The following is a 230686-nucleotide window of genomic DNA, read 5'->3' as shown; positions in this document are numbered from 1 at the left end:
TCAGACCCTTTGGATCTTTTTTTGCGAGCATAGAAATGTGATAGTGTGTTAGGTCCGTGTGAATCTCTTTGACCTTTCCCAAGCTCTGATTATGCTATAATGAGGGGAGAAAGGTATCAAGGAGGGAACTATGAAGGAAGGTGTAATCATCAGGAGGATGATAAAGGCAGATATTGAGCACATCTCTCAAGCTTTTATCCACCAAGAGTGGCCGGGTAGAGAGGATATCTTGACTAGCTATTTTCAGGAGCAGGAGAATAGAGAGAGGGACGTATTAGTAGCTGAGTCGGATGGATTTGTGGCAGGCTATATCACTATATTGCCTGCTGCCAAGCACGGCCCTTTTGTGGGAGTTTATCCTGAACTATCTGATTTTAATGTTTTTGAACCATTTAGAAATCGAGGGATTGGGAATCAACTCTTAGAGGAGGCAGAAAAAAGAGTCCGGCTACTATCAGAGATTGTTACTTTAGGGGTTGGTTTACACTCGGGTTATGGCCCAGCTCAAAGACTGTATGTCAAACGGGGCTATATCCCAGATGGATCTGGAGTTTGGTTTAGGGATCAGCCCTTGGCCCCTTACAGTTCTTGTGAAAACAATGATGATTTAGTCCTCTATTTTTCAAAAAGGTTGAACAGGGAAATACAGTAAAACAAAAACGGATGAAAACTTCATCCGTTTCTTTTTAGCGTCGAGTTGTGGGTGCTGTGCTCGAACTTTTAATATTAAAGCGTTTCTTGAGATAGAAGCGAAGGACAAGTGCTAGAGCTCCTAAAATGATGGCAAAAACATCTGGAATAGTTGGGTTGAGAACCTGTGGGAGTAGGGAAGTAAAGGACAAGACAATGACCCAAAGGAACATGACTCCAACAAGAATCGGCATGGATTTCCAAAGAGAAGGACGCTCGCTACGATCTTTGGTGCCATCCATATACTGATAGAAGAAGTAGTACATAAGGTATAAGAGCAAAGCCCCTGTCAAACTTCCAAGGATCAAGGTGATCAAACCATAGCCAGTACGACGCGGTGCGACCAAGTTCATAAAGGCGCTAATCGCAGCAAAAACACCAAAGATAAAGAGGAAGGAATCCAAAATCATAAGAGAGGGAGCATCGTTTAATTTCGGATGCTCTTTTTCATAGCGTTCTTTCTCGCTGAAAGAATTCGCCCAAACAGTTGGAGCTCCAAAAAGAGTCCGTGCCGGAATCCCTTTTCCTTGGTTTTCATGGATAGCTGGAAGGATTTCTTGGATGAGGCTTTCTGCTTCTTCCTCTGATTTCCCGTTTTCAAGCAATTGGTGTTTGGCGATGCGGATAAATTCTTGGTTTTTCTTGCTGAGTTGATTCAAATCAAATTGAGACATAAATACTCCTTAGTGTTATTAGTAGGTGTTAGAACCATTTTTTATGGATGAGGTAGACGACGAGAGACCCGGTCAGGGCAAAGGCGATGAAAATGATGAGCCAGAAGGCGTTTGGTTCTCCATTGAGCGGTAATTCATTGTCTTTGAAGTTCATCCCATAGGCAGAGAAAATCATGGTTGGGATGGACATGACGATGGTCACCATGGCCAAGGTCTTCATGATGTTATTCTGGTTGTTGGAGATGATCGATGCGAAGGTATCGGTCATGGAGTGCAGGATATTTCCATAAATATCTGCCATCTCGATGGCCTGCTGGGTTTCGATCAAGGTATCTTCCAACAGATCCTCGTCTTCTAGGTATTTCTTGATGTTGCTAGTGGCACTGGTCAATTTCTTGATCACGCGCTCATTGGTTTTCAGAGAGGCCTTAAAGTAGACGATGGTTTTTTCCAACTCCATCAACTCAATCAGCTCTTCATTACGCGTTGATTTGTGCAATTGACTTTCAATCTGCTCGCTTTTGCGATCCAAGGTACGAAGCGCTGACAAGTAGAGTTCGGCGTTACGGTAGAGGATCTGAAAGATAAAGCGTGACCGCATAAAGGTATAGAAATTCCGCAAGCGTCGGTTGATAAAGATATCTAGAAGCGGCAATTTCTCCAAGCAAGTCGTGATAATAGCCTCTTCTGTTAGGATAATCCCTAGAGGAATCGTCACGTAGTAGGTCTGATTGTTCCGCTCTTCCTTGATGGGAACGTCGACGATGATCAAGGTATACTCATCTTCGATGGTCATACGGGACATTTCTTCCGCATCGAGTGGTGCCCGTAAGTCTGCAATATCGATATTAAAAGCAGAGGCGATTTCCATCGATTCACTTTGGGAAGGGTTCACAAGGTTGATCCAGCTACCGGGTTCCAGCGTCTCTATTTCTTTAAATTCAGTCGTTGTCGATAAAAAGACCTGTTTCATGGTGCCTCCCCTTGTTTTTTTACACCTTAACATTATATCAGAAAAAGGACAGTTTTGGATAAAAGAATACTAAAAAATTTGTTATAATGGAGGTTAACAAAAAGGTGATTAGAGTAAGAATATGCAAGATAAAATTGTCATTCATGGGGCACGCGCCCATAATTTAAAAAATATAGACGTGGAAATTCCACGGGACAAATTAGTCGTGGTGACGGGTTTGTCTGGTTCTGGAAAGTCCAGTCTGGCCTTTGATACTCTCTATGCAGAAGGTCAGCGCCGCTATGTGGAGAGCTTATCGGCCTATGCTCGGCAATTCTTGGGAAATATGGAAAAACCAGATGTCGACTCTATTGACGGCTTGAGTCCAGCCATTTCCATCGACCAAAAAACGACCAGTAAAAACCCACGTTCTACAGTGGGGACGGCAACAGAGATCAATGACTACCTGCGCCTGCTCTATGCGCGTGTAGGGACGCCTTATTGTATCAATGGACATGGGGCTATTACCGCTTCTTCGGTTGAGCAAATTGTCGATCAAGTCTTGGAATTACCAGAGCGCCAACGCCTGCAAATTCTAGCTCCCATTATCCGCAAGAAAAAAGGCCAGCACAAGAATATCATTGAAAAAGTCCAAAAAGACGGCTATGTTCGGGTTCGAGTTGACGGTGAGATCTATGATGTGACAGAGGTTCCAGAACTGTCTAAAAGCAAACAGCACACGATTGAAGTGGTGGTGGACCGAATCGTGATCAAAGAGGGCATCCGCTCGCGTCTCTTTGATTCGATTGAGGCAGCCCTTCGGATAGCGGACGGTTATGTGGTGATTGATACCATGGATGGAAAGGAACTGCTCTTTTCGGAGCATTATGCTTGTCCAGTCTGTGGCTTTACCGTTCCTGAATTAGAGCCCCGTCTCTTTTCTTTCAATGCGCCTTTTGGATCTTGTCCAGACTGTGATGGGCTGGGTATTAAGCTAGAGGTGGACTTGGATTTGGTGGTGCCAGATGATCGCTTAAGCCTTCGCGAAGGAGCTCTTGCTCCTTGGAATCCGATCTCTTCTAACTACTATCCTCAGATGTTGGAGCAGGCCATGATCCATTTTGGTATTGATATGGATCAGCCTTTCTCAGATCTCTCTCAAGAAGAAAAGGACTTGGTTCTCTATGGTTCAAATGGCAAGGAATTCCACTTTCACTATGAAAATGAGTTTGGTGGGGTTCGGGATATCGAGATTCCTTTTGAAGGGGTCGTAAACAACATTCACCGTCGTTTCCGTGAGACCAATAGTGATTTCACCCGCAACCAAATGCGCTCTTATATGAACGAATTGACCTGTGCGACCTGCCATGGCTACCGTCTCAATGACCAAGCTCTCTCTGTTCGTGTCGGAGGAGAAAAGGGGATGCATATCGGGGAAGTGTCAGATCTATCAATTGCGGACCACTTAAAAGCTGTGGATCAGTTGGTTTTAACGGACAATGAAGCTACGATTGCAAGACCGATCCTAAAAGAGATTAAAGATCGCTTGACCTTCTTAAATAATGTTGGCCTCAATTACTTGACCTTGTCGCGATCAGCTGGGACCTTATCAGGTGGGGAAAGTCAGCGCATTCGTTTGGCAACCCAGATCGGTTCCAACCTCTCTGGTGTCCTTTATATCTTGGATGAGCCGTCTATAGGCCTCCATCAAAGGGACAATGACCGCCTGATTGCCAGTCTTAAGAAGATGCGCGACTTGGGCAATACTTTGATCGTCGTCGAACATGATGAAGATACCATGAGAGAGGCCGACTACCTGATCGACGTCGGCCCAGGTGCCGGTGTCTTTGGTGGAGAGATCGTTGCGGCTGGAACCCCAAAACAGGTGGCGCGCAACAGTAAATCCATCACCGGTCAATATTTGTCTGGCAAGCGTAAGATTCCGGTTCCAACAGAACGCCGTTCGGGGAATGGCCGTTCTATTGAAATTACAGGGGCCAGTGAGAACAACTTACAAGACATCACAGCTCGTTTTCCTCTGGGCAAATTCATCGCAGTCACTGGAGTTTCCGGTTCTGGAAAATCGACCTTGATCAATGGCATCTTGAAAAAAGCCATCGCTCAAAAGCTCAACCGAAATTCGGAAAAACCAGGAAAATACAAGACGATTCAGGGGATTGAGCACATCGATCGCTTGATCGACATTGATCAAAGCCCGATTGGTCGGACTCCTCGTTCTAATCCAGCGACTTATACAGGCGTCTTCGATGACATTCGCGATCTCTTTGCTCAGACCAATGAAGCCAAAATTCGGGGCTATAAAAAAGGCCGCTTTAGTTTCAATGTCAAGGGCGGGCGTTGTGAAGCCTGCTCAGGAGATGGGATCATCAAGATTGAAATGCACTTCTTGCCAGATGTCTTCGTTCCTTGTGAAGTCTGCCATGGACGTCGTTACAATAGTGAGACTCTCGAAGTCCACTACAAGGAAAAAAATATCGCAGAAGTGCTGGATATGACGGTCAACAAGGCAGTTGAATTCTTCAAGCACATTCCAAAAATTGAACGCAAACTCAAGACCATCCAGGATGTGGGCTTGGGCTATGTAACGCTGGGGCAACCAGCGACCACCCTTTCAGGTGGGGAAGCGCAGCGGATGAAGTTGGCTTCTGAATTGCACAAGCGCTCTACAGGAAAATCCTTCTATATCTTGGATGAACCAACGACCGGACTCCATACCGAAGACATTTCTCGCTTGATCAAAGTCTTAGAGCGGTTTGTGGATGATGGCAATACGGTCCTTGTGATTGAGCACAATTTGGATGTCATTAAGACAGCAGACCATATCATCGATTTAGGACCCGAAGGCGGTGTCGGTGGCGGAACCATTATTGCGACCGGAACACCAGAAGAAGTAGCAGCAAATCCTGCTAGCTACACAGGACAATATTTGAAAGGAAAATTACAATGAATCAACGGATCAGCAACTTAAGAAACAAAATGAAAGCCCAAAACCTCAAAGCGGTATTGATTAACAATTTGAAAAATGTTTATTATTTAACCAATTTCTGGGGTTCAAACGGGACCGCTTTGGTGACAGAAGAACGCGTGGTACTCTTTACAGATTCGCGCTACACCATCCATGCCCATGCGACTTGTTTCCCCTTTGTAGAGATTGTGGAAACCCGCGATGAGTTGACTGCAGCTGCAGAGATCGTTAAGGACCTTGGAATCAAAGAACTTGGTTTTGAGGATGAAGTGACGGTGGCCTACCATGCCCGCATGGCTTCTGTTTTCAGTGGTATTAGCCTTCAATCCCTAGCGAACTTTGTCATGGAATTGCGCTTGATTAAAGATGAGACCGAGATTGCGGCGATTAAAAAAGCTTGTAGCATCTCTGACCAAGCCTTCCATGATATTTTAGACTATATCAAGGTAGGGAAAACGACAGAGTTGGAAGCAGCGACTTTCCTAGATTTTAGAATGCGGGAGTTAGGAGCTTCTGGTGTATCTTTTGATATTATCTCAGCAGCTGGTGAACGCTCTGCCATGCCTCATGCGACTCCAAGTGATCGGGTCATTTCAGCAGGAGATGCCTTGACCCTTGATTTTGGTTGCTTGTATAATCACTATGTTAGCGATATGACACGGACAATCTATGCAGGACATGTCAGCGACAAGGAAAGAGAGATTTACGAAACCGTTTTGAAAGCCAATCAAGCCTTGATTGATGCTGCTAAAGATGGACTTGGCTTCCGTGATTTTGATAAAATCCCACGTGATGTGATCGAGGCAGCCGGCTATGGTCAATACTTTACTCATGGAATCGGTCATGGAATTGGGCTAGATATCCACGAAGAACCATACTTCAGCCAAACGTCTAAAGAAGCGATTCAAGCAGGTATGGTCTTAACAGATGAGCCAGGTATTTATATCGAAGGTCTCTCTGGCGTGCGGATCGAAGATGACCTCTTGATTACAGAAACTGGCTGTGAAGTCTTGACTCTTGCTCCTAAAGAATTGATTGTCCTATAAAATAGACAGTATTTTCTTAACCCCTGTGTAACAAACAAAGATAAGAAATGAGGCCTATGAAAAAACGAATTTTAGTATTGGGAATTCTTCTAGTAGCCCTTCTATTTGTATTTGCTCCTTCTGCCCATGCTGGTGTCGGTAATACAGATAGTGGTGGCAGTAGCTTGATTGATTCAGGTGGTGGTAGCAGTTGGTCCGATAGTGGCAGTAGCTGGTCGGGTGGCGGAAGTAGTTGGTCTGGTGGCAGCAGTTGGTCTGGCGGATCCAGTAGCTACAGTTCTGATTCTGGAACAGACTCTGGTGGTGTAGTAGCAATTTTTGCTATCGTTGGATTGATTGGATTTATCTACAATATTGCAAAAGAAGCTAATGAAAGTGATGAATCATTTTCTTCAAATAGTGGTCCAAAACGGACAACCGAAGAGCGGGCTGGTCGACCAATTGAGAACAACTATGAAGCGATTCGCCGTATCCGTAAATTGGATCCAATGTTTGATGAAGACCGCTTCTTGTCGCAAGTCAAGCTGGTTTATCTTCAATTGCAGTCTGCCTGGACAGAAAAAGATTGGAATTCTGTGCGGAACTTAGAAAGTACCAGTCTTTATGAGCAACACTTGACGCAGTTGCAAGAGCATATTCGCGCCAAAACAACCAATGTTCTTGAGCGCGTGCGTGTGGAAGATTCGAAGATCAAAGACTTTATCGAAAATCCAGATGGTAATGACCGCATCGAAGTCATTCTGTCATCGACAATGAGAGATTACATCCGAAATGATGAAACGGGTCGTGTGATCGAAGGGGATCCAACCAAAGATCTCTTTACTGTTTACCGCATGGTCTTCCTCCGTGAACATGGAGCGCAGACAGAGATCATTAAGAATTCAGAAGTCGTTAGTGATCATTGTCCGAACTGTGGTGCGCCATTGACGATTGATTCAATCGACAAGTGTGAATATTGCCAAGCATCCTTGAAGCACAATCCAAAAGATTGGGTCTTGGATGTCTACGAAGTTGTGGATGAAATTGAATTCTACAGATAGGAGAATGTATGGGATTTATTAAAGCAGCCCTTTCAGCGGGCATTTCAAGTTTTCAAGATAGTAAATTTAAGGAAGCCATTACCTTGCCGGAAGCTGTTCCAGCAACAGCTTTGGCCATTAAGGGACAGCTCTTGACCAAAGATCCAGATGGGCGCTCTCGTCAGAGCAACCAAAATACGGGTCTATTGACAGATGGCTCTGTTGTCATTGTTCCCCAAGGCTATGTTGCTCTCTTGGTCAATAATGGAACGTTTCTAGGAGACCTTCTAGAAGCAGGGAGTCACGAATGGCAAGCCGGTGAAAATGCCTGGTTGTTTGAAAAGGGTGGTGTGAAAGGAACGTGGGATCAGTTCAAGAATCGTTTCTCATTTGGAGGCCAAGTGGTCACCCAACAAGAAATTATTTTTGTGCGGATGCAACCTTTTACAGGAAATAAATTTGGCACTCAAAATCCAGTTGAGTACTTTAGCGACCGTTACCAACAACTTCTTAGCATTCGTTTTTATGGTCTTTATGATGTTAAAGTGGCAGATCCTGTACTCTTTTACATCAGTGCAGTCAGTCGTCAAATCACTGCAGATAAGCCATTTACCTTGGAAGATGTGGCTCAGGGAACCTTGCGCCAAAATCTAGCACCAAAAATTGCAGTGGCCATTTCAAAATATACGGCTGAAAATAAGGCAGACATCTACAATATCAATGCGGACCAAGATGTCTTCAATGAAGTTGCAAAACGCGAAGTCAACAAAACGTGGACAGAATTATATGGTATCGAATTAACCAATGTCCTCATCGAAGATTTGAGCTACGATGCAGACAGTATGGCCAAGGTCAATAAACTGGACAGTGAATTGGCAGCGATGAAGTACAATACCATTGAAATCGAAGAGCGTCGTGCTCGCAATGAGGCCTTGGTCGCAGCTGCTAAAAATGAAGGTGGCAATGGCATGAACATGATTATGGGGATGAACTTGGGTCAAGCACTTGGCAATGACCTTCAAAAGCAAGCCTCTCCAGCTCAAGACAAGCCTCATACCTTCTACATTGAAGTAGATGGAAAATATGTCCATGTCACCAAAGATGCTGATGGCAATATTGTGCCTGTAGACCAATAAGGAATTGTGAAGCTGGTGGTGGAAATGTAGAGATTCTAAGGACTCGTTCCTACAATCTCTCTCCGCCTTCTAGCCTTCCTAAAAAGAGAAAATTGCTGTTTGAGAAAAATCAAATAGTGTGTTACAATAAAGAGTAATCTATTTTTAAAAAAGAGGTAATAAAACATGATCGAAGCAAGTAAATTGAAAGCTGGTATGACTTTTGAAACAGCTGACGGAAAATTGATCCGCGTTTTGGAAGCTAGCCACCACAAACCAGGTAAAGGAAACACTATCATGCGTATGAAATTGCGTGATGTCCGTACTGGTTCAACATTTGATACTAGCTACCGTCCAGAAGAAAAATTTGAACAAGCGATTATCGAAACTGTTCCAGCTCAATACTTGTACAAAATGGATGATACAGCCTACTTCATGAACACGGAAACATATGACCAATATGAAATTCCAGTTGTGAACGTAGAACAAGAATTGCTTTACATCCTTGAAAACTCAGAAGTAAAAATTCAATTCTACGGAAGCGAAGTCATCGGTGTAACAGTTCCTACAACTGTTGAATTAACTGTTGCAGAAACTCAACCATCTATCAAAGGTGCTACAGTGACTGGTTCTGGTAAACCTGCTACAATGGAAACTGGTTTGGTCGTAAACGTTCCTGATTTCATCGAAGCTGGACAAAAATTGGTCATTAACACTACTGAAGGAACTTACGTTTCTCGTGCATAAGAGACATCTCAGGGTGTCAAATAGAAAGGAACTTCTATGGCAACTGAACAATTTGGTGACATCGTTATTGCACCACGTGTATTAGAAAAAATTATTGCGATTGCGACAGCAAAAGTAGAGGGTGTCTATTCGCTTGAAAATAAGAGTGTTTCAGATAGCTTATCAAAACGCTCACTTGGACGTGGCGTCTACCTTCATACAGAAGAAGATGGTCAAGTTTCAGTAGACATCTATCTCTATTTGGAGTATGGAGTTGCTGTGCCATCTGTAGCAGTAGCGATTCAAAAAGCGGTCAAGTCTGCGGTTTATGATATGGCAGATGTAACCTTGGATGCTGTTAACATTCACGTTGTCGGTATCGCGACGGAAAAATCTCCAAAACCAGACTTGAAAGACTTGTTTAACGAGGACTTCCTCAATGACTGATGAAATTTTATTAGAATCACGTCGAGAGCTGCGTGAGCGTGCCTTCCAAGCCTTGATGGCCTTGGAATACGATGGAGACATTGTGGAAGCTTGTCGCTTTGCTTATTTACATGACAAGGACCTAGCAGAAGACAAAGAAGTCGATCTTCCTGCCTTTCTCATGAACCTCGTGACGGGTGTTTATCAGTCTAAAGATCAATTGGATCAACAAATCGGTCAACATTTGAAAACTGGTTGGACGGTAGAGCGCTTGACCTTGGTGGAGAAAAACATCCTTCGTCTTGGAATTTATGAAATAACAGAGTTTGATACACCACAGATCGTTGCAGTCAATGAAGCGGTGGAATTGGCCAAAGCCTTTTCAGATGAAACCTCTTCACGATTTGTCAATGGTGTTCTCAGTCAATTTGTAACAGAAGAATAATCAAAAAGAGCCGATGGCTCTTTTTTTGAATGAAAAATGAGAGTGGGACAGAAATCGGTCATTCGTTAGAATTCGATTTCGTCGTCCCAACTCCGCACAGTTGAGTAGGGCTGTAAAAGCTGATGAAATCAGCGTAGTAGAGCCCACTCAACCACTGCGTCTTGCTCGACAATCCAAAGACAATTGAGAGGCTAGGACTTTTGTCCCAGCCTCTGCTTTTAAATACTTTTTCCAGAGTGGAGACTAACGGGCAAGGAATAACCGGTAGTCGCTACTTTTTTTCCTTCGATCTTTTGGAGTAAAAGATCCACCATGAGGATAGCAATGTCTTCGAGGGGTTGTTGGATGGTTGTCAGTTCAGGTGTATAGGTCTCGATGAACTGGGTTCCATCATAACCAATCACTTTCAAATCCTGAGGAATCTGAATATCTAATTCTCTAGCGACTTTCATGATCAAGATCGCCGTCAAATCATCGGAGGCAAAAATGGCATCTGGTTTGTGGTGGGTTAAAATCTGTTTGATTTCCATTTCTTTGCGAATAGGGGAGAAATCACTGGAAACATTAATGATCATGGACTCGGCTAGAACCGATGCAAATCCCGCATGACGCAAGCCTGTTGGGGAGTTGGAGTTGTCATTCCCTGTGATCATGATAATATTTCGGGCTCCGGTTTTTACTAAAGTTTCTGCTGCAAGCACCCCGCCAGCGTAGTTGTCTGAAGAGACAACCGGAATTTCTGGGGAGAGGTTGCGGTCAAAAGCAATGATAGGAGCAGTTACCCGGTTGTAATCTTCAATGCCCAAATTATGACTTCCTGAAATGATGCCATCTACCTGGTTAGCCTCCAACATCTCAATATATTCGCGCTCTTTTTCGGAGTCGTGTTCACTATTGCAGATGATGGTTTTATAGCCGTGTTTGAAGAGTTGGTGCTCTAGTTTGTCGATTAATTCAGCATAGAAAACATTGCTGATGTTGGGAAAGATCAAGCCGACTAACTTGGCTGATTTTCCTTGGAGGCTACGAGCAACATTGTTAGGTTTATAGCCCAATTCTCGCATGGCTTCTTGGACTTTTTGGATCGTTTTTTCAGACAGGTATCCTTTTTTATTGATGACCCGTGAGACAGTAGTAGGGCTGACACCGGCGAGTTTGGCGACATCAGTTAGCTTTGCGACCATAATCAAGTTCGTAGTAAGTTCCAGTAGGGTTTCCAGACTTGATCAAGATTCCATTTTGATCCGCATGTGGGTAGACCCGACCAGAAAATACTTTTTCTCCTTTATTGATAAAGATTTCAAAAATTGAATTGTCAATGAAAATATTAGCGGTTGTGGCTTGGTTAGCGATTGGGCAGCTACGGCTCGTACCGAATTCTTGGGCATATTGCTCACCTGCCTGGCTACGATCGACTGTGACTAATCCTTTAGCCAGATCAAATGTGAGAACTAAGCCCTTTCCTTCTGCATCTGCAAAGAGGACGATTTCGTTTTGGCTATCTTTTTCAAACTGCAATTCCAATTCATAGCAGTTCTTGGTTTGTGCCTTGTTGGCAAATGCCTCACACTCAGCTCGCAAGTCCTTGATCGCTTCAACTGGGTATTGGTAGAGCTTGCCGTCTTTGATGGTTAATTCTTTGACCAGTGAGAGAGCTCCTTGGTAGTCATAGGAATCTGTTGGATAAGAAACATCAGGAAGACCTAGCCAGCTAACAGCATAGGCGCGTCCATCGGGTGCATTAAATCCTTGAGTCGCATAGGCTTCAAAACCATAGTCGAGATTATGCAATTCGGATACATCGACCATTTCGGCCTTTTCTGGGTCAAAGCTTGCCCCGATCTTGTACATATTTGGATAGATATTGTCATAATCGAGGACCGATTTATCTAAGCCTTGAGGACAGTAGAGGAGAACGGGTTGATCTCCAACAAAGACTAGGTTGGGACATTCCATCATATAAGCTGTCCGATCGTTTGCAAAATCCAAGTCACCGACTGCAACCCAGTTGGTATAGTCGTTATCTACAGCCTTATAGAGACGGATGAATCCTTTCTTCTCAAGGTCTTGACCACCGACGATAGTGTAGTATTGCCCCTTAAAGTTAAAAATCTGTGGGTCACGGAAGTGACCCGTAGAGTCAGCTGGTTGATCAATCAAAATTTTGTCAATTTTTTCAATCTTTCCGTCTTTGTCCATCAAAGCACCGACTTGGTAAGGATGACGAACCCATTCTGCATCACGAACATTTCCAGTGTAGAATAAGAATAGTTTGTCACCAAACTGCATGGCTGATCCAGAATAAGCTCCATGGCTATCCAGATCTGTGTCTGGAAGAAGCGTTACACCAGTTTCTTTGAAATGAACCAAGTCTTCACTTTCTGTTTGTACCCATGATTTTAACCCATGGGCTGCACCAAATGGGAAATTTTGGTAAAACAAGATCCATTTTCCATCAAAGTAGGAAAAACCGTTAGGATCATTTAAGAGACCAGCTTTTGGCTCAACATGATAGTGTGTATGCCAAGGAGATTTGGCCATATGATCTTGGATGGCTTGCTTTTCATCTTCTGTCCAGTCTTCGTAACGTCTGTAACGACGTTCAGTTGTCCATTCCATTTTATTCCTCCGAACTTTTTTCTTACTTCCATAGTACCGATTTCCTATTAAAAATGCAAGCGATAAATGAAAAAAATGGCAAAAAATGTCAAACGATTGACAGCTATTTTGCAGCCTGAAGAAAAGAGGAGAAGTTGAAAATTTATGAAAATATGAAAGAAAATGAAAATAAAAGTCTGATTTAAAGTGCTAAAAAGCGTAGTACAGGCCTGTTTTAAAATGAAAATAGTTTCATACTGTCAAAAGGTGTCAAAAAGTCCAAAAAAGTTTCAAAAAAATCCTGCAAAACGCTTGACATATTTTCAATACGTGGTACAATTAAAAACGTAGAAACGATTTAACCGTTTACATTACAAAAAATAAGGAGATTTTTGCAAAATGTCAAATACAGAAATTGCAAAGCAGGTCATCGATGCAATCGGTGGGGTTGAGAACGTTAGCAGTGTTGCTCACTGTGCGACTCGTCTTCGCGTGATGGTAAAAGATGAATCAAAAATCAACAAAGATGTTGTTGAGAACATTGAAAAAGTACAAGGTGCTTTCTTTAACTCAGGTCAATACCAAATCATCTTTGGTACTGGTACTGTAAACAAGATCTATGATGAAGTAGTAGCTCTTGGCTTACCAACATCATCAAAAGATGAAATGAAAGCAGAAGCCGCTAAACAAGGAAACTGGTTCCAACGCGCGATCCGTACCTTTGGAGACGTTTTTGTTCCAATTCTACCAGCAATTGTTGCGACTGGATTGTTTATGGGGATTCGTGGTGCCATTGCTCAAGACCAGGTTTTGGCTTTGTTTGGCACAACAGCAGATGCATTTAAATCTACTGATTTTTATACCTATTCAACAATTTTAACTGATACCGCGTTTGCCTTCTTCCCAGCCTTGATTTCATGGTCTGCATTCCGAGTATTCGGAGGAAATCCTGTTCTTGGGATTGTAATTGGTTTGATGATGGTTAGTCCGACACTTCCAAATGCGTGGGTTGTAGCGGAAGATCCTTCTAAAGCAGCAACATACTTTGGTATCTTCCATCATGTGGTTGGATTCCAGAACTCAGTTCTTCCCGCTTTCTTCGTTGGTCTAATTGGTGCGAAACTTGAAAAGTGGCTCCATAAGAAAATTCCAGATGTCTTAGATTTGTTATTGGTTCCATTATTCACATTGACAATCATGTCATTCCTCGCTTTGTTTATTATTGGTCCATTCTTCCACAGTATCGAAGAATATGTACTAAATGTAACTAAGTTTATTTTGAATTTACCATTTGGTCTTGCAGGTCTTCTTATTGGTGGCGTTCATCAGTTGATTGTCGTTACCGGCGTCCATCATATCTTTAATCTTCTTGAATCACAATTAATTACTGCAGATAAAAAAGATCCATTTAATGCAATTATTACAGCGGCTATGACTGCACAAGCTGGAGCTACTTTAGCAGTGGCAGTGAAATCTAAATCTCAAAAAGTGAAAGCTCTAGCATTTCCTGCAACTATCTCTGCCTTGTTAGGTATTACTGAGCCTGCAATCTTTGGTGTAAACTTGCGTTATGTGAAACCATTCGTTATTGCTTTGGGAGCAGGTGCAGTAGGTGGTTGGATTGCATCTATGTTAAATCTTGCTGGTACAGGATTTGGTATTACAATTATTCCAGGAACGCTTCTCTATCTAAACGGTCAATTATTGAAATATGTATTTATGGTTGTATTTACAACTGCCCTAAGTTTCGGTTTGACTTATATGTTTGGTTATGAAGATGAAGCTTCATCAGTTCCTGCAGAGGACAAAGAAGCAGAAGCTATTATTGAAGAAGAAACAACTGGAGTTATTCCAGCATCTCTTCAAGACGAAACCATCATCTCTCCTATCGTTGGTAGTGCTGTAGCACTTGCTGATGTGAATGATCCTGTCTTCTCAAGTGGAGCGATGGGACAAGGAATTGCCATCAAACCAACTGAAGGCGTTGTCTATGCACCAGCTGATGCTGAAGTAACCATTGCTTTTGCAACTGGTCACGCTTACGGTTTGAAGACCGCTAATGGTGCTGAAATCTTGATCCACGTTGGGATTGATACCGTATCAATGAACGGTGAAGGATTTGATCAAAAAGTAGCTCAAGGTGATAAAGTGAAAGCTGGTGATGTCCTTGGTACATTTGATGCAGCGAAAATTGCCGCAGCTGGTCTTGAAGACACAACTATGGTGATCGTCACTAACACAGCTGACTATGCTTCTGTCACACCTGTTGCAACTGGATCTGTTGCGAAGGGTGATGCGATCATCGAAGTCAAAGCTTAATCGAAACAATAAGTTTTCAAGGACTGGTCTATCATCTCCAGTCCTTGAATTTTATTTCTCAAAAAAAGTGTGTTTTTTCTTTAGAGAAGAGAAAAAGATTGACTACAAAATATGCTATAATAAATACAGGATATTTTTCATAATAAAAAAGGAGCCAACATGACAAAATTATATGGAAGTTTGGAAGCTGGCGGTACAAAATTTGTTTGTGCGGTTGGTGATGAAAACTATAATGTTGTGGAAAAAGTACAATTTCCAACAACCAAGCCAATTGAGACGATTGATAAGTGTATTGAATTTTTCTCAAAATTTGAGGATCTAGTTGGGCTTGCGATTGGTTCATTTGGACCAATTGATATCGATCCAAATTCAAACACTTATGGTTTCATCACAACGACTCCAAAACCAAATTGGGCCAATGTAGATATCGTTGGGGCCTTCCGTCGTGCCTTGAATGTACCTATCTATTTCACAACAGATGTGAATAGTTCTGCCTATGGAGAAGTGGTCGCACGCAACAATGCGGGTGGTCATATCGAAAACTTGGTTTACTATACAATCGGAACAGGAATCGGAGCTGGTGTCATCCAACGTGGTGAGTTTATCGGGGGAGCTGGGCACCCAGAAATGGGACACTACTATGTGGCCCAACACCCAATGGATGTGGAAAAAGAATTCAAGGGTGTTTGTCCTTTCCACAATGGCTGTTTGGAAGGTTTTGCGGCTGGTCCTAGTCTCGAAGCTCGTACGGGTATTCGTGGGGAAAACATTGAACTCAACAGCAATGTATGGGATATTCAAGCCTACTACATCGCACAAGCAGCAGTGAATGCGACAGTTACCTTCCGCCCAGACGTCATTGTCTTTGGAGGAGGAGTCATGGCTCAACAACATATGTTAGATCGTGTTCGCACGAAATTTACTGCCCTCTTGAACGGTTACCTCCCTGTACCTGATGTGAGAGATTATATTGTGACACCTGCAGTTGCCGGCAATGGTTCAGCGACCTTGGGGAACTTTGTCCTTGCAAAAGAAGTGAGCGAAAAGCTTAAAAAATAAGCAGCAATTGTCTCTTAGAGGTTAGAAACAAGAGCGAGGAGGCTGGGACAAAAGTCCTAGCCTCTCAATTATTTTTGGATTGTCGAGCAAGACGCAGTGGTTGAGTGGGCTCTACTACGCCGATTTCATCAGCTTTTACAGCCCTACTCAACTGTGCGGAGGTGGGACGATGAAATCCAATTCTAACGAATTACCGATTTCTGTCCCACTCTCTTCTTTCGTCTATCTATCAAGAAGTGAGGAAGGAATGAAAAAGAATATTGTAAAAGATGTCTTATTCTTGGGTCAAAAGTCAGAAGAAGCGACACCTGAGGATCGCACCTTGGCTTTGGATTTGCAGGACACCTTAAATGCTCATCTCCTTGAGTGTGTCGGTTTAGCAGCCAATATGATCGGGGTGAAAAAGCGAGCGATTATCATCCGAATGGGAAGTGAAAATTTGGTCCTGTTTAATCCGGTTCTCCTTGAAAAGAAAAAGCCTTACCAAACAGAGGAAGGATGCTTGTCCTTGGTGGGGAGTCGGCCGACCACTCGTTATGAGGAGATTTCAGTGGCCTATCGAGATATGAATTGGAAAGCAAAAACAATTCATTTGTCAGGCTTTTCGGCCCAGATCTGTCAGCATGAAATGGATCATCTAGAAGGCATTATTATCTAAAGATGAAGGATGGAGTCGATTCGGCTCCTTTTTTTAGTTCTTATGGAAACTTTTTTCTTGACAGGGATCTTTTTTGTGTTAAAATAGTTCTCATAGTAACTTTAAAGTTCTTAAGAGAACTATTTGGAGGAAATGATGGACAAACCTTTACTAGAATTTAAAAAAATCGGTCATCTCATTCACCTCATGGTAGAAAGAGAGGCCAAGAAGAGAGGGCTTGAATTTAGCGCAGGACCCCAAGGTCAGGTATTGGGCTTTTTATCTCATCGTGAAAAGGAGGGGAAAGTGACCTTGATTCGGGATGTTGAGCAGGAACTTCATATCTCAAAATCCGTGACGAGTAACCTGATCAAGCGCATGGAGAAAAATGGCTTTATTTATCTAGAGCCTAGTCCAACCGATAAACGGGCCAAGTATGTCTACCTAACAGACAGTGTAAAAGATAAATTGAATGACATGAAACAATTCTTTGAAGAAGTGGACCAGGATATGATGGCTGGTGTATCAGAAGAAGAATTGGCCATCTTTTTCAGGGTCATGCATCAATTTTATGAGAATATGAAAAAAAGGAGCGAGGAATGATCAATATATTTCGGCGGTTAACTGCCAAAGAATGGGGCATGATTGCCCTTAGTACGGTCTTTATCTGTCTGGCTGTTTGGATGGATTTAAAGACTCCTGAATACTTATCCGATATCACGACCCTCTTAGCCAAGGATGGGACCAAGGTTTCTGATATTATGGATCCGGGAAGCAAGATGTTGCTCTTCTCTTTTGGAAGCTTTTTGATGGCAGTTTTTGTGGGCTTTTTGGCTTCAAGAGTCGCTGCCAGCTTTACGACGCGACTTCGAGGAGAGATTTTCCATCAAGTGATGGATTACTCTGATGCCGAGATCAAGAAATTCTCCGTTCCCTCTCTCTTGACTCGTACAACCAATGATTTGACCCAGTTACAAATCATGATTGTCATGGGGATGCAAGTTGTGACGCGTGGTCCCATTATGGCGATTTGGGCTCTGACCAAGATTTGGGGGAAGAGCAGTGCCTGGACAACGTCTGTTGGGATTGCGGTCTTGATGGTCTTGATTCTTCTCTCTGTTCTGGTTCTTATTGCCTTTCCGCGCCAGCAAAAGGTTCAAGGTTTGACCGATGCTTTGAATGCGACGACACGGGAGAGTTTGACTGGGGTGCGAGTGGTTCGCGCCTACAATGCAGAAGCTTATCAAAATGAGAAATTCCAGGCTGAAAACAAGGGCTTAACCCGTCTAAATCTCTTTGTTTATCGTTTGATGTCTTTGATGAACCCTGTCATGACAGTGGTATCAAGTGGGTTGACCCTTGCTATCTACTGGATTGGGGCGCACTTGATCAATGATATCGCCATGCCAAAAGATCCTACAAAGCTTGCCGTGAGTTCTGCCTTAGCGGATCGGACCAAGGTCTTCTCCGATATGATTACTTTCTCTTCTTACGCCATGCAGGTTGTCGTTGGCTTTATGATGATGGTGGCCATCTTGATTATTCTTCCTCGTGCCTTGGTATCCGCAAAACGGATTAATCAGGTCTTGGCTCTAGAGCCGTCTGTTGATTTTCCATCTGAGTCCAAGACTGAGTCTGGAGAAAAAGGAAGTGTAGAATTTCAAGATGTTTCCTTCCGATATGGAAGGACTTCCCGTGCTATGATTGAGCATGTTACCTTTTCAGCTCAGAAGGGACAAACCGTTGCCTTCATTGGATCAACCGGCTCTGGTAAATCCACTTTGGTCAATTTAATTCCACGTTTTTACGATGCGACAGAAGGAAAGATCTTAGTGGATGGGGTGAATGTCAAGGATTATAGCCACCAAGAATTGAACAATAAAGTCGGCTACATTCCCCAAAAAGCAGTGCTCTTTAGCGGCACGATTCGCTCCAATATGGAATTTGGAGAAAGTAGTCAAGGAAAATTAGAGGATGAAGCCATCTGGAAAGCTCTTGAATTGGCCCAAGCCAAAGAGTTTGTTGCCACAAAAGAGAAGGGCTTGGATACAGAAGTAGCGCAAGGAGGAAGCAACTTCTCTGGAGGACAACGTCAACGTTTGGCCATTGCGCGTGCCCTTGCACGTAAGCCCGAGATCCTCATCTTTGATGATTCCTTCTCAGCCCTGGATTACAAAACGGATCGGATCCTGCGCCAAGCCCTGAAAGAAGAGCTGGCAGATACGACCAAATTGATCGTTGCCCAACGGATTTCGACCATTATGGATGCGGATTTGATTTTGGTCTTGGATCAAGGGAAGGTCGTCGGTCAAGGCACCCACAAAGAATTGCTTGCGACCAATGAAGTCTATCAAGAAATTGCCTATTCACAATTGTCTAAGGAGGAGTTGGAACATGCATAAAACAAAACAAGAATCGTCCCTTTGGAGACAACTTTCTCCCTATTTGAAGGGCTTCCACCTATTTTTCCAAGTTGCTATCCTCTTTTCGATCGTATCGAGTATTATCACGGTTATTGGACCGGATAAGTTAAAAGAAATCACGGATACCATCACAAAAGGGATGGGAGGAGCCATTGATATTGACAAAATCACTTCGATTGCCCTGACTTTAGCCATCCTTTATGGAGTTGGAGCACTGGTGTCCTACAGCAGTAGTTTCATTATCTCAACCATGATTCAGCGCTTCGCAGAACGCTTGCGCAATGCCATTGCTGAGAAGATCAATCGTGTACCCCTCCAATATTTTGATAGCCATGAACAAGGAGATACCTTGTCTCGTGTGACCAATGACGTGGATTTGATGACCCAATCCTTTAACCAAAGCTTGGTTCAAATGGTCTCTTCTGTTGTCTTATTGATTGGCTCCATCCTTATGATGTTTAAGACGGACTGGCACTTGGCGGTGACAGCGATTGTGTCCATCTTTGCAGGTTTTGCTCTTTCCGGCATTATTATGGTCAAGAGCCAACCTCTCTTTAAGCAACAACAAGATAATCTTGCTAAAGTTTCAGGCTATGTTGAAGAAATCTATAGTGGACATAATGTTGTTATTTCCTACAATGGCCGTCATCAAGCCAAAGATCATTTTGATGCCATCAATCAAGATTTGTATCAAAGCATGTGGAAATCCCAATTCTTCTCTGGGATTATGATGCCCTTGATGCAGTTTGTAGGGAATTTTGGTTATGTCATGGTCTGTATCGTAGGGGCTGCCCTCACCATTAATGGAGATATTACCATTGGGACCATTGTGGCCTTTATGACCTATGTCCGCATCTTTACCCAACCAATTGGTCAAATGGCCCAAGGAATTACCCAATTGCAATCAGCTAGTGCTGCTATGAGGCGTGTCTTTGAATTCTTAGACGAAGAAGAAATGGAAGACGAATCCCAAAAAATACGTCAATTGGAAACAACAAAAGGTCATGTCAAATTTGAGCATGTTCGTTTTGGCTATTCACCAGACAAGACTATTATCCATGACTTTACAGCTGAAGCCAAACCGGGGCAAAAAGTAGCCATTGTTGGTCCAACAGGTGCTGGTAAGACCACCATGGTCAATCTCTTGATGCGTTTTTACGACATTCAAGCTGGTAAAATTACCATCGATGGTGTGGATACTAAGGCCATGAGTCGCGAAGAAGTTCATGATGCTTTTTCGATGGTCTTACAAGATACCTGGCTCTTTGAAGGGACCATTCGGGAAAACTTAGTCTTTAATCAAACCGATATTTCAGATGAAGCAGTCGAAGCGGCAACCCGAGCGGTTGGGGTCCATCACTTTATTCGGACCTTGCCGAATGGCTATGATACTGTATTAGATGATTCAGTGACCTTGTCCGTTGGTCAAAAGCAACTTTTGACCATTGCGCGTGCCCTCTTGAAGGATGCTCCGCTCCTTATCTTGGATGAAGCAACCTCATCTGTCGATACCCGTACAGAAGAGTTGATTCAAAAAGCCATGGACAAACTCATGGAAGGCCGGACCTCCTTTGTCATTGCCCATCGCTTGTCCACTATCCGTAATGCGGATCTGATTCTCGTGATGAAAGATGGAAATATTATCGAGCAAGGCAACCACCAAGAACTCATGAGCCAAAATGGCTTCTATGCTGATCTCTATAATAGCCAATTCACAGAAGAAGTAGCATGAAATCAAGATACAAAGCCCGTAAAATGCACAGTGAAAATAGGAAATTCTAGCAGTGAGCGATGCTCACAAGAGAATTTATCTTTTTCACACAGCATTTAGGCCGTGTTCAATTCGTGTAACGGCAAGCACAATGGTGCCTTGCCGACACGACTCACTAACTCCTCAGGTGGATGGTATCGATCCACCTTCGTCCTGTCGCAATTCCAACAAGATACAAAGGGCGTAACATACAAAGTGAAAAAATGAGAGTGGGACAGAAATCGGTAATTCGTTAGAATTCGATTTCGTCGTCCCACCTCCGCACAGTTGAGTAGGGCTGTAAAAGCTGATGAAATCAGCGTAGTAGAGACCACTCAACCACTGCGTCTTGCTCGACAATCCAAAAACAATTAAGAGTCTAGGACTTTTGTCCCAGCCTCATTTTTTTATCGATAATAGTAATGGGAAAGACGATTCTTAGGTACAGAAAAATGACAAAGCGTCAAAAATAGATCGCTTCTAATGTGAAAAAGAAGAAAGAAAGGATAAAAAAAGAGCCTGGCTTGACAGGCTTTCTTAGGATCGCGTATACTAGTAGTATAAAATAAGATGAAAGACAGGAGTGCCGACATGAAGCCCAATCTTCAAGATTATCCGAAATTTTATCGTTGGCTAACCCTGCCTTTTACGAGAAAGCCACATCGTGTGCAGGTTCTTCAAAGGATGAATCGAATCTTGACGTTCGTGATGCCAGGCATCTACGGCCTGGTCTTTTGTTGGCTGTTTTTTAAGAAAACTTCAATGGGAGGCATCTGGCCTTTTATCTGGATCCCTGCTTCGGGTTTTGTCTTGTTTAGCCTCTTTCGTCATTGGGTCAATGTTCCGAGACCTTATGAGAAATGGGAGATTCAACCCTTATTAGAAAAGAATTCATCCGGACATTCCTTTCCTAGCCGACATGTTTTTTCGGCGACCATTATCTCGATGTGTGTCTGCCAGTTGTCGCTTCCGCTAGGAATGTGCTCGATGCTCCTATCTCTTCTATTAGCCCTTGTCCGAGTTCTTGGAGGGGTTCATTATCCCAAGGATGTCCTCGTCGCTTGGGGGCTGGGACTCGTCTGGGGAGGACTCTTTTTGCTGGCTTGAATGAACAAATTGCTGAAAATTGACCTTTGTCTAACAGCGTATCATAGTGTATACTGGAAAGTGGACTTAGAATAGGAGAGAAGATGAAGTACAGAAAAGCAGAAAAAGCAGATCTGGATCAGGTGGTTCGAGTAGCCAGTACAGCCTTTGAGGACTATCTATTTTTAAAAGTTATCAAGGATTTGGTTCGGGATCCCAAGCAATACCCATCCTTTGTTGAGGCAATGATGCGCATCCTGGTAAAGGTTTTTCTTAAGCACCATATTTGCCTTGTGGCAGAAAAAAATGATGAAATTTATGCAGTTGCCTTGTTGCAAAAGGAACCGATCCCTTTTCGGGCCTATCTCTTAAATGGGGGATTCGGTTTGCTCAAGTTTATTTCCTTGAAGAATATGTTGTCCTACTTTAAATTTATGGAGGACACGGATAAGGAATTGGAGCAAAATGTAGATTTTGATTGGTATTTGATGCTTCTTGCAGTCGCCCCTAAACACCAACGGCAGGGCTATGGCAGTCGCTTTATGATAGAAGGAATTGAGCCTTTCTTGGAAGAGATCCAAGGAAAAAAACTAGCCTTTTATACCAATACCAAAGGAAATGTCTATTTTTACACGAAAAATGGTTACAAGGAAGTCTATTCAAGTGAGATTTGCTTTAACCAAGTAGAGATGGGTAGTTGGTATTTCTTGAAAGAACTAAAAAAACACTAAGGATACAACCTTAGTGTCAGATTGATGACAAAGTCATTTTAGAAACTTTCCTTAGGTGACTACGGACGTCAGCGAACTTCGAAGAAGTTCCATGACTTAGTTTTGAGCCTAAGGTCTCAAAACTCCCGAGCTCTTGAAACTATTAAGTTTCAAGAGCTTTTCTCACGTCGGAAAGTTTCAGTTGATGATTGAATAATTCTAACGAATAAATTTTTTTATTTTTACAGAAGTTAATAGATTTGTATAAAATAGCAATTTGTATACGCCTTCACACTAAGGTGACAACCTTAGTGTTTTTTCATTGTAGCTGTGAATCTGCTTGAATGCCGAATTTTTCAAAGAAAGCAGTTCGTTCTTCTATGATAGCATCGGTCGGATGTTTGATATTCCGTAAGAGCTCAACAAGGTCCGGCGTGACTTCACGAAGCAGTTGCCCTAAGGACCAGATAGCCGTTGCAATATGAATCTGATTTTGTGAAGTTTCGATGATGTTCAGGAGCTTAGGGATGGCCGAACGGTCATTGGCATTGGCTAATGCAATGATGGCATTGCGCTGGAGGATGTTCTTGCCTCGCCAACTTCCAGCAACATGTCCGAATTTTTCCTTAAATTGTCCGTTGGACAGCTCGATAAAAGGAATCAACTCTGGATGAGCCAGATCAGGATCGATTTCTGTTGCTAAGGGATTATCTAGCCCTTTGTTATAAGGGCAGCAAATCTGACAGATGTCACATCCATAGATGACCGTTTTAATTTTCTTGCGAAATTCTAGGTCCATCATGCCCTTGTCTTGGGTTTGGAAGGACAAACAACGCTTGGCATTCATAGAGCCATCTCCGATTAAACAGGAGGTTGGGCATGCATCTAAACAACGTCGACAGTCTCCACAACCATAGTCGACTGGCTGATCCGGTTCGATTTCGAGGTTGGTAATCAATTCGCCCAGAAACATGTAAGAACCGTATTCTTTTGAAATGACCAAGCCATTTTTTCCGATAAAGCCAATACCAGCTCGTTGGGCGACAGCCGTATCAACCAGTGCTCCAGTATCGACCATGCCCTTGTATTCAAAATCTTGCGTCATTTCTTCAATCCCAGCAGCTAAGCGGTTGAGCTTGTCTTGAAGGACATAATGGTAGTCTAATCCCCAGCTGTTGGGCGTGAATTTTCCTCTTTTATAGGCTGTTTTTTGAGGTTGCTGCTTGAGTTTGTGGGGGTAGGCGACAGCGATTGAGATGATGGTCTTAGCGGAGGAGAGACTTAATTTGGGTTGGATGCGCTCTTCAATATTCTTATGCTCGAATCCAGAATTCCGTCCTTCCTCAACGGCCAAGCGGAGCGATTTTTCCAAATAAGCGAAGTCATCAGCGGTTGTAAAGCCAATTTTTGAAATCCCAATAGAATGCGCCAGTTGGATAATGTTTTCTTTTAGTGTCATCCCTTTCATTATACACAAAAATGAAGTTTCTGGCGAGAGAGGAAAATGATGGAAAGGGCTTTCAAAAACTTTCTTTTTTTTGTATAATAGAAACATGAAATGCGAGGAGGATATTATGGGACAACCATTATTTTTACATTCAGTCATGCAGGAAAAAATTTGGGGAGGAACTCGTCTGAAAGAAGAATTTGGTTACGAAATTCCGAGCGACCATGTCGGTGAATTTTGGGCGATTTCAGCCCATCCACATGGGGTTTCTAAAGTAGCCAATGGTCCATACGAAGGAATGGGATTGGATCAGCTCTATCAAGAGCATCGGGAATTATTCGGTAATCGTAAAGAACCTGTCTTTCCTTTATTAACAAAGATTTTGGATGCCAACGATTGGCTCAGTGTACAGGTGCACCCAGATGATACCTATGCAATGGAGCATGAAGGAGAACTTGGAAAAACTGAGTGTTGGTATGTGATTGCGGCTGATGAAGGATCTGAGATTATCTATGGGCACAATGCCAAGTCAAAAGAAGAACTCCGCCAGCAAATTGAGGACAAGAACTGGGATGCCTTGCTGACAAAAGTTCCTGTCAAGGCTGGAGATTTCTTCTATGTGCCAAGTGGGACCATGCACGCCATTGGATCTGGAATATTGATTCTTGAAACCCAACAGTCGAGTGACACCACCTACCGGGTTTATGATTTTGACCGTAAGGATGCTCAAGGAAACTTGCGTGAACTTCACTTGGAAAAATCAATTGATGTGTTAAACATCGGTGAGCCTGCCAATAGCCATCCAGATACAGTTGTAATCGATGATCTTCGAATGACCACCTTGGTTGCCAGTGATTTCTTCACCGTTTATAAGTGGGAACTGACTGGAAAAGCTGATTTTGAAAAGACCGCTGATTACAGCTTGTTGAGCGTCTTAGCCGGAGAAGGGAAATTGACGGTAGATGGAAAGGATTATCCTATTCAAAAAGGAAGCCACTTTATCTTACCGAGCGATGTTGAATCTTGGACTTTGGAAGGACAAGGTTTAGAATTAATCGTAAGTCATCCATAAAAAAGAAAGGGTTTGAGTTAAAAGTTGTGAAACAACTCAAGCCTTTTTTATCTGAAAACTTTTTTATGTTAAGCCTTGACTCTGACCTAAGGGTAGGGGTTATACTATCCTTGTAATACTCTTCGAAAATCAAATTCAAACCACGTCAGCGTCGCCTTGCCGTACATATGTTACTGACTTCGTCAGTTCTATCTACAACCTCAAAGCAGTGCTTTGAGCAACCTGCGGCTAGCTTCCTAGTTTGCTCTTTGATCTTCATTGAGTATAAGGAGGAAATCATGTACCATATCAAAGAAGCTGCAGAGCTGTCGGGTGTCTCTGTCAAGACCTTGCACCACTATGACAAGATAGGACTTCTCGTCCCTGTGAAATCTGAAAATGGCTATCGGACATACAGTCAAGAAGATTTAGAACGATTACAGGTGATTCTCTACTACAAGTATCTAGGATTTTCCTTAGACCAAATAGCAGAACTCTTAGCCGAAGAAAAATCTAACTTATTGCCCCATTTGACCAAACAGTTGGACTATTTGACTCAAGAAAGACAACGTCTGGATACCTTGATTTCTACCTTGCAAAAAACCATTCAAGAACAAAAAGGAGAAAGAAAAATGACCATTGAGGAAAAATTTACTGGATTTAGCTACCAAGATACTCAAAAATACCAGCAAGAGGCGGTAGATAAGTACGGTCAAGAAGTCATGGATCAAGCGCTTGAACGTCAAAAAGGGCGTGAAGATGAGGCTACGGAAGCCTTCAACCAAGTTTTTCAAACTTTGGCGCAAAATCTCAAAGATGGTCTATCCGTATCTGCAAATGAAAACCAAGATCAAGCCGCCAAACTTTTAGACGCGATTCGAACGTATGGATTTGACTGCTCTATAGAAGTTTTTGGCCATATCGGCAAAGGCTATGTTTATAATCCAGAATTCAAGGAAAACATCGACAAGTTTGGAGTTGGCACAGCCCAGTACACTTCGGATGTCATTGCCTTTTATGTCGAAAATCAAGCAAAATAAAAAAGTGTGAGTGGGACAGAAATCGGTCATTCGTTAGAATTCGATTTCGTCGTCCCACCTCCGCACAGTTGAGTAGGGCTGTAAAAGCTGATGAAATCAGCGTAGTAGAGCCCGCTCAACCACTGCGTCTTGCTCGACAATCCAAAAATAATTGAGAGGCTAGGATTTTTGTCCCAGCCTCGTTTTTTGCTTGGATCAATTTGAAAAGAAGCTGGCTGATCTAAGAGAGCTTGAATGAATGAACATAATGAAAGTTTTATGAAAATTTCACAATTTTAGTTGACAGTCTTGAAAAAAAGGAGTAGAATAACCCCTGTTTTATGAAAAAGAGGCAGGGAACTCCCGGCCTCATGATCTTTTTTCAAGGAGTTTTTTATGTTTTCAACATTGAAAAAATGGTTTATTGGCCGTCCGTTGAAATCTGGTGCAGAAGGTGAAGGCGGATTGCTTGGGAAAATGCAGGCCTTGGCTATGCTCTCTAGTGACGCGCTTTCTTCTATCGCCTACGGTCCAGAGCAAGTTATCCTGGTCTTGATGACCGTTTCAGCGGGAGCCATTTGGTGGTCCATTCCGATTGGGATTGTGGTCCTGGTTCTCCTAGCCAGTTTAACGATTTCTTATCGCCAGGTCATTCATGCCTACCCTCAAGGGGGAGGGGCCTACATGGTGACTACGGAGAACTTGTCTCCCAAAGCGGGTTTGATCGCTGGTGGTAGTCTCTTAGTCGACTACATGCTGACGGTAGCAGTATCTGTTTCTTCCGGTGCAGATGCCATCACGTCAGCGATTCCATCTCTTCATCCTTATAATCTTCACATTTCCATTTTGTTGGTCTTGATTTTGATGCTGATGAACCTTCGGGGGCTACGCGAATCAGCGACATCGTTGATGATTCCGGTCTATCTGTTCATTGTCAGTACCATTGCCTTGATCGGCTATGGTGTGATCCAAATCTTGACGGGTCACTTGGCCTATAACGCAACTGCTCATGTGGGTCAAACCATTTCAGGGGTTAGTGTCATTCTCTTATTGCGGGCCTTTACGAGTGGATCGGCTTCACTAACAGGGGTTGAAGCCATCTCCAATTCGGTTCCTTTCTTTAAGAAACCAAAAGCAAAGAATGCAGCCTCTACCTTGACCATCATGGCTTTGATTTTGGGGATCATGTTTGCAGGGATTACCTTCCTCAATTACTGGGTGGGTGTCGTTCCGACAAAAGGGGTAACAACTCTAGCCCAAATGGCCCAAGCCATCTTAGGGAATTCCCCAGTCGGACAAGCCTTCTTTTACGTCTTCCAATTATCAACAGCCTTGATCTTGGCAGTTGCGGCTAATACCGGTTTCTCAGCCTTTCCAATGTTGGCCTTTAACATGGCTAAAAATAAATACATGCCACACATGTATATGGAAAAAGGGGATCGTCTGGGCTATTCTAATGGGATTTTGACCTTGGCGATTGGTGCCATCGTTTTGCTCTTGATCTTTGATGGGCAAACAGAAAGCTTGATTCCGCTTTATACCATCGGGGTCTTCATTCCTTTTGCCCTTTCTCAAACAGGGATGGTGATCCACTGGAAACGCCAATATCAAAAAGGATTTCTTAAGTATTCGCTTGCCAATATCCTGGGGGCAGCCATCTGTTATGGGATTGTCTTGATCCTCTTATTATTCCGTTTGCGTGAGATCTGGCCCTTCTTCCCTATTATTGGTCTCTTGCTTTGGATGTTCTTGAGTATCCGTAATCACTATGATAAAGTTGCAGCCCAATTGCGCTTGGGAGGTAAGATTGAAAAGACAAGTTATGCGGGCAATACCGTGATTGTCCTTGTTGGGAATGTCACTCAGGTAAGTGTGGGAGCTATGAGTTATGCAAATAGCCTAGGAAACGATGTTATAGCTATGCATGTCTCAACGGAAGAAACCAAGGTTAAAGACGCTGAGGTAGCAGAAGAATTTAAGCGTTATTTCCCTCATATTCGCTTTGAAAATGTCATGACCAGTTACCGGGATATTATCCAGCCAACGGTTGAATTTGTCTCAAAAGTAGCTGAGGAGGCCAAGGAAAAAGGCAACACCGTTACAGTCTTAGTCCCTCAATTTATCCCTAAAAAACATTGGCAAAATATTCTCCACAACCAAATGAGTTTGAAATTGAAGTATGCACTTCGTTGGCATGAAGAAGTGGTTGTGGCAAGCTATTCTTACCATTTGTCTGAATAAACACCGTATATAGAAAAGATGTCTGCTTGAGCAGGCATCTTTTTGGATTTTCTTACACGAAAAAAACCACTCGAAAGTCTTGTAAGATACAGCCTTGATCTTGAAAAAATGTTTAAAAAATGCTAGAATAAAAAGAACATTTTAGATTTTGAAAAATTCAAAGTAAGGAAAAAAATGGCAAATTTATTAAAAACAATTATTGAAAATGATCGAGGCGAAATCAAACGCCTTGAAAAAATGGCTGACAAGGTCTTTTCTTATGAAGACCAAATGGCAGCTTTGACGGATGACGAATTAAAAGCGAAAACAGTTGAGTTTAAGCAACGCTACCAAGATGGTGAGTCTTTGGATGATCTCTTGTACGAGGCTTTTGCAGTTGTTCGTGAAGCTGCAAAACGGGTTCTTGGTTTGTTCCCATACAAGGTTCAGGTCATGGGGGGAATCGTCCTTCACCATGGTGACGTACCAGAGATGCGTACAGGGGAAGGAAAAACCCTGACAGCAACCATGCCGGTATACTTGAATGCCTTGTCTGGCAAAGGGGTGCACGTTGTCACCGTCAATGAATACTTGACAGAGCGGGATGCAACAGAGATGGGAGAACTATACTCATGGCTTGGCCTTTCAGTAGGGATCAACCTTGCAGCAAAATCTCCAGCTGAGAAAAAAGAAGCTTACCTCTGTGATATCACTTACTCAACCAATTCAGAGATTGGTTTTGACTACTTGCGTGACAACATGGTTGTGCGTGCAGAAAACATGGTTCAACGTCCATTGAACTATGCCTTGGTCGATGAGGTAGACTCCATCTTGATTGACGAAGCGCGTACTCCGTTGATCGTTTCTGGTCAGACAGCTTCTGATACGAGCCAGCTCTATCACATGGCGGATGCTTATGTGAAGACCTTGACAGAGGACGATTACATTATCGATGTCCCATCTAAAACCATCGGTTTGTCTGATTCAGGAATCGATAAAGCAGAAAGCTACTTTAATCTTGAAAACTTGTACGATATTGAAAACGTAGCTTTGACTCACTTTATCGACAACGCCCTTCGTGCCAACTACATCATGATTTTGGATATCGACTATGTGGTCAGCGAAGATCAAGAAATCTTGATCGTTGACCAATTTACTGGTCGGACCATGGAAGGTCGTCGTTATTCTGATGGTCTTCACCAAGCGATCGAAGCCAAAGAAGGTGTTCCAGTTCAAGAAGAAACCAAAACATCTGCATCGATTACTTACCAAAACCTCTTCCGTATGTACAAGAAGTTGTCAGGGATGACAGGGACAGGGAAAACTGAAGAAGAAGAATTCCGTGAAATTTATAACATTCGCGTGATTCCAATTCCAACCAACCGTCCGATTGCTCGTATTGACCATCCAGACCTTCTCTACCCAAGCTTGAAATCAAAATTCAAGGCTGTTGTGGAAGATGTCAAGTCTCGTCATGAAAAAGGTCAACCAGTCCTAGTAGGTACCGTTGCCGTTGAAACCAGTGATTACCTTTCTCAATTGTTGGTTCAAGCAGGTGTCCCTCACGAAGTTTTGAATGCGAAAAACCACTACAAAGAAGCGCAAATCATCATGAACGCTGGTCAACGTGGTGCTGTTACCATCGCGACCAACATGGCCGGACGTGGTACCGATATCAAGCTTGGTGAAGGTGTTCGCGAACTCGGTGGACTTTGTGTCATCGGGACAGAACGTCACGAAAGTCGTCGGATCGATAACCAGCTTCGTGGACGTTCAGGACGTCAAGGGGATCCAGGTGAATCTCAATTCTACTTGTCTCTTGAAGATGAATTGATGCGCCGTTTCGGTTCTGAACGGATCAAAGCAGTGCTTGATCGCTTCAAGTTGAGCGAAGAAGAATCGGTGATCCGTTCAAATATGTTCACACGTCAAGTAGAGGGTGCACAAAAACGGGTTGAAGGAAACAACTACGATACCCGTAAACAAGTCCTTCAATACGATGACGTGATGCGGGAACAACGGGAAATTATCTACGCTGAACGCTATGATGTTATCACAGCTAACCGTGACTTGGCACCTGAAATCAAGGCCATGATCAAACGGACCATCAAACGGATTGTTGAAGGGGCCAGCCACTCAAGCAAGGAAGAACGCGTTGAAGCGATTCTGAACTTTGCCAAATACAATTTGGTTCCGGAAGATACGATTTCTGCAAGCGATATTGAAGGAAAATCTGACAAGGAAGTTATCGATTACTTGTATGCACGTGCAGAAGAAATCTATGCTAGCCAAGTAGCGAAATTGCGTGACGAAGAGTCTGTGCAAGAATTCCAAAAAGTCTTGATCCTTCGTGTGGTGGACAGCAAGTGGACGGACCATATCGATGCTTTGGATCAATTGCGAAATGCGGTTGGACTCCGTGGGTATGCGCAAAATAACCCAGTGGTAGAATACCAATCAGAAAGTTTCCGTATGTTTAACGATATGATTGGATCGATTGAATTTGATGTGACTCGTCTCATGATGAAAGCCCAAATTCACGAACAAGAACGTCCACGTACGGAACACAGTATTTCAACAACTGCGACTCGCAACATTGCAGCGCAACAACAAGATATTCCAGCAGATATTGACTTGTCACAAGTGAAACGCAACGATTTGTGCCCTTGTGGTTCAGGTAAGAAATTCAAAAACTGTCACGGACGTAAATTTTAAGAGCTCCTCTGAAATAGAAAGAGGATGGGTCTAGCTAGCATAAGGAGGCCGTATGGTATTCATTACGAAGAGCAATAAGATTGATGAGCAAGAGATCACTTCGCTTTACCGCTTGGAAGGTCCAGCCTTGGAGCGTAAAGAAGCGCGTGATCGAGAATTGGAAGCTATTATCAAAGGAGAAGACCAACGGATCCTTCTTGTGATCGGGCCTTGCTCTTCTGATAATGAAGAAGCTGTGATGGACTATGCCCGTCGCTTGGCAGACTTACAAGAGCAAGTCAAAGATCAGATTTTCATTGTGATGCGGGTCTATACGGCTAAGCCTCGGACCAATGGGGATGGCTATAAAGGCTTGATGCACCAACCAGATACACATGCAGCACCAAGCTTTGTGGACGGTTTGAAAGCGGTCCGACATCTCCACTACCGTGTGATTACAGAAACTGGTTTGACAACTGCGGATGAGTTGCTTTATCCAGCAAGTCTTCCGTATGTTGAGGATTTGATTTCTTATCATGCCATTGGAGCGCGTTCAGTTGAAGACCAGGAGCACCGCTTTGTATCTAGTGGGATCTCTGCTCCGACAGGCATGAAGAATCCAACTTCTGGAAATCTTTCTGTCATGTTCAATGCGATTTATGCAGCCCAACATCCCCAAAACTTTTTGTTCAATGCCCAAGCAGTGGAAACATCAGGAAATCCTTTAGCCCATGCGATCCTTCGTGGAGGCTTGGATGCAAGTGGTAAGAATGTTCCAAACTACCATTATGAAGATTTGCTAGCGGCAGCAAAACGCTATAGCGAAATGGGCTTGCAACATCCCTTCATCCTGGTGGATACCAACCATGACAATTCTGGCAAACAATTCGAAGAGCAAGTACGCATCGTGAGAGAAACCATGATGAACCGTGCTTGGAACAAGGATTTGGCAACTTTAGTTCGTGGTTTCATGATTGAATCTTATCTAGAAGATGGCCGTCAAAATGAACCAGTGGTTTATGGTCAATCCATCACAGACCCTTGCCTGGGTTGGGAAAAAACACAGGCCTTGGTCAAAGAAATTGCAACGATGAATAAGTAAAAGGCAGGGGCGGAAGGAGTGATTCTTTAGCCCCTTCTCTTTTGTCAGTAAAACGATATTGAAACGATAAATAAGGATAAAACAAGATGATCAAAGGACATGGCATCGATATCGAATCGATCGCTGCGATTGAAAAAGCCTATCAGAAGAATACCCGATTCGCTGAAAAAGTCTTAACCGAGGCTGAGCGAGAGCGCTTTGAGGAATTGTCTGGAAAACGGAAGATGGAATATTTAACGGGCCGATGGTCCGCCAAAGAAGCCTTTTCGAAGGCAATGGGAACAGGGATTGGACCGGTTGGTTTTCAAGATTTAGAGATTTTAAATGATGCCCATGGAGCTCCCTATTTTTCCAAGTCTCCTTTTTCTGGGAAGGTATGGATTTCGATCAGTCATAAGGGAGATCTAGTGTCGACCAGTGTCATTTTGGAGGAAGAAAATGAAAGCAAGTAAACATAGACCAACGGTTGCAAGAGTCGATTTGGATGCCATTGCCTTTAATGTGCAACAAGTCAGTGAACATATTCCGAGTCAAGCCTTGAAATATGCAGTCGTCAAGGCCAACGCCTATGGTCATGGGGTTGTTGCGGTGACCAAAAAATTGGCACCTCAGGTAGATGGTTTTTGTGTTTCCAATATGGATGAAGCCCTTGAAATCCGTGAAGAAGGCTTGCAACACCCTCTTTTGATTTTGGGAGTTGTGCCAAGTGAAACAGTGAATCTAGCCAAAGAGCATGACATCCGCTTAACGGTGGCTAGTCTTGCTTGGTTGGACCAATTGCTTGGACAAGAAGCAGATCTTTCAGGATTGAAGGTCCATATCAAGGTGGATTCAGGAATGGGGCGGATTGGATTCCGAAGGATCGAAGAGATCAAAGAGGCTGAACGCCTCCTCTTAGCAGCTGGAGCTGAGATTGAAGGGATCTTTACTCATTTTGCGACAGCAGATGAGGCAGATGATCGAAAATTTCAAGCGCAATACCAGTTTTTCAAAGAAGTATTGGCTGCTCTTGAAACCCTTCCTCCTATTGTCCATGCGAGTAATTCTGCCACCTCTTTGTGGCATGCGGATACGATTTTCACAGCTGTGCGCTTGGGAGATGTCATGTATGGCTTGAATCCGAGCGGATCTGTGTTAGCCTTGCCTTATGAAATCAAGCCAGCCTTGAGTTTGGTGAGTGAGTTAGTTCATGTGAAACAATTAGAAGCTGGTCAAGATATTGGCTACGGAGCAACCTATACGACAGAAGAACCCCAATGGATCGGGACGATTCCTATCGGCTATGCGGATGGTTGGATCCGAGAGATGCAAAACTTTCATGTGCTGATTAAGGGGGACTATTGTCCCATTGTTGGTCGCGTTTCGATGGACCAGATTACTGTTCGCCTTCCAGAAGAATTGCCTCTGGGGACCAAGGTTACCCTAATTGGCCGAGATGGAGAAAAAGAAATTACGGCAACAGAGGTTGCAGATTACCGTGGGACCATTAATTATGAAGTGGTCTGTCTCTTGAGTGATCGGATTCCTCGTGACTATACAGGTGAAGAATAAGAAGAAGCAGGTGGGATTTTCCCGGATGGGCCTGCTTTTTTATAAAAGAAAGGAGGAGAAATGAATCTACACCAACCCTTATCCGTACTTCCTGGAGTCGGTCCAAAATCGGCGGAAAAATTTAAAAAGTTAGGAATTGAAACCTTAGAAGATCTGCTCTTGTATTTCCCCTTTCGCTATGAAGACTTCAAAACGCGCAATGTTTTAGAGTTGGAAGATGGTGAAAAAGCCGTCATCTCTGGGGTGGTAGCAACACCAGCCAATGTCCAATATTATGGCTACAAACGAAATCGCTTGCGTTTTTCGATCAAACAGGGAGACCAGGTCATTGCGGTTAATTTTTTCAACCAACCCTATCTAGCAGACAAAATTGAGGTTCAGCAGACAGTGGCGATTTTTGGAAAATGGGACAAGGCCAAAGGCAGTTTGACAGGGATGAAACTCCTGGCTCAAGTGGAAGATGATTTGCAGCCGGTCTATCGAGTGACGCAAGGAGTGAGCCAAAACAGCCTGGTGAAATTGATCAAAATAGCGTTCGACCAGGGCTTGGACCAGCTTTTAGAAGAGAATGTACCCCAAGTCTTGCGGGATCGTTATCAACTTATGTCTCGTTCCCAAGCAGTGCAAGCTATGCATTTTCCTAAGGATCTGGCAGAGTACAAGCAAGCCCTTCGCCGGGTAAAATTTGAAGAGCTCCTCTTTTTCCAGCTGCAACTCCAAGTGCTAAAAGAAGAAAATCACGATGCCAGCCAAGGGATTTCCTTGGCCTGGAATCCAGAAAAATTAGCAGAACGAAAAAAACAGCTTCCTTTTGAGCTAACGCAAGCTCAAGAAAACAGCCTGAATGAAATCTTGACAGATATGGCCTCTCCTTATCATATGAACCGCCTCTTACAAGGGGATGTGGGAAGCGGGAAGACAGTCGTGGCCGGTCTTGCTATGTATGCAGCCTTAAGCGCTGGGAAGCAAGCTGCCTTGATGGTTCCAACGGAGATTTTGGCAGAGCAACACAAGGAAAGCTTGCAAAATCTTTTTCTAGATTTGCCAATTGCCCTTCTAACAGGAGGATTAAAGGCGGCTGAGAAACGAGAAGTCTTAGAAGAGATCTCCTCAGGAAAAGTTCAACTGATTGTGGGGACGCATGCCTTGATTCAAGAGGGAGTTCACTACCAAGATCTTGGTTTGGTCATTATTGATGAACAACACCGTTTTGGGGTTTCCCAACGTCGTATTCTTCGAGAAAAAGGACAAAATCCAGACGTCCTGATGATGACGGCTACCCCTATTCCCCGGACCTTGGCTATTACAGCCTTTGGAGATATGGATGTGTCCATCATTGATCAGATGCCTGCGGGACGCAAGGAAATCATCACACGTTGGGTTAAGCATGAGCAGTTAGAAGTGGTCCTCGACTGGTTAGTCAAAGAACTTGGCAAGGGTTCTCAAGCCTACTTTATTTCTCCATTGATTGAGGAGTCAGAGGCGCTAGATTTGAAAAACGCCCTTGCCCTCAAAGAAGAGCTAGAAACCTTCTTTGGACAGCGAGCACGCGTTTCTCTTCTTCACGGGAAGATGAAAAGTGAAGAAAAAGATGCCATCATGCAGTCCTTTAAAGAGCACCAAGTCGATGTTTTGGTGTCTACGACCGTTATTGAAGTAGGAGTCAACGTGCCCAATGCGACCGTTATGGTCATTATGGATGCAGATCGGTTTGGTCTTAGCCAACTTCACCAGCTTCGAGGCCGGGTTGGGCGGGGAAATAAGCAATCCTATGCTATTCTAGTAGCCAATCCTAAGACAGATAGTGGCAAGCAGCGCATGAAAATCATGACAGAGACGACCAATGGCTTTGTGCTAGCGGAAGAAGATTTGAAAATGCGGGGTTCAGGTGAAATCTTTGGAACTCGTCAATCTGGGATTCCAGAATTTCAAGTGGCGGATTTGGTAGAAGATTATCCCATTCTGGAAGAAGCAAGGAAAGTTGCCAGCCAGATCGTAGCCACGCCAGATTGGCGCGAACACCCCGATTGGCATCTGCTCTCGCTTTACTTAGAAAAGAAAGAACATTTAGACTAGAGTATAAAAAGGGAGTAGAGTGGAAATTCTTTGGATTCCACTCTACTCCCTTTAAGATGGCATTTTACGCCCTTTGTATCTTGATGAAATGCGACAGGACGAAGGTGGATCGATACCATCCACCTGAGGAGTTAGTGAGTCGTGTCGGCAAGGCACCATAGTGCTTGTCGTTACACGAATTGAACACGCCCTAAATGCTGTGTGAAAAAGATAAATTCTCTTGTGAGCTTCGCTCCCGGCGACAATTTCCTATTTTCACTTGGCATTTTACGGGCTTTGTATCTTAGTTTACCCTTCGATATAGTCTTTGAGTTCTTGTCCTTTTAGGCCGGCATTGAGGGCGATGAGGAGTTTGATGCGTGCTTTGGGGGCATTTAATTCCTTGATGAAAAAGACACCTGCTTGATGGAGTTGGACGCCTCCTCCTTCATATGCGTAGACGGGTTCAGCGATTCCATTGAAGCAACGAGATACTAAAGCGATTGGAAGACCTGCATCCATGAATTCTTGGAGTTTATGTGCCGTTTCTTTAGGGATGTTTCCTGCTCCAAAGGCTTCGATAATGAGACCATCCAGCTTTGAAAGATCCAGCATGTCCAGCAGATCGGTTTTCATCCCTGCATAGGTAGCAATGATCGGAACGAACCCATCGATGGTATCGAGATCAAAGCGCACCCTTGGCTCGGCTGTTTTAAAGAAGAGGATTTCCTTTTTCATGACCAACCCCAGTGGGCCGTGGGTTGGTGTCTGAAAGGTGCTGACATTGGTGGTGTGGGTTTTGGTGACGTACTTAGCCGCATGAATTTCATCGTTCATGACGACTAAGACGCCTTTATCGCGTGCTTTTGGATCTGCAGCTACCCGAAGGGCTGTCAGAAAATTATAGACGCCATCGCTTCCAAGTTCGTTGGAGCTTCTCATAGCTCCTGTAATGACCACAGCGATCTCTGGTAACTCCATGGTATCCAAGAAATAAGCCGTTTCTTCCAGCGTATCTGTCCCGTGGGTGATAACGATGCCGTCGTAGTTGTGAGCTTCCTCTTTGATTTTTTGATATAGGGCTAACATGTGACAGGGGGTCATTTGAGGGCTGGGAAGGTTGAAGAAGTCCTCTGAGGTGACTGCAATTCCTTCAATTGGTGAAGTGATTTGGGTCATGGGATTGACTTCATTGGTAATCACTGCCCCAGAGTCATCTGCCGCCATCGAAATGGTCCCTCCGGTATGTAGTGCTAAAATTTTCTTAAACATGTGAAGCTCCTTGGAATATGTGATATAATTTATTTTATCATAAAAAGAAAGAAACAGTAGACATGGAAATAAAAGCAGTCTTTTTTGATATCGATGGAACATTGGTCAATGATAGTCGAGCGGTCCTAAAATCAACAGAAAAAGCCATTCAGTCTTTAAAGGAAGAAGGGATCTATGTCGGCCTTGCGACAGGGCGGGGACCGGCCTTTGTCAAACCGTTTATGGAACGCTATGGCTTTGATTTTGCAGTGACCTATAATGGTCAGTATATTTTGACCAAGGACCGCGTGCTGTTTACCAGTCCAATCGATAAAAAGAGCCTGCACCAACTAATTGACTATGCTCGGGAACACCGTAAGGAAATTGCTCTCGGTACCAAGGATGGGGTATTTGGTTCTCGGATCATGAGTTTTGGGATGAGTCCTATTTCAACCTGGTCTAGTCGCTTTGTGCCCCGTAAAATGGCCCGTACCGTCAGTCGAGGATTTAACAAAGTGGTCAGCAAGGTCGTCCCACAAGATCAGGACACCCTCTATGCACTAGCGCAAGAACCAATCTACCAAGTGTTGATCTTATCGAGTCCAGAAGAGACTGCAAAAATTGAAAAAGAGTTTCCGGATCTGAAATTCACACGTTCTAGTCCTTTTGCAGCAGATGTCCTCAACCCAGGGATTTCCAAGTTAGAAGGGATCCGCATCGTTGGTCAGGAATTTGGCTTTGACATCGATGAAGTGATGGCTTTTGGAGATTCTGATAATGACTTAGAGATGCTATCAGGTGTTGGCTTATCCATTGCGATGGGAAATGGAACGACCAGTGTCAAAGCGATTGCCAAGCATACCACGACCAGTAATGGCAAGGATGGCATTCAAAAGGCCCTGCAACACTTTGGTATTCTCTCAGAGAAAGAACTCTTTCTTTCTAAGGATGATCACTTCAATAAGGTCAAAACCTTCCATGGTGTGATGGATGGGGAAACCCAGGAGAAACCAGTTGTTTGGCAGCCTCAAGATGCCCTTTATCGAACCATGTTCAAGCAAGAGGAGTTGGTAGAATTTGTCCGAGCAGCTAGCAAAAGTGAGGAAGAATTTGACCGCTCGGTAGCAGCTCTTCACGAAGCCTTGGATAAGGCTGCAGATAAGGTTCGGAGTAAGCATCCAGCTGAGATCTCCATGGTAGGGCAGGTTGATGCCTTAATTGATACCCTATATCTGACTTATGGTAGCTTTGTACTAATGGGGGTCGATCCTGAAGAGGTCTTCGAGATTGTTCACCGGGCCAATATGGGCAAGATTTTCCCAGATGGAAAGGCGCACTTTGATCCAGTAACCCATAAAATTCTGAAACCAGATGATTGGGAAGAGAAATACGCCCCAGAACCAGCCATCAAAAAAGAACTCGATCGCCAGCTCAAGGCCTACGAAAAACATGCAAAACAAAAAGAAGCAAAAAAAGACAACTAAAAAAGTTTGGAACAAAGGTTCCAAACCTTTTTTAGAATGTAGACAAACTATTTTTTACTAAGATAAGTAAAGTGTTCCACAAAGAAGTCGAAATATGTTCTTATTTTTAAAATTTATAAAAAATATTGAAAAACTTTCCGCCGTGAGAAAAGTGCTAGAAACACTATTGTTTCTAGCACTCGGGAGTTTTGAGACCTTAGGCTCAAAACTTAGTCATGGAACTTCGAAGAAGGTCGCTGACGTCCGTACTCACCTAAGGAAAGTTTTCAATATAACTTTTTCTTTCTTACATGGTTTTATCCTTATCACGTACCACTAGTAAGTCTACTTTGGCGTGGCGAAGGATATATTCTGAGGAGGATCCGACCATTAACCGTTCGAAGGCATTGAGTCCGGTAGCCCCGACCATAATAAGGTCAACCCCTTCCTTACTTGGGATATCATTGGCTAAGAGGACTTTTGGATTTCCCATTTCTACAACAGTCACAACATTTTGAACGCCGACTTTTTCAGCACGTTCCTTGTAGCCTTTGAGCAATTCATTTGCTTCTTCTTGCAATTCTTCGTAGACCTCAGCATCAAAAGTTGAGACGCTTTGAAGGGCACGGGTATCGATGACGTGGGCAATCGTCAATTTAGAGCCGTTGCGAAGAGAAACGTTAACCCCTTTTTCAAAGGCTAATTCTGCTTCATGAGAACCGTCGACAGCGACCATAATGTTTTCGTATTTTTGAGACATAATCCTACCTCCTTATAGCTTGAAAACATGGATAGAATAGAAGGGAATCCTATTCTTTATACACTTATATTTTATCTCTTTTGAGCTAGAATGTAAAGGTAAAGTCTCGCTTTTCTCCTATATTTTTGCAGAATTTTTAAAGTCCTCGGTTTGTACTCTATTTGAACTAGTGGTATAATAGAGATAATTTCGTGAATCGAGGCAGAATATGAAGGAATATAATAAATCAAGCAAACTCGAACATGTCGCTTACGATATTCGTGGTCCAGTCTTGGAAGAAGCCATGCGCATGCGAGCAAATGGAGAAAAAATTCTACGTTTGAATACAGGGAATCCTGCTGAATTTGGCTTTACAGCTCCAGATGAAGTCATCCATGATTTGATCATGAATGCGCGTGATAGTGAAGGTTATTCAGACTCAAAAGGGATCTTTTCAGCCCGCAAGGCTATCATGCAGTACTGCCAGTTGAAAAAAATTCCAAATGTGGATATTGATGATATTTACCTTGGGAATGGAGTGAGTGAGCTGATCGTCATGTCCATGCAAGGACTACTTGACAATGGGGATGAGGTCTTGGTTCCCATGCCGGACTATCCTCTTTGGACAGCAGCCGTCAGCCTAGCTGGTGGGAATGCGGTTCACTATCTTTGTGATGAAGAAGCAAACTGGTATCCAGATATTGAGGATATCAAGTCGAAAATCACCTCAAACACTAAGGCTATCGTTGTCATCAACCCAAATAACCCAACAGGTGCCCTCTATCCAGATGAGATCCTACTTGAGATTGTAGAGATCGCTCGTCAAAATAACTTGATCATCTTTGCGGATGAAATTTACGATCGCTTGGTCATGGATGGGGAAAAACACACGGCTATTGCAAGTTTAGCGCCTGATCTCTTCTGTGTGAGTATGAATGGCTTGTCAAAATCTCACCGGATTGCCGGTTTCCGTGTTGGTTGGATGGTTCTATCCGGACCCAAGCACCATGTGAAGGGCTATATCGAAGGCTTGAACATGTTGTCCAATATGCGTCTTTGTTCAAATGTCTTGTCTCAACATGTTGTGCAAACCTCTCTTGGAGGCTACCAATCCGTGGATGAACTCTTGCTTCCAGGTGGTCGAATCTACGAACAACGGAACTTTATCTACAAAGCCATCAATGATATTCCAGGTCTCTCAGCCGTTAAGCCAAAGGCTGGTCTCTATATCTTCCCTAAGATTGATCGGGACATGTACCGCGTGGATGATGATGAGCAATTTGTTTTAGAGTTCTTGAAGCAAGAAAAAATTCTCTTGGTTCATGGCCGTGGCTTTAACTGGAAAGATCCAGATCACTTCCGGATCGTTTACCTTCCACGTGTCGATGAGTTAGCTCAAATTCAAGAAAAAATGACTCGTTTCTTGAAACAATACAAACGTTAATTAGATAAAAGATTGAAGAAGAAAGTCTTCAATCTTTTTTTATTCATTCTATAAAATCTATGTCATCGGAATTACATTTTTCTGAATTGCGCATAATTGTAGAAAAAATAAATAATTTTCAGATAATTTGATTGAAATTCCCACACTTATATGATATACTTGAGCTGACTATATGTGAGGTTTATTATGGCAAACTTATTAGAAAAGACACGTAAAATTACATCCATCTTGAAACGGACTGATGAACAGTTGCAGGTCGAGATGCCTTATAATGATATTGCCCAGCAATTAGCGGATATTATCCACTGTAATGCCTGTATCATTAATAGCAAGGGAACCCTTCTTGGTTATTTCATGCGTTACAAGACCAACAATGACCGGGTAGAAGCTTTCTTTCAAAATAAAAAATTACCAGAAGATTATGCCAAGGCAGCTAGTTTGGTCTACGATACAGAAGCGAATTTAGATGTGGACCATGATTTGAGTATCTTTCCGGTCGAAACCAAGTCTGAATTTCCTGATGGCTTGACCACCATTGCGCCTATTCATGTTTCTGGGATTCGGTTGGGTTCCTTGATCATTTGGCGCAATGATAAACAGTTTGCGGATGATGATTTGATCTTGGTTGAGATTGCGAGTACCGTGGTAGGGATTCAAATGTTGAACTACCAACGCGAGGAAGACGAGAAGAATATTCGTCGTCGGACAGCGGTGAATATGGCTGTCAATACCTTGTCTTACTCTGAATTGCGGGCTGTTTCTGCCATCCTTAGTGAATTGAAAGGAAATGAGGGACAGTTGACTGCTTCTATCATCGCGGATCGGATTGGCATTACCCGCTCTGTGATTGTCAATGCACTCCGGAAATTGGAGTCAGCTGGTATTATTGAAAGCCGTTCTCTTGGAATGAAGGGAACCTATCTCAAAGTGTTGATTCCAGATATCTTTGAGGAAATTAAGAAAAGAGATTACTAATGACTAAAGCCTTGATTTCAATTGACTACACTGTCGATTTTGTGGCAGATGATGGTAAACTTACGGCAGGTGCTCCTGCACAAGCTATTTCTGAGACTATTGCTCAGGTGACCCAATTGGCCTTTGACCAAGGAGCCTATGTCTTTTTTGCCATTGATGCGCATGATGTAGAAGATCCATTTCATCCTGAAAGCAAGCTCTTCCCACCTCATAATATCATTGGGACCAGCGGACGTGATTTGTACGGACCTTTGGCAGATTTTTATCGGGAGCACAAAGCGGATCCACGCGTCTTTTGGATGGATAAACGTCATTATTCTGCTTTTTCAGGAACGGACCTAGATATCCGCCTGCGTGAACGTCATGTAGATACCGTCATTTTGACAGGTGTCTTGACTGATATCTGTGTCCTTCATACAGCGGTTGATGCCTACAATCTCGGTTATCAGATCGAAGTCGTGGAACCTGCAGTGGCGTCGCTCACTCCTGAAAATCACCAGTTTGCCTTGAATCATTTCAAGCATGTCTTAGGGGCAAGCTTGGTAGACGGCGCACTAGCAGTATTAGATACTAAATAAGAAAAGATTGTAAAAGAGGTCATAGACATTTGTTTAGGCCTCTTTTTTGGGGCGTAGAAATTGTCTTCCTCTCTTGAAAATGGTATTCTAATGGAAGAAAATAAGGGGGAGTTATGAGTAAAAAAGCTGTCGTATTTTCAGCGGATCTATCTTATATGGAAAAGTTGGAAACCGCTATGAAGTCACTGTGTGCCCATCAGGATCAGTTGAAAATTTATGTCTTAAATGAGGATCTACCAACAGAGTGGTTTACTATCATGAATCAGCGCTTGCGCCAGCTGGATTCAGAAGTGATCAATTGTCGGATGTCTCCCGAGCAATTCCAATCCTTCTCGCTTCCAAGTGACCATATTCACTATGCGACCTATTTCCGTTACGCTATTCCAGAGTTTGTGGAGGAAGAACGGATCCTCTATCTGGATTGTGACATGATCTTTACACAGGATTTATCGCCATTATTTGAGGTCGATCTAAAAGGTTATGGACTGGGCGCGGTGGTAGATAAGCCAACGACGACAGATGGATTTAATGCTGGACTTTTGGTGATTGATAAGACTTGGTGGCAAGAGCACCAAGTAACAGAGGCTCTTTTTGACCTCACTCGTGAACACCATCAACAGGTCTATGGAGATCAGGGAATTTTGAATCTGTATTTCAAAGATGCGTGGTTTCCATTACCTTGGACCTATAATTTACAAGTGGGGTCTGATAAGGATCAATACCTCTATGGAGATCTAGACTGGTACGATGACTTTCAAGGGATTCCGGCGGTCATTCACTACACCTCTCATAATAAACCTTGGACCTCCAAACGCTTCAATCGTTTTCGTGAACAATGGTGGTTTTACTATGCCCTCTCTTGGGAGGAGATTTTACTTCGAAAACCGATTTTGAAGCAAAATTATCAAGACCTAGTGGGAGAATTTCCTTATCATGCTGCTATTTATACCCATACAGCAGATATCCACGAGTTGGAGACGTTGTTAAAAGAGTTGCCAGACGTAGTGATTCATGTCCTTGCCCATAGCCATTTTGGTTTTAATTTGGTGCAATTGGAACGCTACCCCAACCTCTTTCTTTATCCCTCTTTTGATCCCTTGACCAGTCGAAAGGTCCTAGAAAAATTGGATTTCTATTTGGATATCAATCCCTATGATGAGGTCGATCAAATCACGCAAACACTCAGTCAACAAGGCCTTCCGATTTTTTCTTTTGAAGGAACCAATCATGTAGAGAATGGAGAAAATCAAGTATTTGCGGATGATCAGGTGCAGGAGATGGTGGCAGCGATTCGCGATTATTTAAAGAGAAACGAGAAGAAGCATGGAAACAAATGAAGTAGTGAGTATCATCATTCCCATCTATAATGTAGAGGCTTATTTGAGACAATGTTTGGAAACGGTTATCCATCAGACCTACCCTCATTTGGAAATTATCCTGGTCAATGATGGTTCGCCAGACCAGTCAGAAGAGATCTGTAAAGAATTTTTTAGGAAGGATGCGCGCATCCGCTACGTTCGCCAAGAAAATGGGGGCTTATCTGCTGCTCGGAATACAGGGATTGAGCTAGCGACTGGTGGTTACATTACCTTTATTGATCCAGATGACTGGGTGACGGAAGACTATGTAGAAGTGCTCTATCGCCAACTTCAAAAGTATAATGCGGATGTTTCCGTAGCCAACTATAACCTCTATGATGACAGTAGTAGCAAATACTTGATCAAAGTAACGGACGATGATTATTCAGAGACCCTTTATGAGGGGCGAACAATTATGGACCACGATGCCATTCAGGAGACCAGAGATATGGCCTGGGCGTGTGCTATGATGAAGCTCTATAAGCGTAACTTATTTGAAGGACTTCGTTTTCCGGTCGGAAAAAATGTTGAAGATAACTTTCTCATGTACAAGCTCTTCTTAAAAGCCAATCGGGTGGTCCATACAGAGAAATGTATTTATTGGTATCGCGTGGGTCGTTCAGATACTCTGTCCCAAGTTTGGACAGAAAAGCGGGTACTCGATGAGATGGAAGCCAAGCAAGAAAAATTGGCTCTTCTTGGGATGTTGGGCTATGATTTGACCTGGCATCGTTATATCTATAAAACACGCTTGAAACGGGCCCTTGAAAAATTAGAGGAAGCAGGCTTGCAAGGGTCAGAAACCTATGAGCGCGTGGTGACCAACCTCCGTTTTATTGAAACGATGGACTAACCCCTTATTGATGAGAAAGGATCAGCATGTTCATTATTGCATCAGAGCAGACCAGAGAGCTGGATCGTTTGCAAAAATACTTGGACAAACTTGGCCAGCCCTACCGGGTATTTGTGACTAATCTGGAAACAGATTTGGACCAACAGACAGAGAGTCTTGCGACCTTTTTTACCCAAAAAGACCCAGCATCAAAAATTGGAAAACCTTTATTTTTCAATGATCTAGCAGTTCCAGAATTATGGGAATGTTGGACACTAGGGATCACGACCTATCTTTTTGATGGTGAGGAACGTCGTGCCAACGTGGTTTTGCGAGGGGATATCTTGTCACGAACGGTTGACAGAGTGGAATGGTTTGGTCAGGGAGAAGAGATCGTATCCATTGATGTCTACAACCGCTATGGCTGGAGAAGCAAACAGAGTCTCCTGACGGAAGCTGGCCAATCCTATTTAGACATTTATTTGAACCCTCAGCAAGAAGAAGTCTTGCTTCACTTTGTCTCACAAGGAACCTTTTTACTTCAAACTCCTAAGGGACGGGATCGCCTGTATGCCAGTAAGGAAGAGCTGCAAAGAGTTGTTCTAGAACAAGTCTTGCCGGAAGATGAAGCCGTTCTTTTGATGGACAAGGCATTGCTAGATGTTGTGAAAGAGATACCAAAGGAAAGACTCGCCTACTGTGCCAGTGATGCTCATGATCTAGACGAGATCAAAGAACAAGTCAGTCAGATTTTGTTGGTAGAAGATGGTCTGTTGAGTGAGAAAAAAGACGGAATCACAGCCTTGTCAGGGCTGGTAAATGTGGAGCAGGAAAGTTTTCAACCAGAAGCCCTGGTCATGACGGCTTCTCAAGAGGTCGCAGGCTTATCTATCCTGGTCCATCAATTCCCACAAGTGACCTTTCACATTGCTGCTTTGACGGCTATGGGTCCGAAATTGACAGACTTAGCGACTCGCTCCAATGTGCGCCTCTATCCAGGGATTTCGCTGGACAAATATGAGGACTTGTTATCCAGCTGCTCTATTTATCTGGATTGCAACCGAGGAGAAGAAGTATGGAGCAGTAGCCTTCATGCGCTTGAAAATGGGCAGGTCTTGTTTGGTTTGAAGACTACCGTGCACCATGAAGCCTATAAAAACTTGAGCACGATCACTGAGACAGTCGAAGAAATGGAACAGCAACTAGATACCTTGCTCCAGCAGCCAGAGACCTACAAAGAATTGGTAAGAGAGCAGGCACGAATCTTGAAATTGCCTGAAAAAGAAGCTTTGGAAGAGCTGTTTAAGCGATTAGAGGGAGGGACAGCATGACCATTTATACCTTTAATCTATTAGTGGGATTTGAACCCAATGGGGTCGATGTTGCCCAAGCCTCTCGGGCAAAGATGCTCCGGGGTCTGGGAGTGGCAGCGAAGTTTGTCTTTACCACTTGGCCCACTCCAGAAAAATTAGCCTATTACCTCTCTTTGGGGCACCGGGATGAGGAGTTGCTTTTTGCCCATTTAACTTTTACGGATCAACAGAATACGGTCCCTCAAAAGACGGTAGGGGCCTTGCAAATGGAGTTTCAACTGACTCGTCTGGATGTTGTTGAAAAAACGGAAAGAGCCATTCGCTACCAATTTGCGGATGGAAACGCCTTGACCTTTCATCTGGATCCCTATCATCCAAACTGTGTCCGCTATGTAGACTATCTTTTGGCTGGAAATAGAATCAAGCGAGAGTATTATGGAGCTTGTAAACTTGCTACCGAGTATTTTCAGTATGGTAGTGTTGTCAGACGGACCTATCACCATCAAGATGGGACTATCGCTTTTGAAGAATCGAGGTTAGGTGGAAGCTGGCTCTATAAGCTGGGGCCTGAGATTTTGACCAACCATACAGAAGTGATGAGACGTTTTTTGTCGCAGCTGTCGCTAAAAGAAGAAGATCTGATTTTGCTTGACCGGGCTTCGCGCATGGATTTTGCCCGTCCTTTGTTGGAGAAAGTGGTTCCTTCAAAGCTCGCCATGGTGTTTCATTCGGAGCATGAATTTGAAAATGGCCATCTCAACTATGAGTATTATTATGTGTTCAAGTATGCCAAACGCTTCGATTATTTCATCACGGCAACGGATCTTCAAAAAGAAGTCTTGGAGCAGACGCTTGCTAAACAAGGATGCCAAGGAATTCCAATCTATAGCATTCCGGTAGGGCATCTAGAAGAATTGACGGAGTCACTAGGAGACAGACCTCCCTTTAGTGTGATCACAGCTTCCCGTTTGGATCCAAGAAAACGCATTGATTTGGCCATTCGAGTAGTGGCCCAAGCTCATGAACAACTCCCAACCCTTCAGTTTGATATTTATGGAAAGGGTGGAGAAGCGGACAACTTGCGCCATCTGATTCAGGAGTTGGCAGCACAAGGTTATATTCACCTACGCGGTCATGCGGATCTAAAGCAGATCTATCCTTGCTACCAAGCCTACCTCACCACTTCTCAGTGGGAGACCTTTGGTTTGACCTTGATGGAGGCGGCTGGAGCAGGGTTAGCCTTGCTGGGCTTTGATGCCCGTTATGGTAACCCAACTTTTATAAAAGAGGGTGAAAATGGCTTTTTGGTAGCTTATAGCGAGACAGTGCCAGAAGAACAATTGGTGAAAGAGTTGGCGGACAAGCTGGTCCAGCTCTTTAAAAGCGACCTTGCTTCATTTCACCAGGCTTCTTATGACTTGGCCTCTTCCTACCTCGCTTCTAACGTCCAGGAAGTTTGGAAAGAGACTCTAATGGAGATGGGGCAATTCGGCGGAAAAGAAATATAAAATGAAGAATCTGTAGTGACAAAAAAGTCCTACAGATTTTTTCTAAGGCAAGCAAATTGGCCTAAATTATGGTAAAATAGAGGGTATTGAAAAATCATCATTTCACGAAAGGAAGCAAGATGAAAATTACGCAAGAAGAGGTAACCCACGTTGCCAATCTTTCAAAATTGAAATTCTCTCCAGAAGAGACAGCTGAGTTTGCGACAACCTTGTCGAAAATTGTCGACATGGTGGAATTGTTGGAAGAAGTGGACACAACAGGTGTTGCCCCAACAACGACCATGGCTGACCGCAAGACCGTATTGCGTCCGGATGTTGCTGAAAAAGGGACGGACCGTGACCGCTTGTTTAAAAATGTACCTGAAAAAGATAACTATTACATCAAGGTACCAGCTATCCTAGAAGATGGAGGAGATGCCTAATGTCATTCAACCATAAAACCATTGAAGAGTTGCACGACCTCCTTGTCTCTAAGGAAATTTCGGCAACGGAATTGACACAAGCGACGCTTGACGATATCAAGGCGCGTGAAGAAGCGATCAATGCCTTTGTAACGGTGGCCGAAGAAGCTGCCCTTGCACAAGCCAAGGCTATTGATGAAAAAGGAATCGATGAAGACAACCTCTTGTCAGGAATTCCACTCGCTGTCAAAGACAATATCTCAACAGATGGCATCTTGACGACTGCGGCCTCAAAAATGCTCTACAACTACGAGCCCATCTTTGATGCGACAGCTGTTGCCAATGCTAAAGCAAAAGATATGATTGTCATCGGGAAGACCAACATGGATGAATTCGCCATGGGTGGATCTGGTGAAACTTCATATTATGGACCAACCAAGAATGCATGGGACCAGAGCAAGGTGCCTGGTGGATCTTCTAGTGGTTCAGCAGCTGCTGTCGCTTCAGGGCAAGTCCGTTTGTCCCTTGGTTCAGATACCGGTGGTTCTATCCGTCAACCGGCTGCTTTTAATGGGATTGTTGGTCTCAAACCTACTTATGGAACAGTTTCACGTTTTGGTCTCATTGCCTTTGGTAGTTCACTTGACCAAATTGGACCTTTCGCTCCAACGGTTAAGGAAAATGCCCTCTTGCTTAATGTCATTGCTAGTGAAGATGCCAAGGATTCAACTTCTGCACCTGTTCGTGTAGCAGACTTTACTTCTAAGATTGGTCAAGACATCAAAGGTATGAAGATTGCCCTTCCGAAGGAATACCTCGGTGAAGGGATTGACCCAGAAGTCAAAGAAACCATCCTTAATGCGGCCAAACACTTTGAAAAATTGGGAGCAACTGTCGAAGAAGTCAGCCTTCCACACTCTAAATACGGGGTTGCCGTTTATTACATCATCGCTTCATCTGAAGCTTCTTCAAACTTGCAACGTTTCGACGGAATTCGCTATGGTTTCCGTGCGGAAGATGCTAAAAACTTGGATGATATCTACGTGAACACTCGTAGCCAAGGCTTTGGTGATGAGGTTAAACGTCGGATTATGCTGGGTACCTTTAGTTTGTCGTCTGGTTACTACGATGCATACTACAAGAAAGCTGGTCAAGTTCGTACCCTTATTATCCAAGACTTCGAAAAAGTCTTTGCGGATTACGACCTCATCCTTGGTCCAACAGCTCCAAGTGTAGCCTTTGATTTGGATTCGCTCAATCATGATCCGGTTGCCATGTACTTGGCTGACCTCTTGACCATTCCAGTCAACTTGGCAGGTCTTCCAGGGATTTCGATTCCTGCAGGTTTTGCGCAAGGTCTTCCAGTTGGTTTGCAGTTGATTGGTCCGAAGTATTCTGAAGAAACCATCTACCAAGCTGCAGCTGCCTTTGAAGCAACGACGGATTACCACAAGCAACAACCCCTTATTTTCGGAGGTGACAATTAATGAACTTTGAAACAGTCATCGGACTTGAAGTCCACGTTGAATTGAATACAAACTCAAAAATTTTCTCACCAACCTCTGCTCACTTTGGGAACGAGCAAAATGCCAATACCAATGTGATTGACTGGTCTTTCCCAGGGGTGCTTCCTGTCTTGAACAAGGGTGTTGTGGATGCTGGTATCAAGGCTGCTTTGGCGCTGAATATGGATATCCATCAGCACATGCACTTTGACCGGAAGAACTATTTCTACCCTGATAATCCAAAGGCCTACCAAATTTCGCAATTTGACGAGCCAATCGGTTACAACGGTTGGATTGAAGTGCAATTGGAAGACGGCTCAACTAAGAAAATTGGGATTGAACGGGCCCACTTGGAAGAAGATGCTGGTAAGAACACGCACGGAACAGACGGTTTCTCTTATGTAGACCTTAACCGTCAAGGGGTTCCATTGATCGAAATCGTATCTGAAGCAGATATGCGTTCTCCAGAAGAAGCCTACGCCTATTTGACAGCTCTCAAAGAAGTCATCCAATACACTGGCATTTCAGACGTCAAGATGGAAGAAGGATCGATGCGGGTGGATGCCAACATTTCCCTTCGCCCATACGGTCAAGAGGAATTTGGTACCAAGACGGAGTTGAAAAACTTGAACTCTTTCTCAAACGTGCGTAAAGGTCTTGAATACGAAGTGGAGCGCCAAGCGAAAATCTTGCGTTCAGGTGGTGTCATTCGTCAAGAAACGCGTCGTTACGATGAAGCCAACAAGAGTACCATTCTTATGCGTGTCAAAGAAGGAGCGGCGGATTACCGTTACTTCCCAGAACCAGATCTTCCCTTGTTTGAAATCTCAGATGAGTGGATCGAGGAAATGCGTACAGAGTTGCCAGAGTTTCCAAAAGACCGTCGTGCTCGCTATGTGGCAGAGCTTGGTTTGTCTGACTATGATGCCAACCAATTGACAGCGACGAAAGTTACTTCTGACTTCTTTGAAGCAGCTGTAGCCCTTGGTGGCGATGCCAAACAAGTGTCTAACTGGCTCCAAGGGGAAGTCGCACAATTCTTGAACGCAGAAGGCAAAACGCTGGAAGAAATCCAATTGACACCAGAAAACTTGGTTGAAATGATTGCCATTATCGAAGATGGAACCATTTCATCTAAGATTGCCAAGAAAGTCTTCATTCACTTGGCGAAAAACGGTGGCGGCGCGCGTGAATACGTCGAAAAAGCTGGATTGGTACAGATTTCAGATCCTGAAGTCTTGATACCAATCATCCACCAAGTCTTTGCAGACAATGAAGCAGCCGTAGCTGACTTCAAGTCAGGGAAACGGAATGCGGACAAGGCCTTTACAGGCTTCCTCATGAAAGCAACCAAAGGTCAAGCCAACCCACAAGTAGCCCTCAAGTTACTTGCTCAAGAATTGGCGAAGTTGAAAGAAGAGTAATAGAGAAAAAACCAGCCGAGAGGTTGGTTTTTACTAACCATAAAATTGTGTTAGAATAGGAAAGACCATTACATATCAACTGGCATTAGGAGGAGTTACATGAACAAATTTTTAAGAGTCTTATTTGTCCTGGTTATCATCGCCATGACTGGAGCGATTATCTTCCAGCTATTCTTTCCATCCTATATGGGAAGTCATTCGGGATATGGTATTTCTGTCGGTTGGCAACGGGAGATTGGGATTTGGAATGTGGCGGTCCTTGTGATCCTGATTGCTGTCAATCTCAAATACGATTGGTTTTATCTTCGAACGGTTCTATTGGCTTTGATCCTAGGTGGGCTTGGGATCGGTACTAATCATCTCTTCAGTTATTTTCACTATCATCTGCCGGTCAATGGGATCGGTGCGCTTGAAAATTATCTCCTAGTCCTTGGTTGGATTGTTGGGTGGAGATTGGAATCTTCTCGGATCAAGAAGAAATAAAAAGGAGCAGTCAAAGGTGTATTGACCCCAAAAAGTTAGACAATGAATTTACACAAAGGATTTAGTTCTGTATTGCACAGGACTGAGTCCTTTTAGTTTGACCTTAATTCGTTTATTGTTGTAATAATCAATGTAGTCTACAATAGCTTGTTCTAATTGCTCAAGTGACTGAAACGTCTTCTCATACCCATAAAACATTTCGGACTTAAGAATGCCAAAGAAGGATTCCATCATGCCGTTGTCTGGGCTGTTACCCTTACGTGACATGGACGGTTGAATTCCTTTATCCTCTAAAAAACGATGATAATACTGGTGTTGATACTGCCATCCTTGATCACTATGGAGAATTGTATTTGTGTAATGATTCTCAGTAAAGGCCTGGTATAACATAGCTTTCACTTGTTCTAAATTTGGCGACGTCGAAAGATTATAAGCGACGATTTCACTGTTAAAACCATCTAATACTGGTGATAAGTAGAGTTTTTGAGTGCTTGCTGGAATGGCAAATTCTGTCACATCTGTGTAGCACTTTTCCATTGGTTTTGAAGCTTCAAACTGGCGTTGAATAAGGTTGTCGGCTTTCTTACCAATATCTCCTTTGTGAGAAGAATACTTTCGCTTCTGCCGGATTCTAGCTTGTAAATTGAGGACATTCATCAACCGCTGAACCCTCTTATGATTGACCAAAAAGCCACGATTTCTTAATTCTAAATGTATCCGACGATAACCATAATTTCCCTTGTGTTCAGTAAAAATAGATTGGATTTCAGCTTTAAGCCCTTGATCCTTATCTGGTTTGTCTAGCTGTTTCAAATGATAATAGTAGGTCGAACGAGCAAGTTTAACGGCCTTTAGAAGAATATCTAACGAAAACTCAGTGATTAATTCTTGAACAATTTCTGTCTTTCTTCTTTCTCTTTTTCCTCCTTCAATCGGAGTTCTCTCAACTTTTTTAGAACAGCATTCTCCGCTCTCAGGTATTCATTTTCTGCTTGAAGACGCTCTAACTCAGTCATCTCTTCAGGTTTCTTCTTTGGCTTACGTCCCATTTTAGGTATCCTTCCTCTTGTTTTCTCAACAATAGTATACCCATTTTTCTTGTATTGTGCCAGCCAATTTGGAAGCATTCCTTGGTTTGGGAGAGCATAATCAAGGCTTACACTTCTTTGTGAACGACCTTCAAGTAAGACTTTATCAATGATTTCTCGTTTTAGTTCAGGAGAATAGTAACAATTCTTTCCTTTTTTTACGATTTCTATTCCATAACGATCAATCAATTTAATCATGTACTGAAGATTAGAAATCTTTATCCCAAATTGATTTGAAAGTCGCCTAAAACTCTCTCCTTGCTTTCTTGATTCATATATTTGAACTTTATCTTCAAAAGTTAATTTCATAATAAAAGCACCCCAAAAATTAGATTTTTCTGTCTAACTTTTAGGGTGCAGTTCAAGGGCGGCTCTTTTTTCATCTTCAGTTTTTTCTTGACAAAGTTTGTGAAAAGGCTTACAATAGATTTGTTGAGTTTCCTGAAAAGGAAAATGCAAATCATGGAAATATAAAGGAGATTATCCTATGGCTACTATGAAAGCAGCTCGCTGGCATGCAGCAAAAGACGTTCGTATCGAAGAAGTGGAAGTACCTGAAGTACAACCACATCAAGTAAAAGTGGCAGTTAAGTTCACAGGGATCTGTGGGACGGACTTGCATGAATATTTGGATGGACCGATCTTCATCCCAACTGAAGAACATGTGTATTCTGGTCAAAAAGCACCGGTTACTTTGGGACATGAATTCTCTGGTGAAATTGTAGAAGTCGGAAGTGATGTGACTCGTGTCAAAGTTGGGGATCGTGTCACTATCGAACCAATTCTTGCAGAGCACAATTTGATTGGTGATTATAACCTTGATCCAAACTTGAACTTTGTCGGCCTCGCTGCAGATGGTGGTTTTGCCAAATATTGTGTCCTTGATGGGGATTTGGTTCATGTGATTCCAGATAGCTTGAGCTATGAACAAGCAGCTCTTACAGAACCTGCTGCGGTTGCTGTGTATGCAGTTCGTCAATCTGCATTGAAAACTGGAGATACAGCTGTTATCTTTGGCTTGGGTCCAATTGGTCTTTTGATCGTTGAAGCCCTTCGTGCAGCAGGAGCATCAAAAATCTATGCGGTTGAATTGTCTCCTGAACGCCAAGCCAAAGCAGAAGAATTGGGAGCAATCGTTGTGCGCCCAGAAGAAGGAGAAACAATCGTCGAAGCCATCCATCGTTTAACCGGTGGGGGAGCAGATGTTTCTTATGAAGTTACGGGGGTTCCAGTTGTTTTAGGCCAAGCCCTTGCAGCTGTTCATAAAGCTGGGGAATGTATGGTTGTATCGATTTGGGAACGTGAAGCCAGCATCAATCCAAATGAATTCGCCATCCAAGAAAAATCTCTCAAAGGAATTATTGCCTACCGTCACATCTTCCCTAAAGTCTTGGAATTGATGGAACAAGGCTACTTCTCTGCTGAAAAATTGGTTACTAAGAAAATCAAATTGGAAAATATCGTTGAAGAAGGATTTGTTGAATTAACACAAGATAAATCCCAAATCAAGATCTTGGTTCAACCTGAATAAGCGAATAAATTTATATGAAATAAAGCAAGGCTGAAACGTTTCGTTTCGGCCTTTTGTGATACAATAAAAGTAAGGAACAGATTTGGGAGGGGACTATGTCAAAGACGATGAAGGGGACGCTCATGACCTTGATTGCTGGGATCGCTTGGGGTTTATCAGGAGCTTGCGGCCAGTACCTGATGGCTCATGGATTTACAGCAATTGGTTTGACAACAATTCGTTTAGTGTTTTCAGGAGCTGTACTACTGCTTCTTGCATATCTAGCGGACCAGGAAAAAGTAAAGGCCTTTCTAACAGACCGCTCGTCATACATCCCCTTGCTTTTATTTGCATTTTTGGGATTGTTAATGACCCAATTGACTTATTTAGAAGCGATTGATGCGACTAATGCAGGTACTGCAACTGTTTTGCAATATCTCTGTCCTATTGGAGTTTTGGCCTATTCTTGTGTTAAGGACCGAGTAGCTCCGACAGTATCTGAAATCTTTTCGATGATCTTAGCCATTGCAGGGACCTTTCTCATTGCAACCCATGGTCAACTCAATCAATTGGCAATCACTCCTAAGGGGCTAGCTTGGGGACTTATTTCTGCCTTTGCCTATGCCCTCTACATCATTCTACCTATTCAGTTAATTCAAAAATGGGGGAGTATGTTGGTGATTGGTATCGGTATGCTCATTCCAGGGCTTGTGATGATTCCCTTCACGGGAAGAAGACTTTTTCATGGCCAATATAGCATGGATAATCTAATGGGCTTAGTTGGCTTAGTGGTGATTGGGACCATATTTGCCTATACGGTCTTTTTGAAAGGGACAACTCTGATTGGACCGGTCAAAGGTAGCCTTCTTGCAGCTATTGAGCCTATTTCAGCTGTATTTTTTGCCTTTGCCATTATGAATGAGCATTTCTTTGCCATTGATTTTATAGGAATGGCTATGATCCTCTTTGCGGTCCTCTTGATTTCCCTTAAGGATCTCATGATTCAAAAAGAAAAAGGAATCTTGTAAAACCAAGATCAATTATTTTTCAGTTAAAAGGTTGAGACGAAGGTCTTGGCCTTTTTGTGATCCTTGTCCTTTGAGGAAGAGTTATCACTATATAGCGTATACATAGATAGAAAAAGATGTTAAAATAGAACAAAACTTTTCTAAGGAGATAAGGATGAAAAAGATTGTTAAATGGACCCTATTTGCTGTGGCGACTTTGAGTCTAGTAGCTTGTGGCACCACTGCTCAAAAAACAAATTCGCAGCAAGCAAAGACAGAAAAAGCAGCGAAAAGCTCGGCATCTGACGGTCAAGTAGAGCTGAGCCTAAAAGGAGGGCAATACATTAAACCGCCTGTCCTCAATGACTCAGAAGACGGCACTTATTTGGCCCTTCAATTAGAATTTAAGAATGTTTCCAAAGAATCTATCAACGTGTCAGATTCAGATATCACCATTTACGATGCGGAGAATAACAAGGTCAAATTGCAGTCAGGAATTTATGACCAAACGGAAGCCTTCCAATTGCTTAAGAGTGATCAGTTGGCCCAGGATAAAAAATTAACCGGCTATATCGTCTTTCCAGTCGAAAAAGGCAAAAAATACGAAGTGCAGTATGAACGAAAAACCTATAGCTCTGATAAAAAAACGAAGCCTCTAAAATTTGCGGTGGATTCTTCTCAATATGAGGACAAGGTGGAAGCTTCCACCCTTCTAGCTGATGAATACATCAATCAAGTTTACTTTAGTGGCCAACGAAAGGTCAAAAAGGATGATGCTTTTGTTTTGGGAACTGATTTGAAAAAGGAAGCCAGTGATTTCCGTGCAAAATTTGCAGCTGATTTTACCCGTCAATTGCATGATTACCAATTCCCAGAAGAAGAAGTGACCCAGTTTATCGATGCTTATGAAAAGGAAAATGCAAAGCGCGCTAAATTAACCTATAAGGTTAAACAATATCTCCCGGACAAGGTGGTCATTAGTCTAAATCCTGAGACTGTCAGCATGGAAAAGACGATCTTAAACCACATGCAGACCTTCTATCAAGAACATCGGAAAGATTATTCGAGTATCATTGAGGCCAATCAGGCTCAAAACAAAGCCTATAGAGAGGAAATGATGGCTTCTCTTGCAGATCGTCCCTTGACGACGCCGGATCGGTACGACTACCAGTTGACCTTTGTTAAGAAAGATGGCAAATGGGAAGTGGAAAAAGCCTATAATAGTGATAGCTTTATGGAAAAATTCGAGGGAAATCTTTCTTAATGCGGAAGTTGGCACTCCTAGAACGTGAATCTAGGAGTGTTTTTATCTATAGTTTGAAACTATATCAAAACCCAAGAAACAGGAATTAGACGGAAACACCTATTAGTGATAGAATAATTTTAAGTTTGAAAGGAGATGAAGGCTTGTGTCTTTTTCTTATGAAGAGTTAGCAGAGATTCGCCACTATATCCACCAACACCCTGAATTGTCTGGTCAAGAATACCAGACAACCGCCTTTCTAAGGGAACGTTTGGAAGAGTTGGGGATTCGTATTTTAGAGAGTGGGTTAAAAACTGGTCTGATTGCAGAAATTGGGTCCGGCCAACCAGTGGTGGCGCTACGTGCAGATATCGACGCCCTTCCGATTTTGGAACAAACGAATCTTCCCTACCAAAGTCAACATCCGGGTGTCATGCATGCTTGTGGTCACGATTTTCATCAAACCAGTCTTCTAGGAGCAGCAGCTCTTCTCAAGGAAAAGGAAGACCAGCTGGAAGGAACAATACGCTTGATCTTTCAACCGGCAGAAGAAATTTCAGAAGGTGCTTCTGATGTTCTAGCAACAGGACTGTTGGAGGATGTTCAAGGAATTATTGGTTTTCATAATATGCCTCAGCTAAAAGCAGGACAACTTGCTTTGAATGCTGGAGCTATGATGGCAGGGGTAGAGAAATTTAAGGTCACTGTAACAGGGGTTAGTAGCCATGCTGCGAGACCGGATTTGGGAGTTGATACGGTAACAGCCGTCACAACCATGGTTCAGAATGTACAATTATTAATTTCACGGACCATTTCTCCCTTTGAAACAGCTGTTTTATCGATTACGCATCTAGATGTGGGTTCAACCTGGAATGTACTCCCAAAATCAGGCTATTTTGAAGGAACGATTCGCTCCTTTAATCCGAGTGTGCAAAGAGAGTTGAAGGAACATTTTATTTCCATCATTCGACACATTGCAGAAAGTCTGGAAGTAGATGTGGCTTTTGAGTGGGGTGTGACACCGCCCGTTACCTTTAATGATGAGGAATTGACGAAAGTGGTTTGGGAAGCTTCACAAGGCTTGGCTGAAGTGATTCCAGCAAATCCTTCTACAGCTGGAGAAGACTTCGCCTTTTACCAAGAGCGAATTCCTGGAGTCTTTGCCTTTATTGGTTCGAATGGAGAGCCGGATGCGCCAGACCTCCATCATGATCACATGACCATCGATGATGCAGCCTTTGAGGTTTCGGTTCCCTATTATGTTGAAAATGCGCAAGCTTTATTGCGGTATTTTAAAGCCAAAGAAGTGTGATAAAGAAAAACTATCACCTCCATAAAAAATATATATTGGGCAAGTAAATGCTTTTTTGATAAAATTAAAAAATACTTTTAAAATGGCGTTTTATGTGCCTGAAACGAATAAGGAGATCCTATGAATCTAAAAAAAGTGATTAAGTATTCTGCTTTAGGATTAGTTGCAGTCCTTGCAACCAGTACTTTAGTAGCATGTTCATCTGGTAAATCAGCCAGTGGTAAGAAAACCATTGAAGTTGGTACTGTTGGAACAACCAAACCATTCTCTTACGAAGAAAAAGACGGCAAGCTAACCGGTTATGAAATCGAAGTTTTGCGTGAAATCTTCAAAGGTTCAGACAAATATGAAGTAAACTTTAACAAAACAGAGTGGTCTTCAGTCTTCGCTGGCTTAGATAGTGACCGTTTCCAAATCGGTGCCAACAACATTAGCTACTCAAAAGAGCGGGAAGAAAAATACCTCTATCCAAATCCATATGCTCGTAATCCATTAGTATTGGTCGTACCAAAAGATTCTTCTATTAAATCTTTGGATGACATTGGTGGCAAGAAAACAGAAGTTGTTCAAGGAACATCTACTGCTAAACAATTAGAAGATTACAATAAAAAACATTCAGATAATCCAACTGACTTGCAATACACAGATGGAACCATTCAAACCATCATGGCTAATCTAGCGGATGGTCGTACAGATTACAAGATCTTCGAACGGATCTCAGTAGATACCATCATTCGTGATCAAGGCTATGACAACTTGAAAGTTATCGAACTTCCAAGCGACCAACAACCTTATGTGTATCCAATTATTGCAAAAGAAGATAAAGATCTTCAAAAATTTGTCAACAAACGTATCAAGGAACTCTATGACAATGGAACCCTTGAAAAACTGTCTAAAAAATACTTTGGTGGAGTTTATCTACCAGAAGCAAAAGATATTAAAGAATAATATTTAATTAAAGGAGACTTCAAAATGAAATTGAAAAAAATTCTTGGTTTAACAGCTCTTGCAGCTATTGCAACATTTGCTCTTGCAGCATGTGGTTCTTCAAAATCATCTAGCAAAGATGGTGAAACAACTGTAAAAGTGGGTGTTATGACTTTGAGCGACACTGAAAAAGCTCGTTGGGATCAAGTTCAAAAGAACTTGGATGACGCTAAAACAGGAATCAAATTGGAATTCACTCAATTTACAGATTACTCACAACCAAACGTGGCTGTAAAAGATGGTAGCGTGGATATCAATGCTTTCCAACACTACAACTTCCTTGATAACTGGAACTCTAAAAACGACAATGCCCTTGTTGCAGTAGCAGATACTTACATCGCTCCAATCCGTCTTTACTCTGGTACAGAAAACGGTAAAAACAAATACACTTCAATTAAAGAAATTCCTAAAGGTGGAACAATCGCTGTACCAAATGACCCAACAAATGAAAGCCGTGCCTTGTATGTCTTGCAATCAGCTGGTTTGATTAAATTGGATACCAAAGATGGTCAATTGGCAAACGTGTCAAACATCAAAGAAAATCCAAAAGATTTGAAGATTTCTGAATTGGATGCTTCACAAACACCATCTGCTCTTCCATCAGTAGATGCTGCAGTCATCAACAATACCTTCGTTCGTGAAGCTGGCGTTGATTTCAAAAAAGCTATCTATGTTGAAAAGAAAGACAACAACTCAAAACAATGGTACAACGTGATCGCTGCTAAGAAAGATTGGGAAAAATCTGATAAAGCAAAAGCAATCAAAGAAATCATCAAAGCCTATCACAAAGACAATGTGAAGAAAGTGATCGAAGAATCTTCAGAAGGAATGGACCAACCAGTCTTCTAAGATTTGATCTCAAGTGTATGAAGGAGGTGGAGAAGCAATTCTCTACCTCTTATCGTGTATTAGGAGGAATGCATGCCTTTTGCAACAGAAGCGGAACAAATCCGTAAATTTGAAAATGATGAGGTCGCACAACACTATTTTGAAGTGTTGCGAACCTTGATTTCAAAAAAATCCATCTTTGCCCAACAAATTGGTCTCAAGGAAGTGGCCAACTATTTGGGGGAAATTTTTACAGCTGCAGGAGCCAAAGTCGAAGTTGATGATAGCTATACAGCCCCTTTTGTGATTGCCAAATTTTTCTCGCCAAATCCTGAAGCCAAAACCATCATTTTTTATAACCACTATGATACGGTACCAGCTGATGGGGACCAACCTTGGACGGGAGACCCTTTTACCTTATCGGTTCATTATGGAAACATGTACGGTCGAGGGGTTGATGATGACAAGGGGCATATCACGGCTCGTCTCACAGCTCTTCGAAAATACATTCGTGAAAGTGGCGATTTGCCAGTCAATATCACCTTTATCATCGAAGGGGCAGAGGAGTCTGCATCGACTGACTTGGATAAATACTTGGCCAAACACAAGAAACACTTGCGTGGGGCAGACCTCTTAGTGTGGGAACAAGGTACCCGAAATAATCAGGGTCAGTTGGAAATTTCCGGTGGTAGCAAAGGGATCGTCACCTTTGATATGGTGGTGAAGAGTGCAGAAGTGGATATCCATTCCAGCTATGGCGGTGTGGTAGACTCTGCTTCTTGGTATTTGTTAAATGCTATCGCCAGTCTTCGTGACAAAGAAGGTCGAATTTTGGTGGATGGGATTTATGATCAGATCCAAGAACCCAATGAACGCGAGCTAGCTTTGATCGAGCAATATGCCAACAAAGGACCAGAAGATGTAGCGGAAACCTATGGTCTAACCCTTCCAATCTTGAAGGAAGACCGAAAAGAATTCCTGCGTCGTTTCTATTTTGAACCAGCCCTGAATATTGAAGGTTTTGGCTCTGGTTACCAAGGACAAGGTGTTAAAACGATTCTTCCGGCAGAGGCGCGTGCCAAGATGGAGGTGCGCTTGGTTCCAGGTCTAGATCCCAAGAATGTCTTAGAAAAGATCAAGCAACAATTGAAGAAAAATGGCTATGATCAGGTCGAATTGGTCTATACTCTCGGTGAAATGAGTTACCGAAGTGATATGAGTGCCCCATCGATTTTAAATGTCATACGGCTGGCCAAAGATTTCTATAGAGAAGGAGTTTCTGTTCTTCCAACAACAGCGGGGACCGGACCCATGCATACGGTATTTGAGGCTTTGCAGGTGCCGATGGCAGCCTTTGGAATTGGCAATGCCAATAGCCGTGATCATGGGGGCGACGAAAATGTGAAAATCGCCGATTATTACACCCATATTGAATTGATAAAGGAGTTAATAGCAAGTTATGAGTAAAGCAATGATTCAGCTGGACCACATTGATGTGACCTTCCAGCAAAAGAAACGTCAGATCCAAGCCGTCAAAGATGTGACCATTCATATTAATGAAGGCGATATCTATGGGATTGTAGGGTATTCCGGAGCCGGGAAATCGACCTTGGTTCGGGTGATCAATCTCTTACAAGTTCCAAGTGCCGGAACCATCACTGTGGATGGGGATGTGATTTACCAAGATCGGGTGACCTTAAAACCGGCTGCTCTTCGAGAGAAACGTCGGGATATCGGGATGATCTTCCAACACTTCAACTTGATGGCTCAAATGACCGTCGCAGAAAATGTAGCCTTCGCTCTTAAACATTCAAATTTAAATAAAGAACAAAAGAATGAAAAAGTGGCGAAATTGTTGGATCTAGTTGGTCTAGCTGACCGTGCAGAAAATTACCCAGCCCAATTGTCTGGTGGTCAAAAGCAACGGGTAGCGATTGCGCGTGCCCTTGCCAATGATCCAAAGATTTTGATCTCAGATGAGTCAACTTCAGCCTTGGATCCAAAGACGACCAAACAAATTCTAGCTCTGTTGCAAGAATTGAACAAGAAACTTGGTTTAACCATTGTCTTGATCACCCATGAGATGCAAATTGTCAAAGATATTGCCAACCGGGTAGCTGTCATGCAAAATGGCGAACTGATTGAAGAAGGGTCTGTTTTAGATATCTTCTCGAATCCGAAAAATGCTTTGACGCAAGACTTTATCACCGTTGCAACAGGAATCGATGAAGCCATGGTGAAAATCAATCAACAAGCGATTGTGAAGAACTTGCCTGATGATTCGATTTTGGCGCATCTCAAGTATGCAGGTTCTGTGACAGATACAGCCATCATCAATGATATTTACAAGCAGTACCAAGTATCTGCCAACATTTTATTTGGGAACATCGAGATCCTTGATCACACTCCTGTCGGAGAATTGGTGGTCATCTTATCAGGTGAGACTCAAAATCTGGAAACGGCCAAAGCTGAGTTAGAAAATGCAGGAGTTTCCGTGACTATTGTGAAAGATGGGAGAAAAGCATGATCCAGTTAATTCAAACATATTTACCAAATGTCTATAAATTAGGGTGGTCTGGCCAGTATGGATGGGGAACCGCTATTTACTTGACTCTTTACATGACCGTTATTTCCTTCATTATTGGTGGATTTTTAGGTTTGGTGACAGGACTTTTGTTAGTCTTGACCCGTCCAGGTGGTGTCATCGAAAATAGAATCGTTTTCCAAATTTTGGATAAGATTACTTCCTTGTTCCGCGCCATTCCTTTCATTATCTTGTTGGCCTTTATTAATCCCTTGACCTACTTGCTCTTGAAAAATACCATTGGTCCTACAGCAGCCCTTGTTCCGCTGTCTTTGGCTGTCTTTCCATTCTTTGCCCGCCAAGTCCAAGTAGTCTTGTCCGAGTTGGATGGAGGCGTGATTGAAGCAGCACAAGCAAGTGGGGCAACCTTCTGGGATATTGTTGGTGTCTACCTTCGTGAAGGGCTTCCTGATTTGATCCGTGTAACAACGGTAACCATCATTTCCTTGATTGGAGAAACCGCCATGGCAGGTGCCGTTGGTGCTGGAGGATTAGGAACCTTGGCCATCAACTACGGGAAAAACATGTTTAACAATGATGTCATCTTTGTGGCGACCTTATTGATCCTGATTCTGATCGTTCTGGTCCAATTTATCGGGGACTTCCTTTCGAAGAAAATTAGCCACCGTTAGGATCAGTATCCAATGAATAGAATAAATGTGAATCAAATAAAACAAGTTGGAGCCTTCATTTTCCTCTATTTTCTTGCGATTGGACTGGGGGTCTTAGTTGGAAATCTGGTCGATCATCAAGGAAATATGTTTTATGCTCCTGCCTTTTCAGCCCTGTTTGGCGGGACGATCTACCGCTATTATCTAGAAAAAATAAAAGGAGTTGGATCTATCTTTATAGTTGGCTGCGTGATCGGATCCTTCTTCCTCTTTTCGCGTCATGGTGCAGGGGCCTTTATTCCAGCCTTGATAGCCGGAAGTTTTGCGGAGATGGTCGCCTCAAGTGGTCGTTTTCGCTCGAATTTACGAAATGCCTTGTCTTTTGTTATTTTTGCCTTTGCGACGACAGGGCCCATTCTTATGATGTGGTTCTATCCAGCCAGTTACCGCATGTCGTTACTGGATCGTGGTAAATCGATAGACTATGTCAATCGGGTGATGGTATCACCAGATCTAGCGACCATCACTTGGTTTGTCCTCACGGTCATATTGGGTGCTGGATTAGGATGGGGACTATCATATATCCTACAGCCATTTCTAACAAAAAGAAGAGGAAACTAAGAAAGCCTGGGAAACCAGGCTTTTTTGATTGCAAAAAATATTTCTTACAAAATGCAAAATATATATTGCAAAATAGAAAATATAGTGTATAATAGAGTTATAAAAACAAGAAAGGAAAAGCCTGTGGCGAAAAATCTCAAATTAAAAATGGCCCGGGTCGAGCATGATATGACCCAGGGGGATCTTGCAGATGCCATCGGGGTGACGCGCCAGACCATCGGTCTGATTGAGGCGGGAAAGTATAACCCAACCCTCAGTCTCTGCCTTGCCATCTGTAAGACCTTGGATAAGACGCTGGATCAACTGTTCTGGGAGTAACAGTTTTAATAATAGAAAGAGGAAACATATGAAACAAAAGAAAGAACCAATTGTAAAAGATGAACGGACCATGCTACTTGATGGAAAAATCGCAGGAGAACTTGTCCTTGGCATGACCTGCTTTATTGCCCTATCCGCCTTTGTGAAATCCAGTATCCTGGACTTAGACCTCGTCGCTTATCTCCCTGAGATGTTCCTTCTGATTGCCATGGGAGGCTATGCCTTTGTGAGAAGGATCAGTTCAGGGATTGATGTTCGAGATATGTTAGAAAAAGATAGCTGGTTGAGTCGCCTAGGATCAGGTCTATTCTTTGCTGTGCTTGTGACAGCTATGGATGTGATTGGAAAGCGAGAAGTAACGAGCTTTATGCTCAGTCCCAAGTATCTGGTCAAAATTTTATTAGAAATTCTCGTCTTTGCCCTCCTGACAGATCTGCTTGAAAAACCACTTGCTATTATCAATCGGAAAAAACAAGAGAAGATTGAGGCAGAGTTAGAGGATGAAGAATAAGGAGGAAGAGATGAGATTACAATTGCTGAACAAACAAATCATAGATGAACGAGAAGAAGGCTTAGCTAATAAGGCTGGTGCTGAGACGGCTGGTTTTCTTTGCCTTGCCTTAACTGTTTTTAGTGTGGGATCCATTTTTACATCTAAGGTGGGGCTCAGTCCAATCATGGTGGTAGCCTTACTCATCGTCTCAGGATTGTATTACTCTGTTCGTTGTCAACGATTGGGTGTGAAATTTATCAGTTATAGCTATCTAAATGCGACAGGAATTGTAGCAGTAACCTTTATTCTCTCCTTGTTCATCTGGGCCCAAAATTTTCAATTAAACCAAGCTGTCTATCAGTCCAATCCCTTCCATTCAAAATTTTTGCTGGTGCTTCCTATCACATTTCTCCTGAATCTTCCGATTGTATGGGGAGTGAATACCCTTGTAATGCTTCTTGCAAAAGTTGAGAAAAGACGCTATGAAGCCTATCTGGATCAATTGGAAAAAGAAGAGTAACTTGGTTTCATCGTGTAAAAGTCTGGTATCCCAGGCTTTTATTTTTCGGTCAAATAAATTGCATTCGCTTTCTTGGGAGAGTATACTGGTATAGTTGAATGAAAATTTCTGATAATTTAATCTTAGAAAAGAGAAGCAAATGTCAAAAGATATTCGAGTTTTACTTTACTATAAATATGTTCCCATCGAAAACGCGGAACAATTTGCTGCAGACCACTTGGCTTTCTGTAAATCAATCGGCCTCAAAGGTCGTATCCTAGTGGCTGACGAAGGGATCAACGGAACCGTTTCTGGTGACTACGAAACAACGCAAAAATACATGGACTACGTTCACAGCCTTCCAGGTATGGAAGACCTCTGGTTCAAGATTGACGAAGAAAGTGAGCAAGCCTTCAAGAAGATGTTCGTTCGCTACAAAAAGGAAATCGTTCACCTTGGTTTAGAGGATGATAACTTTGACAACGACATCAATCCTCTTGAAACAACAGGTGTTTACTTGTCACCAAAAGAATTTAAAGAAGCCCTCCTGGATGAAGATACAGTGGTCCTTGATACTCGTAATGACTATGAGTACGACCTTGGACACTTCCGTGGGGCTATCCGTCCAGACATTCGCAACTTCCGTGAATTACCACAATGGGTCCGTGATAACAAAGAAAAATTCATGGATAAACGTGTCGTTGTTTACTGTACAGGTGGAGTCCGTTGTGAGAAATTCTCAGGTTGGATGGTACGTGAAGGCTACAAAGATGTTGGTCAATTGCACGGCGGAATCGCCACCTACGGGAAAGACCCAGAAGTTCAAGGAGAACTATGGGATGGGAAAATGTATGTCTTTGACGAGCGGATTGCAGTCGACGTCAACCATGTCGATCCAAGCGTTGTCGGAAAAGACTGGTTTGATGGAACACCATGTGAACGCTATGTCAACTGTGGAAATCCTTTCTGTAACCGTCGCATCTTGACTTCAGAAGAAAATGAAGACAAGTATCTTCGCGGATGTTCGCATGAGTGCCGGGTTCACCCTCGCAATCGCTATGTAGAAGAACACAACTTGTCACAAGCAGAAGTTCGTGAGCGTTTGGCCCTTATCGGTGAGACGCTTGATGGAGCACCTGCATAATGGAAACAAACAGTCTGAAAGCTCAGGCTGTTTTTATATGGAAATTGATTGAAAATTGTGCTATACTTTAGGTAAGCGATTTCACAAAGGAGAAAACAAATGAGTATCGTGTTTTCAATCAAAAATAAAAAGAGCTTATTTGGCTATCAGAAAGTACTCGCAGCACAGGAAGTTCTTAAATTGGTGGAAGGGTTGACAACCTACAACTATGATCCTGCCACCCTTCATCGTCCCTTAAATGATTTTGAAGGCTTGAACTGTATCGTATTTGGTAAGAGCGGTCTTCCTCTGCAGTTACGCTATTTTGATGAGGAAGAGTCTTATCAGATTCAGGTGCCCTCTTTTGCGATAGAAGAAGATTGGCAGTTGGCCCTTCGATGGATCAGTCGCCTAGGAGAAGTATTAGGAACGGAGATTGTGGCCAGCGACGGCGTGAGCTATACTCCAGATTCTATTTTCCATTTTGATTATGAAGTCGTTATCCTAGAAACGCTGGGTAATGTGACGAAAGAAAAAGATCTAAAAGAGTTTGAAGTACAAGGCTTCGCTCATCCAGTCTATTTGGATCGGGATACAGTGCAGGAAGTCTTGAACCATGTCCATCCACTAGAAGCCTACTCTACCTTTATCAAGAAGATTCAATATAGTGCAGCTTATTTCAGTCAAGTCCGTTTTTATCAACAGAAGGAGACAGGAGCCTTCTTAGCCAGCTATAGCTTGACAGAAGATACGGATACGGTCTTGCCAAGCGTGCCACATGTTCCTGCAGAATATGTAGAAATTGTGGGCTTAGCAGGTATCATTGATTGGCGAGTTCTATTGGTTGCGATCGATGGAGATCCGGATAAGCCAGAGAATTACCATCCAATTGGGTCTCTTGCTCTGAAGAACCTTATAGAAGCGCTAGAGCCAGATGAATACCAGCTGCTAGATGCTAGTCAAATTGAAATCAAAAAATTGTCCAAAGAACGGTTGCTAGAATTAGCGCAGTTGGAAAACAAGTAAAAAATATCGCAGTGAACTGTCCCTTCGACGTTTGATCCTAAAAATCTAACGTCTGGGAGCAGTTCTTTTTTATACTCCTTCCTTTGATCAAAAACCAATGACTAGGCTAATTATGGTATAATAGGGGCCTAGAAGTAGAATGAAAGAGGTGCACGAAATGCTGTTAGAAGAATTTGATGCCAATCGACAGGCGATTATCAATCCACAAGACTTACACCAACCAATTGAAGGATTTCCCAAAGTAGTCATTTCTTGCTTTTCAAGAGTAACTTTTGCTCGCCTCCTTGAAAATTATGAACATGAGGTCATTGCAAGAACCTCCATGGCCAATTTTGAAGTCCTGGTCTATGGGATCACTATTGGAGACCAACAGATTGGTGCCTTTAATGCACCAGTTGGGGCTGCTTCCTGTGTGGGGATTATAGAGGACCTGATTCAATTTGGGATGGAAAAACTGGTGCTCTTTGGAACCTGTGGGGTTTTAGACCGTGATATCGAAGCAACCTCCATCATCATTCCAACGGCTGCTCTTCGCGACGAGGGGACCAGTTACCACTATCTTCCGGCTAATGATGAAGTGGAAGTAAACAAGAAAACCCTCCCTCTCTTCCAAGCCTTTCTGGACAGTCACAAGGTTTCTTATCAGTCAGGAAAAGTGTGGACGACAGATGCACCCTACCGGGAAACCATCGACAAGATGAAGCGACGAAAGGAAGCAGGAGCCATCTGTGTGGATATGGAATGTTCGGCAGTGGCAGCCTTAGCAGCTTATAGGGGCTTTGAGCTCTGCCATTTCTTCTATGCAGCAGACCACCTCTCGGAAGAAAAATGGGATATCCGAACCTTATCTAGTCATGAGGATTTAGATAGCAAGGATCGAATCGCGGAGTTAGCCATCCAATTTGCGCTCTTTTGGGGAAAGGCAAACTAAATGAAAGAAGCAATGATTGAACTGAAGGATTTTTCCTTCCAATACAAGAAGTAATTTTGCAAGATAGGATTGTTTCATCTAGATTCTAAGTCGAGACAGAACCTGATGGATCTTTCTCAATCAAGGACGTTTTTACAATCCATGGAGGTAATGACATGTCAGAAACGATTTTAGTAACAGGAGCTTCAGCTGGTTTTGGTCAAGCGATTTGCCGTCGTTTAGTAGCAGATGGATATCGTGTGATCGGATCAGCTAGACGCATCGATAAATTACATGCCCTTCAAGAAGAGCTGGGAGAAGCCTTTTATCCCCTGCAAATGGATGTGACGGATCTTTCTCAGGTAGATCATGCACTTGCCAGTTTGCCAAAAGCTTGGGAGAGAGTGGATGTTTTGGTCAATAATGCTGGCTTAGCTCTAGGCCTCGCCCCAGCTTATGAAGCAGAGATTGCAGACTGGCTGACCATGATTCAGACCAATATTGTCGGCCTGACCTATCTGACAAGGAAAATCTTGCCCCAGATGGTGGAACGAAATGATGGCTATATTATCAATTTGGGCTCTACAGCAGGGACTGTGCCTTATCCAGGGGCCAATGTTTACGGGGCATCCAAGGCTTTTGTCAAGCAATTCTCCCTCAATCTTCGGGCGGATCTAGCTGGCAAGAAGATTCGTGTCAGCAATATTGAACCTGGTCTTTGCGAAGGGACAGAGTTCTCTTCTATTCGCTTTAAAGGAGACGAAAAACGGGTAGAGGCCCTCTATCGAGGTGCCCATGCCATTCAGCCGGAAGACATTGCCAACACCGTAGCTTGGTTGATCCAACAGCCCAAGCATGTCAATGTCAATCGGATTGAAATCATGCCGGTTTCCCAAACCTTTGGCCCTCAACCCGTTTACCGTGATTAAAAAGAGAAGCAACCACTCCACAAGGGGTTGGTTGTTTTTTATCTTTCCTCTGGTATAATAGAAGGCAAAGTAAGGAGAAAAAGATGACAGCTGCGTTAGTTATTGGTTCTACAGTTTGTGATGTGATGATTTACTTGGATCGTTTGCCAAGTCGTGAAGGAGATGCCCATATTGATCACCAGCAATGGTCTGTGGGAGGTTGTGCCTTTAATGTCGTTAATATCCTTCATTTTTTGTCGCAACCCTACCAGTTTGTCTCGCCAGTCGGTTCTGGAATATATGGTGATTTTATTCGGAGAGAATTGAAACAATTAGGGATTTCCTCTAGCATCTCATTAGAAGGGGCCAATGGTTGCTGTTACTGCTTTGTAGAGTCTGATGGTGAGCGGACCTTCTTATCGGACCACGGAGTGGAGTATAGCTTCCAAGCAGAGTGGCTAAAAGAGATTGAGACAGATCGGTTTGATTACATCTACTTATGTGGCCTTGAAGTCGAGGAGCCAACCGGTCTTGCATTGGTCCAGTCTGTTTCGCAACTAGAAGGCCAGGTGATTTTCGCACCTGGGCCACGCGGACTCTTGATTCCAAAGGATCGACTGGAAGCAATTTATGATCTGCATCCGATTCTCCATGTTAATGAGGCTGAAGCACTGGCTTTTTCAGGGTGCAGAGAGATCCAGCCAGCCATCGAATACTTGTATCAGAGAACGGGGCAATTAGTCATTGTCACCTTGGGTGAAAAAGGAGCGGTTGCCTATGATGGCCACTGGTATGAGGCAGACGGTTTTCCAACAGAAGTTGTCGATACAGTAGGCGCTGGAGATAGCCATGTAGGAGCCTTCATATCCGCTCGTTTAGAAGGCTTAGATATGACGCAAGCCTTAAGATTTGCCAACAAAGTCTCTAGCCAGATTGTTGCAAGTAAGGGCGTTCATCTGACAAAAGAGCAACAAGAAGCCCTACGAACAGAATTGAAACAAAAATAAAAAAGAGAGTGGGACAGAAATCGGTAATTCGTTAGAATTCGATTTCGTCGTCCCACCTCCGCACAGTTGAGTAGGGCTGTAAAAGCTGATGAAATCAGCGTAGTAGAGCCCACTCAAGCACTGCGTATTGCTCGACAATCCAAAAATAATTGAGAGGCTAGGACTTTTGTCCCAGCCTCTTATTTGACTTTATCCGCGTAGCCCTTTGTATCTTACTACAATGGCCGCTTATTGGGCATACCTGCTTTTCTTGGGTATTTATTGGGGGTTTCTTTTTTCTTTTCTACAAGAGTGATATAGCGTGGATCCCCGTTTGGCAATTCATACTGTAGATTGTCTTCAACCTTGCTAAATAGCAGGTTGAGGGCATTTTTGGCTTCTTCCAACTCTTCTGGAGCATTGCTGGCCTTGAGAGCAAGAAGCCGTCCTCCTACTTTCAGATAAGGGATAGTCAGTTCAGAGAGGACCTGCATGCGGGCAACAGCGCGGGCAGTTACGATATCAAATTGGGCACGAAAGGCCTTGTCTTGTGCAAAGTCTTCAGCTCGTCCATGGTAGAAATGAACCCCATTTAAGCCCAACTCTTCAGCCAGCAAGTGGAGAAAATTGATCCGCTTATTAAGGGAATCAATGATGGTCACATCCAGCTCAGGGAAAAGGATCTTCATGGGTAGGCTGGGAAAGCCAGCGCCAGCTCCGATATCCAGGAGACGGATGGGTTGGTTTTCGATCAGGCCCTGTAAAATGGGTGCGATCGAATCATAAAAATGCTTGATATAGACTTCGTCTTTTTCGGTGATGGCGGTGAGATTAATCTTTTCATTCCATTCCACGAGGAGCTCAAAATACCGTTCGTATTGCTCTTTTTGGCGATCAGTTAATGGGAAGCCGAGATCGGCTAAACGGACATAAAATTCTTCTGGTTTCATGCTTTTATTTTACCACAAAATAAGGGAAATTTGATATACTGGTAGAAAGAAATGAAAGGAATTCAATAAAATGATTTGGATTATTCTTGGGATCATTGTGGTCCTTGTGTTGATTGTAGTAGGAGTTTACAACGGTTTGGTGAAAAGCCGCATGCAAACTCGTGAAGCATGGAGTCAAATTGATGTGCAATTGAAACGTCGGAATGACTTGATTCCAAACTTGATCGAAACCGTTAAAGGCTATGCCAAGTACGAAGGAGATACACTAGCAAAAGTGACTCAACTTCGCCAACAAGTAGCGCAAGCTTCTTCACCTGCAGAAGCAATGGCAGCCAGTGATGCTCTTTCACGCCAAGTAGCAGGCATCTTTGCGGTGGCTGAAAATTACCCAGACTTGAAAGCCAACACCAACTTCATGCAATTGCAAGAAGAATTGACCAACACAGAAAACAAAATTTCTTATGCTCGTCAATTGTACAATAGTGTCACAAGCAATTACAATGTCAAGTTGGAAACTTTCCCAACAAACGTGATTGCTGGAATGTTCGGCTTCAGACAAGCTGAATTTCTTCAAGTGCCTGAAGAAGAAAAAGCAGTACCAAAGGTGGACTTTAGCGGATTAGGAGACTAATATGCTCTTTGACCAAATTGCAAGCAATAAAAGGAGAACCTGGATTCTCCTTATTGCTTTTTTCATACTCTTAGCTCTTATCGGAGCAGCCGTTGGTTACCTCTGGTTAGGCTCCTCCCTTGGTGGCGTCATCCTAGCTTTGATTATTGGTGGAATCTATGCCTTTAGCATGGTTTTTCAATCCACCGAAGTTGTCATGCGGATGAATGGGGCGCGTGAGGTAACGGAAGAGCAAGCCCCTCAACTCTACCATATTGTACAAGATATGGCTATGGTAGCCCAGATCCCCATGCCTCGGGTCTATATTGTAGATGATCCTTCTATGAATGCATTTGCGACAGGGTCCAATCCTCAAAATGCTGCTGTTGCAGCAACGACAGGTCTTCTAGCTGTGATGAACCGTGAGGAATTGGAGGGAGTCATCGGACATGAAGTCAGCCACATTCGCAATTACGATATTCGCATCTCTACGATTGCAGTGGCCCTTGCCAGTGCCATCACCATGCTTTCTAGCATTGGTGGCCGGATGATGTGGTGGGGCGGTGGCCGTAGCCGGGACGATGATCGAGAAGGTAGCGGTGGTTTAGAAATTATTATTCTGATCCTTTCCTTGCTTGCCATCGTTTTAGCGCCATTAGCAGCGACCCTGGTCCAGTTAGCCATTTCTCGTCAACGGGAGTTCCTAGCAGACGCTTCAAGTGTCGAATTGACACGGAATCCTCAAGGGATGATCAATGCTTTGTTAAAACTAGACAATAGCGAACCCATGCAACGACATGTCGATGATGCGAGCAGTGCTCTTTTTATCAACGATCCAAAAAAAGAATCCGGATTGCAAAAACTCTTTTATACCCACCCACCCATTGCTGAGCGGGTGGCTCGCCTAAGAAAAATGTAAAAAAAATCCACCAAACGGTGGATTTTTTATTTGGTTGTTAAGAGGAGGGTAGTGAAACCAAGGATGGCAAAGGCCCCCCAAGCTAGGGGAAGGCTCCAGATAGCTAGACTAGAAAAGAGAGCTGTCCCAAGTGGCATGGCAAAGCTGACCATCAGTCCCAAAAAGCTAGAGGTAGAAGCTAATTTTTCAGCGGGTAATTTACTCATTAAAAGACTGGAAACTTTTGGGTTGATTTTTGCAACAAGATAACCAAGGAATGTGATGAGTAGAAGGGAAAGAATGTCCCAGCGTACCAGGATATTTGTGAGCCCAAGCATGGTCAGCCCACCTGCGATCCACAGGAGGATATGATGGAGAGATTGCTTGGAAAAATAGTCATGGGGTGTCAAGCTAGCCCAGACCATGCTTAAAATAGTCACTACCTCTAAAATCAAGAGGGATTGGCTAAAACTCAACTGAAAGAAGGGGGAGTGAAGCAGTTGCAAATTGTAGATACCAGAGATGGATCCCCCTAGGGCATTGATAAGAACCAATGAGAAGAGCAACTTGCCAAAGTGGTGGACCTCCTCATCTGCAAAAATACTTTTAGCGTTCTGGTACATCTCTTGGCATTCGTGTACCAAAGAATTCTTACTTTGGGGCTCAATGACGGGATCATGTGTCAGCTGCTTTTTTCTCATCAGGAGACAGGTAGAAGACAGGAGAAAAGTCAATGCATTGATCGAAGCGACCAGGGCGAAATTTTGATGGCTGATGGCTAGTAGCCAAACTCCTAGAGCTTGTCCAGAAATCGAGCAGACCATACTAAGTAATTGGTTGAAGGAATAGGCCTCCATCAAATCCTCGTCGGGGATGTTCTTTTTCATGATAGGGAGTTGCAAGCCTCCGCGATAATCGCTCAAACAATCTGAAACAATGTTTAAAAAGCAAACAATCGAAAAGGCTAGGTAACCCGGAATCTTGGTCATGAGAGCAATAAGGATGAAGAGGATGGCTTGAAGATAGCCAATGCGGATCAACCAGTTAGCTTTTTTCTTCGTGCGGTCAGCCTTCATACCAACAAAAATGGTAAAGAGGCTAGGAATAAATACAATTAGATTGGCAATGCCAACTGCCAGACTAGGCTGAGGCATGCTGGCAGCAAAGACCACAAAGACCAGATTGTAGATGGCAGCACCAAGGGTATTTAAAAAGCGAGAAAGGCTGAGTAAGGCAAAAATATTATTACGAGCTAAGAGTTTCATAAGCCTTCCTCCTTCACGTGATCAGTTGCTAGGACTTGTTTGATAGATCGAACGATCTGTTTGAAGAGGTCTAGTTTCTCATCATCAGAGAGAAGAAGTTCCTGATCCTTCAGATAAACGCTGGTATGTGAGAGAAGAAAGCGGAGGAAGTGGTTTTTTAGTTTGGTCATCATGGGAAAAACCTTCTTTCTTTACTTGATAGTCCTATTGTAAACCTAAAAAGCAAGAAAAAATTAATGTTGCATATTTTCAACAAAAACTCACAGAGTAGATCTGTGAGTTTTTAGGATTTATTGATCAGTTCTTGCAGGCCCTGTTTGTAGTAGTTGGCACTGTCCTTACAATCCAGAATAGAGAGAACCTGGATGGCCTGTTCCATCTTTTCAAGACCGATTTCTTTTTCTCCCTTTCGATAGAGAAATTCTCCTTTGGCGTAGAGATAAACCGTCCGAAGGTAGGCTTCGTTCTCAGAGTAAAAGTGGTCGTTAATTAGGTGGTCAAAAAAAGATGCATCTTCAAATTCATTTGAACTAATGGCGAGAAAAAAGCCATTAAGGAAAATAGAATTGATGGCAGGACGAGAGGAATCTAGGAGAAGCTTGAAATCCTCCCGTTGGACCAACTCCTCTGTGTATTGTCGATAGAGCTGACTAGAGAAAAGAGGAGAGGTCAGTGAAAATAGGCTTAACTCAAAATTTCCCCAGACCATGACAGAGAAGAGGTAGTCATAGAGGAAATCTAGTTCCTCTTGGCTAGCAGCCAACTCTACCTCAGGATAGAAGCCAAGTATTTTGGCCTTGAGAATAATGCTGGCTAAGAAGTCTTCTTTTTTCTGATATTTCTGATAGGCTTGCTGGTAGCTTTGGTACAAGGCTTGATCGTGTTCCAAGCTCATGTTTTCATAGTGCTCTTTCAACAATTTGGGGATAAAGGAGTGCTGATCGATTCCTGCTAGATGAGAAAACTCACTGAGGCTGGTTTTGATCTGTTGCAAAGCCTGAAAAAACCGTTGCGTCGTCAGGTCATTTTCTCCTCTTTCAAATCGAGATAGCATGGAGCGCGAAAATTCGCCACCCGTAGCCTCCTCTAGAGAGATGTGGCGACTTTCACGTATTTGCCGAAAAACAGCTCCGATTTCTTTCATGAATTCTCCTCTATCTAACAATGCCCTAGCCAGTGACCCTCTTTTGTCCAAGAGATGGTGGGACCTTGTGTACAACACCAATTGGCCTAGTTACTGTATCTTTTTTCATGATTATAACAAATTTTTGAGGAGACTTCTTGGTTGAGGGGCAGCTTCATGATATACTAGTAGTATCTAGAAGATTTGAGGACAAAAGAATGAACCTATTTACACAAGAAATCCGTAAAAATCCTGAAGGACTAGCCTTTGATCAAGAGTTGGATTTGCTCAAAGAATTGCAAAAGCGTAATCCAGAAATTCTTGATTTAAAGAATGTGACAGCAACAGGACGAGTAGCCTATGATACAGGCCTCTATGTCTTGGATTACCAGTTGAGCTATACCATCGTTTTGGCCTCTAGCCGAAGCATGGAGCCTGTCGAGCTTCAAGAAAGCTATCCTGTAACAGAAGTGTTTGCGGAGGATGTACAGTCTGACGCAGATATCGAGGCCCTAGAGGAAGACTTGATCCTTCCAATCGAAGGTGGGAAGATTGACCTGAGTGAGAGTGTAGCGGATAATATCCTGCTCAATATTCCCCTCAAGGTTCTCACTCCAGAAGAAGAGGCTGGACAAGGTTTTATCGAAGGCAATGATTGGAAAATCCTATCCGAAGAAGAATACCAAGCCGCTCAAGCGATTAAGAAAGAAGAAAACAGTCCTTTCGCTGGTCTAAATGGCTTGTTTGACGAAGAATAAGCTAGAGATTACATTTGATAAATTTAGACATAAATACAGGTCTTTTCTTTGAGGAAAGGCCTTCTTTTGATATACTAGGATTAATAAATAACAGAGGGGAGACCTCTAAAAAGGAGAAAAAGTATGGATAATTTATTTATTCCAGGTTGGTTGATTACCGGCCTAATAGTCGCAGTTATTATTTTGATTTTGCTTGTTAAAGGTTATGTGAACGCTAAACCCAACGAAGTCGTGGTCATTACCGGTCTTCGGAAGCAACGTCACTTGCGTGGGAAAGCTGGCTTTATGATTCCCTTTGTCGAACAACGCTCTTATCTTGATATTGAGCAATTCTCGACAGATGTTCGGACGTCAGAAGCAGTCCCAACACTGGACTTCATTAACGTCCGTGCCGATGCAGCTGTTAAATTAAAAATTGGTACAACCGATGAAATGATTGCCCGGGCTGCAGAAAACTTCTTGAACTGGAATACGACAGATATTTCCAATTCTGTCCAAGATGTCTTGGAAGGAAACTTGCGGGAAGTGATCGGTCAGATGGAGCTCCGTAAGATGGTCAATGACCGTCAAGAGTTTGCCTCAAAAGTGCAAGACAACGTAGCGCCAGACTTGGCTAAAATGGGTCTAGAAGTCATCGCCTTTACGGTTCAATCCTTCTCTGATGAAGGGGGAGTCATCGATAACCTTGGGATTGAAAATGTTGAAACCATTAAGAAAGATGCCTTGATTGCCAAAGCCAAAGCAGAACGTGAACGCAAGGAAGTCGAAGCAGAACAAGATAAATTGGCTAACGACAAACGCGTCGCTGCCGATCTTGAAATTGCGCAAAAACAAAATGAACTGAAACTCAAACAAGCAGCCCTCAAGCAAGAAGCAGACATTGCCCAAGCAAAAGCAGATGCCGCTAAAGGAATTGAGGCAGAAGTGCAACGTCGTGAACAAGAGCGCGTGGCAGCCGAAGCCAATATCATGAAACAGGAAAAAGAAGCGGAAGTCAAAGAGCGCGAAGTTAAGGTTCGTGAGCAAGAATTGGATGCCAACATCCGCAAACAAGCTGAAGCTGAAAAATATGCGCGTCAACAAGCTGCAGAAGCAGAATTGATCGAACGCCAACGCAAGGCCGAAGCTGAACTCTTCGAAACACAAAAAGAAGCCGAAGCTCGGAAAGCCCAAGCCGAAGCTGAGAAATTTGCCCAATTGCAAGAGGCCGAAGCTATTGAAGCCAAAGGTCGTGCCGAGGCTGAAGCTATTCGCTTGAAACTGGAAGCCGAAGCCAAAGGTTTGGACCAAAAGGCCGAAGCGATGAAGAAAATGCAAGAAGCAGCCATTACTGAAATGGTCGTTGACAAGTTGCCTGAAATTGCGCGTGCTGTCGCAGAACCATTAACCAAGGTTGATAAGATCACCATGTACGGGGAAGGCAATGCTTCTAAGATGGTGGGCGATATTATGCAAAGTATCGACCAAGTCTCTCAAGGAGCCGGATTTGATATTCGTCAATTGCTAGCAGGAGCCCTTGGGGTCAATATGACGGTCAATAAACTCAAAGAAGGAGAACAACCGGTCATTGAAGCAGAGGAGTTAGCTTCTAAAGAAGAATAATGCCATTCATCAAGAAGTGTCTGAGAACTGTTTCTCGGGCACTTTTGTTTTTAAGATCAAATGACTTGCATGATCTTCTCCCTCTTGGAGAAGGCGGGAAGCTATTTTCTGCTTTCTTTTGAGGAGGAAAAATGGTAGAATAAAGGCAAACTATAAAGAGGAGTGTCACATGACTAAAGCAAACTTTGGTGTTGTTGGTATGGCCGTAATGGGTCGTAACCTTGCCCTTAATATCGAATCTCGTGGCTACACAGTTGCCATTTATAACCGTAGTAAAGAAAAAACAGAAGATGTAATTGCTTGCCACCCTGATAAAAACTTTGTGCCAAGCTATGATATCGAAAGCTTCGTAAACTCAATCGAAAAACCACGTCGTATCATGCTCATGGTTCAAGCAGGACCTGGTACAGACGCAACTATCCAAGCCCTTCTTCCACACTTGGATAAAGGTGACATCTTGATCGACGGAGGAAATACTTTCTATAAAGATACCATCCGTCGTAATGAAGAATTGGCGAACTCAGGAATCAACTTTATTGGTACTGGTGTATCTGGTGGGGAAAAAGGTGCCCTTGAAGGTCCTTCAATCATGCCTGGTGGGCAAAAAGAAGCGTATGACTTGGTAGCTGACGTTCTTGAAGAAATCTCTGCAAAAGCGCCTGAAGATGGAAAACCATGTGTGACTTACATCGGTCCTGATGGAGCTGGTCACTACGTGAAAATGGTCCACAACGGGATCGAGTACGGGGATATGCAATTGATCGCAGAAAGCTATGACCTCATGCAACACTTGCTTGGACTTTCTGCAGAAGACATGGCTGAAATCTTCACTGAATGGAACAAGGGTGAATTGGACAGCTACTTGATCGAAATCACTGCGGATATCTTGAAACGCAAAGACGACGAAGGTCAAGATGGACCAATCGTAGACTACATCTTGGACGCTGCAGGAAACAAAGGAACTGGTAAATGGACTAGCCAATCAGCGCTTGACCTTGGTGTGCCGTTGTCACTCATCACTGAGTCAGTATTTGCCCGTTACATCTCTGCCTACAAAGAAGAACGTGTACACGCTAGCAAGGTTCTTCCAAAACCAGCTGCATTCAAATTTGAAGGAGACAAGGCTGAGTTGATCGAAAAAATTCGTCAAGCCCTTTACTTCTCAAAAATCATCTCTTACGCACAAGGTTTTGCGCAATTGCGTGTTGCTTCTAAAGAAAACAACTGGAACTTACCATTTGCGGACATCGCATCTATCTGGCGCGATGGATGTATCATCCGTTCTCGTTTCTTGCAAAAGATCACAGATGCTTACAACCGCGATGCAGATCTTGCTAACCTTCTATTGGATGAGTACTTCTTGGATGTCACTGCTAAGTACCAACAATCTGTTCGTGATATCGTAGCTCTTGCTGTTCAAGCAGGTGTACCTGTACCAACCTTCTCAGCAGCCATCACTTACTTCGATAGCTACCGTTCAGCGGATCTTCCAGCGAACTTGATCCAAGCACAACGTGACTACTTTGGTGCTCACACATACCAACGTAAAGACAAAGAAGGTACCTTCCACTATTCTTGGTACGATGAAAAATAATCTTGCTCTATGGTCAAACGAGTTCTACTAGTAGAAAATGAGAAGCAAATTGCTCGCTTCATTGATTTGGAACTTCAAAAAGAAGGGTACCAAGTTGATGTGGTCGAGGATGGAAAAGCGGGTCTGGCCTTGATTGCTGCGACCAAATATGATCTGATCTTGTTTAATTACGATTTGTCAGATATGTCTGGTGAAAGATTCGCAGAGGAAATCAGTCAGATTCGCCCAGCTTCTGTTTTGATTGTTTTGGATAGCCGCGAAAAAATTGCTGAGCACAAAGAGAGTATTCAGCGCTTTGCTGTTTCCTATATGGTCAAACCCTTTATTATCAGCGATTTGGTAGATAAGATCACAGCCATTTTTAGAGGACGTGATTATATTGACCAACATTGTAGCCAGATGAAAATCCCAACATCATACCGCAATTTGCGCATTGATGTGGAACACCATACCGTTTATCGTGGGAAAGACATGATTAGTTTAACCCGCAGAGAGTATGATCTCTTAGCGACTCTGATGGGAAGCAAAGGGGTGGTGACACGAGATCAGTTGTTGGAAAGTGTCTGGAAGTACGAGAGTACAGGTGAGACTAATATTGTTGACGTCTATATCCGTTATCTCCGTGGGAAAATTGATCTACCCGGTCAAAAAAGCTATATTAAGACCGTTCGTGGGATTGGCTATGCCATGCAAGACGCATTAGAATAAAATATTCGAACCCTTAGAGGGTTCGAATATTTTTATGTCTAAAGGAAAACGTTTGCGTTGAAAAAGAATGAGCTTTAAAAAGGATTTGGCTTAAAAAAGATAAAAAAAGATAAAATTTAGAGAAAAAAATGAATGTAAGGCTTTACAAATTTTTAAAATGTGGTATACTAGAAACAAATTAAGCGCAAACGTTTTCTTAAAACAAAGCCTTAAACAATATAAGGAGGTTGAATGATGAACAAAGGATCATTCAAAAGTTTATTTAGCTTTGAATTCTGGCAGAAGTTCGGTAAGGCCTTGATGGTCGTTATCGCTGTCATGCCAGCGGCTGGGTTGATGATTTCAATCGGGAAATCAATCCCTATGATCAACCCGAATTTAGCTCCACTTGTTATTACAGGTGGAATTCTCGAACAAATCGGTTGGGGGGTTATCGGAAACCTTCACATCCTCTTTGCCCTTGCTATCGGTGGTAGCTGGGCCAAAGAACGTGCAGGGGGTGCCTTTGCAGCTGGTCTCTCTTTCATCTTGATTAACCGTATTACCGGTGCAGTTTTCGGAGTGACATCTGCAACGTTAGCTGATAAAACTGCAACGGTTCACACAATCTTCGGTGGATCGATTAAAGTTGCGGACTATTTCATCAGTGTTCTTGAAGCACCAGCCCTTAATATGGGGGTATTTGTAGGGATTATCTCAGGTTTCGTTGGAGCAACTGCCTTCAATAAATACTACAACTACCGTAAACTCCCAGAAGCCCTTTCTTTCTTCAACGGGAAACGCTTTGTACCATTCGTTGTTATCGTACGTTCAGCACTCACAGCCTTGGTTTTGTCAGCCTTGTGGCCAGTAGTTCAATCAGGAATTAATGGATTTGGTGTTTGGATCGCCAACTCACAATCAACAGCTCCAGTATTGGCACCATTCTTGTTTGGTACCTTGGAACGTCTTCTCTTGCCATTTGGTCTTCACCACATGTTGACCATTCCAATCAACTATACTCAATTGGGTGGTAGCTACCAAGTTCTTACAGGTGCTGCCAAAGGAACAACTGTATTTGGACAAGATCCACTTTGGTTGGCTTGGGTAACAGACCTTGTCAACTTGAAGAAAGCTGATCCTAGCCAATACCAACACTTGCTTCATGCTTACACACCAGCTCGTTTCAAAGTTGGTCAAATGATCGGATCATTTGGTATCTTGATGGGGATCGTGGTTGCCATCTACCGCAATGTGGATCCAGATAAAAAAGAAAAATACAAAGGGATGCTTTTTGCAACTGCCCTTGCAACATTCTTGACAGGTGTAACAGAACCAATTGAATACATGTTCATGTTTATTGCTACACCATTGTACATCATCTATGCTCTTGTTCAAGGGGCTGCCTTTGCAATGGCTGACTTGGTTCACCTTCGTGTCCACTCATTCGGTTCAATCGAATTCTTGACACGTACCCCAATGGCCATCAATGCTGGTTTGGCATTAGATATCTTTAACTTTGTATGGGTAACAGTCCTCTTTGCCTTTATCATGTACTTCATTGCTAACTTCATGATTAAGAAATTCAATTATGCAACTCCAGGACGTAACGGTAACTATGAACAAAATGATGATGCCCCTGCAGGAGATGGTGCAGCAGCAGGTGCAGCTACAAGCTCAGCAAGCTCACAAGTCATTAACATTATTAACCTTCTTGGTGGACGTGCCAATATCGTAGACGTTGACGCATGTATGACTCGTCTTCGTGTAACCGTTAAGGACGCTGAAAAAGTCGGAACAGAAGAACAATGGAAAGCTGAAGGCGCTATGGGTCTTGTCATGAAAGGACAAGGTGTCCAAGCGATCTACGGACCTAAAGCTGACGTATTGAAATCTGATATCCAAGACGTTCTTGATTCAGGTGAAGTTATTCCTGAAACACTTCCTAGCCAAATGACAGCAGTTCAAAAGGCTGAAGCAACCTTTAAAGGGGTAACTGATGAAGTTAACTCTGTTGCAGATGGTGAAGTGATCAACATCGAAGATGTGAAAGATCCTGTATTCTCACAAAAAATGATGGGAGACGGATTTGCAGTTGAGCCTGAAAATGGCCACATCGTTTCACCAGTTGCTGGTAAAGTTACTAGTGTCTTCCCAACCAAACATGCCCTTGGTTTGGTAACAGATAATGGTTTGGAAGTCTTGGTTCATATCGGTCTAGATACAGTTAGTCTTGAAGGAAAACCATTCGAGGTTAAAGTTTCTGAAGGTCAAACAGTGGCTGCTGGGGACCTCTTGGTAGAAGCAGACCTTGATGCAATCCGTGCAGCTGGTCGTGAAACTTCAACAATTGTTGTCTTCACAAATGCAGATGCGATTAAATCGGTTAAGGTCGAACATACAGGTAAATTGGCAGCAAATGCGCCAGTTGCAACGGTCGAATTATAAGAGACGTCGGCAAAGAAAATGAGGTTGGGACAGTGCACCCGGCCTCTTGCCGTTTCTTGATTTGGAGAGAAGGAGAAATCAGGGGATGAAATTTTTAACATTAAATTCCCATAGTTGGATGGAAGAGAATGCTCAGCAAAAATTTGAAACCCTCAAGGAACAAATTTTAGAAGCGCAATATGATGTGATCTGTTTCCAAGAGGTCAATCAAGAAATGGCCTCAGAAGCAGTCGAAACAGATGAGTATTATCAAGCCTTGCCGTCATCTGTAGCGATTCACAAGGATCACTTTGTTCGCGTATTGGTTGAAGAGTTAGCTGCTCAAGGACTCCACTATTATTGGACTTGGGCCTACAACCATATTGGCTATGATCACCTCAATGAGGGTGTAGCCGTTCTTTCGCGTCAACCCTTGAAGGCGGATGAGATTTTGGTATCCAATATGGATGATCCAACGGACTACCATACTCGTCGAGTAGCCGTTGCCCATACAAGTGTAGATGGCAAAGAGATTGCTGTTGCCAGCGTCCATCTTTCTTGGTGGGACAAAGGTTTCCAATTTGAGTGGCCACGCATTGAGAACTACTTCAGCCAAGTAGGCAAACCTTTTATTCTAGCTGGTGATTTCAATAATCCTGCTGGTCAAGAAGGGTATGAAACGATTCTATCCAGTTCGCTAAAACTTCAAGATAGTTTTATCGAAGCCAAAGAAACAAAGGGGACTTATACTGTAGGTCCTGGAATCGATGGCTGGACGGATAATCAAGTTCCATTGCGAATCGATTACGTCTTTGCAAGTCCAGAATGGGACATCCAGCGTCTACATGTCATTTTTGATGGTCAAAACAAACCCCATGTCAGTGATCACTATGGCTTAGAAGCTGAATTATCGCTTTAATATAAATGGAGAGTCGAAAGGAAAACGATTTTATTCAATCGTCCTTCGACTCTTTTTTATGGATCAATGAGGAGCAAGTATAGGGGATTCTCCTGTTCTTCTGCTTTCTTTACGATTCAATTTATGGTAAAATGAAGTGTTAAAACAGTTTAAGGAGGTAGCAAATGCGTTGTCCAAAATGTGGTGGAAGTAAGTCTAGTGTGGTGGATAGTCGACAAGCTGAAGATGGGAATACCATCCGTCGTCGCAGGGAATGCGAAGAGTGCCATTATCGCTTTACTACCTACGAACGAGTGGAAGAGCGGACTCTAGTGGTCGTCAAAAAGGATGGGACACGCGAGCAATTTTCTCGTGATAAAATCTTTAATGGTATTATCCGCTCAGCTCAAAAACGGCCTGTTTCTAGTGACGAAATCGAAGAAATTGTAAACCGGATCGAGCAAAAGGTTCGCAGCCAAAGTGATAATGAAATCAACAGTGAATATATTGGTTCGTTGGTCATGGATGAGTTAGCAGATCTAGATGAGATCACCTATGTCCGTTTTGCTAGTGTTTACCGGAGTTTCAAGGATGTCGGTGAGTTAGAGACCCTCTTGAAACAAATTACGAAGGGAACCAAGAAGAAAAAGGAAAAATAGATGAAGCCCAATACGCCTTTCGCATTTTTAAAAAATAATCTTCTTCCACCGGCAGGGGCTGCATTGGAGCAATATTACCTGCCTATTTTGGAGACGGAAACGGTAACGGTTTATCGTTATCTGCTCGCCTCTTATGGTCAGGGTGAAAAACAATATTTACTGGCTCAAATCCTCAATCATTTGAATATAGGATTTCCACAGTTGCTACTGGCTTTTGACCGGTTAATTGCCATGGGGTTGATCGATCTCTATGAGGAAGAAGTTGGGATCACCATTCAGTTACATGCTCCTCTTGAATCAGAACAATTTTTTTCGAATGCCGTCTATAAACGCTTGCTTGAGAAAAAAATTGGGGAAAAGGCCGTGGAGGATCTGCTCCCAGCACGCTCTTTAGGAACTAGACGGCAAGTTTCCTTCTCGCAAGTCTTTGGACTAGATGCTGGGGAGGTGACTGTTCTTCCAAGTAAGAAACAGCAGTTTGATATGGAGATGTTTAAGCGAATGATGGGGCGTGATGGACTTCGTTTTGCGGATGAAGGAGAAGCAACCCTAGCCCTCTTTGCCATCGCAGAAGAGCAACAATGGACCTGGTATGAAACTTATCTTTTAGCCAAAGAAACAGCTGTAGACCGGATTGTCTCTCCAAAGAGAATGAAGCAAAAGTTGGCTCAGGCGAGCCAAGAGCAACCCCGCATGTCCTATAGCCGTCAGGAAGAAACCATTCTGAGGGAAGCTAAGGCAAAATCCAGCCTACAATTTCTAGCAGAGATTAAGAAGGCGCGCAATGCGACCATTACGCAGAGCGAACGCAAGACTTTATCCAAGTTAGCTGATCTAGGCTTACTAGACGAGGTGATCAATATTATCTTGTTGTTGACCTTTAACAAGACCCAGTCTGCTAATCTCAATGAAAAGTATGCTTTGAAGGTGGGAAATGATTTTTCTTATCAAGGGGTCAACAGTGCAGAACTAGCGATTTTAAAAGTTCGAGAACGCCAGGAACAAGCTAAAGCTCAAGGAAACAAGGGGACGAGTCCTACATCAGCCAAGGGCAAGCACAGCAATGTTCCCAAGTGGAGCCAACCAAACTATCAAAATCAAACCAGTCAAGCAGAAAAGGTGGATCTTGCTAAAGAGAAACAACGCCTATTAGAAAAACTGAATCAAGGAGGTGAGTAGATGGAAAGTGTAGGTCAAACCATGTCTCACATGAACCGTGCGCGTCAATTTAACTATGAGGATTTGGTCGCACAGATCTTGGCAGACCAAGAAGTGGCTGCCTTTATCAAGGACCAGTCTTTGTCTGAGCAAGAAATTCGTCGTAGTATTTCAAAATTTAATCAATACATTAGTGAACGCAACCGTTTCTTATTGGGAGATCCGGATTATATTGCCAAAGGTTATAAGCCCATCCTCACCATGAATGAAGGCTATGCGGATGTCGCTTATGAGGAAACGCCAGAGTTAATCGAAGCCCAAAAACGAGCTGCGATCAACCAACGTCTCAACTTGATCAATCTCCCTTCAACCTTGAAAGAGGCGAGTCTAGCTAAGGTAGAGCTCGATGATAAGGGACGATTTGAGGCCTTTGAAGAATTAGCCAATTTTGTGGCCAACTATCCTGAATATCAAAAGGGGATCTACCTCTATGGTGATTTTGGAGTAGGAAAGAGCTACATGATGGCAGCCTTGGCTCATGATTTATCCGAAAAACGCCAGGCCTCTACTACCTTACTTCATTTCCCAAGTTTTGCGATCGATGTCAAAAATGCCATCAGTTCAGGCTTGGTCAAAGAAACTGTCGATCAGGTGAAAAAAGCCGAAATTTTAATTCTCGATGATATCGGTGCGGAACAGATGTCAGCCTGGGTGCGAGATGAAATCTTACAGGTGATTTTGCAGCACCGAATGCAGGAAAATCTCCCAACCTTCTTTACTTCTAACTTTAATTTTGAAGAGTTGGAACGTCATTTTGCAGCTTCGCGCAATGGAGATGAAACCTGGCAGGCCAAACGGGTCATGGAGCGCGTGAAATTTTTAGCCAAGGAAATCCATCTGGAAGGAGTCAATCGCCGATGAATGAAACCATCCGTTTAATGAAATCTCATTTTTCTGTTCGCCGTTTTAAGGAAGAAGCCATCAAAGAAGCTGACCTCAAGGAAATTTTATCAGCTGGGCAGATGGCATCAAGTTGGAAAAACTTTCAGTCTTATTCTGTGATTGTGGTCAAAAGCAAGGAAAAGAAAGAAGCTCTATATGACTTGCTTCCTCAAGAAGCAATTCGCCAATCAGCCGTCTTTCTCCTCTTTGTTGGGGATTTAAACCGTGCTGAAAAAGCTGTCAAACTTCATGAGCGGGATTTCCATCCTGAAGGGGTGGACAACTTACTGATCACCTCAGTGGATGCGGCTCTAGCAGCTCAAAATACGCTATTGGCAGCTGAAAGTCTTGGCTATGGTGGAGTGATTATCGGCATGTTGCGCTACTGTTCAGAAGAAGTCGCAGAACTCTTCCGTCTGCCAGACTATACCTACCCTGTTTTTGGGATTGCTCTTGGAGTACCTAATCAGCAGCATGCAGTGAAACCACGTTTGCCATTGGAACAGGTTGCTTTTGAAGAAGAATACCAAGAACAAGACCCATCAGTTGTGACTGCCTATGACAAGGTTCAGGCAGATTATGCTGGAGCGCGTGCAACGGACAGTTGGAGCGAGCGCCTTGCAGCTCAATTTGGTCAACCTGAACAAGAAGAGACCAAAAAACTACTAGAAAAACACAAACTATTATGAAATGAAGAGAGGCGTTCTTGAACCGAAATCTCGCCTTTCATTAGAAAAGAGGAAATCATGGCCCTACCAACTATTGCGATTGTAGGCCGTCCCAATGTCGGAAAATCGACGCTCTTTAACCGGATTGCCGGTGAGCGGATTTCCATCGTTGAGGATGTAGAAGGAGTCACTCGTGACCGCATTTATGCAACAGCTGAGTGGTTGAATCGAAAATTTAGTATCATTGATACAGGGGGGATTGATGACGTAGATGCCCCATTTATGGAGCAAATCAAGCATCAAGCAGAAATCGCCATGAACGAAGCAGATGTGATCGTCTTTGTTGTTTCTGGAAAAGAAGGGATCACGGATGCGGATGAATATGTCACTCGTATCTTGTATAAGACCCATAAACCGGTCATTCTTGCAGTCAACAAGGTGGATAACCCAGAGATGCGCAATGATATCTATGACTTTTATGCCTTAGGACTGGGTGAGCCACTACCGGTATCCTCTGTCCACGGGATCGGAACTGGGGATGTGCTTGATGCCATTATTGAAAAACTTCCGAATGACACAGAAGAAGAAAATCCAGATATCATCAAATTTAGCTTGATTGGTCGCCCAAATGTTGGGAAATCAAGCTTGATCAATGCGATCCTTGGAGAAGACCGCGTTATCGCAAGCCCTGTTGCTGGAACTACACGGGATGCCATCGATACCCATTTTACCGATGCAGATGGCCAAGAATTTACCATGATCGATACAGCCGGTATGCGCAAATCTGGTAAAATCTATGAAAACACTGAGAAATATTCTGTCATGCGTGCCATGCGTGCCATCGACCGTTCAGATGTGGTTTTGATGGTCATTAATGCAGAAGAAGGGATTCGGGAGTATGACAAGCGGATCGCTGGCTTCGCTCATGAAGCTGGTAAAGGTATGATCATTGTTGTCAATAAATGGGATACCATTGAAAAAGACAACCATACCATGAAGCAGTGGGAAGATGACATTCGCGATCAATTCCAGTACCTTTCTTATGCGCCGATTGTTTTTGTCTCTGCCTTAACCAAACAACGCTTGCACAAGTTGCCAGAGATGATTAAACAGATCAGTGAGAGTCAAAATACACGGATTCCTTCAGCTGTCTTGAACGATGTGATTATGGATGCCATTGCCATTAATCCAACGCCGACCGACAAAGGAAAACGTCTCAAGATCTTCTATGCGACACAAGTGGCAACCAAGCCGCCAACTTTTGTGGTCTTTGTTAACGAAGAAGAACTGATGCACTTCTCATACCTCCGTTTCTTGGAGAACCAAATTCGCAAGGCCTTTGTTTTTGAAGGAACTCCAATCCATTTGATTGCGCGAAAACGGAAGTAGGGAATATGAGACAAATGGATCAAAGTGGAGAAGGATATTTCAAATGATAAAACGCTCATTCTTCCAACTATGAAAACAACTAAAAGTAGCGCAAAAGCGTTGCTTTTTTTAATAAGCTGGTAAAATGAAGTGGAGGATAGTCAGATGCATAGTTTCATAGTCCGGATATTCTATATTCCTTATGCTTTTTTTAAGGATGAGTAGAGTAAACTCATGAAGATCATGAGAGCTTTAGGTTTGTATACTTATTATTTAAAATCTATCTGTATCTCTTGTTTCTCGGTTCGATCGTAAGCTTGGAGCTCTTGATCCTATTGTTGGGGATTTTATTAAACAATAGGTCGTGTTTTTTGTCTTTTTCTGTGGGCTATCGGGATCTTTCTCCTCTCTATTTACCTATTCTGTCTAATGTTCGCTCAAACAGTTAAAAGAGAAAAATCATGGATAGCTGATTGAGGTAACTCTGTTACGAAATCAGGTGAAAAGCTGGGACAAGACTGTCTCAGTTTTTTTCTAAAAGTAAGTTAAAATCCTTTTAATAGTAAAATTATCTTTTCTAATTTTATCTTAAATATGGTATAATAAAGGGATTAATCTAAGGTGGTAAACATGGCAAAATTAATTCCTGGGAAGGTTCGTTCACAAGGGAGCCTTCTCTATGAAGCTGGGAAAGTTTCCCTTCAGGAAGTAAAAGAAAAATACCTGTATTTTCGGGTGGAAGAAGAAAGCTTGCGGTACAGTTTAGACGACGATGCTGTTTTTTGTAGCTGTGCTTTCTTTCAAAAGAAAAAATTCTGTACGCATCTGGCAGCTGTAGAAGCTTTCTTGAAGAATGATGACAGTGGGAAAGCAGCTCTTGCAAGTCTTGAAGAAGACGCCACGGCGACTGAAGAAACGCAGGAGAAGGTTTCTTTTGGAAGTTTGTTTTTAGACCAGGTACTTCCAAAAATCGAAAAAAAAGAAACACGCTATGTCTTATCGGCAGTTGGGCAGGAGGATGAATACTCTGGTCAATTCTTGTGGACCCTTCGCATTCGTCGCTTGCCAGACGAGCGTTCTTATGTGATCAGAGATGTGCTAGCTTTTTTGCAGACCCTTCAGAAAGAAGGCCACTTTGCAATTGGCAAAAGTTACTATGAACCTATTTCTTACTTAGAATTTGATGGACCTAGTCAGGATGTGATCAATTTCCTACAAGGCTTGGTCACAGATAGTGGATCAAAAGAGCAAGATTTCTTTCCCAATGCTGGGCGCCATCTTTATTTTCCACCGACTCTCTTTGAAGAAGCTGTAGAATTACTGATGAATTTGGATTCCTTCCTCTTGCAATATAGCTTGTATGATTTTTCTGAAGTCTATTTTCAGGATGTCCATGGGGAGGAAGATCTCTTTCATTTTCAGGTGGAAGACCATGGTGATTTTTACGAATTGATCATTACTGAGCCACAAGTGAAGGTTGTCGAGTCTGCTGTTTACCTGTTTCGAAATGGTGTCTTCTATCACCTGACGCCCCAACAGCGGACCTTATGGAAGGCGATCCAAGATCTTCCAATGGATCAGGATCGCAAAAAACGCCTGCATTTTGATCCAACGGACCAAACAAAGCTTTCCTATAGTTTAAAAGAGTTCAAAAAACTGGGACAAATAACAGCCCCGACCAGCTTTTTAATCCACGATTTCACTCCGGAATTTCATTTTGATCTAGCACAGGATCAGACTGTATTACTGGATGTTGTCTTTCAATACCAGGATCGTGTGGTGACCACGCGTGAGGAACTTCTCAATCTTCCTTATTCTAGTGATTTCGATAAGGAGCAAGAAGTCTTTTCAACCATGCTAGCAGCAGGTTTTACGGATGATTTTTCTTCCCAAAGAAGTTCTTTATCAAGTGAGCAAATCTATCCATTCTTTCACCAACAGATCCCGACTTTTGAAGCCTTAGGAGAGGTTACCCTCTCTGATAGCCTTTTAGATCTTTATCAAGTGGAGCGTCCAAAAATTGATGTTAAAACCAATGGCAGTCTACTGGAGATCGGTTTTGACTTTGAAAGTGTGGATCCAGCCGAAGTGGACCAGGTCCTCAAAGCTCTAGTAGGGCAAAAAGACTATTTTGTCAGCCATACAGGGAAAGTTCTTGTCTTTGATGAAGAAACCAAGAAGATCAGTCGAGCCTTAGCAGATCTGCGGGCGAAAATGAGCAAGGGTGGGAAACTACAAGCCCGCCGGATTGCCGCTTATCAGCTATCTGATTTGTTGGCAGATCAAGACAATGTTCATTTTTCAGAAGACTTTCGAAATTTAGCTCATGATTTGACTCATCCAGAAGACTTCCAACTCCCTCAGATGACAATCCAAGCGACCCTAAGGGATTACCAAGAAACAGGGGTTAAATGGTTCTCCATGTTAAATCATTATGGTTTTGGTGGTATTTTAGCGGATGATATGGGGCTTGGGAAAACCCTGCAGACTATTTCCTTCTTGACCAGTGTCGCAAAAAAAGAAACTAAAATCTTGATTCTAGCTCCATCTAGTCTCATCTACAATTGGAAACAAGAATTTTCAAAATTCGCTCCTCAGATGGAAGTGGCAGTCGTCTATGGTCTCAAGCAGCACCGAGATGAACTCATCGCAACCAATCCACAGGTAGTTATCACTAGTTACGCGTCTTTTCGTCAAGATGTGGAGGAATACCAGAAGAATCAGTATGAGTACTTGATTCTAGATGAAGCCCAGGTCATGAAAAATGCCCAAACCAAGATTGCCCAACACTTACGTGGCTTTGAGGTTCCGCATGTGTTTGCCCTATCTGGGACACCGATTGAAAATCATGTGGGTGAACTCTGGTCCATTTTCCAAATTGTCCTTCCAGGGCTCTTCCCAGCTAAAAGAGAATTTCAAAAATTGAGTCCTGAGACCATTGCACGATTTGTCAAACCTTTTGTCATGAGACGGAAAAAAGATGAAGTGCTCCAAGAATTACCGGACTTGATTGAAACAACCTACCACAATGAGTTGGATGAAAGCCAAAAAACGATCTATTTGGCTCAATTAAAACAAATTCAAGATCGGGTTCGAAGCTCTAGCGAGGAAGAACTAAATCGGAGTAAGGTGGAAATTCTCTCGGGTCTCATGCGCCTTCGCCAAATCTGTGATACCCCCGCCCTCTTTATGGAAGACTATCAGGGAGATAGTGGGAAATTGGAGAGCCTTCGAGATCTTTTGGGTCAAATCAAGGATGGCGAACACCGGGTTTTGATCTTCTCTCAATTTAGAGGCATGCTGGATATCCTAGAGCAGGAGATTGACCAGCTTGGCATGACCTCCTTTAAAATCACAGGTTCTACTCCCGCTAAAGATCGACAAGAAATGACCAATGCTTTTAATGCAGGTGAGCGCCATGCTTTTCTCATTTCTCTGAAGGCTGGAGGGGTTGGATTGAACCTCACTGGTGCCGATACGGTCATCTTAGTCGATTTGTGGTGGAATCCTGCAGTGGAAGACCAGGCTATTGGACGTGCCCATCGAATGGGACAGGAACAAAATGTTGAAGTTTACCGCATGATTACTCGTGGTACGATCGAAGAAAAAATCCAAGAACTACAAGCTTCCAAAAGACACTTGGTCTCAACGATTTTAGACGGAACGGAAACACGATCTAGTTTATCGGTTGAGGAAATTCGTGAGATTCTTGGAATTCAGTCAGAATAGCTTGAAAAATTCTGTGAATAGTTTATAATTAATGGAGTGTCGAAAGGAAGAAAGCATGACAGAAAAATATTTTCCTCAAGTAGGGGATAATGAGTTGATGTTAACAGAGATGCCCCACATGAACCTGTATGATGAAACAGACTTGATTAGTAACATTACAGGCGACTATGTGGATAAAAATTATTTGGAATGGCAACCGATTGCTGAAAATACCAAACCTAAGCATCCTTACCACCAACCATTAGAAGAGCCCCTACCGAAAAGACGGCCAGTAAGAAAACCTGATTTTAAAGAGCCGATTGATAAAAAAAGCCCAGCCAATCGTTATGCAGAGGAAGCGAGAGAGCGCGCTCGTGAAGATCTGAAAAAGAAACGCACAGCTCCCTATCTGACAACGGATCCAGCAGCTACTACAAGTAAACGGAAAAAACCATTTATTTCTGAACGAAAACCTGGTCAGCCAACGGCTCCCTTCCAAAAGGAAAATCCGGGTGAATTATTGAAATATAGCAAACGATTACGACAAGATCAGTTGATCCTTGCAGAGTTCGAATCTGCAGGAGAACCAGAAGTGGCAGAACCGACTGAAAAGAAAAACAATTATGATTTCTTAAAGACTAGCCAAATATACAATAAAGATCAGCACAAGTTGAAACCACAGCCAATCAAACAAGAATTGGATTTAACCCATCTAGATCAAGAATAAGGAGAAAACATGTCTAATACATACCATTTTATTGGAATTAAAGGAGCAGGGATGAGTGCTTTAGCCCTCATGCTTCACCAAATGGGACATACGGTTCAAGGGTCAGATGTTGAGAAGTATTACTTTACGCAACGTGGCTTGGAACAAGTAGGAATTCAAATTTATCCATTTGATGTGAAAAATTTGGAAGGCGACAAGATCCTCATTGCCGGGAATGCTTTCCGTCCAGATAACAATGTGGAAATTGCTTATGCAGATGAGCATGGCCTAACTTATAAACGCTACCATGAATTCCTTGGTGAATTTATGCGTGACTTTGTCAGTATGGGGGTTGCCGGAGCACACGGGAAAACCTCAACAACAGGGATGCTTTCTCACGTCTTATCAAATATCACTGATACCAGTTATTTGATTGGTGACGGGACAGGTCGTGGCTCTGCAGCAGCCAAATACTTTGTATTTGAATCAGATGAGTATGAACGCCACTTTATGCCTTACCATCCTGAATACAGCATCATCACCAATATTGACTTCGACCATCCAGACTATTTCACGAGCTTGGAAGATGTCTTTAATGCTTTTAACGATTATGCCAAACAAATCAGTAAGGGCCTCTTCATCTACGGAGAAGACAAAGAATTGCGTCGGATTACCTCATCAGCACCAATTTATTACTATGGTTTTGATAAGGAGACGAACGATTTTGTGGCAAGCAACTTGCTTCGCTCAACGACAGGTTCAACCTTCAACGTTCATTTCCGTGGAGAAGATTTGGGGCAATTCCATATCCCAACATTTGGTCGTCACAACATCATGAATGCTACAGCAGTCATTGGTTTGCTTTACATTGCAGGATTTGATTTAGATTTAGTCCGCGAGCATTTGAAGACCTTTGCTGGAGTGAAACGTCGCTTTACTGAAAAAGTAGTCAATGGAACAGTGATCATCGATGACTTTGCGCACCATCCAACGGAAATTATTGCAACCTTGGATGCGGCCCGTCAAAAATACCCAAGTAAAGAGATTGTGGCCATTTTCCAACCACATACCTTTACACGGACCATTGCCTTGTTGGATGAATTTGCTGAAGCGTTGAATCAAGCAGATGCTGTTTACTTGGCACAGATCTATGGTTCTGCACGGGAAGTCGATCACGGCGATGTGAAAGTTGAAGATTTGGAAGCAAAAATTGTCAAACGCTCAGCGATTATTACAGCTGAGAATGTTTCTCCTCTTCTTGACCATGATAATGCAGTCTATGTCTTTATGGGAGCAGGAGATATTCAAACCTATGAATACTCATTTGAGCGTTTATTATCTAGTTTGACACATAGTGTACAATAAGAGATGATTGAGTCTGGAATCGATTGATTCCAGACTCAAATTTATCTGTCCAATGAAGGAGTATGAGATGAGGAAAGCAGGATGATGATTCGATCAATCACCCCAGCTGATCAAGAACAGCTGCTGTTACTAGAAGAAGAACTTCATGGCAATGAAGGAAAGGAGCACAGGGCCACTCTTGAGGAAGCGCTAGGTTCGAAGGAAGCCATTTCTTTGCTTGCAGAGCAGGCGGGGGATGCTGTGGCTTACTTGTTGGCGACAGAAGACCAGCCTTTAAAAAGAGACCTAATTGTATTGCGACTAGCAGTGAGACCAGCCTTTCAAGGTCAAGGCTATGGTTCTATTTTAATCGCTGCTTTAAAGGATCTAGCTGTTCAAAAGGAAAAGGAAGCCATTTGGATCGATTGCCCAGAAGACTTACTATCTTATTTTTCCCAGCAAGGATTTCGAGATGAAGCTGAGTCTGATCGAGGTGTCCATATGGTTTGGGAACGATAGAAGGAGTAAATGATGAAAGAAAAGATTCACATTAGACAGGCAGAGCTGCAGGATTTGGATGCCATCGAGCGCATTGAGCTTGAGAATTTCTCAGAAGAAGAAGCGATTGCGCGTGAGATTTTAAAAGATCACATCGAAAAGATTCAAACGACATTTCTTGTAGCAGAGTGCCAGGGTCAGATTTTAGGCTATTTAGAAGGACCTGTTAGACCGGAGCGCTATTTGATCGATTCCTCTTTTTCAGAGGTTGAAGATCTAAGTCAGTTAGAACAGGGCTTTATTTCCATTACGAGTCTATCCATTGCTAAAGAAGCTCAAGGACTTGGAGTGGGAACCCTTTTGCTTGAAGCGATGAAAGAGATTGCGTTGAAAGATAATCGCCAAGGGATCAATTTGACCTGTCATGATTATTTGATTCCTTATTATGAAAAGCAAGGATTTACCAATGAAGGCCGGTCAGAATCCCAATATGCGGGTGAAGTTTGGTACAATCTGGTCTGGGAAAATGAAAAACTTGATTAAATAGGTATTTTAAAGAAGAAAGGCGATTTGTATTGCTTTTCTAAATCTTTTAAGATATAATATTAAGGATTATGATGAGGGAGGTCAATTATTTGACTGATAAATCACAAGACAGTGAGAAGTTATTAAGCTTCAAAGAGCAGATCCTCAGAGACTTAGAAGAGGCCAATGAGCAACTTCTAAAAATCGAAAAAGAGTATGATCTACCTGATCGAAGTATTGAAACCCCTTCTTCACTGAAAGAGGAGGAAGAAGCAACACTACCTCCAAAAGTAGAAGAATCTGCGTTGGCTCCCAAAGAAGAACCAGTGGAGCCGGTAAAGGCGACTCCTGCTGTGGAAGAAAAGAGTGAGCTTACAAAGCCTGCTAAAAAAGAACCAAGTCAGGAACCGGTAGAGGAAAGCTTATCGCGCTCTTCTCGTAACCAGCGCCAACAAAAACAAAAGAAACAAAATAAAATCGCTAAACGAATTGTGCGGACAGTAGTCAGCCTTTTGCTGATTGTGATCGTAGCTACAGGGATCTTTGCTGTGACCTATATCCATTCAGCTGTCAAGCCGATGGATAAAAATGCAACAGAATTCGTAACGGTTGAGATTCCAGCAGGTTCAAGTAATCGTGAGATTGGCGCGATCCTTGAGAAAAAAGGACTCGTGAAAAATGGTCAGTTCTTTAACTACTATACCAAGTTCAAGAACTATAGCAATTTCAAATCTGGTTATTTCAATTTGCAAAAGAGCATGGATCTAGAAACCATCATCCAAAAACTGCAAGAAGAGGGAACCAAAACTCCTCAGGCTCCAGTTCTTGGAAAGGTGACGATTCCAGAAGGTTATACGATCGATCAGATTGCGACGGCTATCACCACCAATGTCTCCACTAAGAAGGCAGGCAAGACTCCATTTAAGAAAGAAGATTTCTTGAAGGCTGTCCAAGACGATGCCTTTATTGAGAAGATGGTGGCCAAATATCCTAAGCTCTTGGCGAATCTGCCAAGTAAGGATTCTGGTGTTCGCTACCGTTTAGAAGGTTATCTCTTCCCAGCAACTTATAACTATGGGAAAGATACCACAGTGAAAGAGATGATCGATCAGATGCTTGCGGCAATGGATCAAAACTTAAGCCCATACTATGAAACACTTGAGAGCAAGAACATCAATGTAAACGAAGTATTGACTCTTGCTTCCTTGGTTGAAAAAGAAGGGGCGACGGATCAGGACCGCAAAGATATCGCGAGTGTCTTCTATAACCGCTTGAACCAAGACATGCCTTTGCAAAGTAATATTGCAATTCTTTATGCAGAAGGGAAACTTGGTCAAAAGACGACCTTAAAAGAAGATGCAACGATCAATACAGAGCTGGATTCACCTTATAATATTTATAAGAATACCGGCTTGATGCCTGGCCCAGTGGATAACCCTGGAGTATCAGCGATCGAAGCGGCGGTGAACCCAAGTAAGACCGATTACTTGTATTTTGTCGCAAATGTCGAAAATGGTGAAGTTTTCTTCGCTAAGACATACGAAGAACACAATAAAAATGTTGAAGAACACGTCAATAGTAAATTGACACAAGCAAGTTCAAACTAGAAAAAGCATGTGGCGCGTCCACAGCTTTTTCATTCAAATAATAGAAAGAGAAGAATAATGGCAGAAAAAACATATCCAATGACCCTAGCAGAAAAAGAAAAATTAGAACTAGAATTAGAAGAATTGAAATTGGTCCGTCGACCTGAAGTGGTAGAACGGATCAAGATCGCTCGCTCATATGGTGACCTCTCAGAAAACTCTGAGTACGAAGCAGCAAAAGATGAACAAGCTTTTGTTGAAGGTCAAATCTCTAGCTTGGAAACAAAAATCCGTTATGCGGAAATCGTCGATAGTGATGCTGTTGCAGTAGACGAAGTTGCGATCGGAAAAACCGTTACAGTTCAAGAAGTTGGCGAAACAGATGAAGAAGTATACAGCATCGTTGGTTCAGCAGGGGCAGATGCCTTTGCAGGAAAGATCTCTAACGAAAGCCCAATCGGTCACGCTTTGATTGGTAAGAAGACAGGTGACGTTGTCACGGTTGAGACACCAGCTGGAAGCTACCAAGTGAAAATTTTGAACGTAGAAAAAACAGCGTAAATATAAAATGCAGGCTCTCCAAGAGGGCCTGTTTCAGATTAAAGACAAAGTTCTCTTAGAAACTTTCCTTAAGTGAGTATGGACGTCAGCGAACTTCTACGAAGTTCCATGACTTAGTTTTGAACCTAAGGTTTCAAAACTCCCCTAGTGCCTGAAACAATTATGTTTCAGGCACTTTTCTCACGGCGGAAAGTTTCAGTATCTGCTGTATGAACCTAATAGTTTATATCATTTTATTTTTTAACATTACTTAGGTAAAAACGGTCTTAAAGCAGGCTCTCCAAGAGGGCTTGTTTTTTTGTGCTCTTAATCTTTTTGTGAGAGTGAAAATTCTTTGCTGACTGAACGATATCAAAAAAAGCACTTGAACCTTGGGTTCAAGTGCTACTGTATACCGCTAGAATTAGTAGTTTGTACTACTTTCTATTGCGTTGTTTTCCTGCATTGCGGTTGTTTTTTGGTTTGTGTTGGATTTGTGTCGTTGCAGTAGGTGTGACATCTTTTTTCACGCGGTGACTAGTCGCTTTTGGAGGATTGTTTTTGTATTCCTCAGCGACGCGCTTGCGAAGATTTGGACGAATCAAGTAGTTGATGACAAATTGTTGGATAATTTGGATCACCCCACCGACTACCCAGTAAAGAGTCACTCCGGCTGAAGAGATCAATGAGAAGACACCGATCATAATCGGACTCATCAGTGATGCTTTGCGCATGCTTTCCTTTTGGGTTTCATCTTCAATTCCATGAAGAGAGAGCATACTTTGGATATAGTAAAGAACTGCTACGATTGCTGTCAAGAGCAAGCTTGGTTTGCCGAGAGCAATGCCAAGGAAGCTACTATCTGCTACCCCTTTGGTGTGCTGAGCTGCAAAGAAGAGAGCTGAGAAGAATGGCATTTGGATCAAGAGTGGCAAACACCCAACTCCACCAAACATGCTAACTCCATTTTCACGTTGAGCAGCCATTAATTCCTGTTGCGCCAATAGCTTTTCTTCTTGTGTGCTAGCGTTCTTCATGCGCTCTTGGATTGGCCCAAGGATAGGTTTTAAGTAGTTCATCTTTTCAGATTGGTAGGTTGCCTTCCATGATTGGTACAAACCAAGTGGCAAGATGATTAACCGTACGATCAAGGTGACGATAATAATCCCGATCCCAAAGCCTAAGCCAAGGTTGTTGGCAAAGAATTTGATGGCTTCGCCCATTGGACGGCCAAGAAGATTCCAGATCAATCCAGTCGGATTTCCAGTTTTCCGATCGACACTCACGCATCCTGATAAGAAGACAAGCGAAGCTAGTCCCATCGATGCAAGTAATGCAAGTTTATTTTTTTTCACAAATAGTTCCTTCTTTTTTTTAATGTTACCTTTCTATTCTACTGTTTTTTTTGAAAATACACAATAGTTCTCTAGTCTTAATTTGCAATTTTGAAGTCTGTATAGTTTTCAAAGTTTGCGAGCGTAACATCTAAATAAGTCACATGCGCAAAAGGCGTAGGACCTTTGCGAATTTCTTGGATGAATTTGGCCATTTGGCTACTAGACTCTGCCTGGGCCAGAATGCCAACTGTTCCGTCGTCATTATTCCAGACACGGCCAGTGATCCCACCGATCTCTAAAGCAAGACTGTAGACTCCCCAGCGAAAGCCAACCCCTTGAACCCGTCCTTGGGCAATCATTTTTACCTTTTGCATGTGCGACCTCCTTGACTCGAAGAAATCTATCTGAGGTATGATTTCTTCTTTTTCTTTGTGCTATAATAGTTCTATGAATATTATAACGTCTAAATCCAATAATGTAATCAAAAATGCAAAAAAATTACATCAAAAAAAATACCGGACAGATTCTTATCTCATTGAAGGCTGGCATCTGTTTGAAGAGGCAGTAGAAAATCATGCGAAGATTCGGCAGGTCTTTGTTTTAGAAGCCTATTTAGACCGGGTAGAGGACATCCAAAAAGTCACTATCGTGACTCCGGAGATCTTAAGCCTCTTGGCAGATTCGAAGACTCCTCAAGGGATTGTCGCAGAGATTCTTCTAGAGCAGCCAGAGCTTCCGGATCAGCTACAAGGGCGATTCCTCTATTTGGAGGATGTACAGGATCCTGGCAATGTAGGGACGATGATTCGAACAGCAGATGCAGCAGGTTTTGATGGCGTCATGCTTTCGAAAGCCTCCGCTGATCTATACAGTCTCAAGACCCTTCGATCCATGCAGGGCAGTCATTTCCATATTCCTATCTGGAAACTGGATCGAGAAGAACTATTGGAGCGAGCTGCGCACTCTCATCTAGCAGTTCTCGCAACGACGCTTTCAGAAGCTTCCATTGACTACCGTCAGCTTTCTCAGACCGATCAGTTTATCCTGGTTATGGGGAATGAAGGAAATGGCATCAGCCAGGAAATGGCGGCACAAGCAGACCAGCTGGTTCATATTCCCATGCCAGGTCGGGCAGAGAGTTTAAATGTTGCAGTGGCAGCAGGAATTTTGATGTTTTCTTTAAGGAAATTTTGAGAAAAAGAAGTATACTTAACCTGTAAGAAGAAGTTGATGGAGATCTTATTGGGAGAGCTTATCAACGAAAGGTGGTTATCTTATGCAATATCATCGTGACAAAGAATACATGACCTATGTAGGCCATCTGATCCAGCATCCTAAGGTTCAAAAATTAGCCGACATTCCCCACCATATTCATTCCAATCGTTTGGAGCATTCCATTCATGTGAGCTATACCAGTTATAAACTGGCTAAAAAATTTGGTTGGGATGCCAAAAGTACGGCTCGGGGTGGCCTCTTGCATGACCTCTTTTACTATGATTGGCGCGAGACCAAGTTTACGAAAAGTCACGCCTGGATCCATCCCCGCATTGCCGTGAGAAATGCACGAAAGATCACAGATCTCAATGCTAAGGAAGAAGACATCATTATTAAACATATGTGGGGTGCTACCCTTGCCCCGCCTCGCTACAAAGAATCTTTTGTGGTGACTATGGTGGATAAATACTGGGCTGTTAAGGAAGCTTCAGAACCTTGGCGTAAAAAGATGGCCAAAAGGAGATTTTTTCATCGAAAAATGTTAAAATCATAGTAAACAAATTTGAAAGGAACTTGTTTATATGTATAATGATTCAGTAATCCAAGAACAAAGTGGATTGAATGCTTTTTATAACAAAATCTACTCATTAGTTGGGATCGGTGTTGGGATTTCAGCCCTTGTCTCTGGTCTTATGATGACGGTCTTTCAAGATTTCTTCGTTCAAATCTTGACAACCGCACCAATGGTTTACTATGCAGCAGTGGTTGTAGAATTGATCTTGGTCTTTGTTGCAAGTGGGAAGGCTGTTAAAAATAGCCCGTCTGCTCTTCCGATCTTCTTGATCTACTCAGCTTTGAATGGCTTTACCTTGAGCTTTATCATTGCTCGCTACATGCAAGCAACTGTCTATAAGGCTTTCTTGGTCAGTGCCTTGATGTTTATTGTCATGGGAGCTATCGGACGCGTCGTGAAAAAGGACCTGTCTGGAATGGGACGTGCCTTGATGGGAGTCTTGATCGGTGTGATCATCGCTTCTGTTGTGAACATGTTCTTGAGAAGTTCTGGAATGGACTATATCTTGAGTATCATCTCTGTCTTCCTCTTTGCAGGATTGACAGCTTGGGATAACCAAAAGATTCGCTATGTCTATGATCAAACAAATGGTCAACCTGCTACAGGTTGGGCAGTAGCAATGGCTTTGGAACTTTATCTTGACTTTATCAACCTCTTTATCAGCCTTCTTCGTATCTTCGGAAGAAACGACTAATCAAAGAGAGCTTGAGCTGGGGCAGTTGCCTCGGCTTTTTTTGTCTTCCGACTTGTGCTATACTAATAGTGACTAAAGAATAGAAATGAGCGCTTATGAAAACACCTTTTGTAACCCGTGAACAATTAGAAAGTCTGACCCAAGAATTTCCTACCCCTTTCCATCTCTATGATGAAGCAGGAATTCGTGAAACGGCTCGTGCCCTCCATCAAGCTTTTGCTTGGAATGAAGGATTTAAGGAATACTTTGCCATCAAGGCGACTCCTAACCCATCGATCCTAAAAATTTTGCAAGAAGAGGGCTGTGGAGTCGACACGGCCAGCTACGTGGAATTGTTAATGGCGGATAAACTGGGCTTTAGTGGGAAAGAAATCATGTTTTCTTCTAACAACACGCCAGCTGATGAATTTGTCTATGCGAGAGAATTAGGGGCAACTATCAATCTGGACGCCTATGAAGACATTGCTTTCTTGAAGTCTGTGACCAGCATCCCCAAGGTTATTTCTTGCCGCTATAATCCTGGTGGAGTTTTTGAACTGGGAACCGATATTATGGACAATCCTGAAGAAGCCAAGTTTGGAATGACCAAGGAGCAATTGATCCAAGCCTTTATCGAGTTGAAAGAACTAGGTGTGGAAGAGTTTGGTATTCACGCTTTATTGGCTTCTAATACTGTATCCAACGACTACTATCCAGAGTTAGCGCGTCAACTTTTTGAATTGGCAGTAGAAGTCGTCGAGAAAACAGGTGTCCACTTGGGCTTCATCAACCTTTCTGGTGGAGTTGGGGTCAATTACAAACCAGAACAAGAACCAAATGATATTGCCATTATTGGGGAAGGTGTGCAACGCGTTTTTGATGAGATTCTCAAACCGGCAGGACTTGGTAATGTGAAAATCTATACCGAGCTTGGTCGCTTTATGCTAGCTTCACACGGCCTCCTGGTAACCAGAGTTACTCATAAAAAGAAAACCTACCGGACCTATGTGGGCGTCGATGCTTCAGCGGTGAATCTTCTTAGACCTGCTATGTACGGTGCTTATCACCATATCACCAATATGGATCGTCCAGAGGAACCGACTGAAGTGGTCGATGTAGTGGGAAGTCTCTGTGAAAATAACGATAAATTTGCCAAACAACGAGAACTACCCGTGACGGAGATTGGAGATTTACTTGTGATCCATGACACTGGAGCCCATGGCTTTTCAATGGGGTACCAGTACAATGCCAAGTTGCGTTCGGCAGAAGTTTTGCTTCAAGAAGATGGGCATGCCCGTTTGATTCGTCGAGCAGAAAAACCAGAAGATTATCTTGCGACACTCTACGGCTTTGACATTGAAAAATAAGCGATTGTCTGATATAATGATAGTTATGTAAAAATAATGGATCGGAGAAAATTGTATGAATCTCTTTTTAGGAATTTTGTTGATTATTTTAGCTTTCTTTGGTGGGATGATTGCAGGAATGTTCTTGCTTCGTCGTCAATTTGAAAAAGAATTTGCATCAAACCCACGTTTGAATATTGAAGCAGTCCGTACGCTTTTAGGTGCGAGTGGCCAACGTCCAAGCGAAGCAAAAGTTCAACAAGTCTATCGCCAAATTGTGAACCAACAAAAATCAGCAATGGCGAAAAACAAGAAAAAATAAGAGTGGGGCAATCTCACAATAATAAATGAGAGGGGCTTGGAGGAATTTCTTAGTCCCTCCTTTTGGAAGGAAGAGATATGGATAACCGACCGATTGGTTTTTTAGATTCTGGAGTAGGGGGCTTGACTGTTGTCCGCGAATTGCTCCGTCAGCTTCCTCACGAAGATGTCGTCTATATTGGAGATTCAGCGCGTGCACCTTATGGTCCTAGACCAGCAGACCAAATTCGCGAGTATACTTGGCAGATGGTGAACTTCCTTCTGACCAAAAATGTCAAGATGATTGTCTTAGCCTGTAATACAGCGACTGCAGTGGTTTGGGAAGAAGTCAAGGAGAAACTTGATATTCCCGTTTTGGGAGTTATATTGCCCGGAGCTTCTGCAGCCATTAAATCGACGACCCATCAAAAAATTGGGGTCATTGGGACACCGATGACGGTTTCTTCTGGAATTTATAAAGAGAAGATTCAAAGTCTGGCACCAGATATGAAAGTCAGCAGTTTAGCTTGTCCCAAGTTTGTTCCTTTAGTGGAATCCAACGAGTTGGCATCCAGTGTGACCAAAAAGGTGGTTTACGAAACCCTAAAACCACTAGTTGGAAAGGTTGATACCTTGGTCTTGGGATGTACCCATTATCCCCTGTTAAAACCGATTATTCAAAATGTGATGGGACCGGATGTCAAATTGATTGATAGTGGAGCGGAGTGTGTTCGGGATATTTCCGTCTTATTAAACTATTTTGAGCTCAATAAGAGCCGCGAACTCTTAGAGCAGACCCACCGCTTTTATACCACTGCAAATGCCAATAGCTTTGCAGCGATTGCCGAAAAATGGCTAGAACGTTCAGTGAATGTGGAGCATGTAAATTTATGAGTGACAAACTATTTGAATACAAAGATTCCCAAGATTGGTATATTGCCCAATGGGGAGAAGATGCAGACTACAATCAATTTAGTCAAGTTCCTGCGGAAGCTTCCACTCTGTTAGACCAGCTGGAACTTCTCTTTGCCAAGGATCCTGAAGGATTTCCGCTTAATCTATCGGTGATGCGCTATGGTTCAGCCTTTCGTTTCCTAACCTTTTTGACTGAAATCTTGAATGAAGTCAAGGGAAGAGCTTTTGAGATCGTACAGCGTCAAGGAGCCTTGCTCTTGGTTGAAAAAGGGAAATTGCTCTATTTGCATTTGCCAAGTGATGGGCTGGATTTGGAAGCCTTCTTGGGTCAAGACAAGGTCAAAGATACGATTCTCATTGCGACTCGAAATGAGGGAAAAACCAAAGAATTCCGCAATATGTTTGAAAAGCTAGGCTTTGAAGTGGAAAACCTCAATCAGTATCCAGAGCTTCCAGAAGTCGAAGAAACAGGGATGACCTTTGAGGAGAATGCCCGCCTAAAAGCTGAAACCATCGCAGAGCTAACTGGGAAAACAGTCTTAGCGGATGATTCAGGTTTGAAGGTAGATATCTTGGGAGGCTTACCAGGAGTTTGGTCCGCTCGCTTTGCGGGAGTTGGTGCGACAGATGCAGAGAATAATGCGAAATTGTTGCACGAATTGGCTATGGTTTTTGACTTGAAAGACCGTTCAGCCCAGTTCCATACGACCTTGGTGGTTGCAAGACCAGGCAAGGAAAGCCTAGTGGTGGAAGCTGATTGGCCAGGGTATATTAATTTTGAGCCTAAAGGAGAAAATGGGTTTGGCTATGATCCACTCTTCTTAGTTGGGGAAACGGGCCGTGCTGCCGCTGAATTAACACTTGAAGAAAAAAATACACAATCGCATCGTGCTTTAGCTGTTAAAAAGTTATTGGAGGTATTTCCATCATGGCAAATCAAACAATCATCGTGATGAGTGACTCGCATGGAGACCGCTCCATTGTTGAAGCAATTAAAGAAAAATATCTAGGCAAGGTCGATGGAATCTTTCACAATGGGGATTCTGAACTAAAAAGTGATGATCCTGTCTGGGAAGGGATTCACGTTGTCCAAGGAAACATGGATTTTTATGATGGCTATCCAGAACGCTTGGTGACCCAACTAGGGCCAACACGAATCATCCAGACCCATGGGCATCTCTTCCAGATCAATTTTAGTTTTCAAAAATTGGATCTGTGGGCCCAAGAGGAAGAAGCAGATATCTGTCTTTACGGCCACCTTCATATCCCAGATGCTTGGAAGGAAGGAAGAACCCTCTTTGTGAATCCTGGATCGATCAGTCAGCCACGCGGTCTGATTCGAGAGTGTCTCTATGCTAAAATTGAGATAGATGATTCTCATTACAAGGTAGAGTATTATACGCGAGATCATGAGTTGTATCCTGAATTGACAAAGGAGTTTAGCAGATGATAGCAAAGGAATTTGAACGTTTCTTGCTGGCGCAGGAAGAGACGTTCTTAACTCCAGCCAAAAATTTAGCGGTCTTGATTGATAACCACAATGTAGACCATGCTGTCTTGTTGTTGAGCCAGATTAGCTATAGTCGTATTCCGGTAGTGACGGATGAACGCAAGTTTGTGGGGACGATCTCCCTAACGGATATTCTATCTTATCAATTGAAACATGAGATTCCTGAGGAGACTTTTGCCTCGATGGATATCGTAGACGTTGCAAAGAAGGAGGTCGGGGTCATCGGCTTAGACTTCAATTTGACAGAAGTTCTTCACAAGTTGGTGGATGACTCCTTCCTTTCGGTGGTGGATGAAGAAGGCTATTTCCAAGGGATTATTACACGGAAATCGATTCTTAAAGCCATCAATTCGCTCCTGCATGATTTTTCAAATGAATACGAGATGATTCCAAAATGAAAGAATTTATTGCAAGTTTTATTGATCAAAAAGAATTAAGTGAAAATTCTCAGTCAGCCTATTTCTATGATTTGGACCAGTTTATTGAGTCGATCCATGGGAAAGTGACGCAGACGAATTTGAGAATTTACCAAGCTTCGATTAAAGATTTTAAACCGGCGGTTCAAAAACGAAAATTATCCGCCGTCAACCAATTTTTATATTATTTGTATCAAGAACGCTTTATTTCTGAATACCATCGTTTGGTCTTGCCTAAAATTCAACCGGCCAAGACCCATGATCGGGAATTGTTGGATCTGACCCATTTTTGGGAAGAATCAACTAACCCACAGGGACGCTTGATGGCCTTGTTGATTCTGGAGATGGGCTTATTGCCAAGTGAGATCCTCCAAGTCAAAGTCGAAGATATTCAGCTGGACTTTCATGTCATTCGAGTGGGCAAAGATGGCCAAAAACGGGTTTTAAAAGTTCCAGAGCCTTTACTGGATGAGTTGCAACTCTTCCTAGATGGTATTTATCTCTTTGATAATAAAGGAAAATCCTACTCCCGTCAGTGGGGATTTCGACAATTAGAAGCCTTCTTGATCGAAAAAGGGAATCAAGACCTTTCGGCACAATCGATTCGTGAGCAGTATATTTTGAAACAACGAGAACTCGGTGTGGATCTTTTTAGTATTGCGCGTGAATTGGGCCTAAAAACCATGGTGACATTAGAAAAATATAAATAATGGATATTAAAATTAAAGATTTTGAAGGGCCTTTGGACCTCTTGCTCCACTTGGTCTCTAAATACCAGATGGATATTTATGAGGTCCCCTTGATTGAGGTGATCGAACAGTATCTGGCTTATCTGGCGACCCTCCAGGCTATGAAACTAGAGGTAGCAGGAGAATACATGCTGATGGCTAGTCAACTAACCTTGATCAAGAGTCGAAGACTTCTTCCTAAGGTTGCAGAGGAGATGGATGAAGCAGAGGATCTCGAGCAGGACCTCCTTTCTCAATTGGAAGAGTACCGTACTTACAAGCAATTAGGAGAGTTGATGGCCTCACAGCATGAGGAGCGCGCCCTCTATTATTCAAAACCAAAGATGGAATTGATTTATGACGATACCGAATTACTCCATGATCGCACCACGGTGGATCTCTTCTTGGCTTTCTCAAAACTATTGACCAAGAAAAAAGAAGAATTCCGCCAGAACCATACAACCATTGTAAAGGATGAATACAAGATTGAGGATCTGATGGACCAGCTGCGTCACCGATTCCACGATCGCTCACAAGTTCTCTTGCAGGACTTGTTTCTAGAAGCAACGGATCTCCAAGAGGTCATTACTCTATTTCTTGCAACCCTTGAATTGATCAAGATTCAAGAAGTAACGGTGATCCAGGATAGGGCTTTTGGAGAAATTTACTTAAATAGGATTGAACATGAGCAAATTAGCTGAAATTGAAGCACTCTTATTTGTAGCGGGTGAAGAAGGAATTACTGCCAGACAAATCGCAGACCTTCTCTCTTTACCTCCGACAGGTGTGGTGCAAAGTTTAGAAAAATTAAGCCAAAAATACCAGGAGGACACAGATACCAGTCTGTGTTTGATGGAGACAGCTTCCCGTTATAAATTGGTGACAAAGGCAGACTACGCTTCGGTTTTACGAGACTATTCTAGAACGCCCATGAACCAAAGTTTGTCTCGGGCTGCCCTCGAAACCTTATCAATCATTGCTTATAAGCAACCGATCACCCGTGTGGAGGTCGATGATATTCGGGGTGTCAATTCCAGCGGTGCCATTACCAAACTACTGTCATTTGATCTGATCCGAGAGGATGGGAAAAAAGAAGTCCTCGGGCGCCCCAATTTGTATGTCACGACGGAGTATTTTTTGGATTATATGGGGATCAATCATTTGGAGGAATTACCAAAGGTTGAGGAAGTGGACATCGATCCAGAGGAAGGTCAATTATTTTCAGAGAGAACAGAGGAACTAGATGAGAATTAACAAATATATTGCCCATGCAGGCGTGGCTAGTCGTCGCAAGGCCGAAGAACTGATCAAGCAAGGCTTGGTTACAGTAAATGGCCAAGTTGTGCGTGAATTAGCGACCATTATTAAGACCGGTGATCAGGTTGAAGTAGAGGGGACTCCAATCTATAACGAAGAAAAGGTCTACTATCTTTTAAATAAGCCACGTGGCGTCATCTCTAGTGTATCTGATGATAAAGGGCGGACAACAGTCGTTGACCTTTTATCTCAAGTGCCAGAGCGCATCTATCCAGTAGGACGTTTGGACTGGGATACATCTGGTGTCTTGATTTTGACCAATGATGGTGATTTTACAGATGAGATGATTCACCCACGTAATGAGATTGATAAGGTCTATGTGGCGCGTGTCAAAGGGATTGCCAATAAGGAAAACTTGCGTCCCTTAACACGAGGGGTGACCATTGATGGCAAGAAAACCAAGCCAGCGACTTACGAGATCTTAAAAGTGGATGTTGAAAAGAACCGTTCAGTGGTTCAGTTGACCATTCATGAAGGGCGCAACCACCAGGTCAAAAAGATGTTTGAAGCTGTAGGACTTTTAGTGGACAAACTCTCCCGAACCCAGTTTGGAAACCTAGATGTCTCAGGACTACGTCCGGGTGAATACCGTCGCTTGAGCAAAAAAGAAATCAGCCAGCTGCACAATCTAGCAGTGACTAAATCTAAAAAAGCATGAAAACAATCCTGATTGCGCTGGTCAGAGGCTATCAAAAATGGATCTCTCCCCTATTTCCGCCATCTTGTCGCTTTCAACCGACCTGTTCCAATTATATGATCCAAGCGATTGAACGTTTTGGTGTGAAAGGTGTCTTGATGGGGATCGCAAGGATTCTACGTTGTCATCCTGGAACCAAAGCAGGACCAGACCCCTTGCCAGACCATTTTAGTCTGAAGCGAAATGAAGAATCAAAATAGGCCGATCGCAAATAAACAGAAACACCCTTAGAAATTATTTTTCTAAGGGTGTTGATTTTGTACTAGAGTTGTCTATCAGCGTTTAGACCACGTTTTAGGGAGGAAGAGAAGAATCATTGGATAGATTTCAAGTCGTCCGGCAATCATGGCTAAGGAAAGTAAGAGTTTTGAAATCGGACTAAAGATGGAGAAGGTTTGACCTGTTCCAATCATAGGTCCAATGTTGTTGAAACAACTAAAGACAGCACTGACAACCGTCATGAAGTTATTATTGTCTAGACTGACTACAAAGAGTAGGCCGATTGTGATAAAACTGTATATTGTAAAGTACTTGAGGATCTGATGCTGTGTATCCTTATCCAATACCGTACCATTGACATGCAAGGTTAGAACGCGATTCGGAGACAAGGTCGAAAGAACCTGATTTTTTGCGATTCGCCATAAGGTCAAGCACCGAATGACTTTAAGCCCCCCAGCGGTCGATCCAGCAGAACCACCGATGACCATCAGCATCAAGAGGATGAACTGAGAAAAGAGAGGCCATTTTTCCGTCGTTCCATAACCAAAACCGGTGGTGGTGATGATATTGGAAACTTGGAAGAATGAAATTTCAAAACTCTTCGCAACATTAGCATAAAGGTGAAGGCAATTGTAGGCAATCAATACGCTAGATAGGATTACAATAGTAATGTAGGTCCGCAATTCCTCATCTTTAAAGAAGGCCTTGAATTTTCGAATCATGAGGAAGTAGTAGAGGTTAAAGTTAACCCCGAAGACTAAGACCCCGATACTGACCAAATAGGTGATCAAACTACTATTGTAGTGGGCGATCCCATCGTTAAAGACAGTAAAGCCCCCAGTACCAGCCGTCCCCATGGCGATGACAAAACTATCATACAGGGGCATGTCGGCAAGGAAATAAAGAACCACAAAGAGGAAGAACAAACCCAAGTACAAGAAGTAGAGAATTTGAGCTGTGTTTTTTAATTTGGAAACGACCTTGCCAAACACTGGACCAGGAACCTCTGCCTTCATGACTTCAAGGTGGCTGTTCTTGTTGTTGTCCATAATCGCAAGGGCAAAGACCAATACTCCCATCCCACCTATCAAGTGGGTAAAACTACGCCAAAAGAGGAGAGAGTGGCTGAGGACTCCCACATCGTCTAAAATCGTTGCCCCTGTTGTTGTAAAGCCGGAGCTGACTTCAAAGAAGGCATCGATAATGTTTGGAATTTGGCCCGAAAAGACAAAGGGAAGGGCACCAAAGAAGGACCATAGGATCCAACAAAGTGCTACAATCAGGACTCCTTCTTTAGCATAAATGTGAAAGTCCTTTGGTTTGTGAAAACTACCAAGTAGCCCCAGCCCAAGTAAGATGGCCATGGTTGCCCCAATAGAGACAAAGACCTTGGCAGGTTCCTGATAGATGGCAGCTACCACTAAAGGAACGATCAGAAGACCAGCTTCGATTAAGAGGAGTTTGGACAAGAGGTAACGAATCATGCTTCTATTCATATGGCTTACCTCTCAAGTAGATCGTAGATTTTTGTGACATTTTGAATCAAGGTGGTTACGATAATCCGATCTCCTACCATCAAACGGTCATCTCCATTTGGGAAAATAGCCTTGCCGTCTCGAATAATGGCAGCGATCAAGACGCCTTTTTTCAATTTCAATTCAGAGAGGGGATATTGGGTTAGTTTATTGTCTTCCTTAATTTGGAACTGCAAGGTTTCAATCCGGCCGTTTGCGACATGATGCAAGGCTTCTAGGTTTGAGAACTGTGCATTGTAGCGTCCACGAATAAAGTGCATAATGGTATCTACAGCGATGCGTTTTGGCGTAACGATACTGGTCATATCTTGATCGCCAATGATCTCCAACAGACTAGTTCGGTTGACCTTGGTAATGTTCTTTTTGACTCCGACAGAATTTAAGAACATGGAGGTGATGATGTTTTCTTCATCGACCCCTGTCAAAGTAGCCACAGCATCGAAGTTATTGGCACTCTCTTCTAAAAGAATGTCTTTAGCAGTTCCGTCTCCATGGACGACATAGAGATCAGGAAATTCCTGACTAAAGAATTCCGCCCGTTCGCGATTGACCTCTAAGACCTTGAGATCGATCTTGCGGCGCACATCTTGAAGAATGTTGAGTAGGTAATAGGCAATTTTCCCAGCACCAATGATCATCATGCTCTTAATGACCTGAGGGCGAACATTGTTGTGGAAGAGAACGACCTCGATCCGATTACCTGTTACGAAAATCTTGTCTTGAGGTTGCAAGACAAAGTCTCCGTTTGGAATGGTGAGTTCGTTGCCACGCTCGATTGCACAAACAATGACATTTCCGTATTTCTTCCGGAATTGGGATAGACTCATATTGCAGAGATTGCTATCTGGCTTGATTTTAAATTCCATCAAGGCAACTCGGCCATTGGCAAAATGCTCCACAGAAAGGGCATTTGGGAAGTCAATGATATTGGCAATATAGCGAGCTGTCAGCAATTCCGGATTGACAACTAGGGAGAAGCCCAAGATATTTTTTTCCTTGAAGTAGGAATTGGAATATTCCGGATTCCGCACCCGAACGATAGTCTCTTTGGCTCCCATTTTTTTAGCCAAAACAGCAGAGATCATATTCACTTCATCGTACTCGGTCATGGAAATGAAGATGTCGCAGTCTTCAACATCTGCTTGCTCCAAGATCTTGAAGTTTGCCCCATTTCCTAAAATTCCAATGATATCAAACCGTTTGGTAATATGGTTAAGAACGGATTCGTCTTTTTCGATCAAAATAACATTGTGGTTTTCAGCAACGAGAGAACGACAAAGGGCCGTTCCGACCTTTCCTCCACCAACAACAATAATTTTCATAGAATACCTCCAGAGTATGCTTCTATCATACTCTATTTTCAAGAAAAATTCATCTTTTTTAAGGATTTTCTGGTGGAATTTTGAGAAGCTAAGAACAAGTAGGAGAAATCGTCAAAAGAGTAGAGCTAGGAGGGATTGAAAACTTTGATAAAGTTTCTTAAAAAAATCTAAAAAAACTATTGACAGGAGCTTCAAAAGTGATATACTTAGAAAGTACCTTCGTTGATTTACCTCAAACCTGTTGTGAGTTAAGTTAATGAAGCTGTAACCACGCTGTTTGCTGAGCTTGACTCCGGGCAGTGTGGCTATTTTTTTATCAGAAAGAGATCGAGTATGAATATTGAAGAACTGGACTACCAAGAGTCAGCAGCTCAAAACCACATCGTCTTGTTCCAACCTCAGATTCCACAAAATACGGGAAATATTGCACGGACTTGTGCGGCGACCAATTCCCCCTTACATATCATTCGCCCCATGGCTTTTCCGATCGATGATCGCAAAATGAAGCGAGCAGGACTCGATTATTGGGACAAGCTGGATGTCCGTTTTTATGATAGCCTAGAAGAGTTTATGGAAGCGGCGCGCGACGGTCAGGTACACCTAGTGTCCAAGTTTGCAAATCAGACCTATTCGGACGTTTCTTATCAGGATGGGAAGTCCCATTATTTCTTGTTTGGACGTGAAGATAAAGGATTGCCGGAAGAATTTATGCGCCAGCACGAAGAGAAGGCTATTCGCATTCCGATGAATGACGAGCATGTCCGTAGTTTAAATGTCTCCAATACCGTCTGCATGATTGTCTATGAGGCTCTCCGCCAGCAGGGCTTTAAGGGGCTGGAGTTGAGCCATCGTTATGAGCACGACAAGCTCAAATAAGAACGAAAATTAAAACCCGAACGATGTAATCCATGACGTTACAAAAACTTGCCTAGGCAAGTTTTTTTTGTTATCATAAAAGGGTCTTCAGGGCAGGGTGTAATTCCCGACCGGCGGTGACTTTTACTAGGAAATGTTCTTTTCCATACTCTAAAAGAAGTCCGCGAGCGCAAGCTGATGTGGTGTGACTCCACAACCGACAGTATAGTCTGGATGGGAGAAGACGAGAGACGAATAGACTGACAGCTATTCTGATCTGTTTAGAGCTGATGCATGGGAATAGTACGTTGGAGTCTAAGACGGACTAACGGCATGTTTCGATGGAGACCAGCTAAAGTAACTAGAATAGTTTCTAGTTTAAGCTTTGTTTAAATAGTTTAGAGTAGAATGATGGGGTAGACGTCTTTCCAGCTTCTCTAATTTTTAAAAAATTGGAGGAACCTGTTATGACAAATACACGTAAACTGACCCTAGTGGCTGTTTTATCCGCTTTATCTTTTATTTTGATGTTCTATCAATTTTCTTTCTTGATAGATTTCTTCAAAATTGATTTGAGTATCATCGCCATTTTGTTGGCCTTGGTCCTGTTGGATTTTAAAAGTGCCTTTTGGGTGACCTTGATCCGATCTGTCCTTAAATTAGCCCTTAATAATAAGGGGCTTGAAACCTTGATCGGATTACCAATCAATATCATTGGAGTTCTTGTTTTTGTTCTTGCTTTTGCATGGATTTGGAACAAGGAACGGACCCATGGTCGATTTGTCCTGGCAACGATTGTTGGAACGATCAGCTTGAGTATTACGATGGTATTGGTGAACTATGTCTATGCAATCCCTTTGTATGCTCGTTTTATGAACTATGATATTTCGAAAACACTAGGTCTTGTCCACTATTTAGCCGCAATGGTTGCACCGTTTAACCTGATCGAAGGGGTGATTTGGGCCATCGCATTTGGGTTGATCTATACCTTATTGCAACCGATTTTGAAAAAATATGAAAAATAAACAACAACATTGGGCGAAGGCAAGCTTCGCCCTTCTCATTTTTGTCATTCTTGGGTATGTGATTCGCTTTTACCCGCAACAATTAACAGGCTTTGATAGCACAATTCAATCTGCTATTCGAGGCGATCTGCCTGCAACACTGACGGCCTTCTTTACCAAGGTGACCCATGTCATGGATACTAAGATCATTGTCATCTGGGTGGGTCTTCTGCTAGCGGCATTTGCCTATAAGAAGTGGTACAGTGAGGCCCTCTTCCTTGGGAGCAATCTGGTATTGACTGCTCTTTTGGTGCTTCTTCTAAAGAATATCTACCAGAGACCGAGACCAAGTATTCTTTATCTAGTAGAGGAAAAAGGCTTTTCTTTCCCGAGTGGTCATTCACTGGCGTCTACCCTTGTTTTGGGAAGTTTGATCATCATCATCAGCCAACATGTAAAAAATAAAACAGCCCGCTATTGCCTTCAAGGCTTGCTGGTTCTGGGAATCGTGACCATTGTGGTTTCCCGCGTTTATGTCGGGGTCCACTACCCATCAGACGTTCTCGGCAGTATGATTTTGGGTCTCGCTGTCTTACAGTTTGAGTATCCCTTGTATGATCGCTTGCGATTTCAATGGCGCTTTACAGGGAAGCAAAAATAAGCATCTAACAACTAGGAGTTGAACTCGCGTTTTGAGTTCGACTCTTTTTTTGCTATAATGAAGGGTATGAAATCCTACAATACCTTGAATGATTATTATCGAACCCTATTTGGAGAAAAGACTTTTAAAGTCCCTATTGATGCAGGCTTTGATTGTCCCAATCGAGACGGAACAGTCGCCCATGGTGGCTGTACTTTTTGTACGGTCTCGGGTTCAGGAGATGCCATTGTGGCCCCAGAAGCTCCGATTCGAGAACAGTTTTACAAAGAGATTGATTTTATGCATCGGAAATGGCCAGATGTGAAGAAGTACCTGGTCTATTTTCAAAATTTCACCAATACCCACGATAAAGTGGAAGTCATTCGAGAGCGGTATGAACAGGCCATCAATGAACCAGGAGTGGTAGGAATCAACATTGGTACGCGTCCGGACTGTTTACCAGATGAGACCTTAGCCTACCTAGCAGAGCTGACAGAGCGCATGCATGTGACGATCGAGTTGGGGCTTCAGACGACTTATGAAGCGACTTCTGAATTGATCAATCGGGCCCATAGTTATGATCTCTATGTTGAAACAGTCAAGCGTATTCGCAAACGGGTCCCCAAGGCAGAGATCGTATCCCATTTGATCAATGGCCTTCCTGGGGAGACGCATGAGATGATGGTGGAAAATGTTCGCCGTTGTGTGACCGATAATGAAATTGATGGCATCAAGTTACACCTCTTGCATTTGATGACCAATACACGGATGCAACGGGACTATCATGAAGGACGACTTCAACTCATGAGCCAGGAGGAGTATGTCAAGGTCATCTGTGACCAGTTGGAGATCATCCCCAAACACATTGTCATCCACCGGATTACAGGGGACGCGCCAAGGGATATGTTGATTGGCCCTATGTGGAGCCTCAACAAATGGGAAGTCCTAAACGCCATTGAAACTGAAATGCGTCGGCGTGGAAGTACCCAAGGATGTAAGCTAGAAGAAAAGGAGACTGCTGATGCTTCGACCACTTGAAATGGCCCATCAATTTTTAGCAGAAGTCATCACCAAAGAAGATGTGGTGGTGGATGCGACCATGGGAAATGGACATGATACGGCCTTTTTAGCCCAACTTGCAGGCCAGGTCTATGCCTTTGATATTCAAGAACAAGCACTTGTAAATACCCGAGAACGATTGGAAAAGTTGGGTCTTCAACATGTCCGGTTGATTTTGGATGGCCACCAGCATGTGGACCAATATGTGGAGACCCTCAAAGCAGCTATTTTTAATCTGGGGTATCTGCCATCTGCAGATAAGTCGGTCATTACTCTTCCTGCTACCACGATTGAAGCGATGGAGAAAATCTGTGCTCGCCTAGAAAAAGGTGGGCGAATGGCTATTATGATCTATTATGGTCATGAGGGAGGAGACATCGAGCGTGATGCAGTGCTGGACTTTGTTAGTCAGCTTCCTCAAAAAGACTATACAGCGACCATCTACCGGACACTGAATCAAGTGAATCAGCCACCGTTTTTGGTCATGATCGAAAAATTAGAAAGCTACCGTCATGGATAAAGAATATTTAAAGAATAAAATCGAAGGATTGAGACATCATTTTGTCGAATCAACCATCCACGAGCGTGCAATAGGTTTTTATGATGAAGCTCATATGACCAAAAAGATGCTCAAAATAAAAAAGAAATTGGTTTCGCTTGAGATGGAACGGTGCCAAAAGAAGATTGAGCACAAGGATGTAACCAAGACAGACCAAAAGATTGCGGAGTTAAAACAGCAATTTGAGACCTGCTGCCAAGAACGCTAAGGAGGGAGTGATATGGAACTACTCCTTTATGCAGTGATCTTTTCGATGATTTTGATCGTCTCAAATGCCACCAATAAACTTGTGCCAAGTCTTCCTCTACCCTTGATTCAAATTTTACTAGGGATTGGTTGGGCCCTCTTTGTGCCAGAAGAAAATTTTCATCTGGATACCGAGCTCTTTCTGGCGCTGGTCATTGGCCCTCTCTTATTTCGAGAAGCAGAAGAAGCAGATATTACTTCCGTCTTAAAGCACTGGCGGATCATCCTCTATTTGATTTTCCCAGTGATTTTTATCTCCACCATTAGTTTGGGCTGGGCAGCTCACTCCTTGTGGCTGAGCCTTCCTTTAGCAGCCTGTATGGCAGTTGGGGCAGCCCTTGGGCCTACCGACTTAGTAGCCTTTGCCTCCCTGTCTGAGCGCTTTAGCTTTCCAAAGCGGGTTTCGAATATCTTAAAAGGCGAAGGGTTACTAAATGATGCCTCAGGTCTAGTTGCCTTTCGAGTGGCCTTGGCAGCTCTTGCGACCGGAAGTTTCTCTCTTGGAGAGGCAGGGATTTCCTTAGGAATCTCCATCATTGGAGGATTTGCAGTGGGGATCTTAACGGCCTTTGTGAACCGGTGGTTGCAAACCTTGCTCTTGAGTGTTCGCGCCAGTGATATTGCCAGTGAATTGTTATTAGAACTGAGTCTCCCACTGTTGACCTTCTTCCTAGCAGAAGAACTCCATGTCTCTGGTATCATTGCAGTAGTTGTGTCAGGGATCCTAAAAGCCAGTCGCTTTAAGCACATTACCCTCCTTGAAGCGCGGGTAGATACTGTGAGTCATACTGTCTGGAATACGGTCAACTTTATCTTAAATGGGTCGGTCTTTGTCATCTTAGGAATGGAATTGGAAATGATCTCCAAGCCCATCTTAAGTAGTCCCATTTACAATAATCTTCTTTTAGTTCTTTCTGTCTTTCTGTTGACAGCCTTGCTCTTTTTGATTCGTTTTGTCATGGTTTACCTCTTTTATTGGTTCCGAACGGTTCGACTAAAAAAATCGTTAAGAAATTATCTAAAAGATGCCTTATTGCTGACCTTTTCGGGTGTGAAGGGAACGGTTTCGATTGCGACGATTCTTTTGATTCCAACCAAGATCGAAAAAGAATACCCTATCCTACTCTTTTTAGTGGCAGGAGTTACCCTTGTCAGCTTTATTGCTGGCTTAGTGGTACTTCCAAAATTATCAGAAGACAAGGAAGAAACCAATGACTACCTGATGCAGATCGCGATTTTAAATGATGTCGTCATGGAATTAGAAGCAGACCTAAAGAATAGCAAGCACAAGGGACCCTTGTATGCGGCGATTGATAACTACCATGGCCGCATAGAAAACTTGATTCTAGGCCAAGAAAACAGGCTCATTCAAAGGGACTGGGAACAGTTGAAGCTCCTGATTTTGAGTATTGAAAGTGACGGCTTGGAACAGGCTTATGAAGAAGGGAAGATTCGAGAGCGAGGCTACCGCGTCTACCAACGCTATCTTCGCAATATGGAGCAACGTGTCAATCGCAATCTTTCGTCTCGCTTAACCTATTACCTCTTGGTGTCTTTCCGTCTCTTGCGTTTATTAGTTCATGAGATCTTAACTTTTGGGTCTGGCTTGCGAAACTGGTGGACCCGAGAGGAAAGCAAGTTAGAGGCCATTGATTATGACCAGATTGCGGCCCTTTATCTGGCCAATACGGAAATCATCATCGAAAGTTTGGAAGACCTCAAGGGGATTTATCGGAGCAGTTTGATCTCTTTCCTCCAAGAATCTCGTCTGAGAGAAACAGCTATTATTACCAGTGGGGCCTTTGTGGAGCGGGTTATTAATCGCGTGAAACCAAATAATATCGATGAAATGTTGAGAGGCTATTATTTGGAGCGTAAGATTATTTTTGAATATGAAGCGCAACACCTGATTACCGCTAAGCAAGCGCGCCGTATGCGACAAAATGTCAATGAATTAGAAAGCTATTCCCTAAGAGAAAGTGCCAATACGCTTCCATACGATTTGATCGAGTATGCACGGAATAGATAAAAGTAAAAGTGCTAAGATAAAATCTTAGCACTTTTCAGATTGAGGACAAAGTTATCTTAAAAACTTTCCTTAAGTGAGTACGGACGTCAGCGAACTTCTACGAAGTTCCATGACTAATTATTGAGCCTAAGGTCTCAATAATTCCGAGTGCCTGAAACTTAATAGTTTCAGGCACTTTTCTCACGGCGGAAAGTTTCAGTAGACGATTGAATAATTCTAACGAATAAATTTTTTTATTCTTATAGAATTTATTAGATTTGTAAAGAAGAACTGTTTGTCTATACTCTCGAAGTGCTAAGATGAGAATCTTGGCACTTATTGCTTTATTCATTTTCTTTTCAGTGTGCGATTTCTGGTTTGACAAAGAGTCGCTCGTCACCAAGATCAATGAGGGATACTGGTGCTTCGTAAAACTGGCTAAGGACATGGGGGGTTAAAATGCTTTCCTTTGGTCCTTGCTCGACCACTTGGCCATGTTTGAGTAAGAGGACATGGGTCATGTCTGTTGTAATTTCCTCGGCATGGTGGGTGACGTAGATCGTGGTAGGCGCGTGATCCAGTTGTTTGATATGATGGATCTGACGGAGGAGCTTTTCTCTGGCAAAGAGATCCAATCCACTAGAAGCTTCGTCAAAAATGATCAGATCTGGCTGGTCCATGAGGCTTCGTGCAATGAGAACGGTCTGCTTTTCTCCCTGGGAGAGCTCCCGGTATTTGCGGCCGATCAAAGAGCTAGCCCCAATTGAAGTTAGCATATCCCGTGCCCAGTTCAGTTCTTCTTCCCCGTATGCAGCATATAAGATACTACTCTTGTATTGACCAGTTAGGACAATTTGCTCTGTCAAAAGATGTTCTGGCAGTCTTTCTGAAATGAAGGAGCTAACGATCCCAATACGCTTACGTAACTCAGGAATACCCCCTTCTCCAAAGCGGGTTCCAAGGACCGTTACCTGGCCAGAACTAGCCCAGTATTCAGACATGAGCAGTTTGAGGAGGGTCGATTTTCCTGCTCCATTTAAGCCTAAAATCGCCCAACATTCATTTTCTTTTACTTGCCAGTTAATCTCTTTTAAAAGGGCTTTTCCATTGCGGATCAAATTGACGTCTTGTAGTTCAATCAAATTATTCATAACTTCATCCTTTTGATTAAAATCTCCTTTATTCTATCATAAAATATGGTAGAATAGAAAACAGGAGGTAAGGAATGTTTCGAAATAGTAAATTGTTATTCTGGACATGTGAGATCTTATTATTGACGGTGATTTTTTATATTTGGAAATCAATGGGGACTTTAATTTCTCCATTTGTATCTGTTCTGAATACCATCCTCTTACCATTTTTAATTGCAGGTTTTTTATATTACATTACCAATCCGATTGTTGAATTGTTGGAAAAACATTTAAAAATCAAGCGTGTGTTTGGGATTTTGATCACCTTAGTACTCTTGTTTGGGATCATTGGCTTAGGGATCTTTTATCTGCTCCCTATCTTAATTAATCAGTTAACCAGCTTGATCAATTCAACTCAAGGACTTTACTGGGAAGTTCAAAGTTTGGTTCGAAAACTCTCGACCAATCCTTTGTTCCAGAATGTGAATATCCAGTCGACGATTCAGCAGTTGAATCTCTCTTATATGGATATCCTACAAAATCTCTTGAATAGTGTGACCAACAGTTTAGGAAGTGTGGTTAACACCATTGTCAATACGGTCTTTATCTTGATCATGACCCCTGTCTTCTTGGTTTATTTCTTGGTCGATGGGAAGAAGTTATTGCCGATGTTGGAGCGGACCATTTTACGCAATGACAAACTCCACATTTCAAGCCTCTTGATTAGTTTGAATGAAACGGTCTCTCGCTATATTAGTGGGATTTCGATCGATGCCTTTATCATTGGAACCCTAGCCTACATTGGCTATAGTTTTATTGGATTGAAGTACGCTTTGGTCTTTGCCATCTTTTCTGGGCTGGCCAACCTCATTCCATATGTAGGACCAACCATCGGCTTGATTCCGATGATCATCACCTATGCCTTCACAGATATGGATATGATGATCAAAGCAGTCATTTACATGTTGATTATCCAGCAGATCGATGGGAATATTCTTTATCCGCGTATCGTTGGAGGCGTGATGAAGGTTCACCCGATTACCATTATGGTTCTCTTATTGCTCTCAAGTAATATCTACGGCATTATCGGGATGGTCGTTGCGATTCCAGTCTATTCGATTGGAAAAGAAATTGTAAAATTCTTGGTGAATCTTTATGATAACCACCGTGCTGCTAAGGAGCAGAAGAAAAAAGAAGAATTTGGTATCATTAATAAATCATAGACTCTAGCGCCTATATGGGCCTTGGAGTCTTTTTTGTACATTTATTTGAAAAAATGCTGGAAAATAGTCAACAAGTGCTATGAAATGTGTTAAAATATAAGTGATTTTGAAAGAAAATATGAAAAGGTAGGAAAAGATGAGACTGCTCTTATCGAAAAAACAGAGACGCCAATTGCAATTATTGGAAATCTTGATTAAGGAAAAAAGATGGTTCCACTTAAAAGAGTTGGCCAAGCGTTTGGATTGTACAGAACGTTCGTTAAAAGAAGATTTGTCTAATCTTCGTAGTACATTTGATGACTTTTTAATTGAATCCTCTACCAATGGGATCAAGATCAGTTATGAGGATTCGGTTGGGCTAGAAGTGATCTATCATCACTTTTTAAAAGAATCACAAGCCTTCGCCTTGATTGAATATCTTTTCTTCAACAAGGATGTTTCCAATGAATATATTTGCAGAAAGTTTGATCTGAGTTACCAATCTTTCTACCGCTTGATTCGGACGATTAATCAGAAGCTTCAAACCAAATACAATGTAAAGATTGATTTGAAACCCTTGAATCTTGTCGGGGATGAGATTGACGTTCGTTTCTTCTATGCCCAGTATTTTGCGGAACGTTATTACTATATGGAGTGGCCTTTCCCAGAATTTAAGGAAGAGGCTGTGACCGATTTGATCACCTTCTTCTTCAAGCTCTATGGCTATCCATTGACCTTCTCAGTACTCAGGTCTTATAAAGTTCTCTTGACAGTCTACTTGTCACGGATTAAGCAGGGCTATTTTATTGACATGCCAACGAACTATGATGTGTATAAGGACCATTATCAAGGGGTGACCAATGTCGAGGAGATGTTGCGCTACTTTAGCTTGCAGTTGGGTGTCGAATTGAATGAAAAAGTGCTGGAGCAGTTCTTCATCATCTTCATTCAAGAGAATTTCTATTTCAGTCCAGAAAGCTTGATCGAAGCTGCAGAAACAGATCCTTATGCCAAAGAATCAACGACGCTCATCAGAGATATGTTCAAGGATCTATGCTATACCTATGATTTAGACATTGAAAATCTTGATGAGATGTTGATGCATGTCCATAACACGTCTCATCTCGATCGGAAGGAATTATTCTCTGAGTTTCTCTTATTTGATACCAAGACCAATACCAACGAAGATTTCATGAGCATCTTCCCAGCCTTCTATGATGATTTGAAGGAGCATATCATCACTTATATGAAGACCATGAAGCATGATCTGAATGATGAGATCATCAAACACATGATCTACACGGTCTACACACACTGGGAGCGTCTCTTACCGCAATTATTGCGCCGTCGGAAATCAATTAAGGTCTTGATTATCAGTCGTTTTGATGACCACCATGCCAAATCCATGATCGACTTCCTTGATTTCTACTGTACGGATAATTTTGAATTCACACAGATGATCAAGTACAATCTAACAGTGGACGATATCGAAGCTTCGGATGCTGATGTTGTGGTCGCCAACTTTATGATGCCAGAACTAAAGAGAAAACCTTTTATCTGTACAAGTAGCCTCTCGTCCCTTGAGTTAGTAGAAAAACTCAACGCTTTCTTTTATGATTTTACCAGTGCAGAACACTAAAATCAGGACTTGTTCCTGATTTTTTGATGGTCAAAAAAGAAAATTTTATAGAAGAATGCAGGCTCTCCTATTTTGTGGTATAATATACAATATTATATACTGGAGGAAATTATCCATGGAAGACCCTGGCAGTCAGGAAATTTTACTGGAATTTATTTTATTGATTGTTTTGACATTGTTGAATGCCTTTTTCTCGGCGACTGAAATGTCAATGGTATCGTTGAATCGCTCTCGTGTAGAGCAAAAGGCTGAAGAAGGAGATAAAAAATACATTCGTCTTCTTAGCGTATTGGAGCAACCGAACCATTTCTTATCCACTATTCAGGTGGGGATCACCTTGATTACCATCTTATCTGGGGCGAGTCTTGCGGATAGCCTTGGACATGTCATTGCTGGATGGATGGGCAATACTAAAACGGCTCTTGCAACTGGAAGCTTTTTATCTCTAGCATTTTTGACTTATATTTCGATCGTGTTTGGCGAACTCTATCCGAAACGAATCGCTATGAACTTGAAAGATGAGTTGGCTGTTCGAACAGCTCCGATTGTGATTCTATTAGGAAAAATTGTCAGCCCCTTTGTTTGGTTGCTTTCAGCATCGACCAACCTTTTGAGCCGTATCACGCCAATGGAATTCGATGATCCGGATGAAAAGATGACGCGGGATGAAATCGAGTATATGCTGACCAATAGTGAAGCAACACTAGATGCGGACGAGATTGAGATGCTCCAAGGGATCTTTTCATTAGATGAAATGGTAGCGCGTGAAGTCATGGTGCCACGGACAGATGCCTTCATGGTCGATATCAATGATGATACCAAAGAAATTATTGAAAGTATCCTTAAGCAAAACTTTTCACGGATTCCTGTCTATGATGATGACAAGGACAATGTCATCGGCCTCATCCATACCAAACGTCTCTTGAACGAAGGATTTATCAATGGCTTTGATAATATTGTCTTAAGAAAGATTTTACAAGAACCTTTGTTTGTTCCAGAGACCATTTTTGTGGATGATCTTTTGAAGGAATTGCGCAATACCCAAAATCAAATGGCCATTCTGCTTGATGAATATGGTGGGATGTCTGGTTTGGTTACTCTTGAAGACCTCTTGGAAGAAATCGTCGGTGAAATTGACGATGAGACTGACAAAGCAGAAATTGATGTCTTTGAAATTGCGGACAATACCTATGTCGTACAAGGAGCCATGTCACTAAATGACTTTAACGAATATTTTGATGTTGAGTTGCAAAGTGATGATGTGGATACCATTGCAGGGTATTATCTGACAGAGGTTGGGCGAATTCCAACCTTGAAAGAGCGACTCAGCTGTGAAGTCGATAGTCAAAAGAAACACCTCATTTTGACAAATGACAAAGTAAAAAATGGTCGTGTGACCAAGGTGAAAGTTGAAATTTCTGAAATCGTCGAGGAAGATGAAGAAACAAAATCAAAAGAAGATTAGAATATAGAGGCCTGGACGTGTTCCAGCCTCTGTTTTTTCTTGTCAGGACCAGTTGAATTTTCAAAAAATTTCAAAAATTTCTGAAATAGTCTTGACATCAAAAAAAAATTACGGTAAGATAATACCCATAAATAAAGAAAGCAGAAAATAAACATGAAGCAACAAGCCATTTCCATTCAAAAATTTTACTTTAGCTACTTTAGATAGTGTTTGTAGACATGATCTCATGGATGCAAACAACCCAAGCAATTTGTTTGTATCTATGTGGCTAAGATTTTTGATGATGGTCCATAGAGCTAGTATCTAAATGGACCGAGGTTTTGTAACTTGTTGGAGAATTTCAAGCATCCGTTTAGAGTATCATCTAAGCGGATTTTTTGTTTATTTTGCAGAAAAGGAGTCAATAAATGAAAGTAGTGAAAAAATTGCTAGCACCTGTCCTGGTTGTAGGACTTCTGTTAACATCATTGGTGACCTTACACAATCTAAAGGATACTAAAAAAGACAATGTCTTTCGAATTGGGATTTCCCAGTACATCACCCATAAGTCGCTCGATGCGACACGAAAAGGCTTTATCGAGGAGTTGAAGAAAGAGGGTTATGTAGATGGGAAAAATATTCAGATCGATTTCCAAAATGCTCAAGGGGAGCAACGAAATCTGAAAAATATTTCTAAACAATTGGCAGAAGAAAGTGATCTAGTCTTTGCGATTGCAACCCCTTCCGCACAAAGTTTGGCTAATACCACTAAATCAACACCTATTGTTTTCTCAGCTGTGACCGACCCATTGGCAGCGAAATTGGTGAAAAACTTGAAAGAACCAGGTGGCAATATCACAGGGACAAGTGACCAGTCAGAAGATGCGATCTCTACACAGGTAGACATGATTAAGCAAGTGCTTCCAACGGCGAAAACAGTTGGGATCCTCTATACGCAAAGTGAGCCTAACTCAGTCGTCCAAAAAGATAATGCGAAGAAGATCCTTGAAGCTAAAGGCTATCAAGTGGTTGAAAAAACAATTCTCGATAGTAACAATGTGAAAGCTGCAGCAGACAGTATCATGTCAGAAGCAGATATCGTCTTTGTTCCGACAGACAATATTATCTCTTCTACAATGGAAACTGTCAAACAGGTATCGATTAGTCATAAGGTGCCAGTTTTTGGAGGTTCTGCTGAAATGGTGGCTACTGGTGGCTTGTACAACTTTGGTACTGATTATGAGGAATTGGGAAGACAAGCTGCTCGGATGGCCATTCGCATCATGAAGGGTGAGAAACCCGGCAAAGTCGCAGTTGAAACACCTGAAAAATTAGAATTGCACACCAATAAAGAGATGGCTAAAGAGCTTGGAATTGATATTAGCTCGTTGAAGGTAGAAAAATAGGAGGTTTGAGATGAATTTTGTTTTATCAAGTTTATCAGAAGGTTTATTGTGGTCGATCATGGCGATCGGTGTTTACTTAACATTTCGAATTTTAGATATTGCTGATATGACGGCAGAAGGAGCCTTTCCACTTGGGGCAGCAGTTGTAGCATCTCAAATTCAAGCCGGAAGAAATCCTTGGCTTGCAACCTTTTTAGGCTTCCTAGCCGGAATGATCGCAGGATTGGTCTCTGGAATTCTCCATACAAAAATGAAAATTCCAGCCCTCTTGACAGGGATTGTCACTTTGACCGGTCTCTACTCTATCAATATCAAAATCATGGGAGGGGTTCCTAACCTTTCTATCGGAGATTCTAGTACCATTTTCAAGAGTGTGATGAAATTAGGTCTTTCTAATGAAGAAGCTGTCTTTTTGATTAGCATTTCTTGCTTGATCATCGTATGTATCTTGTTAACTCTCTTAATGAAGACGCAACTTGGCTTGGTTTTGCGCTCGACTGGTGATAACATTCCAATGAGTGAGGCCAATGGGGTCAATGTAGATAACATGAAGATGTTGGGCTACATGATTTCGAATGGTTTGATTGCCCTTTGTGGAGCCATGTTTGCACAAAATGATGGTTTCTCAGATGTGACTTCTGGTACAGGGACGATCGTAGTCGGCTTGAGTGCTGTGATTATCGCAGAAGTTTTGATCCACGAATTGACCATTGGTTGGCGTTTGCTTTCCATCGGGGTTGGAGCTATTGTGTACCGTTTGATTATCTTAAATATTTATGAGATCCCAAATCTCGATCAAAATATGGTTCGTCTCTTCAATGCGATCTTGCTCGCGATTGTCTTGTTCGCTCCTGAGGCGCAAAAACGTCTTCGTGTTCGCGGATTGAAGTTAGGAAATAAGTAGGAGAAAAGTATGGCAACATTATTATCAATTGAAGGCATTCATAAGACATTTGAAGCAGGAACGGTTAATGAAAACCATGTCTTAAAAGGCTTGGATCTCCAAGTAGAAGAAGGGGACTTCATTTCGGTCATCGGTGGAAATGGAGCTGGGAAATCAACCTTGATGAACATCTTGGCAGGAAATCTGGTTGTAGATGAAGGGGATATCTTGCTAGAAGGTAACTCTATCAAAAATACGAGTGTTCGTAAGCGTGCGAAAGATATTGCGCGTGTCTTCCAAGATCCCAAGATGGGGACAGCTTCTCGTTTGACCATTGAAGAAAATATGGCCATTGCCCAACGTCGGGGGAAATCTCGTGGTTTGGGCTGGGGAGTTCGGGAGAAAGATCGCGAATTATTCCGTGAAGCCTTGAAGGAACTGAATATCGGTTTAGAGAACCGCCTCAAAGTCGACACCCAATATTTGTCTGGTGGGCAACGTCAAGCGTTGACCTTGGTCATGGCAGCCTTGGTCAAACCCAAACTCTTGCTTCTGGATGAACATACCGCAGCGCTCGATCCTAAGACTAGTGAAATGGTCATGGAATTGACACAAAAGATCGTGGAAAGCCATGATTTGACAACCTTGATGATTACGCATGATATGAACCATGCAATTGAATACGGCAACCGCTTGATCATGCTCTACCAAGGCAAGATCGTTGTCGACGTCAAAGGAGAAGAAAAGAAAAACCTAACGGTTGAAGATTTGATGCGCCTCTTCCAACAAAACAGTGGTGAAACCCTGGTTAGTGATGAATTGGTATTAGGATAAAATAAAAGAGAGTGGGACAGAAATCGGTCATTCGTTAGAATTCGATTTCGTCGTCCCACCTCCGCACAGTTGAGTAGGGCTGTAAAAGCTGATGAAATCAGCGTAGTAGAGCCCACTCAACCACTGCGTCTTGCTCGACAATCCAAAAATAATTGAGAGGCTAGGACTTTTGTCCCGGCCTTTTTTATTTCCTCCGCTCTGCATAGTCCACAAAATGGAACTTGTCTAATTTGTGCCGGCTTTCGGTGAATTGGAATTGCCGTCCGTCTGCTAGGTGAACTTGGGAACGGACTGTCACCACGTGTTTGTCTTTTCCGAGATCCAGTAAGATCTTGTCACGATTATCGATTGGTGAAATCAAAATTTCTTTTTTAGCATAGCCAATCTGCAATTTCAGGTCTTCTTCTATATATTGGTAGATAGAGTGCTGGGCAATTTCCTTGGTCAGGCCAGGGATGAGCTCTCTGTCTAGGTAATCAATATCTAAGACAGAAGCGACACCATCCACCACCCGTTGCCGGGTTACTTTCCAAACCAATCGGTGAAGGGGGAAACCTGTCTTTTTAGCGCCTTTTTCATCGATACTGATCTTTTCCAAACGAATGACATTGGTTTCTGAGTGAAGACCAGAAGCTTTGACGATTTCTTGGTAGCTGGTTAATTGGGAAACGGGGAAGTCAAAGTGTGCTTGTCTAGAAACTTGCGACCCCATTCCTTGAACAGTCTCAATAAAGCCTTCTTCCTGCAAGAGCTTGAGCGTCTCTACCATACCTGGGGCAAGGAAATGAGTGAACGAGGTGGTTGGAGTGCCCTCTTCTGGAATAATCATGACCAACCTCGTGCTTTGAATCGCTTTGTAGGTATCAAGAACTTCCGCAATGAAGGAGCGACCATGCTCGCTGCTAGCATTCACTTGTCACGTGGTACACCTTATATCTACATGGGCGAAGAGATCGGCATGATTGATCCAGACTATGATTCGATGGCAGATTATGTGGATGTCGAGTCCATCAATGCTTACCAGATGCTTTTGGATCAAGGTCAGTCTCCTGAGCAAGCCTTTAAGATTATTCAAGCCAAATCACGTGATAATTCTCGTACGCCAATGCAATGGGATGCTTATGAAAATGCAGGTTTTTCAACAGGCACACCATGGTTGAAGGTTGGGAAGTCCTATAAAGACATCAATGTTGAAAAGGAAATGGATGGACCAATCTTTATATTTTATAAAGAATTGATTCGCCTGCGTAAAGAAATGCGGATCATTTCAGAAGGAAGCTATCTGCCAGCAATGGAGGATAGTAAAGAAGTCTATGCCTTTGAACGTCACTTAGATGGTCAAAAACTCTTGGTACTCAATCATTTCTATGGCAGTGAAGTTGAAGTAGCGATTCCAGAAGACTACCAAACAGGGCGCGTGCTTTTATCCAACTATGAGAAGGTAGAGCTTTCTGAAAAAGTAATTCTGAAACCATATCAGACACTGGCGATATTAGTTTAAGTATTTCACACTTCGATCTTTTTGGGTCGAAGTGTTTTTCTTTTTGAAAAATATTTTTGAAAGCGCTTGAAAATACAAAGTCATTCCCTTATAATAAAAGAGGAAAACTTTTTAGGGATGGAGAAACGCATGAGAAAAAACGGTAAAAAGATTCGCCTACTGGGAGTAGCCACCTTATTGGCTAGTCAGTTGGGGGTCTTTAGCAGTGCCCTCACGGTAGTTGCAGACGAGACCACAGCTTCGACTTCAGAGCCAGCGCTTGTGACGAACACTAGCAGCGAGGAAAGCTCGACAAATAGTTCGACTTCTGCTACAACAACAACTACAGACGCTACGACGAGAGCTTCGAGTGATAAAGAAGAGACATCTAGCAGTTCCTCAGACGCTGCTGAGGAGAAAACGGTTAAGATCGGGGACATTCAAGGGGAAGCGCAACGCTCTCCACTGGAAGGCCAAAAGGTAGCCATCAAAAATGCAGTGGTGACTAAGACAGACCGCTATGGTTTTTATGCCCAAGATATTGAATCGGATGGCAATAGCCGTACTTCAGATGGGATTTATGTTGTTTCCAAATACAAGGTGAAAGTCGGCGATAAGGTGAAAATCACCGGTACCGTCAAGGAAGGCTATATGGAGGAAGTCACTTTGGGAGCCGGGAAGACCTTTAAGGAACCGACGAATAGTTTAACGGTGACCATGTTGGTTGACACTTGGATCACCAAAGATGGGTCAGCCCCTCTTCCAGAAGCTGTGAATATCACTGCGGAGATGCCAGCAGAGGTGAAGCCTAATCCGACTGCTTATGCTCCAGAAACCGATGCCCTCGATTATTGGGAAAGCCTGGAAGGAATGCTCACGGTGGTGAAGAAACCGCATGTCCTTGGTCCCCAGTACAAAGGAGATATCTATGTCTTGGGAGAAGATTTCACAGGTCTTCCTTTAAACAATATTGGAGGTCTGAATCTACGGCCACATGCGCAAAATACAGCGACGATCCCGATTTATGTTGGGAATCAGTTTGTCGCAAAAGCTAAGGATTACTTTACAGAAGATGTGACAGGAGTGGTAACGTATCGAAATAGCTTCTATAAATTAGAGCCCACTCAACAGTTGACGGTCCAAGATGGTGGCTTGCAGCGTCAAGCAGCTCAAACGCAACCAAGTGAGGACAAGCTGACCATCGCTTCCTACAATATTGAAAATTTCTCGGCCAACAATGCCAAAAATGAAACCCCAGAGGATAAGGTGACGCTGATTGCCAATTCCTTTATCCATGAAATTCACAATCCAGACATCATTACTTTGATCGAAGTGCAGGACAATAATGGTAGTGTGGATGACGGAACGACCAGTGGTGTTGAAAGTGGACGCAAACTAGCCAATCGGATCAAGGAATTGGGGGGTAAGAGCTATGAGTATACGGAGGTTGCTCCAGTAGATGGCGCTGACGGAGGAAAGCCTGGTTCCAATATTCGTTTGGGAATCCTCTACAATCCAGAACGCGTAGCCTTAGCCAAAAAAGAGGCAGCAACTAGCAACGAGGCAGCGCAATTTGACAAGGGACACTTGGTTAAAAATCCAGCTCGTATTGCCCCAAATGACCCATCGTTTGATCATACTCGCAAGTCTTTAGCTGTTGAGTTTGAATTCAAGGGCCAACCAGTTGTGGTGATTGCCAATCACTTGAAATCAAAAATCGGAGATGATGCTATTTATGGTGCAAGTCAACCAGCAGTGGAACATACCTTGCCAACTCGTGAAGCACAAGCCAGTGTCATCCATCAATTCGTTCAAGAAGGCTTGAAGCAAAATCCTAAGACCACTTTTGTTTTGACGGGTGATTTTAATGACTACGATTTCTCAACCACGGCACAGATCCTTGCGGGTAGTGAACTAACCAACTTAATGGCTCAACATGATGTAGGCGATCGCTATTCTTATTTCTACCGTGGAAGCAATCAAGTTTTGGATAACATTTTTATCTCAAACAACATGGCAGCCAAAGCAAGGTTTGAACCCGTCCATATCAATGCTTCCTTTATGAAGGAACATGGTCGTGCATCAGACCATGATCCTGTCTTGGTCCAAATCGACTTTAGTGGAGCACAAACTCCAGGAACGCCGACGGATGATCAACAAGGGAATACAGGACAACCAACGGATCAAACCATCCCTTCCTCATCGAATACAGGATCTCAACTAGTCCCTCATCAGGCTCAAGCCAATGAACAAAAGAGTTCACCATCTGAAAGCAAAGAGAAGGGCAAGAACGAAGATGAGAAGCAAGACGACAAGGAAGAGGCAGCAACAGAAACGAAGACACCAGGAAAACGGAAAATCCTCCCATCTACTGGACAAGAAACAAGCTATCTAGCTCTTTTTGGAGTGGCAATAGCTACGATGAGTCTTGTCTGGTATAAGAAGAAAAAGACTTACTAACGTTTTCAAAAGAAAGATCTAAAAAAGGAGTCGCTGGCTCTTTTTTTCTCCTAAAATACAGGACAGATAGTCCCATATTGGAAACTGTACTAGGACAATGAAAACTACTGAAAAGAACAGTTTCTTTTCAAAAAGAAGCTTAAACTCTTTAAAATAGATGGAATCGTGTTATAATAAAATCATAAAACGTTTTCAAGAGAAGAGGTTCCTCAATGGAAAATGAAACAGTTGACTATGGAAAAGTAACAGGAATGGTACACTCAACAGAAAGTTTTGGTGCAGTAGACGGGCCTGGGATCCGCTTTATTGTCTTCCTTCAAGGCTGTCAAATGCGGTGTCAATACTGCCACAATCCAGATACTTGGGCAATGGAAACCAACAAGTCCCGTGAGCGGACGGTGGATGATGTCTTAGAAGAAGCCCTCCGTTATCGTGGATTTTGGGGCGAAAAAGGGGGAATCACTGTCAGTGGTGGAGAAGCCCTCTTGCAGATTGACTTTTTGATTGCACTTTTTACCAAGGCTCAAGAGTTGGGCATTCATTGTACTTTGGATACCTGTGCTCTTCCTTTCCGGAATACGCCTCGTTATTTGGAAAAATTTGACCGCTTGATGGCAGTGACAGACTTGGTGCTTCTTGATATCAAGGAAATCAATGATGAACGACACAAAATTGTGACCAGCCATACCAATAAAACGATTCTAGCTTGTGCCAAGTATTTGTCTGATATTGGCAAGCCCGTTTGGATTCGCCACGTCTTGGTGCCAGGTTTGACAGACCGAGATGACGACTTGATCGAACTTGGAAAATTTGTTAAAACCCTTAAAAATGTCGATAAATTTGAGATCCTTCCTTACCATACTATGGGGGAATTCAAATGGCGTGAATTGGGAATTCCGTACAAATTGGAGGGTGTGAAACCACCGACAAAAGAACGGGTCCAAAATGCAAAAGATTTGATGGAAACAGAAAGTTACCAAGATTACCTGAAACGGGTCAAAGGATAAAGAAGAAAAACAGTTGGCAATCCCAACTGTTTTTTCTAGTGAATGCATTGTTCTTCCCTTTCTTTAAACGGAAAAACGTGTTAAAATAGAGTGAATCTATAAATGAAATAAAGAGGTAGAAATATGTCAAAAATTCTCGTTTTTGGTCACCAAAATCCTGACTCAGATGCTATCGGCTCATCTGTAGCTTTTGCTTATCTTGCAAAAGAAGCATATGGTTTGGATACAGAAGCAGTGGCTCTTGGAACTCCAAATGAAGAAACAGCTTTCGTATTGGACTATTTTGGTGTGGAAGCACCACGCGTCATCACATCAGCTAAAGCAGAAGGTGCAGAACAAGTCATCTTGACGGACCACAATGAATTCCAACAATCTGTTTCAGATATTGCTGAAGTAGAAGTTTATGGTGTAGTGGATCACCACCGTGTGGCTAACTTTGAAACTGCTAGCCCACTTTACATGCGTTTGGAACCAGTTGGATCAGCATCTTCTATCGTTTACCGCATGTTCAAAGAACACGGTGTAGCAGTGCCAAAAGAATTGGCAGGTTTGATGCTTTCAGGTTTGATTTCAGATACCCTTCTTTTGAAATCTCCAACTACCCACCCATCTGATAAAGTCATTGCGCCTGAATTGGCTGAATTGGCTGGTGTCAACTTGGAAGAATACGGTCTTGCCATGCTCAAGGCTGGTACTAACTTGGCAAGCAAATCAGCAGAAGAATTGATCGATATCGATGCTAAGACTTTTGAATTGAACGGAAACAACGTTCGTGTGGCTCAAGTGAATACAGTTGATATTGCGGAAGTTTTGGAACGCCAAGCTGAAATCGAAGCAGCTATCCAAGCTGCCAATGCAGCTAACGGCTACTCTGACTTTGTTTTGATGATTACAGATATCGTCAACTCAAACTCAGAAATTTTGGCCCTTGGTGCCAATATGGACAAGGTAGAAGCTGCTTTCAACTTCAAACTTGAAAACAACCACGCTTTCCTTCCAGGTGCCGTTTCACGTAAGAAACAAGTGGTGCCTCAATTGACAGAAAGCTTTAATGCTTAATGATAGGTGGGAAAACCCATTATTAAAAAGGAGTTTCGGCTCCTTTTTTGCTAGGAGAAGATCATGTTAGAGACGGGCGATTTGATTTTTGTCAGTGAAAATACAGAAATGGGGCAAGCCATCCAGACATCAACTGGCAACTATAGCCATGTGGCCATCTTTTTGGACGATTCCATTTATCATGCAACGGTGGAAGGCGGTGTCCTTGCCCAATCCCCTGAAGATTTCTTTGAAGCTGAGAAAGCATATGACCTTTATCGCTACCCGAAAATCGATCTCAAAGAAGTCAAGAAGCGGGCAGAAAACCTTTTAGGGACTCCCTACAATGCTTCCTTTTATCCGGATGGAGATGGTTATTACTGTTCCCAGTTCATCGCAGAACTACTCCCTATTTTTGAAACCATTCCCATGAAGTTTGGAGATGAGGAACAGGAGATTAGTCCGTTTTGGGAAGATTACTACAGAGGGCTCGGTCTAGCCGTTCCTCTAGATCAGCCCGGGACCAACCCGAGTCAGTTAGCCCAATCACCACAGCTACAGTTTAAAGAAAGGTATTTGGATGATTTGGATTCATGAAACAACAATCTGAATCTTTGATACAGTTTATAAGAGTTACATCAAACTAAAGAAAAATAATATTTTAAAAATATGTTCTACCTTCGAATACAACTTGTAAAAGTTGTATTTTTTTCTAATATCCTCTGGATGTTTCTTGTTTAGACAGATAAAATATGATATACTTCACAAAAAAACTAACCACTGGTTAGTTTTTGATGGAAATCAAAGGAGGAAGTAAATATGTCTTTCTTGTATCGTTTATTAACACGTACAAAACAAATCAGTCCACATATAAGAAAGTTTGAGTTCGAATTGGGTGTTTTTGTTGTCAGCATATGGCTAGTTGAATCATCTAGTCGCTTTTATGTGATTGATACGGGAATGCGAGGAATGGAGAAGTACGCTGCCCAGTTTTTACTCCCACAAAAAATTGAAGCAATTTTTCTGACCCATGGACATCCAGATCATATCAAAGGTTTGCCCTATCTTAGACAGTACTTTGGTAACATCCCGACTTTAATCAGTGAGAAGGAATTCCCCTATATTTCAGGCAAAGAGCCTTTTCCAAATAGAAAAGAGAAAGAAAAAGTCATTTTTGACCCGGCTACTTTTATAACTGTTGAAAGTCAAGAAGGTCAAGACTTGTTAAGTAGGGCAGGATTAAAACCACTATTTTCTCCTGGTCATTCACCTGGTCATGTTGTTTATTACCATGAAGAGGATCAAGTTTTAATCGCTGGAGATCTTTTCACAGCTACGAGAGGTGGAAAGTTGCGTCCACCAATGAAAGGATATACAGCAGATATGAGACAAGCTTTAGCTAGTGGTGAAAGAATTCTCAAGGATTATTCACAGGCACTTGTTAGTGTTTGTCATGGTAGTGAGGTAAAAGATGCAGTACGAGATTTTGAGGCATCGGATGGGTTTAAAGGGAGTTTGTAATGGCAAAGGATACAAGGTCCAGAATTATCAGAGTAGCAGAGGAAATTTTCCGAAAAGAACCTTACCAGAAGGTGGGAATTAGGCAGATTGCTCAAGCTGCAGGATGTTCACATACAGCTATTTATCAGTATTTTAAAAAGAAAGAGGATATATTATATGCAGTAGCGGAAAAACCGTTAACTCACCTCTATCATACTTGCTTAGAAATCAGTCATTCCAAGCAGAATGATAAGGAACGTCTGCTTCAAATCTGTCAAACATACGTGGATTTTGGGTTTAGAGAACGTAATTTTTATGAATTATTGATTTTTTACCGTGGAGAGCATGAAGATTCAGGCGATTGTTCGCAACCGTTGATGCAATTGAGAATGAAAAGTTATCGTTTATTGGAAGAAGCTATTGATGTCTTTTTACCGAAAGACTTATCTGATGCAGAAGCGCTAAATATTCGTAGTGGAATCTTTATTTTTTTACATGGCTTAGTGAGTATCTACAGTAGGGACAATGAAGAATGTCCAGAACGCATTAGGCAACTACTGACTGATTTTATTTCTTTTAAAATAATAGAAATGAAATGAGTTGGAATAACTTATGGGGCTTCTACAGTAAACTTGGATTGAAAAGACTAAGTTCTTTTATTGCCTTATTTTCCCCTCTTGCCTGCCTATCCATAAATTGAAGATTTTGTCCTTTGGTATTGATTTCGCTTAAACTAATTTTTATGTTACAATAAGAACGAACCGATAAAACAGTAAACGAGACCTATTCATGATTACAATCATTAATCCCACACGTTTGACACGTCAGCCATTTTTCAAGGACTTGATCAACTTTTTGGATCAGCACGACGATGTGATCCTGCGGCAAATCAAGGCCCAATTTCCAGATCAACCAGTGGATAAGCTGATGGAGGAATATATCAAAGCGGGCTTCATCCTTCGAGAAAATAAACGCTACACCCTCAACCTGCCCTTCTTGGAGTCAGCTGATCGAGTGGACCTGGATCAGGAGGTCTTTGTCCGAGAGGACAGTGCAGTTTATCAAGAATTAAAAGCCAAGGTCTTCCAAACGGAACTCCGCAATACTACCAATGAAGCGATTCTCATAGAGGAGACGGACTTTGAACGAAATGCACAGACCCTTTCCAATTACTTCTACAAGGTTGCCCACCAATATCCATTGACAGAGGAGCAAGAAAAGCTCTATGCTATTTTGGGCGATGTCAATCCTGAGTATGCTCTCAAGTATATGACTAGCTTTTTGCTCAAATTTCTCAAAAAAGAAGTAGTCCAGCAAAAGCGCAAGGACATCTTTGTCGACAGTTTAGTTTTATTGGGCTACATCATTCAAAATGAAGATGGAAAGTATGAGTTAGCTGTCGAATTTGATAAAGAACGATTCATTTTTATAAAAAAATAAAGGCTAGGAATTTTCCTAGCCTTTTTTCATTTGATCATAGATAACGTTCAGCGATGGCGGCGTCACCTGGATACTCTTCTTTTACGCCATTGACGATTTGGTAGCAGTCCGCTCCTTTTCCGGCGATAATGACGGCATCTTCAGGCTTGCTGGTTGTTGCCATGGCCAGTTGAATGGCTTCTTTGCGATCTGCGATTTTCTCGACAGGGCGCGTGATGAAGCTACTAATCTCTTCAGCGATTGCCAAAGGATCTTCATAGTTGGGATCATCCGCTGTGAGGAAGACTTGGATCTCAGGATGCTCCTCTAAGAGCAAACCAAAGTCTTTGCGACGGCTCTCTCCTTTATTCCCAGTTGATCCAAGGACCAGTGAAATGGTCCCCGTTTGATGGGTTTCAACAACTGAGAGCAGTTTTTTCAAGCTATCTCCATTATGAGCGTAGTCGATGAAAACCTTAGCGCCGTTTTTCTGAGTCAAGACTTCCATTCGGCCAGGAACACGCGTCTTAGCAATCCCTTTTTGGATATCCTCGAGGCTCGCACCTAGGCGAAGGCAGGCAAGACCTGCAGCCACAGCATTTTCTTGGTTGAAATGTCCAATCAGTTGGATTTCATAGTTTCCAGCTAATTTACCAGTGGCTGAGAAGCTAAAGGCCTTAGAGTTTTCAATTTGATTCTCAGACTGGCTTCCATAAAAATCGTGGTCTTGGCTTGCGACTTGATCCTCTAAAACTTGGAAATGATCCATATCGCTATTGATGACAACGGCTTGGCTATTCTTCATGAGGAGACGTTTGTGGTAGAAATAATCCTCAAAAGTTGGGTGTTCAATTGGGCCAATATGGTCTGGACTGATGTTGAGAAAAACACCAACGTCAAAGGTCAGACCGTAAACCCGTTTCACTAGATAAGCTTGACTGGAAACTTCCATAATGAGGTGGGTCCGATCATTGGCTACTGCCTCAGCCATCATGGCAAAAAGATCCAAGCTCTCTGGAGTTGTCAGGGTCGATTTAAAGAAGTTTTTACCATCCAGTGTTGTATTCATGGTCGACAGCATAGCTGGTCGGTGACTTTGTTCCAAAATATGGTAAGCAAAATAGGCCGCGGTTGTCTTTCCCTTAGTCCCTGTGAAGGCCAATAGTTTTAATTGTTTCTCAGGGTGTCCATAAAACTCCATGGCGATTAAGCTCATGGCCTGTTTGATATCATTGACGAGGATGGCAGGAATACCAACTTCATAATCTTTTTCAGAGACATAAAAGCCGAGTCCATTAGAAATAGCCTGTTCCAGGTATTCTTTTTTGAAGTTGGCCCCTTTAACAAAAAAGAGGGTACTAGCAGAAACCTTACGGCTATCATAGCTAATAGCGTCAAAACTTGTTCCTTCTAGATGGTAGTAGTATTCACCATTTACTAGAACTTCTCGGAAATTTTGGTCTTGTTTTAAAATGTTGAGGGTTTGTTCAATTGTAATCATAAAACTATTGTAAACCGAAAGTCTGAATTTTACAAGTAACATGGAAAAGTTTATAATGAAGAGAAGAAGAAACGAAAGAGGACGTTTATGAGTCACGAACAAAATGACCAGCAAGCCCAGATGCTACGCGGGACTGCCTGGATGACAGCCAGCAACTTTATCAGCCGTTTGCTAGGAGCCGCTTATATTATTCCTTGGTATATTTGGATGGGAAAATATGGGCCACAAGCCAATGGTCTTTTTACAATGGGCTACAATATCTATGCTTGGTTTCTCTTGATTTCGACAGCCGGAGTACCCGTAGCTGTTGCTAAGCAAGTAGCCAAATACAATACCCGGGAGCAAGCGGATCATAGCTTTGCTTTGATTCGGGGCTTCTTGAAATTTATGGGAATTCTAGGCCTTGGATTTGCCATTCTCATGTATCTGTTGTCTCCTGTCTTTGCGAGTCTTTCAGGTGGGGGAAAAGAGTTGATTCCGATCATGCAGAGCCTTTCTTGGGCTGTCTTGATCTTTCCTTCCATGAGTGTCATTCGGGGATTTTTCCAAGGTTTTAACAACATGAAGCCTTACGCTATAAGCCAGATTGCAGAACAAGTCATTCGGGTCATCTGGATGTTGCTCACGACCTTCTTCATTATGAAGATTGGCTCAGGTGATTACGTGCAGGCTGTGACGCAGTCGACCTTTGCGGCCTTTATTGGTATGGGAGCGAGCCTTCTGGTGCTCTTTTATTACCTTGCAAAGACAGGCTTGCTCTCTTCTATTTTTAGAAAGCAAGAGGGAAGTGAAGGGATTGACACTCGGGCTCTCTTGATCGATACGATTCGGGAGGCCATTCCTTTTATCATCACAGGTTCCGCGATTCAGCTCTTCCAAATTGTTGACCAGATGACCTTTATCAATGTCATGTCTTGGTTCACAGATTATAGTCAAAAGCAGCTATTGGTCATGTTTAGTTATTTCTCTGCTAATCCAAACAAAATCACCATGATCTTGATTGCAGTAGCGACTTCGATTGGGGGAGTTGGGATTCCTCTGTTGACAGAGAATTATGTCAAGGGGGACCTAAAAGCAGCTGGGAAGCTCGTACAGGATAACTTGACCATGTTGCTAGCTTTCTTGCTTCCAGCCACCTTTGGTGCAGTAGCAGTCGCAAAACCACTTTATACGGTTTTCTACGGGCAACCAGATGGCTTGGCCTTAGGACTTTTCATCGTAGCGATGTTGCAGACCGTAATTCTCGGTCTTTACACGGTCTTATCGCCAATGATTCAAGCCCTCTTTCAAAATCGCAAGGCCATTCGCTACTTCCTTTATGGGGTAGTGGTGAAATTGGTCCTACAGATTCCATTTATTTTGGTCTTTCGTTCTTATGGGCCGCTTCTGTCAACGACCATTGCCTTAATGGTGCCAATCGTCCTCATGTATCGAGAGATCCAAACCATTACTCAGTTTAATCGCACCATCGTCTTTAAGCGGACCTTGCTTGGTTCTATCCTGACTGTGGTGATGCTACTTGGAGTCTTGATCGCTGGTTTGATTTTGGGCTGGATTTTCCCACCAAATGGCCGTGTATCGAGCATGATTTATATCGTCGTCATTGGCGGATTAGGAGTTGCTATATATGGAGCCTTAGGATTATGGCTACGGTATTTTGACCGCTTTATCGGAGGTCAAGCTACACGTCTCAGACAAAAATTTCGGATTAAATAAATTAGAGGTTGGGACAAAAGTCCTAGCCTCTTCTTGTTTTTGGATTGTCGAGCAAGACGCAGTGGTTGAGTGGGCTCTACTACGCTGATTTCATCAGCTTTTACAGCCCTACTCAACTGTGCGGAGGTGGGACGACGAAATCGAATTCTAACGAATTACCGATTTCTGTCCCACTCTCTTTTCTTATAGTTTGAAACTATAGCTAGGTCTTGAAAATGGGAAAACCGCTCTCCTCATAATAGTGATAAAATAGTAAGCAGTTAGATTGAATGTTTATCGGAGGGCAATATGAGTAAAAAACGCAATATCAATACGATCTTGGCACAGGCAGGAATCAAGTCGGATAAAGCAACGGGAGCTTTGACAACTCCTTTGCATTTCTCTACGACTTACCAACACCCAGAATTTGGTCAGTCTACAGGTTTTGACTATACCCGTACGAAAAATCCAACACGCGCAACAGCTGAGAAGACTTTGGCAGCTATCGAAAGTGCAGACTATGCTTTGGCGACAAGCTCTGGAATGTCAGCCATCGTGCTTGCTTTTAGCATTTTCCCAGTTGGTTCAAAAGTCTTAGCCGTTCGTGACCTTTATGGCGGTTCTTTCCGCTGGTTTAACCAACAAGAGCAAGAAGGCCGCTTCTCTTTCACCTATGCCAATACAGAAGAAGAACTGCTTCAACACCTAGAAAAGGATCAAGTAGATGTCCTCTATATTGAAACACCAACTAATCCATTGATGTTGGAATTTGATATTGCTCATTTAGCCAAATTGGCCCATGCAAAAGGTGCCAAAGTCGTGGTGGACAATACCTTCTATAGCCCGATCTATCAACGCCCGATTGAAGAGGGAGCGGATATTGTTCTTCATTCAGCAACCAAGTACCTGGCTGGTCACAACGATGTCTTGGCTGGTGTTGTCGTGACAAATGATGCAGACTTGTATGACAAACTCTTTTACAATTTGAACACGACAGGTGCTGTTCTTTCCCCATTTGACAGCTATCTGCTGATCCGTGGTCTCAAAACGCTCTCTATCCGGATGGAGCGCTCCACAGAGAATGCTCGCAAGGTGGTCGAGTTTTTGAAAACCTCCCCTCAGGTCAAAGAAGTCCTCTACACTGGAAAAGGTGGAATGGTCTCCTTTAAAATTCAAGATGAGAAAAAAATTCCTAACTTGTTGAATTCCCTTCAAGTCTTTACCTTTGCAGAAAGCCTTGGCGGAGTTGAAAGTTTGATCACTTATCCTACCACCCAAACTCACGCGGACATTCCTGCAGAAGTTCGTCATTCATACGGTTTGACAGATGATCTTCTTCGGTTGTCCATCGGAATCGAAGATGCGGATGATTTGATTGAAGATTTGAAACAAGCATTGGAGGCTTAAGATGACCAAATATGATTTCACGACTTTACCGAATCGCTTGACCCACCATACCTACAAATGGAAAGAAACAGAGACCGATCCAGAAATCATTCCAGCTTGGATCGCGGACATGGATTTTAATGTCATTCCAGAAGTACGAGAAGCTGTTATCGGCTATGCAGACCAAATGGTCTATGGCTACACCTATGCATCGGATAGCCTCTACCAGTCTATCCTTGATTGGGAAAAAGAAGAGCATGGCTATTCCTTTGACAAGGAAGCTGTCGTCTTTATCGAAGGCGTTGTTCCAGCTATTTCAACAGCTATTCAAGCCTTCACCAAGGAAGGGGATGCTGTCTTAATCAATACACCGGTCTATCCTCCATTTGCCCGAAGTGTCAAACTCAATCGTCGAAAATTGATCGAAAATTCATTAGTTGAAAAGGATGGTCTTTTCCAAATTGATTTTGATCAGCTGGAAAAAGATATTGTGGAGCAAGAGGTTAAACTCTATGTTTTGTGTAATCCGCACAATCCTGGAGGCCGTGTATGGGATTGTGAAGTCTTGGAAAAAATCGGCCACCTTTGTCAAAAACATGGTGTCCTTCTCGTTTCAGATGAGATCCACCAAGATTTGGCCTTGTTTGGCCACCGTCATACCAGTTTTAACACGGTTGATCCAAGCTTTAAAGATTTCAGTTTGATCTTAACTAGTGCTACCAAGACTTTCAATATTGCAGGAACAAAAAATTCCTATGTGGTCATTGAAAATCCAAAACTTCGTACAGCTTTTAAACAACGGCAATTGGCTAATAATCAACATGAAATCTCAGGCTTAGGGTATATTGCTACAGAAGCGGCTTATCGTCATGGCAAGCCTTGGTTGACAGAGCTCAAGCAAGTCTTTGAAAAACACATTGACTATGTCGTAGATGAATTGCATGAAAACACTAAAATCCGTGTCATGAAGCCCCAAGGAACCTATCTTCTTTGGTTGGACTTTTCAGCCTATCCTTATAGCGATGATGAGCTGCATGCTAAAATCCATGACCAAGCCAAATTGATTTTGAACCGTGGAACAGATTTTGGAAAAGAAGGAAACTTGCATGCCCGCCTCAATGTGGCAGCTCCCTTCACCCTCATTGAAGAAATTACCAAACGTTTGGTGGAAACTTTTCACAAATAAGTGTTGACTTTCTGTAAGTGAAGGAGTACAATAAACTCGAAATACGGTAGGTGAGGCTACCACAAGGATACGGATGACTACCGCAAAGCAGTGGAGACACTACTCGTTGGTCAACAGTCCTGATCGCAAAGGTCAAGACTAAGCTCATTTCATTGCCTTGTGGAGCTAAAGCTTGGACGGTCAGTTTTTTGAGAGTTTTGATTGAAAAATAAATGACGAGTTTCATGAGTCCTACCGATCGAGGGTAGGACTCTTTTTTATGCCTTACCAAGAAAAGAGAAAGGAGAGAGCTATGATACAAATCGACGATCATCCCGAACCGCACCGAACCAGCCAATCGCTGATTTGTGTCGTAGGGACTCCAAAAGTGATTGGCTCCTGATTGAAAAAGGAGATACCAATGCAAACAAATAAAGAAAGACTCATTGCTGCCCTTCAAGAACCACTTGAAAGCACCTTTGCCGACTACAAAACCAGTGCCCTTGGTTTAGTTGACGATCAAGTAGAAGAAAACCGCGATATTTATGGCGAAAATGTCATCACAAAAGGTCAAGAAGATTCCATGATCAAAAAGATCTATGAATCGATTATCAATCCTTTTACGGTGATTTTGTTGGTCATTGCGCTGGTTTCCTTCATCACTAATGTCTGGCTAGCAAAACCAGGTGAACAGGATCCAACGACCTCTATCATCATTGTGATCTTGGTCTTGATCTCAGGTGGGATCCGCTTCATTCAAGAATTGCGGAGTGATAAAGCTGCCAGCAACCTATCACGTATGATAGTCAATACAGCGACCGTTCTGCGTGATGGGTCGGAACAAGAAATTCCGATCAATGAAATCGTCGTAGGAGATGTGATCAAACTGAGTGCTGGCGACATGATCCCAGCAGATGTGGTCTTGATTGATTCCCGTGACTTCTTTGTCCAACAATCTGGTCTCACAGGGGAAAGTGATGCTGTTGAAAAGGTTTGTCTCAGAAAAGCCGACAGTCAGAATCTAGATAGTCTCTTGGAGAGTGAAAGCTTGGCCTTTATGGGAACCAATGTCATCTCCGGACGGGCGACAGCCTTGGTCTTGGTCGTGGGGGATGAAACCATGATGGGTGCTATTGAGCAAACCATCAACACCTATGACGAACCAACCTCATTTGAGAGAGAAATGAATACCATCTCTTGGCTCTTGATTCGGCTCATGTTAGTGATGGTGCCCGTTGTCTTTGTGATCAATGGTCTCACAGATGGTGACTGGTTAGAAGCGGGTGTCTTTGCCCTCAGCGTTGGGGTTGGTTTGACTCCGGAAATGCTGCCGATGATTATTACAGCGAGTCTTGCTAAAGGCTCCATCATCATGGCAAAAGAAAAAGTCGTTATCAAAAAACTCAATGCCATCCAAGACCTTGGGGCTATTGATATTTTGTGTACAGATAAGACAGGTACCTTGACTCAAGATGAAATCGTTTTGGAGTATCCGCTTGATATCCATGGCGAATTGGATCTATCAGTTCTTCGTCGGGCTTACTTGAATTCCTATTTCCAAACCGGGCTAAAAAATTTGATGGACCGAGCGATTATCAATCGGACCCAGAAAGAAGCCAAGAAACATGAAATCGTCCGCGATCTGGATCAAACCTTCCATAAGATTGATGAATTGCCCTTTGATTTTGAACGTCGTCGCATGAGTGTCATTGTCAAAGACGAAGACGGTGTGGTCAGCATGGTGACCAAGGGTGCCTTGGAAGAAATGCTTTCTGTATCGAATTATGTTGAGTACAAGGGGGAGATTAAACGCCTGACAGATGAAGTCCGTCAAGAGGTCCTCGCTGAAGTTGCTCAGTTAAATGAACAAGGTCTTCGTGTTTTGGGCGTCAGCTACAAAACCGACTTGGACGAAAATGACATCTTTAGTGTTGAAGATGAACGAGACATGATCCTAACCGGTTACCTTGCCTTTCTTGATCCACCAAAACCTTCTGCAGCTCCAGCAATCAAAGCTCTTGCAGAATATGGGGTAACCACCAAGATCTTAACTGGGGACAATGAAAAGGTCACCCAAGCTGTCTGTGAAAAAGTAGGACTAGATGTCGAGCGGATTCTTTTGGGAAGCGAAATCGATACGATGACTGACCAAGAGTTAGCACAAGTTGTGGAAACAACAACGGTCTTTGCCAAATTATCACCCGATCAAAAAGCGCGGATCATCCTCTGCCTCAAGAACAATGGCCACAAGGTGGGTTACATGGGAGATGGGATCAACGATGCTCCATCCATGAAGGTCTCAGACGTTGGGATCTCCGTGGATACCGCTGTGGATATCGCCAAGGAAACGGCAGATGTCATCCTTCTGGATAAGGACTTGATGGTCCTTGAAAAAGGTTTGGTTGAAGGTCGCAAGGTCTATGCCAATATGACCAAGTATATCAAGATGACGGTCTCTTCTAACTTCGGGAACATCTTTTCTCTGCTCTTTGCCAGTATCTTTTTGCCTTTTCTTCCAATGGCTCCCGTTCATTTGATTGTGCTCAATCTTATCTATGATCTTTCTTGTATCGCCCTTCCTTTTGACAATGTCGACAAGGAATTCCTCAAGAAACCTCGTATCTGGGAAGCAAACTCTATCATGCGCTTTATGGCCTGGATTGGTCCAATTTCATCAGTATTTGATATTATTACCTACATGCTTCTTTATTTCCTTGTTGTCCCAATGATTTTAGGTCATGGCTACAACCATGGAGCAGCAGATGCAGCAGCCTTTATCATGGTGTTCCAAACTGGATGGTTTATTGAATCTATGTGGTCTCAAACCATGGTTATTCATATGTTGCGTTCACCAAAACTTCCATTTATCCAAAGTCGTCCAGCCTTCTCAGTCGTGGTGACGACTCTAGCAGCAGCCTTCTTTGTAACCTCCCTTCCATATAGTCCTTTGGCTTCTATCTTGAAGTTGAGCCAACTAAATGGATTGTACTTTGTTCTATTGTTTGCTATTATCGTCCTCTATATGCTTAGTGTGACGGTTGTCAAACGTATCTATATTAAGAAGTACAAAGAATGGTTGTAATTGATTGATAGAAAGAGTGAGTCCGAACTCAAAAAATTAAGTGTAAGGGCTCTCTTTTTTTTGTAAAATTTGGTATAATAAGAAGAATGTAAAGTTGGAAATGAAGATTTCCATGTGCTGTGAGTATCAAAGAGGGACTGAAAGAAAGAGTAGAGTTTGACTCCACTTTTATCATAGCTCTTTTTTGAATAATAACAGCTTAGAAAGAAGGATCTCAAAATGGGAAAATTAGAAGTTATTACACATCCACTGATTCAACACAAATTATCTATTCTTCGTCGTACAGATACCTCTACGAAGGCCTTTCGTGAATTGGTAGATGAGATTGCTATGTTGATGGGTTACGAAGTCTTGCGCGAATTACCTCTTGAAGATGTAGAAATTGAAACACCGATTACCAAAACCGTTCAAAAACAAATTGCAGGGAAGAAATTGGCCATTGTTCCAATCCTTCGTGCAGGAATTGGGATGGTCGATGGGCTCTTGAGTTTGGTACCAGCTGCTAAGGTTGGCCATATCGGGATGTACCGTGATGAAGAAACCTTGAGACCAGTTGAATACTTGGTGAAATTGCCAGAAGATATTGATCAACGTCGTATCTTTGTAGTAGACCCGATGCTTGCTACGGGCGGATCCGCTATTCTAGCGATTGATTCCTTGAAAAAACGTGGCGCTAGCCATATCAAGTTTGTCTGCTTGGTGGCGGCACCAGAAGGGGTGAAAGCTCTTCAAGAAGCGCATCCAGATGTTGATATCTTTACAGCAGCTCTCGACGACCACTTGAATGATCATGGCTACATTGTTCCAGGTCTTGGAGATGCGGGTGACCGTTTGTTCGGTACTAAATAAAAAGCCCATTCATAGTAAGGGAAAGGTGCTAAAAAATTGACCTTTTTTGACCATTGGTTTATAATAGCAGATATACCTTGAACCTCACGAATTGTGAGAATGAATGGATACTAAAGGAGAAGAATAAATGATTCCAGTAGTTATTGAACAAACCAGCCGTGGAGAACGTTCTTACGATATTTATTCCCGTCTGTTGAAAGATCGGATTATCATGGTGACAGGTCCAGTTGAGGATCAAATGGCCAATTCGATTATTGCCCAATTGCTCTTCTTGGATGCTCAAGATAACACCAAAGATATCTATATGTATATCAATACCCCAGGAGGTTCTGTTTCAGCAGGTCTGGCTATCGTCGATACCATGAACTTTATCAAGTCAGATGTCCAAACCATTGTTATGGGGATGGCAGCTTCAATGGGGACTGTGATTGCGTCAAGTGGTGCGAAAGGCAAACGTTTCATGTTGCCAAATGCTGAGTACATGATCCACCAACCAATGGGGGGCACTGGTGGCGGTACCCAACAAACCGATATGGCGATCGCAGCAGAACATTTGCTCAAAACACGGAATAACTTGGAAAAAATCCTTGCGGAAAATTCAAGTCAACCGATCGAAAAAGTGCATGCAGATGCAGAACGTGATAATTGGATGAGTGCGCAAGAAACTCTTGAATATGGCTTTATTGATGAAATCATGGCCAATAATAAATTGGGTTAAACCATCCTGTGGGAAGGCTCGTCAAGAGGCTGGGACAAAAGTCCTAGCCTCTCAATTATTTTTGGATTGTCGAGCAAAACGCAGTGGTTGAGTGGGCTCTACTACGCTGATTTCATCAGCTTTTACAGCCCTACTCAACTGTGCGGAGGTGGGACGACGAAATCGAATTCTAAGGAATTACCGATTTCTGTCCCACTCTCTTTTTTGCTCTCATAAAAGAGTAGTTCTTTTTCTTGAAATTTGATATACTAGTAACAGAACGAGAAAGGGATTGACCATGTTTGAGAAACAAGAAAGAACAGGCTTGATTGTAAAATTGTATTACAATCGAGACGGGAAAAAATTACAATCTGTCGGAGATGTCTTGTACCATTCTAAGAAATGCCGTTATGTCCAATTGTATGTGGACAGCGACAAGGCCGATCAAGTCATGGAAGACTTAAAGAAAGAACGTTATGTCAAAAAGGTCTTGCCTTGCCATCTCAAAGATTTAGATACAGATTTTGTGGGGAGTTTGCAACGATTGGAGACCCCATCTGTGGTCACAGAAGTTTAGAAAACGCAATCATTTGATGGATTGTGCTTTTTTTATTGACAATTGTCAGATAATTCGGTATATTCTTAATGTATTTAATTTAAGATTCATTTAAGGAGATCATTACAAATGAAGAAAAAATTTGCTCTTTCATTTTTAACCATTGCAAGTGTCGCTCTTCTTGCTGCTTGTGGTGAAGTTTCTACTTCTGGTTCAAACACAACTGGTAACGAAATCGGCAAGGAACTAAAAGTCGGTTTTAACTTTGAAAAAACTGGTGAAGTAGCAGCCTACGGTAGCGCTGAACAAAAAGGTGCTCAATTGGCCGTTGATGAAATCAACGCTAAGGGTGGAGCTGATGGCAAAAAGATCGTTGTCACAGATAAAGATAACAAGTCTGAAACAGCTGAAGCAGCTACAGTCACTACAAACCTTGTCACTCAATCAAAAGTGAACGCTCTTGTTGGACCTGCAACTTCAGGTGCTACTGCAGCAGCCGTTGCCAATGCTGGTAAAGCAGGTGTGCCATTGGTTACACCATCTGCAACTCAAGATGATTTGACAAAAGGTCAAGATTACCTTTTCCGTGCAACCTTCATCGATAGCTTCCAAGGAAAAATCATTGCCAAATACACAACTGATAACTTGAAAGCGAAGAAAGTCGTTCTTTACTACGATAACTCATCTGACTATGCGAAAGGGATTGCTGAAGCCTTCAAGAAATCTTACAAAGGTGAAATCGTAGCAACTGAAACCTTCCAATCTAAGGATACAGACTTCCAAGCTGCCCTTACAAAAATCAAAGATAAAGACTTCGATGCGATTGTTCTTCCAGGTTACTACACAGAAACTGGTAAAATCGTAAACCAAGCGCGTGGTATGGGAATCAAACAACCAATCATTGGTGGTGATGGATTTAGCGATGCTAAGTTCGTTGAACAAGCAACACCTGCTGCAGCTACAGACATCTACTACGTAGCTGGATTCTCTACTGAAGGTGAAATGACTGATAAAGCCAAGAAATTCGTAGAAGCTTACAAAGCGAAATACAATGAAGAACCTTCAATGTTCGCAGCTTTGGCTTATGATTCAGTTTACATGGTTGCAGAAGCATCTAAAGGTGCTAAGAACTCTGTCGAATTGAAAGATAACCTTGCGAAGTTGAAAGACTTGGAAGGTGTGACTGGTACAATGTCAATTGACAAGAACCACAACCCGGTTAAATCAGCTCTTATGATTGGCTTGAAAGATGGTAAAGTCAAATCAGTTGAGTCTGTTAAACCATAATTATCATTTGTTGTTTGTACAAGAGGCTGGGAGAATGAAAATTCCTGGCCTCGCTCTTTATTGTTAGAAAGGATGGTTCAAATGCTCCAGCAATTAGTGAACGGTCTAATCTTGGGAAGTGTCTATGCACTCTTGGCCCTTGGTTATACCATGGTGTATGGAATTATCAAATTGATCAACTTTGCCCATGGAGATATCTACATGGTAGGTGCCTTTATGGGATATTTCTTATTGAACTCGTGGAAAGTGAACTTCTTTGTAGCCTTGCTCCTAGCCATGGTTGGGACGGCTATTTTAGGGGTTGTAATTGAATACCTGGCTTATCGTCCGCTTCGTCATTCGACTCGGATTGCAGCCTTGATCACAGCCATCGGGGTTTCTTTCTTGCTAGAATATGGGATGGTCTTCTTCGTAGGGGCCAATACCCGTTCCTTCCCGCAAGTGATTAAAACGGTTCGTTACAACTTCGGTCCTATTTCAATCTCCAATATTCAGTTGATGATCTTGGGAGTGTCTGTTTTCTTGATGGTCGCTCTTCAATTTATTATTCAAAAGACAAAGATGGGGAAAGCCATGCGGGCTGTATCTGTCGATAGTGATGCTGCTCAATTGATGGGGATTAACGTAAACCGTACGATCAGTTTTACCTTTGCTTTGGGATCTGCCTTGGCAGGTGCTGGTGGTGTCTTGATTGGTTTGTATTACAACTCGATCGAGCCTCTGATGGGGATGACACCAGGGATCAAAGCATTTGTCGCAGCCGTTCTTGGAGGAATCGGAATCATTCCAGGTGCTGCCCTAGGTGGATTTGTTATCGGTTTGTTGGAAACCTTCGCTACAGCGATCGGTCTTTCAGACTTCCGTGATGCCATTGTGTATGCCATCTTGATTGTGATCTTGCTCATCCGTCCAGCAGGTATCCTCGGTAAAAATGTGAAAGAGAAGGTGTAAGCCATGAAACAAAATTTAAAAGTGAATTTAGTCTGGCTTGGTCTTTTGGTCGCAGGTTTTGCCTTGATCCAAGTCTTGGTTGCAGCGGGTGTGCTCAACCTCTTCTATATCCAAATTTTAGAACAAATTGGAATTAATATTATCCTTGCAGTTGGCTTGAACCTCATTGTTGGTTTCTCAGGTCAATTCTCACTCGGCCATGCCGGATTTATGGCGATTGGTGCTTACTCTGCAGCCATTCTTGGTTCCAAATCACCAACCTATGGGGCTTTCTTTGGCGCGATGGTTTTAGGTGCTTTGATTGCTGGTGTCGTTGCCTTGATCGTTGGGGTTCCAACCCTTCGTTTGAAAGGGGACTATCTCGCGATTGCGACACTTGGGGTTTCTGAAATCATCCGGATCTTGATCGTTAATGGTGGTACTCTAACAAATGGTGCTGCTGGGATCCTTGGTTTGCCAGCCTTTACAACTTGGCAATTGGTTTACCTCTTTGTTGTCATTACAACGATCTTTACGATTAACTTCTTACGCAGTCCAATTGGACGCTCTACCCTTTCTGTTCGTGAAGATGAAATCGCGGCAGAATCTGTTGGGATCAATACGACCAAGGTCAAAGTCATCGCCTTTGTATTTGGTGCGATCACAGCGGCGATTGCTGGATCTCTCCAAGCCGGCTTTATCGGCTCTGTTGTCCCTAAAGATTACTCTTTCACCAATACTATTAATGTCTTGATCATTGTCGTATTTGGTGGTTTGGGATCCATGTCAGGAACAGTTGTGGCAGCCATCGTCTTGGGTATCTTGAACATGGTGCTTCAAGACTTCTCAAGTGTACGTATGATCATTTACTCATTGGCTTTGATTCTCGTGATGATCTTCCGTCCAGGTGGTCTTCTTGGAACATGGGAATTCAGCTTGAAAAAACTACTCTCAAAAAAGGAGGCTAACTAATGGCACTTCTTGAAGTAAAAAACTTAACAAAAAACTTTGGTGGTTTGACAGCCGTTGGGGATGTGACCATGGAACTCAATGAAGGAGAATTGGTTGGTTTGATCGGCCCCAACGGTGCCGGTAAAACAACCCTCTTCAACCTCCTAACAGGGGTATATGAACCAAGTGAAGGGACCATTACCTTAGATGGTCAGCTCCTAAATGGTAAAGCACCTTATAAAATCGCTGCAGGTGGTCTGGGACGTACTTTCCAAAATATTCGTCTCTTTAAAGATTTGAGCGTGTTGGACAATGTTTTGATTGCCTTTGCCAATCACCACAAACCACATGTCTTTGCGAGTCTTTTCCGCTTGCCAAGCTATTACAAGAATGAAGAAGCTTTGAAAGCGAAAGCTCTTGAATTGTTAGCCATTTTTGGTTTGGAAAAAGAAGCAGATACCTTGGCCAAAAACTTAGCTTACGGACAACAACGTCACTTGGAGATCGTTCGTGCCCTTGCTACAGAGCCAAAAATCCTCTTCTTGGATGAACCTGCTGCAGGGATGAACCCTCAAGAAACAGCAGAATTGACCCAATTGATCCGTCGCATTCAAAAAGAATTCAATATTACGATTATGCTGATCGAGCACGATATGAGTTTGGTCATGGAAGTAACGGAACGGATCTATGTATTGGAATATGGTCGCTTGATTGCTCATGGAACGCCAGATGAAATCAAGAACAACAAACGCGTAATCGAAGCCTATCTAGGAGGTGAAGCCTAATGTCTATGTTAAAAGTTGAAAATCTTTCTGTACACTATGGCATGATCCAGGCTGTCCGTGATGTCAGTTTCGAGGTAAATGAAGGGGAAGTTGTTTCTCTTATCGGTGCTAACGGTGCTGGGAAAACATCTATTCTTCGTACCATTTCAGGTTTGGTGCGTCCAAGTGCTGGGAAAATCGAGTTTTTGGGTCAGGAGATTCAAAAGGTTCCTGCTCAAAAGATTGTAGCAGCAGGACTCTCTCAAGTTCCAGAAGGCCGCCACGTCTTTCCAGGCTTAACTGTTATGGAAAACTTGGAGATGGGAGCTTTCTTGAAGAAAGATCGAGAAGAAAACCAAGCTAACTTGAAGAAAGTCTTCTCCCGTTTCCCACGTTTGGAAGAACGGAAGAACCAAGATGCAGCAACCCTATCTGGTGGGGAACAACAAATGCTTGCAATGGGTCGTGCACTTATGTCGACGCCAAAACTCTTGCTTCTGGATGAACCTTCAATGGGATTGGCCCCAATCTTTATCCAAGAAATCTTTGATATCATCCAAGATATCCAAAAACAAGGGACAACTGTTCTCTTGATCGAGCAAAATGCCAACAAGGCTCTTGCCATCGCAGACCGCGGTTATGTTTTGGAAACAGGGAAAGTCGTTCTTACTGGAACAGGAAAAGAACTCTTAGCCTCAGAAGAAGTCCGCAAGGCTTACCTTGGTGGATAAGTTTTCTAAAGTTTGTTTGAAAGGAAAAGTTAGCTAAACCTTTCTTCGGATTGCTGACAAAGATAATTTAGAAACTTTCCTTAGGTGAGTATGGACGTCAGCGAACTTCGAAGAAGTTCCATGACTTAGTTTTGAGCCTAAGGTCTCAAAACTCCCGAGTACTAGAAACATTAATGTTTCTAGCACTTTTCTCACGGCGGAAAGTTTCAATATACTCCCAAATGATTCAAAAAATAGCATAATTTCTATTATGAAGAATTATTAATCTTATATTATAGGAAAGATAGTTTGAACATGTTCGAAAGAAAGGTCCTGAAGACCTTTCTTTTTTCATCTTTCTTGTTTGATTTTTCTAAATTTTGAAAACAAGAGAAAACTGCTGAAAGCGTTTGAAATCATTCTTAAAATCAAGTATAATAAAACTAATAAAAGCATAGGAGAACTTGTTATGGCTGTTAAAGATTTTATGACACGTAAAGTGGTTTACATTAGTCCAGATACGACAATTGCCCACGCGGCAGATTTGATGCGCGAACAAGGTTTGCACCGTTTGCCAGTCATTGAAAACGATAAATTGGTTGGGTTGGTGACAGAAGGTACGATTGCAGAAGCAAGTCCATCTAAAGCAACAAGCTTGTCTATTTTCGAGATGAACTATCTGTTGAACAAGACTAAGGTTAAAGATGTCATGCTTCGCGATGTCATTACCGTCTCTAAATTTGCGAGCTTAGAAGATGCGACCTACCTCATGTATAAGAACAAGGTGGGAATTCTTCCAGTCGTGGACAATGACCAAGTATCCGGTGTCATCACAGACCGTGATATTTTCCGTGCTTTCCTTGAAGTATCCGGTTATGGAGAAGAAGGAGTTCGTGTTCGCTTTGTGACAGAAGATAAGGTTGGCGTTCTAGAACAAATCATTCACTTGATTGTAGAAGAAGGGTATAACATCGCAAATACAGTCAATATCCCAACAAAAGACGATCGTGTGGTTATCGAAGTCCAAATTGATGGGGTGACAGATCTAGAAGGAATCCGTAGTAAATTTGAAGCCAACGGTTTGAAAGTCGATGAAATCACTCGAACAACCGCAAAAGCTATTTAATAAAAAAATCAGGCTGGATGACAATGTAGCCTGATTTTTGTATAAGGTAACCTAATAAATTCTATAAAAATAATTATGATTTTATTAATCATGACGTGTATTCTAAGATTTTCCGCCGTGAGAAAAGAGCATGAAACATACTTGTTTCATGCTCTCGGAATTTTTGAGACATTAGGCTCAAAAATTAGTCATGGAACTTTGTGAAAGTTCGCTGACGTCCGTACTCACCTAAGGAAAATCGTAAATAGAAAAAAAGCTAGATGAAAATCTAGCCTTATTTCTATTAACGATTAATGGGTTGTTTTTCTTTATCTAAAGTAAAGCCTTCGCCGAGAATTTCATGGGCTTCAGAAATGGTGATAAAGGCGAATGGATCAATCTGATTAATGATGTCTTTCATTTGTTTCATCTCATTCCGTGAAACGACACAGTAGACGATATCCAGGTCCTTACGGCTGTAATAGCCCATCCCGCGGATAAAGGTAATCCCGCGACCCAGATCGTCAGAAACCTTTTTGGCAATTTCTTCTGGTTTGGATGTAACGATAAGGAAGCCTTTTCCAGCAAAACCACCTTCTCCAATCAAGTCGATCACAAGGGTGTCAATCAGGATAAAGAAGAGGGTATACATAGCGGTACGGACATCTTGGAAGACAATGACCACAGTTGTCAGAACAATGGCATCTACAATCAACATGAGCTTTCCCATACTGAGGGAAGTGTATTTGTTAAAGATGCGAGCGAGGATATCGGTTCCTCCAGTGGTTCCTCCAGCATTGAAGATGATCCCTAGCCCCAAACCAAGCACAACCCCTGAGGCGATACAGGCAAGCAGAATATCTCCTTTAAAGGCTGTAAAGATAAAGTGATGGTAGTGGTGGCTGAGAGGCATAGCTTCAAAAATTGCCATCCATGCCGAAACCGAGAAAGTCCCAAGTAAGCTCAGATAAAGAGATTTCTTGCCCAGCAGTTTCCAAGCCAGAACGAAAAGAGGGATATTGATCAGCAAGTTCATCAGGGATACGGGGACTTTTAAGAGGTAATAGGTGATCAAGGTAATCCCTGTCGCTCCTCCTTCATAGAAGTGAAAGGGAATGACCAAAAAATAGATCCCAAATGAAAAAATGCCGGCCCCCAAGATGATAGCCAGAATATCTTTAAATTTAAACATGATAGGTTGTCTCCTAAAACTTTATAAGAACATTGTAACAAAAAAGTGAAAAAATGAAAATGACTTTGAAAAATTTTCTCTCCTAAAATACAAGATTTTTACCCTTATTTTTGGTAAAATAAAAAGAAGAAAACTAGAAAGAGGATACTATGGTAAACGGTACATTAATTTCATTTGAAGGTCCAGAAGGAGCGGGGAAATCATCGGTCCTAGAAGCCGTTTTGCCTCTACTTGAAGAAAAAGGAATTCCTTTTATTACAACCCGTGAACCAGGCGGTGTAGACATTGCAGAAAAGATCCGCCAAGTCATTTTAGATCCAGACCATACTAGTATGGATGCCAAGACCGAGTTGTTGCTCTATATTGCTAGTCGCCGGCAGCATTTGGTAGAACGCGTCTTGCCAGCCCTTGCAGCTGGGAAGGTTGTCTTGATGGACCGCTTTATTGATAGCTCGGTCGCTTATCAAGGGTATGGTCGCGGTCTGAGTGTGGAAGATATCGAGTGGCTCAATCAATTCGCGACAGATGGTCTTAAACCAGATCTCACCCTTTACTTTGATCTGGATGTCGAAGAAGGGCTCGCTCGAATTGCGAAAAACCAAGAGCGGGAAGTCAATCGTTTGGATTTGGAAGGATTGGAGCTTCACCAAAAAGTCAGACAAGGTTATTTGGCCTTGTATGAAAAGGAACCAGAGCGCATTGTGAAAATCGATGCCAGTCAATCCTTTGAAGCAGTTTTTGCGGATGTCTTGGCTGTTTTAGAAAATCGCTTGGGGATATTGAAATGAAGCTAGAAGAGATCCAACAGCTTCAGCCAGAATTGGTGGAGCGTTTCACCCAGATCTTAGAACACAAACAGCTCAGTCATGCTTATCTCTTTACAGGCTCTTTTGCCAGTTTTGAGATGGCCCTCTTGCTAGCTCAAAGTCAATTTTGCGAAGATTTGCAGGGAGTCTGGCCTTGTGGCAAATGCCGTTCCTGCCGCTTGATTTCAGAAGAAGAATTCTCAGACGTAAAGATCGTGCGTCCAGTCAACCAGATCATTAAGACTGACCGTATTCGCTCGCTCGTTCAAGACTTTTCTCAATCAGGATTTGAAGGCAGTCGGCAGGTCTTTATCGTCCAAGATGCGGATAAGATGCATACCAATGCGGCCAACTCTCTCTTAAAAGTCATGGAAGAGCCCCAGAGTGAGATCTATCTTTTCTTGTTGACATCCGATGAAAACTTGATCTTACCGACCATCAAGAGTCGGGCCCAGCAGGTCCATTTTCCTAAAAAGCAAGCCTACCTAACCGAACTGCTAGAAAAAGAAGGCTTGATCAAATCACAGGCAAATTTAGTAGCTCGTTTTAGTTTTAGTCTTGAAGAGGCAGAGCAGCAAAAAAAGAATGCTACGTTTTTTGAACTAGCAAAAGTTTGTGATCAGTTTATCGAACGTTGTCAATCCAATTTGAATCGCGCCTATTTGGAAGTGACCCGCTTAGTGAGTCTAGCAGATGATAAGGAAAAACAAAGCCAGGCCTTTCGTTTGATGGAGTTGGCTTTAGAAGAGCAGTTGCGTTTGAGTAGATCCCAGCAGTTGCTTGAGAAATTGAGTCTTGCTCGCAGGATGTGGAAGGCCAATGTTTCTTTTCAAAATGCTCTAGAATATATGGTTTTGAGCTTAGAAAGTTAAGGAGTCAGAATGAATAAAAAAGAATTATTTGATGCTTTAGACGGCTTTTCTCAGAATTTGTTGGTCACCTTGGCTGAAGTAGAAGCCATCAAGAAAAATTTGAAACAAGTCATCGAAGAAAATACAGCTCTTCGCTTAGAAAATGATAAATTGAGAGAGCGTTTGGGGGAAGTTGAGAAGACTTCATCCGCAAAGTCACAACACCATGGTCGTGAAAATTTGCAACGTATTTACAATGACGGTTTTCATATCTGCACTTATTCCTACGGTCAACGCCGTGAGAACGATGAAGAGTGTATGTTTTGTGACGAGTTGTTATTTAGGGAGTAAGCATGCAGATCCAACGAAGTTTTAAAGGAGAAAAGAAAACTGGGGTGCTTTACCTGGTCCCAACACCGATCGGTAACCGGGAGGATATGAGTTACCGCATGGTCCAGACCTTAAAGGATGTGGACTTGATCGCAGCTGAGGATACTAGAAATACAGGCCTCTTGCTCAAGCATTTTGAGATTACCACTCCCCAGACTAGCTTTCATGAGCACAATGTCATGGAAAAAATTCCAGATCTGATCGCCTATTTAGAATCCGGAAAGGATGTGGCGCAAGTCTCAGATGCAGGACTTCCTAGTATCTCTGACCCCGGTCATGATTTGGTCAAGGCAGCGATTGAACGAGAGATTCCTGTCGTAGCTGTTCCTGGTCCTAGTGCGGGTATAACGGGTTTGATTGCCAGTGGCCTAGCCCCTCAACCTCATATTTTTTATGGATTTCTGCCTCGCAAAGAGGGGCAACAGAAAGCCTTTTTCCAAGAAAAAGTGGCTTATCCGGAGACACAGATCTTTTATGAGTCGCCCCATCGGGTGAAGGCAACCTTAGAGAATATGTTGGCTGTCTATGGGGATCGTCCTGTCGTCCTGGTTCGTGAATTGACCAAGATCTACGAGGAATATACTCGCGGCAGTATTTCTGAGTTAGTCGCATTTCTTGAAGAAAATCCTCTCAAAGGGGAGTGCCTCTTGATCGTCGAAGGAGCCAATGAAGAAGAACTAGACCTAGAAGAGGTCGACTTGATCCAAGAGATCGACACCTTGGTCCAAGAGGGGATGAAGAAGAATCAAGCAATTAAACAGGTCGCCAAACAATACGGCCTGCAAAAGAGTGAGCTCTATGCTCGTTACCATCAAGACTAGGAAAGGTTGGAAGCAGGATGGAAATTAGAATGGCTTATCCCAACGAGATTAAGCGAATTATGGAAATCATCCAAGATGCCAAGGAAAGCCTGGCTCAAAGACAGGTCGACCAGTGGCAGGATGGCTATCCAGATGAAGAGATCATTTTTGAAGATATTCTAGAAAGTCGTGGCTATGTGGCCGTTGAAGATCAGGAAGTTGTCGCCTATGCGGCCGTCCACAAGGGAAATGAAGCGGCCTATAATGAGATTTATGATGGCAAGTGGGAGCATGACAATTATATGTATGTCACTTTTCACCGTGTCGCTGTAGCCAAAGAAGCTGCTGGGAAAGGGGTGGCTCAGACCTTCCTTCAAGGTTTAATCGAAGGAGAAAAAGGACCGGATTTCCGTTGCGATACGCACCCGGATAATCTGGTCATGCAACATTTGCTTGAAAAATTGGGTTACCATTATTGTGGAAAGGTCCCTATTGATGGCGTCCGCCTGGCTTATCAAAAGATCAAGCGAAAAGCAGAAACTAGTCTATTCCAAGTGGTCTCAGAAGAGGACCGCTGGGACCAAAGAGCAGAAGCAGCCTACAATGACTCTCTATCTTAAACAATTTTATGAAAGCCCTATGGGGCTTCTTTCGATCATTGTCAGTGAAGAAGGCCTTGTAGAGCTTGATTTTTATGATCCGAAAGAGGATGCTCCTGATCCCTATGGGGCGCTGGAACAGATCCATCCCTACCATGATAAGGTAAAGGAGTGGTTGGATCACTATTTTGCTGGGGAGCCAATCGCTATCAGCTTTCCACTAGCACCGCAAGGGACAGCCTTTCAAGAGCGGGTGTGGCAGTTATTGCGAGAGATCCCATATGGTGAGACCAAGACCTATGGCCAACTTGCCCAGGATCTTTCTTGTGGTTCAGCCCAGGCCGTGGGACAGGCTGTCGGACGCAATCCCTTGACGATCTTAGTCCCTTGTCACCGTGTGATGGGAAAAGATGGACAACTGACGGGCTACGCGTCTGGACTCGATCGCAAACGCTGGCTCTTACAACACGAAGGAATTACCTGGAAGGAGAAGTGAAATCGATGTATACCTTTATTGAATATCCAAAATGTTCGACTTGTCGAAAGGCTAAATCAGAATTGGACGGTCTCCAATGTGAGTTCCAAAGCCAAAACATTGTCACAGAAACACCGACTAGCCAAGAATTGCAAGACTGGATGGCAGCATCTGGCCTACCGATCAAGTCTTTCTTCAATACTAGCGGAATGAAATACCGTGAACTCGGTTTGAAAGATAAGGTGGATCAACTGACAGTGAAAGAAGCGGCGGATCTCCTTGCTTCAGACGGTATGCTGATCAAGCGGCCTTTGCTTGTCAAAGACGGAAAAGTTGTTCAAGTGGGCTACCGAAAACCATACGCAGAATTAGGTTTGTAAAAGAAAAGGGAGTTGGGTTTTCTTCAGATATATAATAAAAGTATGCCAGAAGCTTTCCTTAGGTGAGTACGGACGTCAGCGAACTTCAAAGAAGTTCCATGACTTAGTTTTGAGCCTAAGGTCTCAAAACTCCCGAGTGCTAGAAACAATAATGTTTCTAGCACTTTTCTCACGGCGGAAAGTTTCGGTATATTCTTTATGAGATTCATAAGTTAGAACTTATTTTGATTTCTTGACAAAATCGCGTAACCTATCTTACTTATAATTTATTTATATATATTCTAAAGGGAGTTGGGCTCCCTTTTCATTTTGCAGTGAAGATGATATAATCATACGAGTGAAATCAATGAAAGAGAGTCAAGCATGAGTATTTTAGAAGTGAAAAATTTGAGTCACGGTTTTGGGGACCGGGCGATTTTTGAGGATGTGTCCTTCCGTTTGTTAAAGGGAGAGCATATCGGTCTTGTCGGGGCCAATGGTGAGGGGAAATCGACCTTCATGAGCATCGTGACGGGTAAAATGCAACCAGACGAAGGAAAGGTTGAGTGGTCTAAGTACGTGACAGCAGGTTATCTGGACCAGCATTCGGTCTTAGAAGAAGGACAAACGGTTCGCGATGTCTTACGGACCGCTTTTGATGAGTTGTTCACAGCTGAAGCTCGCATCAATGACCTCTATATGGCCATGGCGGAAGAGGGAGCCGATGTCGATGCTTTGATGGAAGAGGTTGGGGAACTTCAAGAGCGTCTAGAAAGTCGTGATTTTTATACCTTGGATGCCAAGATTGATGAAGTGGCGCGTGCTCTTGGGGTCATGGACTTTGGCATGGATACGGATGTGACCTCCTTGTCAGGTGGGCAACGGACCAAGGTCCTTTTGGCTAAATTGCTCCTTGAAAAACCAGATATCCTTCTCTTGGACGAGCCGACCAACTACTTGGATGCAGAGCACATCGATTGGCTCAAACGCTATTTGCAGAATTATGAAAATGCCTTTGTCCTCATTTCCCACGACATTCCTTTCTTGAATGATGTGATCAATATCGTCTACCATGTGGAAAATCAGCAGTTAACCCGCTATTCAGGAGACTACTACCAATTCCTTGAAGTCTATGAAATGAAGAAATCGCAATTGGAAGCGGCTTATGAGCGCCAGCAAAAAGAGATTGCTGATTTGAAAGATTTCGTAGCCCGCAATAAGGCGCGTGTGGCTACACGGAATATGGCCATGTCTCGTCAGAAGAAGCTGGACAAGATGGAACTCATTGAGTTGCAAAGTGAGAAACCGAAACCCTCCTTTGAATTTAAGAATGCCCGGACTCCTGGACGCTTTATCTTCCAGGCCAAGGATCTTCAGATTGGCTATGACCGTCCTTTAACCAAGCCTTTGAACCTAACCTTTGAACGCAATCAAAAGGTGGCCATCATCGGGGCCAACGGGATCGGGAAAACCACTCTCTTGAAGAGCTTGTTAGGAATTATCCCACCGATCGCTGGTGAAGTCGAGCGTGGAGATTACCTAGAGCTTGGCTATTTCGAGCAAGAGGTCGAAGGGGGCAATCGCCAGACACCGCTTGAAGCAGTCTGGAATGCCTTTCCGGCTCTCAACCAAGCAGAAGTTCGTGCCGCACTTGCCCGCTGTGGCTTGACGACCAAACATATCGAGAGCCAAATCCAGGTGCTATCCGGTGGAGAACAAGCCAAGGTACGCTTCTGTCTCTTGATGAATCGTGAAAACAATGTCTTGGTACTAGACGAGCCGACCAACCACTTGGATGTGGATGCCAAAGAAGAATTGAAACGGGCTCTGAAAGAGTACAAGGGATCGATCCTCATGGTTTGCCACGAGCCAGATTTCTATGAAGGCTGGATGGACCAAATCTGGGACTTTAATGAATTGACTTAAAGACAAAAAGAGAAACTTGTCTCGCTTTTTAGAATGAAGAAATTTTGTTGTTTACATAAGGCGGCACAAGTAATTCAAAAAATCTAAATGATTCTATTTTTAAATTTAGTCAAGTAATGACCGAAACATTCCGCAGTGAGAAAAGTGCCTGAAACAGATTTGTTTCAGGCACACGGAATTATTGAGACCTTAGGCTCAATAATTAGTCATGGAACTTCGCAGAAGTTCGCTGACGTCCGTACTCACCTAAGGAAAGTTTCTAAGAAAAATTTACATTTGATAGAAAAAGAGAACCGTTTGGTTCTCTTTTCATTATTTCTTGAAATTGTAGTCTTTTAAGATCTCGATTTTTTCAATCTTGATATCTGTTTTTGGTTTGTCCTTATCATCGGTTTCGGCAGATGCAATTTTATCCACCACATCCATGCCATCGATCACTTGGCCAAAAACAGTGTAGTTACCACCATCGAGGGTTGGATTTCCACCATTTTTATAAGCATCGATGATCTTAGCTGGGAAGCGGTCAGTTGGGAGTTTACTTGAAATATCATCCTTATTTTGGTTGATATAGAATTGACTACCATTGGTATTTGGACCAGAATTGGCCATGGCAAGGGCTCCACGAAGATTGTAAAGGTATGGAGAATACTCATTCTCAAAACCAGTACCTGAATCTTTGGATTTGTCTTTGTCCTTCCAGATGGATTCGCCACCAGTACCGTCTCCTTTAGGATCCCCAGTTTGGATCATAAAGTTGTTAATAACACGGTGGAAAAGCAAGCCATTGTAGTAGCCTTCTTTTGCATGGGTCAAGAAGTTTTCAACTGCAAGGGGCGCATATTTAGGGAAAAGCTTCACAGTGATATCGCCTTCAGTCGTAGTGATTTTAACCTCTGCTTCGTCTTCAGCCACTTCATTTGAGAGCTGTGGGAAGACGGCATTTTCATTGGTCATGGCATCGTTAAAATCTTTGCGCAGTTGTTCTAATTTCTTTTGTTCTTCTTCAATTTTCTTTTGATCTTTTTCACTAGAGCTAGAAGTTGCTGTTTGCTCTGTCTTTTCTTTGCTTGCACTTGAAGAGCTAGCGTCTGTCTTATTGGACGAACAAGCTGTCAAAGCCAAGCCGGAAAATAATAGTAGTGCGATTAATTTTTTCATATTCTTCCTTTCCAACATAGTTGTCTTTCTCTATTGTACCTTAATTTTGCGATACTTTCAAATCTGGACGGGATTCTCTATTTTCTGAGGTTGTTTCAAGACCGATAACATTTGATAAATCACTAATTAAGAAGGAAGTTGCGTATAGATGGAAAATTCGGTATGATGGGAGATATGTTAATTTGTTTGAAAATGAACGAATTCCCTCAAAAACCGTATCATGAATAGGAGGCTACAAATTGGATTATAAAACTCTACGCAAAAACTATAGACTCTATATTAGATCTGCAGGCTTGTTAGCAATGCTTCTGATCTTTTGCATTGGATTAGTGGTCAGGGATAATCTTCTTCAGACTGCTGGCGTTTTATTGGTTATTGCATGCTTGATTTTATTCATCCAATTGCTCAAGAAAAGCTACACCAACAAGTGCAACACCTTGCTCCATGTAGACTTAGATTTAGCTTTTTGGCAGCAATACCTTCAGTTGAACAAGAATGTGAAAAAAGCTATTTCACAGATAGATATTAAGCTGACATCGGTTGCCTATTCTTTTATGATGGGAGATTTTGATACTGTCATAAAAGAATCTAGGGAAGCACTTAGTCAGACGGATTATTCGCAGAAATATAAGAATTTTTTTGAGAGTTATCTTATTCGCTCGATCGTGCTGACAGATACTGATTTGTCTAGGGAAGAGCTGGAGGATCGGTTGAATGAATTGACTATCACAGACCCTACACTAGCTGAGAAAACAAAAAAAGTCTGTCTCGCTCTTTATGATTTAACCATTGCACACCAAAGCAATGACTATTTCGAAGATTTAAGCAATGATTTCAAGTACCAGCAGTTGGAAATTATCTACTACCAAGCCTTGAATGCTACTCTTAAAGGTGATCAGCACAGAGCCAATGATCTCTTTCACAAGTTAATCTCAGAAGATGAGTCACTCTATATCGTTCGAAAGGCTAAGCAATACTTGAAGGATGAAGGCAGGCATCTGTAAATCCTCCGATCAAAATAGAGATTAATTGAAAGAGCCTGAAAAAACACAAGGAGTTATTGGAAAATGAATAAGAATTTTAACGAGATGTCGTTTGATGAATTGAAATGTTACCGCAGGGAAGGTCTATGGAGATCTTTTGGCTTATTACTGGTCATTATTTTGGTGATTACAGGCATGGTCCTGATGGAAGTGAATCATGTTTCTCCGTCCAATCAGAATCGTTTTCGGGTTATTGGCTTGACAACGGTCATTGCGCTCTTTGGCTACCTGATGCCTCTGATGGCAGCTAATCGTGTGATGCGAGACCATCCGGATTGGGTTAAGAAATCGGGGATTCGAGCAAAAATTCCCTTGCCGATGTCTTGGCATATCACAAGATTTTGCGTTCTTGGAGCGAGTCTCTTGGTGATTGGAGTAGGATTTGCCTCGCTATACAAACCACAAATTCCGCAGACAAATTTACAAGATCAAATTGATATGATTCAAACGGATCATGACCTGGAAAGAGAACAAAAAGTCGACCAAGTTCTAGATACTATCACACCGAATGATAAAAAATCTGAGTGAAATCCATTTTACATTAGGCACCTGTCATCAGGAAGTTTTCTTGATCGACAGGTTCTTTTTATTTTGTTATGATACAGTCAATGATAGATAGGAGAGACTTATGACGACTATTTCAGATGTAATGGAAAAATTTTACTCCGATCACGAGGTGAAACCCTATATTTCACCTGAGAGGGATTTGGAAGCTTGGTTGTTGGATCCAAAGCCTGTTTCCAAACGGAATATGGAGCTACTTCGAGATGGCTTGCTTGCTGGGGATATCATTCTCTTGTGGCGAATCCATTTTGGAACCTTTACGACAGAGACTTGGTTTCCTAAGTACTTCGAATATACTTATGGGATTCATGCGTCGGAACACTTGAAGGCTTTAGTGGAGAAGGGCTATACTTTTATTGAATCCGCTTTTGATTCACTGGACCATATCAATGCGACCATGAAAAAAGCCATTCTCAAAAAGAAGGGAGTTGCGGGTTTGTCCAAGATGAAAGCAGCTGATTTGAATCAAGCTTTGTCTGACCATTTTACGGAGGAAGAACTGACGGAGCAGTTCACAATTCGGGGTTATCAGTTGACGGACAAAGGAAAGCAAGCGCTGAAAGACTATCAAGCCATCATTGACCGCCATCCAAAGAAAAACATCTAAAACAGTGCCCACTCGGTGCTGTTTTTCTGCTTTCTGCTACAAATTTGTGGAAGAGATTTTACTAGAGAACTAGCTTGGAAATGTGATATAATAAAGGTTATGGCAAACAATAATCAATCAAAAAAAACACGGTCGACGAGACGACTGTCCAAAGCAGAATTAGAAAGAAAAAAAGCGATTCATCGCATGATTGCGACCATTCTCATTAGTCTGGTTTTAGTCTTTGCAGCCTTGAAATTGGGGGCAGTAGGGGTCTTGGCCTACAACTTAATCCGACTCTTTGTTGGGAGTTTGGCTTACTTGGCTATTTTAGCGACCTTTTTCTACCTCTATGCCTTTAAATGGCTGGACAAACACGAAGGGGTTATTTCAGGATTCCTAAGCTTCTTTGCTGGGGTTCTCTTGATGTTTCAGGCCTTCTTTGTATCCTCCCTTCATTTAGACAATAATGGAATCAAGGTCACCTTTTCAAGAATCATGGCAGACTTGATTCATCTGCGAGTGGAGAGCTTTGCCGGTGGTGGTATGATCGGTGCCCTTCTTTATGCTCCGATTTCCTTCCTCTTTTCAAATATTGGCTCTTATTTTATTGGCCTTCTCTTTATTGGATTGGGGATTCTCTTGATGAGTCCCTACTCCATCTATGATTTGTTTGAAAAGGGATCGGAAGCCTTCCACGCTTCTATGGAAAAAGGCAAAGAACGTCGCGAGCAGAAATTCCTTGAAAAAGAAGCGAGAGCTGCCGAGGAAGCTGCTGCAGCTGAACGAGAGCAAGAAGAAGCAAGTGCAGTTCTTACAACTCCCCTTTCAATGGAAGGGCATCCTGTAGACCCTGAAACGGGAGAGGTGCTGGCGGCGGAAGAGCCGTTCACAGAGACCTTCCCAGAAGCCGAAATTTTCGCACCAGCAACACCAGAGATCTACCTGCCAGATGAAGAATGGCCTGAAGAGCCTGAAGCATACGAAGAGCTTCCGGAAGCCGAAGAATTCGAGGACGATGGGGAAGAAGTTCAAGTGGATTTCACACCTAAGGAACTCCTCCAGTACAAACTTCCAACCATTGATCTCTTCGCACCTGACAAGCCGAAAAATCAATCCAAAGAGAAAAATATCGTTCGTCAGAATATCCGCATTTTGGAAGAGACCTTTGCAAGCTTTAACATCAAGGCAACAGTGGAGCGGGCGGAAATCGGCCCCTCTGTCACCAAGTATGAAGTGAAGCCGGCTGTCGGTGTGCGGGTCAACCGCATCTCCAACCTAGCAGATGATTTGGCCTTAGCCCTAGCTGCCAAGGATGTACGGATTGAAGCACCGATTCCAGGGAAGTCTCTGGTCGGAATCGAAGTGCCCAACTCAGAGATTGCGACGGTTTCCTTCCGTGAATTGTGGGAGCAGTCCAAAACAGATCCAGCTAAACTCCTGGAGATTCCTCTTGGGAAGGCCGTAGATGGCTCGGCTCGGACCTTTGATTTGGCTCGAATGCCCCATCTCTTGGTAGCGGGGTCTACCGGATCTGGTAAGTCAGTGGCGGTCAATGGCATTATTTCGAGTATCTTGATGAAGGCCCGTCCGGACGAAGTCAAGTTTATGATGGTCGATCCAAAGATGGTGGAGCTTTCTGTCTACAATGATATTCCTCACCTCTTGATTCCTGTGGTGACCAACCCACGTAAGGCCAGTCGAGCCCTGCAGAAGGTCGTTGATGAGATGGAAAATCGCTATGAGCTCTTCTCGAAAGTAGGGGCTCGCAATATTGCTGGCTTTAATGCCAAGGTGGCTGAGTACAATGCCCAGTCTGAGATGAAGCAAGTGCCACTTCCATTGATCGTGGTCATTGTCGATGAGTTGGCAGACTTGATGATGGTGGCAAGTAAAGAAGTGGAAGATGCTATTATTCGCCTCGGACAGAAGGCGCGTGCAGCAGGGATCCACATGATCTTGGCAACCCAACGGCCATCGGTTGATGTTATCTCAGGTTTGATCAAGGCCAATGTGCCTTCCCGTGTCGCTTTTGCGGTATCATCTGGAACCGACTCACGGACCATCTTGGATGAAAATGGCGCAGAGAAATTGCTCGGTCGTGGGGACATGCTCTTTAAACCGATCGATGAAAACCACCCGATTCGTCTGCAAGGATCCTTTATCTCAGATGATGATGTGGAGCGGATTGTCAACTTTGTCAAAGAGCAGGCAGAAGCCGATTATGATGATACCTTTGATCCAGGAGAAGTATCGGAGTCAGACTTTGATGGAGGTATGGGTGGCTCAGACGAGGGTGATCCTCTCTTTGAAGAGGCCAAAGCACTCGTCATCGAGACCCAAAAAGCCAGTGCTTCCATGATCCAGCGTCGCTTATCGGTTGGTTTTAACCGGGCGACTCGCCTCATGGAAGAGTTGGAAGCAGCGGGTGTGATTGGACCAGCTGAAGGGACCAAGCCTCGAAAAGTATTGCAACAATCATAAGGATAGGGAAAAAGGGCATATGTCCCACTCCCTTTTCTTTTTATAGAAAATAGAAAGTAGGACCAGATGAAGTTAGACACGATTCATCATATTGCCATCATTGGACGGGATCGCGATTCCATGTTGAATTTCTATGTGGACCAGTTGGACTTTGCGATTGTCAGTGAGTATGACCGTCCCGAACGCAGAGATATCTTGATCAATCTCCGTCAGGGGCAGCTGACTTTAGAACTCTTTATCAAACCGACGGCCCCAGAACGGCCTAAGCTCCCCTTGCCCGAGCATGCGGGACTGCGTCATCTGGCCTTTAAAGTGGACGATGTAGAGACCTATCTAGCTAGATTGGATCAGCTAGGTATTGAGAATACAGGCCTTCGCTATGATGATTTTGATGGCAAGAAGATGGCATTTTTCTTCGATCCAGAAGGATTGCCCTTGGAAATACATGAGTGAGGAAAGCAATGGTTAGATTAGAAGGACTCAGTCAGGAAGAAGTAGCGAAAAAGATCCAAGAGGGCAAGCAAAATAAGGTCACGATTAAGACCGAAAAAAGTATTGGGCAGATCATTCGAGACAATGTCTTTACTTACTTTAATCTGATTTTCCTGGTCTTAGCAGTCTTGCTGGTAGCAGTGAAGTCTTGGAACAATCTCTTGTTTGTTCCGGTCGTTGTGGTCAACTCCTTGGTAGGAATTGTGCAGGAAGTCCGCTCTCGACGGATCTTGCGTCAGATGCAATTTCTACATATGAGTGAGGCGATCGTTCTTCGTGAAGGAAAAGAAGTCGCTCTACCTATCGACCAGCTGGTGGAGGGCGATCTGGTTCGCTTTCAAGCTGGAGACCAAATCTATGCGGATGGTATCTTGCTGGAGGGCGATCTAAAAGTTGATGAGTCGCAATTGACAGGTGAAGCTGATGAGGTCAAAAAAGGAGCACAAGATGCGCTCATGTCAGGTAGTTTTGTGATCGCTGGTCAAGGTTTAGCGCGATTGGAAAAAGTAGGAAATGACTCCTACATCAACCAATTGAGCCTGGAAGCCAAGCAAGTCAAGTCTCATGAGGAGTCTGACATGGTCCATGCGGTCAATCGTATTGTGGGGATCATTGGTCTCCTTATCATTCCGCTAGGCTCGCTCCTTTTTCTTCGCAGCTATATCAGCCTAGGCGATAGCCTCAAGCTCAGTGTGACTTCAACAGTCGGGGCCTTGATCGGGATGATTCCAGAAGGCTTGTATCTCTTGATGACCTTGGCACTGGCTCTGGGTGCTGTCAGATTGGCTAAGGAAAAGGTCCTGCTCAATAGCATGAAGGGGATTGAGACCTTATCGCGCGTGGATATCCTTTGTGTCGATAAGACAGGGACCATTACAGAGCCGGGTATGGAAGTAACAGAGATTCGTCCAGTTAAAGACGCTCAAGACTTGGAAGCTCTAGCTCAGTATGTCAAGGCTAGTATGGATCAAAACGATACCATGGATGCCATCCGTAAATTTCACAAGACTCCAGTCAGTCGGCCTTGGAAGACTCTCGACGTTCAGCCCTTTACGTCTAAGAAAAAATATGGGGCCATTGCCTTTGAATCTGGGATCTATGTATTAGGGGCGCCAGAATTTGTTTTACGAGAGGGCTTCTCTGAGGTTGAAGAGGAGATAGCTCCTGCTACTCAGGTTGGCAATCGGGTCTTGGCCTTTGGGAAATATGGGGGAGAACACCTGGGAGAGACTTTAGAGGCTCCTGTAGACTTGGTAGCCTGGATTATTCTCTCCAATCCTTTGAGAAAAAATGCCAAAGAAACCTTCGCCTACTTCAAACAACAAGGAGTGACCATTAAGGTCATTTCAGGGGACAACCCTGCTACAGTCTCAGCTATTGCACAAAAAGCAGGCATTGAAGGAGCAGAGGATCTAATCGATACCAGAACCTTACTGACGGAAGAAGACTTGCACCAAGCGGCGAGCCAGTATACAGTCTTTGGTCGAGTGACACCAGAGCAAAAGAAAAGCCTTGTAGAAGGCTTGCAGGCAAAGGGGCATAAAGTCGCCATGACTGGAGATGGCGTCAACGATATTCTGGCCCTCAAAACAGCGGATTGTAGTATTGCGATGGAATCTGGAAATGATGCGACCAAAAAGATGGCGCAAGTGGTTTTACTGGATTCCGACTTTGGAAAGATGCCGTCCATCGTGGCAGAAGGTCGGCGGGTGGTCAATAATATTCAGCGATCAGCCAGCCTCTTTTTGATCAAGAATATCTTTTCCATTTTGTTGGCCATCTCAGTGACGCTTTTAGCCTTTACCTATCCCATTATGCCGTCACAGATGTCTTTGATCAGTGGTTTTACGATTGGGATTCCAGGATTCTTTCTAGCGCTTGAGCCCAATAGCGAGCGCATCAAAGGGCGCTTTATCGAAACGGTCTTTAAAAATGCGCTACCTGCTGCCTTGACGGATTTTATACTGATCTTTAGTTTGGTTTTGCTCTCTTCAGCATTTGGCATGAGGTCGGAAGAGCTCTCAAGTGCAGCCATCTGCTTGATGGCCTTCGTCGGCTTTACCATCATCTACCAAGAATCCCAGCCTCTCAATCACTACAAGAGACTAGTTCTTCTAGGAAATATCCTAGCCTTCCTGGTTTCAAGCAGTATCCTAGGGAGATTCTTTAACATGAGCCCCTTGAGACTTCAAACGCTGCTTATCTGCGCCATCATGGCGGCTCTCGCTCTCGTCTTAATTCAAGTATTTAAGAAGTTAGTGGGCTGGTTCTTTCATCGGAAGAAATAAAAGAAAGAGAGTGGGACAGAAATCGGTCATTCGTTAGAATTCGATTTCGTCGTCCCACCTCCGCACAGTTGAGTAGGGCTGTAACAGCTGATGAAATCAGCGTAGTAGAGCCCACTCAACCACTGCGTCTTGCTCGACAATCCAAAAACAATTGAGAGGCTAGGACTTTTGTCCCAGCCTCCTTTTGGTATTAAATAAACAAACTAGCTGTTAAGATCAGATAGAGTAAGAAGGTAACTAGAAATCCAGCACGCCAGAAGTATTTGATAAATCTAGGGTAATAAAAACACTTTTTCTTTTTTAAGAAATAAATCGTTAGCCCCAAAGCTAAAAGCGAAAGGCTTAAAGCTAGCAGCGGCAAGAGGCTGTGATAAAAGGCGCTGTCTGAGATCAGGTAGTACTCTAGGGCAAATAAAGGAAAGGCAATATCGGTCGATCGCCATCCTCTTTTCTGAAGCTTAAAGAGGTGAACAATGATGCCGCTCAGAATCAGCGTTAAAAAAATAAATAATACAGAAGCAACTTTGATTAACATAGCTTCATTCTATCATAAAACGAAAAAAAAGTTTACTATATTTTAATTTTTTCTTGCAAAAAATGAGAAATCGTGTATAATAGAAAGGTATGCACAAAGCATACTTGTGGGAGGTAAAAATCTGTAATTACCGCCAAAACCACAAAGGAGGATTTAAGAAATGGCTAAAAAAGTCGAAAAACTTGTAAAATTGCAAATCCCTGCTGGTAAAGCTACTCCAGCTCCACCGGTTGGTCCAGCGCTTGGTCAAGCAGGTATCAACATCATGGGATTCACTAAAGAGTTTAACGCTCGTACAGCTGATCAAGCTGGTATGATCATCCCAGTTGTTATCACTGTTTATGAAGACAAATCATTCGATTTCGTTACAAAAACACCACCAGCTGCTGTTCTTTTGAAAAAAGCTGCAGGTGTTGAAAAAGGTTCAGGTACACCGAACAAAACGAAAGTTGCAACTGTAACTCGTGCACAAGTACAACAAATCGCTGAAACTAAGATGCCAGATTTGAACGCTGCAAACATTGAGTCTGCAATGCGTATGATCGAAGGTACTGCTCGTTCTATGGGATTCACTGTTACTGACTAATTGTAACAATCCTATTTGCCCGCAATACACTTGATCAAATGACGAGTGACGTGGGAGATGAAAATCGATATGACCACATTACAAGGAGAAAGATAAAATGGCTAAAAAAAGCAAACAACTTCGTGCTGCTCTTGAAAAAATCGACAGCACAAAAGTCTACAGCGTAGAAGAAGCTGTAGCTCTTGCAAAAGAAACTAACTTTGCAAAATTTGACGCAACTGTAGAAGTTGCATACAACTTGAACATCGACGTGAAAAAAGCTGACCAACAAATCCGTGGTGCAATGGTATTGCCAAACGGAACTGGTAAAACAGCTCGCGTACTTGTATTTGCACGTGGTGCAAAAGCTGAAGAAGCAAAAGCTGCTGGTGCAGACTTCGTAGGTGAAGATGACCTTGTTGCGAAAATCAACGATGGTTGGTTGGACTTCGATGTTGTTATCGCTACACCTGACATGATGGCTCTTGTTGGACGTCTTGGACGTGTCCTTGGACCACGTAACTTGATGCCAAACCCTAAAACTGGTACAGTAACAATGGATGTTGCGAAAGCAGTTGAAGAGTCTAAAGGTGGTAAAATCACTTACCGTGCTGATAAAGCAGGTATTGTTCAAGCGATCATCGGTAAAGTTTCATTCGATGATACTAAATTGGTTGAAAACTTTAAAGCTTTCAACGACACAATCCAAAAAGCAAAACCAGCTACAGCTAAAGGTACTTACGTAACTAGCTTGACTTTGACTACAACTCAAGGTCCTGGTATCAAAGTGGACGTTAACTCACTTTAATTGAAATGAAAAGCTGCCCTCGGGTAGCTTTTTTTGTACTCAATTTTTATTTGCTACAGTTGGTAAAACTAATCGGATGGAAAAAAGAAAATTTTGATGGATATGACTATATAAAAAACGTAATTTATGGTAAAATAATACAGATCAAAAAAGGAGAGAGAAAATGGTAGAACCTAAGTATAAACGTATCTTAATCAAGCTATCTGGTGAGGCTCTTGCTGGCGAACGTGGTGTCGGAATCGATATCAAAACTGTCCAAAATATGGCTCAAGAAATCAAGGAAGTTCACGAACTTGGAATTGAAATTGCCTTGGTGATTGGAGGGGGAAACCTTTGGCGCGGAGAACCTGCTGCAGAAGCAGGGATGGATCGTGTCCAAGCAGACTACACAGGGATGCTTGGGACTGTCATGAACGCCCTTGTGATGGCTGATTCGCTTCAACAAGTTGGCGTGGATACCCGTGTTCAAACTGCGATTGCTATGCAACAAGTTGCAGAACCATATATCCGTGGTCGTGCCCTTCGTCACCTTGAAAAAGATCGGATCGTGATCTTTGGTGCAGGGATCGGTTCTCCTTACTTCTCAACAGATACGACCGCAGCCCTTCGTGCAGCTGAGATTGAAGCAGATGCCATTCTCATGGCCAAAAATGGGGTCGATGGTGTTTATAATGCCGATCCGAAAAAAGATGCTTCAGCTGTGAAATTTGAGGAATTGACTCACCGCGATGTGATCAACAAAGGTCTTCGCATCATGGACTCAACAGCCTCTACTCTCTCCATGGACAACGACATTGACTTGGTTGTCTTTAATATGAATGAACCAGGCAATATCAAACGCGTTGTCTTTGGTGAAAATATCGGTACAACCGTATCGAATAACGTAGAAAAATAATAGAAAATAGAGGAAGATTATGGCAAACCCAATCGTAGAAAAAGCAAAAGAAAGAATGACCCAGTCTCACCAAAGTTTGGGACGTGAATTTGGTAGCATCCGTGCTGGACGTGCAAACGCAAGTCTTTTGGATCGTATTTTCGTAGAATACTACGGAGTAGAGACTCCTTTGAACCAATTGGCATCTATCACGATTCCAGAAGCACGTGTCTTGTTGATCACACCATTTGATAAATCATCTTTGAAAGACATCGAGCACAGCATCAATGCTTCTGACCTTGGTATCACTCCAGCCAACGATGGATCTGTTATCCGCTTGGTTATCCCAGCTTTGACAGAAGAAACTCGTCGCGACTTGGCAAAAGAAGTGAAAAAAGTGGGTGAAAATGCTAAAGTAGCGATCCGTAACATCCGTCGTGATGCTATGGATGAAGCGAAGAAACAAGAAAAAGCAAAAGAAATCACAGAAGATGAATTGAAAGGTCTTGAAAAAGAGATTCAAAAAGTTACGGATGACGCTGTTAAGCATGTAGATGAAATGACAGCTCACAAAGAAAAAGAATTGATGGAAGTTTAATCCATCTCAACCACTACCGGAAAGAAAGACTCAGTTGGCACTGCTGGCTGGGTTTTATTTCCATCATTCTTGTGAAGAGGCAAGAGGAAAGAGGGAAACATGAATACGAATCTAGCAAGCTACATCATGGGAATGGTCATTGATGAAAATGATCGCTTCTATTTTGTTCAAAAAGATGGCCAAACCTACGCACTTGATAAAGCAGAAGGCCCGCATCAAGTCGGAGAAAGTGTCAAGGGCTTTGCCTATACCGATATGAAGCAAAAGCTCCGACTCACGACACTTGAAGTCACTGCAACTCAAGAAAGCTTTGGCTGGGGGACGGTCACAGAAGTGCGCAAGGATCTGGGAGTCTTTGTGGATACAGGGCTTCCAGATAAGCAGATTGTTGTCTCACTAGATATCCTACCAGAGATCAAAGACCTATGGCCGAAGAAAGACGATAAACTCTTTGTCCGCTTGGAAGTCGATAAAAAAGACCGGATCTGGGGGATCTTAGCCTATCAGGAAGATTTCCAGCGTTTGGCTCGTCCAGCCTACAACAATATGCAAAACCAAAACTGGCCAGCTATTGTCTATCGCTTGAAATTGTCTAGGACTTTTGTTTACCTTCCAGAGAACAATATGCTGGGCTTTATTCATCCGAGTGAGCGCTACGCAGAACCACGCTTGGGACAAGTTCTAGATGCCCGGGTCATTGGATTCCGTGAGGTAGATCGGACCTTGAACTTGTCACTGAAGCCACGCTCCTTTGAAATGTTGGAAAACGATGCCCAAATGATTTTGACCTATTTGGAAGCCAATGGAGGCTTTATGACTTTGAATGATAAGTCATCTCCAGAAGAGATCAAGGCAACTTTTGGGATTTCAAAAGGGCAGTTCAAAAAGGCTTTGGGTGGGCTGATGAAGGCTAAAAAAATCAAGCAAGACCAATTTGGAACAGAGTTGATCTAAGAGGAGGCTTATGCGAAAATCGTTTTATACTTGGCTGATGACGGAGCGCAATCCTAAAAGCAATGCTCCTAAGGCCATTTTAGCGGATCTTGCATTTCATGAGTCCGCTTTTCCCAAGCATACAGATGACTTCGACGAAGTCAGTCGCTATCTAGAAGAGCATGCCAGCTTTTCATTTAATCTTAGCGATTTTGATGCGATTTGGGAAGAATACCAAGCCCATTAGAAAAGGACAGGTCGAGGATGGTTTTTTCTCGACCTCTTTGTTATAATAATAGAAAAACACAGGTAGAGAGGTTCTTTATTTGCAAGAACATTCAGTTGAAATTACATTAACGCATCCAGACGATCTCTTTCATTTGTTTGGATCCAACGAACGCCATCTCCGTTTGATGGAGCAAGAATTTGGGGTGACTATTCATGCCCGGACAGAAATCGTCCAAATCATTGGGGAAGAGGAAAACTGCGAGCAGGTTCGTCAGGTCATCCAGGCTCTCTTGGTCCTCGTCAACCGTGGCATGACCATTGGAACGCCAGATGTGGTGACCGCCATTACCATGGTGAGAAATGGGGAATTGGATAAGTTCATCGCTCTCTATGAAGAAGAGATTATCAAGGATAGTTACGGCAAGCCCATTCGGGTTAAAACGCTGGGTCAAAAGATTTATGTCGATAGTGTCAAAAATCATGATGTCACCTTTGGAATCGGACCAGCGGGGACTGGGAAAACCTTCCTAGCTGTGACCTTGGCCGTGACCGCCCTCAAGCGTGGTCAGGTTAAGCGAATCATTTTGACTCGTCCAGCTGTGGAAGCCGGAGAAAGCCTTGGTTTCCTTCCAGGAGATCTCAAAGAAAAAGTAGACCCTTATCTCCGTCCGGTCTATGATGCCCTCTATCAAATCTTGGGCAAGGACCAAACAACTCGGATGATGGAGCGCGAGATTATCGAGATAGCTCCCTTAGCTTATATGCGGGGCCGGACCTTGGATGATGCCTTTGTCATTCTCGATGAAGCGCAAAATACCACCATCATGCAGATGAAGATGTTTTTGACCCGTCTTGGTTTTAATTCCAAGATGATTGTTAATGGGGATACCAGCCAGATCGACCTTCCGCGAAATGTGAAATCCGGATTGATTGATGCTCAGGAGAAATTGAAGAACATTTCTCAAATTGACTTTGTGCATTTCTCTGCCAAGGATGTCGTTCGACATCCGGTAGTAGCAGAGATTATCCGGGCCTACGAGCCAATACCAAATCCAGTGCTCAAAGAAAAACCGGATGTGGAAGAAGAAGCAGAATAAAAGAAAAGGCAAAGATCATCGGATCTTTGCCTTTTTTATGTTAGAAATTAAACCAATTCATCAATTGGTGTGAAGTCACGCTCTAAACCAGTGGCAACTGGTTGGCTTGTGATATGGCCTTGGTAAGTAGTGACACCTTGGCGCAAGCCTTCATCGAGGGCAATTGCCTTGTGGAAGCCATTGTCAGCTAGGGATTCGACATAAGGAAGGGTCACATTGGTAAGGGCGATGGTAGAAGTGCGAGCGACGGCCCCTGGAATATTGGCTACAGCATAGTGGAGCACGCCATGTTTTTCGTAAACTGGTTCCGTATGCGTTGTCACACGGTCTGCTGTTTCAATAACCCCACCTTGGTCCACAGCTACGTCCACGATGACAGAACCGGGACGCATTTGTTTAACCATATCGTCTGTCACTAATTTAGGAGCTTTAGCACCAGGAATCAAGACAGCTCCGATGACAACATCGGCATCACGGACGCTGGCTTCAATGTTAAATGGATTGGACATAAGGGTTTGGATTTGATGACCAAAGACATCTTCCAGAACAGCCAAACGTTTAGCACTGATATCTAAGATGGTCACTTGGGCACCAAGTCCAAGGGCGATACGAGCCGCGTGGGTTCCAACGACCCCGCCTCCGATGATGGTGACTTTCCCTTTGGGAACACCTGGCACCCCACCTAAGAGGACCCCTGATCCACCTTCTTGTTTGGTCAGGAAGTGAGCACCGATTTGCACGGCCATCCGTCCAGCAACCTCACTCATTGGCACCAAGAGTGGCAATTGTCCATCAAGGTCACGCACCGTTTCGTAGGCCACCCCAGTTGTCTTGGCTGCGACCATGGCATCTGCTAATTCAGGAGCAGCAGCCATATGCAAGTAAGTGAAGAGCAAGAGGTCTTCGCGAAGGAAGCCATATTCTTCAGCGAGGGGTTCTTTGACCTTGACCACCATCTCAGCGGCCCAAGCTTCTGCAGCAGTCGCAACGATGGTTGCCCCTTGCTTCGTGTAATCTTCATCCGCAAAGCCAGAACCAAGTCCAGCATTTGTTTCCACCAAAACGTGATGACCTTTCTTCACCAAGCTTTGTACGCCTGCAGGTGTCAAACCGACCCGATTTTCGTTGTTTTTAATTTCTTTAGGAATTCCAATAAGCATTATTTTCTCCTTGCTTAGATTTAGGTGTAAAAAGGTCATTGGTGTGAGATGGCTCTCTTGACTCAATGACCTTTTCACTCCTTATCTGATTGTTTTGATTGATTTTATTGTATAGAAAAGTGGGTTAAAAAGCAAGAAAAATTTGAGCTTGCCTTACTTTATGTTATTTGCTAAACTAATCCCTAAAGAAGGAGAGTCAAATGGAAAATTTATATGTGAAGTTAGCGGCTTATCGTGAAGTGGAGACAGAGCGTTTGCACTTGCGTCCGGTCACTCTTGATGATGCACCAGCTATGTTTGAGTATGCTTCTGATGAGACAGTTACGCGCTATACCTTTTCAACCAATCAAAGTCTTGAAGAGACGCGTAATAATATTGCCCTCTTTTACCTAGCGAGCCCACTTGGAAGATGGGGGATCGAGCTCAAAGAGAATGGAAAATTTATCGGGACGATTGATTTACTGGATTTGGATCTTTGTCTGAAGAAGGGGAGTATCGGCTATGTTCTGAATAAAGACTATTGGAACCAGGGTCTTGCGACAGAGGCTACCAAGGCAGTCATTGCCTTGGCTTTTGAACAGTTAGGGATGAACAAGCTAATTGCTGTTCATGATCAGGACAACCCAGCTTCTGGACGGGTGATGGCCAAATCAGGGATGAAATATTCTCACGAGGAGCCCTACGCGATGCTAGACCTGCATGAAGAAGGGAGAATGGTGACGAGAGTTCATTATGTCCTCACTAAGGAAGAATATTTGTCAGAAAAATGAGTCAGGATATTGACAAAAGGCCTATCTCCATGATATAGTAGATAGGTACTGCTGGTTTAGCTCAGTCGGTAGAGCGCATCCATGGTAAGGATGAGGTCGCCGGTTCAATCCCGGCAACTAGCATATCAGAAGAGAGAAGCTTAGAGAAGATCTAGGCTTCTTTTTTTGCGAGTCCATCTTTAAAAGTCCGGTTTTTTCAACAATTTTCAAAAAAACGTTGACAAGCAAGGAAATCCGTGGTAAAGTTAGAACAACAAAGAGAAAGGAGAAAACCATCATGAACAAAGTAGATGTTTTGATGACACAATTGAATACACAGCTTCTCCAATCTCAGTTGAGTTCGATGTAAACTATAAATGGAACCCAAGATGGAGGAGTTTGTCTTGGGTTTTTTGTATGCATTTTTACCTGCCTTAACTGAATTGGTGATAGGCATCAGAAGGCCCAAGTGTGGACTGAGCACGTACTCAGCTCCTTGCTTGGGTTTTTTCTGTGCCATTTTGAAAAGGAGAATATATGATCAGAGCTATTTGGGAGTATATCAGGGAGCGCAAGTGGCGATATGTGAAGATCGCTATGGTCCTGATTCTTTATGATTACACCTTATTGATCCCGACGCAAGTTATCCAGCGTTTAGTGGATCATTTGAGTCAGCAGACGCTGACGCAATCGAACTTTGTATGGGATATGGTCCTCTTGGTAGGGTCAGCCATCCTCAATTATTTGACGGCTTTTTATTGGCAGTTGCGACTCTTTCAGTCGTCAGTCCATTTCAAGGCGACCCTTCAGGGACAAGCGTTTCGTAAGCTAGTAGCTATGCGGCGTCCCTTTTTTGAGAAATTCCGTTCAGGGGATCTCTTGACGCGGTTCACGACTGATGTGGATGGGATGGCTGATTTGGCTGGTTACGGGATGATGGTGCTCCTGTTTGGCGGTGGCTTGTTTGCCTTTATTATTCCGACCATGTTTTTCATTTCTTGGCAATTAACCTTGATTTCCTTTATTCCCATGATCTTCCTGGTCGTCTCTACCTATTTTTTAAGTAGAAAGCAGGAGGAGTATGTTGAGCAGAACCGGGAAGCGGTCGCTCAGTTGAACGATGAGGTCTTGGAGTCCATCGAAGGGATCCGTGTCATGCGGGCCTATAGTAGGCGGGATCAGCAGGTCAAACAGTTTCAGAAGAAAACAGCCAGTCTCTCCAAAACAGGAGACAAAATTGCTTCTATCCAGTATTCTTTTGGACCTTTAGCTCTGTTGTTTATTGGATTCTCGACAGTCTTGCTCCTGCTATTTGGAGGCCAGTCCCTGGCAAGCGGGCAATTGAGTCTTGGGAAATTATTGGCTTTACAGCTGTATTTGGTCTTTTTAATTGAGCCTATGTGGATGATGGCGGACCTGATCTTGGTCTACCAGACAGGGCAAATGTCCTATAAAAAATTAAAAGAAGTGATTGATGAAACGGATGATCTGGAGCCAGATGGTTCTCACTACCTAGAACAGATTGATTTGGTGCAGTTTAAGGACTATTCTTTCAGCTATCCTGGTGCTGAGCGAAAGAGCCTGTCAGGCATTGATTGGACCATTCAGAAAGGACAGACGGTTGGGATTGTTGGTCGTACCGGAGCAGGAAAGACTACCCTTGTTCGACAATTCTTGCGGCAGTACCCAGTTGGTGAGGGAGAGTTTTTGATCAACCAGCAACCGATCGTGGACTACAACCGACACTCGATTGAAGAAAAAATTGGTTATGTTTCCCAAGAACATATTTTATTCTCCAAGTCTATCCGTGAGAATATAGCGCTTGGTAAAAAAGGAGCCAGCCAAGAAGACTTGGTGGAAGCAGTAGCCCAAGCTGCTTTTGCGGATGATCTCGAGCGGATGTCTCAGGGAATGGACACCCTGATCGGTGAGAAAGGGGTCTCTGTATCAGGTGGTCAAAAACAACGGATCTCCCTGGCGCGTGCATTCTTAAGAGATGCTGAGCTCTTGCTGTTAGATGATTCTCTTTCGGCGGTGGATGCCAAGACTGAACAGGCCATTATTGACACGATTCAAAAGGAACGAAAAGACAAGACGACCATCATTGTTTCCCATCGCTTGTCGGCTGTTCATCAGGCGGATTGGATCATCGTCTTGGATCAAGGTCGTATTGTAGAAGAAGGTAGGGCTAGTGATTTATTGGCTCAAGAAGGCTGGTATTATGAACAATACCAACGGCAACAAAAACAGGAAGGAGAATAAGATGAAAGTTTTGAAACGATTATTATCTAGGATCACGCTTTATCCAACTGTCTTTCTTGCTGGCTTTATTTGCCTCTTACTAGCCACCATTTTTTCTGAATTGTCTCCCTTTCTTCTCCAAAAGATAATCGATGGGCCTTTGACTGCATTGACCCACGGTGGCGGGCAAGGGGACATGCTTCAGATGGGAGCATTCTATCTCTTGGTCTTGAGCCTGGGGCAGCTGATTAGCTACATGGGCAATCGGATCTTGCTGCATGGAAGTAATCAAGTGACTGCTAGTCTGAGAGACCAAGCCTTTCAAGTCATGCAAGGGCTGCCTATTTCCTATTTTGATGATAAGCCGGCTGGGAAGATCGCGACAAGAATTGTCAATGATACGGAGACCTTGAGGACCCAGTTTTATAACTCTTGTATGATTTTAGTCATCTATTTGGTACGCTTTCTCTTTATCCTAGGGATTCTCTTTTACCTGAGTCCTATGATGGGCCTTCTCTTGTGTTTGGTCTTTCCGATTTTCTATGGGATCCAGTATCTCTACAAGGTCATGACGGACCAGCCTATGAAGGATTTCTTTGATGCGAGAAGCGAGGTCAATACCCAGGTCAATGAACTCTTGCATGGTGCCAGTATGATTCAACTCTATCATCAAGAGCCTGGTGTGGTGGAGGAGTTTGAAGCCACTACCCAGAAGATGTTAGGGGCCAATGATCGAATCCTCTTAGCCGATTCCATTGCTTCTTGGACCTTGACGGAATTGCTCAAGTTTTTAGTGATTGCAGGCATTTTGACCATCGCTGGGATTTCTTTCCTAGAGGGTAATATCGGTGTGACGGCTGGTTTCTTATTTATCAATATTAACTATGTGATTAATCTATTTGATCTCATGGCCAATCTTAGTCGTCAATTTCCGAATATTCGGCGATCCTTAGAAACGGGGAGTCGCGTCCTTGCTTTCTTAGACCAACCCTTAGAGGCCGATGGTGCATCGGAACTGAAGATAGAAAAGGCTCAAGTCGTGTTTGACGACGTTCAATTTGCCTATGAAGAAGGCAAGCCAGTTCTGCGGGATATTGCCTTTCAGGCTAGTCCAGGTCAAACTATCGCTCTTGTGGGCCATACTGGATCGGGTAAGTCTTCGATTATGAACCTGCTCTATCGTTTTTATGATCCTCAAGAAGGAGCGATTTTGATCGATGGCCAAGATATTCGCCAAGTCTCTCGTGAGAGCCTACGCAGCCATATGGGGATTGTTCTGCAGGATCCTTATCTATTTACAGGAACCATTGCGAGTAATGTAGCCATGAGTCAGGATCATATTGACCGGGATGCGGTCAAAGAAGCGCTGAAAAAAGTCGGAGCTTGGCCCTTTGTAGAGCGCCTTGAAAAGGGAATCGACCATCCAGTCGTAGAAAAAGGATCCGCCTTTTCAAGTGGCGAGCGCCAATTGATTTCCTTTGCGCGGACGCTCTATATGAATCCGCAAATTCTGATTTTGGATGAGGCAACCTCTCACATCGATACGGAAACAGAAGAAATCATCCAGAAGGCTATGGCAGTCCTGCAAAAGGGCCGGACCACCTTTATCATTGCCCATCGCTTGTCCACTATCCAAGACGCGGATCAGATCTTAGTCTTATCTGAAGGACGCATTGTGGAGCGTGGTAGACACGAGGAACTAGTCGCACAAGGCGGGATCTATGCCCAGATGAATGCCATCCAGCAAACAGTGGTGTAAGATTGTCCTGCAAAGAAAAAGATTGAAAACCAGCCTGTATCTAGTATATAGGCTGGTTTTATGCTATAATGAAGTGATAATAGTGAGGTGATCCAGATGTATATTGAAATGGTAGATGAGACTGGTCAAGTCTCTGACGAAATCTTAAAACAAACGCAAGAAATTTTAGAATTTGCTGCTCAAAAAATTGGGAAAGAAGACAAGGAAATGGCTGTGACTTTTGTAACCAATGAACGCAGTCATGAACTAAATCTTGAATACCGTGATACGGATCGTCCGACGGATGTCATCAGTTTAGAATACAAGCCAGAGATGGAGATTTCTTTTGACGAGGAAGACCTTGCAGAAAATCCAGAATTGGCAGAGATGATGGCGGAATTCGATACCTATATTGGTGAGCTCTTTATTTCAACTGACAAAGCGCGTGAGCAAGCCGAAGAATATGGCCACAGCTTTGAGCGCGAAATGGGATTTTTAGCAGTGCATGGTTTTCTTCACATCAATGGCTATGATCACTATACGCCGGAGGAAGAAAAGGAAATGTTTGGCTTACAGGAAGAGATTTTGACAGCCTATGGACTCACAAGACAATAAGCGAAAATGGAAAAATCGGGACTTCACTTCAAGCCTGGAGTTTGCGATAACAGGAATTTTTACTTCGATCAAGGAAGAGCGCAATATGCGCAAGCATGCCTTATCAGCCCTTGCAGCAATTCTTGCTGGTTTGGTGTTTAGGATTTCTGCGACAGAGTGGCTCTTTTTATTGCTCAGTATCACCTTGGTGATTGCTTTTGAAATTATGAATTCAGCCATTGAAAATGTGGTGGATTTAGCGAGTAACTACCATTTCTCCATGTTGGCAAAGAATGCCAAAGACATGGCGGCTGGAGCAGTCCTTGTCGTATCAGGTTTTGCCCTACTAACAGGACTGGTGATTTTTGTGCCCAAATTCTGGGCCTTGGTATTTGGATAAGAGGGAGTATGCCCTCGTGAAAGGATAATATGACATTTAAATCAGGTTTTGTAGCCATTTTAGGACGTCCCAATGTTGGGAAGTCAACTTTTTTGAACCACGTCATGGGGCAAAAAATTGCCATCATGAGTGACAAAGCGCAGACAACGCGCAATAAGATTATGGGGATTTATACGACGGATAAGGAACAGATCGTCTTTATCGATACCCCAGGGATTCACAAACCCAAGACAGCGCTTGGAGACTTCATGGTGGAGTCGGCCTATAGTACCCTTCGAGAAGTGGATACCGTTCTCTTTATGGTGCCAGCAGATGAGCCACGTGGGAAGGGCGATGACATGATCATCGAGCGCCTCAAGGCTGCTAAGGTGCCGGTTATTCTGGTGGTCAACAAGATCGACAAGGTGCACCCTGACCAACTCTTGGCGCAAATCGATGACTTCCGTAGTCAGATGGATTTCAAGGAAATCGTGCCGATTTCAGCCCTTCAAGGAAACAATGTTTCGCGTTTGATTGATATTTTAAGTGAAAACTTAGAAGAAGGTTTTCAATATTTCCCTGCTGACCAAATCACTGACCACCCAGAGCGCTTCTTGGTCTCTGAAATGATCCGTGAAAAGGTCTTGCACTTGACGCGGGAAGAAATTCCCCACTCTGTGGCAGTAGTAGTGGATTCTATGAAGCGGGATGAAGAGACAGATAAGGTCCATATCCGTGCAACCATCATGGTCGAGCGCGATAGCCAAAAAGGTATTGTCATCGGAAAAGGCGGCGCCATGCTTAAGAAGATCGGAACCCTTGCGCGTAAGGATATTGAGCTCATGCTAGGGGACAAGGTCTTCCTAGAAACATGGGTCAAGGTCAAGAAAAATTGGCGGGATAAGAAATTGGATCTTGCCGATTTTGGATACAACGAAAAAGAATATTAAGAAGAGGTGGGCAGAAGCCTGCTTCTTGTTTTTGAAAGGAGTTCTATGCCTGAATTACCAGAAGTAGAGACCGTTCGACGAGGTCTTGAGAAATTAATTCTTGGGAAAACCATCCAGTCAGTGGAAGTAAAGTATCCAAAGATGATTCAGACGGATCTGGATGCTTTTCGACAAGATCTCCCAGGCCAAGAAATTCGGGCCATGGGGCGCCGTGGGAAATACCTTTTATTTTATCTGACGGATCTGGTCCTCATCTCGCATTTGCGGATGGAAGGCAAGTATTTCTTTTATCCAGACGAGGTTCCTCTTCGCAAGCATGCCCATGTCTTCTTTCATTTTACAGATGGTAGCACTCTGGTCTATGAAGATGTCCGCAAGTTTGGGACCATGGAAGTCCTCATACCTGAGCTTGTCGAGAGCTATTTTTTGGCGAAAAAGATTGGTCCAGAGCCAACGGAAGCGGATTTTAAAGAACCAGCCTTCCAAGCAGCTCTTAAAAAATCAAAGAAACCAATTAAATCAGCTCTTTTAGACCAAAAATTAGTGGCTGGTCTGGGCAATATATATGTGGATGAGGTCCTTTATCGAGCCAAGGTTCATCCAGCCCGTTTGGGTCAAAGCTTGACTGCTAGAGAAGCCAAAGTAATCCGCAAAGAAACGATTGCTGTGCTTGCTCAAGCTGTTGAAAAGGGTGGCTCCACCATTCGCTCCTACAGCAATGCTTTTGGAGAAGACGGCACCATGCAGGAAGAACACCAGGTCTATGGAAAAACAGGCCAGCCGTGTTTGCGCTGCGGGACGCCGATTGAGAAAATTCAGCTGGGGGGACGCGGAACCCATTTTTGCCCCCACTGCCAAAAGGAGAACTAGATGGCAAGAATCATCGGATTAACAGGAGGGATTGCTTCAGGAAAGTCCACTGTCACCTCCTATTTGAGAGGAAAAGGGTATCCTGTCATTGATGCGGATCAAGTGGTCCATGATTTGCAAGCACCAGGAGGAGCCCTCTACCGTGTCTTAGTGGATCATTTTGGGAGAGAGATCCTTACCAAAGAAGGAGAGCTGGATCGCGTCGCTTTGGGTCAGCGGATCTTTTCAGACCTTAGTGAAAGAGACTGGTCCAATCGCGTTCAAGGCAGGCTTATTCGTGAAGCTCTAGCTGAGGTAAGAGATAGACAAGCTGCACAATCCGATCTCTTTTTTATGGATATTCCTCTCTTAATCGAGCAGCACTATGAAGGGTGGTTTGAATCTGTCTGGTTGGTAGCTGTATCAAAAGAAACCCAGCTCAAACGCCTGATGGAACGCAACCACTTATCAGAACTGCAGGCCCAAGAACGCATCGCGTCTCAAATGCCGCTAGATGAAAAAAGAGCCCATGCAGATCTGGTCTTAGACAATAATGGCGATCTAACGGCCCTCTATGCCCAATTAGATGCAGCCCTACAACAATTAGAAAGAAGATGATTTTATCACAAGAGAAATCAATTGGCGTAAAAATCTATATATTGCCTGGATCGGGTGCTTTTTCATCGGAGCCAGCCTTTCTTTAGTCGTTCCTTTTATGGCCCTCTTTGTGGAAGAGTTGGGTGTTACGGGCAAGGCTGTTCCCTTTTATGCTGGCATTGCCGTCGCAAGTTCTTCTGTAACTTCTGCGATCATGTCTCCCATCTGGGGGAGCTTAGCCGACCGCTATGGTCGAAAACCCATGATGCTTAGAGCTTCCATTGCCATGACGCTGACCATGGGAGGAATTGCCTTTGTCCCATCCGTCTTTTGGCTCTTGGTCCTGCGCTTGCTCAATGGGGTCTTTTCAGGCTTTGTTCCCAATAGTACAGCCCTGATTGCCAGCCAAGTTCCCAAGGATCAATCGGGCTATGCCCTAGGGACCTTGTCGACCGGTGTCGTAGCTGGAACCTTGATGGGCCCTTTGATTGGGGGACTCATTGCTGAAAATTTGGGAATGCGCAATGTCTTTCTCTTGGTCGGTTTTTTCTTATTTTTGGTTTCCCTCTTAACCTTCTGGGGCATCGAGGAAGAGTATGAGCCCCTTCCAAAAGAAGAACAAAAATCCAGTTGGCAGTTGCTCATGTCCATTCAGCAAAAAGATATCCTCTTGGGACTCTTTTTGACCAGCATGACCATTCAAATGATCGCCCAATCTATTTCTCCGATCCTACCTCTTTATGTGCGAGCTTTGGGACAAAGAGATAACCTGATCTTCGTATCAGGGATGATTGTTTCAGCTATGGGAGTCTCTAGTATGCTTTTTTCAGGTTGGATGGGAAAACTGGGAGACCGAATCGGGAATCACCGGCTCTTATTAATCGCCCTTCTCTATAGTGGCTGTCTCTATATCCTTTGTGCCCAAGCGCAAACACCCCTGCAATTAGGGATTTTACGCTTCCTCTTTGGGATCGGGACAGGAGCCCTACTACCTGGAGTTTCCGCATTATTGAATCGTTTAACCCCTCCTGAAGGGATTTCTCGGATCTTTAGCTACAACCAGCTCTTTTATTACTTAGGTGGCGTGTTAGGGCCAATGATGGGATCGAGTATTTTCATGCATTTTGGCTATCATTGGGTATTTTACGGTACAGCCCTTTTGGCCTTTACCGATTTGATGTTCCTCTTATTCTTATTTAGAAAGTATTTGAAAGTGAGAGACGTACGTGCGAATTAAAGTTCAATTGACCTGCACCAGCTGTGGGAGTCAGAATTATTTGACCAGTAAAAATACCAAAACCCATCCTGAAAAGATCGAGGTCTTGAAGTATTGTCCCAAGGAAAGAAAAGTAACCTTACATATTGAATCAAAATGATTTTCATGGTATAATAGTGAAGATTTTAAGGAGTTTTGAATATGAGCGGAGCATTAACAACTATTTTACTAGTATTATCAGTATTGATTATTATCGCAATTTTTATGCAACCAACAAAAAACCAATCGAGCAACGTCTTTGACGCAAGCTCAAATGACTTGTTTGAACGTTCAAAAGCGCGCGGGTTTGAAGCCGTGATGCAGCGTTTAACAGCTATTATGATCTTCTTTTGGTTATTGATCGCGATGATCTTAATGGTACTTTCTAGTAGATAAGATAGGCTCAGACAATGTCTTTGCCTATTTTTATTTTGCAAAACAAAGACACAAGTAGATAGAAAAAGGAGGCTGGATAACCAGCAAATAAATCAATGAAAACAAGTATTAAAGAATATTTACAGGAGCATGACAAAGCCCAGATCAATGATCTGGCAGCAGCTCTAGGAAAAGAAGGGTCTAAGGATTTCCGTGACTTGGTCAAAACCATCTCGCTGATGGAACGCCGTCATGAGTTGAAATTCGAAGATGATGGCTCTCTTCGTTTGGCTCAAAAGAAGGCCCCAGCCATTACGCTCAAGGGGATCTTTCATGCCCATAAAAATGGCTTTGGCTTTGTCAGTTTAGAGGGCGAAGAAGAGGACCTCTTTGTTGGCCGAAATGATGTCAACCACGCTATCGATGGTGACATCGTTGAGATCGTCATTACCAAGGTAGCAGACCGAAACAAGGGAACGGCAGCAGAAGCTAAGATTATTGATGTCTTGGAGCATAGCATTAAAACGGTAGTTGGACAAATTGTCCTGGATGAGGAAAAGCCTAAATATGCCGGCTACATTCGTTCGAAAAATCAAAAGATCAGCCAGCTGATCTATGTGAAGAAGCCAGCCATCCAATTGGAAGGGATCGAAATCCTCAAGGTCGAAATTGATCAATACCCGAGCCGCAAGCACAATTATTTTGTGGCGACTGTGCGGGATGTGGTCGGTCATGTAACAGATCCAGGAATCGATGTCTTGGAAGTGTTAGAATCCATGGACATTGTCTCAGAATTTCCAGAAGAAGTGCTGAAAGAGGCTGAGCAGGTTCCAGATGCACCGTCTGCTAAGGATTTAGAGGGACGCTTGGATCTGCGAGAGGAGATCACCTTTACAATCGATGGGGCAGATGCCAAAGACTTGGATGATGCTGTTCATATCAAGCTACTCAAGAACGGCAACTTTGAGCTGGGGGTTCACATCGCAGATGTCTCATATTATGTTCAGGAAGGTTCAGCACTCGACAAGGAAGCTCTAAATCGGGCAACCTCTGTCTATGTGACCGACCGAGTAGTACCCATGTTGCCAGAGCGTCTCTCCAATGGGATCTGTTCTTTAAATCCGAATGTGGACCGCCTGACCCAGTCTGCCATCATGGAGATCGATCCTCATGGCAAGGTCGTCAAGCATACCATTACCCAAACAGTGATCAATACAACCTTCCGAATGACCTATAGCGACGTCAATGATATCTTAGCGGGAGACGAAGAAAAGGCTCAAACCTTTAAGAAAATTGTCCCAAGTATTCATCAAATGGCCACCTTGCATGGCATTCTAGAAAGCATGCGGATTCGCCGAGGAGCCCTCAATTTTGATACCAATGAGGCTAAAATCTTGGTCAATAAAGAAGGGAAACCGGTCGATATTGTCCTTCGTCAAAGAGGGATTGCCGAACGGATGATTGAGTCCTTTATGTTGATTGCCAATGAAACGGTAGCGGAACACTTTACGCGACTGAAACTACCGTTCATCTACCGGATCCATGAAGATCCAAAGGCAGAAAAAGTACAGAAGTTTATCGATTATGCTTCTAGTTTTGGAATCCAAATCTACGGAACGGCTAGTGAGATGAGTCAAGAAGCCCTGCAAGAAATTATGCGCAAGGTCGAAGGAGAACCCTATGCAGACGTTCTCTCAATGATGTTGTTGCGCTCGATGCAGCAAGCTCGCTATTCAGAGCACAACCATGGCCACTATGGGCTTGCTGCTGAGTATTATACTCACTTTACCAGTCCCATTCGCCGGTATCCGGACCTGATGGTTCATCGAATGGTGCGCGAATACGGAAAATCTCAAGAAGTGGCAGATCACTTTGAGCAAGTTCTTCCAGACATTGCCAACCAATCCTCTAGTCGGGAGCGCCGGGCTATTGATGCGGAGCGCGAAGTAGAGGCTATGAAGAAGGCAGAATACATGGAAGACTATGTTGGGGAAGAGTACGATGCTGTGGTTTCCAGTGTGGTGAAATTTGGCCTCTTTGTGGAGTTGCCAAATACGGTTGAAGGCTTGATCCATATTACCAATCTCCCTGAATTCTACCATTTTAATGAACGGGATCTAACCCTTCGCGGAGAAAAATCAGGAGTGACCTTCCGTGTCGGTCAGCAAATCCGGATCAAGGTAGAAAGAGCCGACAAGATGACAGGAGAGATTGATTTCTCTTATATTCCAAGTGAATGGGATGTCGTCGAAAAAGGTCTCAAGTCTAAAGGACGTGACCGAGATGGCAATCGTAGAGATCGCAGACGCAAGGACAAAAAAGTTTCTAAGGGATCAACCGCTAGAAAAGATGACAAGCGGAAAGATTCTTCCTCTAAATCCAAAAAGAAAAAAGGGAAGAAACCATTTTACAAGGAAGTAGCAAAGAAAGGAGCCAAACATGGCAAAGGGCGAAGGAAAGGTAGTCGCGCAAAATAAAAAGGCGAGACATGACTACACCATCGTGGATACGATTGAAGCAGGGATGGTGCTGACGGGGACAGAGATCAAAAGTGTCCGTGCGGCACGCATTAACTTGAAAGATGGCTTTGCACAAGTAAAAAATGGCGAAGTTTGGCTTAGCAATGTCCACATTGCCCCTTATGAGGAAGGCAATATCTGGAACCAAGACCCAGACCGTCGTCGCAAGCTCCTTCTTCATAAAAAGCAAATCCAAAAGCTGGACCAAGACACCAAAGGGACCGGAATGACCTTGGTGCCTTTGAAGGTCTATCTCAAGGACGGCTATGCCAAATTGCTTTTGGGACTCGCTAAAGGGAAACATGATTATGACAAGCGTGAATCCATCAAGCGTCGGGAACAAAACCGGGACATCGCACGGGTCATGAAACAATACAATACACGTTAAAGAAAAAGACAGTTTTGAAACTTGTTTCAGATCTGTCTTTTTTATGCTTTCTGCTTGTAATCGCTTGCAAAACAATTGCTTATATTATATACTAAAATTAGGGTGTTGGTATAGTTGCTTTTCTTAGGCTTGAAAGTTTTTCTAGCCTCTTTTGTAGTCAATAAGGAGAAAGACTATGAAGAAAATCCTATTCAAACTACTGTTTGGCCTCATGCTGATCGCTCTCTTCCCTGTGCAGGTTGCACAAGCCTGTTCCGCCTTCATTGTGGGAAAGGACTTAACCACGGATGGCTCTATGCTTTACGGTCGTACAGAGGACTATCCCTATGCACCAGATGGCGGGCGCCACAATCAAAACTTTGTTGTAGTTCCAGCAAAGGACTACAAGGAAGGGGATAAGATCGAAGATGAGTCCAATGGCTTTACCTATCCTCATTTGAGCCATGAAATGAAGTACACAGCGACCTATGATGCTGCGCGTGGTGATGGTAGCAACGGGAACTTCGGAGCTCATGGTTTTAATGAAGTGGGCGTGTCGATGACAGCGACGGTATCAGCGACTCCGCATGACAAGATTTTGAAAGCCGACCCTTTGGTCAAAGATGGCCTACCAGAAGCTTCCATGATCGACTTGGTCTTGCCTCGTGCAAAAACTGCTCGAGAAGGAATCGAAATCGTTGCCAAGACTCTGGATGAAAAAGGTTCTGCTGAAGGGAATATTATTGTCGTAGCAGATAAAAATGAGCTCTGGTACATGGAAATCCTCTCAGGTCACCAATATGTGGCTATTAAATTCCCACAAGACCGCTATGCTATTTTTGCCAATACCTACTATCTGGGACATGTCGATCTCAAGGACAAGGACAATGTCATTGCTTCAAAAGATGTAGAAGCAGTAGCTAAGAAAGCCGATCATTACAAGACGGATAAGGATGGCAAATTCCATATTGCGGATTCTTATGGTCCGGACGAATACACCGAACGCAACCGCTCACGGACCTATGCAGGGATTACCCTGATGGATCCAAAGGCAGATGTCAAATATGATGATCAACACTTTGATCTGCTTCGTAAACCAACGGATCCTTCTAAGAAGTATAGTCTAGAAGATGTTTTTGCCGAACAACGGAACCGTTTTGAACACCTCAAACAATTTACAGCAGATGACTTGGCCGAACCAGGTAAAAAAGTTGATACCAAGAAATACAAGTATGCTCTAGGAAATGAAAACGTCATTGATGCCCATGTCTATCAAATCAAGAAAGACTTACCAAGTCCATTTGGTGGAATCGTTTGGTTGGGTCTTGCCCAAAGTCGCAATACCCCATATGTCCCATTCTATGGCTTAGTCAATGACACCTACGGTGCCTTTAAAGTCCGCTCTGCTAAGTACGATCCAACTTCATGGTATTGGGCTGTTTGGCACATCGACCAAATGGTCATGAAATATCCAGACCTCTTTGGCACCAGTATCCAAGATAAATGGAAAAAAATGGAAGCCGGCTGGATCAAGGAACAAGCTGCTTTGGATCAAAAATATAGTGGTCTCACAGATGACCAAGCCAAAGCTCTTCAAGGTGAAGTCACCAAGGAATCCATGGATCGAGCAGATGTAATCTTCAAACAAATCAAGGCTACTGAAAAGGAAATGGAAGATAAGATTCGTGAAGAAAAGGGCTTGGAAGCTGACTTTGTCTACGATGGCTATAACAAAGCGAATTTAATGGCTGCTGCTGAAAAAGACAGTTCAGACAAGAAGCCAGAAACTTGTCAGGAAGCACTTGGGGATACCCCTAAAAAGGCTAGCCAGACCCAAGATTCAAGTGTGGTCTTCTCAGTCCTTCTTGGAGTATTGGCCGTTTGTGGATTTAGTTTAGCTGGATTCTTTTATAAGAAATCAAAAAAATAAAGAGGATGATGAGATCCTAACAAGGAGGTTCTGCTAGAAAGCGGAGCCTCTTTTTCCAACTTGTAAAAAGGAATTTTTTTCTGTATGATAAGGGTACAGAAAGAAAAAGGAGAAGCAGCATGACACAAAAATTGATTGCTTACAAGCGCATGCCTATCTGGACCAAGGATACCATGCCAGAAGCTCTTCAAAGAAAGCACAATACCAAGGTAGGAACCTGGGGAAAGATTACTGTTTTAAAGGGTCAGTTACGATTTATTGAATTGACCGAAGAGGGGGAAGAAATCGCGAGCCACCTCTTTGAAGCAGGAGCAGAGAACCCCATGGCCGAGCCCCAGGCCTGGCATCGTGTCGAAGCGGCGACTGACGATGTGGAGTGGTACCTAGAATTTTACTGTGAGCCAAAAGACTATTTCCCCAAAAAATACAACACCAATCCTGTCCATTCAGAAGTGCTAGAAGCAGTGGGAATTGTCCCAGCTGGAAAGGCGCTGGATCTAGGATGCGGGCAAGGCCGCAACGCCCTCTTTTTGGCCCAACATGGCTTTGACGTGACAGCAGTGGATCAAAATGAACTGGCTCTTGAGATCTTACAAAGTATTGTCGCTGAGGAAGATCTAGAGATGCCAGTGGGACTCTATGATATCAATGCTGCAGCTCTTACCCAAAACTATGACTTCATCATATCGACTGTGGTCCTCATGTTTTTAGAGGCTGATCGGATTCCAGCGATTATCCGCAATATGCAAGAGCATACCAATCCAGGTGGTTACAATCTCATTGTCTGTGCTATGGATACGGAAGATTATCCTTGCCAGATGCCCTTCTCGTTCACCTTTAAAGAAGGAGAATTGGCGGAGTATTACAAGGATTGGGAATTGGTCAAATACAATGAAAATCCAGGCCATCTCCATCGTCGAGATGAGAATGGCCATCGGATTCAACTTCGATTTGCAACCATGTTGGCAAAGAAAAAATAAAGAAAAAGCAGGATGTTAAGATCCTGCCTTCAGATTGAAGACAAAGTCATATAAAAAACTTTCCTTAGGTGAGTACGGACGTCAGCGAACTTCTTCGAAGTTCCAAGACTTAGTTTTGAGCCTAGGGTCTCAAAACTCCCGAGTGCCTGAAACGTTATTGTTTCAGGCACTTTTCTCACAGCGGAAAGTTTCGGTATTTTCTTGAATCGATTTAAAAATTGGAACTCATTTTTATTTTTTTTTTGCAAAATCGCTTAACTTATTTTACTTTAAAGTAATTTGTCTACATTCTAAAAGCAGGAGCCTAGCATCCTGCTTTTTTGCTTTTACAAACAAGTTGAACAAGGTGATCTGAATGTTGTTCATTTGCCAAAAAGAAAAACCTTCTCCATAAAGGTAGGAAAAGGTTGGGGGATTTAGTTCCAGCTAGCAAAGTCGCAGACGCTAAGAATGATCGTACCGATTTCGATTGGCTCTTCCTTGGCACCGGATTCTAACCAGGTCACAATCACAGATTCAATCGTAGCGATGAAAATTTCTAGCCCATACTTGTATGGAACTTGAAAGTCTGAAATGATGTGTTCTTTAGAATGAGGAGTATCGTCTAGTGCATGGAGAGTAAAACTTCTTACCAATTTACGGAAGTCCGAGCAACAGGATTGGGACAATGCATAAATAAAATCATAATTGTCTTTAATAGCAGTCAAGACATTGAGAAAGTTCACCTTGACAGGGCTTCCCTCAACGAAGAGGCTATCCAATTCTTGCATCATGTCCATTTTCATTTGCTCAAACATGTCGTATTTATCGACATAGTGCAAGTAGAAGGTCCCTCGATTGATGCCAGCTGTTTCGGTTAATTGTCGAATAGTGATGCTTTCAAAAGGTTGTTGCAAGAGGAGTTTTGAGAGCGCATTTCGTAAGTCTGACTTGGTTGTTGTTTGTCTTTGGCGTACCATATGTTCCTTTCTGTAGTTGTATAAATTTATTCTTATTTATTTGACGTTAAAATAATTTATCTGTTAAATAATTTCACGACACTAACAAATAGCATTATACTCCAAAAGAATAAATTAGACAACAATTCTCATTTTTGTACAGATAACGAAAAGTGTACAAAAAATTTACAAGTTTATGAATGACGGGCCCTGACAAGATTTTGTGAAAATCTCACAATAATTAGTGATTTAAAATAATTCCCTCCTAAAAAAATGGTCAGGAAATTTTTAGGAAATGGAGGAGCAAGATGGAAAAGGGAGTGTAATAAACAAAAAACCAGCACCGTTGAAGTGCTGGTTTCTTTATTTGATAAAAGTTGTCACGATCAAATTGAAATTTAAGATAGTTAAGACAATCGCAACGAGATAGCCTAAGAAAGTATTCCATTTCGCATTGACATGTTCTCCCATGATTTCCTTGTTGGAGGTGAAATAAACAAGAGGGAAAATGGAGAAAGGAAGAGCCGCTGATAGAAAGACTTGAGAATAAACTAGAAGGTCATCAAGGACATGTTCTTGGTCTCCAAATAAGATCGCAACGATGATGACAGGAAGAAGGGCGATGATCCGAGTCATGAGACGCACCACCCATTGTGGCAGTCGGAATCGTAAGAAACCTTCCATAACGATTTGACCAGTTAGGGTCCCAGTTATGGTTGAATTTTGACCACTGGCTAACAAAGCGATGGCAAAGAGGGTGGACAAGAAGGGACTAGCGATAGCACCGGCAATGTGGTTATCCTTGAGGGCATTGTACATGCTAGAAAAAGCACCGATCTTATCCCCGTGACCGAAGAAGAGGGCCGCTCCAAGAATCAAGAGGAGGGAGTTGACGACGAAGGCCAAACTCAATTCAATATTTGAATCCCAGGTCATAAAGCGCACTGCCCGTTTGATATCTGCTGGATCTTTGTAGTCCACCTTTCGCGTTTGCGAAATGGAAGAGTGGAGATAGAGGTTGTGGGGCATTACGGTTGCCCCGATGATTCCAAGCGCCAAGGTCAAGGCTTCATTTCCTTTTGGAAGACCGATTCCCAGCACTTCTTTTTGAGGGAGGAAGCCAGCGAAGATTCCTCCGATATCTGGTTTCGATAGGAATACCAGATAGCCAAAAATTGCAAGGATCGTGAGGATCAAGGTTGATACGATGGCCTCGATCTTTCGAAATCCTAGATGCATGAGTCCTAGTAATAGGAAGACATCAAAGATGGTGATCAGGATGGAAAAGAGCAAGGGCCAGCCAAAGAGGAGGTGAAGGGCAATCCCTGATCCGATGACTTCTGCTAAATCTGTCGCCATCAAGGCAAGCTCAATCACAATCCAAAGGGTATAGCGAAGCCATTTTGGCAAATGATGGGCGGTTGTTTGGGCCAGGTCCTTACGATGGACAATCCCTAGTTTCCCAGCCATTTGTTGCAACTGCATGGCGATCAAAGACGAGAGAAGAACCACTGATAAGAGGAGGTAGCGGTATTGGGCCCCTCCGACCACACTGGTAATCCAGTTTCCCGGATCCATATAGCCGACAGCTACCAGACTTCCTGGTCCTGAAAAGAGTAGAAGAGTCTTCCAAAAGGGGATGCCTTTTGGCACGTCAATAGACTGGTTAATTTCTTGAAGTGATTTCCTTTCAAACTGTTGTAAACTCATGATGAGCCTTCTTTCTAAGAATAAATCAATTTGTCTCCAATTATAGCATAAAATTTATGATATTTCATGATAATGAGGAAGAATTACTATTGTTGATGCCTCGATTTCTTTGTAATCAATTCGAAAAGGACTATAATATAGATAGGAAATAGGAGGGAGGAGAGAGAAAATGGCCTACATCGAAATGCAGCACTGTTACAAGCGCTATACGAGTGGAGAAACGGAGATTCTCGCTAATCAGGATGTTTCTTTTGAGATTGAAAAAGGCGAATTGGTCATTATTTTAGGGGCGTCAGGAGCTGGAAAATCAACAGTTCTCAATATCTTAGGAGGGATGGACACGAATGACGAAGGACAGGTCCTGATTGATGGGGTGGATATTTCTAAGCTCAATTCCCATCAACGAACGGATTATCGACGAGATGACGTTGGCTTTGTCTTTCAATTTTATAATTTGGTCCCTAATTTGACAGCTAAGGAGAATGTTGAGTTGGCTTCAGAAATTGTTTCTGATGCTCTAGATCCGGAAGCTGTTTTGAAAGAAGTAGGACTTGGCAATCGTCTTGATAATTTTCCTGCCCAATTGTCAGGGGGAGAGCAACAACGGGTGGCGATCGCTCGGGCAGTGGCTAAAAACCCTAAAATTCTCCTTTGTGATGAGCCGACGGGAGCCTTGGATTACCAGACGGGTAAGCAAGTATTGGGGATTTTACAGGATATGTCTCGAAAAAAGGGAGCGACGGTCATCATCGTAACCCATAATGGTGCCCTAGCTCCGATTGCAGACCGTGTGATTCGCATGCATGATGCCAAGGTCAAGTCGGTAGAAATCAATGAGCTTCCTCAAGATATTGCTACGCTAGAATATTAGAAGAGGTGGTAGCATGAAACGAAAAGTCTATTGGAAGGATCTATTTGCTTCCTTTACACATTCAAAAGGACGTTTTCTCTCCATCTTAACCTTGATGTTATTGGGAAGCTTGGCCTTGGTTGGCTTAAAGGTGACTACTCCAAATATGCACCGAACGGCTAACCAGTTTATTCAGCAACAAAAAATGCTAGATCTTGCTGTCATGGGGGACTTGGGATTAGACCAGGCAGACCAAGAGGAACTTTTAGGAGTCAAAGGAGCGCGTGTCGAATTTGGTTCCCTGCTGGATTTGACAGTGAAAGGAACAGGAAAGGCAATTCGACTCTTTTCTGCCCCAAAAAGTCTTTCTTCTTTTCGTGTGACCAAGGGGCGCCTGCCCCAAAAAGAAGGGGAACTGGCCCTAGCAAGTTTTTGGGAGGATCGCTATCAGATAGGGGATACCCTCACACTTGAAGAAAAGGCTGGAACGCGCTCTAGTTTAAAGCGAAAGCAATTCACCATTGTTGGTTTTGTTCAATCCTCTGAGATGTGGTCTCAAAAGAATTTAGGCACTGCCATGAGTGGTAGTGGAAATCTAGATGCCTATGCACTAGTTTCAAAAGAGGTCTTTACGACTAAACTTCCCGCGATGGCGCGGATCCAGTTTGATGATCTGAAGTCTTTAGATTCTTTTTCGCAAGTCTACCAAAAAGGGCTCAAAGCTCATCAAGAAGAGTTAGAAAAACTTCTGAAAGACAATGGAAAGGCCCGCTATCAAAGACTCAAGCAGGAGGCGGATGGGCAGATTCAAAAAGGCCAGAAAGAACTCCGTCGTGCCGAGGAAACACTCCAGTCAGCTAAAAATCAGATCGATCAGGCTCAAAAACAATTAGACTTGCAGGAGGCCCAGTTCAAGAAATTAGCTCCATTTCTGCCAGCTAAAGAGCAAGTAGCCAGTCAAGAAAAGCTCCATCAAGCCCAAGAACAAATTGATCAGAAAAAGAAGGACTGGACTGCAGGTGAAACGGAGCTCGCAAAAAAAGAGGAGGAGCTGAAAAAAGCGCAAAGGGAGCGAGATCAGCTGGAAATTCCAACTTATCATGTCTATGACCGCAAGACCATGCCAGGTGGACAAGGTTACTTGATGTATAGCAATGCTAGTAGTAGTATTTCCGCTGTCGGAAATATTTTTCCGGTTGTTCTTTATCTAGTAGCCGCCATGGTGACCTTTACCACGATGACCCGCTTTGTCGATGAAGAGCGAACCAATGCAGGGATATTTAAGGCGCTGGGCTATCGTACCAGGGACATCATTCTCAAATTTGTCCTCTATGGATTCTTTGCAGGGACGATCGGTACCCTTCTAGGAACCTTGCTGGGCCATTATTTCCTATCGGGGATCATTTCCAACATTATCACGCAAGGGATGGTGATTGGAGAGAGCAGAGAGTATTTTTATGGGGATATGACTCTGATTGCGCTCGGACTGTCTTTCGTTGCGAGTGTGCTTCCGGCTTACTGGGTTTCGCGTAAGGAATTAAAAGAAGAAGCCAATCTTTTATTACTGCCCAAACCACCGGTATCTGGTTCGAAGATTTTCCTGGAGTGTCTCCATTTTATTTGGAAACGTCTGAGTTTCACCCACAAGGTCACTGCTCGTAATCTCTTTCGTTACAAACAACGGATGCTGATGACCATATTTGGAGTGGCAGGTTCTGTTGCTCTTCTCTTCGCAGGGCTAGGGATTCAATCTTCTGTAGGAGGGGTTCCCAAACGCCAATTTCAAGAGATCCTATCATATGAGTTGATTGTAGCCAAAAAAACGAATGCATCAAGCCAAGAAAGCAAGGAACTAACCAATCGTCTGGAAAAATCAGATATCAAAGATTATCGAGCCATCTATAGTAAGGTCATCGAAGCATCTTTAAAGGGTGGACGCGACAAGCAGACCATTACGATGATGGTTACAAATCGTGCAGATTTTTCTCCCTTTGTCAGCTTGCGTTCTCTCAAGCAAGGAGAGCCCTTGTCTCTCAAGAAAGGGGTTATCATCAGTAGTAAACTAGCACAACTAGCCCGGGTTACAGTCGGTGATCGACTGACCTTAGATGGCCATACTTTTACGGTAGCAGGAATCACTGAAAATTATGTAGGCCATTTTGTCTATATGGATCAGGCAAGTTACCAAAAAATCTACGGAAAGCGGACTTCAGCAAATAGCTATTTGCTGAAGTTGAAAAATCCTTCTACACGACAAGTGCAGGCTGTTAGTCGGGATATGATGAATCTTGCAGCTGTGAAGGCGGTTAGTCAGAACGCTTCGATGATTTCCCTCTTTAACTCAGTTGCCAAATCTTTGGACACCACTATGATGATTCTAGTAGTCGTATCGATCTTGCTAGCTATCGTGATCTTGTATAATTTAACCAATATCAATGTGGCAGAGCGGATCCGTGAATTATCGACCATTAAGGTCTTAGGATTCCATAATAAGGAAGTGACGCTCTATATTTACCGCGAAACCATCTTATTGTCTATCATAGGGATCCTCATGGGATTAGTGGGTGGTTATTATCTTCATCAATTCCTCATTGCAATGATTGCACCAGATGCCATTCTCTTTTACCCTAAAGTGGGACTTAGCGTTTTTCTCTTTCCTGTCGGAGGAATGCTCCTTCTCTTGCTCCTGTTAGGAATTTATGTTGACCATTATCTCCGAAAAGTAGACATGCTCGAAGCTCTCAAATCAGTAGACTAAGATACAAAGAGTTGGAGGCGTGTTCGTTTATAAGATACAAAGCCCGTGGCTGATATCGTCCAATAAAGATCTCTATCCTTATTTTTCATTTCTGGTAGCATGGAATGTTCATAAAACTTTCACCTTTGGGTGGAAGTTTTTCTTCTCTTTGTTATAATGGAGAGAAGGAGAAGATCATGACTAAAATTGCTTTACTTTCAGATATTCATGGAAATACGACAGCATTGGAAGCTGTCCTAGAGGATAGTCGAAAAGCCAAGGTGGATGAATATTGGCTCTTGGGAGATAGTTTGATGCCGGGGACAGGGAGACGGGCCCTCTTGGAGCTGTTAGAGGAGCTACCGATTACGGTCAAAGTCCTTGGAAACTGGGAAGATAGTCTTTGGCGGGCTATGAGGGGGATGTTGGATGAGACCAGACCCAGTCATCGCTACCTCATGCGCCAGTGTCAATATATTCTTGAAGAAATCACGCCCCAGGAAATTGAAGACATGCAGAAAATGCCCATGCAGGTCCATAGAGAAATCGCAGGTTTAAAGATCGGCATTACCCACCACTTACCTGATAAGAATTGGGGTCGCGAATTGATCCACATTGGTGAGCAGAAGGATTTTGATCGCTTGGTGACAAACCCGTCTTGTGATATTGCAGTCTACGGACACATTCACCAGCAGTTTTTCCGCTACGGGACAGGAGGAGAACTGATTATCAATCCTGGATCGATCGGTCAACCTTTCTTTTTGGAAAAGAATCTTCGCAAGGACCTTCGGGCCATGTATGCCATTCTCGAATTTGATCAAATGGGGCTAAAAGATGTCGATTTTAGACGGGTGGACTATGATGTCCAAAAAGAACTGCAACTGGCAAAAGACCTCCATCTTCCTTATTACCAAGTATATTATGAAAGTTTGGTCAATGGCATTCATCATACCCACAATCATGAGCTCCTTCATGAAATTGAGCAGAGAGAAGGTCATGATCGAGAAATCGATGCTTGGCTAGAGGACTTCTTCCAATAGTGTAACTGTTGACATTACAACTGAAAAGAGTATAATAGGAATAACGAAAGTCGTCCCTTGACGGTTGTTCAATAGACTCTACCTTCAAAAACGGGTAGAAAGGAGTGAAGTTATGCAAATTTCGAGTCGCTTTACCATTGGGACTCATGTCTTGATCATGATTGCTCTACAAGGAGAGAAAACAAAAGTAACCAGTGATTTTTTGGCAGGAAGTGTCGGCGTGAACCCTGTTATTATTCGAAAGACCTTGTCTCAGTTGAAGAAAGCTGGATTGATTCATGTAGCGCGTGGGACAGGCGGAGCTGAGCTCGCAAAAGCAGCCGATGAGATCAGCCTGCTGGATATCTATCAAGCAGTAGAATGCTTAGGTTCGACAGGTCAATTATTTGGTTTTCATGACAATCCGAATCCAGCCTGCCCAATTGGCCACAATATCCATAATGTTTTAGATGGAAAGCTTGAGGACATTCAGACTGCTATGGAAAAAGAAATGTCCCAAACCACTTTAAAAGACGTCGTAGAAGATACGCAGAAAAGAATGAAACTCGAATCGGTTTCATAAGAAAAAAGAGAGTGGGACAGAAATCGGTAATTCGTTAGAATTCGATTTCGTCGTCCCACCTCCGCACAGTTGAGTAGGGCTGTAAAAGCTGATGAAATCAGCGTAGTAGAGCCCACTCAACCACTGCGTCTTGCTCGACAATCCAAAGATAATTAAGAGGCTAGGACTTTTGTCCCAGCCTCATTTTTTATAGTTATTAACGAAACAAGATGTTTGTTATATATTGAAACGACTAAAGGATTAGTCAAAGTAAAGTAAGTCTTTGCTGGTTTCAGTGAAGAGTCCAAATCCGTCTTTTGTGACGTACCCACAATCTTCGATACGAACACCGACTTTACCTGGAATATAGATTCCTGGTTCGACTGAGAAGCACATGCCTTCTTCAAGCACCATGTCATTTCCTTCCATAATAGAAGGGAATTCATGCACGTCCATTCCGATACCGTGTCCGAGGCGGTGGTTGAAGTACTCACCATAGCCAGCTTTTTCAATGACGCTCCGTGCAGCACGGTCGACGTCGTGTGCTGTTACACCTGGTTTGATCATGTCAATGGCTGCTTGTTGAGCTTCTAACGTCAAGTGGTAGATTTCTTTTTTGAAATCATCCGGTTTCCCAACAGCAACAGTTCGAGTCATATCAGACGCATAACCATTCACCATACAGCCAAGGTCAAATAGCAAGAGAGCATCGTTTTCGACTTTGTTGCTTCCAGGAATTCCGTGTGGGTTAGCTGCATTATTTCCAGTCAAGACCATGGTTTCAAAGCTCATTTCATAACCCAAGCGTTTGATACCAAAGTCGATTTCTGCTACGATATCAGTTTCAGTTTTATCTAGTGAGATGGCGTCGAATCCCATATTGACAGCCTTATCTGCATATTGACCAGCCACCAACATTTTTTGGATCTCATCAGCAGATTTGATCAAGCGCATCCGGTTAATCCGTGGTGTCAAGTTGGTGAATTGAGCCTTTTCAAAGACAGTACGCAAGCCATTGTATTTGGTCAGGATCAAGTTATCATATTCAAGTGCAACGGTTTTAGCATCTGGTTTTGCGATAGCCCCTTTAATCTTTTCCCAAGGGTTTTCAGAATCCACATAGCCAACCACTTGGAAATCGACAACTGCAGTCGCCCGTTCCACTTCAAGTGCAGGAACGAAGAGAAGTGGTTCGTGGTCAGTGTAGACGAACAAGAAGAGTTGACGTTCGTGGGGATCACTGTAAAATCCAGTCAGGTAATTGATGGTGACAGGATCGGATACAACAGCGACATCTGTTTTTTCAGTTTCAAGAAAATCGACGATTTGATCTAATTTAGACATAATGCTACCTTCTTTCTATGGATCTATTTTGTCAAATTTTCCCCAAAAAAGCAAGAGTTTACAAAATTTTACCAAAATGCTTGAAAGTGTTTACAATAAGTGATAAAATAGGATTAATTAGAGAGTGAAAACGAAATTTTCAACAATGAAAGGAAATCTTATGAATACAGACGATACAGTAACAATTTATGATGTCGCCCGTGAAGCAGGGGTTTCAATGGCAACCGTTAGTCGTGTAGTAAATGGGAATAAAAACGTTAAAGAAAATACACGTAAAAAAGTTTTAGAAGTGATCGAACGCTTGGATTACCGTCCAAATGCTGTTGCGCGTGGTCTTGCTAGCAAGAAAACAACAACAGTCGGTGTTGTGATTCCAAACATCACGAATAGCTATTTCTCTACATTGGCTAAGGGGATCGATGACATTGCTGAAATGTACAAGTACAATATTGTTCTTGCAAATAGTGATGAAGACGATGACAAAGAAGTTTCAGTGGTAAACAACCTCTTTTCAAAACAAGTGGATGGGATCATTTTCATGGGTTATCACTTGACTGAAAAGATTCGCTCAGAATTTTCACGCTCTCGGACGCCAGTTGTCCTTGCTGGGACAGTGGATGTTGAACACCAATTACCAAGTGTCAATATCGACTACAAGCAAGCAACCGTTGATGCTGTTACACAGTTGGCAAAACACAACAAGAGAATTGCTTTTGTAAGTGGCCCATTGGTGGATGATATCAATGGAAAAATTCGTTTGACAGGCTACAAAGAAGCTTTGAAAGTGAAAAAATTGAGTTATAGCGAAGGACTTGTGTTTGAATCCAAGTACCGGTACGATGAAGGTTATAACTTGGCAGAACGCATCATTGCATCCAAAGCAACAGCTGCCTTTGTAACAGGGGATGAATTGGCTGCAGGTCTCTTGAACGGCTTGTCTGATAAGGGGATCAAGGTACCAGAAGACTTTGAAATTATCACCAGTGATGATTCACAAGTAACTCGTTATACGCGTCCAAATCTATCAACGATTGGCCAACCTTTGTATGACCTTGGTGCGATCAGTATGCGCATGTTGACCAAGATCATGCACAAAGAAGAGTTGGAAGAACGCGAAGTACTGTTGTCTCATACGATCAACCAACGTGGAACGACCAAAAAATAAGGATTAGTAGACTAGAGTCTCGACATGGGAAGACGTGTCTACTAGTCTAAGAGGCTAGAACAGAACTGTTCTAGCCTCTTTTTTATACTGCAAATAGGTAGAGACTTGCTGGGCACTCTTTATTTCGGTATAATAGAGGGTATGAAAGTTTTACTGTATTTAGAAGGAAAATCCGTCTTACAAAAATCAGGAATTGGTCGAGCCTTGCAGCATCAAATGCATGCGCTGGATTTGGCTGGGATTCCGTATACGACAGATATTTTAGGAGATTATGATGTGGTGCATATCAATACCTATGGCCCACGGAGTTTCCTTTTGCTCCATGCAGCAAAGCGTCGTGGAAAGAAAGTCATCATGCATGGCCATTCAACCCGTGAGGATTTTGAAAATTCCTTTATCGGGTCTAACTTTTTTGCGCCCTTGTTTGGGAAGTATTTGGCTCACATGTACCAAAAGGCAGACTATGTGATCACGCCATCTGAATATTCTAAACACCTGATTCAGTCTTATGGGGTGACCACACCGATTATCGCGGTTTCCAATGGAATTGATTTAGAAAAATACAAGAAGGATCCGAAAAAAGAAGAGGTCTTTCGCAAGCATTTTAATATCCAAGAAGGCCAAAAGGTTGTCATCTGTGCAGGGCTTTATTTTAAACGCAAAGGGATTGAAGATTTCGTAGAAGTGGCCCGTCGCATGCCGGATGTGCGCTTTATCTGGCTAGGTTCTATCAACAAATGGATCATTCCGCGTAAGATTCGTCGTATCGTGGAAAAGGATCATCCTAGTAATGTGGAATTCCCTGGCTACTTCAAGGGAGCAGTCTTCCAAGGGGCCATGACGGGTTCAGATGCTTTCTTCTTCCCATCTTATGAAGAAACAGAAGGAATCGTTGTTTTGGAAGCCTTGGCCAGTCATCAGCACACGGTCTTGCGGGATATTCCAGTATACAATGGTTGGATTGACGAGACGTCCTCTGAATTGTGCCATAATGTTGATGAATTTGTGGATTCCTTGAACAAGGTCTTGAACGGTCAAGTAGACAAGCGGGAGGCAGGCTACAAGGTCGCTGAAAGTCGTTCGATTGACTTAGTGGCTTATCAATTGGTCGAAGCCTATCAAACAGTTTTGGAGATGTAAGATGCGTGTAGGGTTATTTACAGATACCTATTTCCCGCAAGTTTCGGGAGTGGCGACCAGTATTCGGACGCTCAAAACAGAATTAGAAAAATTGGGTCACACGGTCTTTATCTTTACGACAACGGATAAAGATGTCAACCGCTATGAAGATTGGCAGATCATTCGGATTCCAAGTGTGCCTTTCTTCGCCTTTAAGGACCGCCGCGTTGCTTATCGTGGCTTCTCAAAGGCGCTTGCCATTGCCAAGCAATACCAGCTGGATATTATCCATACCCAGACTGAGTTTTCACTGGGCCTTTTGGGAGTGTGGATTGGACGCGAGTTGCGGATTCCAGTCATTCATACCTACCATACCCAGTATGAGGATTATGTCCGCTATATTGCCAGAGGTATGGTCATTCGCCCAAGTATGGTCAAATACATTGTGAGAAGTTATATGAATGATCTGGATGGCGTGATCTGTCCAAGTGAGATCGTCTATGACTTGCTCCAAAAGTACAAGGTCAAGGCAGAAAAACGTATTATTCCGACAGGGATTGATTTGGCCAAGTTTGACCGACCGGAAATCACTCCGACAGAGACAGCAGCTCTTCGTGAAAAATATGAAGTCGCAGAAGATGAAACGCTTTTATTGAGCCTGTCGCGGGTTTCTTATGAAAAGAATATTCAGGCTGTTATTGCGGCCCTTCCAGATGTCCTCAAGGTCAATCCAAAAGTTAAGTTGATCGTGGCTGGAGATGGTCCTTATTTGGATGATTTGAAAAAACAAGCGGCGAAACTGGGGATTTCAGATGCGGTTGTCTTTACAGGGATGATCCCACCAAATGAGACAGCTCTCTACTATAAAGCGGCTGACTTCTTTATTTCAGCTTCAACGAGTGAGACGCAAGGGTTGACTTATTTAGAGAGTATTGCAAGTGGTACCCCGATCATCGCTCATGGCAATCCTTATCTCGATCATGTGATTGATGACCCTATGTTTGGAAAGCTCTTTTATGAAGAGAGCGATCTGGCACAAGCGATTCTTGAAGCGATTGACGAGATGCCTGCAATCGATGAGACCAAGTGGGCAGAAAAGATTGATGATATTTCTGCAGCAACCTTTGGTCGTCGGGTCTACGAATTTTACCTGGATAAAATCATCTCGAAAGACTTTTCAAATGATTTGAATCCTGAGCAAAGTCGGGTTAAGCGGATGTCTAAGACCATTGTGAAAATCCCGACCAAGGTGATTGCTCTTCCGGTCAATGGATCTGTGAAGATGATGAAGGCTTCGGTAAAACAAGTGAAGAAAATCCGTAAAATCACGCATTTCTTTGATTGAAAACGAAACTTTTTCTTGCAAAATTTTTCAATCGTGCTATAATAACTGACAGAGACATATCAAATCTAGGAAATCTGATAGAGAGCGCGTGGGGCTGGAAATCGCGTAGAGGATAGGTTTGGGACTACTCGTGATTCTTTTATGTAAACATAAAACGGTGGCTACGTTAGAGCCAATCAGAGGTGTCCCTCTTTTTTGAGGAACATAAATGAAGGTGGAACCACGTTGCGACGTCCTTTCGAGGAGGTCGCTTTTTTGATTTCTTAATGAAGACATCAAAAGGAGTGACGATTCCAATGTTCAAAGACACCTCCCACCCATTTAGCTACTAAAAACTTTATAAGGAGAAAATCATGATTAAGATTACTTTCCCAGATGGCGCTGTTCGTGAATTCGAATCTGGCGTTACTACTTTTGAAATTGCCCAATCTATCAGCAATTCTTTGGCTAAAAAAGCCCTTGCTGGTAAATTCAATGGCAAATTAATTGACACAACTCGTGCCATCACTGAAGACGGAAGCATTGAAATCGTGACACCTGATCACGAAGATGCTCTTCCAATCTTGCGTCACTCAGCGGCACACTTGTTTGCCCAAGCAGCTCGTCGCCTCTTCCCAGATATCCACTTGGGTGTCGGTCCAGCGATCGAAGATGGTTTCTACTACGATACAGACAACCAAGCGGGTCAAATCTCTAACGAAGACCTTCCTCGTATTGAAGAAGAAATGAAGAAAATCGTGAAAGAAAACTTCCCATCTATTCGTGAAGAAGTGACCAAGGATGAAGCGCGTGAAATCTTCAAAAATGATCCATACAAATTGGAATTGATCGAAGAACACTCTGAAGATGAAGGTGGTTTGACCATCTACCGTCAAGGTGAATACGTGGACCTTTGCCGTGGCCCACACGTCCCATCAACTGGTCGTATCCAAATCTTCCACCTTCTTAACGTTGCTGGTGCTTACTGGCGTGGTAATAGCGACAATGCGATGATGCAACGGATCTACGGTACTGCTTGGTTTGACAAGAAAGATTTGAAGAACTACCTTCAAATGCGTGAAGAAGCCAAGGAACGTGACCATCGTAAACTTGGAAAAGAACTTGATTTGTTCATGATTTCTCAAGAAGTTGGTCAAGGACTTCCATTCTGGTTGCCAAACGGTGCGACGATCCGTCGTGAGTTGGAACGCTACATCGTTGATAAAGAAGTCGCAGCAGGCTACCAACACGTCTACACTCCACCAATTGCTTCTGTAGAACTTTATAAGACTTCAGGTCACTGGGATCACTACCGTGAAGACATGTTCCCACCAATGGATATGGGGGATGGAGAAGAATTTGTTCTTCGTCCAATGAACTGTCCTCACCACATCGAAGTTTACAAACACCATGTGCACTCTTACCGCGAATTGCCAATCCGTATCGCTGAAATCGGTATGATGCACCGTTATGAAAAATCTGGTGCCCTTACAGGACTTCAACGTGTGCGTGAAATGTCTCTGAATGATGGTCATACCTTTGTGGCTCCAGAACAAATCGAGGAAGAATTCAAGAAGATCCTTCAATTGATCATCGATGTGTATGAAGACTTTAACTTGATAGATTACCGTTTCCGCTTGTCTTACCGTGATCCTGAAGACAAACACAAATACTTTGATAACGATGAAATGTGGGAAAATGCTCAACGCATGTTGAAAGCAGCCGTTGATGATATGGGTGTTGAGTACTATGAAGCTGAAGGGGAAGCAGCCTTCTACGGACCAAAATTGGATATCCAAGTGAAAACAGCTCTTGGTAAAGAAGAAACCCTATCTACCATTCAATTGGACTTCTTGCTTCCAGAACGCTTTGATCTTCATTACATTGGAGCAGACGGGGAAGAACACCGTCCAGTCATGATCCACCGTGGGGTTATCTCAACCATGGAACGCTTCACAGCGATCTTGATTGAAAACTACAAGGGTGCCTTCCCAACCTGGCTTGCGCCACACCAAGTAACCCTCATCCCAGTATCGAACGAAAAACACGTGGACTATGCTTGGGAAGTGGCGAAGAAACTTCGTGACCGTGGTGTTCGTGCCGATGTGGATGAACGCAATGAAAAAATGCAGTTCAAGATCCGTGCTTCACAAACTCAAAAAATTCCTTACCAATTGATTGTTGGTGACAAGGAAATGGAAGACAAGGCTGTAAACGTACGTCGTTATGGCCAAAAAGAAACAGAAACCATGTCAGTGGATGCATTTGTAGAATTAATTCTTACAGATATTGCCAATAAATCCCGTGTTGAGAAATAAAACGATCACAGTCTGAAAAATATTTATTAGTAAGAAAAAGCAACAACTATTTCAGTTGTTGCTTTTTCTATTTTGTTTCACCTGAGCCAGTAGTGATCGGTCAAACCACCACAAATAGTATCCTCATCAACAATCCTTTCTATCCATTAACTTTTGGATATAGGATATCCTCCCAAGATTTGCTTCCATGAGTTAGATAAGTTGACTATCCTCAGTCCTTGTCTGCTTCATTTTCTTTTACGAGATCGTTTTGTGAATCTTTTTCAGAGAGTTTTTGATCGATATACTTGTCAATGTTTTCGTAAAATTCCTTGGTCGTCTCACTGTCTAATTTTGTCGAATTATGGACTTGATTGACTTTCAATTGAACAGATTGAATACCGTAAGAGTCTTGTTTTTGGCGAATGGTTTCTAATTCTTCTTCTGAAATCGGATCTCCAACAACTGTCAAGACCAATTCATTATTCCTTGACTTGTAGACTTGATTAATGATCGTATGATTGGCAAACTCTTTTCCTACAAACTGTTTGATCCCTTCTTTTCGTGCTTGATCCATCGTCAGAGTGACTGCTGAATAGCTGGCTGGAAGAACCAATAATACAATCAAGGAGATCAACCCAATTCTCATTTTCATGTTTAGCTCTTTAAATGAACTTAAGGGAGATTGTCTCATCATAATTCTTGTTCCAACAATATTGATTAGCATGATAAAGACACAGTTGATCAAGAAAAGATAGAGAGCCCCAAATAAAAATCGTACATTTCCATTAGCTAAACCATAGCCTGCAGTGCAGATAGGTGGCATCAGAGCTGTTGCAATAGCTACTCCTGGCACGATATTGTTTGCTTCTTTTTTTCTTGAACCAATGACACCTGCTATCCCACCCGCAATAGCAATGAGAACATCCCAAATGGTTGGAGAGGTTCGTGCAATCAATTCGCTACTTGCATAAGATAAGGGAGAAATCCAGAAATATAGAGTCGAGACAAGCAAACTGACCAATACTTGAGTAAATAAAACCCCTAGAGATTGCTTGATTAAACGCGTATCAAAAATAGCTAAACCAAACCCCAGTCCAATAATCGGTGTCATAAGAGGGGAAATCAGCATGGCTCCAATAATGACAGCTGTTGAATTCATATTTAGACCTATAGAGGCAATAAAAATCGAACACATCAAAATCACTGTATCTCTTAATCGAACATGAAGGTCATCATATAGTTTCTCGCGGAATTCACGTGTTGAATAGTTTCCGGACATTGGTTACTCCTTTTATTTCATATAATCTTGTTTCTGCATGGATGATGGTAGAGAGACTTCTGTCCAAACTGACATGTTTTTAATTCTTACCTGTGATTCTTTTGAACATTATCTTTTAAATATCCATCAGTCCATCCTGCATATTATATCAAAAATTTTACATTCTTTCTCTGAAGAAATCAATTCATTTAAAAGATAGAGAAAGGAAGAAATTTTTGTCTCCTTATCTGAAGAAGAAAAACGATATCTCCTCTGAAAGTAGATACCGTTTTAATGTTTAAACAGTATGAGTTTGTAGCAGCAATCCTAGCAGATATCGCCAACAAATCACGTGTTGAGAAATAATGAAAAAATAAAAAGATTAAGGATAAAACAATCTAAAAAACCTTCCCTTAGGTGAGTAAGAACGTCAGCGAACTTCTATGAAGTTCCAAAACTCCCGAGTGAGAGTGGGACAGAAATCGGTAATTCGTTAGAATTCGATTTCGTCGTCCCACCTCCGCACAGTTGAGTAGGGCTGTAAAAGCTGATGAAATCAGCGTAGTAGAGCTCACTCAACCACTGCGTCTTGCTCGACAATCCAAAAACAATTAAGAGGCTATGATTTCTGTCCCACTCTCACTTTTCTCACGACGGAAAGTTTTCTAAATATGATTTATTAGCTATAGCAAGTAGGAAATTAACTTTTTTTAGAATCACTCAAGTGATTTTATCTTCTACATATCATTCGTTTTTTCTGAGACTGAGATTTTAACTTCTCGGTCTTTTTTACCCTTTCTTATTGGAAAGTCCAGCAATTGAGGCTCCACATTTCTTCATAAGTTTGATATAATAAGAAGATAGAGATTGATTAGGAAAAGAAGCATTAGAAACAGGTATGTAAGATGAAAAAAATATTAGTAGTTGATGATGAAAAACCAATTTCAGATATTATCAAATTTAACATGGCAAAAGAGGGCTATGAAGTCTTGACAGCCTTTGATGGCCGGGAAGCTTTGGAAGTCTTTGCGGCTGAGAATCCGGATATTATTATTCTAGATTTGATGTTGCCAGAGATTGATGGTCTGGAAGTGGCGCGTACCATTCGCAAGACCAGCAATGTGCCCATCATTGTCCTTTCTGCCAAAGATACAGAATTTGATAAGGTTATCGGACTTGAAATTGGTGCGGATGACTATGTGACCAAACCCTTCTCTAATCGGGAATTGCAAGCGCGTGTGAAGGCCTTGTTGCGTCGTTCGGAGTTTGCGGCTGATCCTCAGCTTGAAAATGAGGCCGATACGGAAATTGTCATTGGTGATCTTCACATTCTTCCAGATGCCTTCTTGGTTCAAAAAGGCAACAAAGAATTGGACTTGACCCATCGTGAGTTTGAATTGCTCTATCACCTTGCGACCCATGTCGGTCAAGTGATGACCCGTGAACACCTTCTTGAGACGGTGTGGGGCTATGATTACTTTGGTGATGTTCGGACAGTGGACGTGACGGTTCGTCGTTTGCGTGAAAAAATCGAGGACACACCAGGACGTCCAGAATATATCTTGACCCGCCGTGGTGTCGGATATTATATGAGAAACAATGATTGATCAACTAAAACAATTTGTAATGTCGTCGAACTTTGTCTTTGTTCTGATTACGGTTGGGTTTATCATTGTGGTAGCCTTGCTTTTGCTAGAAAACCGTAGGGACAATATCAAGCTCAGACAATTAAACGCCAAAATTAAGGATCTGATTGCAGGGGACTATTCCGAAGTGGTCGACATGCAAGGAAGTCCAGAACTGACGGATATGACCAATAGTATCAATGATCTGTCGGAGGTTATTCGCCTGACGCATGAAAACTTGGAACAAGAAACCAAGCGTTTGACCAGTATCCTTTCTTACATGACAGATGGGGTGCTTGCGACCAATAGACGCGGTCAGATCATCATGGTCAATGAAATGGCAGCCAAGCAATTGAATGTTAATCCAGATGAGGTGCTCAATACCAGTATTCTGGATTTGCTTTCGCTTGGAGATGACTATGATCTGCGAAGCTTGATTACTGAAGTACCAGAGTTAACCATCGATTCCCAGGATGAAAACGGGGAGTACCTCAGCCTTCGTGTGCGCTTTGCCTTGATTCGTCGTGAGTCAGGTTTTATCTCTGGTCTGGTAGCTGTCTTGCACGATACGACAGAGCAGGACAAGGAAGAGCGGGAACGTCGTCTCTTTGTCTCTAATGTGAGCCATGAATTGCGGACTCCCTTGACCAGTGTGAAATCCTATCTGGAAGCCCTGGACGATGGCGCTTTGTCAGAGCCGGTAGCACCAGATTTTGTCAAAGTTTCACTCAATGAAACCAATCGCATGATGCGCATGGTCACAGATCTATTGAGCTTGTCACGAATCGATAATGAAACCAGTCAGTTGGACATCGAGTTGACCAACTTTACGGCCTTTATCACCTTTATTTTGAACCGGTTTGATAAGATCAAGAGTCAAGCGCAAGAAGATACCAAGAAGTATGAACTGATCCGGGAATACCCAATCACCCCGATCTGGGTTGAAATTGATACGGATAAAATGACCCAGGTAATCGACAATATCTTGAACAATGCCATCAAGTACTCACCTGATGGTGGAAAGATCAAGGTAGGGATGAAAACGACAGATGCCCAGTTGATTATCTCCATCTCAGATGAGGGCTTGGGGATTCCAAAGAAAGACTTGCCACGCATTTTTGATCGCTTTTACCGAGTGGATAAGGCGCGTAGCCGGGCCCAAGGTGGGACTGGTCTAGGCTTAGCCATTGCTAAGGAGATCGTGAAGCAACACAAAGGCTTTATTTGGGCCAAGAGTGAATATGGCAAGGGATCTACCTTTACCATTGTCTTGCCGTACGACAAAGACGCTATTAAAGACGACTGGGATACAGAAGAGGAAGAATAAGGAGTCAATGACAGAAGAGGGATTTAAGTATAGTATTTTAGCTTCAGGTTCTAGTGGGAATTCTTTCTACCTTGAGACGCCAAAGAAAAAACTGCTTATTGATGCAGGGCTATCAGGGAAAAAGATTACGGGACTATTGGCTGAAATTGATCGCAAACCAGAAGACTTAGATGCCATTTTGATTACGCACGAACACTCAGACCATATCCATGGTGTGGGTGTTTTAGCGCGGAAATATGGCATGGATCTATATGCTAATGAAGCAACTTGGAAGGCTATGGAAGGCACCAAGTATCTAGGGAAAGTTGATGATGCTCAAAAGCACATCTTTGAAATGGGGAAGACCAAGACATTTGGCGATATCGATATCGAAAGTTTTGGGGTCAGTCACGATGCTGCAGCCCCTCAATTCTATCGCTTGATGAAGGATGGCAAGAGCTTCGTCATGCTGACGGATACGGGCTATGTGAGCGATCGCTTGGCAGGTATCGTCGCGGATGCGGATGGCTATCTGATTGAGTCCAACCATGATGTAGAGATCCTTCGAGCAGGTTCTTACGCTTGGCGCTTAAAGCAGCGGATCTTGTCAGACCTAGGCCACCTTTCTAACGAAGACGGTGCGGATGCCATGATCCGAACCTTGGGAAATCGCACCAAGAAGATTTATCTGGGACATTTGTCAAAAGAGAACAATATCAAAGAATTGGCCCATATGACTATGGAGAATCAACTGGCTCGAGCAGATCTAGCTGTTGGCCATGATTTTGAGGTGCTAGATACCTCGCCAGATACCGCGACCCCTTTGACGAAGATATAAGATAGAGAACCACCCGCGGGTGGTTTTTTATATGTCTATTTGAGGAAATCTGCATCTAGTAATGAATTTGCTCTTTAGCCAAAATTTGTGTATGATAGGAGTACTTTATCTCAAGAATAAATTGACGGAGAAATGTTAATTGTGAAAACATATATCGGTTATTTGGTTTCGAAATGGATTTATTTTGATGAAGAAAACGAAGTATTTCAATATAATGATCAAAAAAATACTTCCAATTGGATAATGGTTGCTGCTCCACTTACAGTCTTTCTTTTAAAAGGAATTGCAAGTGTTTTAAATTCAGCCTTTGGGACCTTACCGTATACGATCAATATCGGTATTGCAATGATTGGAACTCTGATAGTTCTCGGAATGCTAATGATAGCGAAGTCGAGAAAAAAAGATCAGAGAACGGGTTGGAAAACGGTTGTTTTGAAGGAAAAAGAGCGCAAAACACTCAGAGCAAAGGTGCTTGCAATTTTTATTATGAAGATTCTTTTTGTTTTTTTAGGGATTTTTTTCTTGGTTACTTATATTAGAGAAACTGATTTTTTGTGTCTGATGATCTACCTTCTTGCTTTTGCTTGTGTGATGCATTTTCATCAGGAAATTAAGACCAAAAAGATTCTTAAAATATTGAAGCGTCAAACAGGATCAACTGGACAATAATTCCATCGAAATATGTTTTACTGCAATAGAATGAGAGTATTGCATCTTTGCTAAGCGATTTAATGGTAGATAATATGGGTCAAGAAATTTTGGGTGGTTCATCATTTAAAAATCTCCTTGATGAATTGATATGAAAAGAAAGGGTGTTTATGCTTAAAAAAGCAAACATAGAACATTTAGCAAAAAAAAATTTTCGCTATCGCATTCTAAATGTAGATAATGAGCATTATTTAGTAGACGTGGATCGTCCTTTTATAATCTCATACTTTTTCCCGTGGTTTTTGTATTTTACATCCCATTGGGCTATTCGGTTAACTGAGGATGAATTTAACACATTAACAACATCTAGAAACGACAAGCAAAAGAATGGTTTAACACATAACAAAGAAATTACAGCTTCTGGAGCTGCGTTTGTGGCATTGCTTTTATCGAGAGCGTTTCCGATTGAAGATTATCTGTACTTCAACTCTCATTTACTCAATATTGGATTGACGTTATTCGTTTTTGGTATTGTGATGGGAATTCGCGTGTGGATGAGCAGAAGAAAAATTGTGTCCAAGCTAGAAAATAATGATCATCCGATCAAAGTATATTGTGTCCCAACAACATTAAAATTTGTTTTTTTATCACTTCTAATGCCAACGATTTTTCTTATCATTGTTGGTGTGGTTTGTTACGCGGTAATAACTAATTTTGCGCCGAACTTTGTGGTTCATTTAGGTTTATTTGTTTTTGCACTCAATTATTTATTGTCTGGAAATACATTCTATTTTTCAGCTGAGTCAACTTTCAAAGCTAAAATGAAATAATATTGAAGTGCATATATAAAATATGGTTTGAACAACATGAAACCAATCTGAATGGTAGTTAGATCATGCTCAATCACAGAAAAGGAGAAATAGAAATGAAAAAGATAATCAGATCAAAATTAGTTCAAGTTTTATTTCTTGTCTTTATTATCACAGGAGCTAGCCTTGCATATAAGGCTTATCGTAAACATGAATTGACCCAGTTTGTCATGTGGAGCCCGAGAGCAAAAATGATGGATTATGAATTTATTGCTAATCATAAAGCGGTAGCAATTAGCTGGGATAACGAAGCTGAATTAAAGGAAGCGAAAGAGGCTAAGAAATATGATCCTCGTATTGACATCAGAAACAATAGAATTGAGATGCATGGTGAACGTTTTATTATTCGGCAGAGTTACAAATTGAAGTCGGCAGCATATAAGTACTGGTTAAGTGAAAATGATAAAGTTCCTTATTTAAAGAGTAATATCCCTGAAAAAGGAGAATACTGGTTATTAGATGTTTACGATACAAAAGACAATACGATTAAACAAAAAACTTATGATGTGTTTAAGATGGTGAGGGAATATAATAGAAATTATGTTCCAATTAATGTTGCGGATTCCCCAAAATTGTTACAATCTGAAGAAGGAAAAACTTATTTGCCTATAAAGATGGCAGTGAATAGTAAACCAAACTCAAAAACTTTTATTGGTATCATAGATATAGAAACGGGGAAAATTATTTCTAAAACATCATCTGGAAAAACAGGTAAGGACTTTTATGATGTAAATCAAAAAGCATGGCAAAATAAAGAAGGTCTTGAGGATTTACTCAATAAATATGACAGACTTTCAAACCAACATTTTAATTTTGTATGGTCAGCGTTTTGGTTTACTAAAAAAGCTCAAGCAGATTCTTTAGCAAGCAAGTATCCAAAAGTATATGATATATTGAGTAAAGGTTCGCTATCTGAATTGTATTTCCTTGGAAAAGAAGATGTTCGTTTAAAAATTTCTTTTTTGAAATTGGTTGTTCCCAAAGATTCTAATATCTTTAAGAACCTAACTATTCCTGCAACTAGTTCGAAAGATGGAAAAGAACATATCGTTCAAAGTGAAGACGAGTTTTTAGAGTATTATCAAGAAAATTTGAAGGAGAAATAAATGTCAACTAAAATGCTACTGTTTTGGCTCTCAACAACAGTTATATTTTTAGCCTTAGTTTTTGTGAGTGGTACTTATTTTTATCTTTATTTCCGTGATAAAAAGATGGTTCGGCTTGCTACATCATCCATAAAAGGAACAGTTGTGGGCTATAATAGCTTTCGAGGGGGAAATCCTCCGATTGTGGAATACAAGGTAAATGGCGTGGCTTATAAAAAATCCTTTCGTTATTTCTTTATTAGGACGGTTTCAACCCCATGGGGACCTAAACAGGCTTCTTACATTCACACAAGAGAAGAGATGTTAGCCAATTCGATTACCTTTTATCGAAATTCATTTGTTTCTTTTAATACAGCTCTTCAGACCCAATTTCCACTATGCTCTTTGATGACGGTTTGGTATGATCCTGAAAAACCAAGTAGAGCTTACGTGGAGCGTTATTGCGGTGTGAATCGCTATTATAAATGGCTGGAATCCTTTATGGGATCTTGCTCCTTCTAGTCTATGCTGTTGTGTTAGTAGCTTTTTCTAAAAATTGAGAAAGGATTAGTAAAAGTTAGTGAGTCAACTATGAAATGGCTTTTAACAAAAAAGAATCATACAAAGGAGGAGTAAATGCGCCTTGTTTATCTTACGATTGGTTTTGTGTCTTTGGGATTAGGAATTATTGGGATTCCTTTGCCGATTTTACCGACAACCCCCTTTCTATTGTTGTCTATGGCTTGCTTTGCTAAAAGTTCCAAACGCTTTGAAACTTGGCTCTACCAAACCAAGCTTTATCAAACCTATGTAGCGGATTACCGAGAGACCAAATCGATTGCCAAAGAACGGAAGAAATGGATCCTTCTTCAGATCTACATTTTGATGGGGATTTCGATCTATCTGGCCCCGATTATTTGGGTGAAGCTTGTTTTAGGTGCTTTGACGATTTTTATCACCTATTATCTCTTAAAAGTGATCCCTAATAAGCCTGAAAATCCAACAGAAGAAAATCCTGATTAAAATTGGAGAATTCAGGCCCTAGAACTAGGAAAAGAAGTGCGTTCGTGCTTCTTTTTTGGTATACTTAAGAGTATGAATTAATTAGAAAGTAGGCTTCCCATGGAGAAATTACAAGCCCTGTTATCGGAACGGTTTCAGATCGTTTTTTCAGATACCAGTTTATTAGATACAGCTTTTACGCACACCTCTTATGCCAATGAGCACCGCCTCTTAAAAATTTCACATAACGAACGTTTGGAATTTTTAGGAGACGCTGTTCTTCAATTAGTTATTTCCGAATATTTGTATAAGGAACACCCCAACAGACCGGAGGGAGATTTGTCCAAATTCCGTTCTATGATTGTCCGTGAAGAGAGTTTGGCTGGTTTTTCTCGAGATTGCCAATTTGACCATTTCATCAAACTAGGCAAAGGCGAAGAAAAATCTGGTGGTCGGGACCGCGATACGATTCTTGGCGATTTATTTGAAGCCTTTTTAGGTGCTCTTTTACTAGATCAAGGAGTGGAAGCAGTCAAACGCTTCATCTATCAGGTCATGATTCCAAAGGTTGAAACGGGTCAATTTTCTCAAGTCATTGACTACAAGACTCGCTTGCAAGAACTGTTACAGGTTCACGGAGATGTGGAGATCCAATATCAAGTGGTTAGCGAGTCCGGTCCAGCTCATGCCAAAGAGTTTGAAGTAGAAGTGTTCGTGAACGGTCAAACGATGGGACATGGTCATGGTCGTTCCAAGAAGTTAGCGGAGCAGGAAGCAGCCCGCAATGCAGTTGAAACGAGGAATGATGGGCCATGTATCTAAAAGAGATTGAAATCCAAGGCTTTAAATCCTTTGCGGATAAGACAAAAGTCGTATTTGACAAAGGGGTCACTGCCGTTGTAGGGCCTAATGGATCTGGAAAATCAAATATCACGGAGAGCTTGCGCTGGGCCCTGGGGGAATCCAGTGTCAAGAGTCTACGTGGGGGCAAGATGCCCGATGTCATTTTTGCAGGGACAGAATCGCGAAAACCGCTGAATTATGCCTGTGTCACAGTTGTCTTAGATAACCAAGATGGTTTTATCCAACAGGCAGGGAAAGAAATTCGTGTCGAACGGCATATTTATCGTTCGGGAGACAGCGAGTACAAGATCGATGGCAAGAAAGTACGTCTCAGAGATGTACATGATTTGTTCATGGATACGGGATTGGGACGGGATTCTTTCTCCATTATCTCCCAAGGTCGGGTAGAGGAGATCTTTAACTCCAAACCGGAAGAACGCCGGGCCATCTTTGAAGAAGCTGCAGGTGTCTTGAAATTTAAGACGCGGCGCAAGGAAACCGAGACCAAACTCAACCAAACCCAGGAGAATTTGGACCGTCTGGAGGATATCCTCTATGAATTAGAAGGACAAATCCAACCTCTTGAAAAGCAAGCGACTGTCGCTCGCCGTTTCTTGGAATTAGACCAAGAACGGCAGATTCTCTTGCTGGATGTTTTAGTTGCTCAAGTCGATTTGACAAAGGACCTTTATGAAAAGGCTGATCAAGAAGAAAAGGCCATTCAAGAACAGTTGGCTTCTTATTACCAACGTCGTCAGGTCTTAGAAGAAGATAATGTACGTATCAAGAAAGCCCGCCATCAGTTGGATGAGAGTTTAGCTGAGGACCAGGCCAGCTTGCTTGAGGTTACTCGTTTGATCAGCGATTTGGAAAAGCAAATCGAAGTAGCTAAGTTGCAATCGAGTCAAGCAGCCCATAGTCGCAGGGAAAATCTTGAGCGGCTGGATGCTGTCGTGGCCCGTCTGGAAGAAACGAAACAAGAGCTGGCTCAAAAACAAGAGACGCTAGCTGTGCTTCAACAAAGACTGACAGAGAACCGTCAGCAACAAGAAGAGTTGGAAAAAGAATTAGCCAACTATGAAGAAGATCCGGAACAAGTCATTGAGCATCTACGCGAGCAGTATGTCGCGCTCTTACAGACTGAGGCTGAAAAATCAAATGAGCGGACAGCCATTGAGAGCCGGATCCAAGCACTCCTGCAAGAATCAAGCCATCGTCAAGAGGATTTGACCAAGGCACAAACAAACTTTGAAACTGCCAAGGAAAAAGAAGTCCGACAATTGGAAGAGTTGGATCAGGCACAAGCGACGGTCAAAGGCCTATTAGCAGAATACCAAGAGCAATTGGTAAAAGTGGAGCAGGCCAAAGCTGCCTACCAAGAGGCTCAAGCGGCCATGTTTGACTTGATGGATGAGAGCAAGAATAAGCGGGCGCGGATCAATAGCTTGGAAGCTATTCAGAAGAACCATAGTAACTTCTATGCAGGCGTCAAGAGCGTTTTGCAAGAAGCAGAACGGTTAGGAGGCATCTGTGGGGCTGTTAGTGAGAATTTGAGTTTCTCAAAAGACTACCAGACAGCGCTTGAAATTGCTCTGGGAGCTAGCAGCCAACAAATCATTGTCGAGGATGAAAAGGCCGCAACACGAGCGATCGATTTCTTGAAACGCAATCGCTTGGGACGGGCAACTTTCCTTCCGCTCACGACCATCAAAGCTCGTCAACTATCTCCTCGGAATCTAGAATTGATTCAAGCCAGTGCAGGATTTCTAGGAATTGCGAGTGACTTAGTGACCTATGAGCATCGTTTTGAACAGATTTTCCAAAACTTGCTTGGAGTAACGGCTATCTTTGACACGACGGAGCATGCGCGTGAGGCGGCTCGTAAAGTCAACTATCAAGTTCGGATGGTGACCTTGGATGGGACCGAATTGCGGACCGGAGGATCGTACGCCGGTGGTGCCAATCGCTCCCAAAATACGGTCTTTGTCAAACCAGAATTGGATAGTTTGAAGCAGGAAATGCAAGCTCTGGATGCTCGTTTGAGAGAAGCAGAGCAGGAGGTAGAGACCAAGGACAATCTGCTCAACCAGGCGCAAGAATACTTGGCTTCTATTCAAAGCCAGGGTGAGCAAGCGCGTCTAGAGCAACAGCGGGCCCAATTGGCCTACCAACAAAGCCAAGAGCAACTGAAAGAAATTCAGGAACTCTTAGAAGCTTTGAAGTCAGAATTGGCAACAGATGCGACCCAGTCTCTCCAAGAAGAGCTAGAGTCTCTTACTGAGCAATTGGCAGAAATTGAGCTTAAAAAAGAAAATCTGAATCGCGACATTGAAACCATGAAGTCGGACAAAGACGTTCTGCAACAAAAAGTACAAAACTTGCAAGAGCAATTGGCAGAGTTGCGACTTCAACAGACCGAATATAAGAGCCAACAAAGCTATGAGCAAACAGATGCTCGTCGCTTGGAAGAAACGATCTCCCAGTTGGAAGTAGAAGAGCATCAGTTGCAATTGCTGATTGAACAAGGCGAGGCCCAAGTTCAAACAGTAGATGTGGAGCAGCTAGCCAATCAATTGACGCAGGCCCAAGCCAAGAAAACGGACTTGGAACAAGGAGTCATTCGGAAACGTTTTGAGCTGGATGATTTGGAAGGCCAGGCCGAAGATGTGGCAGAACAGATGGAACAAGCTCGCAAGAAAAACGAAGAGTGGATTCGTCAACAAGCCAAGGCTGAAGCGACACGTGAAAAGCATGCGGATCGTTTAAACAAGCTCTTAACGCAAATTACCGATGAATTCATGCAAAGCTTTGACCAAGCCAAAGAACAGGCCAAACCTGTTGAAAATCTTGCAGCAGCTGAAAACCAGCTCAAGAGCATCGAAAAAGATATTAAGGCACTTGGTCCAGTCAATGTGGGTGCGATCGAGCAGTACGACGAGGTGAAGGGGCGCTTTGATTTCCTTTCCAGCCAGCGTGAGGATGTCTTGGCTGCGAAAAACATGCTTCTGTCTACCATCAACGACATGAATGACGAAGTCAAGGAACGCTTTAAATCAACTTTTGAAGCCATTCGTGAATCCTTTAAAGTCACTTTCCGTCAAATGTTTGGTGGGGGTTCTGCTGATTTGATTCTGACAGAGCCAGATCTTCTGACAGCTGGTGTTGAAATTTCTGTACAGCCACCTGGTAAAAAGATCCAATCCTTAAACCTTATGAGTGGTGGAGAAAAGGCCTTGTCTGCCTTGGCTCTCTTGTTCTCGATTATTCGTGTCAAGACTATTCCATTTGTCATTCTGGATGAGGTAGAGGCTGCCCTAGATGAGGCCAATGTCAAGCGCTTTGGGGATTATTTGAACCGCTTTGATAAGGAAAGCCAATTTATTGTCGTGACGCACCGGAAGGGAACCATGTCGGCTGCAGATTCCATCTATGGTGTGACCATGCAGGAATCAGGGGTTTCTAAAATCGTCTCAGTAAAATTGAAAGACTTAGAAAATGAAGAATAATGATATTAAATTGATCGCTACGGATATGGATGGAACCTTTCTAAATGACCAACATCAGTACGATCAAGACCATTTACGCAAGGTATTAGCAAGCTGCAAAGAAAAAGGCATCTATTTTGCTGCTGCGAGTGGCCGTGCCCTCCTTTCTCTCAAATCCCTATTTAAAGGATTTGAGGACCAGATGATTTTCATTGCTGAAAATGGTAGTGTGGTAGAATTTCATGGAGAAGATCTCTACGAAGCGACTATGTCCAAAGACTTTTATTTGGGTGTTTTTGAAGCTTTGAAATCCTCACCTTATGCAGACCCCAATAAACTGCTTTTGACGGGGAAAAAAGGAAGCTATGTCTTAGAATCAGTAGATCCCGACTATCTGGCCTTGAGTCAGCACTATAATGAAAACATTCAAAAAGTGAAAAGTCTAGCGGATATTCAGGATGAAATTTTCAAATTGACCACCAACTTTGATGCAGCTCTTGTTCTTGAAGGTGAGCAATGGGTCACTGAGAATATCCCCGGTGTCAAAGCGATGACGACAGGTTTTGAATCGATTGACATTGTCCTCGATTATGTCGATAAGGGAGTTGCCATTACCGCCTTAGCGGATAAACTAGGGATCTCGATGGATCAGGTGATGGCTTTCGGGGATAACTTAAATGACCTCCATATGATGCAAGTCGTGGGCCATCCTGTAGCGCCAGAAAATGCACGTCCTGAAATCTTGGCCATTGCTGAAAAAGTCATCGGCCACCATGCGACGGGTTCTGTCCTCCGCTACATGGAGGAAATTGTATGAGTCAGATTTCCTTGATTGCGCTGGATTTAGATGGGACCCTTCTCAATTCAGAAAAAAAGATCTCCCCTCGCAATAGAGCAGCCCTTGCTGCTGCACAGGCCCAAGGTGTCAAGGTGGTTCTAACCACTGGTCGTCCCTTGAAAGCCATGGATTTTCTTTTAGAAGAATTGGGAACAGCAGGCCTTAAAGAAGAGTATACGATAACTTTCAACGGTGGTCTAGTGCAGCGAAATAATGGAGAAATCCTCTCAAAAGTTGTCTTGGCACCAGAAGATGTCGCAACTATTCATGATGAAACAGCCCGTCTAGGCCTTCCGCTGGATGCTATCAGTGAGGGAAGGGTTTATGAGATTCATGCAGATCGAAAGTCTCTCTATTCCCTTTACAATCCCTACCTGAACTTTATTGAGACAGATTTTAAAGATCTGCCATCCACGATATCTTACAACAAGTGTGTGACAGCCGTTGATCAAGACTTTTTAGATGCAGCGATCAAGCAGATCAAGCCGGACTTATTTCAAGACTATGAAATTTTTAAATCTCGGGAAATGTTGTTGGAATGGTGCCCTAAAAATGTTCACAAGGCAACAGGTTTAGAGGCACTGGCAGCTATTTTGGGCCTTAAGGCTGATCAAGTCATGGCCTGTGGGGATGAAGCCAATGACCTGTCTATGATCCAGTGGGCTGGACTGGGAGTTGCCATGGGCAATGCGATTCCAGCAGTGAAGGAAGTTGCAGCGCTTGTGGCCCCTGTGACCAATGACCAGGATGCCGTCGCATGGGCAATTGAAAATTATGTGCTAAAGGAGAGTGAATAAATGGGATTATTTGATCGTTTATTTGGAAAAAAAGAAGAAACTGAAAAAGTGCTTCCGTCTTCGGAAGAAGTGACGGAAAGTACTGAGGTTGAAGAAACTGTCAAAGAGGAGCCGACGGCTACCCAAAATGACAAGGAAGAGCAAAAAATCGCTGATATGGAGGCTTACTACCAAGAGCTCAAAGCGCGAATTGCAGCCACTCATCAACCTGTTTCAACCGTTGCTCAAGAAGAGCCGGCAGAGGAACCTCTTGTTGAAGAAATAGGAACTTCAGAGACTCCTGAAGTTCAAGAACCGGTAGAGGAGTCTCCAGTTGCCTTTGAACCTGCTCAAACAGAAGCAAGTCCTGAAGAAGTTTCACCACTAGCTGATGAAACGGAGACTGAGCCTCTTGAAGAAGTGAAAATTGAAGCGAAAGTAACTGAAACCGTTGAAGAACCAGATGGCGCTAATGGTTCAGAACTGGAAGAAGAGTCACCGATTGCTTCTCCATCATCTGAAGCTGAGCTAGTAGAAGCGAGCACGACAGAAGAGGAAGTTCCAGAACAAGTAACGCTCAGGATGGGGTTTCAGAACCTGAAGTATCAGAAGCGATTGCTCAAGTGGAGGAAACTTCAGAAGTAGCAGAAGCTGAGTCCAGACTTCCGGAAGGAGAAGCTGCATCAGCCGTTGAGGAAAGAACTGTTGAAGAGGCAGAAGAGCCAATTCCAGACGAGGTTAAGCCTCAGCAAGAAACCATTCAGGAAAAATACGATCGTAGCTTGAAAAAGACACGGACTGGATTTGGAGCACGCCTCAATGCCTTCTTTGCCAATTTCCGTTCAGTCGATGAAGAATTCTTTGAAGAATTGGAAGAACTCTTGATCATGAGTGACGTTGGGGTTCAAGTGGCCTCTAATTTAACCGAAGAGTTGCGTTATGAAGCCCGTTTGGAAAATGCCAAAAAACCAGATGCTCTCAAGCGCGTGATCATCGAAAAATTGGTGGACTTGTATGAAAAGGATGGCCAATTTAATGAAGCCATTCGTTTTCAAGATGGTCTCACGGTCATGCTCTTTGTTGGGGTCAATGGAGTTGGTAAAACAACCTCTATCGGGAAGTTAGCCCATCGCTACAAACAAGAGGGTAAGAAAGTCATGTTGGTTGCAGCAGATACTTTCCGTGCAGGAGCAGTGGCTCAACTGGCAGAATGGGGACGCCGCGTAGATGTTCCAGTTGTAACAGGTCCTGAAAAATCAGATCCTGCTAGCGTCGTCTTTGATGGAATGGAACGCGCGATCGCTGAAAACATCGATGTTCTGATGATTGATACAGCGGGGCGTCTGCAAAACAAGGACAACCTCATGGCAGAGCTTGAAAAAATCGGCCGCATTATCAAGCGTGTGGTACCTGATGCACCGCATGAAACCTTGCTGGCCCTCGATGCATCAACCGGTCAAAATGCCTTGGTGCAAGCTAAAGAATTTTCAAAAATTACGCCTGTGACAGGAATTGTACTGACCAAGATCGATGGAACAGCTCGAGGTGGGGTCGTCCTTGCGATCCGTGAAGAGTTGGACATTCCAGTGAAGTTGATTGGATTCGGAGAAAAGATTGATGACATCGGACCATTCCACTCAGAAAACTTCATGAAAGGCCTCTTGGAAGGCTTGATTTAAGAGTCAAATAGAAAAAGACAAATTGTTGGAAGGACAATTTGTCTTTTTGTTTCCTTGCGCTATCAAAAAAAAACCACCCGAAGGTGGCTTTCCTTAATTCTTAGGTTCAGGTTTCCAAACCCATTCGGCTCCGTACTCTGCAAGGAGATCATCGGATGCAGTTGGTCCCATGGATCCAGACTTGTATTCATAGAGCGGTGCTCCATTTTCGGCCCATAGTTTTTCAATCCGGTCAATCAATTGCCATGAAGCACGAACTTCTTGCCAGTGGCTGTAATTGGTTGAGTCATTGTTCAAAACGTCGAAAATTAATTTTTCATAAGGCTCTGGTGAAGCTCCAGTTGCCGTCGCATCTGTTTCGTAGTCAAAGGAAATAGGTGCGATGCTGAATTTTTCCCCGACCTCTTTTCCGTTGATGCTCAATGAGAAACCTTCATTTGGTTGGATATAAATGGTCAAGACATTTGGTTGCAAGCTATGTCCAAAGATGGAGTCGGTTTGCTTGAAGACCACATTGACCATAGTTCCTTTTTGGGTCAAACGTTTTCCGGTACGGAAGAAGAAAGGCACTCCACGGAATCGATCGCTATCAACAAAGAATGCACCAGAAGCATAGGTCTCCGTAGTAGATTCAGGGTCGACATTTGGCTCACTGCGATAAGAGATATCTTTTTTCCCTTCGATCGTACCTGAATGGTATTGACCACGGATAAAGAATTTCTTCAGTTCCTCATCTGTTGGATTGTGCAATTGCTCAAAAACTTTAACTTTTTCTGCCCGAATCGCATCCTTGGTAAAGGTAGCTGGTTTATCCATGGCAAGCAATGACAAAAGCTGAAGGGTATGGTTTTGCACCATATCTCGAAGGGCCCCCGAGTGATCATAGTAGCCACCGCGTTCTTCAACCCCCAAGCGTTCAGCAAAAGTAATTTGGATATTGTCAATAAAATCTCGGTTCCAAAGATTATCAAAAATAAGATTTCCAAAACGAATAGCAAAGATATTTTGGATCATTTCTTTTCCAAGGTAATGGTCGATCCGGAAGATTTGTTCTTCATTAAAGGTTTCTTCCAATTCCTTGTTGAGCTGACTAGCCGTTTCTAGGTCTGTACCGAAAGGTTTTTCAACGATCAAGCGCTCAAAGCCTTGCCCATCCACAATTCCTTCGGATTTGAGGTGTTTGGCAATGGTTCCAAAAAATTGAGGAGCCATGGACAAGAAGAAGACCTTGTTGTGTTCTGTTTGGTATTTTTCATCCAAGCTATTTTGCAATTCACGCAGGGCGATGTAATGTTCGGTATCATTGACATCGTGGCTTTGGTAGTAGAAATGGCTAGCGAATTCTTGAGCTTGTTGAGGGCTATCTGCCAGATCTGTGATAGATTCTACCACAACTGATTCAAAGTACTCCTTGCTCCATGGTCTGCGAGCTGTTCCGATAACCGCAAAGTGTTCAGATAGATTTCCTGATTTATAGAGTCTAAAAAGGGATGGGTAGAGTTTGCGCTTGGCTAAATCTCCACTGGCCCCGAAAATGGTTACAATAACTTTTGAAGACATTTAAGTACCTATTTCCTATTTTATTAACCATATTTTACCATAAAATCTACAAGATTTCTTTGATGGAATCGTTGTTCCGAATATTTTCCGCTTGGATTAGAGGATTTGAGAGGAAAGCATAGAAAAAGCTAGAACCAATGTGGATTCTAGCTTGAGCTGTTATAAGCTGTTTGGATCGACCACCGAAGAAACTTGGTGAATCCATCAGAATACGCGGTAGACATAAGGATTATCCGGTTTTGTAATGGTCTTACAATCGCTAATGTGGAGGACAGGCAAGCTTTGTTTGAGCTGCTTGTGGTATTCAATGGACAAGGTTCCTTTGGCATGGATCCAGGTATTGTTTTCGAAATGCTGCGGAGCACCTGTCGTTAAGAGACCGTAGACTCCGGAATCTGCGATACAGTGGATGATCCCAAAGCGAAAGAGGAATTGGCTGTCCTTGTTATTGGGGTCATTGTATACAAAACCGGTCAACTCGATCGTCTTTCCTGCGAATTGGTCAGGATAATCATAAATCACTTCCATGACTTCCATGTAATTCTCAGTGGTCACCTGGATCACTTTTTTATCAACATATTTCTTTGCAGCCTGCTTCATTTCTGATTCATAGGCTGACTTGGTAAAATAGCTACTAGTATCCGGTTTGAGATACTGGGTTGTTGTCCCTTCGTCCTGCTGGATTTCCTTGGAAGATCCAGCCGCAACCGGGAAGTGGTAGCCTTTGGCAGAAACCGTTTGGGAATCTAGTGTCACTGTAGGGAAAAATAGCCCGACAAACAAAGGAATACAGAGCAAGAAGATACTCGCCACTTTTGCCCAGAAGCTAGAGAGATGACTGTGGATCTTCATCTGCTTGACCCAGATGATCAGCTGCACAAGAGCTAAAACAAAGGACAAGAACATGGAAATATAAGCCAAGTAAGAATAGTGTAAGTTGATGTATTGATTGAGCTTACCAGATAATTGCAGGTACATGGTGAGCTCAAAATAGCCAGCTAATATCAAGAAACGAATCATAGCACCACCCCCACAAACCAAGCATAAAGGAGCACAACCCCACTCACAATTCCGATAAATTGCCAGATAAAACGGGTCTTGAGATAATTTTTCATCATGAGGAGATTTTTGACATCAAGCATAGGCCCAATCACCAGAAAGGCAAGAACAGGCGCTACTCCAAAACTCGTCAGAAGAGAGGATCCAACAAAGGCGTCCGCCTCACTACAAAGTGAGAGGAGAAAGGACAAGACCATGAGAAGGAGAATAGCAATAACTGGTGTCGCACTGATTGAAGTGAGGATCCGTGTTGGGACATAGACTTGGACGAGACTGGCAAAGAGACAACCAAATACCAGGTAACTTCCCGTGTCAAAGAATTCATCAATCGCCTGCACCAAGACTTGAAAGAGCTTTTGACCTTTGCTCAAGCCCCTAAAATCATGTTCATGTACAGCCTTACGATGTTCTTTTTGGATCGAATCTGTCTGAATAAAACCAAGAAAGATCCCTAGCACCGTTGCGACCAGTAGGGAACCAAGGGCGCGGTAGATGGCCATCTTGACAGAATTCCCAAAAGCTGAGTAGGTCGCAAAGAGAACGATGGGATTGATGACCGGTGCTGTCACCAAAAAGGGAACAGCAGTATAACTTGGGACTTTCTTTTCTAGAAAGCGATTGATAATGGGAACAATCCCACATTCACAGGAAGGAAAGATAAAGCCGATAAAGGTCCCAAAGAAGATCCGCCCAAATTTATTCTTGGGAAGAAAGCGGTAGACCCTCTCGGGGGTGATATAGACCTCAATAATCCCTGAAACGATACTTCCGATTAGGACAAACGGTAGGGCTTCGATAATAATCGAGAGAAAAATAGCCCCAGCCTGCAAGACGCTAGAGGGAAGGTGTTGAAAGAATGTCATTACTTAGCCTTCTTTGCTTCTTTAGTGGTAGCAGTTTCTGCCTTCTTTTTTTCTTCAGGAAATTCTACTTTCTTTTCTACATCCGGAAAACTCGCAAAATTTTCAAACATTTTATCAAGATCATCTGTTTTTGAGAATTTAATAGCCATTGTTGGGCCTCCTTTTTATTTTCTTTCATTATAACAAAAAGGAAAGAGCAAGGGGGAAATGGAGTATAAAAGGAAAGATCCATAGGGCCAAAATTATTCTATGAAAAATCCCTGAAACAGAGACCAGAACAGGCGATCTCCCCTTTGATGGTAGCAAAATATGCTATAATAGAAGCTATGGATAAATATGAAAAAATAGCCCAAGAATTGGGTGTTAGCTTAAAACAAATCGATACCGTATTGAGTCTGACCGCAGAAGGCTCAACCATTCCTTTTATTGCCCGCTATCGAAAAGATATGACGGGAAATTTAGATGAAGTAGCGATTAAGGCCATTATTGACCGGGACAAATCCTTAACGGCTCTGGCTGAACGAAAGGAAACCGTCCTTGCTAAGATTGAGGAACAAGGCAAACTGACAGAGGCGCTCAAGCAGGCTATTGAGGCTGCTGAAAAATTAGCGGATGTCGAAGAGCTTTATCTCCCTTATAAGGAAAAACGGCGGACAAAGGCGACGATTGCCCGAGAAGCAGGACTTTTCCCCTTGGCACGCCTCATTTTGCAAAATAGTCCAAACTTGGAAGTAGAGGCTCAGAAATTTACCTGTGAGGCCTTCCCAACTGAAACTGCGGCTTTAGCTGGTGCAGTGGATATTCTGGTAGAAGCTATTTCAGAGGATACCCAATTACGGGCCCTCACCTATCAAGAAATTCATGGGTATTCCCTCATGACGTCAACCTTGAAGGATGAAAGCTTAGATCCTAAGAGAACCTTTGAAATCTATTATGATTTTTCTGAGAAGATCAAGAGTATGCAAGGCTACCGGACCCTGGCGCTCAATCGTGGGGAAAAATTGGGCGTTCTCAAAGTTGGATTCGAGCATCAACTGGATCGGATCATTCGTATTTTTGAGGCTCGTTTTAAAACGAAAAATGCCTATATCGATGAGGTTATTCAACAGGCGGTTAAGAAAAAAATCGTTCCCGCGATTGAACGTCGGATTCGGACAGAGTTGACGGAGGTGGCAGAAGACGGAGCCATTCAATTGTTCTCTGAGAATCTACGGAATCTATTGCTCATTCCTCCATTAAAAGGGCGCGTGGTCCTTGGATTTGACCCAGCCTTTCGGACCGGTGCTAAACTAGCCGTTGTCGATGAGACAGGAAAGATGCTTGCCACCCAGGTCATCTATCCAGTTGCTCCTGCAAAACCAGCTCAGATCGAGCAGGCTAAAAAGGATCTGTCTTCCTTGATCAAGGAGTTCGGAGTAGAAATTATTGCGATTGGAAATGGAACCGCCAGCCGTGAAAGTGAGGCCTTTGTCGCAGAGGTGCTTCATGACCATCCAGGAGTTCGCTATGTTATTGTCAATGAAAGCGGAGCCTCTGTCTACTCAGCTAGTGAGTTGGCCCGTCATGAGTTCCCAGAGCTAACCGTTGAAAAACGCTCGGCCATCTCCATTGCCCGCCGCTTGCAAGATCCGCTAGCAGAATTGGTGAAAATCGATGCCAAATCCATCGGTGTCGGTCAATACCAACACGATGTCAATCAGAAAAAACTGACAGAAAGCTTGGATTTCGTGGTAGACACCGTGGTCAACCAAGTTGGGGTCAATATCAATACGGCTAGTCCCTCTCTCTTAGCCCATGTAGCAGGACTCAATAAGACCATCTCTGAAAATATCGTGAAATACCGGGAAGAAGAAGGAATGATTCTTTCACGAGCGCAAATTAAAAAAGTCCCTCGCCTCGGTGCCAAGGCTTTCGAGCAAGCGGCTGGATTCTTACGCATTCCTGAAAGTAAAAATATCTTGGACAATACCGGCGTTCACCCTGAAAGTTACAAGGAAGTTGAAAAACTTTTTCAACTTCTTGAAATTACCGACCTCGATGCATCCGCTCAGGAAAAATTAAAAGCTGTGAACATAAAGGAGATGTCTACTCAGCTGGATCTGGGACCAGAAACCCTGAAAGATATTATTGCCGATCTCCTAAAACCAGGTCGCGATTTGCGGGATTCCTTTGATGCACCCGTGCTCCGTCAGGATGTCTTGGATATTAAAGACCTCCATATAGGCCAAAAATTAGAAGGGGTTGTGCGCAATGTGGTTGACTTTGGGGCCTTTGTCGATATTGGCATTCACGAAGATGGCTTGATTCATATCTCCCATATGAGCAAGCAGTTTATCAAGCATCCAAGCCAGGTCGTATCAGTAGGTGATTTGGTAACCGTCTGGGTGAAGAAGATTGATGTGGAACGCGAAAAAGTCAATCTCAGTTTGGTAGCTCCGAATGAATCTGACTGAGTATGTACGCCAAGTATCCCTAGAAGATTTTGGGAGAGAATTCCGCCATCAAGCAGAGTGGAATTCACGTCTTCAAACTACTGGGGGTCGTTTCTTTCCCAAAGATCGACACCTTGATTTCAACCCGAAAATATACCAAGCTTTCGGGTTAGAGGTCTTTCGTAAAATCGTCCGTCACGAGCTCTGCCATTACCATCTTTACGATCAAGGAAAAGGCTATCGCCACAAAGATCTAGACTTTAAGCAACTTCTCCAGCAAGTGGACGGTCTTCGTTTCACACCTCCTCTACCAGATAGAACTGGGCGAGTCAAGCGGATCTATCTCTATCAATGTCCCCATTGTGGCCAAGAGTATAGACGAAAGCGAAAAATCGATCTGAAGAAATATGCCTGCGGTCGCTGTCACAGCCGCCTGCAATTCCTTGAAATGAGACAAGAGTAAGAATCGGTCTTTAGGCGGATCTCTTTCCAGTTCGACTCTGCTAAAATAGGTCTAACTAGAAAGAGGAAAATCAAATGACATCATCATTTTACAAATTAAAACGACATCGCCTGGTTTCAGGTGTGCTAGCTGGCTTAGCTGATAAATTTGGTCTTAGCGTAACTCTCCTACGCTTCTTGTTTATTCTTTTCACGGTTTCTCATGCCTTTATCGGTGTGATTATCTATTTACTGTTAGATACGACCTTACCTTATAAGGACGAGGAGGAGCAGGAAATATTTGACAATGGCCCTCGACCTCGTCGAAGAAAAGAGGCCGAACCCATCCATGATCAGAATGATAGTCCATTTTTCTAAAAGGAGATGCGAGTGAAGCAGAAGTTCTATTCCCTTGCTTTTATTCTATATATCTTCTTTAGTTTTATAGGACAGTTTTTCATTTTAAATCGTGTTTTTGGAGAAGGAGTTGGAACAGTTTTGATCGGAATGGCCCTTTTTCCACTGGGCATTTGGAATAGTCTCTTCTACCTCTTGTTTCTGCCAACAGAAATGGCTAGAAAGCCACAAATTTATCGGTTTTCGATTTTATTTCTGCCGGTTTTGTATCTGGTTTTCTCCTTGTTGGGGGAGGACCTGCCGTCTTTATGCTCGGATTGATCGCATTCCCTTCAAATGCGGTGGTCTATGCGGTCTCTACCGGAATCAAATCCATGATTACAGATTACTTGCATGGTGAAGGCTAGAGCATTTTTCATATGTTCCCATCATTTCCTAGAGGTTGGAGACCTTTGTCTTCGCCTCTTTTTGCTTGCCTTAAAAAGGAGTTGAAAATGGATCTTTCAAATGACACTTCAGGCTCTCGTCTGAAGAGAAAATCTGCTATAATAGAGAGAGAATTTGAAAAGGGAGAATGATATGGCAGTTACTGTTCGCGATCTACAGGAAAAGCTTCGTCTATCGGTTGTTTATGGGGATGATAGCCTCTTAAGCAAGGAAATTACGACTGCGGACATTTCACGTCCAGGTCTTGAAATGACGGGCTATTTCGACTATTACACACCTGAGCGGATTCAGCTTGTAGGAATGAAAGAATGGTCCTACCTGGTGAAGATGAGCTCTCACAACCGTCATCAGGTCCTGCGCAAGATGTTCCAGCCAGAGACACCTGTCATCATTGTCGCGAGGAATTTAGAAATTCCAGAAGAAATGTTGCGAGCTGCTGAAGAGAAGCAACTAGCCATTTTGAAGAGCAATGTTGCAACGAGTCGTTTATCTGGAGAACTTTCTAGCTATTTGGATAGTCGCCTAGCAGAACGTACGAGTGTACACGGTGTCTTGATGGATATTTATGGGATGGGTGTCTTGATCCAAGGAGATAGCGGAATCGGGAAAAGCGAGACAGGTCTGGAACTTGTCAAGCGGGGTCACCGCCTCGTAGCAGATGACCGAGTTGATATCTATGCGAGAGACGAGATGACCCTTTGGGGAGAGCCAGCTGAAATCCTACGCCACTTACTAGAGATCCGTGGTGTCGGGATTATCGATGTCATGAGTCTTTACGGTGCGAGTGCTGTCAAGGATTCTTCACAAGTCCAAATCGCCGTTTACTTGGAAAATTATGCTAAGGATCAGGTTTATGATCGTCTAGGTAATAATGCAGAAGAATTGGAAATCGGTGGCGTGACTATTCCTCGGATTCGCATCCCTGTGAAGACTGGACGGAACATTTCGGTCGTGATCGAAGCAGCGGCGATGAATGTTCGTGCCAAAGAAATGGGCTATGATGCCACTAAAACCTTTGAAGAACGTCTGTCCCAGTTGATTAGTCAAAATGAGGTGAAGGAATGAATCCAGTAGCCCTTCAATTAGGTCCGATCAGTATTCGTTGGTACGCAATTTGTATTGTCTCTGGCTTGATTCTAGCCGTTTATCTTTCTATGAAAGAAGCACCTCGTAAGAAAATTGATCCAGATGATATCATTGATTTCATTTTGATTGCCTTTCCTCTTGCGATTGTGGGGGCCAGACTCTATTACGTTATTTTCGAATGGGGTTACTATAGCCAGCATCTTAGTGAGATTTTTGCGATCTGGAACGGAGGAATCGCGATTTATGGTGGCCTCTTGACAGGTGCCCTTGTCCTCTATCTATTCTCTCGTAGACGCTTGATTGAGCCAATTGATTTCTTAGATATTGCGGCCCCAAGCGTCATGATTGCACAGAGTATTGGTCGCTGGGGAAACTTCTTTAACCAGGAAGCTTATGGAGCTGCTGTTAAAAGTCTCAACTACCTGCCCTCTTTTATTCGAGATCAAATGTATATAGATGGTAGTTACCGTCAGCCAACGTTCTTATATGAATCCAGTTGGAATCTGCTAGGTTTTCTCTTGATCTTGATTCTTCGTAGGAAGCCACAATTTTTGCGACAAGGTGAGATCACAGCCTTTTACCTTATCTGGTATGGTTTTGGTCGGATGATCATCGAAGGAATGCGGACAGATAGCCTGATGTTTGCGGGCTTACGTGTTTCCCAGTGGTTGTCGATGATCCTGATTCTAGTTGGACTCGCCATCATCATCTACCAACGTCGCAAAAAAGCCCCTTATTATGTAGAAGCAAAGGAGTAATATATGTTTATTGAAATTGCCTACGGCCTCTTAGGCCTTGCCTTAGTAGCGCTTGTCATTTATATGATTTTTTTCCTCTCAAAGATTGGAAAAGTTGTAGATGAGACGCAAAAAACCATCCAAGTTTTGACATCAGATGTCAATGTCACCTTGCATCAGACCAATGATCTATTGGCAAAAGTCAATGTTTTAACGGATGATTTGAATCAAAAAGTTGCAACGATTGACCCACTCTTTACAGCCGTAGCGGATCTTTCAGAGTCTGTTTCAGATTTGAATGATCAAGCCCGTCAATTAGGTTCCAAAGCAGTGTCAGCTGGTGGAAAAACAGTGAAAGCCTCTATCGGATTAAAAGCGATTAAGATGGCTTCAAAATTATTTAAATAGAATCGAGGAAGAATATGGGACGTTTATCTAGTTTATTAATTGGTGTGATTTCAGGTGCTTCAGCAGCCTACTATTTATCAACAGAGCAAGGAAAGAAAGTCACTAAAAAAGTGGTGCGCTTCGTAAAAGATTATCAAGAAGATCCTCAAGAAGTACATGAATCGGTGAAACAAACTGCTAAGGATGTTTCAAAACAAGCAGCAGAAGTGATCCAACAAACCAAAGAAAAAGTTGGTTCTGGAGAAATTACGACAGGAACTGTTTTGGAATCTGTCAAAGAAAAGACGCAAGATGTGGTTGAAAAATCTCAAGAAGTCTATCACTCATTTAAGGATAAACTTCAAAAAGAAAATCTAAGTGGCAATGACTTGGTTCAATCCATTCGCAAACAAACAGAATCAGAAGACATCGTTTTAGAATTGGATGAAAAAAATTCTGAAGAAGCAGCTGAAGAAGAAACAAAAGAAGCATAAAAAATGAGGCTCAGTGAGCCTCTTTTCAGATTGAAGATAAATTCATCTTAGAAACTTTCCTTAAGTGAGTACGGACGTCAGCGAACTTCAAAGAAGTTCCATGACTTAGTTTTGAACCTAAAGTTTCAAAACTCCCGAGTGCCTGAAACATAATTGTTTCAGGCACTTTTCTCACGGCGGAAAGTTTCAAAAGATCATTGAATAACTTTAACTCATAAAAAGTATTTATTCTTATAGAATTCCTAGGAAGCCTTTGAATTATCAAACACCATACCAATTTTTTCTGAGTTACATGAAAAGTCTAACTTAATTTGACAACTTAGGAATTAAAAAAATTCGAGTAAATAAAAAAAATCAGGCGAACCTGATTTTTATTTTTTTCGTTTATTGTAGTAAATTCGGAACCCTTGAATACTAGCAAAGCTAGAACCAATCGCTAAAGCAAACGCAAAGAAAGTATTCATTTTTGTTGCTAAAAAGACAAAACTAAATACAACCGTCAACACACAGAAAATAGCGATATTTAAAAAATATAGCAATTCACTTAATTGAGGTGCGGGTTCAACTTCAGGAGCATAGTCCTGAATAGGGGTTTCTTGGGTTTGTTTGGTTAATTCGATATAATCGAATTCTTCATTATAGTGTCTTAAATTTCTTACGGGCATTTTCTCTCTCCTAACAGTACTCTATTATTCTATCATGAATTCAGGTATATAAATGTTACAAAAATGTTACAAATTTTACAAAATGAATAAATTTTTCTAGAATATCGGAATTTTTGTTATAATGGTTCTATGAAAAATATTATTATTACAGCAACAGCAGAGAGTGTTGAGCAAGCGCAAGCCCTGATTGATGCAGGGGTTGACCGAATCTATGTCGGTGAAAAAGACTACGGATTACGATTGCCTCAAACTTTAAGCTATGACGAA

General features: G+C 42.9%; 217 protein-coding genes, 1 tRNA gene, 4 pseudogenes and 2 riboswitches (1 of these 224 running past the window's edge). Of the genes and pseudogenes, 190 read left to right on the top strand and 32 right to left on the bottom strand.

Annotation, left to right across the window (positions count from 1 at the left end):
- The first annotated feature begins 130 nt into the window (after positions 1-130).
- Positions 131-652: a GNAT family N-acetyltransferase gene (locus RIN70_RS08260; RefSeq protein WP_070588708.1), complete on the top strand. Its 522-nt coding sequence runs from the start codon at positions 131-133 to the stop codon at positions 650-652.
- Between the two features lie 34 nt (positions 653-686).
- On the opposite strand, the gene RIN70_RS08255 is transcribed toward RIN70_RS08260, so the two are convergent.
- Together RIN70_RS08255 and RIN70_RS08250 are read right to left on the bottom strand one after the other, a co-directional pair.
- The gene (locus tag RIN70_RS08255) at positions 687-1364 is read right to left on the bottom strand and encodes a DUF1129 domain-containing protein (protein ID WP_070586930.1); all 678 of its coding nucleotides are present in this window, start codon (positions 1362-1364) and stop codon (positions 687-689) included.
- Positions 1365-1392: 28 nt separating this feature from the next.
- Complete coding sequence (locus tag RIN70_RS08250; protein WP_031576884.1) at positions 1393-2337, bottom strand: magnesium transporter CorA family protein; 945 nt, start codon at positions 2335-2337, stop codon at positions 1393-1395.
- Positions 2338-2458: 121 nt separating this feature from the next.
- Here RIN70_RS08250 and uvrA point away from each other — a divergent pair, with 121 nt between their 5' ends.
- The 7 genes from uvrA (at position 2459) to nusB (ending at position 10079) form a co-directional block, all read left to right on the top strand.
- Positions 2459-5284 (top strand): excinuclease ABC subunit UvrA, encoded by a 2826-nt coding sequence (uvrA, locus tag RIN70_RS08245; RefSeq protein ID WP_070586932.1) that lies wholly within the window; start codon positions 2459-2461, stop codon positions 5282-5284.
- Positions 5281-6348, top strand: a complete 1068-nt coding sequence (locus RIN70_RS08240) for a M24 family metallopeptidase (RefSeq protein ID WP_049482983.1) — start codon at positions 5281-5283, stop codon at positions 6346-6348. The genes uvrA and RIN70_RS08240 overlap by 4 nt, the downstream gene beginning before the upstream one ends.
- 56 nt (positions 6349-6404) lie before the next feature.
- Positions 6405-7388 carry a TIM44-like domain-containing protein gene (locus tag RIN70_RS08235; RefSeq protein WP_195623367.1) on the top strand — a complete coding sequence of 328 codons (984 nt, stop codon included), beginning with the start codon at positions 6405-6407 and terminating at the stop codon, positions 7386-7388.
- 8 nt (positions 7389-7396) lie between these two features.
- A complete protein-coding gene (locus RIN70_RS08230) occupies positions 7397-8503 on the top strand; it encodes an SPFH domain-containing protein (protein WP_003008607.1) in 1107 nt (368 codons plus the stop codon).
- 165 nt (positions 8504-8668) lie between these two features.
- On the top strand, positions 8669-9229 hold the full coding sequence (gene efp / locus RIN70_RS08225) for an elongation factor P (RefSeq protein WP_003005479.1): 561 nt from the start codon (positions 8669-8671) through the stop codon (positions 9227-9229).
- A gap of 36 nt (positions 9230-9265) precedes the next feature.
- Positions 9266-9655: an Asp23/Gls24 family envelope stress response protein gene (locus RIN70_RS08220; protein WP_003005404.1), complete on the top strand. Its 390-nt coding sequence runs from the start codon at positions 9266-9268 to the stop codon at positions 9653-9655.
- A complete protein-coding gene (gene nusB, locus RIN70_RS08215) occupies positions 9648-10079 on the top strand; it encodes a transcription antitermination factor NusB (protein WP_049515932.1) in 432 nt (143 codons plus the stop codon). Before RIN70_RS08220 ends, nusB begins: the two co-directional genes overlap by 8 nt.
- A 218-nt stretch (positions 10080-10297) precedes the next feature.
- Here nusB and RIN70_RS08210 read toward each other — a convergent pair whose 3' ends face one another.
- Both RIN70_RS08210 and RIN70_RS08205 read right to left on the bottom strand, forming a co-directional pair.
- Positions 10298-11263, bottom strand: a complete 966-nt coding sequence (locus tag RIN70_RS08210; protein WP_195623368.1) for a LacI family DNA-binding transcriptional regulator — start codon at positions 11261-11263, stop codon at positions 10298-10300.
- Complete coding sequence (locus tag RIN70_RS08205) at positions 11244-12698, bottom strand: sucrose-6-phosphate hydrolase (protein WP_155126463.1); 1455 nt, start codon at positions 12696-12698, stop codon at positions 11244-11246. Before RIN70_RS08205 ends, RIN70_RS08210 begins: the two co-directional genes overlap by 20 nt.
- 378 nt (positions 12699-13076) lie before the next feature.
- Between RIN70_RS08205 and RIN70_RS08200 the strand changes: the two genes are divergently transcribed.
- The 8 genes from RIN70_RS08200 (at position 13077) to RIN70_RS08165 (ending at position 22682) form a co-directional block, all read left to right on the top strand.
- Complete coding sequence (locus RIN70_RS08200) at positions 13077-14996, top strand: sucrose-specific PTS transporter subunit IIBC (RefSeq protein WP_195623370.1); 1920 nt, start codon at positions 13077-13079, stop codon at positions 14994-14996.
- A 159-nt stretch (positions 14997-15155) separates the two neighbouring features.
- Positions 15156-16055: a fructokinase ScrK gene (gene scrK, locus RIN70_RS08195; protein ID WP_003016958.1), complete on the top strand. Its 900-nt coding sequence runs from the start codon at positions 15156-15158 to the stop codon at positions 16053-16055.
- A gap of 247 nt (positions 16056-16302) precedes the next feature.
- Positions 16303-16713 (top strand): peptide deformylase, encoded by a 411-nt coding sequence (locus tag RIN70_RS08190; protein ID WP_049507051.1) that lies wholly within the window; start codon positions 16303-16305, stop codon positions 16711-16713.
- Positions 16714-16848: 135 nt separating this feature from the next.
- Entirely contained in the window at positions 16849-17295 is a 447-nt protein-coding gene (locus RIN70_RS08185) for a MarR family winged helix-turn-helix transcriptional regulator (protein ID WP_021153785.1), read from the top strand.
- Positions 17292-19094, top strand: a complete 1803-nt coding sequence (locus RIN70_RS08180; RefSeq protein WP_195623371.1) for an ABC transporter ATP-binding protein — start codon at positions 17292-17294, stop codon at positions 19092-19094. The genes RIN70_RS08185 and RIN70_RS08180 overlap by 4 nt, the downstream gene beginning before the upstream one ends.
- Positions 19087-20847 (top strand): ABC transporter ATP-binding protein, encoded by a 1761-nt coding sequence (locus tag RIN70_RS08175; protein WP_195623372.1) that lies wholly within the window; start codon positions 19087-19089, stop codon positions 20845-20847. The genes RIN70_RS08180 and RIN70_RS08175 overlap by 8 nt, the downstream gene beginning before the upstream one ends.
- Positions 20848-21456: 609 nt before the next feature.
- Positions 21457-21972, top strand: coding sequence for a phosphatase PAP2 family protein (locus tag RIN70_RS08170; RefSeq protein WP_070665527.1), 516 nt, complete (start codon positions 21457-21459; stop codon positions 21970-21972).
- Positions 21973-22055: 83 nt separating this feature from the next.
- Positions 22056-22682 carry a GNAT family N-acetyltransferase gene (locus RIN70_RS08165; protein ID WP_049487923.1) on the top strand — a complete coding sequence of 209 codons (627 nt, stop codon included), beginning with the start codon at positions 22056-22058 and terminating at the stop codon, positions 22680-22682.
- Between the two features lie 298 nt (positions 22683-22980).
- Here the strand turns inward: RIN70_RS08165 and queG are convergent, their stop codons facing one another.
- Positions 22981-24120: a tRNA epoxyqueuosine(34) reductase QueG gene (gene queG, locus RIN70_RS08160; RefSeq protein WP_070665525.1), complete on the bottom strand. Its 1140-nt coding sequence runs from the start codon at positions 24118-24120 to the stop codon at positions 22981-22983.
- A gap of 115 nt (positions 24121-24235) precedes the next feature.
- On the opposite strand from queG, the gene manA reads away from it, so the two are divergent.
- The 8 genes from manA (at position 24236) to recG (ending at position 35821) form a co-directional block, all read left to right on the top strand.
- Positions 24236-25180 (top strand): mannose-6-phosphate isomerase, class I, encoded by a 945-nt coding sequence (gene manA, locus RIN70_RS08155; RefSeq protein ID WP_003005297.1) that lies wholly within the window; start codon positions 24236-24238, stop codon positions 25178-25180.
- A gap of 278 nt (positions 25181-25458) precedes the next feature.
- The gene (locus tag RIN70_RS08150) at positions 25459-26199 is read left to right on the top strand and encodes a MerR family transcriptional regulator (RefSeq protein ID WP_049483651.1); all 741 of its coding nucleotides are present in this window, start codon (positions 25459-25461) and stop codon (positions 26197-26199) included.
- A 375-nt stretch (positions 26200-26574) separates the two neighbouring features.
- Positions 26575-28419: an APC family permease gene (locus RIN70_RS08145; RefSeq protein WP_195623373.1), complete on the top strand. Its 1845-nt coding sequence runs from the start codon at positions 26575-26577 to the stop codon at positions 28417-28419.
- 174 nt (positions 28420-28593) lie between these two features.
- Positions 28594-31113, top strand: a complete 2520-nt coding sequence (secA, locus tag RIN70_RS08140; protein ID WP_021153773.1) for a preprotein translocase subunit SecA — start codon at positions 28594-28596, stop codon at positions 31111-31113.
- Positions 31114-31165: 52 nt separating this feature from the next.
- Positions 31166-32194, top strand: coding sequence for a 3-deoxy-7-phosphoheptulonate synthase (locus RIN70_RS08135; RefSeq protein ID WP_049506486.1), 1029 nt, complete (start codon positions 31166-31168; stop codon positions 32192-32194).
- Between the two features lie 86 nt (positions 32195-32280).
- On the top strand, positions 32281-32646 hold the full coding sequence (gene acpS, locus RIN70_RS08130) for a holo-ACP synthase (protein ID WP_003005615.1): 366 nt from the start codon (positions 32281-32283) through the stop codon (positions 32644-32646).
- Complete coding sequence (alr, locus tag RIN70_RS08125; RefSeq protein ID WP_195623374.1) at positions 32633-33745, top strand: alanine racemase; 1113 nt, start codon at positions 32633-32635, stop codon at positions 33743-33745. The genes acpS and alr overlap by 14 nt, the downstream gene beginning before the upstream one ends.
- 60 nt (positions 33746-33805) lie before the next feature.
- On the top strand, positions 33806-35821 hold the full coding sequence (recG, locus tag RIN70_RS08120) for an ATP-dependent DNA helicase RecG (protein ID WP_195623375.1): 2016 nt from the start codon (positions 33806-33808) through the stop codon (positions 35819-35821).
- 288 nt (positions 35822-36109) lie between these two features.
- On the opposite strand, the gene RIN70_RS08115 is transcribed toward recG, so the two are convergent.
- On the bottom strand, positions 36110-37072 hold the full coding sequence (locus RIN70_RS08115; protein WP_118227878.1) for an asparaginase: 963 nt from the start codon (positions 37070-37072) through the stop codon (positions 36110-36112).
- A gap of 62 nt (positions 37073-37134) precedes the next feature.
- Here RIN70_RS08115 and RIN70_RS08110 point away from each other — a divergent pair, with 62 nt between their 5' ends.
- On the top strand, positions 37135-38535 hold the full coding sequence (locus tag RIN70_RS08110) for a Cof-type HAD-IIB family hydrolase (protein ID WP_049484007.1): 1401 nt from the start codon (positions 37135-37137) through the stop codon (positions 38533-38535).
- A gap of 286 nt (positions 38536-38821) precedes the next feature.
- Here the strand turns inward: RIN70_RS08110 and RIN70_RS08105 are convergent, their stop codons facing one another.
- Complete coding sequence (locus tag RIN70_RS08105) at positions 38822-39274, bottom strand: universal stress protein (RefSeq protein WP_003008541.1); 453 nt, start codon at positions 39272-39274, stop codon at positions 38822-38824.
- A gap of 208 nt (positions 39275-39482) precedes the next feature.
- On the opposite strand from RIN70_RS08105, the gene RIN70_RS08100 reads away from it, so the two are divergent.
- From RIN70_RS08100 to RIN70_RS08050, 11 genes are all read left to right on the top strand, one after another.
- A complete protein-coding gene (locus RIN70_RS08100; RefSeq protein WP_021153766.1) occupies positions 39483-40697 on the top strand; it encodes a pyridoxal phosphate-dependent aminotransferase in 1215 nt (404 codons plus the stop codon).
- A gap of 186 nt (positions 40698-40883) precedes the next feature.
- A complete protein-coding gene (gene codY / locus RIN70_RS08095) occupies positions 40884-41672 on the top strand; it encodes a GTP-sensing pleiotropic transcriptional regulator CodY (RefSeq protein ID WP_045759799.1) in 789 nt (262 codons plus the stop codon).
- Positions 41672-42250, top strand: coding sequence for a cysteine hydrolase family protein (locus RIN70_RS08090; RefSeq protein WP_045759798.1), 579 nt, complete (start codon positions 41672-41674; stop codon positions 42248-42250). Before codY ends, RIN70_RS08090 begins: the two co-directional genes overlap by 1 nt.
- 113 nt (positions 42251-42363) lie before the next feature.
- Entirely contained in the window at positions 42364-43587 is a 1224-nt protein-coding gene (locus tag RIN70_RS08085; protein ID WP_195623376.1) for a glycosyltransferase, read from the top strand.
- On the top strand, positions 43574-44461 hold the full coding sequence (locus tag RIN70_RS08080) for a glycosyltransferase family 2 protein (protein ID WP_195189400.1): 888 nt from the start codon (positions 43574-43576) through the stop codon (positions 44459-44461). The genes RIN70_RS08085 and RIN70_RS08080 overlap by 14 nt, the downstream gene beginning before the upstream one ends.
- A gap of 26 nt (positions 44462-44487) precedes the next feature.
- Positions 44488-45771, top strand: coding sequence for a glycosyltransferase family protein (locus RIN70_RS08075; protein WP_195623377.1), 1284 nt, complete (start codon positions 44488-44490; stop codon positions 45769-45771).
- Complete coding sequence (locus RIN70_RS08070; protein WP_195623378.1) at positions 45768-47261, top strand: glycosyltransferase; 1494 nt, start codon at positions 45768-45770, stop codon at positions 47259-47261. Before RIN70_RS08075 ends, RIN70_RS08070 begins: the two co-directional genes overlap by 4 nt.
- Before the next feature lie 119 nt (positions 47262-47380).
- Positions 47381-47683, top strand: coding sequence for an Asp-tRNA(Asn)/Glu-tRNA(Gln) amidotransferase subunit GatC (gene gatC, locus RIN70_RS08065; protein ID WP_002884769.1), 303 nt, complete (start codon positions 47381-47383; stop codon positions 47681-47683).
- Entirely contained in the window at positions 47683-49149 is a 1467-nt protein-coding gene (gene gatA / locus RIN70_RS08060) for an Asp-tRNA(Asn)/Glu-tRNA(Gln) amidotransferase subunit GatA (RefSeq protein WP_195189403.1), read from the top strand. The genes gatC and gatA overlap by 1 nt, the downstream gene beginning before the upstream one ends.
- On the top strand, positions 49149-50591 hold the full coding sequence (gene gatB / locus RIN70_RS08055) for an Asp-tRNA(Asn)/Glu-tRNA(Gln) amidotransferase subunit GatB (RefSeq protein ID WP_195623379.1): 1443 nt from the start codon (positions 49149-49151) through the stop codon (positions 50589-50591). Before gatA ends, gatB begins: the two co-directional genes overlap by 1 nt.
- A 99-nt stretch (positions 50592-50690) precedes the next feature.
- Positions 50691-51074, top strand: coding sequence for a hypothetical protein (locus RIN70_RS08050; protein ID WP_003005450.1), 384 nt, complete (start codon positions 50691-50693; stop codon positions 51072-51074).
- Positions 51075-51122: 48 nt separating this feature from the next.
- On the opposite strand, the gene RIN70_RS08045 is transcribed toward RIN70_RS08050, so the two are convergent.
- Positions 51123-52471, bottom strand: a protein-coding gene (locus RIN70_RS08045; RefSeq protein WP_313790518.1) for an IS3 family transposase whose coding sequence is annotated in 2 segments (ribosomal slippage) — positions 51123-52030 and positions 52030-52471 — 1350 coding nt in all. Because the reading frame shifts where the segments join, the coding sequence is not laid out codon by codon here.
- 178 nt (positions 52472-52649) lie between these two features.
- On the opposite strand from RIN70_RS08045, the gene RIN70_RS08040 reads away from it, so the two are divergent.
- The 18 genes from RIN70_RS08040 to RIN70_RS07955 all read left to right on the top strand — a co-directional run bounded on the left by RIN70_RS08040 (position 52650) and on the right by RIN70_RS07955 (position 69149).
- Entirely contained in the window at positions 52650-53693 is a 1044-nt protein-coding gene (locus RIN70_RS08040; RefSeq protein WP_021153756.1) for a 2,3-butanediol dehydrogenase, read from the top strand.
- A 95-nt stretch (positions 53694-53788) separates the two neighbouring features.
- Complete coding sequence (locus RIN70_RS08035; protein ID WP_045759792.1) at positions 53789-54700, top strand: DMT family transporter; 912 nt, start codon at positions 53789-53791, stop codon at positions 54698-54700.
- Positions 54701-54854: 154 nt separating this feature from the next.
- On the top strand, positions 54855-55943 hold the full coding sequence (locus RIN70_RS08030) for a DUF4352 domain-containing protein (RefSeq protein ID WP_272143971.1): 1089 nt from the start codon (positions 54855-54857) through the stop codon (positions 55941-55943).
- A gap of 145 nt (positions 55944-56088) precedes the next feature.
- Positions 56089-57234, top strand: coding sequence for an amidohydrolase (locus tag RIN70_RS08025; protein ID WP_195623381.1), 1146 nt, complete (start codon positions 56089-56091; stop codon positions 57232-57234).
- 120 nt (positions 57235-57354) lie between these two features.
- The gene (locus RIN70_RS08020) at positions 57355-58182 is read left to right on the top strand and encodes an amino acid ABC transporter substrate-binding protein (RefSeq protein ID WP_195623382.1); all 828 of its coding nucleotides are present in this window, start codon (positions 57355-57357) and stop codon (positions 58180-58182) included.
- Positions 58183-58206: 24 nt separating this feature from the next.
- On the top strand, positions 58207-59070 hold the full coding sequence (locus RIN70_RS08015) for a MetQ/NlpA family ABC transporter substrate-binding protein (RefSeq protein WP_023918949.1): 864 nt from the start codon (positions 58207-58209) through the stop codon (positions 59068-59070).
- Between the two features lie 72 nt (positions 59071-59142).
- Entirely contained in the window at positions 59143-60516 is a 1374-nt protein-coding gene (locus RIN70_RS08010; RefSeq protein WP_195623383.1) for a M20/M25/M40 family metallo-hydrolase, read from the top strand.
- Positions 60509-61576, top strand: coding sequence for a methionine ABC transporter ATP-binding protein (locus tag RIN70_RS08005; RefSeq protein WP_049506011.1), 1068 nt, complete (start codon positions 60509-60511; stop codon positions 61574-61576). Before RIN70_RS08010 ends, RIN70_RS08005 begins: the two co-directional genes overlap by 8 nt.
- The gene (locus RIN70_RS08000) at positions 61573-62265 is read left to right on the top strand and encodes a methionine ABC transporter permease (protein ID WP_003008487.1); all 693 of its coding nucleotides are present in this window, start codon (positions 61573-61575) and stop codon (positions 62263-62265) included. The genes RIN70_RS08005 and RIN70_RS08000 overlap by 4 nt, the downstream gene beginning before the upstream one ends.
- Positions 62266-62277: 12 nt before the next feature.
- Positions 62278-62865 (top strand): MptD family putative ECF transporter S component, encoded by a 588-nt coding sequence (locus RIN70_RS07995; protein WP_272143966.1) that lies wholly within the window; start codon positions 62278-62280, stop codon positions 62863-62865.
- Positions 62866-62988: 123 nt separating this feature from the next.
- Positions 62989-63183: a helix-turn-helix transcriptional regulator gene (locus RIN70_RS07990; RefSeq protein ID WP_003005328.1), complete on the top strand. Its 195-nt coding sequence runs from the start codon at positions 62989-62991 to the stop codon at positions 63181-63183.
- A gap of 28 nt (positions 63184-63211) precedes the next feature.
- Positions 63212-63694, top strand: a complete 483-nt coding sequence (locus RIN70_RS07985; protein WP_125826872.1) for a DUF6773 family protein — start codon at positions 63212-63214, stop codon at positions 63692-63694.
- A 10-nt stretch (positions 63695-63704) separates the two neighbouring features.
- The gene (locus RIN70_RS07980; RefSeq protein ID WP_125826873.1) at positions 63705-64196 is read left to right on the top strand and encodes a DUF6773 family protein; all 492 of its coding nucleotides are present in this window, start codon (positions 63705-63707) and stop codon (positions 64194-64196) included.
- Positions 64197-64335: 139 nt separating this feature from the next.
- Positions 64336-65319, top strand: a complete 984-nt coding sequence (trhO, locus tag RIN70_RS07975) for an oxygen-dependent tRNA uridine(34) hydroxylase TrhO (RefSeq protein WP_195623385.1) — start codon at positions 64336-64338, stop codon at positions 65317-65319.
- A 99-nt stretch (positions 65320-65418) separates the two neighbouring features.
- Positions 65419-66324, top strand: coding sequence for a DUF4299 family protein (locus RIN70_RS07970; RefSeq protein WP_125826875.1), 906 nt, complete (start codon positions 65419-65421; stop codon positions 66322-66324).
- Positions 66325-66481: 157 nt separating this feature from the next.
- A complete protein-coding gene (locus RIN70_RS07965; protein WP_195623386.1) occupies positions 66482-67255 on the top strand; it encodes a nucleoside phosphorylase in 774 nt (257 codons plus the stop codon).
- 155 nt (positions 67256-67410) lie between these two features.
- The gene (locus RIN70_RS07960) at positions 67411-68163 is read left to right on the top strand and encodes an SDR family oxidoreductase (RefSeq protein WP_045759779.1); all 753 of its coding nucleotides are present in this window, start codon (positions 67411-67413) and stop codon (positions 68161-68163) included.
- Positions 68164-68246: 83 nt separating this feature from the next.
- Positions 68247-69149: a carbohydrate kinase family protein gene (locus RIN70_RS07955; RefSeq protein WP_195623387.1), complete on the top strand. Its 903-nt coding sequence runs from the start codon at positions 68247-68249 to the stop codon at positions 69147-69149.
- Positions 69150-69364: 215 nt separating this feature from the next.
- On the opposite strand, the gene rsmG is transcribed toward RIN70_RS07955, so the two are convergent.
- Positions 69365-70078 carry a 16S rRNA (guanine(527)-N(7))-methyltransferase RsmG gene (rsmG, locus tag RIN70_RS07950; protein ID WP_195623388.1) on the bottom strand — a complete coding sequence of 238 codons (714 nt, stop codon included), beginning with the start codon at positions 70076-70078 and terminating at the stop codon, positions 69365-69367.
- Positions 70079-70148: 70 nt separating this feature from the next.
- Between rsmG and RIN70_RS07945 the strand changes: the two genes are divergently transcribed.
- Positions 70149-70709, top strand: coding sequence for a LemA family protein (locus tag RIN70_RS07945; protein ID WP_023918932.1), 561 nt, complete (start codon positions 70149-70151; stop codon positions 70707-70709).
- A 1-nt stretch (position 70710) separates the two neighbouring features.
- Positions 70711-71607 (top strand): zinc metalloprotease HtpX, encoded by an 897-nt coding sequence (htpX, locus tag RIN70_RS07940; RefSeq protein ID WP_023918930.1) that lies wholly within the window; start codon positions 70711-70713, stop codon positions 71605-71607.
- Positions 71608-71633: 26 nt separating this feature from the next.
- On the opposite strand, the gene RIN70_RS07935 is transcribed toward htpX, so the two are convergent.
- The 3 genes from RIN70_RS07935 to RIN70_RS07925 form a co-directional block, all read right to left on the bottom strand.
- A complete protein-coding gene (locus tag RIN70_RS07935) occupies positions 71634-72851 on the bottom strand; it encodes an MFS transporter (protein WP_272143956.1) in 1218 nt (405 codons plus the stop codon).
- Positions 72848-73024, bottom strand: a complete 177-nt coding sequence (locus RIN70_RS07930; RefSeq protein WP_162837396.1) for a hypothetical protein — start codon at positions 73022-73024, stop codon at positions 72848-72850. Before RIN70_RS07930 ends, RIN70_RS07935 begins: the two co-directional genes overlap by 4 nt.
- 110 nt (positions 73025-73134) lie before the next feature.
- Positions 73135-73995, bottom strand: coding sequence for a helix-turn-helix domain-containing protein (locus RIN70_RS07925; protein WP_272143952.1), 861 nt, complete (start codon positions 73993-73995; stop codon positions 73135-73137).
- Between the two features lie 197 nt (positions 73996-74192).
- Here RIN70_RS07925 and RIN70_RS07920 point away from each other — a divergent pair, with 197 nt between their 5' ends.
- The 18 genes from RIN70_RS07920 (at position 74193) to greA (ending at position 95663) form a co-directional block, all read left to right on the top strand.
- Positions 74193-74732: a YceD family protein gene (locus RIN70_RS07920; RefSeq protein ID WP_003005275.1), complete on the top strand. Its 540-nt coding sequence runs from the start codon at positions 74193-74195 to the stop codon at positions 74730-74732.
- 123 nt (positions 74733-74855) lie between these two features.
- Positions 74856-76334, top strand: a complete 1479-nt coding sequence (locus RIN70_RS07915; RefSeq protein WP_272143948.1) for a flotillin family protein — start codon at positions 74856-74858, stop codon at positions 76332-76334.
- A gap of 169 nt (positions 76335-76503) precedes the next feature.
- The gene (gene gndA / locus RIN70_RS07910; RefSeq protein WP_003004949.1) at positions 76504-77928 is read left to right on the top strand and encodes an NADP-dependent phosphogluconate dehydrogenase; all 1425 of its coding nucleotides are present in this window, start codon (positions 76504-76506) and stop codon (positions 77926-77928) included.
- A gap of 9 nt (positions 77929-77937) precedes the next feature.
- Positions 77938-78636, top strand: coding sequence for a response regulator transcription factor (locus RIN70_RS07905; RefSeq protein ID WP_313790517.1), 699 nt, complete (start codon positions 77938-77940; stop codon positions 78634-78636).
- Between the two features lie 234 nt (positions 78637-78870).
- Positions 78871-81063: a PTS transporter subunit IIBC gene (locus RIN70_RS07900; RefSeq protein WP_313790778.1), complete on the top strand. Its 2193-nt coding sequence runs from the start codon at positions 78871-78873 to the stop codon at positions 81061-81063.
- An 85-nt stretch (positions 81064-81148) separates the two neighbouring features.
- On the top strand, positions 81149-81961 hold the full coding sequence (locus RIN70_RS07895) for an endonuclease/exonuclease/phosphatase family protein (protein ID WP_155199919.1): 813 nt from the start codon (positions 81149-81151) through the stop codon (positions 81959-81961).
- 164 nt (positions 81962-82125) lie between these two features.
- On the top strand, positions 82126-82599 hold the full coding sequence (nrdR, locus tag RIN70_RS07890; RefSeq protein WP_003005476.1) for a transcriptional regulator NrdR: 474 nt from the start codon (positions 82126-82128) through the stop codon (positions 82597-82599).
- Positions 82600-83778, top strand: a complete 1179-nt coding sequence (locus RIN70_RS07885; protein ID WP_272143942.1) for a replication initiation and membrane attachment family protein — start codon at positions 82600-82602, stop codon at positions 83776-83778.
- Positions 83779-84678, top strand: a complete 900-nt coding sequence (gene dnaI / locus RIN70_RS07880) for a primosomal protein DnaI (protein ID WP_003008404.1) — start codon at positions 83779-83781, stop codon at positions 84676-84678. It abuts the gene before it with no gap.
- Entirely contained in the window at positions 84675-85388 is a 714-nt protein-coding gene (locus RIN70_RS07875; protein ID WP_272143940.1) for a nitroreductase family protein, read from the top strand. Before dnaI ends, RIN70_RS07875 begins: the two co-directional genes overlap by 4 nt.
- Positions 85389-85445: 57 nt before the next feature.
- Positions 85446-86756 carry a ribosome biogenesis GTPase Der gene (gene der / locus RIN70_RS07870; protein WP_272143937.1) on the top strand — a complete coding sequence of 437 codons (1311 nt, stop codon included), beginning with the start codon at positions 85446-85448 and terminating at the stop codon, positions 86754-86756.
- A gap of 609 nt (positions 86757-87365) precedes the next feature.
- Entirely contained in the window at positions 87366-90464 is a 3099-nt protein-coding gene (locus RIN70_RS07865; RefSeq protein ID WP_272143934.1) for a pilus expression-regulating Snf2 family helicase, read from the top strand.
- Positions 90465-90519: 55 nt separating this feature from the next.
- Entirely contained in the window at positions 90520-91170 is a 651-nt protein-coding gene (locus RIN70_RS07860) for a divisome accessory protein ZapJ (RefSeq protein ID WP_003017389.1), read from the top strand.
- A gap of 9 nt (positions 91171-91179) precedes the next feature.
- Positions 91180-92514 carry a UDP-N-acetylmuramate--L-alanine ligase gene (murC, locus tag RIN70_RS07855; protein WP_024054775.1) on the top strand — a complete coding sequence of 445 codons (1335 nt, stop codon included), beginning with the start codon at positions 91180-91182 and terminating at the stop codon, positions 92512-92514.
- An 81-nt stretch (positions 92515-92595) separates the two neighbouring features.
- Positions 92596-93012 (top strand): GNAT family N-acetyltransferase, encoded by a 417-nt coding sequence (locus RIN70_RS07850; protein WP_024054776.1) that lies wholly within the window; start codon positions 92596-92598, stop codon positions 93010-93012.
- A 12-nt stretch (positions 93013-93024) separates the two neighbouring features.
- Complete coding sequence (locus RIN70_RS07845; RefSeq protein ID WP_176745539.1) at positions 93025-93534, top strand: GNAT family N-acetyltransferase; 510 nt, start codon at positions 93025-93027, stop codon at positions 93532-93534.
- Positions 93535-93593: 59 nt separating this feature from the next.
- The gene (gene mltG / locus RIN70_RS07840; protein WP_457853204.1) at positions 93594-95123 is read left to right on the top strand and encodes an endolytic transglycosylase MltG; all 1530 of its coding nucleotides are present in this window, start codon (positions 93594-93596) and stop codon (positions 95121-95123) included.
- Between the two features lie 57 nt (positions 95124-95180).
- On the top strand, positions 95181-95663 hold the full coding sequence (gene greA / locus RIN70_RS07835) for a transcription elongation factor GreA (protein ID WP_013904027.1): 483 nt from the start codon (positions 95181-95183) through the stop codon (positions 95661-95663).
- 416 nt (positions 95664-96079) lie between these two features.
- On the opposite strand, the gene yidC is transcribed toward greA, so the two are convergent.
- Together yidC and RIN70_RS07825 are read right to left on the bottom strand one after the other, a co-directional pair.
- On the bottom strand, positions 96080-96997 hold the full coding sequence (gene yidC, locus RIN70_RS07830; RefSeq protein ID WP_003008377.1) for a membrane protein insertase YidC: 918 nt from the start codon (positions 96995-96997) through the stop codon (positions 96080-96082).
- Positions 96998-97074: 77 nt separating this feature from the next.
- Positions 97075-97353, bottom strand: coding sequence for an acylphosphatase (locus RIN70_RS07825; protein ID WP_023918900.1), 279 nt, complete (start codon positions 97351-97353; stop codon positions 97075-97077).
- A 73-nt stretch (positions 97354-97426) separates the two neighbouring features.
- Between RIN70_RS07825 and RIN70_RS07820 the strand changes: the two genes are divergently transcribed.
- From RIN70_RS07820 to yidD, 14 genes are all read left to right on the top strand, one after another.
- Positions 97427-98173 carry a TrmH family RNA methyltransferase gene (locus RIN70_RS07820; protein WP_049523730.1) on the top strand — a complete coding sequence of 249 codons (747 nt, stop codon included), beginning with the start codon at positions 97427-97429 and terminating at the stop codon, positions 98171-98173.
- Positions 98174-98255: 82 nt separating this feature from the next.
- Positions 98256-98747, top strand: a complete 492-nt coding sequence (locus RIN70_RS07815) for an HDIG domain-containing metalloprotein (protein WP_003005617.1) — start codon at positions 98256-98258, stop codon at positions 98745-98747.
- Between the two features lie 28 nt (positions 98748-98775).
- The gene (locus RIN70_RS07810) at positions 98776-99462 is read left to right on the top strand and encodes a Bax inhibitor-1/YccA family protein (RefSeq protein ID WP_003008369.1); all 687 of its coding nucleotides are present in this window, start codon (positions 98776-98778) and stop codon (positions 99460-99462) included.
- Between the two features lie 95 nt (positions 99463-99557).
- Positions 99558-100808 (top strand): diaminopimelate decarboxylase, encoded by a 1251-nt coding sequence (locus tag RIN70_RS07805; RefSeq protein WP_045759765.1) that lies wholly within the window; start codon positions 99558-99560, stop codon positions 100806-100808.
- 55 nt (positions 100809-100863) lie between these two features.
- Positions 100864-101109 (top strand): YneF family protein, encoded by a 246-nt coding sequence (locus tag RIN70_RS07800; RefSeq protein WP_155170082.1) that lies wholly within the window; start codon positions 100864-100866, stop codon positions 101107-101109.
- 77 nt (positions 101110-101186) lie between these two features.
- Entirely contained in the window at positions 101187-101981 is a 795-nt protein-coding gene (gene racE / locus RIN70_RS07795; protein WP_313790514.1) for a glutamate racemase, read from the top strand.
- Complete coding sequence (locus RIN70_RS07790) at positions 101978-102955, top strand: nucleoside-triphosphate diphosphatase (protein WP_195623394.1); 978 nt, start codon at positions 101978-101980, stop codon at positions 102953-102955. Before racE ends, RIN70_RS07790 begins: the two co-directional genes overlap by 4 nt.
- Positions 102931-103452, top strand: a complete 522-nt coding sequence (locus RIN70_RS07785) for a metallophosphoesterase (RefSeq protein WP_195623395.1) — start codon at positions 102931-102933, stop codon at positions 103450-103452. The genes RIN70_RS07790 and RIN70_RS07785 overlap by 25 nt, the downstream gene beginning before the upstream one ends.
- Complete coding sequence (gene cbpB / locus RIN70_RS07780) at positions 103449-103910, top strand: cyclic-di-AMP-binding protein CbpB (RefSeq protein WP_195623396.1); 462 nt, start codon at positions 103449-103451, stop codon at positions 103908-103910. The genes RIN70_RS07785 and cbpB overlap by 4 nt, the downstream gene beginning before the upstream one ends.
- On the top strand, positions 103907-104638 hold the full coding sequence (xerD, locus tag RIN70_RS07775; protein ID WP_195623397.1) for a site-specific tyrosine recombinase XerD: 732 nt from the start codon (positions 103907-103909) through the stop codon (positions 104636-104638). Before cbpB ends, xerD begins: the two co-directional genes overlap by 4 nt.
- The gene (locus RIN70_RS07770) at positions 104638-105357 is read left to right on the top strand and encodes a segregation/condensation protein A (protein ID WP_049514899.1); all 720 of its coding nucleotides are present in this window, start codon (positions 104638-104640) and stop codon (positions 105355-105357) included. Before xerD ends, RIN70_RS07770 begins: the two co-directional genes overlap by 1 nt.
- Positions 105341-105910: an SMC-Scp complex subunit ScpB gene (gene scpB, locus RIN70_RS07765; protein WP_009731504.1), complete on the top strand. Its 570-nt coding sequence runs from the start codon at positions 105341-105343 to the stop codon at positions 105908-105910. The genes RIN70_RS07770 and scpB overlap by 17 nt, the downstream gene beginning before the upstream one ends.
- Positions 105900-106631, top strand: a complete 732-nt coding sequence (locus tag RIN70_RS07760; protein WP_129299044.1) for a pseudouridine synthase — start codon at positions 105900-105902, stop codon at positions 106629-106631. The genes scpB and RIN70_RS07760 overlap by 11 nt, the downstream gene beginning before the upstream one ends.
- Entirely contained in the window at positions 106628-106870 is a 243-nt protein-coding gene (yidD, locus tag RIN70_RS07755; protein WP_049486129.1) for a membrane protein insertion efficiency factor YidD, read from the top strand. Before RIN70_RS07760 ends, yidD begins: the two co-directional genes overlap by 4 nt.
- Positions 106871-106945: 75 nt before the next feature.
- Here yidD and RIN70_RS07750 read toward each other — a convergent pair whose 3' ends face one another.
- Together RIN70_RS07750 and trkA are read right to left on the bottom strand one after the other, a co-directional pair.
- Positions 106946-108385: a TrkH family potassium uptake protein gene (locus RIN70_RS07750; protein ID WP_195623398.1), complete on the bottom strand. Its 1440-nt coding sequence runs from the start codon at positions 108383-108385 to the stop codon at positions 106946-106948.
- A 5-nt stretch (positions 108386-108390) separates the two neighbouring features.
- Positions 108391-109746, bottom strand: coding sequence for a Trk system potassium transporter TrkA (gene trkA / locus RIN70_RS07745; protein WP_195623399.1), 1356 nt, complete (start codon positions 109744-109746; stop codon positions 108391-108393).
- A 333-nt stretch (positions 109747-110079) separates the two neighbouring features.
- Here trkA and trmL point away from each other — a divergent pair, with 333 nt between their 5' ends.
- The 7 genes from trmL to RIN70_RS07710 all read left to right on the top strand — a co-directional run bounded on the left by trmL (position 110080) and on the right by RIN70_RS07710 (position 116138).
- Positions 110080-110622, top strand: coding sequence for a tRNA (uridine(34)/cytosine(34)/5-carboxymethylaminomethyluridine(34)-2'-O)-methyltransferase TrmL (gene trmL / locus RIN70_RS07740; protein ID WP_021153698.1), 543 nt, complete (start codon positions 110080-110082; stop codon positions 110620-110622).
- Positions 110623-110701: 79 nt separating this feature from the next.
- Positions 110702-110851: riboswitch (FMN riboswitch) on the top strand.
- A 202-nt stretch (positions 110852-111053) separates the two neighbouring features.
- On the top strand, positions 111054-111626 hold the full coding sequence (locus RIN70_RS07735; RefSeq protein WP_324250312.1) for an ECF transporter S component: 573 nt from the start codon (positions 111054-111056) through the stop codon (positions 111624-111626).
- A complete protein-coding gene (locus RIN70_RS07730) occupies positions 111616-112266 on the top strand; it encodes a phosphatase PAP2 family protein (protein WP_195623400.1) in 651 nt (216 codons plus the stop codon). The genes RIN70_RS07735 and RIN70_RS07730 overlap by 11 nt, the downstream gene beginning before the upstream one ends.
- Positions 112267-112323: 57 nt before the next feature.
- Positions 112324-113283: a tRNA modification radical SAM protein MnmL/YtqA gene (locus RIN70_RS07725; protein ID WP_195623401.1), complete on the top strand. Its 960-nt coding sequence runs from the start codon at positions 112324-112326 to the stop codon at positions 113281-113283.
- Positions 113267-113824, top strand: coding sequence for a tRNA 5-(aminomethyl)-2-thiouridylate-methyltransferase MnmM (locus tag RIN70_RS07720; RefSeq protein WP_125826897.1), 558 nt, complete (start codon positions 113267-113269; stop codon positions 113822-113824). The genes RIN70_RS07725 and RIN70_RS07720 overlap by 17 nt, the downstream gene beginning before the upstream one ends.
- Positions 113817-114071 (top strand): hypothetical protein, encoded by a 255-nt coding sequence (locus RIN70_RS07715; protein WP_023918874.1) that lies wholly within the window; start codon positions 113817-113819, stop codon positions 114069-114071. Before RIN70_RS07720 ends, RIN70_RS07715 begins: the two co-directional genes overlap by 8 nt.
- 12 nt (positions 114072-114083) lie before the next feature.
- Positions 114084-116138, top strand: a complete 2055-nt coding sequence (locus RIN70_RS07710) for a cation:proton antiporter (RefSeq protein ID WP_195623402.1) — start codon at positions 114084-114086, stop codon at positions 116136-116138.
- 338 nt (positions 116139-116476) lie between these two features.
- Here the strand turns inward: RIN70_RS07710 and RIN70_RS07705 are convergent, their stop codons facing one another.
- Positions 116477-117268 (bottom strand): ABC transporter ATP-binding protein, encoded by a 792-nt coding sequence (locus RIN70_RS07705; protein WP_155170062.1) that lies wholly within the window; start codon positions 117266-117268, stop codon positions 116477-116479.
- Between the two features lie 74 nt (positions 117269-117342).
- Between RIN70_RS07705 and RIN70_RS07700 the strand changes: the two genes are divergently transcribed.
- The 6 genes from RIN70_RS07700 (at position 117343) to RIN70_RS07675 (ending at position 124655) form a co-directional block, all read left to right on the top strand.
- Entirely contained in the window at positions 117343-118470 is a 1128-nt protein-coding gene (locus tag RIN70_RS07700; RefSeq protein ID WP_003008322.1) for an AI-2E family transporter, read from the top strand.
- A gap of 136 nt (positions 118471-118606) precedes the next feature.
- Positions 118607-120088, top strand: a complete 1482-nt coding sequence (locus tag RIN70_RS07695; protein WP_155170060.1) for an AcpB/EbpR/MafR family transcriptional regulator — start codon at positions 118607-118609, stop codon at positions 120086-120088.
- Between the two features lie 115 nt (positions 120089-120203).
- Complete coding sequence (locus RIN70_RS07690; RefSeq protein WP_125826901.1) at positions 120204-121553, top strand: hemolysin family protein; 1350 nt, start codon at positions 120204-120206, stop codon at positions 121551-121553.
- A gap of 407 nt (positions 121554-121960) precedes the next feature.
- Positions 121961-122938 (top strand): ABC transporter substrate-binding protein, encoded by a 978-nt coding sequence (locus tag RIN70_RS07685; RefSeq protein ID WP_125826902.1) that lies wholly within the window; start codon positions 121961-121963, stop codon positions 122936-122938.
- A gap of 10 nt (positions 122939-122948) precedes the next feature.
- Positions 122949-123842 (top strand): ABC transporter permease, encoded by an 894-nt coding sequence (locus RIN70_RS07680; RefSeq protein ID WP_013903975.1) that lies wholly within the window; start codon positions 122949-122951, stop codon positions 123840-123842.
- Positions 123843-123851: 9 nt separating this feature from the next.
- Entirely contained in the window at positions 123852-124655 is an 804-nt protein-coding gene (locus tag RIN70_RS07675) for an ABC transporter ATP-binding protein (protein WP_021153686.1), read from the top strand.
- Positions 124656-124839: 184 nt separating this feature from the next.
- Here the strand turns inward: RIN70_RS07675 and treR are convergent.
- Positions 124840-125418: pseudogene (gene treR, locus RIN70_RS07670) on the bottom strand (trehalose operon repressor); the annotation flags it as partial.
- Here treR and RIN70_RS07665 point away from each other — a divergent pair.
- From RIN70_RS07665 to RIN70_RS07630, 8 genes and pseudogenes are all read left to right on the top strand, one after another.
- Positions 125404-126156 (top strand): annotated as a pseudogene (locus tag RIN70_RS07665) (alpha-amylase family glycosyl hydrolase); the annotation flags it as partial. The pseudogenes treR and RIN70_RS07665 overlap by 15 nt on opposite strands.
- Positions 126157-126285: 129 nt before the next feature.
- Positions 126286-128595: an endonuclease/exonuclease/phosphatase family protein gene (locus tag RIN70_RS07660; protein WP_195623406.1), complete on the top strand. Its 2310-nt coding sequence runs from the start codon at positions 126286-126288 to the stop codon at positions 128593-128595.
- A gap of 212 nt (positions 128596-128807) precedes the next feature.
- Positions 128808-129602 carry a pyruvate formate-lyase-activating protein gene (pflA, locus tag RIN70_RS07655; RefSeq protein WP_003005017.1) on the top strand — a complete coding sequence of 265 codons (795 nt, stop codon included), beginning with the start codon at positions 128808-128810 and terminating at the stop codon, positions 129600-129602.
- A 123-nt stretch (positions 129603-129725) separates the two neighbouring features.
- A complete protein-coding gene (locus tag RIN70_RS07650; protein WP_003005572.1) occupies positions 129726-130661 on the top strand; it encodes a manganese-dependent inorganic pyrophosphatase in 936 nt (311 codons plus the stop codon).
- Between the two features lie 63 nt (positions 130662-130724).
- Positions 130725-131237: a YiiX/YebB-like N1pC/P60 family cysteine hydrolase gene (locus RIN70_RS07645; RefSeq protein WP_070588758.1), complete on the top strand. Its 513-nt coding sequence runs from the start codon at positions 130725-130727 to the stop codon at positions 131235-131237.
- A 222-nt stretch (positions 131238-131459) separates the two neighbouring features.
- Positions 131460-132161: an MBL fold metallo-hydrolase gene (locus tag RIN70_RS07640; RefSeq protein WP_070588759.1), complete on the top strand. Its 702-nt coding sequence runs from the start codon at positions 131460-131462 to the stop codon at positions 132159-132161.
- Positions 132161-132739, top strand: a complete 579-nt coding sequence (locus RIN70_RS07635) for a TetR/AcrR family transcriptional regulator (protein ID WP_070588760.1) — start codon at positions 132161-132163, stop codon at positions 132737-132739. Before RIN70_RS07640 ends, RIN70_RS07635 begins: the two co-directional genes overlap by 1 nt.
- Before the next feature lie 190 nt (positions 132740-132929).
- Positions 132930-133580 carry a DUF1803 domain-containing protein gene (locus RIN70_RS07630; RefSeq protein WP_070588761.1) on the top strand — a complete coding sequence of 217 codons (651 nt, stop codon included), beginning with the start codon at positions 132930-132932 and terminating at the stop codon, positions 133578-133580.
- Positions 133581-133614: 34 nt separating this feature from the next.
- Here the strand turns inward: RIN70_RS07630 and RIN70_RS07625 are convergent, their stop codons facing one another.
- Positions 133615-135060, bottom strand: a complete 1446-nt coding sequence (locus RIN70_RS07625; RefSeq protein ID WP_195623407.1) for a UDP-N-acetylmuramoyl-L-alanyl-D-glutamate--L-lysine ligase — start codon at positions 135058-135060, stop codon at positions 133615-133617.
- Positions 135061-135147: 87 nt separating this feature from the next.
- Here RIN70_RS07625 and RIN70_RS07620 point away from each other — a divergent pair, with 87 nt between their 5' ends.
- The 13 genes from RIN70_RS07620 (at position 135148) to RIN70_RS07560 (ending at position 150258) form a co-directional block, all read left to right on the top strand.
- On the top strand, positions 135148-136776 hold the full coding sequence (locus tag RIN70_RS07620; protein ID WP_070588763.1) for a putative polysaccharide biosynthesis protein: 1629 nt from the start codon (positions 135148-135150) through the stop codon (positions 136774-136776).
- A 288-nt stretch (positions 136777-137064) separates the two neighbouring features.
- Complete coding sequence (locus RIN70_RS07615; protein WP_195623484.1) at positions 137065-138162, top strand: cystathionine gamma-synthase; 1098 nt, start codon at positions 137065-137067, stop codon at positions 138160-138162.
- 1 nt (position 138163) lies between these two features.
- Positions 138164-139327 carry a MalY/PatB family protein gene (locus RIN70_RS07610; protein WP_070588765.1) on the top strand — a complete coding sequence of 388 codons (1164 nt, stop codon included), beginning with the start codon at positions 138164-138166 and terminating at the stop codon, positions 139325-139327.
- Positions 139328-139362: 35 nt separating this feature from the next.
- A riboswitch (M-box (ykoK) riboswitch) is annotated at positions 139363-139520 on the top strand.
- A 207-nt stretch (positions 139521-139727) separates the two neighbouring features.
- Positions 139728-142388, top strand: a complete 2661-nt coding sequence (gene mgtA / locus RIN70_RS07605; RefSeq protein ID WP_070588766.1) for a magnesium-translocating P-type ATPase — start codon at positions 139728-139730, stop codon at positions 142386-142388.
- A 219-nt stretch (positions 142389-142607) separates the two neighbouring features.
- Complete coding sequence (gene upp, locus RIN70_RS07600) at positions 142608-143237, top strand: uracil phosphoribosyltransferase (RefSeq protein WP_195623483.1); 630 nt, start codon at positions 142608-142610, stop codon at positions 143235-143237.
- A gap of 127 nt (positions 143238-143364) precedes the next feature.
- Positions 143365-143955 carry an ATP-dependent Clp protease proteolytic subunit gene (locus RIN70_RS07595; protein WP_195623482.1) on the top strand — a complete coding sequence of 197 codons (591 nt, stop codon included), beginning with the start codon at positions 143365-143367 and terminating at the stop codon, positions 143953-143955.
- Positions 143956-144232: 277 nt separating this feature from the next.
- Positions 144233-144511, top strand: coding sequence for a DUF2129 domain-containing protein (locus RIN70_RS07590; RefSeq protein WP_023918810.1), 279 nt, complete (start codon positions 144233-144235; stop codon positions 144509-144511).
- A gap of 108 nt (positions 144512-144619) precedes the next feature.
- Positions 144620-145777: an ABC transporter substrate-binding protein gene (locus RIN70_RS07585; protein WP_023918808.1), complete on the top strand. Its 1158-nt coding sequence runs from the start codon at positions 144620-144622 to the stop codon at positions 145775-145777.
- A gap of 81 nt (positions 145778-145858) precedes the next feature.
- Positions 145859-146728 (top strand): branched-chain amino acid ABC transporter permease, encoded by an 870-nt coding sequence (locus RIN70_RS07580; protein WP_021153669.1) that lies wholly within the window; start codon positions 145859-145861, stop codon positions 146726-146728.
- A gap of 3 nt (positions 146729-146731) precedes the next feature.
- Positions 146732-147679 (top strand): branched-chain amino acid ABC transporter permease, encoded by a 948-nt coding sequence (locus RIN70_RS07575; RefSeq protein WP_003008278.1) that lies wholly within the window; start codon positions 146732-146734, stop codon positions 147677-147679.
- The gene (locus RIN70_RS07570) at positions 147679-148443 is read left to right on the top strand and encodes an ABC transporter ATP-binding protein (RefSeq protein WP_049491216.1); all 765 of its coding nucleotides are present in this window, start codon (positions 147679-147681) and stop codon (positions 148441-148443) included. Before RIN70_RS07575 ends, RIN70_RS07570 begins: the two co-directional genes overlap by 1 nt.
- Positions 148443-149153 (top strand): ABC transporter ATP-binding protein, encoded by a 711-nt coding sequence (locus RIN70_RS07565; protein WP_003005434.1) that lies wholly within the window; start codon positions 148443-148445, stop codon positions 149151-149153. The genes RIN70_RS07570 and RIN70_RS07565 overlap by 1 nt, the downstream gene beginning before the upstream one ends.
- A 448-nt stretch (positions 149154-149601) precedes the next feature.
- The gene (locus RIN70_RS07560) at positions 149602-150258 is read left to right on the top strand and encodes a CBS domain-containing protein (protein WP_003005183.1); all 657 of its coding nucleotides are present in this window, start codon (positions 149602-149604) and stop codon (positions 150256-150258) included.
- Between the two features lie 283 nt (positions 150259-150541).
- On the opposite strand, the gene RIN70_RS07555 is transcribed toward RIN70_RS07560, so the two are convergent.
- A complete protein-coding gene (locus RIN70_RS07555) occupies positions 150542-151429 on the bottom strand; it encodes a YitT family protein (RefSeq protein WP_070595295.1) in 888 nt (295 codons plus the stop codon).
- Between the two features lie 149 nt (positions 151430-151578).
- Between RIN70_RS07555 and tmk the strand changes: the two genes are divergently transcribed.
- The 8 genes from tmk (at position 151579) to RIN70_RS07515 (ending at position 157635) form a co-directional block, all read left to right on the top strand.
- Positions 151579-152217: a dTMP kinase gene (gene tmk / locus RIN70_RS07550; protein WP_003004942.1), complete on the top strand. Its 639-nt coding sequence runs from the start codon at positions 151579-151581 to the stop codon at positions 152215-152217.
- Positions 152214-153107, top strand: coding sequence for a DNA polymerase III subunit delta' (locus tag RIN70_RS07545; protein WP_195623481.1), 894 nt, complete (start codon positions 152214-152216; stop codon positions 153105-153107). The genes tmk and RIN70_RS07545 overlap by 4 nt, the downstream gene beginning before the upstream one ends.
- A gap of 9 nt (positions 153108-153116) precedes the next feature.
- Entirely contained in the window at positions 153117-153437 is a 321-nt protein-coding gene (gene yabA / locus RIN70_RS07540) for a DNA replication initiation control protein YabA (RefSeq protein WP_003005416.1), read from the top strand.
- Positions 153438-153439: 2 nt separating this feature from the next.
- The gene (rsmI, locus tag RIN70_RS07535; protein ID WP_024055249.1) at positions 153440-154297 is read left to right on the top strand and encodes a 16S rRNA (cytidine(1402)-2'-O)-methyltransferase; all 858 of its coding nucleotides are present in this window, start codon (positions 153440-153442) and stop codon (positions 154295-154297) included.
- Between the two features lie 17 nt (positions 154298-154314).
- Positions 154315-154896, top strand: coding sequence for a GNAT family N-acetyltransferase (locus RIN70_RS07530; protein ID WP_031576369.1), 582 nt, complete (start codon positions 154315-154317; stop codon positions 154894-154896).
- Entirely contained in the window at positions 154880-155371 is a 492-nt protein-coding gene (locus RIN70_RS07525; protein ID WP_070665454.1) for a methylated-DNA--[protein]-cysteine S-methyltransferase, read from the top strand. Before RIN70_RS07530 ends, RIN70_RS07525 begins: the two co-directional genes overlap by 17 nt.
- A gap of 5 nt (positions 155372-155376) precedes the next feature.
- A complete protein-coding gene (locus RIN70_RS07520; RefSeq protein WP_195623486.1) occupies positions 155377-155730 on the top strand; it encodes an arsenate reductase family protein in 354 nt (117 codons plus the stop codon).
- A 363-nt stretch (positions 155731-156093) separates the two neighbouring features.
- Positions 156094-157635: an ABC-F family ATP-binding cassette domain-containing protein gene (locus tag RIN70_RS07515; RefSeq protein WP_003005197.1), complete on the top strand. Its 1542-nt coding sequence runs from the start codon at positions 156094-156096 to the stop codon at positions 157633-157635.
- 312 nt (positions 157636-157947) lie between these two features.
- On the opposite strand, the gene RIN70_RS07510 is transcribed toward RIN70_RS07515, so the two are convergent.
- Positions 157948-158793 (bottom strand): peptidylprolyl isomerase, encoded by an 846-nt coding sequence (locus RIN70_RS07510; RefSeq protein WP_195623480.1) that lies wholly within the window; start codon positions 158791-158793, stop codon positions 157948-157950.
- Between the two features lie 239 nt (positions 158794-159032).
- On the opposite strand from RIN70_RS07510, the gene RIN70_RS07505 reads away from it, so the two are divergent.
- The 7 genes and pseudogenes from RIN70_RS07505 to RIN70_RS07480 all read left to right on the top strand — a co-directional run bounded on the left by RIN70_RS07505 (position 159033) and on the right by RIN70_RS07480 (position 166250).
- Complete coding sequence (locus RIN70_RS07505) at positions 159033-159797, top strand: hypothetical protein (RefSeq protein WP_182280159.1); 765 nt, start codon at positions 159033-159035, stop codon at positions 159795-159797.
- A gap of 84 nt (positions 159798-159881) precedes the next feature.
- Positions 159882-160364, top strand: a complete 483-nt coding sequence (locus RIN70_RS07500) for a hypothetical protein (protein WP_303469230.1) — start codon at positions 159882-159884, stop codon at positions 160362-160364.
- Between the two features lie 100 nt (positions 160365-160464).
- Positions 160465-161007 carry a hypothetical protein gene (locus RIN70_RS07495; protein ID WP_070675036.1) on the top strand — a complete coding sequence of 181 codons (543 nt, stop codon included), beginning with the start codon at positions 160465-160467 and terminating at the stop codon, positions 161005-161007.
- A gap of 99 nt (positions 161008-161106) precedes the next feature.
- Positions 161107-161863 (top strand): annotated as a pseudogene (locus tag RIN70_RS10380) (DNA translocase FtsK); the annotation flags it as partial.
- Positions 161864-162015: 152 nt separating this feature from the next.
- Positions 162016-163470: pseudogene (locus RIN70_RS10355) on the top strand (DNA translocase FtsK); the annotation flags it as partial.
- A 66-nt stretch (positions 163471-163536) separates the two neighbouring features.
- Positions 163537-163923: an SMU1112c/YaeR family gloxylase I-like metalloprotein gene (gene gloA2, locus RIN70_RS07485; RefSeq protein WP_195623478.1), complete on the top strand. Its 387-nt coding sequence runs from the start codon at positions 163537-163539 to the stop codon at positions 163921-163923.
- Positions 163924-163931: 8 nt separating this feature from the next.
- Positions 163932-166250, top strand: a complete 2319-nt coding sequence (locus RIN70_RS07480; RefSeq protein ID WP_195623477.1) for an HAD-IC family P-type ATPase — start codon at positions 163932-163934, stop codon at positions 166248-166250.
- A gap of 190 nt (positions 166251-166440) precedes the next feature.
- Here RIN70_RS07480 and RIN70_RS07475 read toward each other — a convergent pair whose 3' ends face one another.
- Positions 166441-166785: a DUF3397 family protein gene (locus RIN70_RS07475; RefSeq protein ID WP_049474322.1), complete on the bottom strand. Its 345-nt coding sequence runs from the start codon at positions 166783-166785 to the stop codon at positions 166441-166443.
- 160 nt (positions 166786-166945) lie between these two features.
- On the opposite strand from RIN70_RS07475, the gene rplK reads away from it, so the two are divergent.
- The 7 genes from rplK (at position 166946) to RIN70_RS07440 (ending at position 171888) form a co-directional block, all read left to right on the top strand.
- Entirely contained in the window at positions 166946-167371 is a 426-nt protein-coding gene (gene rplK, locus RIN70_RS07470; protein WP_003005369.1) for a 50S ribosomal protein L11, read from the top strand.
- 97 nt (positions 167372-167468) lie between these two features.
- Complete coding sequence (gene rplA / locus RIN70_RS07465; protein WP_003005355.1) at positions 167469-168158, top strand: 50S ribosomal protein L1; 690 nt, start codon at positions 167469-167471, stop codon at positions 168156-168158.
- Between the two features lie 163 nt (positions 168159-168321).
- On the top strand, positions 168322-169053 hold the full coding sequence (gene pyrH / locus RIN70_RS07460; RefSeq protein ID WP_003005706.1) for a UMP kinase: 732 nt from the start codon (positions 168322-168324) through the stop codon (positions 169051-169053).
- Positions 169054-169072: 19 nt separating this feature from the next.
- Positions 169073-169630 (top strand): ribosome recycling factor, encoded by a 558-nt coding sequence (frr, locus tag RIN70_RS07455; protein WP_003005165.1) that lies wholly within the window; start codon positions 169073-169075, stop codon positions 169628-169630.
- A 99-nt stretch (positions 169631-169729) separates the two neighbouring features.
- Complete coding sequence (gene cvfB, locus RIN70_RS07450) at positions 169730-170584, top strand: RNA-binding virulence regulatory protein CvfB (protein WP_195623476.1); 855 nt, start codon at positions 169730-169732, stop codon at positions 170582-170584.
- 10 nt (positions 170585-170594) lie between these two features.
- Positions 170595-170810, top strand: a complete 216-nt coding sequence (locus RIN70_RS07445; RefSeq protein WP_049507495.1) for a YozE family protein — start codon at positions 170595-170597, stop codon at positions 170808-170810.
- Between the two features lie 79 nt (positions 170811-170889).
- A complete protein-coding gene (locus RIN70_RS07440) occupies positions 170890-171888 on the top strand; it encodes a PhoH family protein (RefSeq protein WP_049507494.1) in 999 nt (332 codons plus the stop codon).
- Between the two features lie 47 nt (positions 171889-171935).
- Here the strand turns inward: RIN70_RS07440 and ald are convergent, their stop codons facing one another.
- On the bottom strand, positions 171936-173048 hold the full coding sequence (gene ald, locus RIN70_RS07435) for an alanine dehydrogenase (protein WP_037608011.1): 1113 nt from the start codon (positions 173046-173048) through the stop codon (positions 171936-171938).
- Between the two features lie 200 nt (positions 173049-173248).
- Between ald and RIN70_RS07430 the strand changes: the two genes are divergently transcribed.
- The 16 genes from RIN70_RS07430 to tehB all read left to right on the top strand — a co-directional run bounded on the left by RIN70_RS07430 (position 173249) and on the right by tehB (position 188571).
- Entirely contained in the window at positions 173249-173818 is a 570-nt protein-coding gene (locus tag RIN70_RS07430) for a GNAT family N-acetyltransferase (RefSeq protein ID WP_070661750.1), read from the top strand.
- A 50-nt stretch (positions 173819-173868) separates the two neighbouring features.
- Positions 173869-173941 (top strand) — tRNA-Thr (locus RIN70_RS07425).
- A gap of 393 nt (positions 173942-174334) precedes the next feature.
- A complete protein-coding gene (tetA(46), locus tag RIN70_RS07420; RefSeq protein WP_049507490.1) occupies positions 174335-176059 on the top strand; it encodes a tetracycline efflux ABC transporter Tet(46) subunit A in 1725 nt (574 codons plus the stop codon).
- Between the two features lies 1 nt (position 176060).
- Positions 176061-177797 carry a tetracycline efflux ABC transporter Tet(46) subunit B gene (gene tetB(46), locus RIN70_RS07415; protein ID WP_195623475.1) on the top strand — a complete coding sequence of 579 codons (1737 nt, stop codon included), beginning with the start codon at positions 176061-176063 and terminating at the stop codon, positions 177795-177797.
- A 96-nt stretch (positions 177798-177893) separates the two neighbouring features.
- Entirely contained in the window at positions 177894-178391 is a 498-nt protein-coding gene (gene ybeY / locus RIN70_RS07410) for an rRNA maturation RNase YbeY (RefSeq protein WP_195623474.1), read from the top strand.
- Positions 178372-178770, top strand: coding sequence for a diacylglycerol kinase family protein (locus RIN70_RS07405; protein WP_021153635.1), 399 nt, complete (start codon positions 178372-178374; stop codon positions 178768-178770). The genes ybeY and RIN70_RS07405 overlap by 20 nt, the downstream gene beginning before the upstream one ends.
- Before the next feature lie 29 nt (positions 178771-178799).
- A complete protein-coding gene (gene era / locus RIN70_RS07400) occupies positions 178800-179699 on the top strand; it encodes a GTPase Era (protein WP_003004993.1) in 900 nt (299 codons plus the stop codon).
- Between the two features lie 45 nt (positions 179700-179744).
- Entirely contained in the window at positions 179745-180569 is an 825-nt protein-coding gene (gene mutM / locus RIN70_RS07395; RefSeq protein WP_201087818.1) for a DNA-formamidopyrimidine glycosylase, read from the top strand.
- A complete protein-coding gene (gene coaE / locus RIN70_RS07390) occupies positions 180570-181166 on the top strand; it encodes a dephospho-CoA kinase (RefSeq protein ID WP_070675027.1) in 597 nt (198 codons plus the stop codon).
- A gap of 16 nt (positions 181167-181182) precedes the next feature.
- Positions 181183-182382: a multidrug efflux MFS transporter gene (locus RIN70_RS07385; RefSeq protein WP_227038078.1), complete on the top strand. Its 1200-nt coding sequence runs from the start codon at positions 181183-181185 to the stop codon at positions 182380-182382.
- On the top strand, positions 182372-182521 hold the full coding sequence (gene rpmG / locus RIN70_RS07380) for a 50S ribosomal protein L33 (RefSeq protein WP_003005699.1): 150 nt from the start codon (positions 182372-182374) through the stop codon (positions 182519-182521). Before RIN70_RS07385 ends, rpmG begins: the two co-directional genes overlap by 11 nt.
- Positions 182522-182562: 41 nt before the next feature.
- On the top strand, positions 182563-182796 hold the full coding sequence (gene secG / locus RIN70_RS07375) for a preprotein translocase subunit SecG (RefSeq protein ID WP_003008189.1): 234 nt from the start codon (positions 182563-182565) through the stop codon (positions 182794-182796).
- A gap of 95 nt (positions 182797-182891) precedes the next feature.
- Positions 182892-185252, top strand: a complete 2361-nt coding sequence (gene rnr / locus RIN70_RS07370) for a ribonuclease R (RefSeq protein ID WP_195623472.1) — start codon at positions 182892-182894, stop codon at positions 185250-185252.
- Positions 185215-185682 (top strand): SsrA-binding protein SmpB, encoded by a 468-nt coding sequence (smpB, locus tag RIN70_RS07365; RefSeq protein WP_003005443.1) that lies wholly within the window; start codon positions 185215-185217, stop codon positions 185680-185682. Before rnr ends, smpB begins: the two co-directional genes overlap by 38 nt.
- A gap of 175 nt (positions 185683-185857) precedes the next feature.
- On the top strand, positions 185858-187591 hold the full coding sequence (locus RIN70_RS07360) for a C69 family dipeptidase (protein WP_118227939.1): 1734 nt from the start codon (positions 185858-185860) through the stop codon (positions 187589-187591).
- Positions 187592-187710: 119 nt separating this feature from the next.
- Positions 187711-188571, top strand: a complete 861-nt coding sequence (gene tehB, locus RIN70_RS07355; RefSeq protein ID WP_045759711.1) for an SAM-dependent methyltransferase TehB — start codon at positions 187711-187713, stop codon at positions 188569-188571.
- A 416-nt stretch (positions 188572-188987) separates the two neighbouring features.
- Here the strand turns inward: tehB and RIN70_RS07350 are convergent, their stop codons facing one another.
- Together RIN70_RS07350 and RIN70_RS07345 are read right to left on the bottom strand one after the other, a co-directional pair.
- Entirely contained in the window at positions 188988-189530 is a 543-nt protein-coding gene (locus RIN70_RS07350) for a TetR/AcrR family transcriptional regulator (RefSeq protein WP_118095426.1), read from the bottom strand.
- A gap of 342 nt (positions 189531-189872) precedes the next feature.
- Positions 189873-191219, bottom strand: a complete 1347-nt coding sequence (locus RIN70_RS07345) for an Nramp family divalent metal transporter (RefSeq protein ID WP_003013089.1) — start codon at positions 191217-191219, stop codon at positions 189873-189875.
- Between the two features lie 169 nt (positions 191220-191388).
- Between RIN70_RS07345 and RIN70_RS07340 the strand changes: the two genes are divergently transcribed.
- The 4 genes from RIN70_RS07340 (at position 191389) to RIN70_RS07325 (ending at position 196408) form a co-directional block, all read left to right on the top strand.
- Complete coding sequence (locus tag RIN70_RS07340; protein WP_195623471.1) at positions 191389-192090, top strand: ABC transporter ATP-binding protein; 702 nt, start codon at positions 191389-191391, stop codon at positions 192088-192090.
- A 13-nt stretch (positions 192091-192103) separates the two neighbouring features.
- Positions 192104-194827: an ABC transporter permease gene (locus RIN70_RS07335; protein ID WP_195623470.1), complete on the top strand. Its 2724-nt coding sequence runs from the start codon at positions 192104-192106 to the stop codon at positions 194825-194827.
- A gap of 176 nt (positions 194828-195003) precedes the next feature.
- The gene (locus RIN70_RS07330; RefSeq protein ID WP_129824040.1) at positions 195004-195846 is read left to right on the top strand and encodes a metallophosphoesterase family protein; all 843 of its coding nucleotides are present in this window, start codon (positions 195004-195006) and stop codon (positions 195844-195846) included.
- A 112-nt stretch (positions 195847-195958) separates the two neighbouring features.
- Positions 195959-196408, top strand: a complete 450-nt coding sequence (locus RIN70_RS07325; protein ID WP_031576605.1) for an Rrf2 family transcriptional regulator — start codon at positions 195959-195961, stop codon at positions 196406-196408.
- A 240-nt stretch (positions 196409-196648) separates the two neighbouring features.
- Here RIN70_RS07325 and RIN70_RS07320 read toward each other — a convergent pair whose 3' ends face one another.
- Positions 196649-197731: a M24 family metallopeptidase gene (locus RIN70_RS07320; RefSeq protein ID WP_003005548.1), complete on the bottom strand. Its 1083-nt coding sequence runs from the start codon at positions 197729-197731 to the stop codon at positions 196649-196651.
- Between the two features lie 160 nt (positions 197732-197891).
- On the opposite strand from RIN70_RS07320, the gene ccpA reads away from it, so the two are divergent.
- From ccpA to thrS, 4 genes are all read left to right on the top strand, one after another.
- Positions 197892-198896 carry a catabolite control protein A gene (gene ccpA / locus RIN70_RS07315; RefSeq protein ID WP_049490938.1) on the top strand — a complete coding sequence of 335 codons (1005 nt, stop codon included), beginning with the start codon at positions 197892-197894 and terminating at the stop codon, positions 198894-198896.
- A gap of 141 nt (positions 198897-199037) precedes the next feature.
- The gene (locus RIN70_RS07310) at positions 199038-200036 is read left to right on the top strand and encodes an LTA glycolipid anchor biosynthesis glycosyltransferase, IagA/BgsA family (protein ID WP_003008161.1); all 999 of its coding nucleotides are present in this window, start codon (positions 199038-199040) and stop codon (positions 200034-200036) included.
- A 1-nt stretch (position 200037) separates the two neighbouring features.
- Positions 200038-201360, top strand: coding sequence for a glycosyltransferase family 4 protein (locus RIN70_RS07305; RefSeq protein WP_049485662.1), 1323 nt, complete (start codon positions 200038-200040; stop codon positions 201358-201360).
- A gap of 353 nt (positions 201361-201713) precedes the next feature.
- Positions 201714-203657 carry a threonine--tRNA ligase gene (gene thrS / locus RIN70_RS07300; protein ID WP_195623467.1) on the top strand — a complete coding sequence of 648 codons (1944 nt, stop codon included), beginning with the start codon at positions 201714-201716 and terminating at the stop codon, positions 203655-203657.
- Positions 203658-203868: 211 nt separating this feature from the next.
- On the opposite strand, the gene RIN70_RS07295 is transcribed toward thrS, so the two are convergent.
- Entirely contained in the window at positions 203869-204918 is a 1050-nt protein-coding gene (locus RIN70_RS07295) for a DUF389 domain-containing protein (RefSeq protein ID WP_195623466.1), read from the bottom strand.
- An 884-nt stretch (positions 204919-205802) separates the two neighbouring features.
- Between RIN70_RS07295 and yycF the strand changes: the two genes are divergently transcribed.
- The 14 genes from yycF to ftsY all read left to right on the top strand — a co-directional run bounded on the left by yycF (position 205803) and on the right by ftsY (position 219891).
- Positions 205803-206504 (top strand): response regulator YycF, encoded by a 702-nt coding sequence (yycF, locus tag RIN70_RS07290; protein ID WP_003008151.1) that lies wholly within the window; start codon positions 205803-205805, stop codon positions 206502-206504.
- Positions 206497-207849 (top strand): cell wall metabolism sensor histidine kinase VicK, encoded by a 1353-nt coding sequence (vicK, locus tag RIN70_RS07285; RefSeq protein ID WP_049497363.1) that lies wholly within the window; start codon positions 206497-206499, stop codon positions 207847-207849. The genes yycF and vicK overlap by 8 nt, the downstream gene beginning before the upstream one ends.
- A 7-nt stretch (positions 207850-207856) precedes the next feature.
- Positions 207857-208666: an MBL fold metallo-hydrolase gene (locus RIN70_RS07280; RefSeq protein WP_049475139.1), complete on the top strand. Its 810-nt coding sequence runs from the start codon at positions 207857-207859 to the stop codon at positions 208664-208666.
- A gap of 141 nt (positions 208667-208807) precedes the next feature.
- Positions 208808-209335 carry a hypothetical protein gene (locus RIN70_RS07275; RefSeq protein WP_313790508.1) on the top strand — a complete coding sequence of 176 codons (528 nt, stop codon included), beginning with the start codon at positions 208808-208810 and terminating at the stop codon, positions 209333-209335.
- Between the two features lie 149 nt (positions 209336-209484).
- A complete protein-coding gene (locus tag RIN70_RS07270) occupies positions 209485-210144 on the top strand; it encodes a DUF443 family protein (RefSeq protein ID WP_313790507.1) in 660 nt (219 codons plus the stop codon).
- A gap of 95 nt (positions 210145-210239) precedes the next feature.
- Positions 210240-211289: a hypothetical protein gene (locus RIN70_RS07265; protein ID WP_313790506.1), complete on the top strand. Its 1050-nt coding sequence runs from the start codon at positions 210240-210242 to the stop codon at positions 211287-211289.
- Positions 211290-211790, top strand: coding sequence for a hypothetical protein (locus RIN70_RS07260; protein ID WP_313790505.1), 501 nt, complete (start codon positions 211290-211292; stop codon positions 211788-211790). It begins immediately after the preceding gene.
- A gap of 114 nt (positions 211791-211904) precedes the next feature.
- Positions 211905-212291 (top strand): YbaN family protein, encoded by a 387-nt coding sequence (locus tag RIN70_RS07255; RefSeq protein WP_151190856.1) that lies wholly within the window; start codon positions 211905-211907, stop codon positions 212289-212291.
- A gap of 99 nt (positions 212292-212390) precedes the next feature.
- Positions 212391-213092 (top strand): ribonuclease III, encoded by a 702-nt coding sequence (rnc, locus tag RIN70_RS07250; RefSeq protein ID WP_049483702.1) that lies wholly within the window; start codon positions 212391-212393, stop codon positions 213090-213092.
- Positions 213083-216619, top strand: a complete 3537-nt coding sequence (smc, locus tag RIN70_RS07245; RefSeq protein WP_313790504.1) for a chromosome segregation protein SMC — start codon at positions 213083-213085, stop codon at positions 216617-216619. Before rnc ends, smc begins: the two co-directional genes overlap by 10 nt.
- Positions 216609-217415 (top strand): Cof-type HAD-IIB family hydrolase, encoded by an 807-nt coding sequence (locus tag RIN70_RS07240; RefSeq protein ID WP_313790503.1) that lies wholly within the window; start codon positions 216609-216611, stop codon positions 217413-217415. Before smc ends, RIN70_RS07240 begins: the two co-directional genes overlap by 11 nt.
- Complete coding sequence (locus RIN70_RS07235; protein ID WP_313790502.1) at positions 217412-218233, top strand: Cof-type HAD-IIB family hydrolase; 822 nt, start codon at positions 217412-217414, stop codon at positions 218231-218233. The genes RIN70_RS07240 and RIN70_RS07235 overlap by 4 nt, the downstream gene beginning before the upstream one ends.
- A complete protein-coding gene (locus RIN70_RS10350) occupies positions 218234-218857 on the top strand; it encodes a hypothetical protein (RefSeq protein WP_390897810.1) in 624 nt (207 codons plus the stop codon).
- Entirely contained in the window at positions 218836-219891 is a 1056-nt protein-coding gene (gene ftsY / locus RIN70_RS10345) for a signal recognition particle-docking protein FtsY (protein ID WP_390897809.1), read from the top strand. The genes RIN70_RS10350 and ftsY overlap by 22 nt, the downstream gene beginning before the upstream one ends.
- A 93-nt stretch (positions 219892-219984) precedes the next feature.
- On the opposite strand, the gene zwf is transcribed toward ftsY, so the two are convergent.
- The 4 genes from zwf to RIN70_RS07210 all read right to left on the bottom strand — a co-directional run bounded on the left by zwf (position 219985) and on the right by RIN70_RS07210 (position 223522).
- Complete coding sequence (zwf, locus tag RIN70_RS07225; RefSeq protein ID WP_049472097.1) at positions 219985-221451, bottom strand: glucose-6-phosphate dehydrogenase; 1467 nt, start codon at positions 221449-221451, stop codon at positions 219985-219987.
- Positions 221452-221655: 204 nt separating this feature from the next.
- Complete coding sequence (locus RIN70_RS07220) at positions 221656-222471, bottom strand: TIGR03943 family putative permease subunit (protein WP_195623457.1); 816 nt, start codon at positions 222469-222471, stop codon at positions 221656-221658.
- The gene (locus RIN70_RS07215; RefSeq protein WP_313790501.1) at positions 222468-223373 is read right to left on the bottom strand and encodes a permease; all 906 of its coding nucleotides are present in this window, start codon (positions 223371-223373) and stop codon (positions 222468-222470) included. Before RIN70_RS07215 ends, RIN70_RS07220 begins: the two co-directional genes overlap by 4 nt.
- Positions 223373-223522: an SPJ_0845 family protein gene (locus RIN70_RS07210; RefSeq protein WP_003005705.1), complete on the bottom strand. Its 150-nt coding sequence runs from the start codon at positions 223520-223522 to the stop codon at positions 223373-223375. Before RIN70_RS07210 ends, RIN70_RS07215 begins: the two co-directional genes overlap by 1 nt.
- Positions 223523-223669: 147 nt before the next feature.
- Between RIN70_RS07210 and RIN70_RS07205 the strand changes: the two genes are divergently transcribed.
- From RIN70_RS07205 to RIN70_RS07175, 7 genes are all read left to right on the top strand, one after another.
- Entirely contained in the window at positions 223670-225826 is a 2157-nt protein-coding gene (locus tag RIN70_RS07205) for a Tex family protein (RefSeq protein ID WP_390897814.1), read from the top strand.
- On the top strand, positions 225813-226268 hold the full coding sequence (locus tag RIN70_RS07200) for a SprT family protein (protein WP_195189469.1): 456 nt from the start codon (positions 225813-225815) through the stop codon (positions 226266-226268). Before RIN70_RS07205 ends, RIN70_RS07200 begins: the two co-directional genes overlap by 14 nt.
- A 74-nt stretch (positions 226269-226342) precedes the next feature.
- A complete protein-coding gene (locus tag RIN70_RS07195; protein ID WP_070588801.1) occupies positions 226343-226624 on the top strand; it encodes a PspC domain-containing protein in 282 nt (93 codons plus the stop codon).
- 558 nt (positions 226625-227182) lie between these two features.
- A complete protein-coding gene (gene hprK, locus RIN70_RS07190) occupies positions 227183-228115 on the top strand; it encodes an HPr(Ser) kinase/phosphatase (protein ID WP_023918696.1) in 933 nt (310 codons plus the stop codon).
- Positions 228112-228894: a prolipoprotein diacylglyceryl transferase gene (gene lgt, locus RIN70_RS07185; RefSeq protein WP_155199970.1), complete on the top strand. Its 783-nt coding sequence runs from the start codon at positions 228112-228114 to the stop codon at positions 228892-228894. Before hprK ends, lgt begins: the two co-directional genes overlap by 4 nt.
- Positions 228895-228897: 3 nt before the next feature.
- On the top strand, positions 228898-229281 hold the full coding sequence (locus RIN70_RS07180) for a DUF948 domain-containing protein (protein WP_031573975.1): 384 nt from the start codon (positions 228898-228900) through the stop codon (positions 229279-229281).
- 14 nt (positions 229282-229295) lie between these two features.
- Complete coding sequence (locus tag RIN70_RS07175; RefSeq protein ID WP_070674971.1) at positions 229296-229754, top strand: YtxH domain-containing protein; 459 nt, start codon at positions 229296-229298, stop codon at positions 229752-229754.
- A gap of 371 nt (positions 229755-230125) precedes the next feature.
- Here RIN70_RS07175 and RIN70_RS07170 read toward each other — a convergent pair whose 3' ends face one another.
- Positions 230126-230419: a DUF3270 family protein gene (locus RIN70_RS07170; RefSeq protein ID WP_045759686.1), complete on the bottom strand. Its 294-nt coding sequence runs from the start codon at positions 230417-230419 to the stop codon at positions 230126-230128.
- 129 nt (positions 230420-230548) lie between these two features.
- Between RIN70_RS07170 and RIN70_RS07165 the strand changes: the two genes are divergently transcribed.
- On the top strand, positions 230549-230686 hold the 5' end (the start) of the coding sequence (locus RIN70_RS07165) for a peptidase U32 family protein (protein WP_024055224.1). The gene runs 792 nt beyond the window's last position; only the first 138 of its 930 coding nucleotides appear in the window; its start codon is at positions 230549-230551; its stop codon lies off the right edge, out of view.

The sequence above is a fragment of the Streptococcus parasanguinis genome (genome assembly GCF_032163505.1).
Lineage (GTDB): Bacteria > Bacillota > Bacilli > Lactobacillales > Streptococcaceae > Streptococcus > Streptococcus parasanguinis_V.
This window is presented reverse-complemented; position numbering and strand designations above follow the sequence as displayed.

Bases quoted from the DNA above. Each gene is read 5' to 3' on its own strand.
- RIN70_RS08260 (WP_070588708.1), top strand. From the start codon at position 131: ATGAAGGAAGGTGTAATCATCAGGAGGATGATAAAGGCAGATATTGAG.
- RIN70_RS08255 (WP_070586930.1), bottom strand. From the start codon at position 1,364: ATGTCTCAATTTGATTTGAATCAACTCAGCAAGAAAAACCAAGAATTT.
- RIN70_RS08250 (WP_031576884.1), bottom strand. From the start codon at position 2,337: ATGAAACAGGTCTTTTTATCGACAACGACTGAATTTAAAGAAATAGAG.
- uvrA (WP_070586932.1), top strand. From the start codon at position 2,459: ATGCAAGATAAAATTGTCATTCATGGGGCACGCGCCCATAATTTAAAA.
- RIN70_RS08240 (WP_049482983.1), top strand. From the start codon at position 5,281: ATGAATCAACGGATCAGCAACTTAAGAAACAAAATGAAAGCCCAAAAC.
- RIN70_RS08235 (WP_195623367.1), top strand. From the start codon at position 6,405: ATGAAAAAACGAATTTTAGTATTGGGAATTCTTCTAGTAGCCCTTCTA.
- RIN70_RS08230 (WP_003008607.1), top strand. From the start codon at position 7,397: ATGGGATTTATTAAAGCAGCCCTTTCAGCGGGCATTTCAAGTTTTCAA.
- efp (WP_003005479.1), top strand. From the start codon at position 8,669: ATGATCGAAGCAAGTAAATTGAAAGCTGGTATGACTTTTGAAACAGCT.
- RIN70_RS08220 (WP_003005404.1), top strand. From the start codon at position 9,266: ATGGCAACTGAACAATTTGGTGACATCGTTATTGCACCACGTGTATTA.
- nusB (WP_049515932.1), top strand. From the start codon at position 9,648: ATGACTGATGAAATTTTATTAGAATCACGTCGAGAGCTGCGTGAGCGT.
- RIN70_RS08210 (WP_195623368.1), bottom strand. From the start codon at position 11,263: ATGGTCGCAAAGCTAACTGATGTCGCCAAACTCGCCGGTGTCAGCCCT.
- RIN70_RS08205 (WP_155126463.1), bottom strand. From the start codon at position 12,698: ATGGAATGGACAACTGAACGTCGTTACAGACGTTACGAAGACTGGACA.
- RIN70_RS08200 (WP_195623370.1), top strand. From the start codon at position 13,077: ATGTCAAATACAGAAATTGCAAAGCAGGTCATCGATGCAATCGGTGGG.
- scrK (WP_003016958.1), top strand. From the start codon at position 15,156: ATGACAAAATTATATGGAAGTTTGGAAGCTGGCGGTACAAAATTTGTT.
- RIN70_RS08190 (WP_049507051.1), top strand. From the start codon at position 16,303: ATGAAAAAGAATATTGTAAAAGATGTCTTATTCTTGGGTCAAAAGTCA.
- RIN70_RS08185 (WP_021153785.1), top strand. From the start codon at position 16,849: ATGGACAAACCTTTACTAGAATTTAAAAAAATCGGTCATCTCATTCAC.
- RIN70_RS08180 (WP_195623371.1), top strand. From the start codon at position 17,292: ATGATCAATATATTTCGGCGGTTAACTGCCAAAGAATGGGGCATGATT.
- RIN70_RS08175 (WP_195623372.1), top strand. From the start codon at position 19,087: ATGCATAAAACAAAACAAGAATCGTCCCTTTGGAGACAACTTTCTCCC.
- RIN70_RS08170 (WP_070665527.1), top strand. From the start codon at position 21,457: ATGAAGCCCAATCTTCAAGATTATCCGAAATTTTATCGTTGGCTAACC.
- RIN70_RS08165 (WP_049487923.1), top strand. From the start codon at position 22,056: ATGAAGTACAGAAAAGCAGAAAAAGCAGATCTGGATCAGGTGGTTCGA.
- queG (WP_070665525.1), bottom strand. From the start codon at position 24,120: ATGACACTAAAAGAAAACATTATCCAACTGGCGCATTCTATTGGGATT.
- manA (WP_003005297.1), top strand. From the start codon at position 24,236: ATGGGACAACCATTATTTTTACATTCAGTCATGCAGGAAAAAATTTGG.
- RIN70_RS08150 (WP_049483651.1), top strand. From the start codon at position 25,459: ATGTACCATATCAAAGAAGCTGCAGAGCTGTCGGGTGTCTCTGTCAAG.
- RIN70_RS08145 (WP_195623373.1), top strand. From the start codon at position 26,575: ATGTTTTCAACATTGAAAAAATGGTTTATTGGCCGTCCGTTGAAATCT.
- secA (WP_021153773.1), top strand. From the start codon at position 28,594: ATGGCAAATTTATTAAAAACAATTATTGAAAATGATCGAGGCGAAATC.
- RIN70_RS08135 (WP_049506486.1), top strand. From the start codon at position 31,166: ATGGTATTCATTACGAAGAGCAATAAGATTGATGAGCAAGAGATCACT.
- acpS (WP_003005615.1), top strand. From the start codon at position 32,281: ATGATCAAAGGACATGGCATCGATATCGAATCGATCGCTGCGATTGAA.
- alr (WP_195623374.1), top strand. From the start codon at position 32,633: ATGAAAGCAAGTAAACATAGACCAACGGTTGCAAGAGTCGATTTGGAT.
- recG (WP_195623375.1), top strand. From the start codon at position 33,806: ATGAATCTACACCAACCCTTATCCGTACTTCCTGGAGTCGGTCCAAAA.
- RIN70_RS08115 (WP_118227878.1), bottom strand. From the start codon at position 37,072: ATGTTTAAGAAAATTTTAGCACTACATACCGGAGGGACCATTTCGATG.
- RIN70_RS08110 (WP_049484007.1), top strand. From the start codon at position 37,135: ATGGAAATAAAAGCAGTCTTTTTTGATATCGATGGAACATTGGTCAAT.
- RIN70_RS08105 (WP_003008541.1), bottom strand. From the start codon at position 39,274: ATGTCTCAAAAATACGAAAACATTATGGTCGCTGTCGACGGTTCTCAT.
- RIN70_RS08100 (WP_021153766.1), top strand. From the start codon at position 39,483: ATGAAGGAATATAATAAATCAAGCAAACTCGAACATGTCGCTTACGAT.
- codY (WP_045759799.1), top strand. From the start codon at position 40,884: ATGGCAAACTTATTAGAAAAGACACGTAAAATTACATCCATCTTGAAA.
- RIN70_RS08090 (WP_045759798.1), top strand. From the start codon at position 41,672: ATGACTAAAGCCTTGATTTCAATTGACTACACTGTCGATTTTGTGGCA.
- RIN70_RS08085 (WP_195623376.1), top strand. From the start codon at position 42,364: ATGAGTAAAAAAGCTGTCGTATTTTCAGCGGATCTATCTTATATGGAA.
- RIN70_RS08080 (WP_195189400.1), top strand. From the start codon at position 43,574: ATGGAAACAAATGAAGTAGTGAGTATCATCATTCCCATCTATAATGTA.
- RIN70_RS08075 (WP_195623377.1), top strand. From the start codon at position 44,488: ATGTTCATTATTGCATCAGAGCAGACCAGAGAGCTGGATCGTTTGCAA.
- RIN70_RS08070 (WP_195623378.1), top strand. From the start codon at position 45,768: ATGACCATTTATACCTTTAATCTATTAGTGGGATTTGAACCCAATGGG.
- gatC (WP_002884769.1), top strand. From the start codon at position 47,381: ATGAAAATTACGCAAGAAGAGGTAACCCACGTTGCCAATCTTTCAAAA.
- gatA (WP_195189403.1), top strand. From the start codon at position 47,683: ATGTCATTCAACCATAAAACCATTGAAGAGTTGCACGACCTCCTTGTC.
- gatB (WP_195623379.1), top strand. From the start codon at position 49,149: ATGAACTTTGAAACAGTCATCGGACTTGAAGTCCACGTTGAATTGAAT.
- RIN70_RS08050 (WP_003005450.1), top strand. From the start codon at position 50,691: ATGAACAAATTTTTAAGAGTCTTATTTGTCCTGGTTATCATCGCCATG.
- RIN70_RS08040 (WP_021153756.1), top strand. From the start codon at position 52,650: ATGGCTACTATGAAAGCAGCTCGCTGGCATGCAGCAAAAGACGTTCGT.
- RIN70_RS08035 (WP_045759792.1), top strand. From the start codon at position 53,789: ATGTCAAAGACGATGAAGGGGACGCTCATGACCTTGATTGCTGGGATC.
- RIN70_RS08030 (WP_272143971.1), top strand. From the start codon at position 54,855: ATGAAAAAGATTGTTAAATGGACCCTATTTGCTGTGGCGACTTTGAGT.
- RIN70_RS08020 (WP_195623382.1), top strand. From the start codon at position 57,355: ATGAATCTAAAAAAAGTGATTAAGTATTCTGCTTTAGGATTAGTTGCA.
- RIN70_RS08015 (WP_023918949.1), top strand. From the start codon at position 58,207: ATGAAATTGAAAAAAATTCTTGGTTTAACAGCTCTTGCAGCTATTGCA.
- RIN70_RS08010 (WP_195623383.1), top strand. From the start codon at position 59,143: ATGCCTTTTGCAACAGAAGCGGAACAAATCCGTAAATTTGAAAATGAT.
- RIN70_RS08005 (WP_049506011.1), top strand. From the start codon at position 60,509: ATGAGTAAAGCAATGATTCAGCTGGACCACATTGATGTGACCTTCCAG.
- RIN70_RS08000 (WP_003008487.1), top strand. From the start codon at position 61,573: ATGATCCAGTTAATTCAAACATATTTACCAAATGTCTATAAATTAGGG.
- RIN70_RS07995 (WP_272143966.1), top strand. From the start codon at position 62,278: ATGAATAGAATAAATGTGAATCAAATAAAACAAGTTGGAGCCTTCATT.
- RIN70_RS07985 (WP_125826872.1), top strand. From the start codon at position 63,212: ATGAAACAAAAGAAAGAACCAATTGTAAAAGATGAACGGACCATGCTA.
- RIN70_RS07980 (WP_125826873.1), top strand. From the start codon at position 63,705: ATGAGATTACAATTGCTGAACAAACAAATCATAGATGAACGAGAAGAA.
- trhO (WP_195623385.1), top strand. From the start codon at position 64,336: ATGTCAAAAGATATTCGAGTTTTACTTTACTATAAATATGTTCCCATC.
- RIN70_RS07970 (WP_125826875.1), top strand. From the start codon at position 65,419: ATGAGTATCGTGTTTTCAATCAAAAATAAAAAGAGCTTATTTGGCTAT.
- RIN70_RS07965 (WP_195623386.1), top strand. From the start codon at position 66,482: ATGCTGTTAGAAGAATTTGATGCCAATCGACAGGCGATTATCAATCCA.
- RIN70_RS07960 (WP_045759779.1), top strand. From the start codon at position 67,411: ATGTCAGAAACGATTTTAGTAACAGGAGCTTCAGCTGGTTTTGGTCAA.
- RIN70_RS07955 (WP_195623387.1), top strand. From the start codon at position 68,247: ATGACAGCTGCGTTAGTTATTGGTTCTACAGTTTGTGATGTGATGATT.
- rsmG (WP_195623388.1), bottom strand. From the start codon at position 70,078: ATGAAACCAGAAGAATTTTATGTCCGTTTAGCCGATCTCGGCTTCCCA.
- RIN70_RS07945 (WP_023918932.1), top strand. From the start codon at position 70,149: ATGATTTGGATTATTCTTGGGATCATTGTGGTCCTTGTGTTGATTGTA.
- htpX (WP_023918930.1), top strand. From the start codon at position 70,711: ATGCTCTTTGACCAAATTGCAAGCAATAAAAGGAGAACCTGGATTCTC.
- RIN70_RS07935 (WP_272143956.1), bottom strand. From the start codon at position 72,851: ATGAAACTCTTAGCTCGTAATAATATTTTTGCCTTACTCAGCCTTTCT.
- RIN70_RS07930 (WP_162837396.1), bottom strand. From the start codon at position 73,024: ATGATGACCAAACTAAAAAACCACTTCCTCCGCTTTCTTCTCTCACAT.
- RIN70_RS07925 (WP_272143952.1), bottom strand. From the start codon at position 73,995: ATGAAAGAAATCGGAGCTGTTTTTCGGCAAATACGTGAAAGTCGCCAC.
- RIN70_RS07920 (WP_003005275.1), top strand. From the start codon at position 74,193: ATGAACCTATTTACACAAGAAATCCGTAAAAATCCTGAAGGACTAGCC.
- RIN70_RS07915 (WP_272143948.1), top strand. From the start codon at position 74,856: ATGGATAATTTATTTATTCCAGGTTGGTTGATTACCGGCCTAATAGTC.
- gndA (WP_003004949.1), top strand. From the start codon at position 76,504: ATGACTAAAGCAAACTTTGGTGTTGTTGGTATGGCCGTAATGGGTCGT.
- RIN70_RS07905 (WP_313790517.1), top strand. From the start codon at position 77,938: ATGGTCAAACGAGTTCTACTAGTAGAAAATGAGAAGCAAATTGCTCGC.
- RIN70_RS07900 (WP_313790778.1), top strand. From the start codon at position 78,871: ATGAACAAAGGATCATTCAAAAGTTTATTTAGCTTTGAATTCTGGCAG.
- RIN70_RS07895 (WP_155199919.1), top strand. From the start codon at position 81,149: ATGAAATTTTTAACATTAAATTCCCATAGTTGGATGGAAGAGAATGCT.
- nrdR (WP_003005476.1), top strand. From the start codon at position 82,126: ATGCGTTGTCCAAAATGTGGTGGAAGTAAGTCTAGTGTGGTGGATAGT.
- RIN70_RS07885 (WP_272143942.1), top strand. From the start codon at position 82,600: ATGAAGCCCAATACGCCTTTCGCATTTTTAAAAAATAATCTTCTTCCA.
- dnaI (WP_003008404.1), top strand. From the start codon at position 83,779: ATGGAAAGTGTAGGTCAAACCATGTCTCACATGAACCGTGCGCGTCAA.
- RIN70_RS07875 (WP_272143940.1), top strand. From the start codon at position 84,675: ATGAATGAAACCATCCGTTTAATGAAATCTCATTTTTCTGTTCGCCGT.
- der (WP_272143937.1), top strand. From the start codon at position 85,446: ATGGCCCTACCAACTATTGCGATTGTAGGCCGTCCCAATGTCGGAAAA.
- RIN70_RS07865 (WP_272143934.1), top strand. From the start codon at position 87,366: ATGGCAAAATTAATTCCTGGGAAGGTTCGTTCACAAGGGAGCCTTCTC.
- RIN70_RS07860 (WP_003017389.1), top strand. From the start codon at position 90,520: ATGACAGAAAAATATTTTCCTCAAGTAGGGGATAATGAGTTGATGTTA.
- murC (WP_024054775.1), top strand. From the start codon at position 91,180: ATGTCTAATACATACCATTTTATTGGAATTAAAGGAGCAGGGATGAGT.
- RIN70_RS07850 (WP_024054776.1), top strand. From the start codon at position 92,596: ATGATGATTCGATCAATCACCCCAGCTGATCAAGAACAGCTGCTGTTA.
- RIN70_RS07845 (WP_176745539.1), top strand. From the start codon at position 93,025: ATGAAAGAAAAGATTCACATTAGACAGGCAGAGCTGCAGGATTTGGAT.
- greA (WP_013904027.1), top strand. From the start codon at position 95,181: ATGGCAGAAAAAACATATCCAATGACCCTAGCAGAAAAAGAAAAATTA.
- RIN70_RS07825 (WP_023918900.1), bottom strand. From the start codon at position 97,353: ATGCAAAAGGTAAAAATGATTGCCCAAGGACGGGTTCAAGGGGTTGGC.
- RIN70_RS07820 (WP_049523730.1), top strand. From the start codon at position 97,427: ATGAATATTATAACGTCTAAATCCAATAATGTAATCAAAAATGCAAAA.
- RIN70_RS07815 (WP_003005617.1), top strand. From the start codon at position 98,256: ATGCAATATCATCGTGACAAAGAATACATGACCTATGTAGGCCATCTG.
- RIN70_RS07810 (WP_003008369.1), top strand. From the start codon at position 98,776: ATGTATAATGATTCAGTAATCCAAGAACAAAGTGGATTGAATGCTTTT.
- RIN70_RS07805 (WP_045759765.1), top strand. From the start codon at position 99,558: ATGAAAACACCTTTTGTAACCCGTGAACAATTAGAAAGTCTGACCCAA.
- RIN70_RS07800 (WP_155170082.1), top strand. From the start codon at position 100,864: ATGAATCTCTTTTTAGGAATTTTGTTGATTATTTTAGCTTTCTTTGGT.
- racE (WP_313790514.1), top strand. From the start codon at position 101,187: ATGGATAACCGACCGATTGGTTTTTTAGATTCTGGAGTAGGGGGCTTG.
- RIN70_RS07790 (WP_195623394.1), top strand. From the start codon at position 101,978: ATGAGTGACAAACTATTTGAATACAAAGATTCCCAAGATTGGTATATT.
- RIN70_RS07785 (WP_195623395.1), top strand. From the start codon at position 102,931: ATGGCAAATCAAACAATCATCGTGATGAGTGACTCGCATGGAGACCGC.
- cbpB (WP_195623396.1), top strand. From the start codon at position 103,449: ATGATAGCAAAGGAATTTGAACGTTTCTTGCTGGCGCAGGAAGAGACG.
- xerD (WP_195623397.1), top strand. From the start codon at position 103,907: ATGAAAGAATTTATTGCAAGTTTTATTGATCAAAAAGAATTAAGTGAA.
- RIN70_RS07770 (WP_049514899.1), top strand. From the start codon at position 104,638: ATGGATATTAAAATTAAAGATTTTGAAGGGCCTTTGGACCTCTTGCTC.
- scpB (WP_009731504.1), top strand. From the start codon at position 105,341: ATGAGCAAATTAGCTGAAATTGAAGCACTCTTATTTGTAGCGGGTGAA.
- RIN70_RS07760 (WP_129299044.1), top strand. From the start codon at position 105,900: ATGAGAATTAACAAATATATTGCCCATGCAGGCGTGGCTAGTCGTCGC.
- yidD (WP_049486129.1), top strand. From the start codon at position 106,628: ATGAAAACAATCCTGATTGCGCTGGTCAGAGGCTATCAAAAATGGATC.
- RIN70_RS07750 (WP_195623398.1), bottom strand. From the start codon at position 108,385: ATGAATAGAAGCATGATTCGTTACCTCTTGTCCAAACTCCTCTTAATC.
- trkA (WP_195623399.1), bottom strand. From the start codon at position 109,746: ATGAAAATTATTGTTGTTGGTGGAGGAAAGGTCGGAACGGCCCTTTGT.
- trmL (WP_021153698.1), top strand. From the start codon at position 110,080: ATGAATATTGAAGAACTGGACTACCAAGAGTCAGCAGCTCAAAACCAC.
- RIN70_RS07730 (WP_195623400.1), top strand. From the start codon at position 111,616: ATGAAAAATAAACAACAACATTGGGCGAAGGCAAGCTTCGCCCTTCTC.
- RIN70_RS07725 (WP_195623401.1), top strand. From the start codon at position 112,324: ATGAAGGGTATGAAATCCTACAATACCTTGAATGATTATTATCGAACC.
- RIN70_RS07720 (WP_125826897.1), top strand. From the start codon at position 113,267: ATGCTTCGACCACTTGAAATGGCCCATCAATTTTTAGCAGAAGTCATC.
- RIN70_RS07715 (WP_023918874.1), top strand. From the start codon at position 113,817: ATGGATAAAGAATATTTAAAGAATAAAATCGAAGGATTGAGACATCAT.
- RIN70_RS07710 (WP_195623402.1), top strand. From the start codon at position 114,084: ATGGAACTACTCCTTTATGCAGTGATCTTTTCGATGATTTTGATCGTC.
- RIN70_RS07705 (WP_155170062.1), bottom strand. From the start codon at position 117,268: ATGAATAATTTGATTGAACTACAAGACGTCAATTTGATCCGCAATGGA.
- RIN70_RS07700 (WP_003008322.1), top strand. From the start codon at position 117,343: ATGTTTCGAAATAGTAAATTGTTATTCTGGACATGTGAGATCTTATTA.
- RIN70_RS07695 (WP_155170060.1), top strand. From the start codon at position 118,607: ATGAGACTGCTCTTATCGAAAAAACAGAGACGCCAATTGCAATTATTG.
- RIN70_RS07690 (WP_125826901.1), top strand. From the start codon at position 120,204: ATGGAAGACCCTGGCAGTCAGGAAATTTTACTGGAATTTATTTTATTG.
- RIN70_RS07685 (WP_125826902.1), top strand. From the start codon at position 121,961: ATGAAAGTAGTGAAAAAATTGCTAGCACCTGTCCTGGTTGTAGGACTT.
- RIN70_RS07680 (WP_013903975.1), top strand. From the start codon at position 122,949: ATGAATTTTGTTTTATCAAGTTTATCAGAAGGTTTATTGTGGTCGATC.
- RIN70_RS07675 (WP_021153686.1), top strand. From the start codon at position 123,852: ATGGCAACATTATTATCAATTGAAGGCATTCATAAGACATTTGAAGCA.
- RIN70_RS07660 (WP_195623406.1), top strand. From the start codon at position 126,286: ATGAGAAAAAACGGTAAAAAGATTCGCCTACTGGGAGTAGCCACCTTA.
- pflA (WP_003005017.1), top strand. From the start codon at position 128,808: ATGGAAAATGAAACAGTTGACTATGGAAAAGTAACAGGAATGGTACAC.
- RIN70_RS07650 (WP_003005572.1), top strand. From the start codon at position 129,726: ATGTCAAAAATTCTCGTTTTTGGTCACCAAAATCCTGACTCAGATGCT.
- RIN70_RS07645 (WP_070588758.1), top strand. From the start codon at position 130,725: ATGTTAGAGACGGGCGATTTGATTTTTGTCAGTGAAAATACAGAAATG.
- RIN70_RS07640 (WP_070588759.1), top strand. From the start codon at position 131,460: ATGTCTTTCTTGTATCGTTTATTAACACGTACAAAACAAATCAGTCCA.
- RIN70_RS07635 (WP_070588760.1), top strand. From the start codon at position 132,161: ATGGCAAAGGATACAAGGTCCAGAATTATCAGAGTAGCAGAGGAAATT.
- RIN70_RS07630 (WP_070588761.1), top strand. From the start codon at position 132,930: ATGATTACAATCATTAATCCCACACGTTTGACACGTCAGCCATTTTTC.
- RIN70_RS07625 (WP_195623407.1), bottom strand. From the start codon at position 135,060: ATGATTACAATTGAACAAACCCTCAACATTTTAAAACAAGACCAAAAT.
- RIN70_RS07620 (WP_070588763.1), top strand. From the start codon at position 135,148: ATGAGTCACGAACAAAATGACCAGCAAGCCCAGATGCTACGCGGGACT.
- RIN70_RS07615 (WP_195623484.1), top strand. From the start codon at position 137,065: ATGAGTAAAAAACGCAATATCAATACGATCTTGGCACAGGCAGGAATC.
- RIN70_RS07610 (WP_070588765.1), top strand. From the start codon at position 138,164: ATGACCAAATATGATTTCACGACTTTACCGAATCGCTTGACCCACCAT.
- mgtA (WP_070588766.1), top strand. From the start codon at position 139,728: ATGCAAACAAATAAAGAAAGACTCATTGCTGCCCTTCAAGAACCACTT.
- upp (WP_195623483.1), top strand. From the start codon at position 142,608: ATGGGAAAATTAGAAGTTATTACACATCCACTGATTCAACACAAATTA.
- RIN70_RS07595 (WP_195623482.1), top strand. From the start codon at position 143,365: ATGATTCCAGTAGTTATTGAACAAACCAGCCGTGGAGAACGTTCTTAC.
- RIN70_RS07590 (WP_023918810.1), top strand. From the start codon at position 144,233: ATGTTTGAGAAACAAGAAAGAACAGGCTTGATTGTAAAATTGTATTAC.
- RIN70_RS07585 (WP_023918808.1), top strand. From the start codon at position 144,620: ATGAAGAAAAAATTTGCTCTTTCATTTTTAACCATTGCAAGTGTCGCT.
- RIN70_RS07580 (WP_021153669.1), top strand. From the start codon at position 145,859: ATGCTCCAGCAATTAGTGAACGGTCTAATCTTGGGAAGTGTCTATGCA.
- RIN70_RS07575 (WP_003008278.1), top strand. From the start codon at position 146,732: ATGAAACAAAATTTAAAAGTGAATTTAGTCTGGCTTGGTCTTTTGGTC.
- RIN70_RS07570 (WP_049491216.1), top strand. From the start codon at position 147,679: ATGGCACTTCTTGAAGTAAAAAACTTAACAAAAAACTTTGGTGGTTTG.
- RIN70_RS07565 (WP_003005434.1), top strand. From the start codon at position 148,443: ATGTCTATGTTAAAAGTTGAAAATCTTTCTGTACACTATGGCATGATC.
- RIN70_RS07560 (WP_003005183.1), top strand. From the start codon at position 149,602: ATGGCTGTTAAAGATTTTATGACACGTAAAGTGGTTTACATTAGTCCA.
- RIN70_RS07555 (WP_070595295.1), bottom strand. From the start codon at position 151,429: ATGTTTAAATTTAAAGATATTCTGGCTATCATCTTGGGGGCCGGCATT.
- tmk (WP_003004942.1), top strand. From the start codon at position 151,579: ATGGTAAACGGTACATTAATTTCATTTGAAGGTCCAGAAGGAGCGGGG.
- RIN70_RS07545 (WP_195623481.1), top strand. From the start codon at position 152,214: ATGAAGCTAGAAGAGATCCAACAGCTTCAGCCAGAATTGGTGGAGCGT.
- yabA (WP_003005416.1), top strand. From the start codon at position 153,117: ATGAATAAAAAAGAATTATTTGATGCTTTAGACGGCTTTTCTCAGAAT.
- rsmI (WP_024055249.1), top strand. From the start codon at position 153,440: ATGCAGATCCAACGAAGTTTTAAAGGAGAAAAGAAAACTGGGGTGCTT.
- RIN70_RS07530 (WP_031576369.1), top strand. From the start codon at position 154,315: ATGGAAATTAGAATGGCTTATCCCAACGAGATTAAGCGAATTATGGAA.
- RIN70_RS07525 (WP_070665454.1), top strand. From the start codon at position 154,880: ATGACTCTCTATCTTAAACAATTTTATGAAAGCCCTATGGGGCTTCTT.
- RIN70_RS07520 (WP_195623486.1), top strand. From the start codon at position 155,377: ATGTATACCTTTATTGAATATCCAAAATGTTCGACTTGTCGAAAGGCT.
- RIN70_RS07515 (WP_003005197.1), top strand. From the start codon at position 156,094: ATGAGTATTTTAGAAGTGAAAAATTTGAGTCACGGTTTTGGGGACCGG.
- RIN70_RS07510 (WP_195623480.1), bottom strand. From the start codon at position 158,793: ATGAAAAAATTAATCGCACTACTATTATTTTCCGGCTTGGCTTTGACA.
- RIN70_RS07500 (WP_303469230.1), top strand. From the start codon at position 159,882: ATGTCGTTTGATGAATTGAAATGTTACCGCAGGGAAGGTCTATGGAGA.
- RIN70_RS07495 (WP_070675036.1), top strand. From the start codon at position 160,465: ATGACGACTATTTCAGATGTAATGGAAAAATTTTACTCCGATCACGAG.
- gloA2 (WP_195623478.1), top strand. From the start codon at position 163,537: ATGAAGTTAGACACGATTCATCATATTGCCATCATTGGACGGGATCGC.
- RIN70_RS07480 (WP_195623477.1), top strand. From the start codon at position 163,932: ATGGTTAGATTAGAAGGACTCAGTCAGGAAGAAGTAGCGAAAAAGATC.
- RIN70_RS07475 (WP_049474322.1), bottom strand. From the start codon at position 166,785: ATGTTAATCAAAGTTGCTTCTGTATTATTTATTTTTTTAACGCTGATT.
- rplK (WP_003005369.1), top strand. From the start codon at position 166,946: ATGGCTAAAAAAGTCGAAAAACTTGTAAAATTGCAAATCCCTGCTGGT.
- rplA (WP_003005355.1), top strand. From the start codon at position 167,469: ATGGCTAAAAAAAGCAAACAACTTCGTGCTGCTCTTGAAAAAATCGAC.
- pyrH (WP_003005706.1), top strand. From the start codon at position 168,322: ATGGTAGAACCTAAGTATAAACGTATCTTAATCAAGCTATCTGGTGAG.
- frr (WP_003005165.1), top strand. From the start codon at position 169,073: ATGGCAAACCCAATCGTAGAAAAAGCAAAAGAAAGAATGACCCAGTCT.
- cvfB (WP_195623476.1), top strand. From the start codon at position 169,730: ATGAATACGAATCTAGCAAGCTACATCATGGGAATGGTCATTGATGAA.
- RIN70_RS07445 (WP_049507495.1), top strand. From the start codon at position 170,595: ATGCGAAAATCGTTTTATACTTGGCTGATGACGGAGCGCAATCCTAAA.
- ald (WP_037608011.1), bottom strand. From the start codon at position 173,048: ATGCTTATTGGAATTCCTAAAGAAATTAAAAACAACGAAAATCGGGTC.
- RIN70_RS07430 (WP_070661750.1), top strand. From the start codon at position 173,249: ATGGAAAATTTATATGTGAAGTTAGCGGCTTATCGTGAAGTGGAGACA.
- ybeY (WP_195623474.1), top strand. From the start codon at position 177,894: ATGTATATTGAAATGGTAGATGAGACTGGTCAAGTCTCTGACGAAATC.
- RIN70_RS07405 (WP_021153635.1), top strand. From the start codon at position 178,372: ATGGACTCACAAGACAATAAGCGAAAATGGAAAAATCGGGACTTCACT.
- era (WP_003004993.1), top strand. From the start codon at position 178,800: ATGACATTTAAATCAGGTTTTGTAGCCATTTTAGGACGTCCCAATGTT.
- mutM (WP_201087818.1), top strand. From the start codon at position 179,745: ATGCCTGAATTACCAGAAGTAGAGACCGTTCGACGAGGTCTTGAGAAA.
- coaE (WP_070675027.1), top strand. From the start codon at position 180,570: ATGGCAAGAATCATCGGATTAACAGGAGGGATTGCTTCAGGAAAGTCC.
- secG (WP_003008189.1), top strand. From the start codon at position 182,563: ATGAGCGGAGCATTAACAACTATTTTACTAGTATTATCAGTATTGATT.
- rnr (WP_195623472.1), top strand. From the start codon at position 182,892: ATGAAAACAAGTATTAAAGAATATTTACAGGAGCATGACAAAGCCCAG.
- smpB (WP_003005443.1), top strand. From the start codon at position 185,215: ATGGCAAAGGGCGAAGGAAAGGTAGTCGCGCAAAATAAAAAGGCGAGA.
- RIN70_RS07360 (WP_118227939.1), top strand. From the start codon at position 185,858: ATGAAGAAAATCCTATTCAAACTACTGTTTGGCCTCATGCTGATCGCT.
- tehB (WP_045759711.1), top strand. From the start codon at position 187,711: ATGACACAAAAATTGATTGCTTACAAGCGCATGCCTATCTGGACCAAG.
- RIN70_RS07350 (WP_118095426.1), bottom strand. From the start codon at position 189,530: ATGGTACGCCAAAGACAAACAACAACCAAGTCAGACTTACGAAATGCG.
- RIN70_RS07345 (WP_003013089.1), bottom strand. From the start codon at position 191,219: ATGAGTTTACAACAGTTTGAAAGGAAATCACTTCAAGAAATTAACCAG.
- RIN70_RS07340 (WP_195623471.1), top strand. From the start codon at position 191,389: ATGGCCTACATCGAAATGCAGCACTGTTACAAGCGCTATACGAGTGGA.
- RIN70_RS07335 (WP_195623470.1), top strand. From the start codon at position 192,104: ATGAAACGAAAAGTCTATTGGAAGGATCTATTTGCTTCCTTTACACAT.
- RIN70_RS07330 (WP_129824040.1), top strand. From the start codon at position 195,004: ATGACTAAAATTGCTTTACTTTCAGATATTCATGGAAATACGACAGCA.
- RIN70_RS07325 (WP_031576605.1), top strand. From the start codon at position 195,959: ATGCAAATTTCGAGTCGCTTTACCATTGGGACTCATGTCTTGATCATG.
- RIN70_RS07320 (WP_003005548.1), bottom strand. From the start codon at position 197,731: ATGTCTAAATTAGATCAAATCGTCGATTTTCTTGAAACTGAAAAAACA.
- ccpA (WP_049490938.1), top strand. From the start codon at position 197,892: ATGAATACAGACGATACAGTAACAATTTATGATGTCGCCCGTGAAGCA.
- RIN70_RS07310 (WP_003008161.1), top strand. From the start codon at position 199,038: ATGAAAGTTTTACTGTATTTAGAAGGAAAATCCGTCTTACAAAAATCA.
- RIN70_RS07305 (WP_049485662.1), top strand. From the start codon at position 200,038: ATGCGTGTAGGGTTATTTACAGATACCTATTTCCCGCAAGTTTCGGGA.
- thrS (WP_195623467.1), top strand. From the start codon at position 201,714: ATGATTAAGATTACTTTCCCAGATGGCGCTGTTCGTGAATTCGAATCT.
- RIN70_RS07295 (WP_195623466.1), bottom strand. From the start codon at position 204,918: ATGTCCGGAAACTATTCAACACGTGAATTCCGCGAGAAACTATATGAT.
- yycF (WP_003008151.1), top strand. From the start codon at position 205,803: ATGAAAAAAATATTAGTAGTTGATGATGAAAAACCAATTTCAGATATT.
- vicK (WP_049497363.1), top strand. From the start codon at position 206,497: ATGATTGATCAACTAAAACAATTTGTAATGTCGTCGAACTTTGTCTTT.
- RIN70_RS07280 (WP_049475139.1), top strand. From the start codon at position 207,857: ATGACAGAAGAGGGATTTAAGTATAGTATTTTAGCTTCAGGTTCTAGT.
- RIN70_RS07270 (WP_313790507.1), top strand. From the start codon at position 209,485: ATGCTTAAAAAAGCAAACATAGAACATTTAGCAAAAAAAAATTTTCGC.
- RIN70_RS07265 (WP_313790506.1), top strand. From the start codon at position 210,240: ATGAAAAAGATAATCAGATCAAAATTAGTTCAAGTTTTATTTCTTGTC.
- RIN70_RS07260 (WP_313790505.1), top strand. From the start codon at position 211,290: ATGTCAACTAAAATGCTACTGTTTTGGCTCTCAACAACAGTTATATTT.
- RIN70_RS07255 (WP_151190856.1), top strand. From the start codon at position 211,905: ATGCGCCTTGTTTATCTTACGATTGGTTTTGTGTCTTTGGGATTAGGA.
- rnc (WP_049483702.1), top strand. From the start codon at position 212,391: ATGGAGAAATTACAAGCCCTGTTATCGGAACGGTTTCAGATCGTTTTT.
- smc (WP_313790504.1), top strand. From the start codon at position 213,083: ATGTATCTAAAAGAGATTGAAATCCAAGGCTTTAAATCCTTTGCGGAT.
- RIN70_RS07240 (WP_313790503.1), top strand. From the start codon at position 216,609: ATGAAGAATAATGATATTAAATTGATCGCTACGGATATGGATGGAACC.
- RIN70_RS07235 (WP_313790502.1), top strand. From the start codon at position 217,412: ATGAGTCAGATTTCCTTGATTGCGCTGGATTTAGATGGGACCCTTCTC.
- RIN70_RS10350 (WP_390897810.1), top strand. From the start codon at position 218,234: ATGGGATTATTTGATCGTTTATTTGGAAAAAAAGAAGAAACTGAAAAA.
- zwf (WP_049472097.1), bottom strand. From the start codon at position 221,451: ATGTCTTCAAAAGTTATTGTAACCATTTTCGGGGCCAGTGGAGATTTA.
- RIN70_RS07220 (WP_195623457.1), bottom strand. From the start codon at position 222,471: ATGATTCGTTTCTTGATATTAGCTGGCTATTTTGAGCTCACCATGTAC.
- RIN70_RS07215 (WP_313790501.1), bottom strand. From the start codon at position 223,373: ATGACATTCTTTCAACACCTTCCCTCTAGCGTCTTGCAGGCTGGGGCT.
- RIN70_RS07210 (WP_003005705.1), bottom strand. From the start codon at position 223,522: ATGGCTATTAAATTCTCAAAAACAGATGATCTTGATAAAATGTTTGAA.
- RIN70_RS07205 (WP_390897814.1), top strand. From the start codon at position 223,670: ATGGTAGCAAAATATGCTATAATAGAAGCTATGGATAAATATGAAAAA.
- RIN70_RS07200 (WP_195189469.1), top strand. From the start codon at position 225,813: ATGAATCTGACTGAGTATGTACGCCAAGTATCCCTAGAAGATTTTGGG.
- RIN70_RS07195 (WP_070588801.1), top strand. From the start codon at position 226,343: ATGACATCATCATTTTACAAATTAAAACGACATCGCCTGGTTTCAGGT.
- hprK (WP_023918696.1), top strand. From the start codon at position 227,183: ATGGCAGTTACTGTTCGCGATCTACAGGAAAAGCTTCGTCTATCGGTT.
- lgt (WP_155199970.1), top strand. From the start codon at position 228,112: ATGAATCCAGTAGCCCTTCAATTAGGTCCGATCAGTATTCGTTGGTAC.
- RIN70_RS07180 (WP_031573975.1), top strand. From the start codon at position 228,898: ATGTTTATTGAAATTGCCTACGGCCTCTTAGGCCTTGCCTTAGTAGCG.
- RIN70_RS07175 (WP_070674971.1), top strand. From the start codon at position 229,296: ATGGGACGTTTATCTAGTTTATTAATTGGTGTGATTTCAGGTGCTTCA.
- RIN70_RS07170 (WP_045759686.1), bottom strand. From the start codon at position 230,419: ATGCCCGTAAGAAATTTAAGACACTATAATGAAGAATTCGATTATATC.